The sequence below is a fragment of the Streptomyces lusitanus genome (assembly GCF_042647945.1).
GTDB lineage: Bacteria > Actinomycetota > Actinomycetes > Streptomycetales > Streptomycetaceae > Streptomyces > Streptomyces pseudogriseolus.
This window is the reverse complement of sequence record NZ_JBHRWL010000002.1, coordinates 1-228040: the sequence shown is the minus strand read 5'-3', so window position 1 is coordinate 228040 and position 228040 is coordinate 1. Positions and strand designations below refer to the sequence as shown.

General features: G+C 72.7%; 206 protein-coding genes, 3 pseudogenes and 2 riboswitches (1 of these 211 cut by a window edge). Of the genes and pseudogenes, 63 read left to right on the top strand and 146 right to left on the bottom strand.

What is annotated here, in order from left to right:
* Together ACFOSY_RS02445 and ACFOSY_RS02440 are read left to right on the top strand one after the other, a co-directional pair.
* Positions 1-103: the final stretch of an MFS transporter gene (locus ACFOSY_RS02445; RefSeq protein ID WP_394305042.1), read on the top strand. It extends 1166 nt beyond the left edge of the window; 103 of the gene's 1269 nt are visible here — the last part of the coding sequence; the start codon falls outside the window, past its left edge; its stop codon occupies positions 101-103.
* A gap of 292 nt (positions 104-395) precedes the next feature.
* On the top strand, positions 396-1409 hold the full coding sequence (locus ACFOSY_RS02440; protein WP_394305041.1) for a sigma-70 family RNA polymerase sigma factor: 1014 nt from the start codon (positions 396-398) through the stop codon (positions 1407-1409).
* On the opposite strand, the gene ACFOSY_RS02435 is transcribed toward ACFOSY_RS02440, so the two are convergent.
* Positions 1293-1682, bottom strand: coding sequence for an STAS domain-containing protein (locus tag ACFOSY_RS02435; RefSeq protein WP_394305429.1), 390 nt, complete (start codon positions 1680-1682; stop codon positions 1293-1295). The two genes, ACFOSY_RS02440 and ACFOSY_RS02435, sit on opposite strands and share 117 nt — an antisense overlap.
* 136 nt (positions 1683-1818) lie before the next feature.
* Between ACFOSY_RS02435 and ACFOSY_RS02430 the strand changes: the two genes are divergently transcribed.
* A complete protein-coding gene (locus ACFOSY_RS02430) occupies positions 1819-2739 on the top strand; it encodes an AEC family transporter (protein WP_394305040.1) in 921 nt (306 codons plus the stop codon).
* A 1-nt stretch (position 2740) separates the two neighbouring features.
* On the opposite strand, the gene ACFOSY_RS02425 is transcribed toward ACFOSY_RS02430, so the two are convergent.
* The 13 genes from ACFOSY_RS02425 to ACFOSY_RS02365 form a co-directional block, all read right to left on the bottom strand.
* Entirely contained in the window at positions 2741-2956 is a 216-nt protein-coding gene (locus tag ACFOSY_RS02425) for a hypothetical protein (protein ID WP_394305039.1), read from the bottom strand.
* 74 nt (positions 2957-3030) lie between these two features.
* Positions 3031-4305, bottom strand: coding sequence for a thymidine phosphorylase (locus ACFOSY_RS02420; protein ID WP_394305428.1), 1275 nt, complete (start codon positions 4303-4305; stop codon positions 3031-3033).
* Positions 4306-4405: 100 nt separating this feature from the next.
* Positions 4406-4807, bottom strand: coding sequence for a cytidine deaminase (locus ACFOSY_RS02415; protein WP_394305038.1), 402 nt, complete (start codon positions 4805-4807; stop codon positions 4406-4408).
* A complete protein-coding gene (locus ACFOSY_RS02410; protein WP_394305037.1) occupies positions 4804-6078 on the bottom strand; it encodes an ABC transporter permease in 1275 nt (424 codons plus the stop codon). The genes ACFOSY_RS02415 and ACFOSY_RS02410 overlap by 4 nt, the downstream gene beginning before the upstream one ends.
* Positions 6075-7199: an ABC transporter permease gene (locus tag ACFOSY_RS02405; RefSeq protein WP_394305036.1), complete on the bottom strand. Its 1125-nt coding sequence runs from the start codon at positions 7197-7199 to the stop codon at positions 6075-6077. Before ACFOSY_RS02405 ends, ACFOSY_RS02410 begins: the two co-directional genes overlap by 4 nt.
* Positions 7199-8776 carry an ABC transporter ATP-binding protein gene (locus ACFOSY_RS02400; RefSeq protein ID WP_394305035.1) on the bottom strand — a complete coding sequence of 526 codons (1578 nt, stop codon included), beginning with the start codon at positions 8774-8776 and terminating at the stop codon, positions 7199-7201. The genes ACFOSY_RS02405 and ACFOSY_RS02400 overlap by 1 nt, the downstream gene beginning before the upstream one ends.
* A gap of 198 nt (positions 8777-8974) precedes the next feature.
* Complete coding sequence (locus tag ACFOSY_RS02395) at positions 8975-10024, bottom strand: BMP family lipoprotein (protein WP_394305034.1); 1050 nt, start codon at positions 10022-10024, stop codon at positions 8975-8977.
* Between the two features lie 336 nt (positions 10025-10360).
* A complete protein-coding gene (locus ACFOSY_RS02390) occupies positions 10361-11407 on the bottom strand; it encodes a BMP family lipoprotein (protein WP_394305033.1) in 1047 nt (348 codons plus the stop codon).
* Between the two features lie 355 nt (positions 11408-11762).
* The gene (locus ACFOSY_RS02385; protein WP_394305427.1) at positions 11763-12992 is read right to left on the bottom strand and encodes a M20 family metallopeptidase; all 1230 of its coding nucleotides are present in this window, start codon (positions 12990-12992) and stop codon (positions 11763-11765) included.
* A gap of 260 nt (positions 12993-13252) precedes the next feature.
* Positions 13253-14341: a hypothetical protein gene (locus tag ACFOSY_RS02380; protein WP_394305032.1), complete on the bottom strand. Its 1089-nt coding sequence runs from the start codon at positions 14339-14341 to the stop codon at positions 13253-13255.
* A 42-nt stretch (positions 14342-14383) separates the two neighbouring features.
* Positions 14384-15322: an N-acetylneuraminate synthase family protein gene (locus tag ACFOSY_RS02375; RefSeq protein ID WP_394305031.1), complete on the bottom strand. Its 939-nt coding sequence runs from the start codon at positions 15320-15322 to the stop codon at positions 14384-14386.
* Between the two features lie 14 nt (positions 15323-15336).
* Positions 15337-16560 carry a cytidylyltransferase domain-containing protein gene (locus ACFOSY_RS02370; protein ID WP_394305030.1) on the bottom strand — a complete coding sequence of 408 codons (1224 nt, stop codon included), beginning with the start codon at positions 16558-16560 and terminating at the stop codon, positions 15337-15339.
* A gap of 34 nt (positions 16561-16594) precedes the next feature.
* Positions 16595-17911: a DUF6716 putative glycosyltransferase gene (locus tag ACFOSY_RS02365; protein ID WP_394305029.1), complete on the bottom strand. Its 1317-nt coding sequence runs from the start codon at positions 17909-17911 to the stop codon at positions 16595-16597.
* 198 nt (positions 17912-18109) lie between these two features.
* Between ACFOSY_RS02365 and ACFOSY_RS02360 the strand changes: the two genes are divergently transcribed.
* From ACFOSY_RS02360 to ACFOSY_RS02330, 7 genes are all read left to right on the top strand, one after another.
* On the top strand, positions 18110-19099 hold the full coding sequence (locus ACFOSY_RS02360) for a glycosyltransferase family 2 protein (RefSeq protein ID WP_394305028.1): 990 nt from the start codon (positions 18110-18112) through the stop codon (positions 19097-19099).
* A complete protein-coding gene (locus ACFOSY_RS02355) occupies positions 19096-20394 on the top strand; it encodes a polysialyltransferase family glycosyltransferase (protein WP_394305027.1) in 1299 nt (432 codons plus the stop codon). The genes ACFOSY_RS02360 and ACFOSY_RS02355 overlap by 4 nt, the downstream gene beginning before the upstream one ends.
* Positions 20395-20521: 127 nt before the next feature.
* Positions 20522-21772, top strand: a complete 1251-nt coding sequence (locus tag ACFOSY_RS02350) for a hypothetical protein (protein WP_394305026.1) — start codon at positions 20522-20524, stop codon at positions 21770-21772.
* Positions 21769-24003, top strand: a complete 2235-nt coding sequence (locus ACFOSY_RS02345) for a polysaccharide pyruvyl transferase family protein (RefSeq protein WP_394305025.1) — start codon at positions 21769-21771, stop codon at positions 24001-24003. The genes ACFOSY_RS02350 and ACFOSY_RS02345 overlap by 4 nt, the downstream gene beginning before the upstream one ends.
* A 45-nt stretch (positions 24004-24048) precedes the next feature.
* Entirely contained in the window at positions 24049-25014 is a 966-nt protein-coding gene (locus ACFOSY_RS02340) for a glycosyltransferase family 2 protein (RefSeq protein WP_394305024.1), read from the top strand.
* A gap of 3 nt (positions 25015-25017) precedes the next feature.
* Positions 25018-26370 carry a polysialyltransferase family glycosyltransferase gene (locus ACFOSY_RS02335; RefSeq protein WP_394305023.1) on the top strand — a complete coding sequence of 451 codons (1353 nt, stop codon included), beginning with the start codon at positions 25018-25020 and terminating at the stop codon, positions 26368-26370.
* A 78-nt stretch (positions 26371-26448) separates the two neighbouring features.
* A complete protein-coding gene (locus ACFOSY_RS02330) occupies positions 26449-27366 on the top strand; it encodes a class I SAM-dependent methyltransferase (protein WP_394305426.1) in 918 nt (305 codons plus the stop codon).
* 63 nt (positions 27367-27429) lie between these two features.
* On the opposite strand, the gene ACFOSY_RS02325 is transcribed toward ACFOSY_RS02330, so the two are convergent.
* Positions 27430-28080 carry a TetR/AcrR family transcriptional regulator C-terminal domain-containing protein gene (locus ACFOSY_RS02325; protein WP_394305022.1) on the bottom strand — a complete coding sequence of 217 codons (651 nt, stop codon included), beginning with the start codon at positions 28078-28080 and terminating at the stop codon, positions 27430-27432.
* A 71-nt stretch (positions 28081-28151) separates the two neighbouring features.
* Here ACFOSY_RS02325 and ACFOSY_RS02320 point away from each other — a divergent pair, with 71 nt between their 5' ends.
* Positions 28152-29552, top strand: a complete 1401-nt coding sequence (locus ACFOSY_RS02320; protein WP_394305021.1) for an FAD-dependent oxidoreductase — start codon at positions 28152-28154, stop codon at positions 29550-29552.
* 58 nt (positions 29553-29610) lie between these two features.
* Here the strand turns inward: ACFOSY_RS02320 and leuE are convergent, their stop codons facing one another.
* Entirely contained in the window at positions 29611-30264 is a 654-nt protein-coding gene (gene leuE, locus ACFOSY_RS02315; protein ID WP_394305020.1) for a leucine efflux protein LeuE, read from the bottom strand.
* A 62-nt stretch (positions 30265-30326) separates the two neighbouring features.
* Positions 30327-31907, bottom strand: a complete 1581-nt coding sequence (locus tag ACFOSY_RS02310) for an acyl-CoA mutase large subunit family protein (RefSeq protein ID WP_394305019.1) — start codon at positions 31905-31907, stop codon at positions 30327-30329.
* A gap of 412 nt (positions 31908-32319) precedes the next feature.
* Here ACFOSY_RS02310 and ACFOSY_RS02305 point away from each other — a divergent pair, with 412 nt between their 5' ends.
* Positions 32320-33186, top strand: a complete 867-nt coding sequence (locus ACFOSY_RS02305) for a L,D-transpeptidase family protein (protein WP_394305018.1) — start codon at positions 32320-32322, stop codon at positions 33184-33186.
* 238 nt (positions 33187-33424) lie between these two features.
* On the opposite strand, the gene ACFOSY_RS02300 is transcribed toward ACFOSY_RS02305, so the two are convergent.
* The 7 genes from ACFOSY_RS02300 to ACFOSY_RS02270 form a co-directional block, all read right to left on the bottom strand.
* A complete protein-coding gene (locus tag ACFOSY_RS02300; protein WP_394305017.1) occupies positions 33425-34564 on the bottom strand; it encodes a hypothetical protein in 1140 nt (379 codons plus the stop codon).
* Positions 34564-35238 (bottom strand): RNA polymerase sigma factor, encoded by a 675-nt coding sequence (locus tag ACFOSY_RS02295; protein ID WP_394305016.1) that lies wholly within the window; start codon positions 35236-35238, stop codon positions 34564-34566. The genes ACFOSY_RS02300 and ACFOSY_RS02295 overlap by 1 nt, the downstream gene beginning before the upstream one ends.
* 1633 nt (positions 35239-36871) lie before the next feature.
* A complete protein-coding gene (locus ACFOSY_RS02290; RefSeq protein WP_394305015.1) occupies positions 36872-37489 on the bottom strand; it encodes an RNA polymerase sigma factor in 618 nt (205 codons plus the stop codon).
* 328 nt (positions 37490-37817) lie between these two features.
* Positions 37818-38210 carry a hypothetical protein gene (locus ACFOSY_RS02285; protein ID WP_394305014.1) on the bottom strand — a complete coding sequence of 131 codons (393 nt, stop codon included), beginning with the start codon at positions 38208-38210 and terminating at the stop codon, positions 37818-37820.
* Positions 38211-38386: 176 nt separating this feature from the next.
* Positions 38387-38956, bottom strand: a complete 570-nt coding sequence (locus ACFOSY_RS02280; protein ID WP_394305013.1) for a hypothetical protein — start codon at positions 38954-38956, stop codon at positions 38387-38389.
* A gap of 107 nt (positions 38957-39063) precedes the next feature.
* Positions 39064-39570, bottom strand: a complete 507-nt coding sequence (locus tag ACFOSY_RS02275; protein WP_394305012.1) for a hypothetical protein — start codon at positions 39568-39570, stop codon at positions 39064-39066.
* Positions 39571-39678: 108 nt separating this feature from the next.
* Entirely contained in the window at positions 39679-41232 is a 1554-nt protein-coding gene (locus tag ACFOSY_RS02270) for a beta-N-acetylhexosaminidase (RefSeq protein ID WP_394305425.1), read from the bottom strand.
* A 158-nt stretch (positions 41233-41390) separates the two neighbouring features.
* Here ACFOSY_RS02270 and ACFOSY_RS02265 point away from each other — a divergent pair, with 158 nt between their 5' ends.
* The 8 genes from ACFOSY_RS02265 (at position 41391) to ACFOSY_RS02230 (ending at position 48078) form a co-directional block, all read left to right on the top strand.
* On the top strand, positions 41391-42038 hold the full coding sequence (locus tag ACFOSY_RS02265) for a 2-oxo-4-hydroxy-4-carboxy-5-ureidoimidazoline decarboxylase (RefSeq protein WP_394305011.1): 648 nt from the start codon (positions 41391-41393) through the stop codon (positions 42036-42038).
* A gap of 260 nt (positions 42039-42298) precedes the next feature.
* Positions 42299-42679, top strand: a complete 381-nt coding sequence (gene sdhC, locus ACFOSY_RS02260; RefSeq protein ID WP_003992514.1) for a succinate dehydrogenase, cytochrome b556 subunit — start codon at positions 42299-42301, stop codon at positions 42677-42679.
* Between the two features lie 5 nt (positions 42680-42684).
* Positions 42685-43167 carry a succinate dehydrogenase hydrophobic membrane anchor subunit gene (locus ACFOSY_RS02255; RefSeq protein ID WP_394305010.1) on the top strand — a complete coding sequence of 161 codons (483 nt, stop codon included), beginning with the start codon at positions 42685-42687 and terminating at the stop codon, positions 43165-43167.
* 19 nt (positions 43168-43186) lie between these two features.
* A complete protein-coding gene (gene sdhA, locus ACFOSY_RS02250) occupies positions 43187-44941 on the top strand; it encodes a succinate dehydrogenase flavoprotein subunit (protein ID WP_006133443.1) in 1755 nt (584 codons plus the stop codon).
* Positions 44941-45720, top strand: a complete 780-nt coding sequence (locus ACFOSY_RS02245) for a succinate dehydrogenase iron-sulfur subunit (protein WP_394305009.1) — start codon at positions 44941-44943, stop codon at positions 45718-45720. The genes sdhA and ACFOSY_RS02245 overlap by 1 nt, the downstream gene beginning before the upstream one ends.
* A 164-nt stretch (positions 45721-45884) precedes the next feature.
* Positions 45885-47186 (top strand): sensor histidine kinase, encoded by a 1302-nt coding sequence (locus tag ACFOSY_RS02240; protein WP_394305424.1) that lies wholly within the window; start codon positions 45885-45887, stop codon positions 47184-47186.
* On the top strand, positions 47183-47389 hold the full coding sequence (locus ACFOSY_RS02235; RefSeq protein WP_394305008.1) for a hypothetical protein: 207 nt from the start codon (positions 47183-47185) through the stop codon (positions 47387-47389). The genes ACFOSY_RS02240 and ACFOSY_RS02235 overlap by 4 nt, the downstream gene beginning before the upstream one ends.
* Positions 47386-48078, top strand: a complete 693-nt coding sequence (locus ACFOSY_RS02230) for a response regulator transcription factor (RefSeq protein ID WP_394305007.1) — start codon at positions 47386-47388, stop codon at positions 48076-48078. Before ACFOSY_RS02235 ends, ACFOSY_RS02230 begins: the two co-directional genes overlap by 4 nt.
* Here ACFOSY_RS02230 and ACFOSY_RS02225 read toward each other — a convergent pair.
* Both ACFOSY_RS02225 and ACFOSY_RS02220 read right to left on the bottom strand, forming a co-directional pair.
* Entirely contained in the window at positions 48021-49244 is a 1224-nt protein-coding gene (locus tag ACFOSY_RS02225; RefSeq protein ID WP_394305006.1) for an FAD-dependent monooxygenase, read from the bottom strand. The two genes, ACFOSY_RS02230 and ACFOSY_RS02225, sit on opposite strands and share 58 nt — an antisense overlap.
* Positions 49241-50746 (bottom strand): MFS transporter, encoded by a 1506-nt coding sequence (locus tag ACFOSY_RS02220; protein WP_394305423.1) that lies wholly within the window; start codon positions 50744-50746, stop codon positions 49241-49243. Before ACFOSY_RS02220 ends, ACFOSY_RS02225 begins: the two co-directional genes overlap by 4 nt.
* 231 nt (positions 50747-50977) lie before the next feature.
* On the opposite strand from ACFOSY_RS02220, the gene ACFOSY_RS02215 reads away from it, so the two are divergent.
* Positions 50978-51772: a TetR/AcrR family transcriptional regulator gene (locus ACFOSY_RS02215; protein WP_394305005.1), complete on the top strand. Its 795-nt coding sequence runs from the start codon at positions 50978-50980 to the stop codon at positions 51770-51772.
* Positions 51773-51780: 8 nt separating this feature from the next.
* Here the strand turns inward: ACFOSY_RS02215 and ACFOSY_RS02210 are convergent, their stop codons facing one another.
* Positions 51781-54207 carry an MMPL family transporter gene (locus ACFOSY_RS02210; protein WP_394305422.1) on the bottom strand — a complete coding sequence of 809 codons (2427 nt, stop codon included), beginning with the start codon at positions 54205-54207 and terminating at the stop codon, positions 51781-51783.
* 163 nt (positions 54208-54370) lie between these two features.
* Here ACFOSY_RS02210 and ACFOSY_RS02205 point away from each other — a divergent pair, with 163 nt between their 5' ends.
* Complete coding sequence (locus ACFOSY_RS02205; protein WP_394305004.1) at positions 54371-55060, top strand: response regulator transcription factor; 690 nt, start codon at positions 54371-54373, stop codon at positions 55058-55060.
* Entirely contained in the window at positions 55057-56505 is a 1449-nt protein-coding gene (locus ACFOSY_RS02200; RefSeq protein ID WP_394305003.1) for an ATP-binding protein, read from the top strand. The genes ACFOSY_RS02205 and ACFOSY_RS02200 overlap by 4 nt, the downstream gene beginning before the upstream one ends.
* Positions 56506-56685: 180 nt before the next feature.
* Here the strand turns inward: ACFOSY_RS02200 and ACFOSY_RS02195 are convergent, their stop codons facing one another.
* On the bottom strand, positions 56686-57984 hold the full coding sequence (locus tag ACFOSY_RS02195) for a metallophosphoesterase (RefSeq protein WP_394305002.1): 1299 nt from the start codon (positions 57982-57984) through the stop codon (positions 56686-56688).
* A 30-nt stretch (positions 57985-58014) separates the two neighbouring features.
* Positions 58015-58263 carry an SCO4848 family membrane protein gene (locus tag ACFOSY_RS02190; RefSeq protein ID WP_006133463.1) on the bottom strand — a complete coding sequence of 83 codons (249 nt, stop codon included), beginning with the start codon at positions 58261-58263 and terminating at the stop codon, positions 58015-58017.
* A 91-nt stretch (positions 58264-58354) separates the two neighbouring features.
* Between ACFOSY_RS02190 and ACFOSY_RS02185 the strand changes: the two genes are divergently transcribed.
* Positions 58355-59629 carry a D-alanyl-D-alanine carboxypeptidase family protein gene (locus ACFOSY_RS02185; protein WP_394305001.1) on the top strand — a complete coding sequence of 425 codons (1275 nt, stop codon included), beginning with the start codon at positions 58355-58357 and terminating at the stop codon, positions 59627-59629.
* On the opposite strand, the gene ACFOSY_RS02180 is transcribed toward ACFOSY_RS02185, so the two are convergent.
* From ACFOSY_RS02180 to ACFOSY_RS02165, 4 genes are read right to left on the bottom strand one after another with little or no spacing between them, the layout of a single operon-like run.
* Positions 59577-60494: a YihY/virulence factor BrkB family protein gene (locus ACFOSY_RS02180; RefSeq protein WP_394305000.1), complete on the bottom strand. Its 918-nt coding sequence runs from the start codon at positions 60492-60494 to the stop codon at positions 59577-59579. The two genes, ACFOSY_RS02185 and ACFOSY_RS02180, sit on opposite strands and share 53 nt — an antisense overlap.
* A complete protein-coding gene (locus tag ACFOSY_RS02175) occupies positions 60482-60919 on the bottom strand; it encodes a GtrA family protein (RefSeq protein WP_031017186.1) in 438 nt (145 codons plus the stop codon). The genes ACFOSY_RS02180 and ACFOSY_RS02175 overlap by 13 nt, the downstream gene beginning before the upstream one ends.
* Positions 60916-61851, bottom strand: a complete 936-nt coding sequence (locus ACFOSY_RS02170; protein ID WP_006133467.1) for a decaprenyl-phosphate phosphoribosyltransferase — start codon at positions 61849-61851, stop codon at positions 60916-60918. Before ACFOSY_RS02170 ends, ACFOSY_RS02175 begins: the two co-directional genes overlap by 4 nt.
* Positions 61848-62381 (bottom strand): phosphatase PAP2 family protein, encoded by a 534-nt coding sequence (locus tag ACFOSY_RS02165; RefSeq protein ID WP_394304999.1) that lies wholly within the window; start codon positions 62379-62381, stop codon positions 61848-61850. Before ACFOSY_RS02165 ends, ACFOSY_RS02170 begins: the two co-directional genes overlap by 4 nt.
* 132 nt (positions 62382-62513) lie before the next feature.
* Between ACFOSY_RS02165 and ACFOSY_RS02160 the strand changes: the two genes are divergently transcribed.
* The 3 genes and pseudogenes from ACFOSY_RS02160 to ACFOSY_RS34155 all read left to right on the top strand — a co-directional run.
* Entirely contained in the window at positions 62514-63869 is a 1356-nt protein-coding gene (locus ACFOSY_RS02160; RefSeq protein ID WP_394304998.1) for an FAD-binding protein, read from the top strand.
* A 34-nt stretch (positions 63870-63903) separates the two neighbouring features.
* Positions 63904-64659 (top strand): decaprenylphospho-beta-D-erythro-pentofuranosid-2-ulose 2-reductase, encoded by a 756-nt coding sequence (locus ACFOSY_RS02155; RefSeq protein ID WP_394304997.1) that lies wholly within the window; start codon positions 63904-63906, stop codon positions 64657-64659.
* A 210-nt stretch (positions 64660-64869) separates the two neighbouring features.
* Positions 64870-64971 (top strand): annotated as a pseudogene (locus tag ACFOSY_RS34155) (decaprenylphospho-beta-D-erythro-pentofuranosid-2-ulose 2-reductase); the annotation flags it as partial.
* Positions 64972-65442: 471 nt separating this feature from the next.
* On the opposite strand, the gene ACFOSY_RS02150 reads toward ACFOSY_RS34155, so the two are convergent.
* A complete protein-coding gene (locus ACFOSY_RS02150; RefSeq protein WP_394304996.1) occupies positions 65443-66021 on the bottom strand; it encodes a 2'-5' RNA ligase family protein in 579 nt (192 codons plus the stop codon).
* A gap of 208 nt (positions 66022-66229) precedes the next feature.
* On the bottom strand, positions 66230-67243 hold the full coding sequence (gene trpS, locus ACFOSY_RS02145; RefSeq protein ID WP_394304995.1) for a tryptophan--tRNA ligase: 1014 nt from the start codon (positions 67241-67243) through the stop codon (positions 66230-66232).
* Positions 67244-67374: 131 nt separating this feature from the next.
* On the opposite strand from trpS, the gene ACFOSY_RS02140 reads away from it, so the two are divergent.
* Both ACFOSY_RS02140 and ACFOSY_RS02135 read left to right on the top strand, forming a co-directional pair.
* Positions 67375-67917: an RNA polymerase sigma factor gene (locus tag ACFOSY_RS02140; protein ID WP_394304994.1), complete on the top strand. Its 543-nt coding sequence runs from the start codon at positions 67375-67377 to the stop codon at positions 67915-67917.
* A complete protein-coding gene (locus ACFOSY_RS02135; protein ID WP_394304993.1) occupies positions 67914-68729 on the top strand; it encodes a hypothetical protein in 816 nt (271 codons plus the stop codon). Before ACFOSY_RS02140 ends, ACFOSY_RS02135 begins: the two co-directional genes overlap by 4 nt.
* On the opposite strand, the gene ACFOSY_RS02130 is transcribed toward ACFOSY_RS02135, so the two are convergent.
* Both ACFOSY_RS02130 and ACFOSY_RS02125 read right to left on the bottom strand, forming a co-directional pair.
* Positions 68716-69639 (bottom strand): NADP-dependent oxidoreductase, encoded by a 924-nt coding sequence (locus ACFOSY_RS02130; RefSeq protein WP_394304992.1) that lies wholly within the window; start codon positions 69637-69639, stop codon positions 68716-68718. The genes ACFOSY_RS02135 and ACFOSY_RS02130 overlap by 14 nt on opposite strands.
* Positions 69640-69746: 107 nt before the next feature.
* A complete protein-coding gene (locus ACFOSY_RS02125) occupies positions 69747-70202 on the bottom strand; it encodes a MerR family transcriptional regulator (RefSeq protein WP_394304991.1) in 456 nt (151 codons plus the stop codon).
* A 154-nt stretch (positions 70203-70356) separates the two neighbouring features.
* Between ACFOSY_RS02125 and ACFOSY_RS02120 the strand changes: the two genes are divergently transcribed.
* Positions 70357-71094, top strand: a complete 738-nt coding sequence (locus tag ACFOSY_RS02120; RefSeq protein WP_394304990.1) for a hypothetical protein — start codon at positions 70357-70359, stop codon at positions 71092-71094.
* A 75-nt stretch (positions 71095-71169) separates the two neighbouring features.
* Here ACFOSY_RS02120 and ACFOSY_RS02115 read toward each other — a convergent pair whose 3' ends face one another.
* From ACFOSY_RS02115 to pdxR, 4 genes are all read right to left on the bottom strand, one after another.
* Entirely contained in the window at positions 71170-72621 is a 1452-nt protein-coding gene (locus tag ACFOSY_RS02115; RefSeq protein WP_394304989.1) for a glycine hydroxymethyltransferase, read from the bottom strand.
* A gap of 35 nt (positions 72622-72656) precedes the next feature.
* Positions 72657-72743, bottom strand: a riboswitch (ZMP/ZTP riboswitch).
* 104 nt (positions 72744-72847) lie between these two features.
* The gene (locus ACFOSY_RS02110; protein ID WP_394304988.1) at positions 72848-74032 is read right to left on the bottom strand and encodes a glutathionylspermidine synthase family protein; all 1185 of its coding nucleotides are present in this window, start codon (positions 74030-74032) and stop codon (positions 72848-72850) included.
* Positions 74033-74038: 6 nt separating this feature from the next.
* Positions 74039-74374 carry a hypothetical protein gene (locus tag ACFOSY_RS02105; RefSeq protein WP_225657086.1) on the bottom strand — a complete coding sequence of 112 codons (336 nt, stop codon included), beginning with the start codon at positions 74372-74374 and terminating at the stop codon, positions 74039-74041.
* A gap of 205 nt (positions 74375-74579) precedes the next feature.
* On the bottom strand, positions 74580-75962 hold the full coding sequence (gene pdxR / locus ACFOSY_RS02100) for a MocR-like pyridoxine biosynthesis transcription factor PdxR (protein WP_394304987.1): 1383 nt from the start codon (positions 75960-75962) through the stop codon (positions 74580-74582).
* 47 nt (positions 75963-76009) lie between these two features.
* Between pdxR and ACFOSY_RS02095 the strand changes: the two genes are divergently transcribed.
* Positions 76010-76519, top strand: a complete 510-nt coding sequence (locus tag ACFOSY_RS02095) for a carboxymuconolactone decarboxylase family protein (RefSeq protein WP_394304986.1) — start codon at positions 76010-76012, stop codon at positions 76517-76519.
* A gap of 7 nt (positions 76520-76526) precedes the next feature.
* Here ACFOSY_RS02095 and ACFOSY_RS02090 read toward each other — a convergent pair whose 3' ends face one another.
* The 12 genes and pseudogenes from ACFOSY_RS02090 to ACFOSY_RS02035 all read right to left on the bottom strand — a co-directional run bounded on the left by ACFOSY_RS02090 (position 76527) and on the right by ACFOSY_RS02035 (position 93277).
* Positions 76527-77483, bottom strand: coding sequence for an ABC transporter substrate-binding protein (locus ACFOSY_RS02090; RefSeq protein WP_394304985.1), 957 nt, complete (start codon positions 77481-77483; stop codon positions 76527-76529).
* 1 nt (position 77484) lies between these two features.
* Entirely contained in the window at positions 77485-79437 is a 1953-nt protein-coding gene (locus ACFOSY_RS02085) for an ABC transporter permease (protein WP_394304984.1), read from the bottom strand.
* Positions 79438-79709: 272 nt separating this feature from the next.
* Positions 79710-80891, bottom strand: a pseudogene (locus tag ACFOSY_RS02080) (quaternary amine ABC transporter ATP-binding protein); the annotation flags it as partial.
* On the bottom strand, positions 80888-82420 hold the full coding sequence (locus ACFOSY_RS02075) for a GMC family oxidoreductase (RefSeq protein ID WP_394304983.1): 1533 nt from the start codon (positions 82418-82420) through the stop codon (positions 80888-80890). The pseudogene ACFOSY_RS02080 and the gene ACFOSY_RS02075, both read right to left, overlap by 4 nt.
* Positions 82421-82592: 172 nt before the next feature.
* Positions 82593-84113 carry an aldehyde dehydrogenase family protein gene (locus tag ACFOSY_RS02070; RefSeq protein WP_394304982.1) on the bottom strand — a complete coding sequence of 507 codons (1521 nt, stop codon included), beginning with the start codon at positions 84111-84113 and terminating at the stop codon, positions 82593-82595.
* 432 nt (positions 84114-84545) lie between these two features.
* Positions 84546-85505 (bottom strand): hypothetical protein, encoded by a 960-nt coding sequence (locus ACFOSY_RS02065; RefSeq protein WP_394304981.1) that lies wholly within the window; start codon positions 85503-85505, stop codon positions 84546-84548.
* A 10-nt stretch (positions 85506-85515) separates the two neighbouring features.
* Positions 85516-85869, bottom strand: a complete 354-nt coding sequence (locus ACFOSY_RS02060; RefSeq protein ID WP_394304980.1) for a hypothetical protein — start codon at positions 85867-85869, stop codon at positions 85516-85518.
* 2 nt (positions 85870-85871) lie between these two features.
* Positions 85872-87593 (bottom strand): hypothetical protein, encoded by a 1722-nt coding sequence (locus ACFOSY_RS02055; RefSeq protein ID WP_394304979.1) that lies wholly within the window; start codon positions 87591-87593, stop codon positions 85872-85874.
* A 225-nt stretch (positions 87594-87818) separates the two neighbouring features.
* Positions 87819-88808 (bottom strand): malate dehydrogenase, encoded by a 990-nt coding sequence (locus ACFOSY_RS02050; protein ID WP_394304978.1) that lies wholly within the window; start codon positions 88806-88808, stop codon positions 87819-87821.
* A gap of 507 nt (positions 88809-89315) precedes the next feature.
* Positions 89316-90413, bottom strand: coding sequence for a helix-turn-helix domain-containing protein (locus tag ACFOSY_RS02045; protein WP_394304977.1), 1098 nt, complete (start codon positions 90411-90413; stop codon positions 89316-89318).
* A 1483-nt stretch (positions 90414-91896) separates the two neighbouring features.
* Complete coding sequence (locus ACFOSY_RS02040; RefSeq protein ID WP_394304976.1) at positions 91897-92433, bottom strand: DUF3017 domain-containing protein; 537 nt, start codon at positions 92431-92433, stop codon at positions 91897-91899.
* Entirely contained in the window at positions 92423-93277 is an 855-nt protein-coding gene (locus ACFOSY_RS02035) for a bifunctional methylenetetrahydrofolate dehydrogenase/methenyltetrahydrofolate cyclohydrolase (RefSeq protein WP_394304975.1), read from the bottom strand. Before ACFOSY_RS02035 ends, ACFOSY_RS02040 begins: the two co-directional genes overlap by 11 nt.
* Before the next feature lie 293 nt (positions 93278-93570).
* On the opposite strand from ACFOSY_RS02035, the gene ACFOSY_RS02030 reads away from it, so the two are divergent.
* Positions 93571-94173, top strand: a complete 603-nt coding sequence (locus ACFOSY_RS02030) for a hypothetical protein (protein WP_203350584.1) — start codon at positions 93571-93573, stop codon at positions 94171-94173.
* Between the two features lie 370 nt (positions 94174-94543).
* Positions 94544-96106, top strand: a complete 1563-nt coding sequence (locus ACFOSY_RS02025) for a protein kinase domain-containing protein (RefSeq protein ID WP_394304974.1) — start codon at positions 94544-94546, stop codon at positions 96104-96106.
* A 78-nt stretch (positions 96107-96184) separates the two neighbouring features.
* Here the strand turns inward: ACFOSY_RS02025 and purH are convergent, their stop codons facing one another.
* Complete coding sequence (gene purH / locus ACFOSY_RS02020) at positions 96185-97747, bottom strand: bifunctional phosphoribosylaminoimidazolecarboxamide formyltransferase/IMP cyclohydrolase (RefSeq protein WP_394304973.1); 1563 nt, start codon at positions 97745-97747, stop codon at positions 96185-96187.
* On the bottom strand, positions 97744-98382 hold the full coding sequence (purN, locus tag ACFOSY_RS02015) for a phosphoribosylglycinamide formyltransferase (protein WP_369157811.1): 639 nt from the start codon (positions 98380-98382) through the stop codon (positions 97744-97746). The genes purH and purN overlap by 4 nt, the downstream gene beginning before the upstream one ends.
* Before the next feature lie 387 nt (positions 98383-98769).
* Here purN and ACFOSY_RS02010 point away from each other — a divergent pair, with 387 nt between their 5' ends.
* Positions 98770-99540 (top strand): hypothetical protein, encoded by a 771-nt coding sequence (locus ACFOSY_RS02010; protein WP_394304972.1) that lies wholly within the window; start codon positions 98770-98772, stop codon positions 99538-99540.
* 361 nt (positions 99541-99901) lie between these two features.
* Here the strand turns inward: ACFOSY_RS02010 and ACFOSY_RS02005 are convergent, their stop codons facing one another.
* Positions 99902-101572: a cell division protein PerM gene (locus ACFOSY_RS02005; protein ID WP_394304971.1), complete on the bottom strand. Its 1671-nt coding sequence runs from the start codon at positions 101570-101572 to the stop codon at positions 99902-99904.
* A gap of 96 nt (positions 101573-101668) precedes the next feature.
* On the opposite strand from ACFOSY_RS02005, the gene ACFOSY_RS02000 reads away from it, so the two are divergent.
* The gene (locus ACFOSY_RS02000) at positions 101669-103111 is read left to right on the top strand and encodes a sigma factor-like helix-turn-helix DNA-binding protein (protein WP_394304970.1); all 1443 of its coding nucleotides are present in this window, start codon (positions 101669-101671) and stop codon (positions 103109-103111) included.
* 87 nt (positions 103112-103198) lie between these two features.
* Here ACFOSY_RS02000 and sucD read toward each other — a convergent pair whose 3' ends face one another.
* The 5 genes from sucD to ACFOSY_RS01975 all read right to left on the bottom strand — a co-directional run bounded on the left by sucD (position 103199) and on the right by ACFOSY_RS01975 (position 112007).
* A complete protein-coding gene (gene sucD / locus ACFOSY_RS01995; RefSeq protein WP_190004880.1) occupies positions 103199-104083 on the bottom strand; it encodes a succinate--CoA ligase subunit alpha in 885 nt (294 codons plus the stop codon).
* A 27-nt stretch (positions 104084-104110) separates the two neighbouring features.
* Positions 104111-105292, bottom strand: a complete 1182-nt coding sequence (sucC, locus tag ACFOSY_RS01990) for an ADP-forming succinate--CoA ligase subunit beta (RefSeq protein ID WP_006133534.1) — start codon at positions 105290-105292, stop codon at positions 104111-104113.
* A 1923-nt stretch (positions 105293-107215) separates the two neighbouring features.
* On the bottom strand, positions 107216-108475 hold the full coding sequence (locus ACFOSY_RS01985) for a VWA domain-containing protein (RefSeq protein WP_394304969.1): 1260 nt from the start codon (positions 108473-108475) through the stop codon (positions 107216-107218).
* Entirely contained in the window at positions 108472-110853 is a 2382-nt protein-coding gene (locus ACFOSY_RS01980) for a DUF5682 family protein (RefSeq protein WP_394304968.1), read from the bottom strand. Before ACFOSY_RS01980 ends, ACFOSY_RS01985 begins: the two co-directional genes overlap by 4 nt.
* Complete coding sequence (locus tag ACFOSY_RS01975; RefSeq protein ID WP_394304967.1) at positions 110850-112007, bottom strand: AAA family ATPase; 1158 nt, start codon at positions 112005-112007, stop codon at positions 110850-110852. The genes ACFOSY_RS01980 and ACFOSY_RS01975 overlap by 4 nt, the downstream gene beginning before the upstream one ends.
* 134 nt (positions 112008-112141) lie before the next feature.
* On the opposite strand from ACFOSY_RS01975, the gene ACFOSY_RS01970 reads away from it, so the two are divergent.
* Positions 112142-113266: a hypothetical protein gene (locus ACFOSY_RS01970; RefSeq protein ID WP_394304966.1), complete on the top strand. Its 1125-nt coding sequence runs from the start codon at positions 112142-112144 to the stop codon at positions 113264-113266.
* A gap of 124 nt (positions 113267-113390) precedes the next feature.
* Complete coding sequence (locus ACFOSY_RS01965) at positions 113391-115025, top strand: DUF5691 domain-containing protein (RefSeq protein ID WP_394304965.1); 1635 nt, start codon at positions 113391-113393, stop codon at positions 115023-115025.
* A 230-nt stretch (positions 115026-115255) separates the two neighbouring features.
* On the opposite strand, the gene ACFOSY_RS01960 is transcribed toward ACFOSY_RS01965, so the two are convergent.
* Positions 115256-115672 (bottom strand): cobalamin B12-binding domain-containing protein, encoded by a 417-nt coding sequence (locus tag ACFOSY_RS01960; protein WP_394304964.1) that lies wholly within the window; start codon positions 115670-115672, stop codon positions 115256-115258.
* A 392-nt stretch (positions 115673-116064) separates the two neighbouring features.
* On the opposite strand from ACFOSY_RS01960, the gene ACFOSY_RS01955 reads away from it, so the two are divergent.
* On the top strand, positions 116065-116934 hold the full coding sequence (locus tag ACFOSY_RS01955; RefSeq protein ID WP_394304963.1) for an esterase/lipase family protein: 870 nt from the start codon (positions 116065-116067) through the stop codon (positions 116932-116934).
* A 179-nt stretch (positions 116935-117113) separates the two neighbouring features.
* A complete protein-coding gene (locus tag ACFOSY_RS01950; protein ID WP_394304962.1) occupies positions 117114-118817 on the top strand; it encodes a peptidoglycan DD-metalloendopeptidase family protein in 1704 nt (567 codons plus the stop codon).
* Between the two features lie 78 nt (positions 118818-118895).
* Here the strand turns inward: ACFOSY_RS01950 and pcrA are convergent, their stop codons facing one another.
* Positions 118896-121376 carry a DNA helicase PcrA gene (pcrA, locus tag ACFOSY_RS01945; protein WP_394304961.1) on the bottom strand — a complete coding sequence of 827 codons (2481 nt, stop codon included), beginning with the start codon at positions 121374-121376 and terminating at the stop codon, positions 118896-118898.
* 242 nt (positions 121377-121618) lie between these two features.
* A riboswitch (cyclic di-AMP (ydaO/yuaA leader) is annotated at positions 121619-121792 on the top strand.
* A gap of 7 nt (positions 121793-121799) precedes the next feature.
* Here pcrA and ACFOSY_RS01940 point away from each other — a divergent pair.
* Positions 121800-122984, top strand: coding sequence for a C40 family peptidase (locus tag ACFOSY_RS01940; protein WP_394304960.1), 1185 nt, complete (start codon positions 121800-121802; stop codon positions 122982-122984).
* 17 nt (positions 122985-123001) lie between these two features.
* Here ACFOSY_RS01940 and ACFOSY_RS01935 read toward each other — a convergent pair whose 3' ends face one another.
* A complete protein-coding gene (locus tag ACFOSY_RS01935) occupies positions 123002-123355 on the bottom strand; it encodes a hypothetical protein (protein ID WP_394304959.1) in 354 nt (117 codons plus the stop codon).
* Positions 123356-123719: 364 nt separating this feature from the next.
* Here ACFOSY_RS01935 and ACFOSY_RS01930 point away from each other — a divergent pair, with 364 nt between their 5' ends.
* A complete protein-coding gene (locus ACFOSY_RS01930) occupies positions 123720-124769 on the top strand; it encodes a C40 family peptidase (RefSeq protein WP_394304958.1) in 1050 nt (349 codons plus the stop codon).
* Positions 124770-124823: 54 nt separating this feature from the next.
* Here ACFOSY_RS01930 and ACFOSY_RS01925 read toward each other — a convergent pair whose 3' ends face one another.
* Both ACFOSY_RS01925 and ACFOSY_RS01920 read right to left on the bottom strand, forming a co-directional pair.
* Positions 124824-125567 carry a LuxR C-terminal-related transcriptional regulator gene (locus ACFOSY_RS01925; protein ID WP_394304957.1) on the bottom strand — a complete coding sequence of 248 codons (744 nt, stop codon included), beginning with the start codon at positions 125565-125567 and terminating at the stop codon, positions 124824-124826.
* Positions 125564-126856 carry a PspC domain-containing protein gene (locus ACFOSY_RS01920; RefSeq protein ID WP_394304956.1) on the bottom strand — a complete coding sequence of 431 codons (1293 nt, stop codon included), beginning with the start codon at positions 126854-126856 and terminating at the stop codon, positions 125564-125566. Before ACFOSY_RS01920 ends, ACFOSY_RS01925 begins: the two co-directional genes overlap by 4 nt.
* Positions 126857-127105: 249 nt before the next feature.
* Here ACFOSY_RS01920 and ACFOSY_RS01915 point away from each other — a divergent pair, with 249 nt between their 5' ends.
* Together ACFOSY_RS01915 and ACFOSY_RS01910 are read left to right on the top strand one after the other, a co-directional pair.
* Positions 127106-128569 (top strand): PspC domain-containing protein, encoded by a 1464-nt coding sequence (locus ACFOSY_RS01915; protein ID WP_394304955.1) that lies wholly within the window; start codon positions 127106-127108, stop codon positions 128567-128569.
* Entirely contained in the window at positions 128556-128807 is a 252-nt protein-coding gene (locus tag ACFOSY_RS01910) for a hypothetical protein (RefSeq protein WP_394304954.1), read from the top strand. The genes ACFOSY_RS01915 and ACFOSY_RS01910 overlap by 14 nt, the downstream gene beginning before the upstream one ends.
* Here the strand turns inward: ACFOSY_RS01910 and ACFOSY_RS01905 are convergent.
* The 3 genes from ACFOSY_RS01905 to ACFOSY_RS01895 all read right to left on the bottom strand — a co-directional run bounded on the left by ACFOSY_RS01905 (position 128804) and on the right by ACFOSY_RS01895 (position 131809).
* Positions 128804-129325, bottom strand: a complete 522-nt coding sequence (locus ACFOSY_RS01905; protein WP_394304953.1) for a DoxX family protein — start codon at positions 129323-129325, stop codon at positions 128804-128806. The genes ACFOSY_RS01910 and ACFOSY_RS01905 overlap by 4 nt on opposite strands.
* 220 nt (positions 129326-129545) lie before the next feature.
* Positions 129546-130826 carry a hypothetical protein gene (locus ACFOSY_RS01900; protein ID WP_394304952.1) on the bottom strand — a complete coding sequence of 427 codons (1281 nt, stop codon included), beginning with the start codon at positions 130824-130826 and terminating at the stop codon, positions 129546-129548.
* Between the two features lie 188 nt (positions 130827-131014).
* Positions 131015-131809: a class II aldolase/adducin family protein gene (locus ACFOSY_RS01895; protein WP_394304951.1), complete on the bottom strand. Its 795-nt coding sequence runs from the start codon at positions 131807-131809 to the stop codon at positions 131015-131017.
* A 156-nt stretch (positions 131810-131965) separates the two neighbouring features.
* Between ACFOSY_RS01895 and ACFOSY_RS01890 the strand changes: the two genes are divergently transcribed.
* On the top strand, positions 131966-132481 hold the full coding sequence (locus tag ACFOSY_RS01890) for a pyridoxamine 5'-phosphate oxidase family protein (RefSeq protein ID WP_394304950.1): 516 nt from the start codon (positions 131966-131968) through the stop codon (positions 132479-132481).
* A 13-nt stretch (positions 132482-132494) separates the two neighbouring features.
* On the opposite strand, the gene guaA is transcribed toward ACFOSY_RS01890, so the two are convergent.
* Entirely contained in the window at positions 132495-134075 is a 1581-nt protein-coding gene (gene guaA, locus ACFOSY_RS01885; protein ID WP_394304949.1) for a glutamine-hydrolyzing GMP synthase, read from the bottom strand.
* A 346-nt stretch (positions 134076-134421) separates the two neighbouring features.
* On the opposite strand from guaA, the gene ACFOSY_RS01880 reads away from it, so the two are divergent.
* Positions 134422-134718 (top strand): chorismate mutase, encoded by a 297-nt coding sequence (locus ACFOSY_RS01880; protein WP_394304948.1) that lies wholly within the window; start codon positions 134422-134424, stop codon positions 134716-134718.
* Between the two features lie 850 nt (positions 134719-135568).
* On the opposite strand, the gene ACFOSY_RS01875 is transcribed toward ACFOSY_RS01880, so the two are convergent.
* The 8 genes from ACFOSY_RS01875 to ACFOSY_RS01840 form a co-directional block, all read right to left on the bottom strand.
* On the bottom strand, positions 135569-137359 hold the full coding sequence (locus tag ACFOSY_RS01875; protein ID WP_394304947.1) for a GMC oxidoreductase: 1791 nt from the start codon (positions 137357-137359) through the stop codon (positions 135569-135571).
* A gap of 75 nt (positions 137360-137434) precedes the next feature.
* A complete protein-coding gene (locus tag ACFOSY_RS01870) occupies positions 137435-139048 on the bottom strand; it encodes a succinic semialdehyde dehydrogenase (protein ID WP_394304946.1) in 1614 nt (537 codons plus the stop codon).
* 128 nt (positions 139049-139176) lie between these two features.
* Complete coding sequence (locus ACFOSY_RS01865; protein WP_394304945.1) at positions 139177-140967, bottom strand: serine/threonine-protein kinase; 1791 nt, start codon at positions 140965-140967, stop codon at positions 139177-139179.
* A gap of 215 nt (positions 140968-141182) precedes the next feature.
* Complete coding sequence (locus ACFOSY_RS01860) at positions 141183-142454, bottom strand: serine/threonine-protein kinase (RefSeq protein ID WP_394304944.1); 1272 nt, start codon at positions 142452-142454, stop codon at positions 141183-141185.
* Between the two features lie 83 nt (positions 142455-142537).
* Positions 142538-144181, bottom strand: a complete 1644-nt coding sequence (locus ACFOSY_RS01855) for a serine/threonine-protein kinase (protein WP_394304943.1) — start codon at positions 144179-144181, stop codon at positions 142538-142540.
* Between the two features lie 146 nt (positions 144182-144327).
* Positions 144328-146772, bottom strand: coding sequence for a protein kinase domain-containing protein (locus ACFOSY_RS01850; protein ID WP_394304942.1), 2445 nt, complete (start codon positions 146770-146772; stop codon positions 144328-144330).
* Between the two features lie 153 nt (positions 146773-146925).
* Complete coding sequence (locus ACFOSY_RS01845) at positions 146926-148977, bottom strand: serine/threonine-protein kinase (RefSeq protein ID WP_394305421.1); 2052 nt, start codon at positions 148975-148977, stop codon at positions 146926-146928.
* 351 nt (positions 148978-149328) lie between these two features.
* Positions 149329-151035, bottom strand: a complete 1707-nt coding sequence (locus ACFOSY_RS01840) for a glycerol-3-phosphate dehydrogenase/oxidase (RefSeq protein WP_006130722.1) — start codon at positions 151033-151035, stop codon at positions 149329-149331.
* Positions 151036-151391: 356 nt separating this feature from the next.
* On the opposite strand from ACFOSY_RS01840, the gene ACFOSY_RS01835 reads away from it, so the two are divergent.
* A complete protein-coding gene (locus ACFOSY_RS01835) occupies positions 151392-152600 on the top strand; it encodes a nucleotide sugar dehydrogenase (RefSeq protein WP_394304941.1) in 1209 nt (402 codons plus the stop codon).
* Positions 152601-152835: 235 nt separating this feature from the next.
* On the opposite strand, the gene ACFOSY_RS01830 is transcribed toward ACFOSY_RS01835, so the two are convergent.
* The 4 genes from ACFOSY_RS01830 to ACFOSY_RS01815 form a co-directional block, all read right to left on the bottom strand.
* Positions 152836-153960 (bottom strand): GuaB3 family IMP dehydrogenase-related protein, encoded by a 1125-nt coding sequence (locus tag ACFOSY_RS01830; protein WP_033272416.1) that lies wholly within the window; start codon positions 153958-153960, stop codon positions 152836-152838.
* A gap of 125 nt (positions 153961-154085) precedes the next feature.
* Positions 154086-155591, bottom strand: coding sequence for an IMP dehydrogenase (gene guaB / locus ACFOSY_RS01825; protein WP_394304940.1), 1506 nt, complete (start codon positions 155589-155591; stop codon positions 154086-154088).
* 174 nt (positions 155592-155765) lie between these two features.
* A complete protein-coding gene (locus ACFOSY_RS01820; RefSeq protein WP_006130726.1) occupies positions 155766-156353 on the bottom strand; it encodes a sigma-70 family RNA polymerase sigma factor in 588 nt (195 codons plus the stop codon).
* Between the two features lie 651 nt (positions 156354-157004).
* Positions 157005-157616, bottom strand: a complete 612-nt coding sequence (locus tag ACFOSY_RS01815) for a response regulator transcription factor (RefSeq protein ID WP_003948568.1) — start codon at positions 157614-157616, stop codon at positions 157005-157007.
* 380 nt (positions 157617-157996) lie between these two features.
* Between ACFOSY_RS01815 and ACFOSY_RS01810 the strand changes: the two genes are divergently transcribed.
* Complete coding sequence (locus ACFOSY_RS01810) at positions 157997-158329, top strand: WhiB family transcriptional regulator (RefSeq protein WP_006130727.1); 333 nt, start codon at positions 157997-157999, stop codon at positions 158327-158329.
* Between the two features lie 72 nt (positions 158330-158401).
* Here the strand turns inward: ACFOSY_RS01810 and ACFOSY_RS01805 are convergent, their stop codons facing one another.
* Positions 158402-159298: a LysR family transcriptional regulator gene (locus ACFOSY_RS01805; RefSeq protein WP_394304939.1), complete on the bottom strand. Its 897-nt coding sequence runs from the start codon at positions 159296-159298 to the stop codon at positions 158402-158404.
* Between the two features lie 92 nt (positions 159299-159390).
* Here ACFOSY_RS01805 and ACFOSY_RS01800 point away from each other — a divergent pair, with 92 nt between their 5' ends.
* The 5 genes from ACFOSY_RS01800 to ACFOSY_RS01780 all read left to right on the top strand — a co-directional run bounded on the left by ACFOSY_RS01800 (position 159391) and on the right by ACFOSY_RS01780 (position 164049).
* The gene (locus ACFOSY_RS01800) at positions 159391-160071 is read left to right on the top strand and encodes an MOSC domain-containing protein (protein ID WP_394304938.1); all 681 of its coding nucleotides are present in this window, start codon (positions 159391-159393) and stop codon (positions 160069-160071) included.
* Positions 160072-160180: 109 nt separating this feature from the next.
* On the top strand, positions 160181-160954 hold the full coding sequence (locus tag ACFOSY_RS01795) for an SDR family NAD(P)-dependent oxidoreductase (protein ID WP_394304937.1): 774 nt from the start codon (positions 160181-160183) through the stop codon (positions 160952-160954).
* 71 nt (positions 160955-161025) lie between these two features.
* Positions 161026-161733 carry an ester cyclase gene (locus ACFOSY_RS01790; RefSeq protein ID WP_394304936.1) on the top strand — a complete coding sequence of 236 codons (708 nt, stop codon included), beginning with the start codon at positions 161026-161028 and terminating at the stop codon, positions 161731-161733.
* Positions 161734-161911: 178 nt separating this feature from the next.
* Entirely contained in the window at positions 161912-162604 is a 693-nt protein-coding gene (locus tag ACFOSY_RS01785) for a response regulator transcription factor (RefSeq protein ID WP_394304935.1), read from the top strand.
* Complete coding sequence (locus tag ACFOSY_RS01780) at positions 162601-164049, top strand: sensor histidine kinase (RefSeq protein WP_394304934.1); 1449 nt, start codon at positions 162601-162603, stop codon at positions 164047-164049. Before ACFOSY_RS01785 ends, ACFOSY_RS01780 begins: the two co-directional genes overlap by 4 nt.
* A 305-nt stretch (positions 164050-164354) precedes the next feature.
* On the opposite strand, the gene ACFOSY_RS01775 is transcribed toward ACFOSY_RS01780, so the two are convergent.
* Together ACFOSY_RS01775 and ACFOSY_RS01770 are read right to left on the bottom strand one after the other, a co-directional pair.
* Complete coding sequence (locus ACFOSY_RS01775) at positions 164355-166505, bottom strand: MMPL family transporter (RefSeq protein WP_394304933.1); 2151 nt, start codon at positions 166503-166505, stop codon at positions 164355-164357.
* 287 nt (positions 166506-166792) lie between these two features.
* The gene (locus ACFOSY_RS01770) at positions 166793-167050 is read right to left on the bottom strand and encodes a hypothetical protein (protein ID WP_394304932.1); all 258 of its coding nucleotides are present in this window, start codon (positions 167048-167050) and stop codon (positions 166793-166795) included.
* Between the two features lie 285 nt (positions 167051-167335).
* Here ACFOSY_RS01770 and ACFOSY_RS01765 point away from each other — a divergent pair, with 285 nt between their 5' ends.
* Complete coding sequence (locus ACFOSY_RS01765; RefSeq protein WP_394304931.1) at positions 167336-167803, top strand: hypothetical protein; 468 nt, start codon at positions 167336-167338, stop codon at positions 167801-167803.
* Positions 167804-167866: 63 nt separating this feature from the next.
* On the opposite strand, the gene ACFOSY_RS01760 is transcribed toward ACFOSY_RS01765, so the two are convergent.
* Positions 167867-169258, bottom strand: coding sequence for a NucA/NucB deoxyribonuclease domain-containing protein (locus ACFOSY_RS01760; RefSeq protein WP_394304930.1), 1392 nt, complete (start codon positions 169256-169258; stop codon positions 167867-167869).
* Between the two features lie 467 nt (positions 169259-169725).
* Between ACFOSY_RS01760 and ACFOSY_RS01755 the strand changes: the two genes are divergently transcribed.
* From ACFOSY_RS01755 to ACFOSY_RS01745, 3 genes are all read left to right on the top strand, one after another.
* Positions 169726-170157 carry a hypothetical protein gene (locus tag ACFOSY_RS01755; RefSeq protein WP_394304929.1) on the top strand — a complete coding sequence of 144 codons (432 nt, stop codon included), beginning with the start codon at positions 169726-169728 and terminating at the stop codon, positions 170155-170157.
* A 512-nt stretch (positions 170158-170669) separates the two neighbouring features.
* The gene (locus ACFOSY_RS01750; RefSeq protein WP_394304928.1) at positions 170670-170987 is read left to right on the top strand and encodes a hypothetical protein; all 318 of its coding nucleotides are present in this window, start codon (positions 170670-170672) and stop codon (positions 170985-170987) included.
* Positions 170978-171412 (top strand): hypothetical protein, encoded by a 435-nt coding sequence (locus tag ACFOSY_RS01745; protein WP_394304927.1) that lies wholly within the window; start codon positions 170978-170980, stop codon positions 171410-171412. The genes ACFOSY_RS01750 and ACFOSY_RS01745 overlap by 10 nt, the downstream gene beginning before the upstream one ends.
* 17 nt (positions 171413-171429) lie before the next feature.
* Here ACFOSY_RS01745 and ACFOSY_RS01740 read toward each other — a convergent pair whose 3' ends face one another.
* Positions 171430-171708 (bottom strand): hypothetical protein, encoded by a 279-nt coding sequence (locus ACFOSY_RS01740; RefSeq protein WP_394304926.1) that lies wholly within the window; start codon positions 171706-171708, stop codon positions 171430-171432.
* Positions 171709-171807: 99 nt separating this feature from the next.
* Here ACFOSY_RS01740 and ACFOSY_RS01735 point away from each other — a divergent pair, with 99 nt between their 5' ends.
* Entirely contained in the window at positions 171808-172695 is an 888-nt protein-coding gene (locus ACFOSY_RS01735) for a septum formation family protein (protein WP_394304925.1), read from the top strand.
* 48 nt (positions 172696-172743) lie between these two features.
* Here the strand turns inward: ACFOSY_RS01735 and ACFOSY_RS01730 are convergent, their stop codons facing one another.
* From ACFOSY_RS01730 to ACFOSY_RS01710, 5 genes and pseudogenes are all read right to left on the bottom strand, one after another.
* Positions 172744-173811: a hypothetical protein gene (locus ACFOSY_RS01730; protein ID WP_394304924.1), complete on the bottom strand. Its 1068-nt coding sequence runs from the start codon at positions 173809-173811 to the stop codon at positions 172744-172746.
* Between the two features lie 211 nt (positions 173812-174022).
* Complete coding sequence (gene groL / locus ACFOSY_RS01725; RefSeq protein WP_394304923.1) at positions 174023-175651, bottom strand: chaperonin GroEL; 1629 nt, start codon at positions 175649-175651, stop codon at positions 174023-174025.
* A 162-nt stretch (positions 175652-175813) separates the two neighbouring features.
* On the bottom strand, positions 175814-176122 hold the full coding sequence (gene groES / locus ACFOSY_RS01720) for a co-chaperone GroES (protein ID WP_006130737.1): 309 nt from the start codon (positions 176120-176122) through the stop codon (positions 175814-175816).
* 618 nt (positions 176123-176740) lie between these two features.
* Positions 176741-177469: pseudogene (locus ACFOSY_RS01715) on the bottom strand (polysaccharide deacetylase family protein); the annotation flags it as partial.
* Positions 177466-178353: a polysaccharide deacetylase family protein gene (locus ACFOSY_RS01710; RefSeq protein ID WP_394304922.1), complete on the bottom strand. Its 888-nt coding sequence runs from the start codon at positions 178351-178353 to the stop codon at positions 177466-177468. The gene ACFOSY_RS01710 and the pseudogene ACFOSY_RS01715, both read right to left, overlap by 4 nt.
* Before the next feature lie 123 nt (positions 178354-178476).
* On the opposite strand from ACFOSY_RS01710, the gene ACFOSY_RS01705 reads away from it, so the two are divergent.
* Positions 178477-179652: a THUMP-like domain-containing protein gene (locus ACFOSY_RS01705; protein WP_394304921.1), complete on the top strand. Its 1176-nt coding sequence runs from the start codon at positions 178477-178479 to the stop codon at positions 179650-179652.
* A 20-nt stretch (positions 179653-179672) separates the two neighbouring features.
* Here ACFOSY_RS01705 and ACFOSY_RS01700 read toward each other — a convergent pair whose 3' ends face one another.
* The 8 genes from ACFOSY_RS01700 to tsaB form a co-directional block, all read right to left on the bottom strand.
* Positions 179673-180983: an RNA polymerase sigma factor gene (locus ACFOSY_RS01700; protein WP_394304920.1), complete on the bottom strand. Its 1311-nt coding sequence runs from the start codon at positions 180981-180983 to the stop codon at positions 179673-179675.
* A gap of 59 nt (positions 180984-181042) precedes the next feature.
* Positions 181043-181399 (bottom strand): YciI family protein, encoded by a 357-nt coding sequence (locus ACFOSY_RS01695; RefSeq protein WP_394304919.1) that lies wholly within the window; start codon positions 181397-181399, stop codon positions 181043-181045.
* A gap of 101 nt (positions 181400-181500) precedes the next feature.
* The gene (locus tag ACFOSY_RS01690) at positions 181501-182595 is read right to left on the bottom strand and encodes an LCP family protein (protein WP_449343577.1); all 1095 of its coding nucleotides are present in this window, start codon (positions 182593-182595) and stop codon (positions 181501-181503) included.
* Positions 182596-182682: 87 nt separating this feature from the next.
* Entirely contained in the window at positions 182683-183735 is a 1053-nt protein-coding gene (locus ACFOSY_RS01685) for a LacI family DNA-binding transcriptional regulator (protein ID WP_394304918.1), read from the bottom strand.
* A 183-nt stretch (positions 183736-183918) separates the two neighbouring features.
* The gene (locus tag ACFOSY_RS01680; protein WP_394304917.1) at positions 183919-184182 is read right to left on the bottom strand and encodes a hypothetical protein; all 264 of its coding nucleotides are present in this window, start codon (positions 184180-184182) and stop codon (positions 183919-183921) included.
* A complete protein-coding gene (gene tsaD / locus ACFOSY_RS01675; RefSeq protein ID WP_369157708.1) occupies positions 184179-185276 on the bottom strand; it encodes a tRNA (adenosine(37)-N6)-threonylcarbamoyltransferase complex transferase subunit TsaD in 1098 nt (365 codons plus the stop codon). The genes ACFOSY_RS01680 and tsaD overlap by 4 nt, the downstream gene beginning before the upstream one ends.
* On the bottom strand, positions 185269-185826 hold the full coding sequence (gene rimI, locus ACFOSY_RS01670) for a ribosomal protein S18-alanine N-acetyltransferase (protein ID WP_394304916.1): 558 nt from the start codon (positions 185824-185826) through the stop codon (positions 185269-185271). The genes tsaD and rimI overlap by 8 nt, the downstream gene beginning before the upstream one ends.
* Entirely contained in the window at positions 185823-186476 is a 654-nt protein-coding gene (gene tsaB, locus ACFOSY_RS01665) for a tRNA (adenosine(37)-N6)-threonylcarbamoyltransferase complex dimerization subunit type 1 TsaB (protein ID WP_394304915.1), read from the bottom strand. The genes rimI and tsaB overlap by 4 nt, the downstream gene beginning before the upstream one ends.
* 108 nt (positions 186477-186584) lie before the next feature.
* Here tsaB and ACFOSY_RS01660 point away from each other — a divergent pair, with 108 nt between their 5' ends.
* Positions 186585-187130, top strand: coding sequence for a hypothetical protein (locus tag ACFOSY_RS01660; protein WP_394304914.1), 546 nt, complete (start codon positions 186585-186587; stop codon positions 187128-187130).
* A 1-nt stretch (position 187131) separates the two neighbouring features.
* Here ACFOSY_RS01660 and ACFOSY_RS01655 read toward each other — a convergent pair whose 3' ends face one another.
* From ACFOSY_RS01655 to ACFOSY_RS01635, 5 genes are all read right to left on the bottom strand, one after another.
* Positions 187132-187284 (bottom strand): hypothetical protein, encoded by a 153-nt coding sequence (locus ACFOSY_RS01655; RefSeq protein ID WP_394304913.1) that lies wholly within the window; start codon positions 187282-187284, stop codon positions 187132-187134.
* A 114-nt stretch (positions 187285-187398) separates the two neighbouring features.
* Positions 187399-187902, bottom strand: a complete 504-nt coding sequence (tsaE, locus tag ACFOSY_RS01650) for a tRNA (adenosine(37)-N6)-threonylcarbamoyltransferase complex ATPase subunit type 1 TsaE (RefSeq protein WP_394304912.1) — start codon at positions 187900-187902, stop codon at positions 187399-187401.
* Positions 187871-189085 (bottom strand): alpha/beta fold hydrolase, encoded by a 1215-nt coding sequence (locus tag ACFOSY_RS01645; protein WP_394304911.1) that lies wholly within the window; start codon positions 189083-189085, stop codon positions 187871-187873. Before ACFOSY_RS01645 ends, tsaE begins: the two co-directional genes overlap by 32 nt.
* A gap of 36 nt (positions 189086-189121) precedes the next feature.
* Positions 189122-190300 carry an alanine racemase gene (alr, locus tag ACFOSY_RS01640; protein ID WP_394304910.1) on the bottom strand — a complete coding sequence of 393 codons (1179 nt, stop codon included), beginning with the start codon at positions 190298-190300 and terminating at the stop codon, positions 189122-189124.
* Positions 190301-190850: 550 nt separating this feature from the next.
* Positions 190851-192350: an NAD(P)H-hydrate dehydratase gene (locus ACFOSY_RS01635; RefSeq protein WP_394304909.1), complete on the bottom strand. Its 1500-nt coding sequence runs from the start codon at positions 192348-192350 to the stop codon at positions 190851-190853.
* 167 nt (positions 192351-192517) lie between these two features.
* On the opposite strand from ACFOSY_RS01635, the gene ACFOSY_RS01630 reads away from it, so the two are divergent.
* Positions 192518-193675 carry a hypothetical protein gene (locus ACFOSY_RS01630; protein ID WP_394304908.1) on the top strand — a complete coding sequence of 386 codons (1158 nt, stop codon included), beginning with the start codon at positions 192518-192520 and terminating at the stop codon, positions 193673-193675.
* Positions 193676-193741: 66 nt separating this feature from the next.
* Here ACFOSY_RS01630 and ACFOSY_RS01625 read toward each other — a convergent pair whose 3' ends face one another.
* From ACFOSY_RS01625 to ACFOSY_RS01610, 4 genes are all read right to left on the bottom strand, one after another.
* Positions 193742-194578 carry an RNA polymerase sigma factor SigF gene (locus tag ACFOSY_RS01625; RefSeq protein ID WP_167744995.1) on the bottom strand — a complete coding sequence of 279 codons (837 nt, stop codon included), beginning with the start codon at positions 194576-194578 and terminating at the stop codon, positions 193742-193744.
* A gap of 126 nt (positions 194579-194704) precedes the next feature.
* Positions 194705-195076, bottom strand: a complete 372-nt coding sequence (locus tag ACFOSY_RS01620) for a holo-ACP synthase (protein WP_006130755.1) — start codon at positions 195074-195076, stop codon at positions 194705-194707.
* A gap of 58 nt (positions 195077-195134) precedes the next feature.
* Positions 195135-196982: a glutamine--fructose-6-phosphate transaminase (isomerizing) gene (glmS, locus tag ACFOSY_RS01615; RefSeq protein WP_394304907.1), complete on the bottom strand. Its 1848-nt coding sequence runs from the start codon at positions 196980-196982 to the stop codon at positions 195135-195137.
* A 102-nt stretch (positions 196983-197084) separates the two neighbouring features.
* The gene (locus ACFOSY_RS01610; protein ID WP_394304906.1) at positions 197085-197873 is read right to left on the bottom strand and encodes a hypothetical protein; all 789 of its coding nucleotides are present in this window, start codon (positions 197871-197873) and stop codon (positions 197085-197087) included.
* Positions 197874-198041: 168 nt separating this feature from the next.
* On the opposite strand from ACFOSY_RS01610, the gene coaA reads away from it, so the two are divergent.
* Together coaA and ACFOSY_RS01600 are read left to right on the top strand one after the other, a co-directional pair.
* Entirely contained in the window at positions 198042-199010 is a 969-nt protein-coding gene (gene coaA, locus ACFOSY_RS01605; protein ID WP_394304905.1) for a type I pantothenate kinase, read from the top strand.
* A 19-nt stretch (positions 199011-199029) separates the two neighbouring features.
* On the top strand, positions 199030-199986 hold the full coding sequence (locus ACFOSY_RS01600; RefSeq protein ID WP_394304904.1) for a DUF389 domain-containing protein: 957 nt from the start codon (positions 199030-199032) through the stop codon (positions 199984-199986).
* 239 nt (positions 199987-200225) lie between these two features.
* Here the strand turns inward: ACFOSY_RS01600 and glmM are convergent, their stop codons facing one another.
* From glmM to ACFOSY_RS01580, 4 genes are all read right to left on the bottom strand, one after another.
* Positions 200226-201584 carry a phosphoglucosamine mutase gene (gene glmM / locus ACFOSY_RS01595; RefSeq protein WP_394304903.1) on the bottom strand — a complete coding sequence of 453 codons (1359 nt, stop codon included), beginning with the start codon at positions 201582-201584 and terminating at the stop codon, positions 200226-200228.
* 392 nt (positions 201585-201976) lie between these two features.
* The gene (gene rpsI / locus ACFOSY_RS01590) at positions 201977-202489 is read right to left on the bottom strand and encodes a 30S ribosomal protein S9 (RefSeq protein WP_006130761.1); all 513 of its coding nucleotides are present in this window, start codon (positions 202487-202489) and stop codon (positions 201977-201979) included.
* A gap of 42 nt (positions 202490-202531) precedes the next feature.
* The gene (rplM, locus tag ACFOSY_RS01585; RefSeq protein WP_006130762.1) at positions 202532-202975 is read right to left on the bottom strand and encodes a 50S ribosomal protein L13; all 444 of its coding nucleotides are present in this window, start codon (positions 202973-202975) and stop codon (positions 202532-202534) included.
* A gap of 243 nt (positions 202976-203218) precedes the next feature.
* Entirely contained in the window at positions 203219-204433 is a 1215-nt protein-coding gene (locus ACFOSY_RS01580; protein ID WP_394304902.1) for a glycosyltransferase family 87 protein, read from the bottom strand.
* A 74-nt stretch (positions 204434-204507) separates the two neighbouring features.
* On the opposite strand from ACFOSY_RS01580, the gene ACFOSY_RS01575 reads away from it, so the two are divergent.
* Complete coding sequence (locus ACFOSY_RS01575; RefSeq protein WP_394304901.1) at positions 204508-205392, top strand: hypothetical protein; 885 nt, start codon at positions 204508-204510, stop codon at positions 205390-205392.
* 34 nt (positions 205393-205426) lie between these two features.
* Here the strand turns inward: ACFOSY_RS01575 and truA are convergent, their stop codons facing one another.
* From truA to ACFOSY_RS01410, 33 genes are all read right to left on the bottom strand, one after another.
* Complete coding sequence (gene truA, locus ACFOSY_RS01570; RefSeq protein ID WP_394304900.1) at positions 205427-206266, bottom strand: tRNA pseudouridine(38-40) synthase TruA; 840 nt, start codon at positions 206264-206266, stop codon at positions 205427-205429.
* A 141-nt stretch (positions 206267-206407) separates the two neighbouring features.
* Positions 206408-206878, bottom strand: a complete 471-nt coding sequence (gene rplQ, locus ACFOSY_RS01565) for a 50S ribosomal protein L17 (RefSeq protein WP_394304899.1) — start codon at positions 206876-206878, stop codon at positions 206408-206410.
* A gap of 167 nt (positions 206879-207045) precedes the next feature.
* The gene (locus tag ACFOSY_RS01560; RefSeq protein ID WP_003966937.1) at positions 207046-208068 is read right to left on the bottom strand and encodes a DNA-directed RNA polymerase subunit alpha; all 1023 of its coding nucleotides are present in this window, start codon (positions 208066-208068) and stop codon (positions 207046-207048) included.
* Between the two features lie 155 nt (positions 208069-208223).
* Positions 208224-208628, bottom strand: coding sequence for a 30S ribosomal protein S11 (gene rpsK / locus ACFOSY_RS01555; protein ID WP_003956432.1), 405 nt, complete (start codon positions 208626-208628; stop codon positions 208224-208226).
* Between the two features lie 66 nt (positions 208629-208694).
* The gene (gene rpsM, locus ACFOSY_RS01550) at positions 208695-209075 is read right to left on the bottom strand and encodes a 30S ribosomal protein S13 (protein ID WP_006130767.1); all 381 of its coding nucleotides are present in this window, start codon (positions 209073-209075) and stop codon (positions 208695-208697) included.
* A 192-nt stretch (positions 209076-209267) separates the two neighbouring features.
* Positions 209268-209381, bottom strand: a complete 114-nt coding sequence (gene rpmJ, locus ACFOSY_RS01545; RefSeq protein ID WP_003974245.1) for a 50S ribosomal protein L36 — start codon at positions 209379-209381, stop codon at positions 209268-209270.
* A 60-nt stretch (positions 209382-209441) separates the two neighbouring features.
* Positions 209442-209663, bottom strand: a complete 222-nt coding sequence (gene infA, locus ACFOSY_RS01540; RefSeq protein WP_004927214.1) for a translation initiation factor IF-1 — start codon at positions 209661-209663, stop codon at positions 209442-209444.
* A 193-nt stretch (positions 209664-209856) separates the two neighbouring features.
* Positions 209857-210693: a type I methionyl aminopeptidase gene (gene map, locus ACFOSY_RS01535; protein WP_394304898.1), complete on the bottom strand. Its 837-nt coding sequence runs from the start codon at positions 210691-210693 to the stop codon at positions 209857-209859.
* 157 nt (positions 210694-210850) lie between these two features.
* Positions 210851-211504, bottom strand: coding sequence for an adenylate kinase (locus ACFOSY_RS01530; RefSeq protein WP_006130769.1), 654 nt, complete (start codon positions 211502-211504; stop codon positions 210851-210853).
* On the bottom strand, positions 211504-212817 hold the full coding sequence (gene secY / locus ACFOSY_RS01525; RefSeq protein ID WP_394304897.1) for a preprotein translocase subunit SecY: 1314 nt from the start codon (positions 212815-212817) through the stop codon (positions 211504-211506). Before secY ends, ACFOSY_RS01530 begins: the two co-directional genes overlap by 1 nt.
* Before the next feature lie 243 nt (positions 212818-213060).
* Positions 213061-213516 (bottom strand): 50S ribosomal protein L15, encoded by a 456-nt coding sequence (gene rplO, locus ACFOSY_RS01520; protein ID WP_006130771.1) that lies wholly within the window; start codon positions 213514-213516, stop codon positions 213061-213063.
* Positions 213517-213518: 2 nt separating this feature from the next.
* Entirely contained in the window at positions 213519-213701 is a 183-nt protein-coding gene (gene rpmD / locus ACFOSY_RS01515) for a 50S ribosomal protein L30 (protein WP_037929587.1), read from the bottom strand.
* 2 nt (positions 213702-213703) lie between these two features.
* The gene (gene rpsE / locus ACFOSY_RS01510; RefSeq protein ID WP_004984517.1) at positions 213704-214309 is read right to left on the bottom strand and encodes a 30S ribosomal protein S5; all 606 of its coding nucleotides are present in this window, start codon (positions 214307-214309) and stop codon (positions 213704-213706) included.
* Between the two features lie 35 nt (positions 214310-214344).
* Positions 214345-214728, bottom strand: coding sequence for a 50S ribosomal protein L18 (gene rplR / locus ACFOSY_RS01505; RefSeq protein ID WP_004984518.1), 384 nt, complete (start codon positions 214726-214728; stop codon positions 214345-214347).
* 3 nt (positions 214729-214731) lie between these two features.
* On the bottom strand, positions 214732-215271 hold the full coding sequence (gene rplF / locus ACFOSY_RS01500) for a 50S ribosomal protein L6 (RefSeq protein ID WP_004984519.1): 540 nt from the start codon (positions 215269-215271) through the stop codon (positions 214732-214734).
* A gap of 24 nt (positions 215272-215295) precedes the next feature.
* On the bottom strand, positions 215296-215694 hold the full coding sequence (rpsH, locus tag ACFOSY_RS01495; protein ID WP_006130772.1) for a 30S ribosomal protein S8: 399 nt from the start codon (positions 215692-215694) through the stop codon (positions 215296-215298).
* Positions 215695-215934: 240 nt separating this feature from the next.
* Positions 215935-216120, bottom strand: coding sequence for a type Z 30S ribosomal protein S14 (locus ACFOSY_RS01490; protein ID WP_003948630.1), 186 nt, complete (start codon positions 216118-216120; stop codon positions 215935-215937).
* A 5-nt stretch (positions 216121-216125) separates the two neighbouring features.
* Entirely contained in the window at positions 216126-216683 is a 558-nt protein-coding gene (gene rplE, locus ACFOSY_RS01485) for a 50S ribosomal protein L5 (protein ID WP_006130773.1), read from the bottom strand.
* Positions 216683-217006 carry a 50S ribosomal protein L24 gene (rplX, locus tag ACFOSY_RS01480; RefSeq protein WP_086699955.1) on the bottom strand — a complete coding sequence of 108 codons (324 nt, stop codon included), beginning with the start codon at positions 217004-217006 and terminating at the stop codon, positions 216683-216685. Before rplX ends, rplE begins: the two co-directional genes overlap by 1 nt.
* 2 nt (positions 217007-217008) lie before the next feature.
* On the bottom strand, positions 217009-217377 hold the full coding sequence (rplN, locus tag ACFOSY_RS01475) for a 50S ribosomal protein L14 (RefSeq protein WP_003998823.1): 369 nt from the start codon (positions 217375-217377) through the stop codon (positions 217009-217011).
* A gap of 99 nt (positions 217378-217476) precedes the next feature.
* The gene (gene rpsQ, locus ACFOSY_RS01470) at positions 217477-217764 is read right to left on the bottom strand and encodes a 30S ribosomal protein S17 (RefSeq protein WP_006130775.1); all 288 of its coding nucleotides are present in this window, start codon (positions 217762-217764) and stop codon (positions 217477-217479) included.
* Positions 217764-217988 (bottom strand): 50S ribosomal protein L29, encoded by a 225-nt coding sequence (rpmC, locus tag ACFOSY_RS01465; RefSeq protein ID WP_003974259.1) that lies wholly within the window; start codon positions 217986-217988, stop codon positions 217764-217766. The genes rpsQ and rpmC overlap by 1 nt, the downstream gene beginning before the upstream one ends.
* Entirely contained in the window at positions 217988-218407 is a 420-nt protein-coding gene (gene rplP, locus ACFOSY_RS01460; protein ID WP_004984526.1) for a 50S ribosomal protein L16, read from the bottom strand. Before rplP ends, rpmC begins: the two co-directional genes overlap by 1 nt.
* Positions 218408-218412: 5 nt before the next feature.
* A complete protein-coding gene (gene rpsC, locus ACFOSY_RS01455) occupies positions 218413-219240 on the bottom strand; it encodes a 30S ribosomal protein S3 (RefSeq protein WP_004927271.1) in 828 nt (275 codons plus the stop codon).
* Entirely contained in the window at positions 219240-219587 is a 348-nt protein-coding gene (rplV, locus tag ACFOSY_RS01450) for a 50S ribosomal protein L22 (protein ID WP_006130776.1), read from the bottom strand. Before rplV ends, rpsC begins: the two co-directional genes overlap by 1 nt.
* Before the next feature lie 43 nt (positions 219588-219630).
* A complete protein-coding gene (gene rpsS / locus ACFOSY_RS01445) occupies positions 219631-219912 on the bottom strand; it encodes a 30S ribosomal protein S19 (protein WP_006130777.1) in 282 nt (93 codons plus the stop codon).
* A gap of 12 nt (positions 219913-219924) precedes the next feature.
* Positions 219925-220761, bottom strand: coding sequence for a 50S ribosomal protein L2 (gene rplB / locus ACFOSY_RS01440; protein ID WP_006130778.1), 837 nt, complete (start codon positions 220759-220761; stop codon positions 219925-219927).
* Positions 220762-220811: 50 nt separating this feature from the next.
* Entirely contained in the window at positions 220812-221231 is a 420-nt protein-coding gene (gene rplW / locus ACFOSY_RS01435) for a 50S ribosomal protein L23 (RefSeq protein WP_006130779.1), read from the bottom strand.
* The gene (rplD, locus tag ACFOSY_RS01430) at positions 221231-221890 is read right to left on the bottom strand and encodes a 50S ribosomal protein L4 (RefSeq protein WP_006130780.1); all 660 of its coding nucleotides are present in this window, start codon (positions 221888-221890) and stop codon (positions 221231-221233) included. The genes rplW and rplD overlap by 1 nt, the downstream gene beginning before the upstream one ends.
* Before the next feature lie 8 nt (positions 221891-221898).
* Entirely contained in the window at positions 221899-222543 is a 645-nt protein-coding gene (gene rplC / locus ACFOSY_RS01425; protein ID WP_006130781.1) for a 50S ribosomal protein L3, read from the bottom strand.
* 18 nt (positions 222544-222561) lie between these two features.
* Positions 222562-222870, bottom strand: coding sequence for a 30S ribosomal protein S10 (rpsJ, locus tag ACFOSY_RS01420; RefSeq protein ID WP_003948644.1), 309 nt, complete (start codon positions 222868-222870; stop codon positions 222562-222564).
* 472 nt (positions 222871-223342) lie between these two features.
* Positions 223343-223774 carry an SMI1/KNR4 family protein gene (locus ACFOSY_RS01415; protein WP_394304896.1) on the bottom strand — a complete coding sequence of 144 codons (432 nt, stop codon included), beginning with the start codon at positions 223772-223774 and terminating at the stop codon, positions 223343-223345.
* Positions 223775-223801: 27 nt separating this feature from the next.
* Entirely contained in the window at positions 223802-227989 is a 4188-nt protein-coding gene (locus ACFOSY_RS01410) for an RHS repeat-associated core domain-containing protein (protein WP_394304895.1), read from the bottom strand.
* Positions 227990-228040 lie beyond the last annotated feature (51 nt).

Below are 228040 nucleotides of genomic sequence, written 5' to 3'. Positions count from 1 at the left end.
CGCGGGCGGCTGGGCCGGGACGGTCGGGGTCGGCCTGGTGGCCGTGGCGGGCGTCGCGGCGATCACCCTGGCGGGGACGCGGGCGGCGGCGAAGGCGGCCTGACCTTCCGACCCGGGGCTCCGCCCCGGACCCCGCTCCTCAAACGCCGGAGGGGCTACTTGTAGCCCGTCCGGCATTTGAGGACGAGGCCCGCCAGGGCCGACAAGGGGGGTCTGGGGGCGCAGCCCCCAGGGACGGGAAGGGAAGGGGCGGCGGGGGCGAAGAACCGCCTGCGTCAGCGGCTCCGACCTGCGTGTTCACCCGTGCGGCAGGCCGTTGTCAGTGGGCTGCGGTAGCTTCCGAAGTGGTGGGCGCGACGAAGCGCCGCCACAAGGCCGCTTGGGGTGGGTGGACGATGACGAACGGCACGGCGACGACGGATCTGGACGCCACGCTGGAGCAGTACCGGGTGGAGCTCACCGGTTACTGCTACCGGATGCTCGGCTCCTCCTTCGAGGCCGAGGACGCGGTGCAGGACACGATGATCCGCGCCTGGCGCAGCCTCGACAAGTTCGAGGGCCGCTCCAGCCTCCGCTCCTGGCTCTACCGCATCGCGACGAACGTCTGCCTGGACATGCTGTCCGCGGGCAACAAGCGCGCCCGCCCGATGGACCTCACGGAGTCCACCCCCCTCGCGCAGGCCGCCCTGTCCCCCCGCCCCGACCACACCTGGCTGGAGCCGATGCCCGACGACCGGGTGCTGCCCACCCCCGCCGACCCGGCGGAGGCCGCGGTCGCCAAGGAGTCCGTGCGGCTGGCGTTCATGGCGGCGCTCCAGAAGCTGCCCGCCAAGCAGCGGGCGGTGCTGATCCTGCGCGAGGTGCTGGCGTGGAAGGCGAGCGAGGTCGCCGAGCTGCTGGGCACGTCGGTCGCGTCGGTCAACAGCGCGCTCCAGCGGGCCCGGGCGACGCTCGCCGAGCGCCGGGAGCCGGGCGCCGACGCGGCGGTCTCCGACCCGCTGGACGAGGACCAGAAGAAGCTCCTCGACCGGTACGTGGCGGCCTTCGAGGGATACGACATGTCGGCGCTGACCGCGCTGCTGCACGAGGACGCGGTCATGACGATGCCGCCGTTCGACCTGTGGCTGACCGGCGCCGACGACATCACGGGCTTCATGACGACGCTGGGCGCCGCCTGCGCGAACTCCAAGCTGCTGCCCGTCGAGGTCAACGGACTGCCCGGGTTCGCGCAGTACAAGCCCGACCCGGAGAACGGCGGGTACACGCCGTGGGCGGTGCAGGCGCTGGAGATCTCAGACGGCCGGATCACCGGGTTCCACTGCTTCCTGGACACGCAGCGGTGGTTCCCGTTGTTCGGGCTGCCCCTCCATCTCGAAGCGGAGACCGACGAGGTCGAGCAGGGCGCATAGCGCCGGGGACGGGTCGCGCAGCCGTATCCGCCCGCCGGCCCGGCGGGCGGTGAGCTGCAGCCGGGCCAGCAGGTTCACGGCGTCCAGGCCCGGCGGTCCCAGCCCGGCGACGTCGCACACCACGACACGGCCGCGCCCCCCGCCGTCCAGCAGGGCGCGCAGCGCCTCGCACGGCCCGCTCACCTCTCCCGGGGTGAGGGGGCCGCTGAGCACGAGTACGGGCGGTGTCATGGCGTCCACGACCGGTAGACCGGCCGCGGGCCTGTAACTCATCGCGCGGCGGCCGGCCGCGCCCGCGCCGAGGATCACATTGACCAGGGTGCGGCCCTCCCCGGAGGGTTGGCTGTATGCGCCACAGATCATCGCCGTCCCCGGGTTCCGGTGCCGTCCGCCGTCACGGGGAGCCGCCGTGCAGGGGGTGCTGAGCGGGTTCCTGGTGATCGCCGTCGTCATCGGCGTCGGCTACGTCATCGGACGGCGGGGGAATCTCGGCGCGCAGGGCAGCGAGGTGCTGACCAAGCTGGCGTTCCATGTGGCGTCCCCGGCGCTGCTGTTCACGACGCTCGCCCGGGCCGACCTGTCGGTGGTGTTCTCCAGCCGCCTCCTGGTCACCGCCCTGAGCACGGCGGCGGTGGCGGGCGTCTTCGTCGCGGTGGGCGTGGCGCGCGGCTGGGGCGTGGGCCGCACCACCATCGGCGCCCTGTGCTCCAGCTACGTCAACTCCGGCAACCTGGGCATCCCGATCGCCGTGTACGTGCTGGGGGACGCCTCGCTGGTGGCGCCGGTGCTGCTGTTCCAGCTGGTCGGGGTCACGCCGGTCGCGCTGACGATCCTGGACCTGTCGACGGCGGGCGGGAAGCAGCCGCTGTGGCGCCGGCTGCTGACCCCGCTGCGGAACCCGATCGCGGTGGGGTCGCTGGCGGGGGTGGCGGTGTCGGCGGCGGGCGTGAAGATCCCCGGCCCGGTATGGGACCCGGTGCAGCTCGTCGGCAACATGGCGGTTCCCGCCGTGCTCCTCGCCTTCGGCATCTCACTGCGGGGCAGCACGCTGCCCCTGCGGGGCGGTGACCGGGGCGCGGTGCTGCTGGCCGTGGGCCTGAAGGCGGTGGGCCAGCCGCTGGCGGCCTGGGCGCTGGCGGCAGGCGTCTTCGGCCTGCACGGCGCGCACCTCCTGGACGTGGTGGTCACCTCGGCCCTCCCGGCCGCCCAGAACCTCTTCACGTACGCGAGCAGCTACCGCGTCGGCGAGAGGCTGGCCCGGGAGGCGATCCTGATCTCGACGGCCCTGTCGGTGCCCGTGCTGGTGACGGTGGCGGCGCTGCTGGGGTGAGTCAGCTGTGCGGGAACTCGCCGGTGTCGATGACGAGGTCGAAGGGGGCGGGGAGCTTGATCGGCTCGCCGAACGGGCCCGCGTCGATGACGCGGTAGACGCCGTTCTCCGGTGCGCCGTGCCAGCAGCCCTTGGGAGCGTCCGTCCGCTCCCGGATCCAGCACAGTTCTTCCCACTCGGTGTCGGCCTTGACGTAGTCGCCGTTGTACACGTGCATGGGGACAGGAAACATGACGAACGGGACCGGCAGGGGTCCACCGGTCCCGTTCACCCGAAAGGAGAAAGTGCTGGTCAGGCGATGCGTTCCAGGACCACCGGCGTGGCGGTGAAGTCCGCGCCGGAACCGATGTCGAAGGAGCCCTCCAGGGACTGGAGCGCGTAGTCGAAGCGGTCCGGGGTGTCCGTGTGGAGGGTGAGGAGGGGCTGGCCCTCCGTCACGGTGTCGCCGGGCTTGGCGTGCATCTCGATGCCCGCGCCGGCCTGCACCGGGTCCTCCTTGCGGGCGCGGCCCGCGCCGAGGCGCCAGGCGGCGACGCCGATGTCGTAGGCGTCCAGGCGGGTCAGGACGCCGGAGGCCGGGGCCTTCACCACGTGCTGCTCGCGGGCGACCGGGAGGGCCGCGTCCGGGTCGCCGCCCTGCGCGCTGATCATGCGGCGCCAGACGTCCATGGCGGAGCCGTCGGCGAGGGCCTTCGCCGGGTCGGCGTCGTGGATGCCGGCCGCGTCCAGCATCTCCCGGGCCAGGGCGATGGTCAGCTCGACGACGTCCGCGGGGCCGCCGCCCGCCAGGACCTCCACCGACTCGCGGACCTCCAGGGCGTTGCCGGCGGTGAGGCCGAGGGGGGTGGACATGTCGGTGAGGAGGGCGACCGTCCGCACGCCGGAGTCGGTGCCGAGGCCCACCATGGTGGAGGCCAGCTCGCGGGCGTCCTCGATCGTCTTCATGAAGGCGCCGGAGCCGACCTTGACGTCCAGGACGAGGGAGCCGGTGCCCTCGGCGATCTTCTTGGACATGATCGAGGAGGCGATCAGCGGGATCGCCTCGACGGTGCCGGTGACGTCCCGGAGGGCGTAGAGCTTCTTGTCGGCGGGGGCGAGGCCGTCGCCGGCCGCGCAGATCACCGCGCCGGTGCCGTCGAGCACGGACAGCATCTCCTCGTTGGAGAGCAGGGCGCGCCAGCCGGGGATGGACTCCAGCTTGTCGAGGGTGCCGCCGGTGTGGCCGAGGCCGCGGCCGGAGAGCTGCGGGACGGCCGCACCGCAGGCGGCGACCAGCGGCGCGAGCGGCAGGGTGATCTTGTCGCCGACGCCGCCGGTGGAGTGCTTGTCGGCGGTGGGGCGGGACAGGGAGGAGAAGTCCATGCGCTCGCCGGAGGCGATCATCGCGGCGGTCCAGCGGGCGATCTCCCGGCGGTTCATGCCGTTGAGCAGGATCGCCATGGCGAGGGCCGACATCTGCTCGTCGGCCACCTCGCCACGGGTGTACGCGTCGATGACCCAGTCGATCTGCTCGTCGGTGAGTTCGCCGCGGTCCCGCTTGGTGCGGATGACGGAGATGACGTCCATGGCCATGGCTGGCGTTCCTTCCGGGGGGTGCGAAGAGCGCGGCCCCTCCGCTCGACGCCGCCCGGGGTGCCGGGCGCCGTCGGGAGGGGCCGCACGGGAGTTACTTGGTGAGGTGCTGGGGGCCGAAGGCCTGGGGCAGCATCTCGGACAGGGGCAGGATGCCCTCGGGCGTCTCCAGCAGCAGTCCGGGTCCGCCGAACTCGTACAGCAGCTGGCGGCAGCGGCCGCACGGGACGAGGATCTCGCCGCCGCCGTCCACGCACGTGAAGTGCGTGAGCCGGCCGCCCCCGGTGCGCTGGAGCTCCGAGACCAGACCGCACTCGGCGCACAGGCCGAGTCCGTACGAGGCGTTCTCGACGTTGCAGCCGGTGACCGTGCGTCCGTCGTCGACCCGGGCCGCGACGCCGACCGGGTACCCCGAGTAGGGGGCGTAGGCATAGGACATGGCGTCCCGCGCCGCCGCGCGCAGGGCGTCCCAGTCGACGTCGGCGGCCGCGGTCACTTGCCCTGTCCCTTCCGGTACGGCATGCCGTCCGCCTTGGGCATGCGCAGCCGCTGGGCGGAGAGGGCGAGGACGACCAGGGTGACGACGTACGGGGTGGCGGCGACGACCTGGCTCGGGACCTCGTTGGTGCCGGCGTACCAGGCGAACACGAGGGCGCCGACGACCAGGGTGATCACCGCCTGGACGTACTTCTTGCGGACGGCCAGCCAGATCGCGCCGATGACCAGCAGCAGCGCGCCGAGCAGCAGCAGGGCGTGCACGTTGGTGGAGCCGCCGCGCAGGTTGAGGCTGTCGGTGTAGCCGAACAGGCCGGCGCCGATGGCGAGGCCGCCCGGCATCCAGTTGCCGAAGATCATCGCGGCGAGGCCGATGTAGCCGCGGCCGCTGGTCTGGCCCTCCAGGTAGAAGGGGTTGGCCACGATCGACAGGAAGACGCCGCCGAGGCCGGCCAGGCCGCCGGAGATGATCACGGCGAGGTACTTGTACTTGTAGACGTTGACGCCGAGGGATTCGGCCGCCACCGGGTTCTCGCCGCAGGAGCGCAGCCGCAGGCCGAACGGGGTGCGCCACAGGATCCACCAGGTGGCGGGGACGAGGGCGACGGCGATCAGGGTGAGCCAGGAGACGTCGGTGACCAGTCCGCCGAGCAGGCCGGCGATGTCGGAGACGAAGAACCAGCCCTTGTCGTTGAGGTCGCTCAGTCCGTCCGACAGTCCCGGCACGGTGAAGTGGCCGAGGGACTCGACCGCCGGGGACTGCTTGGCGGAGCCGCCCTGGTGGCCCTCGAAGGCGAGCGGGGCCAGGTAGCGGGTGGCGCCGAGGGCGAGGATGTTGATCGCCACACCGGAGACGATGTGGTTGACGTTGAAGGTGACGGTGACGATCGCGTGCAGCAGGCCGCCGAGGCAGCCGCCGATCACGCCGACGAGGACGCCGGTCCACGGACCCCACTGGAAGCCGGCCCAGGCGCCGAACCAGGTGCCGAGGATCATCATGCCCTCGAGGCCGATGTTCACCACGCCCGCGCGCTCGGCCCACAGGCCGCCGAGGCCGGCCAGGCCGATCGGCACGGCGAGCTGGAGGGCGGTGGACATCTGGCTGACGTTGGTGATGCCGTCGGCGCCGGTGATCAGGCGCACGATCGAGGTCAGCGCCAGGGCCCCGGCGATGACCAGCAGCAGGACGGGCCAGGACATGCGGCGGCCGGTCGGCGGGGCGTGCTCCAGCGACGGCTGGTTGACGTCGGTCGCTGTGGTCGGAGCGGTCATCGGCCGGCCACCTCCTTCGTGGTGTTGTTGTCGGCGCCCAGGACGTGTCCCGCGGCGAGTTCGGCGCCGACCCGGCGCTGCTGACGGCGCAGGCCCCACTCGCGGACGGCCTCGTAGGAGACGACCACCGAGAGGACGATCAGGCCCTGCATGATGACCGCGATCTCCTTGTCGTAGCCGTGGAAGTCCAGCTCGGGCGACGCCTTGTCGAGCCAGGCCCACAGGAGGGCGGCGAAGACGATCCCGACCGGGCTGTTGCGGCCGAGCAGGGCGATGCCGATGCCGAGGAAGCCGATGCCGGTGGGGAAGTTGAGGTTGTAGGTGTGCGAGTCGCCGAGCAGGATCGGCAGGCCCGCGAGGCCGGCGATGGCGCCGGAGAGCAGCATGGCGGTGAGGACCATGCGCTTGGGGTCGACGCCGCTGGCGGCCGCGGCGGAGCTGGAGGAGCCGGAGGCGCGCAGGTCGAAGCCGAAGCGGGTGCGGTTGAGGACGACCCAGTAGCCGATGCCGAGGAGCACGGCGAGGATCACCAGGCCGTAGATCTCGCCGGCCGCGCCGAGGTCGATGCCCGGGATCCAGCCGGACTCGTGCATCTCGCCGGTGGTGCTGTTGTTGCCGATCTTGACGCCGAAGACGTCCGGCTTCCACATGTAGACGATCAGCGAGGTGGCGATCGCGTTGAGCATGATCGTGGCGACGACCTCGCTGACCCCGCGGGTGACCTTGAGGACGCCGGCGATGCCGGCCCAGAACGCGCCGGTGCACACGGCGGTCAGCAGCAGCAGCGGCACCTGGAGGAACGCCGGCAGGTTCGCGTGCGCGCCGACGATGGCGGCCATCATCGCGCCGAGCTGGTACTGGCCGTCGACGCCGATGTTGAACAGGTTCATCCGGAAGCCGATGGCCACCGCCAGGGCCGCGATGTAGTACATCGAGGCCTGGTTGAGGATCAGCACCTGGACGTCCGAGTACCCGGCCTGCTCGAACATGAGGGCGAACGGCTCGACGGGGTTCTTGCCGGAGGCGACCAGCACGATCGCGCTCAGCACGAAGGCCACGGCGAGCGCGATGACCGGTCCGGCCACCGCGAGGAGCACGCGCTCCTTGTCGAACTTCTTCATCAGCGGGCCTCGTCTTCCGGAGACTCGGCGGACTTGGACACGTCGGCCTGGGTCTCGGGGGTCTCTTCGTGTTCGAGGTGGCCCTCGGCGGCGCCGGTCATGGCGGTGCCGAGTTCCTCCGGGGTGATGGTGGCCGGGTCGGCGTCGGCGACCAGCTTGCCGTCGTAGATCACGCGGAGGGTGTCGGACAGGCCGATCAGCTCGTCGAGGTCGGCGGAGATCAGCAGCACGGCCAGGCCCTCGCGGCGGGCCTCGCGGATGTGGTCCCAGATCGCGGCCTGCGCGCCGACGTCCACGCCGCGGGTGGGGTGGGCGGCGATCAGGAAGCGCGGCTTGTGGCTCATCTCGCGGCCGACGATCAGCTTCTGCTGGTTGCCGCCGGACAGGGACGCCGCGGTGACCTCGATGCCGGGGGTGCGCACGTCGTACTCGGTGACGATCCGCCGGGTGTCCTCCTGGGCCGCCTTCGGGTCCAGCCAGACGCCCTTGGCGTTGGGCTTCTCGGTGACGTGGCCGAGGATGCGGTTCTCCCAGAGGGGGGCCTCCAGGAGCAGGCCGTGGCGGTGGCGGTCCTCGGGGATGTAGCCGATTCCCTCCTCGCGGCGCTTGCGCGTCGGCCAGGCGGTGATCTCCTCGTCGGCCAGCCGGATGACGCCGGAGTCCGCGTGCCGCAGGCCGATGAGGGCGTCGACCAGTTCGGTCTGGCCGTTGCCCTCGACGCCGGCGATGCCCAGGACCTCGCCCTCGTGGATGGTGAAGGAGATGTCGTCCAGGAGGGCCTTGCCGCCGGGGGCGGCCAGGCGCAGCTTGTCGACGCTGATGACGGGCCGGTCGGTGACCGTGGACTCGGCCGTCTCCGGGGTGGGCAGCTCGCTGCCGACCATCAGCTCGGCGAGCTGGCGCGGGGTGGTCTCGGAGGGCACGGCGGTGCCGACCGTGGTGCCGCGGCGGATGACGGTGATGTCGTCGGCGACGGACAGCACCTCGCCCAGCTTGTGGGAGATGAAGATGACGGACAGGCCCTCGGCCTTGAGCTCGCGCAGGTTGTCGAAGAGCGCGTCGACCTCCTGCGGGACGAGCACGGCGGTCGGCTCGTCGAGGATCAGGGTGGTGGCGCCGCGGTAGAGGACCTTGAGGATCTCCACGCGCTGGCGGGCGGCGACGCCCAGCTCCTCCACGAGGACGTCGGGGCGCACGTCCAGGCCGTAGCGCTCGGACAGCTCCTTGATGCGGCGGCGGGCCTTGCCGCCGATGCCGTGGAGCTTCTCGCTGCCGAGGACGACGTTCTCGAGGACGGTGAGGTTGTCGGCCAGCATGAAGTGCTGGTGCACCATGCCGATGCCGCGCGCGATGGCGTCGGCCGGCGAGGAGAAGTTCACCTGTTCGCCGTGGACCGTGATGGTGCCCTCGTCCGGCTTCTGCATGCCGTAGAGGATCTTCATCAGGGTGGACTTGCCGGCGCCGTTCTCGCCGACGAGGGCGTGGACGGTGCCCTTGCGGACGGTCAGGTGGATGTCGTGGTTGGCGACGACACCGGGGAAGCGCTTGGTGATCCCGGCGAGCTCCACGGCGGTCACCGTCTTGTGGACCGCCGCTCCGGCCGGAGGGCTGCTGGACGCGTTGATGACGCACTCTCCTGGGGACGGGGGCCGTCTACGCGCGTAGCGCCCCTACGGCATACAAAGGGGTGGCGCACCTGACCGACGGGGTGCGAGGAGCCTGGCTCCTCGCACCCCGTCGAGCGGTCGCGACCCCGCGGTGGTTCAGGGTGTGACTCAGCTCGACTTGACCTTGATCTCGCCGCTGATGATCTTCTCCTTGGCCGTCTCGATGGCTTTCTGGAGCTCGGCGTCGTCCGCGAACTTCGGGTTGGAGTTCGACAGGCTCACCTCACCCGTCTTGAGATCGCCCTTGACGATACCGGTCGCGGGCTTGCCGTCCTCGACCGACTTCGCCAGGTTGTAGACCGCCTTGGCGACATCCTTCATCGCCGAGGTCAGGATCGAGTCCTTGTACGTGGCGAGGGCTTCCTGCTTGTACTGGTCGGAGTCGACACCGATCGCCCACACCTTGTTGGCGGCGGCGGCCTCGATGACGCCCTGACCGGACAGACCGGCGGCCGCGTAGACCACGTCGGCCTTCTTCTCGATCTGGCCCTCGGCGGCGCTCTTGCCCTTGTCGGGGCTGGAGAAGCCGCCCTCCTCCGCGGTCTGCGTGAGGAACTGGGAGATGACCTTGACCTTGGGGTCGGTGTCCTTGACGCCCTGCTCGAAGCCGGCGCGGAACTTGTGGATCAGCGGGATGTCCACGCCGCCCACGAAGCCGACGACGTCGGTCTTGGTGGACTTGGCGGCGGCGACGCCGGCCAGGTAGGAGGCCTGCTCCTCGGAGAACACCAGGTCGGCGACGTTCTTCGCCTCGACGGTGGCGTCGTCGACGATGCCGAAGGTGGTGTCGGGGAACTTCTCCGCGGCGGCCTTCACGGCGGTCGCGTAGGCGTAACCGACGCCGACGATCGGGTTGTAGCCCTGCTTCGCCAGCGAGACGAGGCGCTGCTCCTTGTCCGCGTCGGTCTCACCGTCGGTGGGCTCGACGTCGGCCGTCTCGTAGCCGAACTCCTTCTTGGCCTTCTCCAGGCCCGCGTACGCGGCGTCGTTGAAGGACTGGTCGCCCTTGCCGCCGACGTCGTACGCGATGGCGAGGCCCTTGCCCTCCTTCGACTCCGAGGAGCCCGCGGAGGTGGAGGTGCCGCCACAGGCGGAGAGGGCGAGGGCCAGGGAGGCGGTCGCTGCGCCTGCGACCGTGATCCGGGAAATCCGGCGCATGTGTGGTGCTCCTAGTCTTACAAGCGCCGGGACGGTACGGGGATACGGCGCTGGCTTCGCCGCAGATTAACGCGCGTAGACCGGCCTGAAAACCCCTTCTGTCCACCTTGTTATGCGCCCGTGTTCAAGCCGGTTCCGCCTGTCGGGACGGGGCGTTGCTGTTCGCGAACGGAGGGTGGCGGTGGGTGAGCGCCGAGGCCCGTCCTGGCGGCTTCCGGATGCCTTCCGGACGCCTTCCGGGCGCCTTCCGCCGGGAGCACGACGGAGCGGGCGGGCGCTCGGTGCGCCCGCCCGCTCGTACGGGAGGTGGGAGCCGGGCGGTACCCGGCCCCGGGGTCACTCCGTGTTGACCTTGATGGTCCCGTCGGTGATGCCCGTCTTCGCCTTGTCCACGGCCTCCTTCAGGCCCGGGATCTCGGCCATCTTGGGGTTGCTGTCGGAGAGGCCGACGCCGTTGACCTTGAGGTCGAAGACCTGGGTGCCGGTCAGCGGCTTGCCGTCCTGGACCGACTTGGTCAGCGTGTAGACCGCGCCGCCGACGTCCTTCAGGGCGGAGGTGAGGATGTAGTCCTTGTAGCCGGCGAGGGCTTCCTGGTTGTACTGGTCGGAGTCGACGCCGATCGCCCAGACCTTCGCCGTGGCCGCGGCCTCGATGACGCCCTGGCCGGAGAGGCCGGCCGCCTGATAGATGACGTCGGCGCCCTTCTCGATCTGGCCCTCGGCGGCGGCCTTGCCCTTGTCGGGGCTGGAGAAGCCGCCCTCCTCCGCGGTCTGCGTCAGATACTGGGCGACGACCTTGACCTTGGCGTTGGTGTCCTTGACGCCCTGCTCGTAGCCGGCCTGAAACTTGTGGATCAGCGGGATGTCCACACCGCCGACGAAGCCGACGGTGTTGCTCTTGGTGGCCTTGGCGGCGGCCACGCCGGCGAGGTAGGACGCCTGCTCCTCGGCGAAGACCAGGGAGGCGACGTTCTCGCCCTCGACGACGGAGTCGACGATGCCGAAGGTGGTGTCGGGGTACTTGGCGGCGACGGCCTCCATCGCGGGGCCGTAGGCGAAGCCCACGCCGATGACCGGGTTGTAGCCCTGGCGGGCCAGCGAGGCCAGGCGCTGCTCCTTGTCCGCGTCGGTCTCGCCCTCGGTGGGCTCGACGTCGGCGGTCTTGAAGCCGAACTCCTCCTTGGCCTTGGTGAGACCGGCGAACGCGGCGTCGTTGAAGGACTGGTCGCCCTTGCCGCCGATGTCGTAGGCGATGGCGAGGCCGAGGTCGTCCTTGCCCCCGCTGTCACCGTTGTCACTGCTGGTCCCGCCGCAGGCGGTGGCGGCGAGCGCGAGCGAAGCGACCCCCACCGCTACGCGGGTCAGTTTGGATATCCGACGCATCTGAAGTTCCCCATTCTCCAAAGCCCCGCAGCGGGTGCTCGGTTCGGCGCACATTAACGCGCGTAGACACTCCTGGGAACGGGGTCGAGCGGGGCCGTTATCCATTCGTGCCGATGGCCGGTTACGTCCTTGTGAACCAGGGGGTCGCAGTGGAACGGAACGGGCATACGCGTCTGCACGGCCCCCACGCTGCACCCCCCGGCACCGGGCCGCAAGCGGAGAGGTCCGGGGAGGTGCGACATGAATGGGCGCCTCCGGGCACCGTTGGGTGCACAGCCCTCAGGGGCGCGGGGAACTGCGCGCTCAGCCACGGCCGGCCGTGTCCTCGTCGGACCCGGCCGACCGCGTACGTCGCCTACCGCAAGGCGTCCAGCAGGGCCGCGGCCGTGAACAGTTCCACGCCGACGGTGATGGCGTGCTCGTCCACGTCGAAGTCGCCCTGGTGCAGGTCGCGCACGATGCGCTCGCCCGGGGTGCGCACCCCCAGGCGGGCCATGGCGCCCGGGACGCGCTCCAGGTACCAGGAGAAGTCCTCCCCGCCCAGGCTCTGTTCGGTGCCCTCGACGGCCTCCGTGCCGCGCCGGGCGATCATCGCGTCGCGCAGCAGCTCGGTGGCCCCGGCCTCGTTGACGACCGGCGGGACGCCCCGCACGTAGTTGATCTCCGACTTGGCGCGGTGCAGATTGGCCACCTCGTCGATGGCCGCGACCACGATGTCCGGCGCCTGCCGCCAGGTCTCCAGGTCCAGGCAGCGGACGGTGCCGGAGAGTTCGGCGTGCTGCGGGATCACGTTGGGCGCGTGGCCGGACTCGACCCGGCCCCAGGTGACGGCGAGCCCGCTGCGGCTGTCGACCCGGCGTCCGACCAGCGCGGGCACGTCGGTGACGACCCGGGCGGCGGCGGTGACCAGGTCGGTGGTCAGATGCGGGCGGGCGGTGTGGCCGCCGGGGCCCTCCAGGGCGATCTCGAGACGGTCGCAGGCGGAGGTGATGGGGCCCTGGCGCAGCCCGATCCTCCCGGCGTCGACGCGCGGGTCGCAGTGCACGGCGAGGATCCGGCCGACGCCCTCGAGCGCGCCGTCGGCGATGACGTCGGCGGCGCCGCCGGGCAGCACCTCCTCGGCCGGCTGGAAGATCAGCCGGACGGGGCGGGGCAGCAGGCCCTGGCGGTGCAGTTCGGCCAGCACCAGGCCGGCGCCGAGCACCACGGTGGTGTGCACGTCGTGACCGCAGGCGTGGGCGCGGTCGGGCACGGTGGACCGGTAGGCGCAGCCGGCCTTCATGTCGGGGATGGGCAGGGCGTCGATGTCGGCGCGCAGGGCGAGCATGGCCGCGTCGGTGCCGGCCTCCTCGTCCGTCCCGATGTCACAGATCACCCCGGTCCCGCTGGAGAGCACGCGGGGGCGCAGTCCTACACGCTGAAGGCGTTCCTTGATCGCGGCGGTGGTACGGAACTCCTGGTTGCCCAGCTCCGGGTGCATGTGGAGGTCTCGCCGGAACGCCACGAGTTCCGCGCGCAGTGCCTCGGGCAGCGCACCGGGGAGCACCGCTCCCCCGGGGAGATCGATCTCGGACTCCAGTGACATCAGTGGCTTCACCCTTTGAAGAGTAGGGCTCCGGAGCGCTCCACCGACCCCTGATCAAGAAAAATCAGCCCGTTGGAGGGAGAAAATCCGGCGGCCCTACGCATAGCTGTTCAGCGAGATGGGTACACTCACCGCCCTTTCGGGAGGGTAGGGGCGACACGGCCTGCCGGGCCATGAGGTCGGTCACAGCCCCCGCGCGGGCGTCGGCACCATCCGTACTTCCACGGTTACCACGTCCGGCCCAACCCACGCCGGACGGTTCATCTGGCGGACAGCGGGTCCGGACCCGGGGGTGTGGCGGGGCGCAGCTGGTGGGCGTCGCGCGCGGTGCCGACGACGTCGGCGAGGAAGCCCTGGGCGCGCGGGGAGGCGTGGGCGGTGAGCCACGCCGGGTCGATGTCGCACACCGCGATCCGCACACCGGTCCCGGCCAGGGCGAGCGGCAGGGTGTGGACGACGGTGGAGGGGAAGCTGACGACCGTACGGCCCACGGGGCCCCGGCGGGCGACCAGTTCCAGGGGGAGTTCGGGGCGGACGATCTCCAGGCCGGTCTCCACGGCCAGCCGGTGCAGCTTCTCGGTGGTCTCGCGGCGGTGCGCGAAGTAGCGGCGGGCGCCGTGGGTGCGGGCGAGGGCGCCGACCGCCCGCACATAGGCGTCGGCGTCGACCACGCCCGTCTCCACCAGGGAGGTGCCCACCAGATCGGCGCCCTGGGTGACGCGGGGCGGCCCGAAGCGGTCGCGGGTCCAGGCGAAGGTGTGTGCGCGGACGGTGACGCCGGGCGGGACGTCCGCCATCGGCATGGAGGTGAAGACCTCCACGGTGCGGTCCTCGCCGGGGGTGAGCCGGCGCCGGGCCGCCCCGGACACGGGGGCGAACACCAGGTCGCGGGGGCCGGGGCGGCCGCCCTTGCGGTGCCAGCGCACCAGGCGTTCGCCGCGGGCGAGCTGGCCCGCGAACTCCATGGTCGCCGTGCCGTCGTCGACGACCACCACCTCGCGGGCCCGGGTGATGGTCAGCAGCAGCTGCACGTACCGGGAGAACGGGTCGCCGAGGACGACCCGCCGGGCCCGGCGCAGCGGCACGGCGAGGCCGCCTATGGTGCGCAGCGGGGCGCTCGCGCCCCCGCGCGCCTCCTCCCAGCGGACGTCGTGCCCCTCCTCGCGGGCCAGCTCCGCCATGCGGCGGAGCTGGCCGCGGGTCATCGGGTCGACCGGGGACAGCACCACGAGGGCGAGTCCCGCGCCGGGCGCGTGGGCGTGCGCCCACTCCAGCACGTTGAGCAGCTGGACCGGACTCTCCACGAAGGCGAGCGTGCGGGGGCCGGTGCGGCCGGCGCGGGGGCTCATCGACGTACGACCGTTCCCGTCGTAGGGGTGGGTGAGGGCGGGTCAGACCGACACGGGCTCGCCGGCGGCCGTGGCGATCTCCGCCTCGGCGACCACGCCGGTGACGCGGCGCAGCTTCTTCATCGGGCCGAGCTCGGACTCGTAGACCTTCTTCACGCCGTCGCCGAGGGAGGCCTCGATGGTGCGGATGTCGCGGACCAGGCGGGTCAGGCCCTGCGGCTCGACGGAGGCGGCCTGGTCGGAGCCCCACATGGCGCGGTCGAGGGTGATGTGGCGCTCGACGAAGCAGGCGCCGAGGGCGACCGCGGCGAGGGTGGTCTGCAGGCCGGTCTCGTGGCCGGAGTAGCCGATCGGGACGTTCGGGTACTCCTGCTGGAGGGTGTTGATGACCCGCAGGTTCAGCTCCTCCGCCTTGGCCGGGTAGGTGGAGGTGGCGTGGCAGAGCAGGATGTTGTCGCTGCCGAGCACCTCGACCGCGTGGCGGATCTGCTTCGGGGTGGACATGCCGGTGGAGAGGATGATCGTGCGGCCGGTGGCGCGCAGTTCGCGCAGCAGCTCGTCGTCGGTGAGGGACGCGGAGGCCACCTTGTGGGCGGGCACGTCGAACTTCTCCAGGAAGGCGACGGCCTCGGTGTCCCACGGGGAGGCGAACCAGGCGATCCCCTTCTCCTTGCAGTACGCGTCGATCCGGCGGTACTCGTCCTCGCCGAACTCCACGCGGTGGCGGTAGTCGATGTACGTCATCCGGCCCCAGGGGGTGTCGCGCTCGATGTCCCACTGGTCGCGCGGGGTGCAGATCTCGGGGGTGCGCTTCTGGAACTTGACGGCGTCGCAGCCGGCTTCGGCGGCGGCGTCGATCAGCTTGAAGGCGTTGTCGAGGTCGCCGTTGTGGTTGATGCCGATCTCGCCGGTGACGTAGACGGGGCGGCCGGGGCCGGCCTCGCGGGAACCGAGGGTGCGCATGCGGGAGTTGGTGCTCATGACCTGGGGTTTCCTTACTGGGGGAGGGATTCGAGAGAGGGACCGAGGATCCAGCCGGCGATCTCTCGGATCGCGCCGTCACCGCCGGGGAGGGTGGTGACCGCGCGGGCGGCGCCGCGTACGGCGTCGTGGGCGCTCGCGACCGCCACGGGCCAGCCGACGAGGGCGAAGCACGGGAGGTCGTTGACGTCGTTGCCGACGTAGAGCACGCGCTCGGGCGCGATGCCCTGCTCCTCGCACCACTGCTTGAGGGCGAGGTCCTTGCGGTCGATGCCGTGCAGCACGGGGAGCTTGAGCTTGCGTGCGCGGGCGGCGACGACCGGGTTCTGCTCGGTGGACAGGATCAGCAGCTTGAGGCCGCTGCGGCGCAGGGCGGCGATGCCGAGGCCGTCGCCGCGGTGCACGGAGACGAACTCCCGTCCGTCCGCGTCGATCAGCACCCGGTCGTCGGTCTGGGTGCCGTCGAAGTCGAGGACCACCGCGTCGATGTCGTCGGCGGTGGGCAGGCCGGTGCGGCCCCCGTCGAGAAGGGGCGCGAGGGCGCGGGCCCGCGCGAGGTCGTGCGGGTCGTCGACCTCCAGGACGCGCGCCGGGTCGGTGCGCACCAGCTCGGTGCGGCCGAAGAAGCGGTGGCCGTGCTCGCGCAGCCCCGCGGCGTCCATGGCGTAGGCGGCGCCGGTCTCCAGGAAGTCCTGGGGGCGGTCCTGGCGGCGGGGGCGCACGGACTTGTCGTGGTTGACGCCGCGGCCTCCCCCGGCGGTCCCGGCGGCCCCCACGTTGGTGTCACGCCAGACGAAGCCGTGGAACGGGGCGACCGTCACCGCCGTGTCCGCGCCGTCCCGGGCGACCGCGGCGGCCACCCCGTCGACGTCCTCGCGGGTGAGGAAGGGGCTGGTGCACTGCACGAGCAGGACGACGTCCACCCGGGCGCCGTGCAGCGCCTCGTGCGCGTCCAGGGCGTGCAGCACGGCCGCCTCGGAGGTGGCGGTGTCGCCGGCGATGGCCGCGGGCCGCAGGACGACCTCGGCTCCCGCCTGCCGGGCGGTCTCGGCGATGGCCGCGTCGTCGGTGGAGACGACCACGTCCGTGACGTGCCGGGCGGCGCGGCACTCGCGTACGGCGCGGGCCACCAGGGGCACGCCGCCGACGGGGGCGAGGTTCTTCGCGGGGACGCCCTTGGAGCCGCCGCGCGCGGGGATCACGGCGAGCACCCGGCGGACGGCCGGAGAGTCGGACATGGGGTCAGCTCCTCGATGGGGGGGGTGCGGGCGGTCACAGCTCGCCCATGCGGCGGATCACGGGCGCCACGCGCTGCACGCCGTGGCGGTAGGCGCCGCGTGCGGTGCGGCGCACGATCCGCCGGACCGGGCCGGGCTCCCGGTCCGCGGCGGGCGCGCCGGGCAGCGGCGTCCCGTCGGGGCCGAGGTGGTGGCGGGCGAGGACGCCGGGCAGATAGCCGGGCGCGGTGACGGGGGTGTAGTACGGGGTGATCGGCGGGAGCCCGCCGGGCCGGTCGAGCAGCTCGGCGATGCGGGCGCGGGCCGTGTCGAAGGCCGTCGCGTAGCCGCCGTCGGCCGCCACGCCCTGCCGGGCCAGCCACTCCTGGTCGGGCTCCGGGCGGTGTCCGTCGTCGAGCTGGTCCCAGGAGGCGAGGCAGCCGGAGCCCACGAAGTGGTGGTTGCCGAGCGCCTCCCGGATGCCGAGGTCGGTGAGGACCGCGGTGGGGATGCGCCGGTGCAGCGACTCCAGGGCGGCCGTGGAGCTGACCGTGACCAGAAGGTCGGTGCGGTCCAGGACCTCGCCCATGTGCCCGTAGACGAGACGGAAGTTGGGCGGCAGGTCCAGCCGCTGCGCGAGCTTCTGGTAGGGCAGTTCCTCGATGTGCGTGGTGTGTTCGCCGGGCTTGGAGCGCAGTTTCAGCAGCACCTCGCGCTCGGGGTGCCGGCGGGCGTGCCGCACCAGCCGCTCCAGCAGGTACGTACGGTCCCTGCGGCTGTCGGGGACGGAGGGCTGGGCGGCGAACACGACCGTGTAAGGCCCGCGCCCTTCGTGCTCGCCCTCGTACGCGGCGCCGCCGAGGAACGGCAGCGCGACCTCGGTCACCGAGGAGGCGTCGGCGCCCACGCCGTCGTACACGGCGCGGAAACGGTCCGCGTCCTGGCGGGAGTTGGCCAGCACCAGGTCGGCGCCGTGGCGCAGCAGCAGGCCGTCGGCGAGCTTCTCGTAGACGACGCCGACGTAGCCGGTGACGACGACGGGCCGCCGCGGCCGGTCCTCCCAGATCCGCTTGAGTCCGTGCAGCATCGCCTGCACCCCGCCGCCGACCAGCGCGAGCACGAGGAGGTCGTAGGGCTCCTCGCGCATCGTGCGCAGGAACTCGACTGCGGTGACCTCGCGGAGCGAGTCCGCGGTGACACCCACCTCGCCGAGCTGGCGCGCGGTGGGGGTGGCGCGGCCCCGCAGCAGGAGTCCGTCCAGGCGGATGTCTCGCGGCGCGATGCGGTTCGCGGTGAGCGTGCCCCATTTCCAGCGGGTGTCGGAATCCGCGAGGACCGCCACCCTGAGGGGCTTCGTTGCACTTGCTGGCACGCCGGAGAAGTTAGGAAGCGAATTCCGCGAACGGCCCAACCGCGCCTCAACGAAAAGTTAACAGCACACAGCCGCGGGCCGAACCCACCTGGGAAAACGCCCGAGGTAGGCGCGGTCCACCGGACCGACACACGGAGTTCACGGTCCGTACGGCCGGCGGAAAGAAAGCACGCCGGGCACTCTCCTAATGTTTTCCGGGTGCCGAAGCTTTCCGTGATCGTCCCCTTCCGCAATGTCCGGCAATTCGCGCCGGACACCCTCGGCGGTCTGCGCGCGAATGCCCGCCCGGATTTCGAGTTCGTTCTGGTCGACGACGGTTCCGAGGACGACACCCCGGTGCTCCTCGAACGGGCCGCCGAGGAGCTGTCCCGCGTCGCGCGCGTGCGCCATGTCCGCCGGGAGAGCGCCGGCGGGATCTCCGTCGCGCGCAACACCGGTCTTGACGCGGCGAGCGGCGAGTACCTGACCTTCCTGGACGGCGACGACTGGTACGCCCCCGGGTACCTGTCCCGGCTGGTCGCCGCGGCGGACGAACTGGGCTGTGACTTCCTGCGTACGGACCATGTTCGGGTCACCGGGCGCTCCCGGTCCGTGCGGCGGGTCCCGGTGGGGCTGCGGGACGAGGTGCTGGACCCGCGGGAGGTGATCCTGCCCGCCGACCGGACGACCGCGGTGGACTACCCGCAGGTGTGGGCCGGGCTGTACCACCGGCGGCTGCTGGATCGTGGGCTGCTGCACTTCCGGGAGGAGCTGCGCACGGCGGAGGACCGGCCGTGGATCTGGCGGCTGCACCGGGAGGCGGAGTCGTTCGCCGTGGTGGGCCTGCTGGGCGTGTTCTACCGCAAGGGCGTCGCTTCCTCCCTCACCCGGATCGGGGACGAGCGCCAGCTGGACTTCGTCCCGGCTTTCGACCGGGTGGTGGCGGAGACGGCGGCGGACCGGGACGCCGGCCGGCTGCTGCCGAAGGCGGTGCGGACGTACTGCGCGGTGATGGACCGTCATGTGGCCGAGCGGGACAAGTTCGAGCCGGCGGTGGCCGCGCGGCTGCGGGGGCTGTGCGCGGACGCGCTGCGGCGGCTGCCGCGGGACGTGCTGGACGAGGTGCTGGACTCGATGGACGCGGCGCGTGCGGCGCGGCTGCGGCGGCTGCGACGGGCGCCGCTGCGCGCGGGAAGGGGTGCCGCGTGAGGGCGGCCGGTACACAGATCGTCTGCGCGAGCGGTTTGGCGGAGGTTCTGGTCGCCGCCGCGGCGGCCGAGGCCGGGCTGCTGCCGGAGGCGGGGCGCCGGGTGCTGCTGGTGTGCGACGACGCGCCGGTGCCGGAGACTGCCCCGCCGTGGGACGAGGTGCCGGGCTTCGCGCGGCTGCTGCGCGCCCGCTTCGACGCGGTGCTGTCCTGGAACGAGGCGATACGGCCCTTCCACCCGGCGGCCTGGACGCCGCGCACGGAGGACCTGCCGCTGCTGGAGCGGCACTTCCGCAGGGCGTGGGGGCTCGGGGACGGCCGGGTGGAGCTGGTCCTGGGCGCCCCGGACACCGCGCCCGCGCAGTCGGTGGCCCGCGTGTTCACGGGCGCTCCCCTGCACGTGTTCGCGGCCGGCCCGGCCGGCTTCGGACCTACGCGCGGCAAGCTCGACCCGCTGATCGGCACACGGGTGCGGCAGGTGCTGCACCTGGACCTGGTGCCGGGCCTCACGCCCCTGCTGCTGGGCGAGTTCGGCGCGCCCGCGCGGGCGATCCCGGCGGACGCCTTCCGGGCGGTGACGAAGGAGGTCGCCTCGGCGGTGACGGGGGTGCCGGAGGGGGCGGCGCTGGTCGTCGGGGAGCGCCCGTCGGACAGGGCGGGCGCCGAGGACGCGCCGCACGCGGAGATGGTGCGGGCGGCGGCCGGACGCGGCCACGACCGGGTGGTGTTCGCGCCCCACCCCGCCTCCCCGTCCCGGCACGCGGCCGGGCTGCGGGCCGAGGCCGGCCGCCTCGGCGTGGACCTCACGGTCCTGGACCCGCCCGTCCCGGTGGAGGCGCTGTACGAGGCGTCCCGCCCGGCGCTGGTCGTCGGCTGCGCGTCGGCCGCGCTGTTCACGGCGTCCGCCCTGTACGGCCTCCCGGTCGCCCGCGTCGGCACCGGGCGCCCGCTGGAGAGGCTGACGCCGTATCACCATCCGCGGCGGGCCGCGCTGGTGCTGGCGGAGGCGGTGCTGCCGGGGGCGGCGGGCGGCGCGCCCGCGGCCGGCGACCTGGACGGGCTGCTGAGCGCCCTCGCGTTCACCATGCGCCCGCAGGTGCGTCCCGCGCTGCGGGCCGAGGCGGAGCGGTATCTCGCGGCGGGCGCGTGGGACGGGCGGTGGTTCCCCCGGCGGCGGCTCACGGCGCTGGGGCTGCCTGGGGGTGTGCCGCGACAGCTGGCGTTCCTGCCGCGGAGCCGGGCCGCCCGGCGGGTGGTGCGGCGGGTGCGGGCGCTGCGGAAGGCGGTCGGCAGGTGAGGCGCGACCGGCGCGGGCGGCCGACGGCCGCCCGCCGAGGACTGTTCACCGGGTGTCCATCCTCACGCCACCGGCGGCCCGCCGTGCTGGGGCACATTCGGCGTCCGGAACGAGGACGGTGGCACGGATGACGAACTCCCTGGCGGGACTGTTCAGGGCGCGGCGGAAGGAGGTCCCCGCGCAGGCGCTCCTCGCCCGGGGGCTGCGCCTGTGCGGTGACCACCTCGCCGAGCGCGGCGAGGGCGCCGGTCCCGGCGGCACGCGGCTGGTCCGGGCGATCGGCGGGTACGCGGGGGCGCTCGCGAGTCCGTCGGCGGACCCGTTCGACGCCCTGCTGCGGGTCGGCGAGCGGGCCCTTGAGGCGGGCGGCCCGGGCGCGCCGGAGCTGGCGCTGGCCGTCGCGGACACGGCGGTGGAGATCCGGCAGCGCTCCAAGGGCGCCTGGCGGCTGCGCGGTCTCGCGCTGGACCGGCTGGGCCGTGAGGCCGAGGCGCTGGAGTCGTACGACCGCTGCCTGGAGCTCGGCGCGGAGGCGGCCGGCGAGGTCGCCCGCCGGGTCACCACGCTGCGCCGCCGCCGCGCCTGCCTGGAGGAGGCCGCCGCGCTGTTCCCGGGGGCGGCGGACACGCTGCTCGCCCCGGCCGGCCGGACCACGGCGGTCACGGCGGCCGAGTTCGCCGCGTTCGTGCGGGCGCGCCTGTCCGAGCGGGGCCTGGACGACGACGCCGTACGGCGGCTGCTGGGGCTGCACGCCTGCTACCGGCGGCTGCTGGAGCGGTCCGCGCTGCCCGACCCGCTGCTCGGCGGGGCCGAGCCGGTCGGCGTCACCGGGCTGCGGGGGCTGCTCGCGGGCCGGAGCGTGTGCCTGGTGTCCAACGCCCCGGCGGTGGCCGACAGCACGCTGGGCGAGCTGATCGACGGCTACGACGTCGTGGTGCGCTGCGACGCGTTCCGGATCCGCGCCGAGGGCACCGGGGAGCGCACCGGCCTGCACGCGGTGACGCTGCGCGGCGACACCCCGTGGGAGGGGCCCGCCTGGACCCGCCCGGCCGGGATCCGGCTGGTGTTCGGCGACCCGGCGGCGGCCTGGCGGCGCGCCCTGCGGCAGCGGCTGACGGCCGGGGCGCAGGAACACGTCGGGGACGTCTCGCTGCGCCGCCCGTTGGGCGATCCGGCGCTGCTCGGCGAGGACGGCTGGGACGAGCGGACCACCACCGCCTTCACCGTCCTGCGCCTGCTGGACTTCCTGGACGTCACCCCCCGCCTGGACCTGATCGGCTTCGACGGCGGCGGCACGCTGCGGCCGCGGGAGGCCGCCTGGGTCCGGGACCGCGCCACGCACGTCGACGACCGCACGATGAGGACCGCCCTGCGATGAACACCGCCCTCGCGGACGACCGGAGCGCCGTCACCGGCAGACGCCGGATCGCCTTCGCCGTCCGCACCGACGCCGCCGGACTGCCCGGCACGGCCGCCCTGCTGCGCAGCCTCGCGCTCGCGGCCCCCGACGTCTGCGAGGACGTCGTGGTGCTGCACCCGGGCCTGCCGGAGGAGGCGTTCGACGTGCTGCGCCGGCTGCACCCGCGGGTGGTCGCGCGCCGCGACGGCGGCCTCGCGGACCTGCTGAGGCCGGCCGGGTACGACACGGTCGTCGTCCTCACCCCGGACTCGGTCGTGCTGGGCGACGTCCGTCCGCTGCTGCGGCTGCGGCACGGGGTCGGCGCGGTGCCACGCGCCGGCGCGGACGACGTGCGGGGCGGGCTGCTCGACGGCCTGCTGGTGGTGCAGCGCGCCGACCTCGACGACGCGCTGCTCGCGCGGCTCGCGGCGGGCGAGGACGACCCGGCGACGGCGCTGGAGAAGGTGCTGACCCCGGTGGACGGGCGGTACGACTTCCCGGCCGCCCGGCTGGGCGACGACCTGCCGGTGCCGGCGAACGTGGCGGTGCTGCGCTTCCCCGCCGGGTCCGGCGCGCCGGCGTCGGGTCCGGCCGCCGAGGCGCGGCGCCGGTTCGAGACCGACGACGAGGCGTTCCGGGCCGCGTACTGCGCGCTGCCCGGCGAGAAGCACCCCGAACTGCTCGCGCATCTCGCGCCGCCGCTGCTGGCGGCCCGCCCCTCCCTGGACCTGGCGCGGACGGTCGCGGAGGTGCACCGCAGGCAGGGACGCTACGACGAGGCGGTCGACGTGCTCGCCCCGGTGGTGGGCGACCGGCTGGACGCGCCGCGCTGCCAGGAGACGCTGGGCGTGTGCCTGATGGCGCTGTCGCGCTACGCGGAGGCGGAGGCGCGGCTGCTGCTCGCGGCGGCCTCCCCCGACGTCGCGCCCCGCGCCTACGCGCAACTGGCGCGCCTGGCCTGGATCCTGGGGCGGGACGAGGACGCCCGCCGGTACGCCCTTGAGGGCCTGGACGCCGACCCCACCGACGCCGGCTGCCACGCCTGGCACGTCCGCACCCGGGCGGAGGAGGAGCGGGCGGACGGCGGCACGGACGGCGGCGGGGAGTTGGCGCCCGCGCCCGCGCGTGAACAGCTCGCGCACGTCGCGCTGTTCGCGGAGGGGCGGGAGAACGCCGGGGACAAGGTGCTCCCGGAGGCCGTACGGCTCTGCTTCGGACCGGACACCGGGCCGGGCCGCTGGTACGCGCAGCCCGTGCACCGGCTGGTCGACGAGGCGGCGCTGGAGGAGCTGAACGCGCGGCGCGGGGTGGTCGTGGGCGGCGGCGGGCTGTTCCTGCCGGACACCTCCCCCAACGGCAACAGCCACTGGCAGTGGAACGTCCCGGACGGACTCCTCGGGCAGCTCACCGCTCCGCTCGCGGTGTTCGCGGTCGGCTACAACGTGTTCGACGGCCAGCCCTACCGGCGCGCCCGGTTCGCGGAGAGCCTGCGCGTCCTGGTCGAGCGGTCGGCGTTCTTCGGCCTGCGCAACCACGGCTCCATCGACCGCGTCCGCGAACTGCTCCCCGAAGGGCTGCGGGGCAGGGTGCGGTACCAGCCCTGCCCCACCACGGTCGCCCGGCATCTGGTCCCCGGCTGGACCGACCCGGCCGAGCGGACCGACACGGTGCTGGTGAACTGCGCGTACGACCGCGCGGGGCTGCGCTTCGGGCACGACTACGGGCACTTCCTCGCGCAGACGGCCTTCGCGCTGCGCGGCCTGCGGGAGCGGGCGGACGTGCGGTACGCGGCGCACATGCCCGCCGACGAGCGGTTCGTGGACGACCTGCGCCGGGTGCACGGCCTCACGCTGCCCGTGGAGCAGCTCTACGAGCGGACGAACGACGACATCCGCGCGCTGTTCCGCACGTCCCGGCTGGTGATCGGGATGCGCGGGCACGCCGGGATGATCCCGTTCGGCTGCGGCACGCCGATCCTCAGTCTCGTCTCGCACCCGAAGCTGGCCTACTTCCTGTCCGACATCGGCCGCGAGGAGTGGGGGCTGTCGGTGCACGACCGGGACCTCGGGCCGCTGCTCCTGGAGCGGGCGGCGGCGGTCCTCGACGACCACGCGGGCGCCGTGGCGGACGTGCACGCCGCGCAGCGGCCTCTGTGGGAGGTCACGCGCGCCAACCTCGGCGAGCTGAGAGAGGTGTTCGGCCCGGCCTGACCCACCGCACCGCCGCCGCTTCCCGTCCCGAAAGAGAGAAACCCCGTGCCGAAACTGTCCGTCGTCGTCCCGATGCACAACGTGGAGGCGTTCGCGGAGAGCACCTTGCGCAGTCTCGCCGCCAACGCGCACCCCGACGTCGAGTTCCTGATCGTCGACGACTGCTCCACGGACGCCACACCCTGGGTGATCGAGCGGTGGGCGGAGAAGCTGCCGGGCGCGCGGGTGATCCGGCACGACACCAACCAGGGCATCGCCCAGGCACGGAACTCCGGCATCGACGCGGCCGAAGGGGAGTATCTGGCGTTCCTCGACGGCGACGACTGGTACGGGCCCCGTCATCTGGCCGCGCTGGTGCGGGCGATGGACGAGCTGGGCTGCGACTTCGCCCGCACCGACCATGTGCAGGTCACCGGCACGGAGCGGGTGATCAAGCGGCCCCCGGCGCCGGTACGGAACGCGGTGATGGATCCGCGCGACGGCATCGCGCCCGCCGACACGGAGACCATGGTCGACTACCCGTTCGTCTGGGCGGGCGTCTACCGCCGGCGCCTCTTCGAGGACGGCGGGATGCGCTTCGTCACCGAACTGCGCACCGCCGAGGACCGGTTGTGGATCTGGCGGCTGCACCTCACGGCGCGCAGCTACGCCTCCCTCGGGCTGCACGGGGTGTTCTACCGGCGGGGCGTCGCGACCTCCCTCACCCAGATCAAGGACGACCGCCAGCTCGACTTCATCCCCGCGTACGACCTGCTGCTGGCGGACGTGCGGAACGACCCCGAGTGCGACCGCTTCCTGCTGAAGGCGGTCCGCACCTACTGCGCCATGATCGCCTTCCATCTCGGCAAGGCGGACGCGTACGAGCCGTCGGCGGCCCGGCGGCTGCGACAGGAGGCGCGTCAGGCGCTGCTGCGCATGCCGCAGGACGCGCTGGAGGAGACCCTGGCCACCATCGACAGCACCCGGAGCAGGCTCCTCGGCCGCCTGCGCGACGGGCGGAAGGCTGCCTGACCCATGCACCGCACGACTCAGATCTTCCAGGTCTCGACCCTGTACGGCGCCGCCACCCTGGCCGCGGCGCTGGACGCGGGGCTGTACGGACCGCGCGAACAGGCCCGCCGGATCATGCTGGTCTCGCACAACGCCGCCGTCCCGGAGACCGCGCTGCGCCTGGACGAGATGCACGGCCACGAGCCGCTGGCCGCCCGCTTCGACGAGGTGGTGAGCTGGAACGAGGCGATCAGCCCGTACCACCCGAGCGCCTGGGGGCCGCGCGGCTCCGACACGGTGCTGTGGCAGCGGGCGCTGCGGCTGCTGTGGAACATCGGCGAGGACGACCGGGTCGACCTGGCCGTCGAGTCGATCCAGGCCAACCCGGCCCGCGCGCTGGTCGCGATCTTCTCCGAGGCGTCCGTCGACGTGTACGCGGACGGGCTGATGAGCTACGGCCCGACCCGCGAGAAGCTGCCGCTGACCCTCGGCCGGCGCGTCCGCCGCCTGCTCCACCTCGACCTGGTGCCCGGACTGCGCCCGCTGCTGCTGTCCGAGTACGGCGTGGAGCCGGTGATCGTGCCGGACGGGGCGTTCCGCACGGTGCTGGACGAGGTCGCCCGGGAGGCGGCGGACGACCCGCTCCTCGCCCCGGTGCGCGAGGAGCGGCCGACGGCCGTGCTGCTCGGCCAGTACCTGGCGGCGATCAACATCCTGAGCGCGCGCGAGGAGGAGGACCTGCACGTGCGCATGCTCACCGGGGCGGTGCGCGCCGGTCACCGCTCGATCGTCTTCAAGCCCCATCCGACCGCCCCCGTCGGCTACTCGGCGGCCCTGCACAAGGCGGCGGCCGACGCGGGCGTCCGGCTCACCGTGCTGGACGCGCCGCTGCTCGCGGAGACGCTGTACGAGCACGCCCGCCCCGAGCTGGTCGTCGGCTGCTTCTCCACGGCGATGGTGACCGCGTCCGCCTACTACGACGTGCCGGTGGCGCGGGTGGGGACGGCGCTGGTCCTGGACCGGCTGCGGCCCTACCAGAACAGCAACCGCATACCCCTGGCGCTGGTCGACCACCTGGTGCCGGACCTGGAGCGGGACGAGACCCCGGCCGTGCTGGGCGAGGCGCCGGCCTCTCTCGCGCCGCTGGTGCGGACGATGGGCTTCTGCATGCAGCCCCGCACGTATCCGGCGCTCAGGGGTCAGGCCGAGGAGTGGCTGCGCGCCCACCTCGCCACCAGCCCCGCCCCGTACTTCCCCGCCCTGCGCCTGGCCGAACTGGGCCTCCCCGGCAGCAGCCCCGCCACCCGCGCCCGCGTCCGCGCGGCCCGCGCCAGGCGACGGGTGGGGCGGGCGGTGCGCCGGGGCGGCAAACGGTAAGGCCGCCGGCCGCGCCTGCTCGGCCGGGCCCGCGGCGACACGCCCCTCACCCTCCGACGGATCGAGGTTCCCGTGCCCCTGAACAGCCACGCCCTGCTGACCAGTGCGCCCGCCCGGCGGCTGCTGCGGCCCGTCGCCGATCTGGTCGACCGCCGGATCGAACGAAGGCTGCGCGCCGTGGAGACCGTGGGCCGGGAGCGGCTGCGGGAGGTCACGGAGGCGGTGGAACGCCAACGGCTCTCCCTCGACCTGCTGCTCGGCCCGGCCGGGCGGGGCCTGTCCCGGGTGGTGTCGCCCGGTCCGCTGGGCCGGCTGCACGCCGAGATGGCGGAGCTGGCCGGGGACCGGGACGCGGCCGTGCGCAACGCGGCCACGGCGTACCGGCTGCTGATCGGCCTGGAGTCGCTCGGGGCCGGGCGGATCGCCGGGGGCACGATGAACATCTGCGGCAAGCTCGGCACGATCCCGCTGCTGGACCCGCCGAACGACGAGGTGCTGGAGATCGGCACGCTCCACGGCATGTTCTGCGCCGGTCTGATCCGGATGCTGGAGCGCGACGGCCGGGAGCCGTCCGTGACGATCGTCGACCCGTTCGCCGGGATCCAGCTGCAGCCCGGCACGCCCCGCCGCTCGGACCCGTCCGGCACCCCGGTGGACGAGCGGGCGGTGCGCACCAATCTGGCCCTGGCCGGCCCGGCGGGCGTAACCGCGCGGATCGAGCGGGGCTTCTCGGAGGACCCCGCGACCCGCGCCGCCGTCTCGGACCGCCGTTACGGCGTGATCGTCGTGGACGGCGACCACTCGGCCGAGGGCGTCGCGGGCGACCTGCGGTGGGCGGAGGAGATCGCCGCCCCGGGCGGGATCGTGGTGCTGGACGACTTCGGCGACCCGAAGTGGCCGGGCGTGGCCGAGGCGCTGGAGGCGCATCTGACGGGCCCCACGCGGTTCACGTACCTCGGCAAGGCGGCCCTGTCGGCGTTCCTGCGGGCCGGCTGACCTCGGGCCGCCCGACCGCGGGCCGCCCGACCGCGGGCTGCCTGACTCAGCGCGCCGCCCCGCTCAACGCGCCCCGTACCGGGCCTCGATGCCGGCGAGGATCAGGGCGAGGCCCTCCTCGTACTGCCGGTCGTAGTCGCCGAAGAGGGTTGCGCCCGCCTGGGCGGCGAGGGGGTGGTCCGCCATCAGGCGGGCCCGTTCCTCGACGTCGAAGCCCTCGCGGCGCTCGCCCGGCACCGGCTCGACGCCCTGCTCCTCGGCGACGAAGCCGAGCGTGTAGAGGAACGTCGTCTGGAGCGCCCGTGCCGCCTGGGGGACGGTGAGGCCGGCGGAGGTGAGCAGCCGGAGGTCGTTCTCCTGGTGCTCGGCGTGCTCGAGGCCGGTGAAGCGGGTGCCGCTGAACACCTTGGCGCCGTCGCGGTAGGCGAGCAGCGTGCGGCGCAGGACCCGGTTGCTCGACAGCAGCCGCTCACGCCAGCCGTCGTCCGGGGCGGGCTCGACGCCGTCGGTCATCCGGCGGAACATCTCGGTCGCCATCTCGTCCAGCAGCGCCTGCTTGTCCTTGAAGTGCCAGTACAGGGCGGGCGCCTTGACGTCGAGCTCCCTGGCGATGGCGCGCAGGGTCAGGCCGTCCAGGCCGACCTCGTTCAGCAGGGTCAGCGCCGTGTCGGCGACCCGTCGGCGGTCCAGCGGCGCGCGTCGTTCCGTGCTCACGCTTGACAACTTAACACCGTTAGGGAGACGCTCGGACGGCGGGTCACTTAACGCTGTTAAGGAGACGGATCATGAGCGACACCCCTGTCCTGATCGTGGGCGCGGGGCCGACCGGCCTCACCCTCGGCATCGACCTCGCCCGGCGCGGGGTCCCGGCGCTGGTCGTGGAGCGGGCGGACGAGCTGTTCCCCGGATCGCGCGGCAAGGGCCTCCAGCCGCGCACGATGGAGGTCTTCGACGACCTCGGCGTGCTGGACGCCGTCCGGGCGGGCGGCGGCCGCTACCCGGTCGGCATGCTCTGGCGCGACGGGAAGCGGCTGGGCGAACACCATCTGATGGACCCGGTGGAGCCCACCGAGGAGGCGCCGTACGAGGGCTGGATGGTGCCGCAGTGGCGCACCCAGCGGATCCTGCGGGACCGGCTGGAGGAGCTGGGCGGCAAGATCGCCTTCGGCCGCGAGGTCACGGACGTCACGCAGGACGAGGACGGCGTGACCGCCCACTTCACCGCCGGGCCGCCCCTGCGCGCCCAGTACCTCGTCGCCACGGACGGGGGCCGTTCGGCGGTGCGCCGGGCGGTCGGCGCCGGCATGACCGGCGAGGCGGTCGACCCGCTGCCGATGCTGGTGGCGGACGTGCGGATCGCCGGTCTCGACCGGGACAACTGGCACATGTTCCCGCCCCGCGAGGGCCGGGACGAGTTCCTCACCCTCTGCCCGCTCGCCGGCACGGACGACTTCCAGCTGGTCGCCCGTTTCACCGAGGGCACGCGCGTGGACCTCTCCCCCGACGCCGTAGGGCGGGTCGTGGCCGCCCGCACACACCTCGCCGCCGAGGACGTCACCGGGGTCCTGTGGGCCTCCGACTTCCGGCCGCGCGCGGCGCTCGCCGACCGCTTCCGCGCGGGCCGGGTGTTTCTCGCGGGCGACGCGGCGCACGTGCACTCCCCGGCCGGCGGCCAGGGCCTCAACACCAGCGTGCAGGACGCCTACAACCTGGGCTGGAAGCTCGGCGCGGTGCTGTCCGGCGACGCGGACCCGTCCCTGCTGGACAGCTACGAGGAGGAACGGCGGGCGGTGGCCGCGGACATGCTCGGCCTGTCCACCCGCATCCACCGCGGCGAGGCCCGGCGCGGCGGGGCCACGCTGCAACTGGACCTGGGCTACCGGGAGTCCTCGCTCAGCGCGGAGACGCGCACCGCGCCCGGCCCGGTGCGCGCGGGCGACCGCGCGCCGGACGGCCGGGTCGACGGCGTGCGCCTCTTCGACGCGTTCCGCGGGCCGCACTGGACCCTGCTGGCACTGGGCACGGACGCCCCCGAACCGCCGGCGGGCGTACGGCTGGTGCGCGGCCCGTCCCACCGGACGTACGGCACGGGCCTGTTCCTGGTCCGCCCGGACGGCTATGTGGGCTGGGCCGGGGACGGCGCGGAGGGACTCGGGGGCTACCTGGCGCGGCTCGGGCGACGCTGAGGCGCCGACGGGGTGTCCGGGGGAGCGCCCCCGTCGCGAGGGGGCCGCCCCCGGTCGCCTACGCGCTCGCCGTGGACAGCTTCGCCGCGAAGCCCAGGAACAGGGCGCCCGCCGCCGAGGTGGCGCCCGCCGAGAGGCGGCGGCGACGGCGGAAGGCGGCGGCGAGCCGGGTGCCGCTGAAGATCAGCGCGCTGAGGTAGAGCACGCTGGCGATCTGGGCGAGCGTGCCGAGCACCACGAAGGACAGCGCCGGATAGGCGTAGGCGGGGTCGACGAACTGCACGAAGAAGGCGATGAAGAACAGGATCGCCTTGGGGTTCAGCAGGCTGACGACCAGGGCCCGGCGGAACGGACGCTCACCCGTCGGACCCGCGGCGGGAGCGGTCTCCGCCGCGCTCTCCTCCCCGCGGCCGCGCCACATGCCCCACGCGGCGCGCAGCATCCCGACGGCCAGCCAGGCCAGATAGCCGGCGCCGGCGTACTTCACGATGCCGAACAGCACGGCGTTCGCCTGGAGCAGGGAGGCGACCCCGGCGGCCGACAGCGTCATCAGGACGGCGTCCCCGCACCACACCCCGGCGGCCGCGGTGTAGCCGGAGCGCACCCCGCGACGGGCGGCGACGGACAGGACGTAGAGCGAGTTGGGCCCGGGCAGCAGGATGATCAGCACCAGGCCCGCGAGATAGGTGGGAAGGTCGACGACACCGAACATGGCAGGAGTGTCGCACGCCGTGCGACACTCCTCGACCCTGTTTCGACCTGCGAGAACGAGCCTCAGAAGGCGTCACTCGGCACGTACGTGCCCCACACCTCGCGCAGTGCGTTGCAGACCTCGCCGACGGTGGCGCGGGCCTTGAGGGCGTCCTTCATCGGGTAGAGGACGTTGTCCTCGCCCTCGGCGGCCTTCTTCAGCGCGGCGAGGGCGGTGTCGACCGCCACCTGGTCGCGTTCGGCGCGGAGTTTGGCGAGGCGTTCGGCCTGCTGGGCCTCGATGGCGGGGTCGACGCGGAGGGGCTCGTAGGGCTCTTCCTCGTCGAGCTGGAAGCGGTTGACGCCGACGACGACGCGTTCGCCGGCGTCGGTCTCCTGGGCGATGCGGTAGGCGGAGCGTTCGATCTCGTTCTTCTGGAAGCCGTGTTCGATGGCGTTGACGGCGCCGCCGAGGTCTTCGACCTTCTGCATCAGTTCGAGGGTGGCGGCTTCGACGTCGTCGGTCATCTTCTCGATGACGTAGGAGCCGGCGAAGGGGTCGACGGTGGCGGTGACGTCGGTCTCGTAGGCGAGGACCTGCTGGGTGCGCAGGGCCAGGCGGGCGGACTTGTCCGTCGGCAGGGCGATGGCTTCGTCGAAGGAGTTGGTGTGCAGGGACTGGGTGCCGCCGAGGACGGCGGCGAGTCCCTGGACGGCGACCCGGACCAGGTTGACCTCGGGCTGCTGGGCGGTCAGCTGGACCCCGGCGGTCTGCGTGTGGAAGCGCAGCATCAGCGACTTGGGGTTCTTCGCGCCGAACTCCTCCCTCATCACCCGCGCCCAGATCCGGCGGGCGGCGCGGAATTTGGCGACCTCCTCCAGGATGGTGGTGCGGGCGACGAAGAAGAACGACAGGCGGGGGGCGAAGTCGTCCACGTCCATGCCGGCGGCGACCGCGGTGCGGACGTACTCGATGCCGTCGGCGAGGGTGAAGGCGATCTCCTGCGCGGGCGAGGCACCGGCCTCGGCCATGTGGTAGCCGGAGATCGAGATGGTGTTCCACTTGGGGATCTCGGCCCGGCAGTACTTGAAGATGTCCGCGATCAGCCGCAGCGACGGCTTGGGCGGGAAGATGTACGTGCCGCGGGCGATGTACTCCTTCAGCACGTCGTTCTGGATCGTGCCGGTCAGCTTGTCCGCCGGGACGCCCTGCTCCTCGGCGACGAGCTGGTACAGGAGCAGCAGGAGCGCGGCGGGGGCGTTGATCGTCATCGACGTGGACACCTTGTCCAGCGGGATCCCGCCGAACAGCACCCGCATGTCGTCGATCGAGTCGATCGCCACGCCGACCTTGCCGACCTCGCCGTGCGCGATCGGGGCGTCGGAGTCGTGGCCCATCTGGGTGGGCAGGTCGAAGGCGACCGACAGGCCCATCGTGCCGTTGGCGATCAGCTGCTTGTAGCGGGCGTTGGACTCCGTCGCCGTGCCGAAACCGGCGTACTGGCGCATCGTCCACGGACGGCCCGTGTACATGCTCGGATACACGCCCCGCGTGAAGGGATACGCGCCCGGCTCACCCAGCTTCTCCGCCGGGTCCCAGCCCTCGAGAGCCTCCGGCCCGTACACCGGTTCGATGGGCAGTCCGGACTCCGACTCGCGCGCCATGATGTGCATGCCTCCCGCTGAGCAGCGTTGCTCGATCCGATCGCCGGGCACTCGCCAGTTACTCGCCAGTTACTCACCAGTACAGGCCGACCCTTCGACGGACTGTAGCGGTGCGCGTGCGGCCCGGTGGAGGGCCACACGCTGGGACCTTCCTCACAACCTCCGTGGGACCCCGCTCACAGGGCGGCCCGGCGGCCGTCGCATCCGGTCACACCCCACGATGCCCGCTTGTAGCGCCCCGGTCACGTCCGGGGTAGAACTCAGTGGAACTCCATAGAAGTCGGTGGAACACAGGTGACGGCCGGGCAGGACCGGTACGGCGGAGCGACGGGGGGCCGGGGTGCGCGGGAGGGGCATGAGCGGGAGGGGTCCGGGCCGGAGGGATACGGGTCGCGGCAGGAGCAGGCACGGCATGGCCGTCCTGGCGGCGCTGGGCGCGATGGCGGTGGGTGCGGCCGGGTGCACGGTGCAGCCGGCCGGGACGGACGGGCAGGGCGCGCCGCCGGTGCGGATCGACGTGCCGTCCCGGACGCCGGACGCGCCACGGCCGCCCGCGTCGCCGAGCCGGACCCCGGAGGCGCCCGACAAGCCGTCCCCGCCCGAGACGCCGTCCCCGCCCGCGAAGCCGTCCGCCCGTCCGACGCCGGCGCGCGTGCTGTGGTCGCCCGGCGACGAGGGGCGGGACATACGCGAACTCCAGGCGCGGCTGCGGCAGATCGCCTGGATCTTCCACGGCCCCACCGGCACCTACGACGACCTGACCGCGGAGGCGGTCCGCGGCTTCCAGGGCAAGCGCGGTCTGCCGCGGACCGGGGTGACGGACACCGTGACCTGGCAGCGGCTGCTCGCCATGACGCGGGAACCGGGACGCTGGGAGCTGTATCTCATGGGCGGCCAGCCCGCCGACCCGCCCGACCCGCGCTGCATGACCGGCCGGGTGCTGTGCATCAGCAAGTCCAGCCGCACCCTGCGCTGGATGATCGACGGCCGGACGGTGTCGACGATGCCGGTCCGCTTCGGCTCCGAGTACACGCCCACGCGCGAGGGCGTCTTCCAGGTCTACTGGAAGTCCCGGCACCACGTGTCCACGCTGTACGACTCGCCGATGCCGTACGCGATGTTCTTCAGCGGCGGCCAGGCGGTGCACTACTCGGCCGACTTCGCCGCCCGGGGCTACGCGGGGGCCTCGCACGGCTGTGTGAACGTACGCGACGAGGGCGCGATCGCCCGGCTGTACGAGCAGGTCCGGGACGGCGACAAGGTGGTCGTCCACTGGTGAGACCTGCGACGAGGTGAGAAGAAGGGGCGCGGGCGGGACCGGGGGAACGTGTCCCGCCCGCGCCATGTGCACGAGCCGTGGGTACGGGGGGAACCCCGGCTCAGTGCTACGGCCGATGACCAGTCGGCTCACTCAGTACTGCGTCTGAAGCGCCAGAAGTGTCACACCGGGCGGTACGGAAGTGCGACACGGAGACGTTTGCGCAGGTCAGGCGGTTTTCGGGAGGTCCTACGGCCGCCTAGTCCCGCGTGCCGCCGCCCTTGCCGCTCCCGTTCCCGCCGTCCCCCCCGTTCCCCTTGCCCTTGCCCTTGCCGTCGGCGTTGTCGCCGTTGCCCTGGCCCTTGCCCGGGCGGTCGTCGGCGTCGGAGCCGCTGTCGCCGCGGCCGGCGCCGTTCCCGTCGCCCTTGCCGCCTCCGTCGCCGCCCTCGTCCCGCCCCCCGTCGTCGGTGTCCGGGCGGGCGTCGCCCTGGCCGGGGAGGGTGTCCTGCGGCGCGTCCGCGTCGCGGTCGACGCGCGTCTCGGCGTCCTGCGCGCCGCCGCCGGCGCCCTTGCCGTCCCTGTCCTTCTTGCCGTCCTCGCCACCGGCGCCGTCCTCGGCCGCGAGGACGCGGCAGTACGCGGCGACGTGGGAGGCGCCGCCCGCCGCCTCGTGCAGGGCGCGGCGGTGTTCGCCGTCGACCGGACGGCCCTGGTGCCAGGACCGGCAGGCGGACACGACGAGCTTCCAGCGGGCGCCATGGGCGGTCCTGCCGTCGCCGGGCGGCGAGCCGGTGGGCGTGCCGCCGGGCTCCTCGCCGCCCTGTGCGCCGTCGCGGCCCCCGTCGGCGGTGTCGCCTTCGGGACCGTCCGGGGAGACGCTCCGCGCGGGCGGGGAGACCAGCGGGCGCTGGGGGTGCGTGGCCGTGGCGGCGCCCGCGGGACCGGAGCGGGAGTCGTCGAACGGCGTGGGCAGCAGCCCGGTCCCGGCGAGCACGGCGGCGCCGCCGGCCATGCCGACGACCAGCGCGGCGGCCAGCACCATGCGGGCGGGGCGCGGCCCGCGGACTCCGCCGGGCGTTCCGGTACAGCCGGCGCGCGGGGCGCCGAGACGGATCAGGCCGACATCGGCGCCCCCGGGGCCGGTGCCGTGACCGGTGTGCGGGGCCGAGTCGGCCTGCCCTGTCCGTTCGTCCCTCGACTTGCGGAAGGCGGCCAGCGCGGCCGCCTCCCCGGGAAGTTCGCCCTCGTCCGTGGGCGGTGGCGCGGAGAGCGCGCGGAGCACTCCGGCGAGCCGTTCGGCCTGGTCACCGGCGGGTGGACCGGCAGCCTGGGGTGACTCACCGCTCAGCAGGCGCTCCGCCGCCTCCGCGTCCAGCCACCTGTACCGCTCATCGGCCATCACAAGTCCTTCTGCGTCCGCGCTCGCAACTGCGTCACACTCGCGGACGTCACCGTACGACGGCGTGGTTCTCTCTGGGGTGGAAGGGCGTCGAGCGCACCCGCGGATTCCGGATGGCCGTCCGGATCGTCGCCGAGCAGCTCGGCGAGCCGGCGCAGGCCGCGGTGCGCGGCCGTCCGCACGGCGCCGGGACGCTTGCCCAGGGTCTGCGCGGCGGTCTTGGCGTCGAGGCCCACGACCACGCGCAGGACGACGGCCTCGGCCTGGTCCTGCGGCAGCCGGGAGATCAAGTGGAAGGCGCCGTCCGTGGCCAGCGCCTCGATCGCCTCGCCGGCCGTGTCCGACTCGGCGGGCCGCCCGGTCAGCTCGGTCTCGTCGCCGCCGATCGCGGGGCGGCGGCCCCGCATGCGGATGTGGTCCAGCGCGCGGTTGCGGGCGATGCGGGCCGCCCAGCCGCGGAAACGGTCCGCGTCGCCGGAGAATCTTTCCAGGTCACGGGCTATCTGAAGCCATGCCTCGGACGTCACGTCCTCGGCGTCGGGCTCACCGACCAGTGTCCGGACGTACCCGAGCAGCCGTGGGTGCACGGCGCGGTACACGGTCCGGAACGCGGTCTCGTCCCCACCCTGTGCCGCGCGCACCGCGGCAGTCAGCTCCGCGTCGTCCCCCAGCACGCGTGCGCCCTTCTGCGCCTCAGCCGGCGCCGCTCTCGCGGACCGGGTTGCTCGCCGTCGTCATTGCTCAATCGGTCGTTGCGGTCTCAAGGCCGCACGCGGAGGTTGTGGTCGTTTGTCTCCCGCGGCCTGGCGCGAAAGGCACGTTACGACCTGAAACCGCTCCCCGTCCATGACCGTACAAGACGCAACTAACCCGTGACACGGGACGTGTGACAGAAAACGCATCCCTGGCGCTGTAGAAGGTACGGGTCGCGCGCGGCCCGTACCGCGCGACGGCCGGGGCCTCTCCTGTGGGGGGTGGCGGCCCCGGCCGTCTCCGCACCCCCACTGCCGGGCAGTCATACCGCCGCAGACACACGCGCCGCCGCCGAGGCGAGACACGCTGCCGCCGCGGGCAATCGTGCCGCTGGGCGGCACGGGTGGGCGCGGCGGCACCCCGTCATCGCCGGGCTGCGAAACACCCCCCGTTCAGGTGAGCCGCGTCAACGCTCAAGACTTACGTCCACGCCCCTCAGCCTCACCCTTGCCCTGGCCCTCGCCCTCGCCAGAGGGATCGGTGCCGGCCGTCTCCCCCGTGGGACGGCCGACACCCGCTTCACCCCCCGAAACCTCCGGAGGAACACTCGGCCGAGCCGGCACAGAAGCCGAGGGCGCCACCGTCGCAGCGCGCCCCGCGCAGTACGCATCCACCCGCCCCGCACCTCCCGCGGCAGCGACCAGCCGCTCCCACGCGGCAGCGTCCAACGCCCGCCCCTCCCCGGCGACCCGCTCGTACGCCCGGCACTGCGCCCCGACGTCACCGGCCACGGACTCCGCCCGCCCCGAGCGGCGCCGCTCACCCTCGCCCCCCGCACCCGCGGAAGCCGACATCTCCGGGTTCCCGACGGCACCGGAGCCGGACACATCCGGGACCCCCGTAACCTCCGGTGCGGAAGAGCTCGCGGACGGCGTCCGAGACGGCCCCGTGTCCTCGGACCGCCCCCCACCCGACGCGCCCGCCGCGTTGATGCCGGCCACGGCGACCCCACTGAGCGCGCAGCCCGCCACCAACGCCCCCAGCGTCGCCCGCAGCGACCGCCCGCCGAGCCGCCGCCGGGAGGCCCGCCAGTCGTCCCGGCGCCGGGTGCGCGCGCCATGCGCCCCCGACTCCCGGGCGGCCACGAACGCGGCGACGGCCCGCTGCTCGGCACCGGCGTCCACCCCGTCACGAACCAGGGCGGCGACGAGCAAGGCCTCCAGACGGGCGGTGTCACCGACCGCCCCGCCGACGGGGACGGCTATGCCCACAGCCCGCTCGGACCGCTCGGACCGCTCGGACCGCTCGGACCGCTCGGACCGCTCGGAACGACGCTCAGGGTGCACACGCCGACGGCCGGCCCGCCCGCCGTCGCTCTGCCGTTCACCCATGTCCGCTTCCGTCCCTGCTCGATCGTGTCCGGCCTGTCCGGTCCGTCCGGTTCCGTTCGCCGGCCCCTGCGACCCCGCACCCGGGGCGCGACGCTCGCCGCACCCCCTCCCACCAGCGGGGAGCCCGTTCCGGCCCCAGCACACGGATACGGTCGGTCCGCCCGGCCCGTTCAGCCGCCGGTCCGGCCGTGCCCTCCGGTGTGACCGCCGTCCCGGCCCACGGTCACGTCGACTCACCCAGCGTCCGGGGCGCCTCATCCGTCACACCGTCGGCGGCGAGCTGCCGCGCCAGGCGCCGCAGGCCCCGGTGCGCGGCCGTCCGTACGGCGCCCGGCCGCTTGCCGAGGACGCGGGCGGCGGCGGGCCCGTCGAGGCCCACGACCACCCGCAGCAGCACGGCCTCGGCCTGGTCCCGGGGCAACCGGCCCACGAGGGCGAGGGCCTGCTCGGTGGACATGGCCTCCATCGCCTGGTCGTGCGTGCTGTGCGGGCCGGGCAGCTCCAGGACGTCCTGCTCCAGCGCGGACGCGCGAGGGCGCACGCGCTGGCGGCGCAGGTGGTCCAGCGCGCGGTGCCGGGCGATGGTGGCCGTCCAGCCGCGGAACCCGGCGCCGTCGCCCTTGAACCGGCCGAGGTCACGGGCGATCTCCAGCCAGGCGTCCGACATCACGTCCTCGGCGTCGCCGCCGACCAGTCCGCGTACGTACGCGAGAAGTCCGGGCTGCACGAGCCGGTAGGCCACGGCGAACGCGGCCTCGTCGCCCTGCTGGGCGCGCGCGACGGCGTCGCCCAGTTCCCCGTCGAACGCCTGCGTGCGGCGGGATTCCCCTCCGTGGCCCAAGAACCGTCCTCGTCCGTACCGAGCGCGATGCGCCTCGCATGACGTGCGCACGTCCGCCGTGTCACACCCCCAGCGACCTCAGCGTGCGCGGCGGCCAAAGTGTCACAGGTCAACCCACGTCCCACCGCTCCCACGCCCCTCACGCACCCCGGCCCCACACCGCTCCCGGGCCCGCCCGGAGCCCCAACTCCGCCGCAGGACCCGCACCCGTCGGCACGCCCCCGCAAGGACTCCGGCGCGCAGCAACCCGACTGGGCCCGGGCCCGACCCCACCCGAGGCCCGACCCCGCCAGGGGTCAGCCCCTCCACAGATCAGCCCCGCCAGGGGTCAACCCCCCACCCCCGCCGTCGCGTCCCGGCACAGCAGCCGGAGGGAGCCGTCCTGGGTGTAGCAGCGGCGGGCCTCGTCGATGGGGTCCCAGAGGCGGCCGTCCGGCGTGCGGACCCAGTGGTCGCCGCCGGAGGCCCACCACTCGCCGCCGGCCTGACGCACGATCACCTCCCCCGCGTAGGCCCCGAAGCCGCGCAGCACCAGCTCCACGGCGGCGTACGGGGCCGACTCCGAGCGGATGTCCTCGATCATCCGGTCGACGCTCCACAGACTGCGCGCCGAGTAGTCGAGGCGCATCCGTGCCCCCTCGCGCATCGCCGCCACCGCGTCCGCCGCCCAGCGGACCGGCTTCGTCGCCGCCGAAGGCCTGGTCTCCTGCTGTGTCGTCACAGTCGTCGCAGTCGTCACACCCTGGAGAGCGCCGCGGCGAAGCGTTTCGTCACCCCGATCCGGCGGCTTCCCACAACGGGTGCACGACCGCCCCAGGACACTCACAGGACCGTCGCCGCACGCCCGCTTCCCGCACCCGCCCCCCTCTCCCCGTACCGGCGTCAGCCGTCCCGGCCTCAGCCGTCGCGCCGGCTGCGGCGCGAGACCGCCGCGCGCAGCACCCGGCGCCCCTCCGTGGACACCTCCAGCGCGCTGCGCAGCCCCGCCGCGCCGTGAGCGGCGACGAGTTCCAGGACGGCGGTCTGCCGCCGCAGCTCCGCGGCGAGCAGCGGCGACAGGCCGTCCGTGCGGCCGTCGCGGCGGGCGGCGGTCAGGTCGGCGTCGCCGGCGCCGTCGAGCAGCAGGTGGACCCGCAGCGCGTCGGCCGAACAGCCGTCGGCCCACGCGCGCAGCGCCGGCCCTGACCGGTCCGCGGGGGCGGCGGCGAGCATGCCCCGCGCCAGCCGAGCCGCCTCCTCCGCACAGCCGCCCGCCGCCTCGCCCGCCGCCGCGTCCAGCTTCTCGCGCGTCTGCCGGAGCACCTCGCCCCAGTCGCCGTCGGCGGGACCGCCCGCGAGGGTGCCCCACAGCGGCCGCAGCGCCTCGTCGTCACCGCCCAGCAGCGGCACGCACCGATCCAAACAAGCCACCCCGCTGGCGGCCAGTCCGCGCTCGTCGGCCTGTGCGATCAGTTCCTCCAGGCTCATCCACGCCTCCCTCTGCGGGTTCCGCGGGCCCCCGGATGAGGCCGTGACGTGCCTCGTCCCTCACGGAGCCCGCATTTCCCCTTACTGCGTGCGACAAGCCGGGAGTGTCACTCGGGCACCACGCCCAACCGGTCGAGCAGCTGGAAGAAAACGTTTTCGGCCATCGGCCCGGGGTCCGCGGTCAGCACCTGGAGGACGTCCTCGGCGGCGACCGTGCGCCCGGCCTCCTCGGCCCAGAGGACGGCACGCTCGGCCGCGTCGGCGGGTTCGAGGAAGTAGTCGTCGACGGTGAGGCCCTCCTGCCGCCCGTCGAGGTAGCCGGCCATCGCGTCCCGGCCGAGACAGGCCGTCCATACCCCGCTCTCCGGGGACGCCGCCTCCACCGCCACGCACGCGCCGTCCATCACGTACCCGAACAGGGCGGGCGCGCCGGTCTCCCGCGCCAGTTCGTTCATGCTGCCCAGCTCGCCCTCGCGGCCCGGCAGTTCCCACACCTGCCAGCCGTCCGGGGCCTCGGTGCGCAGGGTCAGGTCCCCGCCCGCGCCGGCCAGCGCGTCCCGTCCGGCCAGTGGCAGCTCCGCGCGGCCCACGACGAAGTAACCCCAGTAGCCCATGTGCCGGTTCCCCCCGCATGTCGTTCCCGGCCCGGCGCGCCGAGCCGTCGGCTCGCCCAGAACATCACCACAGCCGTCCGGGGGTTCGCAGGCGTTCGCGGCAATCCGTCAGCCGAGACGGCCCGCCAGCGTGCGGAATTCCGCCCATGACAGCTCCGGTTCGCCCGCGTCCCACAGCTTCTGGGCGAGGGCCCGCAGCGGCATCCGGATGCCCGCCGCGACCTGTTCCTGCGTCTGGGAGCGGGGCAGGTCGCCCCAGATGGCGAAGGACCCGCCGAGGATCTGCCGGTCGTACTTCGCGGGGACGGGGGTGGTGCCGCGCAGGACCCGCGGCGTCCACTGCTCGTAGATGCGCTCGCCGGTCGGGTAGACGAAGGTGAGCGGCTCGCCGAGCACGTAGTACAGGAACTCGTCGTTGTAGTTGATCACGTCGCGGCCCTCGGCCAGGTACTCCGCGGGCTCGCGCGCGCCGATCTCCTTGCCGGTCCAGTAGGCGACCCGGATGTCCTCGTCCGCCTGGACGGACCCACCGGAGAAGAAGCCGTCGTTCCAGGCGCGCGGGACGCGGTCGTGGGCGCGGACGGTGGCGGCGCGGTCGTTGAGCCAGCCGGTGGTCAGGTCCTCGACGGTGGCGCCGGAGCCGTACTTCTCGCGGGCCGCGGCGGCGAGGCCGGGGAAGGACGCCTCGGGGTCGGACACCACCAGCGCCTGGTACTCGTCGCCGCCGAGGTGCCACTGGTCGCCGGGGAAGAGGTCCGCGTACTCGTCGAGCAGGTCGTCGACGATCTCGGCGGACTTCGGGTTCGCGATGTCGACGGCGCCGCGCACCGCCTCGCCGTTCGCCCTGCGCAGCTGGAGGTCGGGGTGGGCGTCGATGACGGCGCCGAGGTGTCCGGGCGAGTCGATCTCGGGGACGACGGTGATGTGCCGGCTCTCCGCGAGCTCGACGATCTTCTTGACCTGCGTCTTGGTGAGGTGGTCCTCCGAGACGATCTCCGGGTGCGAGTCGGACTCGATACGGAAGCCCTGGTCGTCGGAGAAGTGCAGGCCGAGCTCGTTGTACTTCAGGTCGCCCAGCTCGCGTATGCGGTCCTCGATCCAGCCGGCGCCGTAGTGCTTGCGCGCGATGTCGAGCATCATGCCGCGCCGCGGCTTGGCGGGCTCGTCGCGCACCACGCCCTCGGGGGCGGCGCCGGCGCCGCGTATCTCCTGCTTGAGCGTGCGCGTGCCGTAGAAGACGCCCGTCTCCCCCGGCCCGCTGACGGTGACCCGCCCGCCGCGCACGGTCAGGGTGTACGACTCCGGGTTCGCGCCCGCGTCCCGGTTCAGCTCCAGGCGCACGTCGCCCGGCCGCTCGTCGTCCCGCTCCCCCGCGTACGCGAGGCCCAGCTCCTCGGCCGTCAGCCGGCCCTCGTCGGCCAGTGCCGGGTCGGACACCACCACCCGGTGGCCGGGGGCGGGCCGCCAGCCGGGGCCGCGCCCGGCCGTGTGCTCGCGCACGGCGGGTATGGTCCGCGGCGCCTCGGACAGCGGGTAGCTGCGGGTGGGGCTCGGCGTCGGCGACGGCGACGAGGGGGCGGCCGACGACGACCCGCCGTCGTCCCCGGAGGCCCACAGGCCGAGGCCCACACCGGAGGCCACCACCACCGCCCCCGCTGCCACCGCGACGGCCGCGACCCTCCGCCGCCGTGCCGCCGCCTGCCCACCGGGACGCCGCCCGCGCTGACCGTGCTGCCTGTGCCGACTCACCCTGCCAACGTACGACCCGTTCGGGTGAGAAGCGTCCACAAGCCGTTCTCAAACTCTGCCGTCCGGGTGAAATGGGGGTACCGATCGGACACGTCTCGGACTCACTCGATAACGTGACGTCACAACTCTCACAGCATCTGCCAACGACACACACGCGACGCCCACGAGGACCCACGCTGCCTGCGCACCGACTCCCCCACCTCCCCGGCCGAGTCGCCATACCCGGACAGTCCCGCGGCGCGCCCGGAACCCGGCCCCCGCTGGAGTGGTTCAACGACGCTCCCGGGCCCGACGCCGAGCGCGCCCTGCTGTCCTGCCTGCACAGCCCCCGCTGGGCCCGGCTGGTGGCCGGCCACCGCCCCTACCCGGACCCGGCGTCGCTCCTGGCCGCCGCGGACGAGGCGACGTACGACCTCTCCCCGGAGGAGATCGCCGAGGCGCTGGCCTCCGAGCCTCTCCCCTCCCTCCCCGAGGACGCCTACTCGGCCGCCCACACCGCCCTGAACGCCGCGCACGCGGCCTACGAGGCCAAGTTCGGCCACGTCTTCGTCATCTGCCTCGACGGCGTCCCCGAGCACGAGGTCCTGGACCGCGTCCTGGAGGACATCCGGTCACGATTGGCGAACGATCCCCACGACGAACAAGCGATCACCCGCGACCAACTCCGCCTCCTGGCCAGGGAACGCTTGAACAACGCCCTCAGGGGCGCGGGGCTGTAACGATGTGCGGCTCCGCCGCGTGGGCGCGAACAACCCCAATGACGCCGCACCCGGCAACGAACCGCACCCCCCACCCCCGTGGCCGCGGCTTGACCCCCGCCCCCTTTTCGAGTGCAAGTTTGATCACACCGGCAGGCCCCCTGTAAGCGCCGCAGGCACTCGTCGCTACCATGCTGGGGGCCGGTGGACCGTACCCGGCCGGGCCCGACCGACAAGGAAAGCCGGCGCGGCCCCGATCCCCGCTCCCGGAGGAAATTTCCGTGCCGGCTGGAACGCTGTACCGCGGCCGGGAAGGAATGTGGTCCTGGGTGGCTCACCGAGTCACCGGCGTCCTCATCTTCTTCTTCCTGTTCGTTCACGTGCTGGACACCGCTCTCGTGCGAGTGTCCCCGGAGGCCTACGACGACGTCGTGGCCACGTACAAGACGCCGATCGTCGCGCTGCTGGAGTACGGCCTCGTCGCCGCCATCCTCTTCCACGCGCTCAACGGCCTGCGTGTCATCGCCGTCGACTTCTGGATCAAGGGCGCCCGGTACCAGAAGCAGATGCTCTGGACCGTCGTCGCCGTGTGGGTCGTGCTGATGCTCGGGGCGATCTACCCCGTCCTCGGCCACGCCGCTCGTGAACTGTTCGGGAGCTGACGCAGATGTCCACGACTGAAACCCCCGCCTCGGGCGTCGGCCCCGTCGAAGGCGCCTCGCTGTACTCCGTCGACAACCCGGCGCCGGTCATCGAGGCCCCGCGCAAGCGCACCAAGAAGACCCCGAAGTCCACCCGCGGCAACTTCGAACTGGCCGCGTGGCTGTTCATGCGCCTGTCCGGTGTCGTCCTGGTCGTCCTGGTCATCGGCCACCTGCTGATCCAGCTGGTGCTGGACGGCGGCGTCTCCAAGATCGGCTTCGCCTTCGTGGCGGGCCGCTGGGCGAGCCCCTTCTGGCAGGTCTGGGACCTGGCGATGCTGTGGCTGGCGATGCTGCACGGCGCCAACGGCCTGCGCACGGTCATCAACGACTACGCCGAGCGGCCGAACACCCGCCTGTGGCTGAAGGGCCTGCTCTACACGGCCACGGTGTTCACCATCCTGCTGGGCACGCTGGTGATCTTCACCTTCGACCCGAACATCCGCTAGGCACGGGGCTGCGAGAACTATGAAGATCCACAAGTACGACACCGTCATCGTCGGCGCCGGTGGCGCCGGTATGCGGGCCGCCATCGAGGCGACCAAGCGCAGCCGCACCGCCGTGCTGACCAAGCTCTACCCCACCCGCTCCCACACGGGCGCCGCGCAGGGCGGCATGGCCGCCGCGCTCGCCAACGTGGAGGAGGACAACTGGGAGTGGCACACCTTCGACACGGTCAAGGGCGGTGACTACCTGGTCGACCAGGACGCCGCCGAGATCCTGGCGAAGGAGGCCATCGACTCCGTCCTCGACCTGGAGAAGATGGGCCTGCCGTTCAACCGCACGCCGAACGGCACCATCGACCAGCGCCGCTTCGGCGGCCACTCCCGCAACCACGGCGAGGCCCCGGTCCGCCGGTCCTGCTACGCCGCGGACCGCACCGGTCACATGATCCTCCAGACGCTGTACCAGAACTGCGTGAAGGAGGGCGTGGAGTTCTTCAACGAGTTCTACGTCCTGGACCAGCTGATCACCGAGGTCGACGGCGTCAAGAAGTCCGCCGGCGTCGTGGCGTACGAGCTGGCGACCGGCGAGATCCACATCTTCCAGGCGAAGTCCGTGATCTACGCGTCCGGCGGCACCGGCAAGTTCTTCAAGGTGACGTCCAACGCGCACACCCTCACCGGTGACGGCCAGGCCGCCGTGTACCGCCGGGGTCTGCCGCTGGAGGACATGGAGTTCTTCCAGTTCCACCCGACCGGCATCTGGCGGATGGGCATCCTGCTCACCGAGGGCGCCCGCGGTGAGGGCGGCATCCTGCGCAACAAGGACGGCGAGCGCTTCATGGAGAAGTACGCGCCCGTCATGAAGGACCTCGCCTCCCGCGACGTCGTCTCCCGCTCCATCTACACGGAGATCCGCGAGGGCCGCGGCTGCGGTCCCGAGGGCGACCACGTCTACCTGGACCTCACGCACCTCCCGCCGGAGCAGCTGGACGCCAAGCTGCCCGACATCACCGAGTTCGCGCGGACCTACCTCGGCATCGAGCCCTACACGGACCCGATCCCGATCCAGCCCACCGCGCACTACGCGATGGGCGGCATCCCGACCAACGTCAAGGGCGAGGTCCTCGCGGACAACACCACGGTCGTCCCCGGCCTGTACGCGGCCGGCGAGGTGGCCTGCGTGTCGGTGCACGGCGCCAACCGTCTGGGCACCAACTCGCTGCTGGACATCAACGTGTTCGGCAAGCGGGCCGGCATCGCGGCGGCGGAGTACGCGCAGACCGCGGACTTCGTCGAGCTGCCGGAGAACCCGGAGTCCCTCGTCGTCGGGCAGATCGAGCGGCTGCGCTCCTCCACCGGCAAGGAGCGGGTGGCCGAGCTGCGCCGCGAGCTCCAGGAGACGATGGACGCCAACGTCATGGTGTTCCGCACCGAGCAGACGATCAAGACGGCGGTCGAGAAGATCGCCGAGCTGCGCGAGCGCTACAAGAACGTCGCCATCCAGGACAAGGGCAAGCGGTTCAACACCGACCTCCTCGAGGCCGTCGAGCTGGGCAACCTGCTGGACCTGGCCGAGGTCATGGCCGTCTCCGCGCTGGCCCGCAAGGAGTCCCGCGGCGGTCACTACCGCGAGGACTTCCCGAACCGCGACGACGTCAACTTCATGCGCCACACGATGGCGTACCGCGAGGTCGGCGCCGACGGCACCGAGACCGTCCGTCTGGACTACAAGCCGGTCGTCCAGACCCGCTACCAGCCGATGGAGCGTAAGTACTGATGGCTACCCCTGTTCTGGACAAGGCGGACGCGGCCGGCTCCCCCGAGCCCGGCTTCGCCGACTCCCCCTACATCACCGTCACCTTCCGGATCCGCCGGTTCAACCCGGAGGTCTCGGCGGAGGCGACCTGGGAAGACTTCCAGCTGGAGATCGACCCCAAGGAGCGCGTCCTCGACGGTCTGCACAAGATCAAGTGGGATCTGGACGGCACGCTGACCTTCCGCCGCTCCTGCGCCCACGGCATCTGCGGCTCCGACGCCATGCGGATCAACGGCAAGAACCGCCTGGCGTGCAAGACGCTGATCAAGGACATCAACCCCGAGAAGCCGATCACGATCGAGGCCATCAAGGGCCTGACGGTCCTCAAGGACCTGGTCGTGGACATGGAGCCGTTCTTCCAGGCGTACCGGGACGTGATGCCCTTCCTGATCACGAAGGACACCAACGAGCCGACGCGTGAGCGGCTCCAGTCCGCCGAGGACCGCGAGCGGTTCGACGACACGACCAAGTGCATCCTGTGCGCCGCGTGCACGTCGTCGTGCCCGGTGTTCTGGAACGACGGCCAGTACTTCGGCCCGGCCGCGATCGTCAACGCGCACCGCTTCATCTTCGACTCGCGTGACGAGGCCGGGGAGCAGCGCCTGGAGATCCTCAACGACAAGGACGGCGTCTGGCGCTGCCGTACGACCTTCAACTGCACGGACGCCTGCCCGCGCGGCATCGAGGTCACCAAGGCGATCGCCGAGGTGAAGCGCGCGCTCATCACGCGCCGCTACTGAGGCGCCCCGCCCGCAGGTCCCGAGGGCCCCGTCTTCCGTGTGGAGACGGGGCCCTCGGGCGTGTCCGGGTGCGCGCGTGTAGTGCGTACGCACCAGAGGGGACGGTTCCTCAGGACGATGCCCGGCCGGGGGCGGGACCCGAAGGTGGTCGTATGCGCACTCCTGTGAACCGGTTCCCTAAGCTGGGCCGCGTGCTGCCGACATCGGACCTCGCGGGTACGGCGGTGTCGCGCCCCGGACGGCGGCGGGAGGGCGCGGTCGTGGCGGCCGCGTTCGTGATCTGTCTGCTCGGCGGGACCGTGCGGGTCGAGGACGCCCTGTCCGCGCCGCCCCTCGCCGCGTATCTGCTCGCCCTGGCGTCCGCGGCCGTGCTGCCCGCGCGGCACCGGCGGCCCTTGGCGGTCCTGGCCGCCACCACCGCGGCCGGTCTCGTGGCCCAGCCCCTCGGCCTGGTGCTGAGCCCGCTCGTGATCGCGCCCGCCCTGGTCGCCGCCTACGCCTGCACGCTCAACGTGCCCGGCGAACGGCGCGCGGCCGGTGCGGTGACGCTGGCGGGCGTGGCGCTCCTGGCCGGGTCCGTGCCGCTGGCCGGGGACCTCTCCTGGCAGGACGCGAGCCGTATAGGGTCCGTGCCGGCGGCGCCGCTGGTCGCGGGGCTGGTCGGACACGCGGCGCGGACCCGGCGGGCGTATCTGGCGGCCGTGGAGGAGCGGGCGCGGCGGGCCGAGGAGAGCAGGGAGCTGGAGGCGCGGCGGCGGGTCGCGGAGGAGCGGGTGCGGATCGCCCGGGAGCTGCACGACCTGGTGGCCCACCAGATCACCCTCGCCAACGCGCAGGCCACGGTCGCCGCCCACTTCGTCGACAGCCGCCCGGAGCAGACCCGCGTCAGCCTGCGCGAACTCGTCGAGACGACCGGGCAGGCCCTGGACGAACTGCGGGCCACGGTGGGGCTGCTGCGGCAGACCGGGGACGGGGACACGGGCGTGCCGGAAGGCCCCGCGCCCGGGCTGGCGCGGCTGCCGGACCTGCTGGAGTCCTTCCGGCGGGCGGGGCTCGAGGTGGTGGTGCGGGAGACGGGCCGGGCGCGGGCGCTGCCACCGGGCGTGGACCTCACGGCGTACCGGATCGTGCAGGAGGCGCTGACCAACGTGACCAAGCACGCCTCCGGGCGCGGGGCCCGGGTAGGGCTGGACTGGGGCGGCGGGCGGCTGACCGTCACGGTGGCCGACGACGGGGGCGCCCCGTCCGGACCCCCCGCCCTGTCGGACCGGCCACCCGGCTACGGCCTGATCGGCCTACGGGAACGCGCCGCTGCGGTGGGCGGCGAACTGACGGCGGCCCCGCGCAAGGAGGGCGGCTTCCTGGTGACGGCCCACCTGCCCTTCCCGCCCGCCCGGGACGCGGCGGCGGCCGGCGAGGAGGGCCGGACGCGGCGGGCGGACGGCGGAACCGAGGGGACGACGTGACACGGAAGGCGCTGCCACGCGGCGCGTTCCGGCTGCGGATGCGGCCGACGGACGCCGGAACCGAGGGGATGCTGCTCACCGCCCACCAAGCGCTGCCGCACGGCGACTTCCGGATGCCCCTGCCGCCCGCCAGGGACCCGGTCGCGGGCGACGAAGACGCGCGGACGCGGCACACGGACCGCCGGACCGAGAGGACGACATGACGCTGACGGTGCTGCTCGCCGACGACCAGGCGTTGCTGCGCGGTGCGTTCCGGCTGTTGCTGGAGAGCACTGACGACATCACCGTGGTGGGCGAGGCCGGTGACGGTCGGGAGGCGGTGCGGCTGGCCCGTGAACTGCGGCCGGGCGTCGTGGTGATGGACGTCCGGATGCCCGGGACGGACGGCATCGCCGCCACCGCGGAGATCTGCGCGGACCCGGAGCTGCGCGGCACCCGCGTGATGGTCCTCACCACGTACGAGACGGACGAGAACGTGGCGCAGGCGCTGCGCGCGGGCGCCTCCGGCTTCGTGGGCAAGGGGATCGGGGCGGAGGACCTGGCGGACGCCGTCCGGACGGTCGCCGAGGGCGAGACGCTGCTGTCGCCGGCGGCGACCCGTTCCCTGGTGGCGCGGTTCCTCGCCGCGCCGGCCGGCGCCCCGCCGCAGGACGCCGGCCGGCTGGCCGTACTCACCCCGCGCGAACGCGAGATGGTGGCGCTGGTGGCGACCGGCCTGTCCAACCAGGAGATCGCCGAGCGGATGGTCCTCAGCCCCTTCACCGTGCGCGCCCATGTGCAGCGCGCCATGACGAAGCTGGAGGCCCGCGACCGCGCGCAGCTCGTCGTCATCGCCTACCGGACCGGCCTGGCGCGGGTCACCCCGGAGGACGAGGCCGGACGCTCCTCGTAGTCGGGCAGCGTCAGGGCCGTGTGGGCCGGGCGGGGCCGCGCGTCGGGCAGGGCGTCGAGGGTGCGCAGCCGGGCGTCGCGCTGCTCCAGGGCGCGGGCGGTGACGGGGAAGAGCGTGGCGCCGCCCTCGTCGACCAGCGCCTGGTTGGCCGTCACGTACGGGCGCATACGGTTTTCGTAGGCGGCGAAGGCGGCCGTGTGGTCGCGGTGGGCGGCCAGGGCGTGGGCGAGGACGTAGGCGCCGGACAGCGCGAGGCTGGTGCCCTGGCCGGTGAGGAAGGACGGTGCGTAGGCGGCGTCGCCGACGAGGGCGGCGCGGCCCTGCGTCCAGCGGGGCATGCGGATCTGTCCGGCCGTGTCGAAGAACAGGTCGTCGGTGTCGCGCACGGCGGCCACCATGCGGGGGATCTCCCAGCCCTCGCCGGCGAACACCTCGGCGACCAGGTCCCGTTGGGCCGCCGGGTCGCGCAGGGCGTCCTGCGGGGGCCGCGGCCGGTGGAAGGTGAGGAAGCCGTGCACCTCGGGGCCGTCGCCGGTGGCGTAGAGGGCGGCGGCCTTCCCCGGGGTGTTCCACAGCACCAGTTCACGGTCGAGGCGCCCGGGGTTGGGCAGGGTGAAGAGGGCGAAGCAGTAGGCGAGGTAGCGGTGGTAGCGGTCCTCGGGGCCGAACAGGGCGGCCCGGGTGGCCGAGTGCATGCCGTCCGCGCCGATCACCAGGTCGTACGTGTCCTGCCGCCCGCTGCGGAAGGTGACGTCGACGCCGTGCGCGGCCGGGGCGAAGGCGGAGACGGAGTCGCCGAAGCGGAACTCCACGTCGTCGCGGACCAGTTCGTACAGGGCGTCGGCGAGATCACCCCGCCGTATCTCCAGGTCGCGGGGCTCGCGCCGGCCGGCGTGGGCCCGGAGTGAGGCGACGGTGCGGCCGGTAGCGTCGAGGAAGGTGGCGCGCCGGGGGCCGACGTGCACCTGGCGCAGCCGCGGCCACAGGCCCATCCGGCGGATCACCTCGGTCGCCGTGCCGCGGATGTCGACGGGGTAGCCGCCGCCGCGCAGGGCGCCGGCCTTCTCCACCACGGTGACCGCGAACCCGGCGCGGTGCAGCCAGTACGCGAGGGCGGGGCCGGAGACGCTGGCCCCGGAGATCAGGACGGTGCGCGGGGTGGTCATGAACGGGTTCCTTCCTTCGCGGTGGCGTGCGCGGACTCGACGGGGTGCGCGGAATCGACGGGCTGCGCGGAATCGACGGGCTGCGCGGAATCCGCGGTGTGCGCGGAACGGGAGGCGCGCGTGCCCTTAGCGGCGCGGGCGAGGAACAGGCCGAGCGCCGCGGCGACGCCGGTGACGGCGAAGCCGGTGGTGAAGGCGGCCTCGGCGGGCAGCCCGGTGCCGGCGTCGGTCCCGGCCGCGAGCAGCCCGCCCGCGATCTGGGCGCCGACGACGACCCCGATCACCCGCGTGACGACGAGCAGGCCGGTGGCGATGCCGGTGTCCCCGGGGTCGACGGCGGTGGCGGCGCCCGCCAGCAGCGCGGTGGTGGCGATGCCCGCGGCGAAGGCGGTCAGCGTCTTGGCGAGGGCGAGCTGCCAGGCGGCGTCGTGCTGGGCGGCCAGGGCGAACATCGTGGCGGCGGTGGCCAGGGCGGCCACGGCGACCACGGCACGGGCGCCGAACCGCCGGGCGGCGACCCCGCCGACCGCGTCGCTCATGGCCCCGGCGATCGCGCCGGGCAGCAGGTAGAGGCCGATGTCCGTGGTGTCGGCGTCGAAGCCGTAGCCGTCGCCCGGGACGGCGAGGAGCTGCGGCAGCAGCAGGGTGACCATGCCGAGGGTGACGGTGACGAGCAAGGTGAGCAGGCACGCCTGCCACATCGCGGGCCGGGCCAGCATGCGCAGGTCGACCATCGGGGAGACGGCGCGGCGCTCGACGCGGACCCAGGCGGTGGCGAGCACGGCGACCAGCGCGAGCAGCGCGCCCGCGGCGAGCGGCGGAAGACCGCCGCCGGTCAGCAGGACGAGGCCGAGCATGAACGCGAGCAGGGTGGCGCTCAGCAGCACCACGCCGGGCCAGTCGATCCGCTCGTCGTGCCGGACGGGCGCGTCGGACGGCATCAGCCGCGCCACCAGGACGGTCGCCGCGACGACCACGAGGGTGGGCAGCACGAACATCCAGTGCCAGGACAGGTGGTCGGCGATCAGTCCGGCGCCGAGCATGCCGAGCATGCCGCCGCCGGTGAACAGGGCGACGACCAGGCCGATCGCCGCCTGGGTGCGCCCGGCCGGCAGATGGGCGCGGACCAGGATGAAGGACAGCGGCAGCACGCCGACCATGGCGCCCTGGAGGACCTGGCCGAGCAGCAGCAGCGGCAGTCCGGGGGCCAGTCCGGCCAGCAGTCCGCCGGCGGCGACCACGGCCATCAGCCGGAGCAGGACGCGTTTGCCGCCGTAGCGGTCGCCGAGCTTCCCGGCGACGGGGGTGAGGACCGCGCCCGTGACGAGCAGCGTGTTGGCGACCAGCGCGCCCTCGGAGGGGCCGAGCCCGAGCTCGCGCTGGAGCAGCGGGAGCGCGGGTTCCACCACGGACTGGAGCGCGCCCAGGGCGAGCGCCAGCACCCCGAGGGCGGCGATCGCGGGCCGCCGCAGACGCGGCGGCCGGAGCAGGGTGTCGGACATGGACGTCCCGTTCTCGTAGGGGTTGGTGAGCACCCCCAACGGTTCCGCTCGACGGCCCCCGCGGGCATCGTCACCCGTCACCGTCCTCGTCCGGTGCGCACGCACCAGGGGCACGGGCGCCCTGGTGCGGGAGCACCACGCGGCGGCCCGCGCGGCCGCCCCGCCGGCCCCCGGCCGTGACGCCTGCGCCGCCCTCCGGCCCGCGCCCGGCGGACGTTAGGCTCTGTTCCCGTGCCCGCGAAGAACGACGGCCCCGACCCCGGCGCCCACCTCAGCAAGTCCGAGCAGACCCGCGCCCTGATCCTGGAGACGGCCATGCGGCTGTTCCAGGAGCGCGGCTACGACCGGACCACCATGCGGGCGATCGCCAAGGAGGCCGGGGTCTCCGTCGGCAACGCGTACTACTACTTCGAGGGCAAGGAACACCTGATCCAGGGGTTCTACGACCGGATCGCCGTCGAGCACCAGGTGGCGGTGCGGGAGATCCTGGCCCGGGAGACCGACCTGGAGGCCCGCCTCGCCGGGGTGCTGAAGGCGTGGCTGGACATCGCCACGCCGTACCACGAGTTCGCGGTGCAGTTCTTCAAGAACGCCGCCGACCCGGACAGCCCGCTCAGCCCCTTCTCGCCGGAGTCGGAGCACGCGCGCCAGGAGGCGATCAGCGTGCAACGGGCGGTGCTGGCCGGCACGAAGGCCAAGGTGCCCGAGGAACTGCGGGACATCCTGCCCGAGTTGATGTGGCTGTCCCAGATGGGGCTGTGCCTGTACTGGATCTTCGACCGCACCGAGGGCCGTGAGCGCAGCTACCGGCTCGCCGAGCGGGGCGCCCGGCTCACCGCGCGGGGCGTCGCCCTGGCCCGGTTCCGGGTGCTGCGCCCGCTGGTGCGGGACGTGCACGAGCTGTTCACGGAGTTCCTGCCGGGGATGACCCGGGCGCTGCCCGACCCCGCCGGCCGGAAGACCTCCGGCCGGCGGGGCGAGGACACCGCGGACGAGGGCGAGGGACGCCCCGCCGACGCCGGCTGACGCCGGCCTCAGTTGACGACGTCCACCTCGCCGGAGGACAGCTCCACGTCGTGCACGTGCGGCCCGTCCCCCACGGTCACGTGCGCCGCCCGCGCCCCGTACGACGAGGCCGACACCGCCAGCAGATAGGTGCCCGGCGCCGGGACCGCCACGATGTACGCCCCGTCGGCGAGCGACACCACCCGGTCCAGCTGACGGCCGCCGGGCGTGAGCAGCGTGACGGACGCGCCCCGCACCGGCTCGCCCTCCGGGGTGCGGACGAAGCCGTGCACCACCGAGGCCGCCCCGTCCCCCGCCGTCTCCTCCGGTACGGAAGCGGGCGTGGCGGCGTCGTCGTCCTCCTTCGGCTCGACGGCGAGGTGCGGCAGCCGCTTCTCCAGCCCGGCGGGGAGCCACCAGTTGGACCGCCCCAGCAGATGCATGACCGCCGGGACCAGCGCGGTGCGCAGCACGAACGCGTCCAGCGCGACGGCGGCGGCCAGTCCCACGCCCGCCATGGCGGCCCCGTAGTCGCCGCTGAGCACGAAGGCGAGGAAGACGCAGACCATGATCAGGGCGGCGGAGTTGATGACCCGGCTGGTCTCCGCGAGGCCGACCCGCACCGCGCGGGCGTTGTCCCGGGTGTGCACCCACTCCTCGTGCATCCGGCTCACCAGGAAGACCTGGTAGTCCATGGAGAGCCCGAACAGCAGCGACAGCATGATGATCGGCAGGAACGACGCGATCGGGCCCTCCGTGCCGAGGCCCAGCACGTCCAGTCCGACGCCCCACTGGACCACCGTCACCAGCACGCCGAACGAGGCCGCCGCCGCCAGCAGGTTCATCACGGCGGCCGTCAGCGGCACCACCAGCGAACGGAACGCCAGCAGCAGGAGCAGGAAGCCCAGGCCGATGATCGTGCCGACGAACAGCGGCAGCCGGTCCCCGGTCACCGAGGCGAAGTCCTTCGACACCGCGGTCACCCCGCCGACATGGGCATCGACGCCCGCGGCGGGGATGACGTCCTCGCGCAGGGTGTCGATCAGCCGGTCCGTCTCCACGTCCTGCGGGGAGGTGGTGGGTACCACCTGGATGACGCTGACCCCGTTCGCGGGCGGGGCCGCCGCCACCTGGGCGACGCCCTCGGTGTCCTCGACCGCCCGGATCAGCCCGCTGGGCGCCGCGCCGTCCACGACCACCTGGAGCGGCCCGTTGAAGCCGGGCCCGAAGCCCTCGGCGAGCAGGTCGTAGGCCTTGCGGGTGGTGGTCGAGGCGTCGTCGTTGCCCTGGTCCACGGTGCCCAGGCGCAGCGACAGCAGCGGCACCGCGAGCGCGGCCATCAGCACCACCGCCACGGCGGCCACCGCGCGCGGCCTGCGCTGCACGGTCACCGACCAGCGCGCCGCGAGCCCGCCCACCGGCTCCGCCTTCGCCTCCGAGGCGGCGAGCCGGCGGCGCTGGCGGCGGCTGAGCACCCGGTGCCCGAGCACGCCGAGCAGCGCGGGCAGCAGGGTGACGGCGGCGAGCACGCTGAGCACCACCGTCAGGGAGGTGCCGATGACCACGCCGTCCAGGAACCGCAGGTTCGTCACCAGCATCCCGGCGAGCGCGATGCACACCGTGCCGCCCGCGAACAGCACCGCCCGGCCGGAGGTGTCGAGCGCGGCGACCGCGGCCTCCTCCGGGTCCTTGCCGCTCAGGATGCCCCGCCGGTGCCGGGTGACGATGAACAGGGCGTAGTCGATGCCGACGCCCAGGCCGATCAAGGTGGCCAGCAGCGAGGCCAGTTCGGGGACGTTGGTGACATGGCTGATCAGCTGGGTGCCGAACATGCCGCCGGCGACACCGAACACGGCGACCACGATCGGCAGCAGCATCGCGAACACCGACCCGAACGCGACGAACAGCACCACGGCCGCCGCGAGGATGCCGACCAGCTCGGCCGTGCCCGTCGGCGGCTCCTGGACCCGGGCGACGGCCTGGCCGCCCAGCTCCACCTGGAGCCCGTCGCCCGCCGCGGCCTGCGCCGTGTCGACGACGTCCTGCACCAGCTCCTTCGGCACCGCGTCCGCCTGCTCGGCGAACGTCACCTGCGCGTAGGCGATCCGCCCGTCCTCGCTGATCTGCGCCGCGCCCCGCGCGTCGTAGGGCCCGGCGACCGCGCCGACGCCCTCCATGCGCCCGATCTCCGCGAGCGCCGTCTCCATCCGGGAGCGCACCGCCGCGTCGCGCACGGTGCCCTCCTCGGTCTTCCACACCACGGTGTCCGTGTCCCCGGAGCGCTCCGGGAACGCCGTGCGCATCAGGTCGTAGGCCCGCTTGGAGTCCGTGTCCGGGAGGGAGAAGACCTCCGCGTAGTTCGTGCCCGCGCCGCTCGCCGTCACGCCCAGTCCGAACAGCGCCCCCACCCACAGCACCAGGACCACCAGCCGATGCCGATAGCACCAGCGTGCCAATACCGCCACGTGTCCGCTCCTTCGTCGCTCGGTCGGTCCCCCGGGTCCTGGCAGCAGAATCGGCGGCGGCACCCGCCCGGGGACACGGCTCGCCCGGGACTCTCAAGGAACTCCAAAGCGACAACCGGCACTTCGCCGGACGGTCACGCCGATACTGGAGGGCATGACGACAACTCCCGGCACCGTGCTGGTCGTGGAGGACGAGGAGAGCATCGCGGACGTCCTCGCGATCGCGCTGCGCTACCACCGCTTCGAGGTCATGACCGCGGGCACGGTCCGTGAGGCGCTCGCGCTGACCGAGCACACGTCCCCCGACTGCGCGCTGCTCGACGTGATGCTGCCGGACGGCGACGGCCGCGCGCTGGGCCGCGAACTGCGCGGGCGCAGGCCGCAGACGGCCCTGGTGTTCCTCACCGCGCGGGACGCCCCCGCCGAGATCGTCGGGGCGCTCGGCTTCGGCGACGACTACATCACCAAGCCGTTCAACATCGACGAGGTCGTCGCCCGCATCACCGCCGTACTGCGCCGCACCCGCCCCGCCGACGTGCTGCCGCAGCGCGCCCCGCTGCGCCACGGCGACCTGGAGCTCGACGAGACGACGTATTCGGTGCGCCGCGCCGGCCGCAGCGTCGAGCTCACCCCGACCGAGTACGCGCTGCTGCGTTTCCTGGTGCGCAACGCCGGCCGGATCGTGCCCAAGGAGCAACTGCTGCGGCACGTCTGGCAGTACGAGCACGTCCCCCAGGAGTCGACCGTCGTGGAGACCTACATCAGCTATCTGCGCCGCAAGCTGGACACCCTCGGCCCGCCGGTGATCACCACCCGGCGCGGCGTCGGGTACGGGCTGACGTGACCCCGCGCATACGCCTCCCGCGTTCCGGCCGTACCCGGGTGCGGTCGCTGCGCGCCCAGCTCACGGTGGCGAACGTGGTCCTGCTGGCCCTGGGCATCGTCGCCGCGACCGCGGTGAGCGTGCTCGGCATGCGCTACTACCTGCTCGACCAGATCGACACCGAGCTGCTCGGCACCCGCGACTCGCTCGGCGGCTCGGAGCTGACGCTGCGGCAGATCGACTCGCTGAGCGCGCTGAGCTTCTTCCGCGACCGGGTGGACCCGGAGTGGAACCGGGACGACGACGACCCCGACTCGGTCTTCGCCGCCGTGGACCGCAAGGGCGAGCCGGTGCCGGTGTTCGGCTTCGCCCCGTCCCGCGTCCAGCGCGACCTGGCGGACGCCGTGGGCGACCCGGAGCCGCTGATCCGGGACCCGGAGCCCCGGGACGTCCGCGTGCGCGGCAACACCTACCGGGTCACCGCCACCCGCCTCGCCGACGGCACCGGCGTCCTCGTCGCCGGCTCGACCCAGCCGCTGCACGACAGCATCGTCAAGGCGGTCAAGTTCGACCTGGCCATCGGCACGCTGCTGCTGCTGGTGCTGGCCTGCCTCACCATGGTCGGGGTGCGGCGGCGGATGCGTCCGCTGGAGGACATGGTGGAGACCTCCTCCGCGATCGCCGAGGGCGACCTGACCCGGCGGGTGCCCTCCAGCTGCGACACCTCGCTGGAGGTGGAGCAGCTGCGGCTGGCGCTCAACTCGATGCTCCAGCAGGTGGAGTCGGCGTACCGGACGCGGGAGCGCAGCGCGGCACAGCTGCGGCGGTTCGTCGCCGACGCCTCGCACGAACTGCGCACCCCGCTGGCCGCGATCCGCGGGTACCTCCAGCTCCACGAGCGGGGCATGCTGCGCGACCCCACGGAGCGCAAGCGGGCCTGGGACCGGATGACCGCCGAGTCCGACCGGATGGGGCGGCTGGTCGACGAACTGCTGGTGCTGGCCCGCCTGGACCAGCGCCCCGAGCTGCGGAAACGCAACGTGGACGTGTGCCGCCTCGTCCGGGACGCGGCGCAGGACCTGCGGGTGCAGCAGCCGGACCGCCCGGTGAAGGTGGACGCGGACGGCACGGTCCTGGTCCACGCCGACGAGGCGGGCCTGCGTCAGGTGCTGGGCAACCTGGTCGGCAACGTACGCACGCACACCCCGCCGGACGTGCCGGTGCGCCTCACGGTCTCCCGTACGGACGGCGAGGTACGGCTGCGGGTCGCGGACGAGGGCCCGGGGCTGGCGCCGGAGGACGCGGCACGGGTCTTCGACCGCTTCTTCCGCGCGGGCGGCGGCGCGGGCAGCGGCCTGGGCATGGCCATCGTCCAGGGCGTGGTACGCGCCCACGGAGGCACGGTAACGGTGAACACGGCCCCGGGCGAAGGCCTGACAGCCACGGTAACCCTCCCGGCACGCTAGGCCGACGCAGCTGCGGCCAGTCGCACCCACCTGCGGGCAACCGCACCCAGCTGCGGGCAATCGTGCCGCTGGGGCGGCACGGGTGGGCGATGGGGGTCCCCCCGCTCGAGCGGAGCCGAGAGTGGGGAGGCACCCGGCAAGCGCGGGTGAGCGGACCCACCCCCGGCCCCGCCGAACCCCCTACGCCTGCCGCGACGCCAACTCGATCACCGTGATGTCCGACGGCGCCCCCACCCGCGTAGGCGGCCCCCACGCCCCAGCCCCCCGGCTGACGTACAGCTGCGTGTCCCCGTACCGGTCAAGCCCCGCCAGCGTCGGATTCGCCCCACTCGCGATCAGATTCCCCGGCCACAGCTGCCCACCGTGCGTGTGACCGGACAGCTGAAGATCCACACCATGGTCCACGGCGTCATGAATCTGCACCGGCTGGTGCGCGAGCAGCACGCACGCCCGCGCCCGGTCCCGGTCACCGAGCGCACGGGCGAAGTCCGGCCCCTGCCCCTCGTCCTCGCCGGCCACGTCGTTCACACCCGCGAGGTCGAAGTGGGGCAGCTCCGTGCGGGCGTTCTCCAGCGGGTGCAGCCCGAGGCGGCGTACCTCCTCGACCCACTGCTCGGCGCCGGAGAAGTACTCGTGGTTGCCGGTGACGAAGAACGCGCCGTGACGCGCCGTCAGCTGGGCGAGCGGGGCGGCCGCAGAACCGAGGTCCTTCACACTGCCGTCCACCAGGTCGCCGACGACGGCGATCAGGTCGGGCTGGGTCGAGTTGATCGTGTCGACCACCTTCTGCGCGAAGCCGCGCCCGAGCACCGGCCCCAGGTGGATGTCGCTGACCACGGCGATCCGGTAACCGTGCGCGGCCCGGGGCAGCTTGGCCAGCGGCACGGTGACCTTCTTGACCTTCGGCCCGCGCAGGACGCCGTAGGTCCCGTACCCGACGGTCCCGACCGCGGCCGCGGCGGCGGCTCCGCCGACGACACGGGCGACGAACAACCGCCGGGAGGGCCCGTCCCCCGCCCCGGCGACCCCGACGGCGGTCGAACCGCCCGCCTCCGCGCCGTCCGCCGCGGGACGGCTCTCCGCCGGCTCCTCCGCCGCCCCCTCGGTCCGGCCCGCCGGTATCACTTCGCGGGCCGGCTCCGACGCCCCCGCCCCCGCCCTCCGCTCGAGAACCCTCCGCAGCGCCGGCCGCACCAGCTCCCCGGCCAGCAGCGCCAGCAGCAGGTACAAGGTCAGGGCCAGCCACAGATACCCCGGCCAGGCCAGCACGCGCTGGAGGGTGAACGGCGCCTCGCTGCGGGAGGCGACCATGCCGCCGATGAACAGCAGCCACCCTCCGGCGATGACCGCGGCGCCGATCCGGCGCACGGGTCCGGGGCCCGCCGTGGTGTCCCGGAACAGACGGCGCCACACGTACCAGTTGCCCGTCACGAGGACGGCGACGACCAGTAGTGCGACGAGTACGAAGACGATGGCCACGAGGCGGACTTCTCCTGTTTCCCTACGGCGTCACGAGGTCCGTGACGTCCGGCTCAATGCGCGCAGGCCGCGCAACCCGATGCCCCCCACGATCGTCCCCAGTACGAAGGAGACGACGGCGAGCGTCAGATGAACGAAGAAGTACGCCGTGGGGTGCCCGTCGTCGAAGGCGAGCCCACTGCTGTCCTTGACCAGGTTCTTGACGAAAGTGATCCAGATGACCCAGCTCCACACCCCGAAGGCGAGCAGGAACCAGGAGACGGGGCGGCTGAGCTTCATGCGTCCAGTATCGCCGCGCGGTGTCCGGTTCCCCGCGTGGGGTGGGGACCGGGCCGGGACGTCGACAGGGATGGCATGTACCTTGCGGACCGTGCCCGCTACCGAGAAGACCGTCCGGCGCTCCCTGCTGGTCGCCTCCGCCGTCCTGCTGTCCACCGCGCTGACCGCGCCGGCCGCCCTCGCGGCCCCGAGCCCTTCGACGTCACCGCCGGCCGCTCCCCCGGCGAACACGCCGGTCGTGGGCGGCGAACGGCTGGGGAAGCCGGGGACACAGGTGAACCTGGCCGCCGGTGTCCCGGTGCTGCCCAAGGGGCTGTCCGGAAGGTCCTGGATCGTCGCGGACGCCGAGACCGGCGACGTGCTCGCCGCGCACGACGCGCACCGGCGGCTGGCCCCGGCGAGCACATTGAAGATGCTGTTCGCCGACACGCTGCTGCCGAAGTGGCCGCGGACGACGACGCACCGGGTGGAGCCCTCGGACCTGGCCGGCATCGGGGCCAATTCCAGCATGGTGGGCGTCAAGGAGGACGAGACGTACTCCGTCCACGACCTGTGGCTGGGCGTCTTCCTGCGCTCCGGGAATGACGCGGTGCACGTGCTGGCGGCGATGAACGGCGGCGTGGACAAGACCGTCGACGAGATGAACGCGCACGCCAAGGAGCTTCAGGCCCTCGACACGCACGCCGTGAGCCCCGACGGCTACGACGCCCCCGGCCAGGTGTCCTCCGCGTACGACCTGACCCTGATTGCCCGCTCCGGGCTGCAGAAGAAGGACTTCCGGGAGTACTGCTCGACGGTGCGGGCGCAGTTCCCCGGGGAGACGAAGAAGAACAAGAAGGGCAAGCGGGTCCGGGGGTCCTTCGAGATCCAGAACACCAACCGGCTGCTCAGCGGCGACTACGACGTGCCCGTCTACCAGGGCATAGCCGGGGTGAAGAACGGCAACACCACCAACGCCGGCGCGACCTTCACCGGTGTCGCCGAGCGCGACGGCAAGGTGCTGCTGGTGACGGTGATGAACCCGCAGAAGAAGGAGTCGAACGAGGTCTACAAGGAGACCGCGCGCCTCTTCGACTGGGGCTTCGCCGCGGCCGGCAAGGTCGAGCCGGTGGGCGAGCTGGTGCCGCCGAAGAGCGTCGCGGACGCCACGGCCGCGCCCGGCCCGTCCGCGTCGCCCGGACAGGCGGGCGGCACCGGGGCAGGGTCGCAGCCGGTGGCGAGCGCGCACACCGGCGGCGGCGCCGACGGCATGGGCGTGGCGCTCGGCGTCACCGGCGGGGTGCTGGTGCTGCTCGCGGGCGGCGCGTTCCTGGTCAACCGGCGCTGGCCGCTGCCGGACCTGGTGCGCCGCCGTCCCCGTCCGTGACCTCGTCGGCCTCGTCCGCCTTGCCGGGCGTGGCCGTCCAGGCGGCGCAGAACAGGACGAGTTTCGTGGTGAGGTTGATCCACAGCAGCAGCGCCACGGGGACGCCGAACGCGCCGTACATGCTCTTCGCGGCCACGCCCTGGATGTAGCCGCTGAGCAGCAGCTTCAGCAGTTCGAAGCCGACGGCGCCGGTGAGCGCGGCGACGGTCAGCCGGTGCCGGGTCGGCTCGACGCCGGGCAGCAGGGTGAGGACGTACAGCAGGAGCAGGAAGTCGGTGCCGGCGGCGACGGCGAACGCGGCGACGTACAGGACCGCCCCGCCCCAGCCGCCCTTCTCCAGGCCGACGGCGTCGCTGATCCGGCCGACCAGGGCGGTGGCGACGGTGGAGGCGGCCAGCGTGACGAGGACGGCGCCGCCGAGGCCGACGAGGATGCCCGCGTCCTTGCCCTTGCGCAGGACGGGGTTCTCGTCCTCGTCGGGCAGTTCCCACACGGCGCGCAGGCACTCCCGCATGGCGCCGGCCCAGCTGATCCCGGTGAACACCAGAACGGCGCCGGCGATCAGGCCGACGGTGCCCGCGTTGTCCACCAGCTCCCCGACGTCCAGCTGGTCGGAGATGCCGGGCACCTGGTCGGTGACGGTGTCCTGGAGGGCGTCCTGGCGCTCCTTGCCGAGGGTCGCCGCGCCGATCGCGGCGGCCACGGTGAGCAGCGGGAACAGCGCGACGAAGCTGCGGAACGTCATCGCGGCGGCCAGGCGCGTCCAGTGCACCCGGTCCAGCCGCTCGAACGACCGCCACGCGTGCGTCAGCGACAGCCGCGTCACCCACGGCCCCACCACCGGGAACTTCTTCAGCCAGTCCACGATCCGACTCTGCCCGCGTCACGGAAGACCAATGTCCTGGTGCCCCAGAAACGGACGACGGTGGCCAGCGCCATGCCGACCACCGCCCCGGACACGGTGTCCGCGCGCTGCGAGGTGAGCCCCAGCCCGTAGTGGCTGACGGCCAGGCAGAGCAGCTGGACGGCGGCGCCGGCGAGGTTGACGGCGACGAACAGGGCGTAGGGGCGGGCGCCGCGCACCCGCCGGTCGCGGTAGGTGCCGTGGGCGTTGCCCGCGTAGGCGACGGTGCAGCCGGCGACGAAGGACAGCGCCTTCGCGGTGAGCGGCCCGAGCCCGCCGGGGCCGCGCAGCAGGAGGAACAGGGCCAGGTCGACGGCGTAGGCGAGCAGGCCGGCGGTCGCGAAGCCGAGGAGCTCCCGCCGGTGCCGGCGCAGCCGGTCCCTCACCAGTCGGCCACCGCGAGGGCGTACATCGCCGCCCACACCAGGCCGATGAGGGCGAGGGCGCGGTCGCCGAGCACCACGTCCTCCGGTTCGCCCGCGGTGCCCCGGTCGGCGAAGACGGCGTAGCGCAGCACGGCGAGGACGAAGGCGACGACGGACAGCTGGCGCCAGGGCAGCACGCTGGTGTGCGGCACGCCGCCCTCCTCCAGCGCCCACAGGCAGTAGCCGAGGACGGCGACCCCGGCCGCGAGCTGCCACACGAAGCGCAGATAGCCGGTGGTGTACTCGGTGAGCAGCGCGCGCGTCGCGCCGTTGTTCCCGGCGAGCTGCACGGCCTCGGAGTAGCGCTTGGCGGCGACCATGAACAGCGCGCCGAAGCCGGTGGTGATGAGGAACCAGCGGGACAGCGGGATGCCGAGGGCGAGCCCGCCGGCCGTCGCGCGCATCACGAACCCGGCGGTGACGACGGCGAGATCGACGACGAGGACGTGCTTGAGGCTGACGCAGTAGGCCAGTTGCATCACCAGGTACCCGGCGAGCAGCGCGGCCAGCTCCGGCGGGCACAGCAGCGCGGCGGCGGCCGGGGCGAGCACGCCGAGGGTGATCCCGGCGGCGTAGGCGACGGGCACGGGGACCTGTCCGGCGGCGACCGGGCGGCGGCACTTCACGGGGTGCGCGCGGTCGGCCTCGGCGTCGCGCGCGTCGTTGACCAGGTACACGGCGGCGGCGCAGGCGGTGAACAGCGCGAACACCAGGGCGAGCCGGGTAAGGGCGTGCGCGGTGAAGAGGTCGCCCGCGGCGGCCGGGGCGGCGGCCACCAGGACGTTCTTCACCCACTGCTTGGGTCGCGCGGTGCGCAGGAGGCCGGTGAGGAGTCCGCCCCGGGCGGGCGGCGCGGCCTGCCCGCGGTCGGAGCGCTCGCGCAGCAGCGTCACGCCGTGCCTCCCGTCATCCAGCGGGCGCCGAGCCGGGCGGTGAGCGCGCCGAGGGCGGCGCCGGCCGCCACGTCCGACGGGTAGTGGACGCCGGCCACCAGCCGGGACACGCACACGGCGGCGGCCAGCGGCGGCACCGCGCGGGCGCCCAGCGCGCCGAAGGCGACGGCGGCGGCAGCGGCGGAGGTGGCGTGGGAGCTGGGGAAGGAGTGCCGCCCGACGGTGCCGACCAGCGGCTCGACGTGCGCCGGGCGGGGGCGGCGCACGACCCGCTTCACCACCGAACTCGCCGCGTGCGCGCCCGCGGTGAGCGCGGTGCCGCGCAGCCAGGCGCCGCGCCGGGGACGGTCCACGACGGCGCCCGCGAGGCCCGCCGCGACCCACACGGCGCCGTGCTCCCCCGCGAAGGACAGGGCGCGGGCGGTCGCGGCCACGCGCGGGTCGGAGCCGCACGCCCTGAGCGCGGAGACGATCCGGTGGTCCACCCCGTGCAGACCGCGGGGCCGGAGGAGGTCGTGCTGGTCGTCCATGTGGCTCACTGTTCACCCCCGGCGCACCGGAATGCCATCGCTTCGGGACGACATCCCATTAATCACCCGTTTCGGGGACGGGATTGACGTTTCAAAACCAACGGCCCACAGAGGGGCGATACGGTCGCCGTCATGCCTGCCGACACCGTTTCCGTCACGGGGTGGGGCCGCACCGCTCCGTCCGCCGCCCGGCTGGTCCGTCCGCGGACGTTCGAGGAGGCCGCCCTGGCCGTCCGGGGGTGCGGGGCGCGCGGCGGCATCGCGCGCGGCCTGGGGCGGGCGTACGGGGACGCCGCGCAGAACGCGGGCGGCGAGGTCTTCGACATGACCGGCCTGGACCGGATCCACGCGATCGACGCCGACGCGGGCACCGTGCTGTGCGACGCGGGCGTGTCCCTGCACCGGCTGATGGAGGTGCTGCTGCCGCTGGGCTGGTTCGTGCCGGTGACGCCCGGCACCCGGTACGTGACGGTCGGCGGGGCGGTCGGCGCCGACATCCACGGCAAGAACCACCACGTCAGCGGGTCCTTCTCGCGCCATGTCACGTCGTTCGAGCTGCTCACCGCCGACGGCCGGGTGCGCACCGTGGAGCCGGGCACGCCGCTGTTCGACGCGACCGCGGGCGGCATGGGGCTGACCGGGGTGATCCTCACCGCGACGGTCCGTCTCCAGCCCGTGCGGACCTCCTGGATGTCCGTCGACACCGAACGCGCGTCCGACCTGGACGATCTGATGGCCCGTCTGGCCGACACCGACCACCGCTACCGCTACTCGGTCGCCTGGATCGACCTGCTGGCGCGCGGCAGGGCCACCGGCCGCGCGGTCCTCACCCGCGGCGACCACGCCCCGCTGGACGCCCTGCCGCGCTCCGCCCGCGCCCGCCGGGAGCCGCTGTCGTTCCGCACCTCCCGTTTGCCGGCCGCGCCCTCCTTCGTGCCGGAGGGGCTGCTCAGCCGGACGACCGTGGGGCTGTTCAACGAACTGTGGTACCGCAAGGCGCCCCGCGCCCGGACCGGGGAGCTCCAGCGGATCCCCGCCTTCTTCCACCCGCTGGACGGCGTGCCGCACTGGAACCGGGTGTACGGGCGGGGCGGCTTCGTGCAGTACCAGTTCGTCGTCGGGCACGGCCGGGAGGACACCCTGCGCCGGATCGTGCGCCGGATCTCGGAGCGCCGCTGCCCGTCGTTCCTCGCCGTCCTCAAGCGGTTCGGGGACGCCGATCCGGGCTGGCTGTCGTTCCCGGTGCCCGGCTGGACCCTCGCGCTGGACATCCCCGCGTCGCTGCCCGGCCTCGGCGCCTTCCTCGACGAGCTGGACGAGGAGGTCGCCGGCGCCGGCGGCCGCGTCTACCTCGCCAAGGACTCCCGGCTGCGCCCGGAGCTGCTCGCGGCCATGTACCCCCGGCTGGACGACTTCCGTGCCCTGCGCGCCGAGCTGGACCCGCGCGGGGTGTTCACCTCGGACCTGTCCCGCCGCCTGTGCCTGTGACCCCCTCCCCCTCCCGGCCCCCTGAGGAGCTGTCGTGAAGGACGCCTTCGGCCTCCCCCAGTCCCTGCTCGTGCTCGGCGGTACGTCCGAGATCGCGCTGGCGGTCACGCGACGGCTGATCGCCCGCCGCACCCGCACGGTGTGGCTGGCCGGCCGCCCCTCCCCCCGCCTCGACGAGGCGGCCGGGCAGCTGCGCGCGCTCGGCGCCGAGGTGCACACCGTCGACTTCGACGCGCTCGACCCGGCCGGCCACGAGGACGCGCTCGGCAAGGTGTTCGCCGAGGGCGACGTCGACATGGTGCTGCTCGCCTTCGGCACCCTGGGCGACCAGGCGCGCGACGAGCGGGACCCGCGGGCCGCGGTGCGGGTCGCGCAGACCAACTACACCGGCGCGGTCGCCGCGGGCCTGGTCTGCGCGGGCGCGCTCCAGGAGCAGGGGCACGGCTCGCTCGTGGTGCTGTCGTCGGTCGCGGGCGAGCGGGCCCGCCGCGCCAACTTCATCTACGGCTCCAGCAAGGCCGGCCTGGACGCGTTCGCGCAGGGCCTCGGCGACGCGCTGTACGGCACGGGCGTGCACGTGATGGTGGTGCGCCCCGGGTTCGTGCGCACCCGGATGACGGCGGGCCTGCCCGAGGCGCCGCTGGCCACCACCCCGGAGGCGGTGGCGGCGGCCGTGGAGCTGGGCCTGCGGCGCCGCTCGGAGACGGTGTGGGTGCCGGGGGCGCTGCGCGTGGTGATGTCGGCGCTGCGGCACCTGCCGCGCGGGGTGTTCCGGCGGCTGCCGGTGTGAGACCGGGCGGCCTCGGAGACGGTGTGGGAGCCGGGGGCACTGCGCGTGGTGATGTCGGCGCTGCGGTAACTGCCGCGCGGGGTGTTCCGCCGACTGCCTGTGTGAGGCCGGGCGGCCTCGGAGACGGTGTCGGAGCCCAGGGCGCGCGTGGCGATGTCGACGCTGCGGCACCTGCCGCGCGGGGTGTTCCGCCCACTGCCGGTGTGAGACCGGGCGGCCTCGCAGACGGTGCGGGAGCCAAGGGCGCTGCGCGTGGCGATGGCGGCGCTGCGGCATCTGCCGCGTGGGGTGTTCCGGCGCCTTCCGGTATGAGACCGAGCGACCTCGGAGACGGCGCGGGAGCCGAGGGCGCGCGTGGCGATGTCGACGCTGCGGCACCTGCCACGCGAGGTGTTCCGGCGCCTTCCGGTATGAGACCGAGCGACCTCGGAGACGGCGCGGGAGCCGAGGGCGCGCGTGGCGATGTCGACGCTGCGGCACCTGCCCACGCGGCGCGTTCCGGCGGCTGCCGGTGTGAGGCCGGGCCGCCGGGCAAACCGGTCGGTGGGAGGCCGGACGGCCCGGCCGGCGGGAAGCTGGGCAACCCGGTCGTGAGGTCTGACGGGCGGGTGTGAGGCCGGGCGCCCGGTCATCGGGCTCGGCAGCCCGGGTCGTAAGACCGGAAGGTCGGACGGCCGGGTCATCAGGCCCGGCGACCCGGTCGGTGGGAGGCCGGCTGCCCGGTCACGAGGCAGCCGGACAGGCGGGGCCGGAGGCCGGGCAGGCGGGGCCGGACGGCCCCGGTCAACGCGCGGAGACCGAGCCCCGGTCGACGTGTCCGCCCTGCGGGGGCACCACGACCGTCCCGAACGGGAAGTCGCGCAGCTTGCGCCACACCGCGTCGGCGCCCTGCTCGTAGAGGGCGAAGCCGGTGCAGGGCCACTCGGCCTCGTAGCCGGCGAGGTCCTCGTAGGCGCGGTCCATGGCCGCCTCGTCGATGCCGTGCGCCACGGTGACGTGCGGGTGGTACGGGAACTGGAGCTCGCGGGCGACCGGCCCGGCAGGGTCACGGACCTGCTGCTGAAGCCGGGTGCAGGCCTCGGCGCCCTCGACGACCCGGACGTACACCACCGGCGACAGCGGCCGGAAGGTGCCCGTGCCCGACAGCCTCATCGGGAACGGCCGGCCCGCCGCCGCGACCTCCGCGAGGTGCGCCTCGACGGCCGGGACGACCGTGTCGGCGACCTCCGTCGGCGGCAGCAGGGTGACGTGCGTGGGGATGCCGTAGGCGGCGGCGTCGCCGAAGCCCGCGCGCAGCTGCTGAAGCCGGCTGCCGTGAGGCTCCGGGACCGCGATCGACACGCCGATCGTTACGGTCCCCACGTCGTCTCCTGTCGTTGTGGTGGTGAAGCGCGGTGGTGGAGCGGGTGCGCGTCCGGGTGACCGCCGAAGCGGTCACCCGTCCTCGACTGTACGACCACGACCCGGATGCGGGCAGGCGCAGTCGGAGTGATGTACAGCGCTGTGCGGTGGTACGGACGGGGCCCGTGAGCCCGTTCACTGCGCCGGTGCGCTGCCCGGCCCGGTGCTGTCAGTGCTTGGCGGGCAGGAACCCGACCCGCTCGTACGCCTGGGCGAGGGTCTCCGCGGCGACGGCGCGCGCCTTCTCGGCCCCCTTGGCGAGGATCGAGTCGAGCGTCTCCGGGTCGTCCAGGTACTGCTGGGTGCGCTCCCGGAACGGGGTCACGAAGTCGACCATGACCTCGGCCAGGTCCGTCTTGAGCGCGCCGTAGCCCTTGCCCGCGTACTTCTCCTCCAGCTCGGCGATGCCGGTGCCGGTGAGGGTCGAGTAGATCGTGAGCAGGTTGCTGACGCCGGGCTTCTCCGCCACGTCGTAGCGGATCACCGTGTCGGTGTCGGTGACGGCGCTCTTCACCTTCTTGGCGGTGGCCTTCGGCTCGTCGAGCAGGTTGATCAGGCCCTTGGGGGTGGACGCCGACTTGCTCATCTTGACCGCCGGGTCCTGGAGGTCGTAGATCTTCGCCGTCTCCTTGAGGATGTACGGCTTCGGCAGCGTGAAGGTGTCACCGAACCGGCCGTTGAAGCGGGTGGCGAGGTCGCGCGTCAGCTCGATGTGCTGGCGCTGGTCCTCGCCCACCGGCACCTCGTGGGCCTGGTAGAGCAGGATGTCCGCGACCTGGAGGATCGGGTACGTGAACAGCCCGACGGAGGCGCGGTCGGCGCCCTGCTTGGCGGACTTGTCCTTGAACTGGGTCATGCGGGAGGCCTCGCCGAAGCCGGTGAGGCAGTTCATCACCCAGGCGAGCTGGGCGTGCTCCGGCACATGGCTCTGCACGAAGAGGGTGCAGCGGTCCGGGTCGAGGCCTGCGGCCAGCAGCTGGGCCGCGGCGAGCCGGGTGTTGGCCCGCAGCTCGGCCGGGTCCTGCGGGATCGTGATCGCGTGCAGGTCGACGACCATGTAGAAGGCGTCGTGGGTCTCCTGGAGCGCCACCCACTGGCGGACGGCACCGAGGTAGTTGCCGAGGTGGAAGGAGCCCGCTGTGGGCTGGATTCCGGAGAGCACACGGGGTCGATCGAAGGCCATGTCCCCCATTCTCTCAGGTTTCACGGGGCGGTCAGGAACGGTCCGGGAACAGGTGGGAACCGATCCGTTCCGCGGGGTGTAACAAGAGTGTGAGGACGCGGGAGGGGGGCCGCATCGTCGATGAGGCCGCGGTGATCGCACGCGTACGCGCCGGGCAGCCGGAGGCGTTCGCGGAGCTGGTGCGCGCCCATACGGGTATCGCGCTCAGGGCGGCCGCCGCGCTCGGGGCGGGGCCGGACGCGGAGGACGTGGTGCAGCAGGCCTTCGTCAAGGCGTACTGCGCGCTGGGCCGGTTCCGGGACGGCGCGGCCTTCCGGCCGTGGCTGTTGTCGATCGTGGCCAATGAGACGAGGAACACAGTGCGCGCGGCGGCACGCAGGACGACCCTGGCCGGCCGGGAGGCGGCCCTCGTCGGGACCGAGCCGGTGATACCGGAGTCGGCCGACCCCGCCGTCGCCACGCTGGAGACGGAGCGCAGGGCGGCCCTGCTGACCGCCCTGGAGAAGCTGAGCGAGGAGCACCGGCTGGTCGTCACCTACCGCTATCTGCTGGAGATGGACGAGCGGGAGACCGCCGAGGCCCTTGGCTGGCCCCGGGGCACGGTGAAGTCCCGCCTGAACCGCGCCCTGCGCCGGCTCCAGCGGCTGCTTCCGGACGGGGGTGCGCCGGCGTGAGCGGACAGCGTGAGGAGGAGCTGCGGCGTCTGCGCGAGGAACTGCGCGCCTACGGCCGCTCCCTGGACGCCCCCGACGGGACGGCGGGCGCGGAGACCATGGCCGAGCAGGTGCTCGCCCGGATACTCGCCGAGCGGACGCCCGTCCCGGAGGCGGCCACCCGGTCCCGACTGCGGGCGGTCCGGCACTGGACGCGGACCCGGTGGCGCTCCCTGCTGGCGGCCCTGTGCGGTCTGCTGACGGTACTGGTGCTGACGCCTCCGGTGCGGGCGACGGTGAGCGACTGGTTCGGCTTCCACGGCGTGCAGGTACGGCAGGACCCGTCGGCGGTGCCCTCACCGGGCGCCCGGGTGCCGGGCTGCGGGCGGTCGCTGTCCCTGGCCGAGGCGGAGCGGCGATCCGGGTTCGCGCCGCTGGTCCCGGAAGCGCTGGGCGTCCCGGACGCGGTGACGGTCAGCGCGCTGCCGCGGGGCCGGTTCCTGATGAGCCTGTGCTGGCGGGAGAAGGGGCGCACGATCCGCCTCGACGAGTTCGCGGGCGGCCTGGACCACATGTTCACCAAGACGCTCCGGTACCAGCCCGAGTGGCTGGACGTGAACGGCCCCGCCCTGTGGTTCCCACGCCCGCACGTCCTGACCTTCTGGATGACGGACGCACAGGGCCACCGCTTCACCCGCGAGGAACGCACGGCGGGCCCGACCCTGCTGTGGAGCCCCACGGGCACGGTGACGCTCCGCCTGGAGGGCGTGGCGGACCGCCTGCGGGCGCGGGACATCGCGGCCTCCGTGCCCGACGGTCTCATGCCACCTTGATGACGACCTTGCCCGAGGCGTGACCGCTCTCGACGGTGGCGAGGGCGGCCGGGGCGTCGGAGAGCGGATGGACCGCGGTGATCACGGGTGCGAGGAGCCCGTCGAGGGCCAGCCGGGCCGACCGCTCCAGGTTCTCGCGGTCGATGCGGCGCTCGACGACACGCCCGCCGAGACCGGGTACGGACATGTCACCCACCGAGATGACGTCGTGGGGGTCCCGGGCCAGCGGAGCGACCGTCCGCAGCGAGGCGCCTCCGGCCAGGTCGACGATCCCGTCGAAGCCGTCCGGGACCAGCTCGCGTGCCGCGGCGGCGACGTCCTCGGCGGTGTAGTCGACGAACCGCACCCCGACGGCCTCGGCGTGCTCGCGTTTGGCGGTGCTCCCGGTGCCGATCACCCGCAGCCCGCGCCCGACGGCCAGCATGGCGACGGCGAGGCCGACCCCGCCGCCGACCCCGTTGACCAGGATGGTGGCACCGGCCGGCAGGCCGAGCTGGTCGAGCGCGTCCACCGCGGTCGTCCCCGCCACCGGCAGCGTCGCCGCCACGGTCGCGGACAGACCGTCCGGGATGCGCGCGGTGTTCGGGGCGGACAGCACCGTCGTCTCGGCGTAGGTGCCGCCACCGGTGAGGGCGAAGCCGAAGACCGCGTCACCCACCTCGAGCCCGTCGACGTCCCCGCCCCGGGCGAGAACGGTGCCGGCCGCCTCCATGCCCAGCACGCGGGGGAACGGACGCCCGCCGTCGAACCCGTCGACCAGACCCGCGCGCAGAATGTGGTCGAGGGGATTCACGCCGGCCACCTCGACCCGGATCAGCACCTCGCCGCGACCGGGGACAGGATCGGGACGATCGAAGAACTCCTGCACCTCGGGCCCGCCATGCCTGCCGTAACCCCACGCCTGCCCCATCGTCCGCCGCCTCTCGTACGACCGGCCCGGTGATTCCGGGCGCCTGTCGCCATCCTCACTTCTGACATCGATGTGAGGGGCAAGCGGCTGAGACGCGGATCACAGCATCAGGCGGACCGCACCGCCGGTTCCGTGTCCGGTTCCAGTTCCGGGTTCAGGTCCGGGTTCGGGTCCGGGTTCAGGTCCGGGTTCGGGTCCGTGGACAGCTTCGCCCGGTGCCGGCTGTTGGCCTTGATCAGCATGTCGAGTGCGTCCCGGGTCTCGATCAGGTGCGCGATCTCGGAGTCGATCCGGTCGCGCTCGCGCATCATCGCCGTGAACGTCTCCTCGGCGACGTCCAGATCGTCCGGGACGTCCACACACGGCAGCACCGTCGCGATCACCCGGCTGGACATCCCCGCGGCGAACAGCTGCCGGATGAGCGAGACGCGCTGGACCGCGGCATCGGAATAGTGACGCTGCCCCGCGTCGGAGCGTGAACTGGCCAGCAGGCCCTGCTCTTCGTAGTACCGCAGCGAGCGCGGACTGACGCCCGTGCGCCTGGACAGCTCCCCTATCCGCATTTCTCAGAGCCTACGCCGCGTGCTGCGGACACCCCGCGGAACCGGCTGCGCGGAACCGCATGGGAACCCCGCCGGACCGAGCGGTGTACCAGAAGTGTCAGGCGGCTCGCGCGAGGAGCCGCACAGGCTTCGACCAGCCACCTGGGGGACCGACATGCACCACTGGAAGGACGGCGTACGACGACTCACGGCGGCAGCCGCCGCGCTGACGGCAACGCTGGCCCTGATCGTCTGGGCCGCGTCACCCGCCTCCGCCGGAGGCCCGACAAGCGTCCTGGTGGTCTCACCGGAGAGCCAGGAGACGGCGTCGGCGTACTGCTCCGAGAGGACGTACGGCGAGCTCGAGCGGCTGCTCGGCCCGATGGGCAAGGGCACCCGCGAAAGGCCGCCGGAGGCGATGTCCGCCTCGGCACGCCTGCTCAACGTGACCTGGCTGGTGCACGACGTGACGCCGTGGCGGGTGGACCGGGTCTTCATGGCGGACGCGGGACAGGACGCGTGGATACACACGGCGGAGCGGTTCGACGAGTCGCCGAACGGCCTCTGGCACCGCGCCGAGGATCCGACGGCCCTGTACAAGGTGCTGTACTCGCTGGGCGTGATGGGCGAGAGGACGGGCGCCGCGTCGGCGCCGGGCATCTACCCGGCGCCGTGGGAGACGGAGCAGGCCGGCCCCGGGGAGGATCAGGCCGCGGACACGGCGGCCTCCGAGACCCGTGCCGCGCCGGCGGGTGACGACGGCACCGACTGGTGGTGGGCGGCGCCGGGCCTGGCGGCGGGAGCCGTGCTGGCCCTGGTACTGCGCCCGTACGCGCTCCGGGGAGCGGCCGCCGTGCGCGACCGCAGGAACCGGGGCGACGACGGCCCCCGCCAGCAACTGCTGGACATATGACCGAGGCGGCCGAAGGCGCCCTCGGCTGACCGGGGCGCCCTCAGCGACCGGGGCGGCTCAGTGACCGAGCCGCCCTCAGCCCAGGTCGATCTCCGGGTACAGCGGGAAGCCCGCGACCAGATCGGTGGCCCGGCGGGAGATCTCGTCGGCGACCTTCTCGTCGAGGACGTGGGACGCCTTGGACGGCGCGCCGGACTTGGTGGTGCCGGGCTCGGTGGTGGTGAGGACGCGGTCGATGAGACCGGCGACCTCGTCCATCTCCGCCGTCCCGAGCCCCCGCGTCGTCAGCGCGGGCGTGCCGATGCGGATGCCGGAGGTGTACCAGGCGCCGTTGGGGTCGGCCGGGATGGCGTTGCGGTTGGTGACGATGCCCGAGTCGAGGAGGGCCGCCTCGGCCTGACGGCCGGTGAGGCCGTAGGAGGTGGCGACGTCGATCAGGTTGAGGTGGTTGTCGGTGCCGCCGGTGACCAGGGTGGCGCCGCGGCGCATCAGGCCCTCGGCGAGGGCGCGGGAGTTGTCGACGATGCGCCGGGCGTAGTCCTGGAAGGCGGGCCGGCGCGCCTCGGCGAGGGCGACGGCCTTGGCGGCCATGACGTGCGGGAGCGGGCCGCCGAGGACCATCGGGCAGCCGCGGTCGACCTGGTCCTTGAGGGAGTCGTCGCACAGCACCATGCCGCCGCGCGGGCCGCGCAGGGACTTGTGCGTGGTGGTGGTGACGATCTGGGCGTGCGGGACCGGGTCGAAGTCGCCGGTGAGGACCTTGCCGGCGACGAGGCCCGCGAAGTGCGCCATGTCGACCATGAGGGTGGCGCCGACCTCGTCGGCGATCTCCCGCATGATCCGGAAGTTCACGAGACGGGGGTAGGCGGAGTAGCCGGCGACGATGATCAGCGGCTTGAACGCGCGGGCGGTGGCGCGCAGCGCCTCGTAGTCGATCAGGCCGGTGGCCGGGTCGGTGCCGTAGGACCGCTGGTCGAACATCTTGCCGGAGATGTTGGGGCGGAAGCCGTGGGTGAGGTGGCCGCCGGCGTCCAGGGACATGCCGAGCATGCGCTGGTTGCCGAAGGCCTGGCGCAGCTCGGCCCAGTCGGCCTCGGTGAGGTCGTTGACCTGGCGGACGCCCGTCTTCTCCAGGAACGGCGCCTCGACCCGGTCGGCGAGGACGGCCCAGAAGGCGACCAGGTTGGCGTCGATGCCGGAGTGCGGCTGGACGTAGGCGTGGCGGGCGCCGAACAGCTCCTTGGCGTGTTCGGCGGCGAGCGACTCGACCGTGTCCACGTTGCGGCAGCCGGCGTAGAAGCGGCGGCCGACGGTGCCCTCGGCGTACTTGTCGCTGAACCAGTTGCCCATCGCCAGCAGGGTGGCCGGGGAGGCGTAGTTCTCGGAGGCGATCAGCTTGAGCATCTCGCGCTGGTCGGCGACCTCCTGCCCGATGGCGTCGGCGACGCGCGGCTCGACGGCGCGGATCACGTCGAGGGCGGAGCGGAAGGCGGTGGACTCGGGGGTGAGCGGCTGCTCGGCAGACATGGGGACCTCCGGACGTAGCGTTCAGCGTTCACGGTACGGATGGCCCAGGCGCACGGCACGTTGCTCACGGGCCGCTCCCCGATGGTTGGTCCCATCCCAGCGCGCCAGTCACGGCCCGCGGGCCAGGTTACCGGGTGGGCAGGGCGGGCGCGGCGGGTGTCCGCGATGCGGGAGTGCCGGAGGCTCCCGCCGCCGACGGGGCCTCCGGCCGGTGGATCCGGAGGGTTCAGAGGATGACGTGCGGCAGGAAGCGGGCGTACCCGTCGGTGACCAGGCCGGAGGACTCGCGGATGCCGAGGCCGGCGGCCTCGTGTTCCACCACCCAGGTGCCGAGGACGACGCGGTTGCCGTCGAAGTCGGGCAGCGGGGCGAGCTGCTGGTAACAGCAGGGCTCGTCGGGGGCCGTCGGCGCGCTGCCGGCCTCGTGCACGGTGACGCCGGCGCCCTCGCGGCCCAGCAGCGGCTTGGCGACCCAGCCGGTGGTGCCGGCGAGTTCGCGGGGGCCGTCGAGATAGGCGGGGAGGAGGTTGGGGTGACCGGGGTTCAGCTCCCAGAGGACCGCCAGCAGCGCCTTGTTGCTGAGCAGCATCTTCCAGGCGGGTTCGATCCACAGGGTGGAGCCGGTGCCGCCGCCGTTGTCGAGGGTGTCGAGCACATGACCGGCGAAGCGGTCGGTGGTCAGCCACTCCCACGGGTACAGCTTGAAGATGCTGCGGATGAACCGCAGGCGGTTGTCGACGAAGCGCCCGGAGAGGCGGTCCCAGCCGATCTCCTCCATGGAGAGCCAGTCGGTCTCCAGGCCCGCCTGTTCGGCGGTCTCCTTGAGGTAGGCGACGGTCATCAGGTCCTCGCCAGACTCGTCGCCGGCGGTGTGGGCGAAGTACAGCGGGCTGCCCGGCGGGAGCAGCGCCGACTGCTTCTTCCAGGCGTCGATCAGCCGCTCGTGCAGGGAGTTCCACTGGTCGGCGCCGGGGAAGCGCTCCTCCATCCAGAACCACTGCGGGGAGGCGGCCTCCACCAGGGAGGTCGGGGTGTCCGCGTTGTACTCCAGCAGCTTCGCCGGGCCCGTGCCGTCGTAGCGGAGGTCGAAACGGCCGTACAGGGAAGGCAGTTCGTCCCTGCGGCGCCAGGACTCGGTGACGGCGTCCACGACCCGCGGGTCGGTGATGCCGAGGTCGGCGAAGCGGCCCTCGGTGACGATGTGCTCGGCGGCGGCCAGGCTCATCGCGTGCAGTTCCTCGACGGTCTCCTCCAGCGCCTCGACCTCGGCCAGGCCGAAGACGTAGTAGGCGCTCTCGTCCCAGTAGGGGCGCAGGGAGTCGTCGGGGTAGCGGGTCAGCGGGTAGATGAGCCCCTGCTCCTCCACGGTCTGCTGCCAGCCGGGGCGGGGCTCGGTGGTGCGCCGTTCCACGACGGCTCAGCCCCCGCCGCTGCCGGAGCAGCCGAAGCCGCCCCGGTCGACGGCCTCGCTGCGGCTGAAGGTGCCGTTGTCGGCGTAGCCGCTGCTGACGTCGGAGTCGTAGTACCAGTCGGCGTCGGCGGCGCGGGACCGGCCCTTGCCGACGGAGCCGGAGGAGCCGCTGGAGCAGTTCTTGTCGGAGACGACCTTGTACCCGTCGCCGAGTGTGTAGCTGTCGCGGTCCACGCACCGCCGGTCCGGGTCGGACCCACAGGCCGACAGTGCCGCCGCGAGCACTCCCATCCCGCCCAGCACCACCGTGCTGGACCGCAGCCGTCGCCGTGTCTGCGCCATGCCTTTCGCTCCCCCTCGTGTCGCGCCGGACCGTTCCCGTGTCGCCCGGCTCGCGGCGGACAGCCTAGAGACCGTCCGGCCGCGCCGCACAGGAGCCCCCGGTCCGGAGCGCGTTGACGCTGAGGGTTTGTCACCTTGTGCCGGGGATACGCCCGTTCGGCGGTCACGAAAGCTCCACAGGTGGGGACCACCTCGGGTGCTCCGCTCACGGCAGTGCGCGGAGCAGTGCGTCCAGGGTGCCGGCCCAGGCGTGGTCGGGCGGGGTGGCGTAGCCGACGACGAGGGCGTCGCCGACGGGGTCGGTGACGCCGGGGTGGCGGAAATAGCCCAGGCCCTTGACGAGGAGCCCCTGCCAGGTGGCCGACCGCTGGACCGACTGCTCGGTGCCGGGCGGCAGTTGCAGCACGGCGTGCAGTCCGGCCGCGATGCCGGTGACCCGGACGTGGGGCGCCCCGTCGGCGAGGGCCCGCACGAGGGCGTCGCGGCGGCGGCGGTAGCGCAGGCGGGCGGCGCGGACCTGGCGGTCGTAGGCGCCGGAGGTCAGGAACTCGGCGAGGGCGAGCTGTTCCACGACGCCGACGGTCCGGCCGCCGCCGTGGTCGACGACGTCCGGCAGCAGCCACGGCGGCACCACCATCCAGCCCAGCCGCAGGCCGGGGGCGAGGGCCTTGCTGGCGGTGCCGAGGTAGACCACGCGCCCTGGGTCGAGGTCCTGGAGGGCGCCGACGGGCTGGCGGTCGTAGCGGAACTCGCCGTCGTAGTCGTCCTCCAGGATCAGGCCGCCGGTGCGCCGCGCCCACTCGACCACGGCGGCCCGGCGCTCCGGGCGCAGCGCCCCGCCGAGCGGGAACTGGTGGGCGGGGTTGAGCAGCACCGCGTCGGCGTCGCCCGGGTCCTCGGCGCGGGTGCCGAGGGCGTCCCGGTCGAGCGGCACGGTCCTCAGGCCCGCGCGGTGGACCAGGTCCCAGTGGACGTCGAGGCCGTAGGACTCGACGGCGAGGGTGCGGGCGCCGCGGGCGCGCAGCACCCCCGACAGCAGCTGGAGGCCGTGGGCGAAGCCGGAGCAGACGACGACGTGCTCCGGGTCGGCGCGCACGCCGCGGACCCGGGAGAGGTATCCGGCGAGCGCCTCGCGCAGTTCCGGGCGGCCGCGCGGATCGCCGTAGCCGAAGGCGTCGTGGGGTGCGGCGGCGAGGGCGCGGCGGGTGGCCCGCAGCCATTCGGCGCGCGGGAAGGAGGCGAGGTCGGGGATGCCGGGCATCAGGCTGTACGGGAGCGGGCCGGGGGCGCGGCGGGGCGTGGGGGCGGCCGGGCGTGCGGGGACGGGGCGCTCGGCGACGCGGGTGCCGGAGCCCTGGCGTGCGGTGAGCCAGCCCTCGGCGATCAGGTCGGCGTAGGCGTCGGCGACGGTGTTGCGGGCGATGCCCAGGTCGGCGGCGAGGGAGCGGGAGGAGGGCAGCCGGGTGCCGGGGGCGAGCCGGCCGCCGCGGACGGCTTCCCGCAGGGCGTCGGTGAGACCGCGCCGCAGTCCGGGCCCGCTCGGGTCGAGATGGAGGTCCATGCCGAAAGTGGCCCAGCGTTCCGCCATGGAAATGGACCATACTCCTGGGCTGCCCGGCTCCTAGGGTCGAGGGCATGACGAACACCACCGACACGACCGGGACGGTCACGTACGCGGCGGAGGAGCCCGCCCGCCTGGAGTGGGCGAAGCACGCCCCCGAGGTCTACAAGGCGATGGTCCGGCTGGACGTCGCGGCCCGGCAGGGCCTCGACCCGAAGCTGGCCGAACTGGTCAAGATCCGCGCCTCGCAGATCAACCACTGCGCGCTCTGCGTGGACATGCACTCCAAGGACGCCCTCGCGGCGGGCGAGAGCGTCGAGCGGATCATCCAGCTCTCCGCGTGGGAGGAGTCGCGGCACTTCTACACGGAGAAGGAGCTCGCTGCGCTGGAGCTGACCGAGGCGGTGACGGTCCTCACCGACGGCTTCGTGCCGGACGAGGTGTACCAGCGGGTCGCCGAGCACTTCGACGAGGCGGAGCTGTCCCAGCTGATCGCCGCCATCGCGGTGATCAACGCCTGGAACCGGTTCGGCGTGACCTGCCGCGTGACGCCGGGCCACTACCAGCCGGGACAGCATCACTGAACGTCCCTCAGGACAGCCACTTCTCCCAGACGGAGCGGTGGCTGTCCACCCATGTCCGGGCCGCCTCCTCGGGCGACAGCTTCTGCTCGGCGATCATCAGGGAGACCTCGTTCTGGTCCTCGGTCGTCCATTCGAAGTTCCTGAGCAGCTCCGCCGCCTTGCCGCCGTCGCGCGCGAAGTCCGCGTTGAGGTACTTCTGGAGCGGGGTGTGCGGGTAGGCGCAGGCGACCTTCTCCGGGTCCGCGTCACAGCCCTCCTCGTACGGGGGCAGCTTCACCTCCGTCATCGGCACCTGCTCGGACAGCCACTGGGGCGTGTACCAGTAGGTCAGGAAGGGCTTCTTCTCCTTGGCGAACTGCTGGATCTGGGTGATCTGCGCGGCCTCGGAGCCGGCGAACACCACCTGGTAGTCCAGCTTCAGGTTCTTCACCAGCGCCTTGTCGTTGGTGACGTAGGAGGGGGAGCCGTCGAGCAGCTGGCCCTTGCCGCCGCTCTCCGGGGTGCGGAACCGGTCGGCGTACTTGTCGAGGTTCTTCCAGTCGGTGACGTCCGGGTGCCGCTCGGCGAAGTACGTCGGCACGAACCAGCCGATGTGCCCGGTGACGCCCAGGTCGCCGCCGTTCACGATGGTCTTCTTGTCCTCGACGTACCGCTGTTCCTGCTCGGGGTGGCCCCAGTCCTCCAGGATCGCGTCCACGCGGCCCTGGCTGAGGGCGTCCCAGGCGGGCACCTCGTCGACCTGCACGGTGTCGACGCGGTAGCCCAGCTCGTGCTCCAGCAGGTACTGGGCGACGGCCACGTTGGCCTGGGCGCCGACCCAGGACTGCACCGACAGGGTGACCGTCCTCGCCCCGCGCGCGTTGGCGAACGGCGAGGCCTGCTTGGTCATGTCGGCGGCCCCGCAGCCGGTCAGCAGCGCGAGCGCGCAGCCCGCCGCCACCGCGGGAATCGTACGGATCCGCATGTCACGCTCCCTTCCGTGCGCGGCGACCGGTGGGCTGGGTGACCCGGTCGAGCATCAGGCCCAGGCAGACGATCGCGGCGCCGGCCACCAGGCCGGTCGCCAGGTCCCCCTGCGCCAGACCGAAGACGACGTCGTAGCCGAGCGCGCCGCCGCCGACCAGGCCGCCGATGACGACCACGGCCAGGACCAGCACCACGCCCTGGTTGACGGCGAGCAGCAAGGCCGGGCGGGCCAGCGGCAGCTGCACCTGCCGCAGCTGCTGGGCGCCGGTCGCGCCGAGCGAGCGCGCCGACTCCAGGGCGGCCGGGTCGACCTGGCGCAGCCCCTGGGCGGTGATCCGGACGACCGCGGGCAGCGCGTAGACGACCGCGGCGGCGACCGCCGGGGCGCGGCCCACGCCGAACAGGGCGACCACCGGGATCAGGTACACGAACTGCGGCATCGTCTGGAACACGTCCAGCACCGGGCGCAGCCACCGCTCGACGCGGTCGCTGCGGGCGGCGGCGATCCCGGTCGCGAAGCCGACGACGAGGGCCACGGCGACGGCCGCGATGACCTGCGACAGCGTGTCCAGCGACGGCTTCCACACGCCGAGCACGCCGATCGCGGCCATGGCGAGGACGGCGGTGAGCGCGGTGCCCCCGGTGCCGATCAGCCAGGCCAGGGCGGCGACGATCAGCAGCACGCTCCACCAGGGCAGCCACTGGAGTCCGTCGCGGAGCGGGTCGAGCACCCAGGTGGTGAAGCGGCCCGCCCAGTCGGCGGTGCCGCCGACCACGGGCACGCCCGAGTACAGGTGGGCGGTCATCCAGTCGACGGCCCGGTTGACCGGCTCCGCGATGCCGACGACCCAGCTCTCGGGCCACTCCAGCCGGCCCGCGAGCCGCCCTGCGACCGCGACGGCCACGGCGGCGATCAGGGCGTAGGACCGCAGCGCGCGGGCGTTCGGCGCGGGCGCCTCGCCGAGGCGGGCGCCGGCCGCGCCGGTCACCCGGTCGAGGACGACCGCCAGCAGCACGATCGGGATGCCGGCGGCGAGCGCGGCGCCCACGTCGACCGAGGCGAGAGCCTGGTAGACGCGGTCGCCGAGGCCGCCCGCGCCGATCACCGAGGCGATGACGGCCATGGACAGCGCCATCATGATCGTCTGGTTGAGGCCGAGCAGGAGTTCCTTGCGGGCCAGCGGGATGCGGGCGGTCAGCAGGCGCTGGCGCGCGGTCGTCCCGAGCGACTCGACGGCCTCCAGCACCTCCTTGTCCGCGCCGCGCAGCCCGAGCGCGGTGAGCCGGGCCATCGGCGGGGCGGCGTAGACGACCGTGGCGAGCACGGCCGCCGGGACGCCGATGCCGAAGACCAGCACGACCGGCAGCAGGTAGGCGAAGGCCGGCAGCACCTGCATGGTGTCGAGGACCGGCCGCAGCGCCCGGTGCATACGGTCGGACAGCCCGGCCGCGAGCCCGAGCAGCGCGCCCGCCACGACGGACGCGGCGACCGCGACCACCATGAGGGCCAGCGTCTGCATGGTGGGCACCCACATGCCCAGCAGCCCGCAGCCGAGGAACGCGGCGCCGGTCCCGAGCGCCGCCCGGACCCCCGCGACACGCCAGGCGGTCAGCGCGGCCCCCGCCGTCACTCCCGCCCAGCCGACGGCGAGGAGGGCGAGATAGACGGCGCGTACGGCGATGACGACGACGTTGCTGACGTGGCCGAGGAAGTAGAGGAACAGGGGGTGGGAGTCGCGGTTGTCGACGATCCAGTCGCTGGCGGTGCCGAGCGGCTCGGACAGGTCGACGGTCAGCGCCCCGGGCCAGGCCCCACTCCCCCACCGCGCGGCGGCGAACGGCACGAGGAGGGCGGCGAGGACGAGCAGGACGCCGAGCTTGCGCACGGCGGGCTTGCGGAACACGCCGTGCCACGCCGAGGCGCCCGGCGCGGTGGCGGTGAGGGCGGCCATCAGACGGCCTCCTCACCGGCGGCGGGGGGTGTCGCGGTGCCGGGGGCGGGGGCAGGGGTGTCGGACCCTGCGGCCCGCGCTGCGGGGGCGTCGGTGCCGGGGGCGGCGGCGGTGCCGTCCACGGCGGTGGAGGCGTCCGGGCCGCTCGCGGACGCATCCGCGCCTCCGACGGGAGCGGCCGGTTCGTCCGGTGCTCCGCCGGCGGAGGCGTCCGCCTCCGGCACGGCGGTGCCGGGGCTCGCGGCGGCCGCAGGACCGGCCGCACCCCGCTCGGCGGAGGGCTCCGCGCCTCCGTCAGCGGCGGGATCGTCCGCCTCGGCGGGCGGAACCGCCCCGGTGTCGGCCCGGGGCGGGACCGTGTCGGCGCCGGCCCGTGCCGGATCTGTGCCCGCCACCACGTTCAGCAGCGTCTCCGCGTCGACCATGCCCACGCACGTGCCCGCGTCCAGGACCCGGGCCGGGGCGCCGGCGGCGGAGACCGCTTCTATCGCCTCCGAGACCGTGGCGTCGGGGGCGACCGTCGGGCCGGTGGCCGCCTGTTCCGCCGCCGAGGCGGGACGCATGGCCGTACGCACGGTCAGCACCTGCTCGCGCGGGACGTCCTGGACGAACGCGCGCACGTAGTCGTCGGCGGGCGCGCCCACGATCTCCTCCGGCGTGCCGAGCTGCACCACACGCCCGTCCCGCATCAGCGCGATGCGGTCCCCCAGCTTCAGCGCCTCCTGAAGGTCGTGCGTGATGAAGACCATCGTGCGGCCCTCCTCACGGTGCAGCCGCACCACCTCGTCCTGCATGTCCCGCCGGATGAGCGGGTCGAGCGCGCTGAACGGCTCGTCGAACAACAGGACTTCGGGGTCGACGGCGAGCGCGCGGGCCAGCCCGACCCGCTGCCGCTGGCCGCCGGAGAGCTGGGCGGGCCGGCGCTGCTCCATACCGGCGAGTCCGACCTTGGCGACGACCTCGGCGGCCTTCTCGCGCCGCTCGGCGCGGCCCATGCCCTGGATCTCCAGGCCGTAGGCGACGTTGTCGAGGACGGTGCGGTGCGGCAGCAGGCCGAAGTGCTGGAAGACCATGGCGGCGCGATGGCGGCGCAGCTCCCGCAGCCGCGCCTTGTCCATGGCGCGCACGTCCTCCCCGTCGATGGCGATGGCGCCCGCGGTCGGCTCGATCAGCCGGGTCAGACAGCGCACCAGCGTGGACTTGCCGGAGCCGGACAGGCCCATGACGACGAAGACCTCGCCCTTGCGGACGTCGAAGGAGACGTCCCGCACGGCGGCCGTGCAGCCGGTGCGGGCGCGCAGTTCGGCCGCGTCGAGGCCGGCGAGCGAGGGGTCGGCGGGCACCCTGTCGGCGCGGGGCCCGAAGACCTTCCACAGGCCGTCGACGGAGAAGACGGGCGGGGTGCCCGCGTCGGACGGGGATGCGGCGGAGCCGGCCACGGTCGTCGCGCTCATCGTGCGTCACCGCCGATCAGCTCGACGGCGCGCTCGCCGACCATCAGGACGCCGATCATCGGATTGACGGCGGTCATGGTCGGGAAGACGGAGGCGTCGGCGACGCGGATGCCCTGGAGGCCCCGGATGCGCAGCTCGGGGTCCACCACCGCGGTCTCGTCGTCGGCGGCGCCCATCTTGCAGGTGCCGGCCGGGTGGTAGACGGTGTGCGCGACCTTGCGGGCGTACTCGCTCAGCTCCTCGTCGCCGGTGACGTCGGGACCCGGCGCCACCTCGCGCTTGAGCCAGCCGGCCAGCGGCTCGGTCCTCGCGATCTCCCGGGCGATGCGGATGCCGTCGACGAGCGTGCGGCCGTCGTAGTCGTCCTCGTCGGTGAAGTACCGGAAGTCCAGCGCCGGCTTCACCTCGGGGTCGGCGCTGGTCAGGTACAGCCGGCCGCGGCTCTTCGGCTTGGGGATGTTCGGCGTCATGGAGACCCCGAACTCCGGCCGCTCGTAGCCCAGTCGCTCCGGATTGTCGGTGAACGGGATCTGGTAGAAGTGGAACATCAGGTCGGGGCCCGCGTGTGCGGGATCGCGGCGCACGAACAGACCGGCGTCGGAGTCCATCGCCGAGTTCTCCGGGATGGGCCCGTTCGTCTCCCACACGATCACCGACTCCGGGTGGTCGAGCAAGTTCTCGCCGACCCCGGGCAGATGGCGCGCCACGGGGATGCCGAGCGCCTCCAGGTCGGCGCGCGGTCCGATGCCGGAGTGCAGCAGCAGCCGCGGCGAGTCGACGGCGCCGGCGCACAGCACCACCTCGTTGCGGGCGCGGATCAGCACCTCCTCGCCGTCCTTGGTGCGCACATGGACGCCCTCGGCGCGGGTGCCGTTCAGCTCCAGCCGGTACGCCCAGGTCTCCAGCCACAGCGTCAGGTTGGCCCGCTCGTCCATCACCGGGTGCAGGTACGCCACCGACGCGGAGGACCGCTTGTTGTTCTCGGGGTGGTACGCCAGGTCGAAGAAGCCGACGCCCTCGTGGAAGGGCTTCTTGTTGAAGCCCTCGATGCGGGGCACCTCGAGCGCGGTTTGCGCGGCGTCGACGAAGTCGCGGGCGATGGCGTTCCGGTCCTTCTCGTCGACCGGGACGATGTTGTTCTTCAGCCGGGCGTAGTACGCCTCCATCTGCACGGCGCCCCAGCCCTTGGCGCCGGCCTGCTCCCACTCGTCCCAGTCGGACGGCAGCGGCTTGAACGCGATGAGCGTGTTGTGCGAGGAGCAGCCGCCGAGGACGCGGGCGCGGCTGTGCCGGATGTGCGAGTTGCCGCGTGGCTGCTCGGTGGTGGGGTAGTCGTAGTCGAGCTCGCCGCCGAGCAGGCCCATCCAGCGGCGCAGCGTCAGCACGTCGTCGCGGCCGACGTCGCTGGGGCCGCCCTCGACGACGGCGACGGTGACGTCCGGGTTCTCGGTGAGTCGGGAGGCGATGACGGAACCGGCGGTGCCGCCGCCTATGACGACGTAGTCGTATTCATGGGTTTCTTGGGTCATGGGCTGCTCCAAGGGCTCGGACGGGAAGGACGCCCCCTGGGGGGCGCCCTGGAGGGGCGCCCCCCCAGGGGTGCGAGGCTTCGTCGACATGCGGCTCCGCCGCGTGCGCGCGATCAGCACCCACGGCGCCGCGGCCGCCCCGCGACGCCACGGCACCGGCGAATCGGGGGCGTCAGCCGCGGAACCAGCGCACGGGCACCGGTGCCAGGTTCTGGTAGACGTGCTTGGTCTCGCGGTACTCCGCGAGCCCGGCCGGGCCGAGTTCGCGGCCCGTGCCGCTCCTGCCGAATCCGCCCCACTCGGCCTGGGGGAGGTAGGGGTGGAAGTCGTTGATCCACACGGTGCCGTGGCGCAGCCGCCCGGCCACCCGGCGGGCGCGGCCCGGGTCGGCCGTCCACACGCCGCCGGCCAGGCCGTACTCGGTGTCGTTGGCGAGGGCGACCGCCTCGTCCTCGGTGCGGAAGGTCTCGACGGTGAGGACCGGCCCGAAGACCTCCTCACGCACCACCCGCATCTCGCGGTGGCAGCGGTCGAGGACGGTGGGCTCGTAGAAGTAGCCGGACGCGGGGCGTTCGGGCGCCGGCTCGGGCCGCTTGCCGCCGCAGCGCAGCACCGCGCCCTCCTTGAGCGCGGACTCGACGTACGCCTCGACCTTCTCGCGCTGCTGCGCGGAGACCAGCGGACCGCACTCGACGCCGTCCTCGGTGCCCCGGCCGAGCCTGATCTTCTCGGCGCGGCGGGCGAGTTCGGCGACGAAACGGTCCCGCACGGACTCCTCGACGATGAGGCGCGCCCCGGCCGAGCAGACCTGGCCGCTGTGGATGAAGGCCGCGTTGAGGGCCTGGTCGACGGCGGTGTCGAAGCCCTCCTCCGTGGCGCAGGCGTCGGCGAACACCACGTTGGGGTTCTTGCCGCCGAGTTCGAGGGCGACCTTCTTCACGGTCGGGGCGGCCGCCTGGGCGACCTTGACGCCGCTGACCAGGCCGCCGGTGAAGGAGACCAGGTCGACGCCGGGGTGCTCCGCCATCCGCGCGCCGACGGTGTGGCCGGGGCCGGTGACGATGTTGGCGACGCCGGCGGGCAGGCCAGCCTCGGTCAGCAGGCCGATCAGGGCGACGGTGGTCAGCGGGGTGATCTCACTGGGCTTGACCACGAAGGTGTTGCCCGCGGCGAGCGCCGGGGCGATCTTCCAACTGGCCTGGAGAAGGGGGTAGTTCCAGGGGGTGATCAGGGCGCAGACGCCGACGGGCTCGTGCACGACCACGCTGTGGACGTCGGGCGAGCCCGCGTCCACGACCCGGCCGGGCGCCTCGGCGGCGACCAGGTCGGCGAAGTAGCGGAAGGCGTCGGCCACGCAGTCGATGTCGACGCGCCCCTCCTCGGCGGTCTTGCCCGCGTCCCGGCTCTCCAGAAGCCCCAGCTCCTCGCGGTCCCGGACCAGGAGGTCGGCGACGCGGCGCAGGAGCGCGGCCCGCTCGGCGACGGGGGTGCGCGGCCAGGGCCCCTCGTCGAAGGCGCGGCGCGCCGCCGCGACCGCGAGGTCGGTGTCCCGCTCGTCGCCCTCCGCGACCAGGGCGAACGGCCGGGCGTCCGCCGGGTCGAGAATCTCCCGGGTGGCCCCGGAGACGGCGGCCCGCCACTCCCCTCCCACGTGGATGGTGTCGCGCGCCCGCAATTCTGTGCTGTCCGCCATGATCGGTTACTGCCTTCCGTTCTTCGCCACGCCCGTGAGTCACATGCGTGTTACCCCCGGGACCGGGTGCCCCTGCCCTGTCACGCGGAATGCATGCGGAATCCGCGCATGGAGTGCGCTTCGTCACGACCCGCCGGCGCGGGGGTGCCCCCGCCGGCGGGTCCCTCCGGGGGGTGCATCCGGTACGGATGGGAGGGGGTTGCGGGGGCGGCCGGGTGGACGGCGACACGGGCGGCCGAGGCCAGAGATACCGGGGGTCCGGGCGCCGGCCGCGCGGAGACACAGCTGCCCCCAACGGGCGGCAGCCGACCCGCGCGCCCCACGCCACGCGTGCCGCCTGGAGCAGGTGCCGGCGTCCGTCATGGCGAACGCGGCGGCCTCATCGGCGCGCACGCGCCGGGCGTCCGGTCCGGCGGGCCGGGTTGACGTGGCTCAGGTCAGGGACGGGCTCGCGCACGTCGCGGACGGTGGGCAGAAGTGGGTGACCGCCGTGAGGGCGAGGTCGAGTTCCGGGTCAATGCCGTCCGTGGGCGCGCCGTACGCCGCGACGGCGTACACCTTGCCGTCGGCCGGTGAGCGGAAGCGGATGTCCTGGACGTGCCAGCTGCCCACCTCGGGTTCGCCGCGCAGCGAGTCGGCGAGGTATTCGAGGCGCATGCCGTCCACCCCCTCCGCGTCCAGCCGCACCAGCTCGACCTGCTGGAAGCCGTCCGCCTTCGGTGTCCCGTCCGCGAGGAACAGCTCGAAGGACTCCTCCGGCGAGGGCTCGGCGACCTCGTACACCTGGAGGCGGCGGAAGCCGTCGGGGCTGCGGTAGTTGACGACGTCGAAGCCGTGCTGGGCGGGCACCGACTCCCGCTCCCAGCCGTTGGGGCGGGCGATGGTGAAGCCCTCGGGGTCACGGTGCAGTGCGTAGCCCTCGGGCAGCGGTGACGGTTCGGGGCCGGAGGACTCCGACGACGGTTCGACGGGGTCGGAGGAGTCCTCCGTCGGGACCGGCTCCGGCTCTCCCTCCGCGGACGGCGACGCCTGAGTGGTGGTGGTCGTACCGCCCGCCCGGTCGTCCGTGCCGCCCGCGTCGTCGTCCCTGACGACCAGGGTCAGGACCAGCGCCACGGCGACCCCCGCCGCCGCGGCCCCGCCCACCACGCCCCACACCAGCCGCCGCCGGCCGGCCTGGGGCCGGGCGCCGGGGACGGGCGGCTCCGGCGTGGACCAGCCTCCGACCGGCGACGTGTCGGGGTCGGTCACGCCGCCCGGGGGCGGGGCGGGCACGGCCGGCTCGAAGGACGGCGGCGGAGGAGGCGGCGGGGTCACCGGGGCGGTGGTCGCGCCGTCGCCGTCCTCCCAGCGCTGGGCGTCCTCGTTCCAGTACCGCTGTCCCCCGGTCATGGCGTCCCTCTCACATTCCCAGCAGCCCGGCGACGGCCCCGGCCGACGCGAACAGGGTCAGGATGCTCTGGGCGTCCGTGAGCGCCTCGCGCAGCCGCTGTATGCGGCCCTCACCGGCGGTCCCGGTGCGGGTGATCTCCTCCTCGGTGTCGGCGAGGGTGGTGTCCAGCCGTGCGGCCTGCTCGTTCTCCCGCAGCCGGGTGAGGTCGGCGCGCAGTTCCCGCACGGCGGCCAGCAGTTGCTCGGCGGACTCGTCGCGCGCCGGGGCCGTGGTGTTGTGCGTCTCGGCGCGCGCGTGGGCGCCGAACGCGAAGGCGGAGTTGTCGGCGCGGCCGATGCTGACGTTCGGTTCGTCGGACGCCATGGTCAGTCGGATCCCTTCTGCGGCCCGGGGCCGCCGGTCGTGGTCTCGGCGCGTGCGTGGTCGCCGAAGGCGAACGACGAGTTGTCGGCGCGCCCGATGTGCACCGCGCCGCTGCTGATGTTGACGATCTTCTGCACGAACTCGCCGGTCTCGTAGCCCGCTTCGCCCAGCGCCAGCCGCACCCCGCGGCTGATGCGGTCCTGCACGCTGCGCAGGTAGCGGGCGACGTCCATGTCCTGGAACGTGGACCCGGCGGGCGCCGCGGCCAGCTCCCGCACCGACAGGGCGGGCCCGTCGGGCAGCGCGTGCGCGTGCCCGCCGGTCAGCAGCCGCCACAGGTAGGCCGCACCCCGGCCGAGGGTGATGAGCGAGTCGCCGGCGGAGCGGGGCACCAGGACGGCGGAGCCGGTGATCCGGCCTGTCAGGTCGGACAGGAACCGGTGCGCGGTGCGGTCGGCGTCCTTGAAGTCCTCACGAACCGGCAGCAGTACGTGCGGCGCGATCTCCAGCATCAGCATCCGGCCCTGCGTGTGGACGCGGACGAAGACCGTGACGACCAGCTCCTCCTCCCAGCCGCCGACGCGGACGCGCAGGAAGTGCCGCCGCTTCTCGCCGCCCTCCTCGACGGCCCGCGCCCGGTGCTGCTCGAACTCGGCCGGCCCGTACGGCGCCTCCTCACGGCGCAGGAGCCCATCGACGGGCAGGAACACGCACTCGTCGATCTCCAGCCGCCGCAGCCGGTCCCGTACGCCGGGGCCCGCGTGCTCGGCAGGCACCCGCAGCTGCTCGACGAGGGGCCTGACCCGGTCGAGGATCGCCCGGTTGCCGAGCGGCTGCTGGTCCGCGTCCTCGTCGGGCCGCAGTTCGACGGCGAGCACCCAGGTGTCGTGCGCCTGGCCGGCCCCGCAGAAGGGGCGGGCCTCGTGGTACATGACCAGCGGGGTGTGCTGCTCCAGCCGGATGCGCTGCGACAGCCGCCGGAACCGGGGCCCGTCGGCCTGCTCGGCGGGGTCGCCGGCCGCGTCGGGGAACCGCGCCGGGGACAGTTCGGCGGCGATGACCCGGGCGAACTGGGTGCGGCGCCCCGCGACGCACAGGCCGATCACCACGAGCACGCCGATCCCGAACCACCCCTGCCAGGGCTTCGCGCCCCCGGTGAGCTCGTCGGTGACCGCCCCCCACAGATCGTCGTCGCCGGACGAGCTGTACGGCGAGGAGGAGTACGAGGAGCTCTCGTCCTCGCTGCCGAACGCCACGGAGAACACGGTCCAGAACGCGAACGCGGTCATGACGCGCCCGCCCCAGCGGGCCAGGAACGCGGTGAGCGAGCGGTACCACGGCGGCCGGGCGTCACGGCCGCGCAGCGCAGGCGCGACGGCGAGCAGCAGGCTGGGCCACACGAAGTACAGGAGCAGGTTGCCGCTGATCGGGGTGCCCACGATCCACAGGCCGACGACCGCGGCCGCCCACAGCATCTCCAGGCGCCGGGCCCGCAGCGCGTGGGCGAGGACGCGGGCGGCGTCGAAGCCGAGCGAGGGCGCGACGACCCGCTGTTCGTGGAGGTACAGCTCCTCGATGACCCGGTCGCGGTAGCCGGCGTCCAGGTAGGTCCCCGCGCACAGCAGCCGGGACGCCTCACTGGCGTACGGCGGTACGGGCGGCGGGCCGTCCGGCGTCCCGCCCGGGTGCTGCGGCTGCTGCTGCGGGACGAAGGCAGTGCTCACGCGGATCCCCCGATACGCGAACGAACGTCGCCGCCACGCGGTGTGACGGGGCATCAGCATAGGGGAAGGGCGGGCGGGAGCGAACCGGTTTGACGGCGGTGACCTGTGCGACGGCGACAGTACGGGGCCCCTTACCGGACGCACGCGCGGCCCGCCCCGGACGCGCGCGGGGCCCCGTACCGGACGAACCGGTACGGGGCCCCGCGAAGGCCGTGCCGGCCGGGCTCAGATGAGGCCGAGGGAGCGGACCGCCTCGCGCTCCTCCTCGAGCTCCTTGACGGAGGCGTCGATGCGGGTGCGGGAGAACTCGTTGATCTCCAGGCCCTGGACGATCTCGTACGTGCCGTCCTTGACGGTGACCGGGAAGGAGGAGATGAGGCCCTCCGGGACGCCGTAGGAACCGTCGGACGGGATGCCCATGGAGACCCAGTCGCCGTCGGCGGTGCCGTTGACCCAGCTGTACACGTGGTCGATGGCGGCGTTGGCGGCGGAGGCGGCCGACGAGGCGCCACGGGCCTCGATGATGGCGGCGCCGCGCTTGGCGACGGTCGGGATGAAGTCCTCGGCCAGCCACTTCTCGTCGTTCACGACCTCGGCGGCGTTCTTGCCGGCGATCGTGGCGTGGAAGATGTCCGGGTACTGGGTGGCGGAGTGGTTGCCCCAGATGGTCAGGCGCTTGATGTCGGAGACCGAGGAGCCCGTCTTCTTCGCGAGCTGGGTCAGCGCGCGGTTGTGGTCCAGGCGCGTCATGGCGGTGAAGCGCTCGGCCGGGACGTCCGGCGCGGCGGCCTGGGCGATCAGCGCGTTGGTGTTCGCCGGATTGCCGACGACCAGGACGCGGATGTCGTCCGCGGCGTGGGCGTTGATGGCCTGGCCCTGGGGCTTGAAGATGCCGCCGTTGGCCTCGAGGAGGTCACCGCGCTCCATGCCCTTGGTGCGGGGGCGGGCACCGACGAGGAGGGCGACGTTGGCGCCGTCGAAGGCCACGTTCGGGTCGTCGGTGATCTCGATGCCCTGGAGGAGCGGGAACGCGCAGTCGTCCAGCTCCATCGCGGTGCCCTCGGCGGCCTTGAGCGCCGGGGTGATCTCCAGGAGACGGAGCTTGACCGGCACGTCCGCGCCGAGCAGCTGGCCGGAGGCGATGCGGAAGAGCAGGGCGTAACCGATCTGGCCGGCCGCGCCGGTGACGGTGACGTTCACGGGAGTGCGGGTCATGGCGTTCTCCGTATGACAGCTGGCGGTGGGGCGGTCCCTGCCCCCTGGTGCGGGATCCCCGCTCCGGCTCGTGACCGGTGACCGCCACGATGATCGATCACCGGTTCGAATGATCGATCTCTTGGCGTCAAGAGAGATCCAGCGGTCAGGCTATCGCGCATCCGTGAGCGCGCACGGCCGGGCTCCCTGTGGCCCGTCCCACAGAGTGACCGCCCGCGCACACGGGCAACCGGCCTCGGAGAAAGGGGGGAACGAGGGGGCGGCCGCTCCGTCCGGGAGAGGTGGGGGCGGGGCGGCCGCCGTCGGGACCGACCGTGCCGGCATCCCGTGGGGGTACTTCTCGCGTGCCCGCCCCGCGCGCCCGCATTCACGTCACCACGGTTCCCTCACATGTCACGACCCGGACGGTCTACCCGGACGAGGGAATCGGCCGCGGTCCACCCGGACGAGGGAAAACGGCCGCCTGCGGCATCCACGGTCCGGCCGCCCCGGGGAGCGGCCGGGCCGTCAGTCCGTGCAGCCCTTCTCACCCGTCGCGGCCAGCACCGCGCAGGCCGTGACGTCGGTCGCCGCGGCGGCCGGCACCATCATCGTGTACGCCACCGTGTCGCCGGGCGCGTCCACGGAGTCGGTCTCCTTGGACGTGCCCGAGGTGATCTCGACCGTGTCCCCCTGCGCGGCCTGGGTGATGCGCCCCCACGCGGCGCCGCAGACCTTGCTGTAGCGGACCTCGACGGTGGTGGCGCCGACGACCGCGGAGCCGGCCGTGGTGACCAGGTCACCGCTGCACCCCATGACCTCGGCGTCCTTGCCCTCGCAGCTGTCGCCGCTGCACTTCACGCCCGGAGGCAGCTTCGCCTCCTTGGTGACGGTGGGCGACGGGGAGGGCTTGGCCTCCTTGGTGTCGCCCTGCGTCTGGGTGACGTACAGCCCGGCGGCGACCACCACCAGCGCGCCGAGCGCGCCGACGAGGAACATCGCCGTGCGCCGCTTGCCCGCGGGGCGGCCGGAACCGCCGCCCGGACCCGACGGCTCCGCGGGCGGCGGGCCGTACCCGCCCGCCGCGGGCGCCCCGGGGCCGTACGCCCCCGGGTAACCGGCGTCCGGGTTCGTGACCCCCCAGGAGTTGCCGCTGCCCGACGCGTCCCGCACGTCGGTGGCGGTCGGCTGGGGCGGCACGCTCGGCGACACCCCGGCAGGACCGGCGACCCCCGTACGGGCCCCGCCGCCGCGGGAGCGTCCGCCCCCGCCGGACGGCGGCCCGGCCAGCTCGCTCAGCGCGGCGCGCGCCTGCGAGATCCGGATCGCCTCCATGGTCATGTCGTGCCGCATCTCCGAGCGGCTCCAGGCGCGTTCGGCGAGCTCCCACATGGTGGTCAGGTGCACCGGGTTGGTCCCGGTGACCTCGGCCAGCGCCACGATCGCGCCCTTCGGCGCGAGCAGCCGGCCGTTCAGATAGCGCTCCCAGGACGTCTTGCTGTAGCCCGTGCGGTCGGCGACCGCCGCGACGCCCAGACCGCTGCGGTCCACCAGCCGCCTGAGCTGACTGGTGAACTCCCTGATCTGCGGATCGAGTTCATCCGGCAAGGCCTTCCAACGAGGCATTGCTCTCCCCCTCTTCCCCCCGGTTCGTGCTGGTCTTTCCCTCGCGCATGGTGCCCGCTGCCACGTCCCGTCTGGCTACCCACAGGGATGCCGCCGGGACGGGTCTCAGTTCCCGGGGTGGGGGCGCACGGGAGCAACAGGGCGCGTGCGGCGATGCACGCCCAGTCGCTTGCGCTCCAGTGTCCCACCGGTCGTCCGCCCGCCCGAACGGAACCCCGGAACCGAAGGACCGGGTGAACGGGGCTTGTACGACCGTCCCACTGTCCTCATGTCCTACCACTTCGGCGCCCTCGTGTGGACGTGTCCGCGGCCACATCACCCCTCGGCGGACACCCGCGCCTCGCACGGACGTCGAAGTCATCGCAAGGGTGTACGGGGATTCCGGGGCACGTACCGGAACGGTCACTTCCGTGCCACAGCGGCCGGGCGCCCGTTGATCGGGCCGTCCGCCGTGCAGGAACGTGGTGCGCGGCGCCGGCCCGTCCGCTCACGGGGGTGTGGACGGGCCGCCGCCCCTGCCCTGCGGGCGAACCCGGCCTCCGGCCGGAGGCTCAACTGTCGGCTGCCGGCTCACCTGCCGACCGACGGCTCAGGCAGCCGACCCGAGTCTCAGCCGCGGACCGGCGACCCGGCCGTCGACCGGCGGCTCAACCAGCGCCCCCCGGCCCGACTGCCGGCCCACCGCTCGCCTGCCGACCGGCGACTCAGCCACCGACCCGAGCTTCGGCCGTCGGCCAGCGGCCCGACTGCCACCCCACGGCTCGCACGCCGACCGGCGGTCCAGCCACCGGCCCGAGCCTCGTTCGCGGACCGGCGACCCGGCCGTCGAACGGCGGCTCGGCCAGCGGCCAGCAGCTTGACTGCCGACCGACACTTCAGCCAGCAGCCCGAGTCCCGGCCGTCGAACGGCGGCTCAACCAGCGCCCCCCGACCCGCCGCTCGCCTGCCGACCGGCGACTCAGCCACCGACCCGAACTTCGGCCGTCGGCCAGCGGCCCGACTGCCACCCCACGGCTCGCACGCCGACCGGCGGCTCATCCCACCTGCCCGAGCCTCGGCCGCCGACCGGCAGCTCAGCCGTCGAACGGCGGCTCGGCCATCGGCCAGCAGCTTGACTGCCGACCGACACTTCAGCCAGCAGCCCGAGTCCCGGCCGTCGAACGGCGGCTCAACCAGCGCCCCCCGACCCGCCGCTCGCCTGCCGACCGGCGACTCAGCCACCGACCCGAACTTCGGCCGTCGGCCAGCGGCCCGACTGCCACCCCACGGCTCGCACGCCGACCGGCGGCTCATCCCACCTGCCCGAGCCTCGGCCGCCGACCGGCAGCTCAGCCGTCGGCCGAAGGCTCGACCATCGGCCCGCGGCCCGACTGCCGGCCGACATTCCAGCCACCGGCCCGAGTCTCGTCCGCGGACCGGCGACCCGGCCGTCGACCGGCGGCTCGGCTGCCGGTCGGCGGCTCAACCGCCGACGGCGGGCGGCTCAGCTGTCGACCGTGACGTGCAGCATGTCCTGGAGCCACGGGAACTCCAGCAGCGGATGCGGCTGCATCATCAGCGCCAGCAGCACGATCGCCATCCCCAGCCCGCCGTACGTGACCATGTCGGTGAAGCGGGAGCGCACGGCGAGCATGCCGACGTCCGGCATCACCCAGCGCAGGGCCGCCCCGGCCAGCAGCGCCGCGCCGATCAGCAGCAGACCGACCCGGAACACGTCCAGCGCGGTCAGCAGCAGGCCCAGGCCCACGGTCAGCAGCACGGCCAGGATCGGCCACTGCCGCGCCGGCGCGGGCGCGTCGCCGGGGGCCGCCCGGCCGCCGCCCTCGGGGCGCGCCGTGTCCCGGGTGAACAGCGGGAACCTGCGCGTGGCCCGACGCGGGGCGCCGTCCGCGCCGGGGGCGCTGACCGGGTCACGGACGGTGACGTCCTCCGCGGACTCCTCGGGCGTCGCGGCCTTCCCGGTCCCCTCCGCCGTCGCGGGGGCTTCGGGGGCGTCCGATGCCTTCCGCTCAGCGGACACTGCGCTCCGCCGCCTCGACCACGTTGACGAGCAGCTGCGCCCGGGTCATCGGGCCGACGCCGCCGGGGTTGGGAGCGACCCAGCCGGCCACCTCGGCCACGCCCGGGTGCACGTCGCCGACGATCTTGCCCTCGGCGCTGCGGGAGACGCCGACGTCCAGGACGGCCGCGCCCGGCTTGACGTCCTCGGGACGGATCAGGTGGGCGCTGCCGGCCGCCGCGACGATGATGTCCGCGCGCCGGAGATGGGCCGCGAGGTCACGCGTGCCGGTGTGGCACTGGGTCACGGTGGCGTTCTCGCTGCGCCGGGTCAGCAGCAGCGGCATCGGACGGCCGATGGTGACGCCGCGACCGACGACCACGACCTCGGCGCCCTTGATCTCCACGCCGTGGCGGCGCAGCAGGGTGATGATGCCGTTCGGCGTGCAGGGCAGCGGGGCGGGCTCGTTGAGGACGAGCCGGCCGAGGTTCATCGGGTGGAGGCCGTCGGCGTCCTTGTCCGGGTCCATCAGCTCGAGGATGCGGTTCTCGTCGATGCCCTTGGGGAGCGGCAGCTGGACGATGTAGCCGGTGCAGGCCGGGTCCTCGTTCAGCTCGCGGACGACCGCCTCGATCTCCTCCTGCGTGGCGGTGCCGGACAGTTCACGCTGGATGGAGGCGATGCCCACCTGGGCGCAGTCGCGGTGCTTGCCGGCGACGTACTTCTGGCTGCCGGGGTCGTCCCCCACGAGGATCGTGCCGAGGCCGGGCGTGACGCCCTTCTCCTTCAGCGCCGCCACGCGGGCGGTCAGATCGGACTTGATCTCGGCTGCGGTGGCCTTGCCATCGAGAATCTGGGCGGTCATGGCCCCCATCCTCGCGGATGACCGGGCCGCTGTTCCAATCAGCCCGCATTCCGGTCGGCCGTGGCGCCCGTACCAGGCATTCGATCATTATCGGTCTCAATGCGAGCAAGATCGCGATGTTGCACTTGCACAACACATATGTCGTAGCGCTGGACAAGGAAAGGAACGGTCAAGAACGATGAATCCGCAGTGCCGCGGACAGAACCGGGGGGACGGACCGCATCTGTAGTACTTCCTCCGCGCCGTGTCTCGCGCAGTCCCCGCACCAGGAGCGCAACGGAGGAAGGACCGCCATGAGTTTCGGCGACCCGAACAACCCCTACGGGCAGCCGCCCCAGCAGCCCCAGCCCGGTCCCGGCTACGGCTACCCCCAGCAGCCCGGCCAGCCCGCCCAGCCCGCCCAGCCCGGATACGGCTACCCCGCGGCCCCGCCGGTGGGCCAGCCCTACGGCGGCGGGTACGTCCCCACCCAGATGCCCGGCATCACGCGCGCCGCGCAGATCCTGCTCGCCGTGATCGCCGTCGCCCACGTGATCATCGCCGCCGTGTACGGCGTCGCGCTGGCCCAGTGGGACGAGCTGGTGGACGAGGCCGGCATCGCGGGCGACGTCGACGCCGAGCAGTTCGCCGACCTCGGCAAGGGCGTCATCGTCTTTTTCGTCGGCCTGGCCTCGGTCTTCGCGCTGCTGGGTCTCATATTGCTGCTCCAGTACGCCAAGGGCGGCAGCTCGGTGCGCGTCTGCTCGATCGTGTACGCGTCGTTCGCGATCGTCAGCGGCATCTTCGCGCTGGGCATCTACCTGCTCGGCCTGCTGATCATCGTCGTCGCGATCCTGGTGATCGTGTTCTGCGCCAAGCGGGCCAGCGCCGAATGGTTCCGGCGCCCGAGGTACTGAGCCTGAGGTATTGAGCCTGAGGTACTGACCCCGAGTACTGACCCCCGGGGGCGTCCGCCCGCCCGCGTCCCGCCCCCACAAGGCCGTGTCCTCCCCCTGTCGAGGACACGGCCTTCGTGTGTCCCCCCGCGCCCGGCGTGCGGGACCCGCGCCTTTCGCGCCAATCCCACCGCACACCCGTGTCGCACCCGATCGGGGGAGGTCCGGCGGCAGGGTGTCCCCCCTACCCTGGCCGAGTAGCTGTCAGGCATGGGCGCATGGGGGGATGCACCGTGAACAGCCTCGTCGTCGTACCCGACGTACCCGACGTACCCGTCGGTCCCGCCGAGCCACGGTGGACCGCCGGCCGCCCGGCGGTGAAGGGGGCCCGGTGACCGAGACGTACGCCGTGCCGGTGCCCAAGGGGTACCGGGTGGGCGCGTGGGAGGTGCGCGAGCCGATCGCCACGGGCGCGTTCGGCAGCGTGTACGCCGGCCGGCGCACCGGGGGCGGCACGGACGGGCCGCGCGAGGTCGCGCTGAAGTTCCTGCCGACCGGCACCCGCACCCCGCGTCAGCTGCACCACCTGCGCGAACTCGCCGAGCGCGAGGTGGACGTGCTGCGCCGGCTGAAGCAGCCGCGCCTCATCCGGATGGTCGAGACGCTGACCGTCGACGACCCCGGCCGGCCGGAGCTGGACGGCGCCACCGTGCTGGTGCTGGAGAAGGCGGAGGGCTCGCTGTCCGCGCTGCTGGCCGTCACGCCCCGGCCCGACGCCGGTCCCGGCCTGCTCGCCCAGATCTGCGAGGGGCTGGCCCAGCTGCACCGCGCGGGCTGGGTGCACGGCGACCTGAAACCGGCCAACGTGCTGCTGATGGCGGACGGTTCGGTCCGCCTCGCCGACTTCAACATGGCCGCCGAGCTGGAGGGCACGCACGCCTACACGTCCGCCTTCTCCACGCCCGACTACACCCCGCCCGAGCTGCTGTGGTCCGGGATCGGCGAGCGGGGCCGGCGGATCCGCGCGTCCGCCGACGTGTGGGCGTTCGGCGTGCTCGCCCATCTCGTCCTCACCGGGGCGTTCCCGCTGCCCGGCGCCACCCCGGCGGCCCGCCGCACGGCCGCCGCCGCGTACGCCTCCGGCACCGACGAGCTGCGGCTCTCCCCCGGACTTCCCGACGCCTGGCGGGACGTCGTCCGCGCCTGCCTGACCCGTACGCACGCGGAGCGGATCGGCGTGGAGGACCTGCTGCGCCGGGTGCGGGAGGCGGCCGGCGCGGGACGCCCGTTCCGGCTGCCCCGGCTGCTGCCCGCGCGGCGCCGGCGCTCGCGGCGGGCGGTCGCCGTCTCGGCGGCCCTCGCCACCGCCGCGGTGGCCCTCCTCGGGTACGGCGTCGACCGGTGGGCCCTGTCCGGCGGCGAGCCGAGCGCGGGCCCGGACGCGGGCCCGAACGCCGCGGCCGCCGCGTACGGCGCCGATGTGCTCCGCACCGACCGGGGCGTGCCGGCCGCGTACCGGCTGCTGATCGTGGAGACGGCGCACGACTGCCCCAGCGAGGACGTCACCGCGCCGCTGATCGCGGCCATGCTGAAGGTGGAGAGCGACTTCGACCCCGACCTGTCCGACCCGGTCAAGAACGAGTACGGCATCGCCCGCTGGACGCCGAAGGTGCTGCGCTGGTGGATGAACGAGGACGGCACACCCGGCGAGACCGTGCCCGAACCGCCGTTCCCGCCCGCCGAGTCGGTGCCCGCGATGGGCCGCTACCTGTGCTGGATCGCGCCGCGGCTCGACGACGAGCTGCGGGAGGACCGGCGGGTCCTGATCGCCGCCGCCTACCGCACGTCGTGGGACAGGGTGAACGACGCGGGCGGCGTCCCCGCCGAGTACCGCGCGTACGCCGGCCGCGTCGCCCACTATCTGAAGGAATACGCCCCGCCCGGCCGGAGATGACCCCGGCGGGGGCGCCACGCGCGACGGCGGTGGCCCCGGCCCCTTCCCGGGCCGGGACCACCGCCGTCGATCACGCCATCAGTGGAAGAAGTGACGCGTGCCCGTGAAGTACATCGTCACGCCCGCCTTCTTCGCGGCCTCGACGACCTGCTCGTCGCGGACCGAACCGCCGGGCTGGACCACGGCCTTCACACCGGCCCCGGTGAGGATCTCCAGGCCGTCGGGGAAGGGGAAGAACGCGTCCGAGGCGGCGTAGGAACCGGCCGCGCGCTCGGCGCCCGCCCGCTCGACGGCCAGCTTCGCGGAGTCGACGCGGTTGACCTGGCCCATGCCGACACCGACGGAGGCGCCGTCCTTGGCGAGCAGGATCGCGTTGGACTTCACCGCGCGGCACGCCTTCCAGGCGAAGGCCAGGTCGGCCAGCTCGGCCTCGGACAGGGCCTCGCCGGTGGCCAGCGTCCAGGTGGACGGGTCGTCGCCCTCGGCCTGGAGCCGGTCGGTGACCTGGAGCAGCGCGCCGCCGTCGATCGGCTTGACCTCGACCGGGGCGGACGGCGCCTGCGGGGCGCGCAGCACGCGGATGTTCTTCTTCTTGGTGAGGGCCTCGAGCGCGCCGTCCTCGTAGTCCGGGGCGACGATGACCTCGGTGAAGATCTCCGCGACCTGCTCGGCCATCTCCTTCGACACCGGGCGGTTGACGGCGATCACGCCGCCGAACGCGGACAGCGGGTCGCAGGCGTGCGCCTTGCGGTGCGCCTCGGCGACGTCCGCGCCGACCGCGATGCCGCACGGGTTGGCGTGCTTGATGATCGCGACGGCCGGGGCGTCGTGGTCGTACGCGGCACGGAGCGCGGCGTCCGTGTCCGTGTAGTTGTTGTACGACATCTCCTTGCCGTGCAGCTGCTCGGCCTCGGCGAGACCGCCGGTGCCGGAGACGTAGAGCGCGGCCGGCTGGTGCGGGTTCTCGCCGTAGCGGAGGGTGTTCTTGCGCTCCCAGGTGGCGCCGAGGAAGTCGGGGAACTGCGAGTCGTCGACCGGCGCGTACTCGGACGCGAACCAGCTCGCGACCGCCACGTCGTACGCGGCCGTGTGCTGGAAGGCCTCGGCGGCGAGCCGCTTGCGGGTGGCGAGGTCGAAGCCGCCGGCCTGGACCGCGGCGAGGACGTCGCCGTAGCGGGCGGGGCTGGTGACGACGGCGACCGACGGGTGGTTCTTGGCGGCGGCGCGGACCATGGACGGGCCGCCGATGTCGATCTGCTCCACGCACTCGTCGGGCGTGGCGCCGGAGGCGACGGTCTCGCGGAACGGGTAGAGGTTCACGACGACCAGGTCGAACGGCTCCACGCCGAGGTCCTTGAGCTGCTGCTCGTGGTCGGCGAGGCGCAGGTCGGCGAGGATGCCGGCGTGCACCTTCGGGTGCAGCGTCTTGACCCGGCCGTCCAGGCACTCGGGGAAGCCGGTCAGCTCCTCGACCTTGGTCACGGGGACGCCCGCGGCGGCGATCTTCGCGGCGGTGGACCCGGTGGAGACCAGCTCCACCCCGGCCTCGTGCAGGCCGCGCGCGAGATCCTCCAGGCCGGTCTTGTCGTAGACGCTGACGAGCGCCCGTCGAATGGCCCGCTTGTTGCTCTCGGCGGTCACTGGATAACTACCTTTCGTCCCTCGATGCGATAGCCGTTGCGGGCGAGCCGCCCCACGACCTCGACGAGCAGCTTTCGCTCGACTTCCTTGATGCGCTCGTGCAGAGCGCTCTCGTCGTCCTCGTCCCGGATCTCCACCACGCCCTGCGCGATGATCGGACCGGTGTCGACGCCGTCGTCGACGAAGTGGACGGTGCAGCCGGTGACCTTGGCGCCGTACGCGAGCGCGTCCCGCACGCCGTGGGCTCCCGGGAAACTGGGCAGCAGGGCGGGGTGCGTGTTGACGAACCGCCCGCCGAAGCGCGCGAGGAACTCCTTCCCCACGATCTTCATGAACCCGGCGGACACCACGAGGTCGGGCTCGTACGCGGCGACGGCCTCGGCGAGCGCCGCGTCCCACTCCTCGCGGGTCGGGTGGTCCTTGACCTTGCACACGAAGGTCGGCAGCCCGGCGCGCTCGGCCCGGGCCAGCCCCTCGATGCCCTCGCGGTCCGCGCCGACGGCGACGACCTCGGCGCCGTAGGCCTCGTGTCCGACGGCGGCGATCTCGTCGAGGAGCGCCTGGAGATTGGTGCCGGATCCGGAGACCAGCACGACGAGACGCCTGGCGCGCTCGGCCACGGGCTTGGCGGCCACGGTGGGGCCCTTTCTCGGGGAGCGTCTGCACGGCCGGCGGCACAGCGCTTTGTACATTCCTACGAATGCTTCGCGCCCCCGGATACGGGGAAGCCTACGAAGCGGCCGACCGGCAGCAACGATACCGGCACTCCCGACGGGCCCCCACGGGACGGGGGCGTGGCCGGAAGGTAGCGTCTGGGAGGAGCCGGCCGGGGTACGCAGGTCCTGGACACCGGGGCGCACGGGAACGCCGACCGCGCACCGTTCGTTCACAGGGCGACGGACCCGGGCCGCGCGGAGCTGACGGGAACGCACCAGCTCACCGCTCACTCGTAGTCGATACGTCGTGCGAGGCGGTCACACCGCACCCACGCCGTGCTTCACAAAGGGGAAGACGCTCACTTGATGCCGGACCGCAGCCTGCGACTCCTCACGTTCCCCCAGCAGTCGGCCCAGGGAGGGGAGCGTGGCGCCGTGCTGCTGCGGGAGCGCCCCTCCTCACCTCCGGACGCCCCCCAGGGCGAGGGCGACGACCGCCGCCGGGACTCCGGGGACGGCCAGGACGACAACCCGTTCGCGCCCCCGCCGGAGGGCGCGCCCGACCGTCCCTGGCAGCCCCGCCACCCGTCGGGCGGCGAGGGCGAGGGCGGCGGCCGCTCCCCGTGGGGCCGCAACTGGAGCGACCGGCAGCCCGGCCGCTCCCCCGGCGGCTTCGGCGAGCGCCCGCGCGGCCCGGAGGGGCAGGGCGGAGGCGGCCAGCAGGGTCCGGGCATGCGCTGGGACCCCACGGACCCCGCCCAGCGCCGCGCGCGGTACGCCCTGCTGGGCGGCCTGTGGGCGTTCTTCTTCGCCCTCTTCAACTGGCCGTACCTGGCGCTGCTGCTGGGCGCGCTCGCCCTGTACTGGAGCATCAGCGCCCTGCGCGCCAAGCCACGCGGGCAGGACCCGGACGTCCCGGCGCCCGAGCAGAAGGGCCGCCCGCAGACCACGGCGGCGGTGAGCGGCATGGTCATGGCGGGTCTGGCGCTGCTCCTGGTGGCCGGCGTCTTCGGCGCCCGCCTGGTCTACAGCGACTACTACGAGTGCACCAGCGACGCCCTCACGCAACAGGCGCGCCAGTCGTGCGGTGACCATCTGCCGGAGCAGTTGCGGGGGGTGCTGGGCGAGGAGGGCTGAGGACGGACCTGACGGGGCGCCCGCCGGCCGCCGCCCGGTTCGCCGCCGGACCCCGAAAACACCGGACCCCGCCCACCCGCTCACCCGGGTGGGCGGGGTCCGGTGTTTTCGGGGTCCGGGCGCGTCAGGTTTCCCGGGGCCGGGGCCCGCCGGTTTCTGGAGGTCCCGGGCGTTCCGCGTCTTCGGGGTCGGGGCGCTCCGAGTCTGCGGTGTTCGGACGCGTCGGGCTTCTCGGGGTGCCGGGCACCCAGCGTTCCGCGCTCCGTGCGCTTCGCGTCTCCCGGGGTCCGGCGCGTCAGGTAGCGCGGAGGCCCGGGCGCTCCGGCGTCCGCGAGGGTCCGCGTCTCCGGGATCCGGTGTGTCAGGCGTCTCGGGTGCCCGGGCGCTCGGTGTCTCCGGCGGCGGGGCGTCGGGCGCGGGGGTCCCGGACGGAGGGTGAGGGGGAGGGGTCGGGGAGGGCGGTCAGGGGCGGCGCGGGGCGTGGGCGGAGGCCGGCGGCGCTCGGGGCGTCTTCGCTCGGGTCGTCTTCGCTGAAGCCGTCGTGGTCACGGTCGTCGCCGTCGTGGTCGAGGAGCAGGTAGGGCTCGTCCTCGGCGACGGGAGCGGCGCTTCGCCCGGGCTTCCGGCCGCCGAACCAGCTACGGCGGGGGCGCGGCATCTTCCGGGCCGGGCGCGGAAGCGCGACCGCACGGCCCGCGCGGCCCGGACGGTGACAGTGTCCGCCCCGCCCGCGGGTCCGCCGGAGGCGCCACCCCCGTACGGTCAGGGCCGTCGCGGCGGCGGTCAGCCCGAGCCACGCCGCCGTCGCCAGGCCCACCTGCCACCACACCGGGCCGAACCGGGCCAGCGCGGCCGTGCCCAGCGGGCCCCCCGCCAGCCCGGCGAGCACCGCCAGCAGCACCCCGCACAGCCCCGCCGCGAAAGCCGCCGCACCGGCGGTCCGCCCGGCCGCCCAGACGCCGAACCGTCCCTTGCCCGTCACGGCCCCCCGGCCCACGAACCACCCCACCACGACCCCGGCCGTCAACGGCAGCGCCGCCGCCGTCCCGTGCAGCGCGGTGCCCGCGCCCGGGTCCGGCACCGCCGCCAGCAGCGGGAACGGCGGCAGCAGTGGCGCGGCCTGCGCCCCGAGCGGCGTCACCGAGGTCCCGGCGCCGAGCAGGAAACCGGGGCCGAGGGCGTAGGCGGCGGCCCACACCGCCGCGTTCGGCAGCAGCGTGACGCAGAGCAGCAGCACCGCGGCCCATCCCGACCAGCCCTCGGTCAGCCGACCGAACGCCCGGCGAGTCTCGCCGACGTGCAGTCCCAGCGACACCGTCAGCAGCACCGCACCGCCCGCGACGAGCACCGTCGCCCCGGCCGCCGCCGCACGCGCCGCGACACCGGGACGGCCGTCCGGGCCCAGCACCAGATGCCGCGCGCCCCGGGGCAGCACCGCGCCCAGCACCTGCTCCAACGGTCCGCTGGGCCGTCCGTACGCCGTCCACACTCCCGTCCCGGCGGCCACCACCGCGACCAGCGGCACGCAGGTCACGGTCCACGTCCACGAGGGCCGCAGCGCACCGCCGGCGGCGTAGAGGGCGGCGGGGGCGGCGACGGCGAGGTAGCCGAGGACCACCCCCGCCCAGGCGGTACGGCCCGGCACCAGCCGGGCGTCGGCGCGGGCGCCTCCCTCGGCGGTGTCCCGCGCCGCCCGGTGCAGCAGCCACACCGGCACCGCGACCAGCAGCAGCGGAAGCACGCCCATCGGGGCGGGGGCGCCTGAGAGGGTGTCGACACGGACCAGTTCGGCGCCGTGCGCCAGCAGCCAGAGGGACGCCGCGATGTGCAGGGCGCCGCCGGGTCCGCTGTCGGGGTAGGGCGAGCTGACCCACAGCAGCATCACCATCACGGTGAACGCCGCGAGGCCCAGCCCGGCCGCGAGGGCGCCGCCGACAAGGCAGGAGGCCAGCCCGGGCGAGCGGTGACGCACCCGGAGGAGCAGGGAGGCCGGCATCGATCGGCGTACGGTCGTCTGGATCACGCCCGCCATGCTCCCAACGACACGCGCTTTACGGGCGTAACGGGCGAACCTTGGCTGTGTCGCTCAATATACGTTTATGTACTTTTCTGTACTGAGGGATGCCCAGTGACACGGAGCCCTGCCCTTCCGCTTCCCCCGCCGAACGAACGCCGACGCCTGCGGGAGGCATGCGCGCTGACGCGCGCTCACCTCGCGAAGCGGCTCGGGGTACGCCCCGATACGGTGCGGTCCTGGGAATCGGGTCGCAGCACCCCGCGCGGCCGCAACAGGGTCGCGTACGCGGAACTCCTGTCGGCGCTGGCGGCGGAGACGGCCGAGGCGGAGGGGTTGACACCCCATCAGGCGCCACAGGAACCGCAGGAACCGCAGACACCGCACGTGCTGACGATCCGTACGGCACCGGCCGAGGGCGCCGAGGGCTCACGCGGGGACGCTCCCTCGAACCCCACCACGTACATCGTGACCCCGACCTCGGCGGACGGCCCGGAATCACCCGAGGGAGACCCGGCCCGGGCCGACGAACCGGCACCGACGGACGGGCCGGACGTGGCCGGCGGACCGGAATCGGGATGTGACCCGGTGTCGGAGAGCGGACCCGCGCCGGAAGGCGGGGCGGAGTCGCGCGGACCCCGCGCGTCCCGTCCCGCCGCGCCGCGTAGGCGCAGGAGACGGCGCCCCTCATGGGCGCGGGCCTTGCGGCCCGCAGGCGAGAGGCGTCCGGTGCCGGCCGTCTCTCGGGACGTGGGGCCGTACGTGACGCCCGCCCAGGCCTTCGACGCGCTGTACGCGTACTGCGCGCCCGCCCTCGTCCGGCAGGCGTACCTGCTCACCGGCCGTCGCGACCTCGCGCACGAGTCCGTGGAGCGGGCCTTCCAGCGGGCGTGGGACCACTGGCCGGAGGTGGCGCGCGACCCGGATCCGCCCGGGTGGGTGCGTGCGGCCACGCACGACTGGGCGCTCTCCCCCTGGCACCGCTTCCGCCGTCGCCACCGGCACCCCGAGCCCCCGCCGCCGGAGGAGGACGACCGCGCGCTGCTGGACGCGCTGCTGAGCCTGCCGCCGCCGTACCGCCGCACGCTCGTGCTGTACGACGGCGTCGGCCTGGACCTGCCCGAGACGGCGGCGGAGACGGAGGCCAGCACGCGGGCCGCGGCCGGGCGGCTGATGCACGCGCGTGAGATCCTCGCGGAGGCGCTCCCGGAGCTGGCCGATCCGGCGGAACTGCACGCCCGGCTCGCGGAACTGGCGTCCACCGGACGGACGCGGGCGCAGGAGCCGGCGGCGGTCCGCGGCGGCAGCGAGCGCCGGGCGCGCCTGTGGACGCGGACGGCGGCGGCCGTCACCGTCGTCCTGATCGGCAGCACGGCGATGACGCTGCGCACGGCGCCCACCCACTACGTACCGCCGGTACCGCCGGGCGAGACGGTGCGGGGCGTGCCGCCCCGCGTGGCGCCGGGCCCGCTCTCGGACGACGAGCGCGAGCTGCGTGACCGGCTGCGCGAGGCCCTGCACGACGGCCCGGGGCGCCTCACCCCCCAGGCCTACTGAACCGCGCGGACGGCGGCGAAGACGGGTGGGCCCGTCCCCCACCAGGGGAACGGGCCCACCCGAACGATGCGCTGCCGCGCCGGCGGTTCAGCCGGCGAGGATCGCGCGCGCCAGCTTGGCGGTCTCGGTCGGCGTCTTGCCGACCTTGACGCCGGCGGCCTCGAGGGCCTCCTTCTTCGCCTGCGCGGTGCCGGAGGAACCGGAGACGATGGCGCCGGCGTGGCCCATGGTCTTGCCCTCGGGCGCGGTGAAGCCCGCGACGTAGCCGACGACCGGCTTGGTCACGTTCTCCTTGATGAACGCCGCGGCCCGCTCCTCGGCGTCGCCGCCGATCTCACCGATCATCACGATCAGGTCGGTGTCGGGGTCGGCCTCGAACGCGGCGAGCGCGTCGATGTGCGTGGTGCCGATGATCGGGTCGCCACCGATGCCGACGGCGGTCGAGAAGCCGATGTCACGCAGCTCGTACATCATCTGGTACGTCAGCGTGCCGGACTTCGAGACCAGGCCGATGCGGCCCGGCTTGGTGATGTCGCCCGGGATGATGCCGACGTTGGACTGGCCCGGGGTGATGATGCCGGGGCAGTTCGGGCCGATGATGCGGGTCTTGTTGCCCTTCTTGCCGGCGTACGCCCAGAAGGCGGCCGTGTCGTGCACGGCGATGCCCTCGGTGATCACGACGGCCAGCGGGATCTCGGCGTCGATGGCCTCGACGACCGCGTCCTTGGTGAACTTCTCCGGCACGAAGATGACGGAGACGTTGGCGCCGGTCTTCTCGATGGCCTCCTTGACGGTCCCGAAGACGGGTACCTCGGTGCCGTCGAAGTCCACGGTCTGACCCGCCTTGCGCGGGTTGACGCCGCCCACGACGTTGGTGCCGTCACCGAGCATGAGCTTGGTGTGCTTCATGCCCGTGGCGCCGGTCATGCCCTGGACGATGACCTTGCTGTCCTTGTTGAGCCAGATAGCCATGGTGTGTTGTGTCCTCGTCCTGAGTGCTTACTTGGCGGCGTGGGCCAGCTCGGCGGCCTTGTCGGCCGCGCCGTCCATGGTGTCGACGCGCTGCACCAGCGGGTGGTCGGCGTCGGTGAGGATCTGCCGGCCGAGCTCGGCGTTGTTGCCGTCGAGACGCACGACGAGCGGCTTCTCGACCTTCTCGCCGCGGTCCTCCAGCAGCTTCAGGGCCTGGACGATGCCGTTGGCGACCTCGTCGCAGGCGGTGATGCCGCCGAAGACGTTGACGAAGACGGACTTGACGTCCGGGTCGCCGAGGATGATCTCGAGACCGTTGGCCATGACCTGGGCGGAGGCGCCACCGCCGATGTCCAGGAAGTTGGCCGGCTTGACGTTGCCGTGCTTCTCACCGGCGTACGCGACGACGTCCAGGGTGCTCATGACGAGACCCGCGCCGTTGCCGATGATGCCGACCTCGCCGTCGAGCTTGACGTAGTTGAGGTTCTTCTCCTTGGCGGCGGCCTCGAGCGGGTTCGCCGCGGCCTTGTCCTGGAGCTCCTCGTACTCGGGGTGACGGAACTCGGCGTTGTCGTCGAGCGACACCTTGCCGTCGAGGGCGAGGACGTCACCGGAGGCGACCTTCGCGAGCGGGTTGACCTCGACGAGGAGGGCGTCCGACTTGATGAAGGTGTCCCACAGCTTGATCAGGACGTTGACGACCTTGTCCGCGACCTCGGCCGGGAACTTGGCGGCCTCGACGATCTCGCGGGCCTTGGCCTCGTCCACGCCGTCGATGGCGTCGATCGCGATCTTGGCGACGGCGTCCGGACGGGTGGCCGCCACCTCCTCGATCTCCATGCCGCCCTCGACGGACGCGATGGAGAGGAAGGTGCGGTTGGCACGGTCGAGGAGGAAGGAGACGTAGTACTCCTCCAGGATCTCCGGGGCCGTCTCGGCGATCATCACCTTGTGGACCGTGTGGCCCTTGATGTCCATGCCGAGGATGTCCGTCGCGCGGGCGACGGCCTCGTCGGGGGTGGCGGCGAGCTTCACGCCGCCGGCCTTGCCGCGGCCGCCGACCTTCACCTGGGCCTTGACGACGGACTTGCCACCGAGACGCTCGGTGGCTGCGCGGGCCGCCTCAGGCGTGTCGATGACTTCACCGGCCAGCACCGGTACATCGTGCTTGGCGAAGAGGTCCCTCGCCTGGTACTCGAACAGGTCCACGCGCTTCCGTCCCTATCAGTGATCTCGCGGTTCGTTGGATGCGTGGGCGTGCCGCGAAGGGCAACGTGACGTCCGCTGTGTCACAAGGGAGGCGCACACGGTGTCCGAGCGCGCGGCATGTCCGTCTCGCAGGTTATCGCCGCATGGGGGGAGCCTCTAAATCGCGAGTCACACGTGAGCGGTGATACCTGTCACATGATGTCGCCTTCTCCGGCACCCCGTGCCGCGCGTGAGGGGCCTCACCGGGCTGGGGTTGGCCCGGTGAGGCCCTGCCGAGCAACCCGGACGGGGCGGTGACGCCCGTGATCCGGGGTTGCGGGGACGCCGGCCTCCATTCCCCAATGCAGGCCGGCCTCCCCTCCGCGAGGTCGCGGCCGGACGAGCCGACGGCTTTCGGCTGTCCGGGTCCTGATGCCCCGCGGAGTCCTTTGTTACCCGTGGGTCAGCAACGGGTGGCAGGCGGGTGCGTGCCGTGGCGTGTGCGCCCGCGCGCGGGAGTGAAAGGGGGCTGGGAGAGGTACGGAGAGGTGCCGTACGCGGTGCCGCAGGGCCTAGGCGGGCGGGACGTGCACGTCCCGGCTGTGCTCCCGGGTGCCGGAAGTCTCCGCGGGCGCGGTGGCACCGGGCACGAGCCGGGGCAGGGGGCGGCGCGGAGCGGTCACGGCACCGGCATCGACGTGCCGGGCGACGCCCTGATCGGCGGACGACCGGCCCCCGAGAGCACCACCGCTCTCGACCCCTCCGGTGCCGGGCGCCTGCGGCGGGGCGGGGGTGGCCCGGGGGGCGGCGGGTGCGGGCGGGGTGGCGAGGCCGGCGTCCGCGCCTACGGCCGCGCGAGGCCAGAGGCCGTGGAGGGCCGCCGGTACGGCAGGACCGTGAGCCGTGGCCGGCGGGGGCGCGGGCGCCTCGGCGCTGGGGGCGGCGGGAGGGGCGGGAAGGACGGGAGCGGGGAGAACGTGCGCGGGAGGCGCGGAGACGTCAGGGAGTCCCGGGAGGCCCGGAAGGCCCGGGAGCCCAGGAAGTTCCGGAAGGCCCGGGGTTCCGGGGAGATCCGGAAGTCCAGGCAGCCCGGGAAGCTCCGGAAGCTCCGGAAGCGAGGGGAGGCTCGGCAACACCTGCGGGGGCAGCACCGCAGGCTGCTCCAGCACGGGCAGGTCCGCGGTGACGGCGTCCAGCTCCTCGCTCAGGCCACCGACCACCTGCCCCACGGGCCGCAGAACGCGCCCCACACCGGACTCGGCAGGCGTGGCCCCCTCCGCCCCCGACACCCGATCGGACTCCACGCCCGCACGCTCACCCGCGGAACGCGTCACCGACGCGACAACGGGCTCACCCGCGACACGCACCGCCTGCCCAGGGGACGGCAACCCGGGCTTCTCCCCTGCCCGCGCACCAGCCTGAGCGGACTCCGCCCGCTGACCACCGGACGCCACGCCCGACTTAACCACCGGCCGCCCGACGGCCCCGGCGTCAGCCCGCGAGCCCCGCTCGCGCACCGCCCGTCCGTCGTCCGCGAGGCGACTGGAGCCTTCCGTCTGCTTTGGGGCCGCAGGTCCGTCCGCCACCACCGCCGTGAGGCCCTCCAGCACGGACCGGACACCCGAAGCGTCCTCCCGTACCGGCCCTCCGGCGGACGGCGGGCCGTCCGCCGCCCGCGCCTCCTCGCCGCACAGCACGCCGAAAAGGAACACCGCCCCCACCACCAGCGCCAGCCGGACCGCACGCCACTCGGCCGCCGCGCGCACCACGCGCACGGCGGCCCAGGGCAGGGATGTTGCTGGCCAGGTCGACAGGGCGTTCCCTCTCCGGACTGCGGGACCACCGGACACCTTCACGGGTCCTCGATCGAACGGCCCCGATCCTTGCACGCGACGCCCGCGACTCCGCAACCCCCGTGTCACCGATGGGCACTCATGTCCGCTTTCAGCGCGAGGAGTCCGCTCCGGCCCACGCGTCCGGTACCGGCAGCGGCCGCTTCTCGATCGCCGCCGCCATCACCTCCGGGAAGTGGTCGGGGGTGCAGGCGAACGCCGGCGCCCCCAGCGCCGCGAGGGCCGCCGCGTGCTCCCTGTCGTAGGCGGGGGCGCCCTCGTCGGACAGCGCGAGCAGCGACACGAACTGCGCACCCGACGCCTTGATCGCCGCCACCCGCTTGAGCATCTCGTCGCGTATCCCCCCTTCGTAGAGGTCGCTGATCAGCACGACGACCGTGTCGGCGGGGCGGGTGATGCGCGACTGGCAGTACGCGAGCGCCCGGTTGATGTCCGTGCCGCCGCCGAGCCGGGTGGCGAAGAGGACGTCGACCGGGTCGTCCAGACGCTCGGTCAGGTCGACGACCTCCGTGTCGAAGACGACGAGCCGGGTGGCGACCGCCCGCGTGGACGCGAGGACCGCCCCGAACACCGAGGCGTACACCACCGACGACGCCATCGACCCGGACTGGTCCACGCAGAGCACGACCTCCTTCGTCACCGACCGCGAGGCGCGCCCGTGTCCGACGAGCCGCTCGGGCACGACCGTGCCGTGCTCGGGGAGGTAGTGCCGGAGGTTGGCCGCGACGGTGCGGTTCCAGTCGATGTCGTGATGGCGGGGCCGGCGGACGCGGGCGCTGCGGTCGAGCGCGCCGGTGAGGGTGGCCCGGGTGCGGGTGGCGAGCCGCCGCTCCAGGTCCGCGACGACCTTGCGCACGACTTCCCGTGCCGTCTCCCTCGTCGTCTCCGGCATCGCCTTGGTGAGGGAGAGCAGCGTGCCGACGAGGTGCACGTCGGCCTCGACCGCCTCCAGCATCTCGGGCTCCAGCAGCAGCGTGCCGAGGCCGAGCCGGTCGATGGCGTCGCGCTGCATGACCTGGACGACGGAGGTGGGGAAGTACGTGCGGATGTCGCCGAGCCAGCGCGCCACCGAGGGCGCCGACGCCCCCAGCCCTCCCGCCCGCTCACGCCCCGTCCTGGAGGTGTCGTCCTTGCCGTAGAGGGCGGTGAGGGCGTCGTCGATCGCGGCGTCCCGCCCGGACAGCGTGTGTCCGGTGCCGTCGGCCGCGTCCCCGCCGAGCACGAGCCGCCACCGGCGCAGCCGCTCCCCGGCCGGATCCTCCGTGAGCTCCCCCGGCCGCCCCTCCGCCGCATCCTCCGTCCGCTCCTCCGCCAAGTCCTCCCTCGCCGTCGTCCTCGCCTCCCCCGTCATCGCCGCACCTCCACCCGGTCAGCCGCCGGTACCTCTTCGTCGCCGTCCGGCCCCAGCAGCAGCCGCAGCACCGGCAGGACGGCGTCCGCCCGCGTCTCGTCCACGCCCGGGCCGAAGCCGGGCGCGCCGGCCGTGGCGGCGTCCGTGCGGCCGTGCCGCCCGCGTCCCCGGCGCACCAGTTCGCCGAGGGTGCGCCGCACCCCGGGCTCGTACGCCGAGAACGTCCGCCGCAGCAGCGGCAGCACATCGGTGAACGCCTCCGCCGGGACGGCCGTCAGCCACCGGTCGACCAGGCCGAACAGCCGCTCGTCGTGGACCAGGAGCAACCCCCCGCCGGGGCCGCCGACGAACCCCTCGGTCCACGCCGCCGCGTCCGCCGGGGGCGTGCCGGGCGACAGCGCGAGTCCCATGAGCCGCGCCGCCTCCTCCCGCGCCAGCTCGCCCTCGTCCAGCAGCAGCCGCACGGCCCGCCCGCGCAGCACCCCCGGCACGGTGTCCCGCGCGGACAGCGTCCGCAGGACGGCCCGCCAGCGTGCGCGCAGTCTCCCGGCGCGCGCCGCGGGGGCGTCGCCGAGCAGGCCGAGCGCGCTGTGCACCGCGTCGACATGGCGCCGCATCTCCTCGGCCGCGTCGGCGTCCAGCCCGGCGCAGGCCGGGGGAAGTCCGACGAAGACCCGCTCGGCGAGGCCCGCGGCGACCTCGGCGAGGGCCGCCGTGCCGGTGCCCCGGACGTCGCCGTAGCGCAGCGAGCGGACCAGGGCGGGCAGCGCCTGCGCGAGCCGGGCGACGTCGGTGTCGAGGGCGGCTCGGTCGGCGAGGACGCGCATCACCACCGGCAGGGCGTCGGGCAGGGCGGCCAGCAGGCACTGCTCCGCGAGGCCGGTGACGTCGGCGAGGCCGCGCGCGGCGACCGCGTCCGCCTCCGCCTTGGCGGTCGCGGCGGCCGGCACGGTCGTCCCCCACACGCCCGCCTCGGCGGTGCGTACGGCCAGCTCGGGCTCCCAGCGCAGCCGCCAGGTCTCCCGGAAGGTGCCGGTGCCGGAGCGCGGGACGGCAGGCCGGCCCCAGTCGATGCCGAGCAGCCGCAGCCGGTGCAGCAGCCGGCTGCGCTCCGCGTCGGTCTCCTTGCGCAGGTCGAGGTCCAGCTCCCGCTCGTCCGCCTGCGGTTCGAACCGCAGCCGGCGCCGCGTGCGCTCCAGGTCCCGCTGCAACGGGACCGCGGGCACCGTGTCCGGCACCTGCCCCAGCACGTCGCCGACGACCAGCCGGTCGTGCACCAGCGCCAGCGGCACGTCGGAGCCCTCGCACATCACCGCCCGTACGGCGTCGGTGGCCTCGCCCAGGCCGGGCAGCGGCCGCCCGCGCAGCGCGGCGAGGGTCTCGGCGAGCCGCACCGCCTCGATGACATGGGCGGGCGAGACGGTCCGGTCCTCGGCCCGCAGCAGTCCCGCCACCTTGGTCAGCCAGCGTTCGACCGGCCGGTCGGGGGCGGCGTAGAGGTGTGCGTACCACCCCGGCGAGTCGATGCCCGCGCCGTATCCGCCGGCCCGGGACAGTCTGCGGTGCGTCCACGGCACCCAGGTCACGTCCGTCCTGACCTTCGGCAGCCCCTTGAGCAGCGCCCGGTCGGCGGTCACGCCCGCGCGCCGCCGCAGCGCCGGCACGTGCCACGCCCCGCAGACCACGGCCACGCCGTCCTCGAACTCCCGCTGCGCCTCCCGTATCCGCAGCCTCATATGGGCCTCGCGGATCAGGTCCCGCTGGTGTCCGCCGCTGCCGTACGTCTCCCGCAGCGCCGTCATGGCCTCCTCCAGGGCGGTGAACGGCGCGAGCGCGTCCCCCTTTCCCGCGCCCCGGTGTTCGACGACGTCCTCCCACCAGCGCTCGGCGTCGTCGTACCCGGCGGTGTCGGCGAGCACGCCCAACGGGTCGATCCGCACGTGCTCGTCGAGGGCGTCCTGCCCCGCCCCGGTCTCCGCGCCCTTCTCCTCCCCCACGTCCTCCCGTTCTTCCTCCTCTTCCTCGTCCCGCTGCCAGGCCAGCGTGTGGGTGGCCGGCAGGTCGATGAAACGGGCGGGCCTCCCGTGCTCCAGCGCCCAGCGGAGCGCCACCCACTCCGGGGAGAACGCGGCCAGCGGCCAGAACGCCGACCGGCCGGGTTCGTCCACCGCGTGCGCGAGCAGGGCGACCGGCGGGCGCATGTCCTCCGCCGCGGCCGACGGGATCAGCGGGTCGGCCTCGGGCGGGCCCTCGACGAGCACGACGCGTGGCCGGGCCGCGTCCAGCGCGGCCCGCACGGCCCGCGCCGACCCGGGGCCGTGGTGCCGCACGCCGAGCAGCAGCGGCTGCCCGGCGGCCGGTGCCTGGACGCCGTTCATACGCCGGCCTCGCGGCAGGCCCGGTAGAAGTCGGACCAGCCGTCGCGCTCGCGGACGACGGTCTCCAGGTACTCCTGCCAGACGACGCGGTCCGCCGCCGGGTCGCGGACGACCGCGCCGAGGACGCCCGCGGCGACGTCGCCGGCCCGCAGCACGCCGTCGCCGAAGTGGGCGGCCAGGGCCAGCCCGCCCGTGACGACGGAGATCGCCTCGGCGGTGGACAGTGTGCCGCTGGGCGACTTCAGCTTCGTCCGGCCGTCGGCGGTCACCCCGTCGCGCAGCTCGCGGAAGACGGTGACGACCCGGCGGATCTCGTCGACGCCGTCGGGCACCGCCGGCAGGTCCAGCGACCGCCCGATCTGCGCCACGCGGCGCGTCACGATGCCGACCTCCGCCTCCGGTGTCTCCGGCAGCGGCAGCACCACCGTGTTGAACCGGCGGCGCAGGGCGCTGGACAGCTCGTTGACGCCGCGGTCGCGGTCGTTGGCGGTGGCGATCAGGTTGAAGCCGCGGACGGCCTGCACCTCCTGCCCGAGCTCCGGTATCGGCAGGGTCTTCTCGGACAGGATTGTGATCAGGGAGTCCTGGACGTCGGCCGGGATGCGGGTCAGCTCCTCGACGCGGGCCGTCCTGCCCTCCGCCATCGCCCGCATCACGGGGCTGGGGACGAGGGCGTCGCGGCTGGGGCCGTGGGCGAGCAGCCGGGCGTAGTTCCAGCCGTAGCGGATGGCCTCCTCGGGGGTGCCGGCCGTGCCCTGCACCAGCAGGGTGGAGTCGCCGCTGACGGCGGCGGCGAGATGCTCGGACACCCACGTCTTGGCCGTGCCGGGCACGCCGAGCAGCAGCAGGGCGCGGTCGGTGGCGAGGGTGGTCACCGCGACCTCCACGACCCGGCGGGGACCCACGTATTTGGGGGTGATCACCGTCCCGTCCGGCAGCGTCCCGCCGAGCAGGTAGGTGGCGACGGCCCACGGAGACAGACGCCAGCGGGCCGGGCGCGGGCGGTCGTCCTGGGCGGCCAGCGCGGCCAGTTCGTCCGCGAAGGCGTGCTCGGCGTGCGGACGCAGGGTGTCCGTCCGCGCGGGGCCGGTGTCCGCGGGCGCGGAGCCGTGCCGCCGCGGGTCGACGGACGTCGGTTCTGCGGACACAGACATGGCTGGGTCCCCCCTCCAGCTCGGCCGGTTCGGATCTGTCACCCACCGTGCACCACGCCACTGACAATCGGCCCCGACCTGCACACATGCCCACCGGGGGCGCACTGTCAGTGGCGGGACCTACCGTCGAGGACATGACTGATCAGGGGGTGCGCCGGACCGTGGACCAGGTGCCGGCACCGGCGTGTGACGCCGCGTCGGACAGGTCGCGCGGACCTGTGCCCGGCGGGGCGGACGGGCGTGTGCCCGGCGGCGCGGACGAGCCCGCGGCCGGCGAGGCGCGGGCCGAACTCGCCGCGTCCGCACCGCCGGTGTCCCCGGCCGCCCTGCGGCGGGCGGAGCGCCGGGCCGAGCGGATCACGGCGGGGGCGACCGAGCTGGAGCAGCGCCTGGCGGACCTGCTGCGCGGCGGGCTGATCACGGCCGAGCAGTCCGGCCCCGCATTGTGGGAGGAGACCGCGGCCCGCATGGTCGACGCGCAGGCGCCGGGACTCGCCAACCGCGCGCGGGAGTTGGGCGCGCTCGCGGGTTCCGGCGCGGACGCCCCCGTACGTCTGCTGGAGGAGTGCGCGCTGCTCCACCTCCTCGCCCGGGCCTGGCTGCGCCGGGACCGGCTGCCGGCGCCGCTGGCGGCGACGGTCCGTTCCCGTGTCGGCCTGACCGCCTCGCCGGACGGCCCCGCGATCCGCGACGACTGGCTCGTCCTCGCCCAGTACGACACCGCCGACAGCCGCCTGACCACTCGTCGCATCTGGCTGTACGGCGCGGCGTCCGGCCGTACGGCGCTGCTCCTCTCCTACGGCGCGGCCGGCCGCGCCCCCGACCTGACGCTTCCGGCGGGGCTGGCGCTCGACGCGGAGCTGACGCCCTATCCGGGCGCCGGGCAGCCGCGGATGGCGCTGACCGAGCGGTTCGCGTCTCCCGCCCCGACGACGGTGCGCCCGCCGGGCACGACGACGTCCGGGGCGCTCGCCCGGTACGGCGCCGCGCTGCGCGACGACCCGTGGCGGGAGTCGGTCCCGGTGACGCTGAACCGTGTCGTGCCGGTCCCGGACGGTGACGGCTGGCAGCTGGCCGACGCCGACGAGGACCTGGCCCTGCCGGTCGGCGCGGCGGCCCGGACCCGCCCGGGGCTGTGGCGGCTGGTCGCCCTGTCCGGCGGCGCCCCGGTCCGGGTCTTCGGCGAGTGCGGCCCCCGGGGTTTCACCCCTCTGGCGGCCTGGCCGCAGGGCCCCGGAGAGGCGATACCCCTGTGCTGACCAGCCACGACCGCCCCACGGCCGCCACCGGCCCCGCCACCCCCATGCATCTTTCGGACATCACTGGACACTCGGTGCGCGTGAGTCTTCGACCGCGCCGGGACGCCCGTCGGAAAGGAAGCTCATGAGCAGGACGACCGCCACCGTGGCCGCGTCCCTCCCGGACCACTGGGAGGAACTGGTGACCACGGCTCTGCTGGGCACCGACCGGCGCACCCCGCCGGGCGCGCAGCCCGGCCCGCAGGCGCCGTCGGCCCTGCTCGACGCGGCCGCCGCGGCGACCGTCCGGCGCCGGGCCGGACTGCGCCCCGCGCAGCCCGCCGAGCGGCTGCGCCCGGCCCCCGAGGACCCGCGTCCCGCGCTGCCGCCCGCCGCCGCGCGCCGGCTGGCGTCGCTGCTCGCCGACCGTCCCGGCGCGTCCGGCGGTGGCCGCCGGGGCACGGCTCCGGACCTGATGGAGCTGTTGCCGCAGTGGCTCCACGCGGCGAACGCCCGCGGCTACGCGGCGCCCCCGCAGGCGCTGCCCGCCCTGCTCGACGCCACGCGGGGCCGCACCGACCTGCGCCCGGCGGCGCTGCGGTTCGCGGGCCCGCGCGCGCTGTGGCTGGCCCGGCTCAACCCGGACTGGCGGTTCGCCCTGCGCGCGGCCCCCGGCGGCGGCCCCTCGGCGCCCGACCTCCGCGACCCGCAGGGCATACGGCGGCTCTGGCAGGAGGGCCTCTTCGCCGAGCGGGTCACGCTGCTCACCGCCCTGCGCTCCCGTGACGCGGCCGCCGCGCGCGCCCTGCTGGAGGAGACCTGGGCGACCGAGCGGGCCGAGGACCGGCTGATGTTCCTGGACTCACTGCGCGCCGGACTCGGCCCGGACGACGAGGACTTCCTGGAGCGGGCGCTGGCCGACCGCAGCCGCAACGTACGGGCGACGGCCGCCGAGCTGCTGTCGGCGCTGCCCGCGTCGGCGCTGGCCGCGCGGATGGCGGTGCGGGCCGCCGCGTGCGTGGCCGTGGACCGTACGCGGGACGTGCCGACGATCGTCGTGGAGGCGCCGCACGAGTGCGACACGGCGATGGAGCGCGACGGCATCGCGGCCAAGGCGCCCCACGGGCGCGGTGAACGGTCGTGGTGGTTCGGGCAGTTGGTGGAGGCGGCGCCCCTCGGCACCTGGCCGGCGCGGCTCGGCGGGCGCACCCCCCAGGAGATCGTGGCGCTGCCGGTCGCCGACGGCTGGCAGGGCGAACTGCACGCGGCCTGGTGCCGGGCGGCGGTGCGGCAGCGGAACGCGGAGTGGTCCCGGGCGCTGCTCGGGGAGCCGTCCGCGCCCGAGGCGGGCGGTCCGGGGGCGGTGTCCCTGGCCGAGCGGGCCAGGCTGCTGGCCGCCCTGGGCCCCGGCGAACGGGCGGCGTGGGTGGCCGGGTTCATCGAGACGCACGGCCTGTCCGAGGCGTTCCAGCTGCTCGGGGTGTGTGCGGTGCCCTGGGCGCCGCCGCTCGGGCGGGCCGTGGTCGACGCGCTCAACATCGCGCGGGACGCAGGGAGTTATCCATGGAGTTTCAGCGGAGTCATGGGCCTGGCCGAGCGCTGCCTCGACCCCTCCGAGGCGAGCCGTCTGGACGCCCTGCTCGCGGTGCCGGACGAGCCGGAGGACGCGGCGCCCGGCGCCGGGGGCTACTGGTCGGAGGCGTTCCAGCGTCTGGTGACCACGTTGCGTCTGCGCGGCGAGATGCTGGCCGAGCTGGCTCCGGGGGAACCGGCGCCCTGACCGGCCCCGCACGCCCGCAGCACCGGCGTCCGGCGACCGGCATCCCGCCGCCCACCGTCCCCCGGGCGGCACCGGCTCCCACAGCACCAGTACCGGCACCGGCTCCCGCAGCACAGGCACCGACAGCACCGGCTCCCGGGTCCCGGACCGCGCCGGCACCGGACGCCCACGCGGCTCGGGCACCCGCGCCCGTCACGGGAGGGGCGCCCGGCGCCCCGGTGCCCGTGCGGCTACGCCTCCGCCGGCTGGCGGACGTTCGCCCGTACCCAGTCCACGATGGACGCCGTGGTGGCGCCCGGCGTGAAGATCTCCGCGACGCCCTTCTCCTTCAGCGGAGCGATGTCGGCCTCGGGGATGATGCCGCCGCCGAAGACCAGGATGTCCTCCGCGTCCCGCTCCTTCAGCAGGGCGATGACCGCGGCGAACAGCGTGTTGTGCGCGCCCGAGAGGATGGACAGGCCGATCGCGTCGGCGTCCTCCTGGATCGCGGTGTCGACGATCTGCTCGGGGGTCTGGTGGAGCCCGGTGTAGATCACCTCCATACCGGCGTCGCGCAGGGCCCGCGCGATGACCTTGGCCCCGCGATCGTGGCCGTCGAGCCCCGGCTTGGCCACCACCACGCGGATCGGACCGGCTGCCACACCCATCACTGCCTCCATGAAGCGACTACATCCATCCGTATCGACCAGTACCGCACACATCGCACGGACACCCCGGCCCGAACCGGCCGTGGAAGTGAACGAACGTTATCCCCAGCATCCCGCAACCGGCAGTTTCGCGGTGCACAGGGAGGGGGAAATCACACGGTGGGACACGTCCGTCGCGCAGCGTTCCCGGGCCCGGCCGTCGAGCCGAGTGCCCGTGCGACACAGGGACATCAGTGGGAACATGCGCATAAGGGATGCGCCTCGAGGTCGACCCACCACCGCGCACCGTCCACGCGTCACCGGCGCGCGCCGTCGACCGCTCTCGGAGCGCCATTCCACGAGGGCGCACGGGGGACGAGGCTGTCCCCTCGTGTGCCGACAGGAGGTCGGCCATGAAGGTCACCCAGGCAGCTCTTCCGTTCCTGCCCCTCTGCCGGCGGCTGCTGCCGGCCCGGCTGGCGGATCTCTCCGTGAGCCTGCTGAAGGCGACCGCCCTGGAGCTGGCGATCCTCGCGGGCCATGTCCTCCTCTATCCCGCCGGCATCATCCAGGAGCGGCGCGGCCCCGACCGCTCCGCGCTGACCGCCCCGGAGGGGACGGCGCAGCTGCCGACGGAGGCCAAGCCCCCGGTCGTGCTCCTGCACGGCTTCATCGACAACCGCTCGGTCTTCGTCCTGCTGCGCCGCAGCCTGGCCCAGCACGGCCGGCAGCAGATCGAGTCGCTCAACTACTCCCCGCTGACGTGTGACATCCGCACGGCGGCCGAGCTGCTCGGCCGCCATGTCGAGCAGGTCTGCGAGCGCACGGGCAGTGCGCAGGTCGACGTGGTGGGGCACAGCCTCGGCGGGCTGATCGCGCGGTACTACGTGCAGCGGCTGGGCGGCGACCGGAGGGTGAGGACGCTGGTCACGCTCGGCACCCCGCACTCCGGCACGCGCGTGGCGCCACTGGCCAACGCCCATCCGATCGTGCGGCAGATGCGTCCGGGCTCTCCGGTGCTGGACGAGCTGGCCGAGCCCGCGCCCGGCTGCCGTACGTACTTCGTGGCGTTCTGGAGCGACCTCGACCACATCATGGATCCGCTGGAGACGGCCTGCGTCGAGCACCCGGACCTCAAGGCGGTGAATGTGCGGGTGAGCGGCGTGGGCCACCTGGCGCTGCCGGTGCACCCGGCGGTGGCGACGGGCATACGGGAGGCGCTGGACACGGCGCATCCGGGTGAACCGTCCGGCGGACGGGCGAACGGCCTCACGGTGGCCTGAGGGCCGGGACGCCCGACACGCCCGGCGCCGCTCCCTCCGGGCGGAGCGATCTTTCGCGCCCACAAGCGATCAACATCGGTCAGGGACGGCCGACTTGTCGCCGCCCGCACCTCACACTTTCGAACACCCGTCGAACAAAGAGCCAAGACCGCGCCCGCCGACCGCCAAAACCCGACCGAATGCCCGTTTCCTGCGGTCGTGAAACCTGGGGAAGATTGTCGCGCCCGCATACCGCCGGGTACAGTCGCCGCACTGCTCTGGCAGCCCCTGTTGTCGAGGCGAAAGAGAAGTTGGTGAACGACCGTCACCCGTCGGGGACCATGACCCCGGCCCCGGCTTCCGATGCCGCCTCGGCGCCCTACGCGTCGTACGGCAGCCAGGAGGCCCCGTACGGGGACGTCACCTCCTACGGCTACGACGCCACCTACTACGGCACCGGCGACCACGCCGCCGGCACCTTCGCCGCCGACCCCCTCTTCGGGAGCATGCCGGGCGAGGACCCCGCGCAGGCCGCCTGGACCTCCGGCCAGTGGCCGGCCGGCACGCAGGACACCGGGCACTACGACGCCTACGCCTTCCAGCAGGCCGCGTACGGCACCGGCGCCCACGACGCGACCGCCTGGACGACCGGCCAGCAGCCGATGGCGGTGATCCCCCAGCAAGGCGGATCCCCCGAGACCGGCCAGTGGGACGCGAACGCCTGGCTCCAGCCCGAGCAGCCGGCGGACCCGACCCAGCAGTGGGACTGGGGCACGCAGACCTTCGACAGCGGCGTCTACGACGCCACGCAGTGGAACTCCGCCGGCGGCGAGACGCCCGCACCGGACGCGCAGTACGGCGGCGAGCCGTACGAGCAGCAGGCCTTCGCGCAGGAAGCCTTCGGTCAGGAGGACTTCACGCCGGAGGACTTCACGCCGGAGGACTTCACGCAGGAGAACCTCGCGCAGGAGTCCTACGGGCAGGAGTCCTACGGCCAGGACGCGTCCGACCAGCCGTACGCGGAGGACGCGTACCGCGGCGAGCCAGGTCCGGACGAACCCGGGGCCGGTGAACCGGCCGACACCGGCGCACTGCCCGCCGTCTCCCTCCTCGAGGACCAGGAGGAGGTCGTCCCCGCACCGCGCGCCGCCTCCCGTTCCGCGTCCCGCTCCCGCCGCCGCACGCCGCCCAAGCGCTCCGCGCTGCTGACCGTCGCCGTGCCCTCGGCCTGTGTGATGGGGGTGGCCGGCATCGCCGCCGCCTCGGTGGGCGATCTGTCCGAGGAGGGCGGCCAGGACGCGCGGACGACCGCCGCGGACGCCCAGCCGGTCCAGCCCTCCGCCGCCAACGTCAAGCTGGACACCCAGCTGGAGAGCCTCGCCGCGGGCGCCGACGACTTCGCCGACCGGGCCAGCCGCGCCCAGGGCCGCATCGACCTCGAGGCGCAGCAGGAGCTGGAGCGCCGGCGGGCGGCCGAGGAGGCGGCCCGCAAGGAGCGCCTCCGCCCGAAGTTCGCGCTCCCGGTGGGGCAGCACGGACTCAGCGCCTACTACGGCCAGTCGGGCATCAACTGGATGTCCCTCCACACCGGCATCGACTTCCCCGTCTCGTACGGCACGCCCGTGATGGCCGCGACCGACGGCACGGTGCGCACCCAGTACAACTCCGCCTACGGCAACATGCTGATCGTGACGGCGATGGACGGCACGGAGACGTGGTACTGCCACCTCTCCAGCTACCAGGTGCCCTCCGGTGCGACCGTCAAGGCCGGCGACCAGATCGCGTTCTCCGGCAACTCCGGCAACTCGACCGGCCCGCACCTGCACTTCGAGGTGCGCCCCGGCGGCGGCTCGTCGATCGACCCGCTCGCCTGGTTCCGCAGCCACGGCCTCGAACCGACGTAAGCCCTCCCACGCCCCGGTGCGCCCCGCCCGTCGCGACGCCGAGGCGGACCCCGGCCCCACGACGGGCCTCGACGAGGGCTAGAGCTTCTCCACCGGCGCGTACCGCAGCAGCAGGCGCTTGGGCTTGTCGTCGCCGAAGTCGATCGTCGCCTCGGCGTTTCCCCCCGTGCCCTTCATCGCGACGACCGTGCCCAGGCCGAACTGGTCGTGCGTGACCCGGTCGCCGACCGCCAGCGACACCACGGGCTTCTCCGAGGTGCGCCGGGTGGCGAAGCCGGACGCGCCCGACGCGGACGACCGGGAGCGGGACGACGACAGCGACGCCGCCACCCCGGACGCCGGACCGGAGGCCAGCGGCCCGCTCGCCCCGGTCCGCTTCCACTCCAGGTGCGCGGCCGGGATCTCCTCCAGGAACCGCGAGGGCGGGTTGTACGACGGCTGGCCCCAGGCGCTGCGCATCGTCGACCGGGTGAGGTAGAGCCGCTCCCGGGCGCGCGTGATGCCGACGTAGGCGAGGCGGCGCTCCTCCTCCAGCTCCTTCGTCTGGCCGAGGGCGCGCATGTGCGGGAAGACGCCGTCCTCCATGCCGGTGAGGAAGACGACCGGGAACTCCAGTCCCTTGGCGGTGTGCAGGGTCATCAGCGTGATGACGCCGTCGCCGTCCTCCTCGTCGGGGATCTGGTCGGAGTCGGCGACCAGGGCGACCTGCTCGAGGAAGTCGGCCAGCGTGCCGGTCTCGCCCTCGCCGCGCTCCTGCTCGAACTCCAGGGCGACGGCCGCGAGTTCCTGGAGGTTCTCGATGCGGGTCTCGTCCTGCGGGTCGGTGGAGGCCTGCAACTCGGCCAGATAGCCGGTGCGTTCGAGGATCGCCTCGAGGACCGTCGCCGGTCCCGCTCCCGACTCGACGACCGTACGGAGGTCCTCCATCAGCGTGTTGAACCGCTTGACCGCGTTCGCCGACCGGGCGGCCATGCCGTACGCCTCGTCGACGCGGCGCAGCGCCTGCGGGAAGCTGATCTTCTCCCGCTGGGCGAGCGCGTCGATCATGGCCTCGGCGCGGTCGCCGATGCCGCGCTTGGGGACGTTGAGGATGCGGCGCAGCGGCACCGAGTCCTCAGGGTTGGCCAGCACCCGCAGGTAGGCCAGGACGTCCCGGACCTCCTTGCGCTCGTAGAAGCGGACGCCGCCGACGACCTTGTAGGGCAGGCCGACGCGGATGAAGATCTCCTCGAAGACACGGGACTGGGCGTTGGTGCGGTAGAAGACGGCGACGTCGCCCGCCTTGGCCTCGCCCGCGTCCGTGAGGCGGTCTATCTCGTCGGCGACGAACTGCGCCTCGTCGTGCTCGGTGTCGGCGACGTAGCCGGTGATGAGCGCGCCGGCGCCGGCGTTGGTCCACAGATTCTTCGGGCGGCGGGACTCGTTGCGCTCGATGACGGCGTTGGCGGCGGACAGGATCGTCTGCGTGGAGCGGTAGTTCTGCTCCAGCAGGATCGTCGTCGCGTCCGGGTAGTCCTCCTCGAACTGGAGGATGTTGCGGATCGTCGCGCCGCGGAAGGCGTAGATGGACTGGTCGGCGTCGCCCACCACGCACAGCTCGGCGGGCGGCACCTCGGCCTCCGGCGGGACGTCGACGGGGTGCTCGGAGGCGCCCCCGACGAGCTCGCGCACCAGGGCGTACTGGGCGTGGTTGGTGTCCTGGTACTCGTCGACCAGGACGTGCCGGAAGCGGCGGCGGTAGTGCTCGGCGACGTCCGGGAAGGCGCGGAGCAGATTGACCGTCGTCATGATCAGGTCGTCGAAGTCCAGCGCGTTCGCCTCGCGCAGGCGGGACTGGTAGAGCGCGTAGGCCTGGGCGAGGGTCTTCTCGAAGCCGTCGGTCGCCTGGGCGGCGAAGTCCTCCTCGTCGATCAGCTCGTTCTTCAGGTTGCTGATCTTGGCGCTGAAGGACTTGGGCGGGAAGCGCTTGGGGTCGAGGTCCAGGTCCCGGCAGACCAGGGCCATCAGGCGTTTGGAGTCGGCGGCGTCGTAGATCGAGAAGGACGACGTGAAGCCGAGCTTCTTGGACTCGCGGCGCAGGATGCGCACGCACGCGCTGTGGAACGTCATGACCCACATGGCGTTGGCGCGCGGGCCGACGAGCTGCTCGACGCGCTCCTTCATCTCGCCGGCGGCCTTGTTGGTGAAGGTGATCGCGAGGATCTGGCCCGGGTGGACGCCCCGCTCGGCGAGCAGGTGGGCGATGCGGTGGGTGAGCACACGGGTCTTGCCCGACCCGGCTCCGGCCACGATGAGCAGGGGGGAGCCGGAGTGCACGACCGCGGCGCGCTGGTTGTCGTTCAGCCCCTCCAGCAGCGCGGCGGAGTCGATCACCGGGCGGGGGGCGCCGTCCCGGTAGTACGTGTCCCGGTCCGGGGGCACGTCGAACTTCCCGCCGAACAGGTCGTCCGGCAGGGGCTCCGGCGCATGCTCGTCCTCGGGTGGCGGCGGGGGCTCGTCCGCCGGGCCGCGCTGGGCCTGGAGGTCCGCCAGGAAGCTGTCGTCAAAGAGGCTGCTCATCGCTCTCCGAGTCTAGGGCGCTCCACCGACAACCCGGGCCCGCCCCGGAAACATCCCGCCCCTCCGCCGGGCGACCCGCCGCCGGGCACCCTCCACGGTCACCGGCTCACCCTGCGTGACACCGCCCACAAGGTCACGAAAATGTATCGGGCATATCGCCCATCAACCTTCACAAGGGCCACACCAGTTGGCTACCGTGCCGTCCGGGCCGCTCGTCCCCCGCCGGCGAACCTCGCCGGACCGCGCGGCCTCCGCCGAGTCCGTCACTGTCCGCCGTGGCAGCCGGAGCCGGGGACCCACCGAGACTTGGGGTGAATCGGCCCACTCTTCGGAGCAGGCCGTAGGGCAACCCTTCCGATCAATACACCCGCCCGAACCCGACAGCTAACCCGGTAGGCGGAGCTTTGGAAGGAGTCGCCTCCCTTGGCGTCGCACCGTAAGTCGCGCACTCCCGGCGCGCGCGTGGCCGGCATACGCACCCCTGCTCTCGCCACGGCCGCGCTCACCTCCGTGGCCCTGCTCTCCCAGACCGCCGACGCCGCCCCCGGCGACGACCGGCCGAGCCTGGAGGAGGTCGAGAAGAAGGTCGGCGACCTCTACCGCCAGGCCGAGTCGGCGACGGAGAAGTACAACGCGGCCAAGGAGAAGACGACCAAGCAGCGCAAGGAGGTCGACACCCTCCTCGACGACGTGGCGCAGCGCACGCAGAAGCTGAACGAGGCGCGCGCGGAACTGGGCTCCTACGCGGCCGCCCAGTACCGCACCGGCGCGGGCATGCCCGACACCGCGACGTTCCTGCTCGCGGAGACCCCGCAGGACGTCTTCGACCAGCGTCAGGTGCTGGACCGGATGACCGGCCGCCAGAAGGCGGCGGTGGACGACTACGTCTCCCAGCAGACCGAGACGATGAAGAAGCGGCAGGAGGCCACCGAGAGCCTCCGGACGCTCACCGAGACGCAGGGCGACCTGAAGACGGCCAAGGCCACCGTCCAGAAGAAGCTCGCCGACGCGCGCGAACTGCTGTCGGAGCTGACCGCCGAGGAGAAGGCGCGGCTCGCCGCGATCGAGAAGCGCAAGCAGCAGGAGGCCGCCCGCAAGGCGGCGGAGCTGGCCCGGCAGCAGGCCGAGCAGGAGCAGGCGGAGCAGCAGGAGCGTGAGGAGGCCGCGCAGCAGGGTGGCGGCTCCTCGGAGGGCTCCGGGTCGGGGTCCACGGGCTCGGCCGACACGCCCCCGGCCGACTCCTCGTACGCCGCCAAGGCCGAGAAGGTCCTCGCCTTCGCCCGCGCGCAGATCGGCAAGCCGTACGTCTGGGGCGCGACCGGTCCCGGCTCCTACGACTGCTCGGGGCTCACCCAGGCCGCCTGGAAGGCCGCCGGCGTCTCCCTCCCGCGCACCACCTACGACCAGGTGAACGCGGGCACCACCGTCCCGGTGTCCCAGGCCCAGCCCGGCGACCTGGTCTTCTTCTACGACGACGTCACGCACGTGGGCATCTACATCGGCAACGGCATGATGATCCACGCCCCGAAGCCGGGCGCGTACGTCCGCGAGGAGTCCGTCTACTACGACGGCGAGTCCGCGATCCACAGCATCGTCCGCCCGGCCTGACGGCCGGCAACGCGGGCTCAGGTCCAGAGGACCGCGATGAAGATGTTCGTCACGGTCAGCAGGCCGACCAGGCCGAAGAGCCCCTTGTCCACCTTCTCCTCGTCCCGCTTCACGTAGACCAGGCCGAGGATCACGACCAGCAGCGCGAGCTTCACGCCGATCTTGATGTTGTCCACGGAGTAGTCCTGGGCCTGGTTGAGGCCCACCAGCACCACGCCCGTGACCAGCATCGTCAGCGCGCCGTGCAGCATCGCGGGGACGAAGCGGGCGGTGCCCGCGCCCATCGCCTTCATCTGGGTGAGGAAGCCGCCGAGCAGCGACGCGATACCGATGATGTGCAGACCGACGAAGATGTGGATGAGTACGTCCATGAGGCCGGAGCCTAGCCAGGGGCGCCCCATAGCATTCCGCCGCCCTCACCCTTCCCGCCTTCACCACATCGGTCATCACCCTGAGTGAGAGCGAAGCCGCGTGAGCGGCCCGTCGGTCACTTACGGTCACCCGGCGGTCCGAGGGCGACAGTTCCGCACAACCCGTATCCCGCCCCGCACGGCCCGGCCTAGCGTCCTGCCCCAGGTGACCGGCTCCGCATCGCCGCTCGGGCCAGGAGCGGCGGCCGGACACCACCGCCGAAGAAAGGGTCCGGCGGCGGGCGGCTCCCCCGTCACCCCGCCGCCGGACTGCCGGGCAGACGTCCGGCCCCGGCGGACGCCAGTGGGAAGGACGGCAGCGAGGGTGGCAGCGCACCGCAGGTCACGGCAGCGTCCGACGGGCGGCACCACGGTCCGTGCGGCCGCCACCGTCGTCCTCGCCGGAGCGGCCACCGCGGCCGGCTTCGACGGAGCGGGGCACGCGGCGCCGCAGCCGGCGCCCGCCCTCACCGGTGCCGACGTGGACCGCCTGTACCGCGAGGCCGAGGTCGCCACCGAGAAGTACAACGGCGCCAAGGAAAAGGCGGATTCGGCGCGGCAGCGGCTGCGCGACCTCCAGGACGAGACGGCCCGCGCCCAGGCGCGGCTCAACGAGGCCCGGGAGGCCCTGGGCACGGTCGCGGCGGCCCAGTACCGCGCCGGCGGCCTCGACCCCGCCCTGCGGCTGATCCTGTCCGACGACCCGGACGCCTACCTCGACGGCGCGGCCCTCACCGAGCGCGCCGGCAGCCGCCACCACGCCGAACTGGGCCGGGCCCGCGCCCGCCTCCGGGAGATCGAGAAGCTGCGCGGCGCGGCCCGCGTCGAGGCGAAGACGCTCACCGCCCGCCGGGCCGAACTGAAGCGGCACAAGAAGACGATCACCGAGAAGCTGTCCGCCGCGCGCCTGGAGCTGTCCCGGATGTCACCGGAGGAACGCGCCCGGATCACCGGCGGCTCCGACCGCGCCGCCCGCTCGGCCGCCGGTGCGGTGCGGGACGCCGCCGCCCCGTCGCAGGCGCCTAACGCGCGCGCCGCGCAGGCCGTCGCCTACGCCCACCGGAAGCTCGGCAGCCCCTACGTCTGGGGCGCGACCGGCCCGGACGCCTTCGACTGCTCCGGCCTCGTCCTGGCCGCGTACCGCTCCGCCGGCGTCTCCCTGCCGCGCACGACCTACGCGCAGATCGGCGCGGGCCGCCGCGTCTCGCGGTCGGAACTCCTCCCCGGCGACCTCGTCTTCTTCTATTCCGGCATCAGCCACGTCGGCCTCTACATCGGCAACGGGCAGATGATCCACGCCCCCAACCCGTCGGCCCCGGTCCGCGTGGCGCCCGTCGACCAGATGCCGTTCGCGGGGGCGACACGCGTGGTGTGACCGGGCCGGCGACCGCGACCGGACCCGCCGTGGCCCAGGCGGGCCCCGGACGGCTCAGACCAGGCGGCGGGCCGTCGCCCAGCGGGTCAGCTCGTGGCGGTTGGACAGCTGGAGCTTGCGCAGCACCGCGGAGACGTGCGACTCCACCGTCTTCACCGAGATGAACAGCTGCTTGGCGATCTCCTTGTACGCGTAGCCGCGGGCGATCAGCCGCAGTACCTCCCGCTCGCGCTGGGTGAGACGGTCGAGGTCCTCGTCCACCGGCGGGGCGTCGGTCGACGCGAAGGCGTCCAGCACGAACCCGGCCAGCCGCGGCGAGAACACCGCGTCGCCCTCCTGCACCCGGAAGATCGAGTCGATCAGGTCGGCACCCGTGATCGTCTTGGTGACGTAGCCGCGCGCGCCGCCCCGGATGACGCCGATGACGTCCTCCGCCGCGTCCGACACGGACAGCGCGAGGAACCGCACCGGCCGCTCCGCGTCCCCCGTCAACGAGGCGCAGCGCCGCAGGACCTCCACGCCGCCGCCCCCGGGCAGGTGCACGTCGAGCAGCACCACCTCGGGGCGGGTCGCGGTGATGACCGTGACCGCCTGGTCGACGTCGGCGGCCTCACCGACCACCTCGACGCCCGTCTGCTCGGTCTGCCCGATCTCCGCCTGGACACCTGTGCGGAACATGCGGTGGTCGTCGACGAGGACCACGCGCACATGGCGCCGCCCGGTGCCGCCGGCCGGCTCCGCGGGCCCGTCCCCCGGTGCCGCTTGTGCCGCTGCGTTCGCCTCGGTCGGCTCGCTCATGACGTCTTCTCCGCCCTCTCCATCTCCAGCTCGACCTCCGTGCCGCCGTCCGGCACCGCGCGCAGCCGCGCCGTGCCGCCGTTGCGTTCCATGCGGCCGATGATCGATTCTCTGACGCCCATGCGGTCGGCGGGTATCGAGTCGAGGTCGAACCCGGGACCGCGGTCCCGGACGGACACGAACACCGTCCTCCCCTCGACCTCCGCGTAGACCTGGACCGCGCCTCCCTCGCCACCGTACTTGGCGGCGTTGACCATCGCTTCCCTCGCGGCCTGCATCTGCGCGCCGATCCTCTCGTCCAGGGGGCAGTCGCCCACGACGACGACCTCCAGGGGGACGCCGTGCTTGTCCTCGACCTCGGCGGCGTTGCGCTTCACGGCCTCGGCGAGGGTGGCGGGCTCCTCGTCCTCGTCCTTGCCGTTCCCCTCCGGTTTGTAGAGCCAGGCGCGCAGGTCGCGCTCCTGGGCCCGGGCCAGGCGGCGCACCTCGCCGGGGCTGTCCGCGTTGCGCTGGATCAGCGTGAGCGTGTGCAGCACGGAGTCGTGGACATGGGCGGCGACCTCGGCCCGCTCCTGGGCGCGGATGCGCATCAGGCGCTCCTCGGAGAGGTCCTGGGTCATGCGCACGAGGTAGGGGCCGGCGAGCAGGGTGATGCCGACCAGGACCGCGAGGGCGGCCTGGAGCACCGCGCCGAGGTGGCTGCCGGAGCCGCGCAGGACGAAGATGCCGGAGGCGCCCGCCGTCACCAGCAGCACCCCCGCCACCGCCCGCAGCAGCGTGACCGTGCGCCGGCGGCGGCCGACCTCCATCCAGCGGGCGCGGCGCGCGTTGTCCGCCTGCCGCCACACCAGGGCCACGCCCGCGCCGACCAGGACGGTCGGCCACAGGTAGGCCCGGGCGCCGTTGGTGAGGTCCACGCTGCCGACGAAGATCATGGCCACCACGACCATGAGGAGCAGGGCGACGATCTGGCCCTTGTCCGGCTTGCGCGTGACGAGTCTGCGGCGGCCGTCCGGGGTGGTCTCGGTGCTGACGGGCGAGGGCGGCTTCTGCGCGTCGACGCCGCCCACCCCGAGCGGCACGAAGAACCAGAACGCGGCGTACAGCAGGGCCCCGAGACCGTCGGCCATGAACAGGGCGACGAACGCGAGGCGCACCCAGATCACGGGCAGGCCGAGATGCCCGGCGAGCCCCCGCGCCACCCCACCCAGCCAGCGTCCGTCACTGCTGCGGTAGAGCTTGCGCGGCGGCCGCGGCTCGACAAGGGGCGCTGCTGCGGCTTCCGGCATGCCAACGATGGTCACACGCCACGCAACCCCGGGCATCAGGGTCCGCCCCGGAGACTCCCCTGATCTCGGAAGGCGGGCCCGGCCGGCTCCGGGTCGCGGTGTCCGGCCAAGGCGCGCCCCCCACGCCCCAGCCCCTCGGCCCCCGACCCTCGGCCCTCGGCCCCGAGGCCTGCCTCAGGGGCGGATATCAGGGTCCGGCCAGGGTCGTTCCGACTGCCGTCGGGGCGGCTCGCCCGTCACCATGGACCCATGACGGATCACCAGCATGCCGCGTCGGATCCGGGACCGGGCTCGGGCCCGCGTCCCGGGTCCGGTCCCGGCGCGCCCGCCGCGAACCCCTCGCGTGCGGGCGGGCGTACGGGCGCGGGGAAGGAGGGGACGGCCGGCCCAACGGCCGGCGCACCGGACGCGACCGCGGGCGGGGCGGGGCCTGTCGACCCCGGACGGCACTTCCGGCGGGACCGGCGGCACCAGATGTTCGGCGGGGTCTGCTCCGGGCTCGCCCGGCAGTACGACATGGACCCGGTGATCTTCCGGATCACGCTCGCCGTGCTGTCCGCGACCGGCGGCATCGGCCTCATCTTCTACGGCTTCGCCTGGCTGTTCGTCCCCTACGACGACGAGGAGGAGAACCAGGTCCGCCGGCTGCTCACCGGCCGGGTCGACGGCCACACGCTGGCCGCGGTGCTGTTCGCGCTGGTCGGCTGCGGCGTCTTCCTGTCCATGCTGAGCAACGACGGGGTGCTGAGCTTCGCCGTCATACTGTCCCTGCTGCTCGCGGGCGCCGCCTACTGGTCGCGGCGGCGCGGCACGCCGAGCCCGGACCCGATAGCCGCGCAGGCCGCCGCCGACGCCCCGCCGGAGCCGCAGGCCCCGCCGGTCCCGGCCGCGTACCCCTCGTGGTGGCGCGAGCCCATCGTGAAGGACGGCACCTACGTCGGGGGCACGGGCTATCTGTGGGGCCCCGAGGACGCCCGCGACCTGGACATCGCCACCGCGGTCGGCGTCGGGGTCCGCTCCGGGACCGGCGGGGCGAAGGACGTGTGGCGCCCGCCGCCGGCGCGCCCGCCGAAGCCGCGGGGGCCGCGCGGGATCGGCGGCTGGGTCTTCCTGTTCGCGCTGCTCGCGGCCGGCCTGGGCACGGGCCTCACCTGGGAGACGCAGCCCCTCGGCACCAGCCTCCAGACAGGTCTGGCGTGCGCCCTCGGCGTCATCGGCCTCGGGATCGCCGTCAGCGCCTTCCTGGGCCGCACGGGAGCCGGGTCGATCGTCCTCGCGGTCCTCACGGCGGGCCTGCTCGCCGGGTCGACCGCCATGCCGAAGGACATCGGCACCGACTGGACCCGCACGGGCTGGCAGCCCGCCTCGGTCGGGCAGATACGCCCGGTGTACGACCTGGGGGCCGGCGAAGGCGAGCTGGACCTGTCGGCGGTCCGTGTCCCCGAGGGCGACACGGTCTCCACCCACGTCGAGGTGGGCCTGGGCCGTATCCATGTGATCGTCCCGCGGGACGTGACCGTGCGGCTGCACGTCGAGGTGGGGCTCGGTGACATCCAGGTGCCGGGCGACGGACGGAAGGACGTGGACGTGGCGCCGGGCAAGTACGAGGAGGTGACCCTGGAGCCGCCCGCCGGCGCGGGGAAGGCGGGCACGCTGCGGCTCGACCTCAGGGTCGGCGCGGGGCAGGCGGAGGTGAGCCGTGCTGCGTCATGAGTTCCGGCCCGGCCGGCTGGTCGCCGGCACCGCCCTCGTCACGGCCGCGGTGATCTACGGCGGGGACGCGGGAGGAGTGTGGGAGACACCGTGGTTCGTGGTGATCCCGCTCGTCGTGGGCGGCCTCTGTCTGGCCGGCGCGGTGGGTGTGGTGACCGGACAGGTGCGCCGCCGCCGCGGCCGCCCGGCCACGGAAGGAACGGACCCGGCGGACCACGCGCGGACGAGGGGAGGCTAGAAGGCTCCGCGCCGGCGCCGTGCGCGGAGGGCCGCGTCCACGGACAGCAGCGGGGCTCCGGCCAGGATCAGCGGGGTCCAGGCCATGAGGTACGGCAGGTCGTTGCCGTAGTAGTACGGCTCGGCGGCCCAGCTCACGGTCAGCCACAGGCTGAGCGAGATCAGCGCCCCGCCGAGGGCGGCGATCCGGGTGAGCAGCCCGAGCAGGGTGCCGATGCCGACGGCCAGCTCGCCGAAGGCGATGGCGTAGCCGAAGCCGACGGGGCTCTCCAGCGCCATGTCGACCAGCGCGGGGATGGCGGAGGAGTCGCGGACGGCGCGCATCATGTCGCCGATCGACCCGGCTCCGGAGTCCTTGAGGAAGGCGCTGTCGGTGAGCTTGTCGAGGCCGGCGTAGACGAAGGTGACGCCGAGGAAGATCCGCAGCGGCAGCAGGGCGTAGCGGGCGGCGGTGTCCCGCAGCCCGCCGTCGCCGTCGGGACGGGGGGTGTAACTGTCTGCGCGCATGCCGTGCGTCATGTCGCCGCTGCCTCTCGACTCCTGGCCCACCTGGACAGACCGAACGTACGGCAATCGGCGCCGGTTGAACCCGGTCGACAGCGTTTTCTCAGCGAAGCGACAGCGGGCGGCCAGGAAAGGGGCCGTCTGCTCCGCGGAGAAGCCGCCTGCGCGGCTCTCCCCCGCCCGCCGCCGACCCGTCAGGCCCGGTACCCCGTTGTCCCGTCAGCCGGTCAGCCCGTCACTCCGTGACGTCGATGGTGTAGCGGTTGGTCTCCACGCCGGCCGCGGTGACCACCTGGACGTCGACCCGGCCGGGTTCCACCTCGGCCGGCACCGGCACGGTCAGCAGGTCGTCGGTGGGGTTGTCGAAGCCGCCGACCACCGGCACCAGCGGCACATGGACGTTCACCGCGCCGACCCGCACCACCATGCGCGCGAGCCGGTCCGCGCCCTGCGCACCGGCCGGCACGAATCCGGTGCCGCGGATCTCGATGTCGTCGCCGGTCCGGATCGGCGCGTCCAGGTCGCCGGCCTCCCGGGCCCGCACCACGGAGAGGATCACCGGGCGCCCGCCCTCGGCGTACTTGCCGGCGAGATAGGTTCCCGCCGACACCAGCACCACCACGGCCAGTCCCCACGGCAGGTCCGGCAGCTGGTCAGGGCGGCGGGCCAGCCGTACGGCGGCGAAGGCGAGGGCGACGCCGTTGATGACGACGTACTGGATGTCGGCGAAGCTGCCGCGTCCGGAGTCGTCGGTGAGCAGGTCGGCCGCCCTGGGCCGGTGGGCGCGCACCTTCTGGAGCCGCTGACCCTGCACCCGCAGCCCGACCACGCGGCGCACCAGCACGGCGATCCCGCAGACCACGGCGAGCACGGTCACCACGCCGGCGCCGCGGGCGAGTTCCAGGCCGTCGATCAGCGCGTCCCGCTCCCGGTGACCGGAGGCGGCCGCCAGCCGCCCCACCAGCACGAGCACCGCGAACGCCAGGAACAGCACCCAGGAGCCGGCCACCGCGCGTGACGTGGAGAGCCGGTTGTCCTCGCCGACGACCGGGGCGAGCGCGCCGCCCCGCGCCCGGTGGAACCAGGACGCCGCGGTGAGCGCCCCCGCCACCAGCACCGCCGACAGCAGTCCCGCGGTGCGCGCGGAGGTCCAGCCCGCGCCGATCGCGGTGAGCGCCTGCACCAGCAGCAGCACGACGACCCCGGCCCAGACGACCACCGCCGTCCGCCGCCACAGGCGGGCCAGCCAGGCGGCGCCCTCGGCCCGGCCGCGTTCGGCCACCGCCTCGGCGGCCTGGGCGAGTTCCTCGGAGACCCATTGCCGGGAGGCGGAGGCGGAGTGGGCCACCGCGGCAGGAAGACCCTGGCCGGTGGCGTACTCGTCCCGCTTCACCAGGAACGCGGCGACCGCGCGCCGATGCCCCTCACGCGCCCCGTGCGGACAGTCCCCGCAGGTGCAGCCGCCCTCGTGGGCAGCAGGGTCCGCTCCGCCCTGTCTCGCCTCCTGCACCGCCACGCCCGAAGCCGCCTTCCCCAACTACCCGACACATCTCGACACACACTGACCGCCGTCGACGGCCACCGGACAACTCCCCCGCATCGGAAGCGAATTGTGCCCTACGCCACGCCCGTCACGTCCGCCGGGCCCGGTCGCCACGGATGAATCCCGAGGCGCCGTGTTGACGCGCCCCCACGGGAGGCGGCTCAGTCCAGGAGATCCGGCTCGCTCCGCGTGATCTCCCGCCACATCGGCTGGAAGTTGATCCACGCCACGAGGTCCCCGCCCAGCTGCTCCCGCGTGGCCACCGCCTGGCGGTGGTCGATCAGCACGGGACGGCCGGCGGCCCGCGCGGTGAGCTGCACCTGGCAGGAGCGTTCCATGGTCATGAACCACCAGGCCGCCGCGTCCACCGAGTCGCCCACGGTCAGCAGCCCGTGGTTGCGCAGCACCAGCGCCTTGCGGGTGCCGAGGGCGGCGGCGATGCGGCGGCCCTCCTGGGGGTCTACGGTGACGGAGGTGTAGGCGTCGTAGAGGGCGTGGTCCTCGTAGAAGGCGCAGCTCTCCTGGGTGATCGGGTCGAGCAGCTCGCCGAGGGCGGCGAGGGCGCGGCCGTGCACCGAGTGGCAGTGGGCGACGGCGACGACGTCGGGCCGGGCGGCGTGCACCTGGGCGTGGACGGCGAAGGCGGCCTGGTTGACGTGGTGTCCGCCCTCGACGACCTGGCCGTCCTGGTTGGCGAGCACCAGATCGCTGACGGTGACGTGCCGGAACGGTATGCCGAACGGGTTCACCCAGAAGCAGTCGCTGTACTCGGGGTCGCGTGCGGTGATGTGCCCGGAGACGCCGTCCTCGTAGCCGAGCCGTCCGAACAGGCGCAGCGCGCCCGCCAGCCGCTCCTTGCGGTGCCTGCGCTCGTCCTCGAGGGACTCGTGCATGGGCGGCATGGCGAACCGAAGCTTGTCGGTGGGCACCGGCGGGGGCGGAGTGGGCCCGTGCATGAGTCCTCCCGCGGGGGTCGCGTACGGGGCGGAAGTTACCCGTGGGGCGCGCCGTACGACAGCTCTGTTCCGTAACACCGGACCCCTCCCGGATACCCGGGGCGGTCGCCCGGATACCCGACGGAAGATGTCGGGTATCCGCGTCACACTCGCACCATGAGCACGTACACGGACACAGACACCCCGGCGAACGCCGCCGTGGACTGGGGGGCCTTCGCCGCGGCCGAGCCGGAGTTCGCGCGGACCGTCGAGGAGCGCTTCGCCGCCTTCACGCACCACGTCCTCGCGACCCTCCGCAAGGACGGCTCGCCCCGCACGACGGGCCTGGAGGTGCGCTTCCTGAACGGCGAGCTGTGGTTCGGGATGATGCCGCGGTCGATGAAGGCGCTGGACCTGCGCCGTGATCCGCGCTTCTCGCTCCAGGCCAACCCGGGCGACGGCACGGGCATGGGCGGCGGCGACGTGCGGATCGCCGGACGGGCGGTCGAGATCGCCGACGACGACACGGAGACCCGGCGCCGGTACGCCGAAGAGGTGGAACCGCCGGAGCCGTTCCACCTCTTCCGCACCGAGCTGACGGAGGTCGTGAGGACCTACGTGGAGGACGAGAAGTATCTCGTCGTCCAGGTCTGGAAGCCCGGAGAGCCGGTGCGCACCCTCAAGCGGACCTGAGGACCCGGAAGGGTCACTCCCACTCGATGGTGCCCGGCGGCTTGGACGTGACGTCGAGCACGACCCGGTTGACGTCGCGCACCTCGTTGGTGATCCGGGTGGAGATCTTCGCGAGGACGTCGTACGGCAGCCGGGACCAGTCGGCGGTCATGGCGTCCTCGCTGGAGACCGGGCGCAGCACGATCGGGTGACCGTAGGTGCGGCCGTCGCCCTGGACGCCGACCGAGCGGACGTCGGCGAGCAGCACCACGGGGCACTGCCAGATGTCCCGGTCGAGGCCGGCCGCGGTCAGCTCCTCGCGGGCGATCGCGTCGGCCTCGCGGAGCAGGTCGAGCCGCTCCTTGGTGACCTCGCCGACGATGCGGATGCCGAGGCCGGGGCCGGGGAAGGGCTGGCGGTGGACGATCTCCTCGGGCAGGCCGAGCTCCTGGCCGACCATCCGGACCTCGTCCTTGAACAGCTGGCGCAGCGGCTCGATCAGCTGGAACTCGAGGTCCTCGGGCAGGCCGCCCACGTTGTGGTGGGACTTGATGTTGGCGGTGCCGGTGCCGCCGCCGGACTCGACGACGTCCGGGTAGAGGGTGCCCTGCACCAGGAACTCCACCGCGGGGCCCTCGTCGGCGATGATCTCGGCCTGGGCCTGCTCGAAGACCCGGATGAACTCACGGCCGATGATCTTGCGCTTCTGCTCCGGGTCGGAGACCCCGGCCAGCGCCTTCAGGAACCGCTCCTCGGCGTCGACGACCTTGAGCTGGACGCCGGTCGCGGCGACGAAGTCCTTCTCGACCTGCTCGGTCTCGCCCTTGCGCATCAGGCCGTGGTCGACGTAGACGCAGGTCAGCTGCGAGCCGATGGCCTTCTGCACGAGGGCCGCGGCGACGGCGGAGTCCACGCCGCCGGACAGGCCGCAGATGGCGCGCTTGTCGCCGACCAGCTCGCGGATGGCGGCCACCTGCTCGTCGATGACGTTGCCGGTGGTCCAGTTCGGCTCGATGCCCGCGCCCCGGTACAGGAAGTGCTCCAGCACCTGCTGACCGTGCGTGGAGTGCATCACCTCGGGGTGGTACTGGACGCCGTAGAGCTTCTTCTCGTCGTTCTCGAAGGCGGCGACCGGCACGACGTCGGTGGACGCGGTGACGGTGAAGCCCTCGGGGGCGGCGGAGCAGGCGTCGCCGTGCGACATCCAGACCGCCTGCTCCTCGGGGGTGCCCTCGAAGAGGGTGGAGGAGTTCTTGGCGACGTGCAGGTCGGTGCGGCCGTACTCACGGGCGCCGGTGTTGTCCACCTGGCCGCCCAGGGTCTGGGCCATGAGCTGGAAGCCGTAGCACATGCCGAAGACGGGGACGCCGGCCTCGAAGAGCTCGCGGTCGAGGCGGGGGGCGCCCTCCTCGTACACGGACGAGGGGCCGCCGGAGAGGATGATCGCCGCCGGGTTCTTGGCGAGGATGTCCGCGACCGGCATGGTGCTCGGCACGATCTCGCTGTAGACCCGCGCCTCGCGGACGCGACGGGCGATGAGCTGGGCGTACTGCGCGCCGAAGTCGACGACCAGGACGGTGTCGGGCGCGTTGGCAGCGGGAGTCGCTGATGACACGAGGTGCCTTCCGGCGGTGGGGAGGGGGTCTTGTGCCTCCCGATTCTACCGAGACGGCGGCAAGGTCCGTCCCGGGCCGCTCGCCGCCCGGCGTCCCGCGCCACGTCTCAGCATGCGGGCCCCGCGTTGGACGGACCGGGCCGACCGGGCATACTGGCCCCATGCTCATGCACCCGACCTTCCTCTTTACCTATGGCACCCGGCCCGCCGGCTGCCATGGTCGTGCTGCTTGAGCAACTGACAAGCGACTTCCCAGGCGCCCCGGGCCGACAGGTCCGGGGCGCCTGGCGTTTCACCGGACCATGTCGCTCCGGGGCCCGACCGCCACTCACCGAGGAGCCCCGACATGACCGCCGCCACCACCGAGCCGACCGAGAAGACCGGCGCCCGCACCGCCGAGGCCGCCGAGCTGATCAGTGACGCCCGTGAGCGGATCGACGCGCTCGACGACCGGATCATCGGTCTGGTGCAGGAACGGATGGCGGTGTCCGCCGTGATCCAGAGGGAACGGATCGCCTCCGGCGGCCGGCGCGTGAACCTCTCCCGCGAGATGGAGATCCTCGCCACGTACCGGGACGCCCTGGGCAAGCCGGGCACCGCGCTCGCCATGACCCTGCTGGAGCTGTGCCGGGGCAGGATCTGACGCCACGGTGCGTGCGGGACGCGTCTCACCCGTACGGCGCGTGACCGCTACCGGCACCGCCTCGTTGGTCCCGGTGTCCGCGTCGGCCAGGGGCGGATCCGAGCAGTACCACGTGTGACTCGCCGGGGCGATGAGACGTGCGGATCGTGCCGCACGTCGTGGGACCTCGCTCCGGGGACGTGACCGGACGGCAGGGGACAGCGGCCCGGTCACCCCAGAGAACGGCCGGTCCCGGGGACGCCCGGGACCGGCCGGCGGGGGATCCGCCGGACGTCTCAGGTGCGGGTCACGACTCCGCAGCCCGCCTCGCCGTCGCCCGGCTGAAGGTCCTCGCTGTGGTCGTACGGGTCGCGGGCGGGGCCGGTCGGCCCGGGGGCGTCCCTGCCGGTCGGCGAGGAACTGCGGACGGATGACGCCGCCGCCGTCCCGGCAGTCGTCGTTGGACATCTCGCCTTTGACGTCCCGTACGCCACCCCTCCGGCGGGGCGGGGCCGACCGCCTTCCGCTTCCTGCCCGTGCGGCGCTTGCCGCCCGCGGCCGCTCGCGCCTGCGCCTCGTCCATGGCCCGCAGCCGCTCGGTCACCATGCGCGCGCTCGGCCACGGGGTCGCGGGCTTTCTCCCGGTGGCGGTCGTAGGCGGCCGAGCGTACGCCGGCCATGATCACCGCTCACATGTGATCCAGATCACACAAATATCCCCTGTGGGGCAGGACAACCATCCGTACGCCCTGTTGATCACACTCACTGAGATCCTCACGGACCACACGGACAAGGAAGAAGGACCTGAGCTCGGAGGGGGGCACAGGTCCTTTTTCCTTGGCCGTTTCCCTGGCCGTCTTCCCCGGCGGTCTCAGTTCCGCTTCGGCGGCACCGCCGGCATCCCCAGGAACGGCAGCTTCAGCGCGCCGAAGGCGTCCGCCGGGACGGCCGGGGACTTCGGCTCCACCGGGTTCAGCCGCCGGTACGCCTCGCCCTGCGCCGGACGCGGGTCCTCCTCGCCCTTGTTGGGCCAGAACGACATCGCCCGCTCCGCCTGCGCGGTGATGGTCAGCGAGGGGTTCACCCCGAGGTTCGCGGAGACCGCCGAACCGTCGACGACCGTGATGCCGGGGTGTCCGTAGAGCCGGTGGTAGGGGTCGATCACGCCGGTCTCGGAGGAGTCGCCGATCGCGCAGCCGCCGAGGAAGTGGGCGGTGAGCGGCATGCCCGTCAGCTCGCCGACGTTGGAGCCGGCGAAGCCGTTGATCTCGGCGGCCAGCGCGGAGGCCCCGTCGGTGGCGGCCTTGATCTGCTTGGGGTTGGGGGTGCCGTGTCCCTGCCGCGCGGTGAGCAGCCCGCGGCCCATGCCGGACGGCTTGACGTACGTGGTCAGGGAGTTGTCCAGGGACTGCATCACCAGGCCGATGATGGTCCGCTCCGACCAGCGCCGGTTGGACAGCGAGCGCAGCAGCAGCCAGGGGTGGCGGGCCGCGTTGCCCAGCCAGCCGAGCACCCGGGCGGCGCCGGAGCCCCCGCCCGCGTACGGCACCTGGAGGATCGACAGGGAGCCCATCGAGTTGGAGCCCTTGCCGTAGCGGACGGGCTCGATGTGGGTGTTCGCGTCGGGGTGGATCGACGACGTGATGGCCACGCCCTGGGTGAAGTCGGCCTTCGGCGCGCCGGTGGCCTTGCGGTAGCGGCGGTCGTCGGTCTGCGCGCCGACGAGCGCCTCGGAGTTGGTACGGGTCAGCTCGCCCAGCCGGTCCGAGAGGTACGGCAGCTGACCGCCCGCCTTCATCCGGTGCAGCAGCGTCTGCGTCCCGTAGGTGCCGGCGGCCAGCACGACCCGGCGGGCGGTGAACATCCGGCCCTTGCCCTTGCGGCGGTCGTCGGTCGGCAGGGTGGCGACGGCGAACCCGCCGCGCGAGTCCTCCGTCACCGACACGACCGTGGTCATCGGGTGCACGACCGCGCCCGCCTTCTCGGCGAGGTACAGGTAGTTCTCGTTGAGGGTGTTCTTCGCGCCGTGCCGGCAGCCCGTCATGCACTCGCCGCACTCGGCGCAGGCCCGCCGCGAGGGTCCCGCCCCGCCGAAGTACGGGTCGGGCACCTCCTGCCCAGGCGTGGCCCGCACCTTCCCGTCGGCGTCCTCGCCGTCCCCGAAGAACACCCCGACCGGTGCCAAGTGGAACGTGTCGCCGCAGCCCATCCGCTCGGCGGCCGCCTTCAGATGCACGTCCGAGGGGGTCATCGTCGGGTTGAGCCGCACGCCCAGCATGCGCCGCGCCTGGTCGTAGTACGGCGCCAGCTCCTCCTGCCAGTCGGTGATGGCGCCCCACTGGGGGTCCTCGAAGAACGGCTTGGGCGGCACGTACAGGGTGTTGGCGTAGTTCAGCGAGCCGCCGCCGACGCCCGCGCCGGCCAGCACCATCACGTTGCCCAGCAGATGGATGCGCTGGATGCCGTACATGCCGAGCCTGGGCGCCCAGAGGTAGTTCTTCAGGTCCCAGGAGTTCTTCGGCAGCGCCTCGCGGGTCCAGCGGCGGCCGGCTTCGAGGACGCCGACCGTGTATCCCTTCTCCGTCAGGCGCAGGGCGGTCACGGAGCCGCCGAAGCCGGAGCCGACGACGAGGACGTCGTAGTCGTAAGCATCTTCAGGCACGGAGGGCTCCCCTTTTTGTTCGCGTGCGGGTCGTGTGTGGCTGGTCGCGCAGTTCCCCGCGCCCCTTCGCGCATCTCACCTGAACCGGAGTGCCTTCATCAGGCGCAGACTGCGGCTCATGAAGGCCGCGTACTTCTCGTCGTCCATGCCGAGCGACGGCGCCATCGGCAGCAGCCGCTGCTGGGCGACGGTCTGGGCCTCGGTGTACTTGAGGATCCCTTCCGAGCCGTGCCGGCGGCCGAGACCGGAGTCCTTCATCCCGCCCATCGGGGACTGCACGCTGCCGTACGCGGGCGCGTAGCCCTCGTTGACGTTCACCGTGCCGGTGCGCAGGCGGGCGGCGATCTCCCGGCCGCGGCGGGCGTTCCTCGTCCACACCGACGAGTTGAGCCCGTACGGCGTCCCGTTGGCACGCTCGACCGCCTCGTCGTCGGAGGAGAAGCGGTAGACGGAGACGACCGGGCCGAAGGTCTCCTCCGTGCACACGCTCATCGGGGCCTCGACGCCGTCGAGGATGGTCGGCTCGTAGAAGTAGGGGCCGATGTCCGGGCGGGCGGTGCCGCCGGCGAGGACCTTGGCGCCCTTGGCGACGGCGTCCTCGACGTGCCGGGTCACCGCGTCCAGCTGGCGCTGCCCGACCAGGGAGCCCATGTCGGCGCCGTAGGCGAGGGCGGCGCCCAGGCGCAGCGCCTTGGTGCGGGCGGCGAAGCGCTCCAGGAAGGCGTCGGCGACCGACTCGTGGACGAAGAGCCGCTCGATGGAGATGCACAGCTGGCCGGCGGAGGAGAAGCAGGCGCGGACGGCGCCGGCGGCGGCCTTGTCGAGGTCGGCGTCCTCCAGCACCAGCATGGCGTTCTTGCCGCCGAGTTCGAGGGAGACGCCGACCAGGCGGGCGGCGGCTCCCTGGGCGACCTCGCGGCCGGTGCGGGTGGAGCCGGTGAAGGAGACGTAGTCGGCGTGCCGGACGACCTCGGGGCCGACGACCGGCCCCTCGCCGAGCACCACCTGGAACACGTCGGCGGGCAGTCCGGCCTCGATCAGCAGGTCGCGGGCCCACAGCGCGGTCAGGCAGGTCTCCGTGTCGGGCTTCATCACGACGGCGTTGCCCGCGACGAACGCCGGGAGGGCGTCGCCGACGGACAGTTCGAGCGGGTAGTTCCAGGGCGCGATCTGGCCGACGACGCCGCGCGGGTGGCGCAGCTCGGAGACCTTCGTCAGCACCGGCACGGCGCCCGTGTGCCGCTTGGGCCGCAGATAGGCGGCGGCGCGGCGGCCGTAGTGGCGGGAGGCGACGGCGACCGCCTGGACCTCCTCGTGGGCGTGCAGCCGGGCCTTGCCGGTCTCCAGCTGGATCAGGTCCAGCACCTCGGCCTGGCGGCTGAGCACCAGGTCGTGGAAGCGCAGCAGCACGGCGGCGCGCTCCCGGACCGGTGTCCGCGCCCACACGGCCTGGGCGGCGCGGGCCGCGTCGAACGCCTTCGCCACGTCCTCGGGCGTCGACTCGGGCAGGTCGGCCAGCTTCGCGCCGGTGAAGGGCGTGTGGCTCGCGGTGCGGCCGGAGCCGGTGACGCCCTTGGTGAGCTGGGCGACCAGTTCCGGCGTGACCACGTCGGCAGCGGTGCGTGCGCCCTGGGGGGCGGGGGCCAGGGGGTTGGTGCCGGTCGTTTCCCGGGTCTGCGCGTCCGTCATGAGGCGCAGGGTATGCCTGGCGGAACACTTTGTGTACCCGTCGGTAACAGATTCACCGACCGCTCACACGCCGCCAGTGAACGCTGGCAGCGAAGCCCCTGATCAGGGCGTTGACGCACGTCTTCGGTTCAGAGCTTGTGGATGTCCCAGGAGTCGATGACGGTGCGGGCGATCTCCCGGCCGTCGTCGGCGAAGTGGCCCGTGCCCGGGTACACGATCCACAGCCGGTACATGTCGCCGCTCTTGTTGCGGTAGTACATGACCCGCACCTCGCGCACCGTCGCCGGATCGGTGGTCGTCGTGTAGACGATGGTGTTCGTGGCCGCCTCGCGGTCCTTGTAGGTGGTCTCGCGCGGCTTGCCCTTCGGGGCGGGCGTGTCGGCGATGCCCCAGCTGTACTCGCCGTCCCTGAGCTCCTCCCAGTGGGCGAACGCCCGCTCCGAGGCCGAGCCCTCGATCGCGCCGTCGGTGTCCTCGGCCTTGAGGTCGCGGTTGACCTCGACGCTCACCAGCCCGCTCGGGTCGGTGAAGGAGGCGACGGTCCCGTCCGAGTCCGCGGGCTGCTTGTTCTTCACGAAGCCCTCCGGCACCGCGACGGCGACGCCCACCCGGTCCCCCAGGTCGTACCGCTTCCAGCCGTCCGGCAGCGGCCCCGCGAACGGGTCGGCGATCAGCAGGTACGCGGCCAGCGCTCCCGCGACGACCGCCGCGCCGAGCCCCATCAGCGTCTTGCGGCCGATCCGTACGCCCTTGCCGCCCTCGGCGAACCGGACCACCTGGGTGGGCTGTGGCGCGGGCGGGTTCGCGGCGGCCTCCAGCGCGGCGCGGACCTGGGGGGCGGTGGGACGGCGCGCCGGGTCCTTCTGCAGCAGCGCGGTGATGACGTCGGCCAGCGGGCCCCGCGCGGAGGCGGGCGGCGCCGGTGTGGCGTTGAGGACGGACTGGAGGGTGGCCGGCGTGTTGCTGCGCCGGAACGGCGACACGCCCTCCGTCGCCGCGTACAGCACCACGCCGAGCGACCACAGGTCGGAGGCGGGACCGGGGCGCTGGCCCAGCACCCGCTCCGGGGCGATGTACTCGGGCGAGCCGACGAAGCCGCCGGTGTCGGTCAGATTGGTGTCGCCCTCGATCCGGGCGATGCCGAAGTCGGTGAGGACGACCCGGTCGTGACGGCCCAGCAGCACGTTGTCCGGCTTGACGTCCCGGTGCAGGACGCCCGCCGCGTGCGCGGCCTCCAGCGCGCCCAGCACCTCAAGACCGACGCGGGCGGCCTCGCGCGCGGAGAGCGTGCCCTCCTCCTGGAGCACCGCGCCGAGCGAACGCCCCCGGACGAGCTCCATCACGATCCACGGCCGGCCCTCCACCACGGCGACGTCGTGGACGTTGACCACGGCGGGGTGGTCGAGCCGGGCGGCGGCGCGGGCCTCACGGCGCATCCGCTCGAAGGTGTTGGCCCGTTCACGTTCGGGAAGGTGGTCGGGGACCCGCGGCTCCTTGACGGCGACCTCGCGGTCCATCGTCTCGTCCTTGGCCCGCCACACGGTGCCCATGCCCCCGTGGCCGAGCTTGGCGAGCAGCCGGTAGCGCCCGGCGATGACCCGTCCGGCGCCGGGGTCGGCGGCGGGCGCACCGGACGCGCCGGGCGCGCCGCTCCTGTCGCCCGCCGGGTCGGAGGCGGTCTGCCGCGGCCCGGCGGGCCCCGGCGCGTCTTCCCGTCCGCGCGCGCCGTCCGGCGCGGACTGCCCCGCCCGGTCGTGCGCGGGCGCGTGGCCGTCCCCCTGCGGCGGGACCGAGACGGTCGGCGCCGCGTACGGGTTGCCGGGGTGCGGCACGGCCGCCGGCGGGTTCGGGTTGGGCGGTTGCAGACCATAACTGGTCGGCTCGTTCGCCCCGTTGTGGGCTCCCCCGTCACTGCTCATGGGTCCATCCATATCGTGCCGGACCGCCGCCGTTCCACAGCGGGCCGCCACCGGTCACAGACCCGTGACCGACGCCGGAACTTATGCCGTATTTATGCGGCTATGCGGCCGCGTTTCATACGGCTGTGCCGCCGTGTTCCACACGGCTGTGCCGCCGTGCTTCATCCGGCTGTGCCGCCGTGCTTCGTACAGCCGTGCCGCCGTGCTTCGTACGGCTACGCGGCCGAGGCGGACGGCGAGGACCCCGGTGGCGTCGGCGTCCCGCTCCCCGACGGCGTCGCGCCGGCCCCCGTGGGCGTCGGCGGAGTCCGCCGCGGGGTGGTGGCGGGCGGCACGGGCCCGGGCGTCGACCCGGTCACGGAGGTGTCGGGCGCGGTGGTGCTCGGCGTGCCGCCGCCCCCCTCGCCGTTCCGGTCCTGGAGCAGCAGCGCCCCCGCGGTCACGCCCGCCCCGGCCAGCGCGGCGATCACCAGCGCCGCCACCAGCGCGCCCCGCGTGGGCTGACGGCGTACGGGACGGCCGCCCGGCGCGTCCTGCGGGGCGGCCTCGGGCACCTCCCGCCACACCGGGTGCCGGCGGCGGGGCGGCTCGCGGTCCGGGAGCATCTCGAGCGGGGCCGTCTCGGGCGTACGGCCGGTCGCGAGGAAGGCGCGCAGCATCCGTTCGGCCCGGTCGGCGTCCAGCCGCCGGTCCGGGTCGCGCTCCAGCAGGCCGCGCACCACGGGCAGGATCGGTCCGGCCTGCGCGGGCGGCCGGATCTCGTCGACCACCACCGCGTGCAGCACGCCGCTCAGCGAGTCCCGGCGGAACGGCGACTCGCCGCTGAGCGCCGCGCACAGCAGCGCGCCCAGCGACCACAGGTCCGACTCCGGCCCGGTCCGCGCCCCCGACATCCGCTCGGGGGCGGTGTACTCGGGGGAGCCGACGAACGAACCGCTCTCGGTGAGCGTGGTCGAGCCGGGCATCTGGGCGATGCCGAAGTCGGTGAGCAGCACCCGGTCGGTGCCGTTCTCCAGCAGCACGTTGGCGGGCTTGAGGTCCCGGTGCAGCACCCCGGCCGCGTGCGCGGCGCGCAGCGCGCCCAGCAGGTCGACGCCGATCCGCGCGGCCTCCGCCGCGTCCACCGGCCCGTCGGCGGCCATCCGCTCGGCGAGGGACGGCCCGTCAATCAACTCCAGCACGATGTACGGCCGTTCGTCGTCCTCGACGACGTCGTGCACGACGATGATGTTCGGGTGGCTGAGCTGGGCCAGGGCGCGCGCCTCGCGCAGGGTGCGTTCCCGCTGCCGGCGGGCGTCGGCCGGGGTGAGCGTGTCGTCGAAGGGCAGTTCCTTCACCGCGACGCCCCGGCCGAGCAGTTGGTCCGTGGCCCGCCACACCACGCCCATGCCGCCGCGTCCGAGCAGTTCCTCCAAGCGGTAACGTCCCGCCACGACGCGGGCGTTGGCCCCGTCGGTCCCGTAGTCCGGCTCCCCCTCGGTCACCATGCGCCCATCATGCCCCACCGGATGTGTTCGCTCCGGTACGGCGATTCGGCCAACGGGCGCACGTCCGCGCACGCCGGGGGCGGTCAGGGCTCGCGCCAGCCTCTGAGGATCGTCTCGAACTGCTGCCTGGTGGTGTCCCAGTCCTCGGCGGGCCCGGACATGTACAGCGCGTACTCCACGCCGTCACGCGTGAGGTACATCTGGTCCACCGCCCGGCGCGGCCCGGGGAACTCGGTGTCCTTGGGCAGCGCGGTCCAGCTGTACTCCAGGCGCGCCGCCTCGCGGTCGCGGTAGGTCAGGCGCTTCAGGTCGATCCGCTGGTAGTCGACCAGACGGCCGCCGATCTGCTGGTCGAGGTCGCTGAGGTGGTCGAACGGGTCGTCGAAGTCCGGGGCGTCGTCGGCGGCGATGCGCAGGAAGTGCTCGCCGCCGTCGGGGGTGTAGTCGACCTGCCGGGTCTCCTCGTCGAACACCACCCGTTCCCAGTCCTCGCCGGGCAGGACGACGGTGAACCCGAAGGGGTCGCTGCGGCGCACCCACCCCTCGGGCAGGCTGCCCTCCGTGGCCCCGCCGGTGTCCGACACGCCGGGAGTCTTCCCGGGGTCGGCGGTCTCGGTCGGCGACGCCGTGGTGCCGCCGCGGTCGTGCTGCTGCTGGAGCACCACCGCCGTGCCCCCGCCGATGATCGCGGCCAGCGCGACGACCAGGGCGATGGTCCGCCCGCGCGAGCGCCGGCGCGCCACCGCGGGCGCCCCGTACGGCGCCTGAACAGCCGTGGAGCCGCTGCCCTGCGGGGGGACCGGCGGGCCGTACACCGGGGCGGGCGCGGCGGGGTGCGGTCCGGCCTGGCGCGGCTGCGGGACGTGGGCGTTCACGGCCTGGGTCGGTACGTACTCCTGCGCCGCGCGGGGCCGGCGTCCCTCCGCGGCCTCGGCGAGCATCTGCTCGACCGTCGCGGCGTCGGGCCGAGTGGCCGGATCCTTCCGCAGGAGCGCGCCGATGACGGGCGCGAGCGGGCCGGCGTGCTCGAGCGGATCGGCCTCCTCCTCCACGACGGCCTGCATGGTGGTGAGCGGCGAGGTGCGGCGGAACGGCGATATGCCCTCCACCGCCGTGTAGAGGGTCGCGCCGAGCGCCCACAGGTCGGACGCGGGGCCGGGATCGTGGCCACGGACCCGTTCGGGCGCCAGGTAGTCGACGGACCCGACGACCTCGCCGGTGCGGGTGATGGCCGCGTCGCCGTCTATCTGCGCGATGCCGAAGTCGGTGAGCAGCACCCGGCCGTCCCGGCCGAGCAGCACGTTGCCGGGCTTGACGTCGCGGTGCAGGACGCCGGCGGCGTGCGCGGCGCGCAGGGCGCGCAGCACCCACAGGCCGATACGGGCGGCCTCGCGGGGCTCGACGCGCTCCTGCTCCTTGACCGCGTCGGCCAGCGAGCGGCCCTCGACCAGCTCCATGACGATCCACGGCCGGCCGTCGTGCTCCAGCACGTCGTGCACGGTGACGACGGCCGAGTGGTTGATCCGCGCGGCGGCCCGCGCCTCCGCGCGGGTGCGTGCCAGCAGGGTGGCCTGTTCGCTGTCGGAGACGTAGAGCGCGGCGGTCAGTTCCTTGATGGCGACGGAACGGTGCAGCACCTCGTCGTGTGCGCGCCACACCCGGCCCATGCCACCGCTCCCGATGGAGTCGCCGAGTCGGTAGCGGCCCGCGACGAGCGAGCCCTGCATCTGATTCACGTTGCCCCGCAATGGTCTTGACAGGGTCAGGGTAGGTACCCCGGCCCGTCCTGGGAACCGAGGGGGTGCCAGAGAGACCGCACTGTGATGGTTTGTCGCGCCCCCCGCGTCGCGCCGCCCCTCCCGGTCGCCGGTGGTCAGCCGGTGTGCCGGTACGTGGCGGCCGCCTGCTCGTAGAGCCGTGTCACCTCGTCCCGTTCGCCGTCCGGGCCGCGCACCTGGAGCACGTGGTAGCGGCCGTCGATCAGCGCGGCGAGGTTGCGCACGTACAGCTCGCCCCGGTCGCCGGTCCAGGTGAACTGGCCCTCGGCCATGACCCGTCCGCCGACCTCGATGGTCTTCAGCCCGGTGGAGGTGGCCCAGCTGGAGTCGCGGTACGGCTGGAGCTCGCGCTCGGCGTCCCGCTGGTACGCCATCGGGTCGCCGCCGAACTGCTGGGCGCTGTCCCGGCCCGGCACCACGATGAGCTCGAAGTCGCCCTGGGAGTACACGACCTGGCCGCTGCCGTTCTTGCCGGTGCGCTGCCAGCCCTCGGCGACGGCGACCTGGAAGCCCTCGGGGTCCTTGCGCAGCGTGAAGCCGTCGGCGACCTCGGGGCCGGTGGTCTGCGTCTCGGTGGACGCGGCCGACGTCTCGGGGCTGCTGCGCGGGCCCTCGCCGCCGCTCGGGGAGGTGTCGCCGTCCGGGCGGCCGGCGTCGTCCGAAGGGCTCGGCGCGGCCCCTCCGGCGGCCGGGGTGCGGTCGGCGGAGGGCGACCCGGTGGTCTCCTCGCCGGCCTTCGGCATGAACAGCACCGCGTACGCGACCGCCGCCACCAGGGCGAGCAGCACCAGCAGCAGCAGGGTGCGGCCCAGGCGACGCGGCGAACCGGCCTGCGGCGCTTCCTTCTTGTGCCGTCCGTGCCGTGCGGGCAGTCCGGCGCGCCGTCTGCGCACGAGCTCGCCCCGGCGCCTTATGACCGGCAGACGTTTCGCGTCGACCGGCGGGGCCGTTATGACGTTCAGGCCCGCCTCGGGCTCGGGCGCCGAGCGCACCAGCGACCGCAGCCAGCCGCGCAGCTCCTCGAAGTCGGGCCGCTCCAGGGGGTCCTGACGCAGCAGCGACTCCACGACCGGACGCAGCGGGCCGCACTCCTCGGCGAAGGCGGGCGGCTCGGCGCACACCATCTGCACCAGCTCGGCCGTCGACTCCTCCGGGTAGGGGGCGTGCCCCTGGACGGCGCGGAACAGCAGCGCGCCCAGCGCCCACAGGTCGGTGACGGGTCCGATGGGCGGAGCGAGCTGCCAGTTCTCGTGCACGGGGCCGGCCTGCTCGGGCGCCCAGCGCTCGGTGACGGGTCCGACGACGGCCATCCGCGCCTGCCGGGCGCGCTCGGCGGCCAGCGCGGTGGCGGGGCCCCGGCGCGCGGGGGCGTGCGGGGCGGGCGCGTCCCAGCTCCCGGCGGACGCCGCTCCGGAGGCATCCGGCGCGGGTTCCGGGGTGCCGCTCGCCTGTGCGCCGACGCGGGGCGCGGCCCCGGGCCGGCCGGGGGCGGCCACCCCGTACGGGTCGGCTATCTGTCCCGGGGGCGACGAGGGCCGCTGCCCGGCGTCCTCGTCGGGGGCGGGTCGCGCGCCGGGCAGCGCGCGGGAGCCCTGCTGGGCCTCCTGCACGCGGGCCGCGGCCCGGGCGCCCGCGCGATAGGCGGCGATGGCCCCGGCCCGCGCCGCCCGCACGTCGCCCGCGCTGTCCAGGGCGCGGGGCGCCACCACGGGCGAGAGGTCGCCGGGCCCGCCGGTCCCGCCGCCGCCCGGCAGCCGTCCCGCCCGCGCCTCGATGGCCGCGCGGCGCGCCGCGTCCGGGTCGGGGCCGGCGGTGAGCCCGGGCGGCCAGGCCGGTCCGCGCCCGCCGTCCGGTCCGGCGCCCGGGCCGAGCGCCTCGAGCGCCGCGCCCGGCTCCGGCTCCTCGTCGTCGGCGGGCGGCACCGGGTCGTAGCCGCACAGCGCCTCCTCGGCCGCGCCGACGGCCAGCCCGGTGAGCATCACCCGGCCGTCGTCGCAGACCAGAACCGTGCGCGCGGTGACGTTGCGGTGCACCCAGCCGTGGGAGTGCAGCACCCGCAGGGCGGTGAGCACGTCGGAGGCGACCTCGGCGGCCCGGTAGGGGGACAGCGGCTTCTCGGCGAGCAGGGCGGCCAGCGGACGGGCGGCGACGTACTCGCTGACGATCCACAGCGAACCGCCCTCCGCGAACACGTCGAAGACCTGGTCCAGGCGCGGATGGTCGGGCAGGGCCGCGGCGGCCTGCGCGGCCTCCACGGCGCGCCGCACGACCGGGTCGGCGGGCCGGCGCACCGCGCCCCTGGCGGCGCCGGGCACGCCCCTGCCGCGCCGCGCGCCGTCCCGGGCGGTGAAGCCCTCGGGCAGCCCCTCCGCGTCCAGCACCTCGGCCTCGACGACCTCCGGCAGCGGCACCTGCCTGACCAGGACCTCCTGACCGCTGTAGGTGTCGAAGGCACGGCTCTCGGTCAGCTCGTACTCGTCGGAGGGCGGCAGGGGCAGGCGGTAGCGGTCGGCGAGAACCCGTCCCGCATAGTCGTCCACGTTGCCTCCCCCGGCACTACGGTCGGTCAGTTCCGTTCCCCGGACGGCCCGTTCCCGCTCCGTACGGTCCGCAACCACTCACGATACGTGCCGGAGGCAACCCGCAGAGAGGGGATGCCACATCTGGATCCCCGATCCGCGGGCCGGGCGCGCTCAGGACTTCGGGCGGAACGTCTGCGTCAGCGTCCGCCACGTGTTCCTGCGCTGCTCGCCGTCCCACGCGTCGGCCCTCGCCGTGTACATCAGCCCGTACCCCAGGCCGTCGTTGACGACGGTGCCCCGGTCCACGGAGCGGTACTTGACGCCGCCGTCGACGTAGGTGAACTCCCAGTCGGCCGTCTTCCAGCCGCGGTACTCCACCGCCACGATCCGTATGCGCGTGTACTGGGGACGCACCATGAGGCGCTCCTGGTTGGTCCAGTCGGCGACCGGGTCGTCCTTGGGCGTGGTGGTCCAGCCGATGAGCAGCTTCTGCCCGTTCGGTCCCGTGAAGCGGTCGCCGGCCTCGTCGGACGACTTGTACTTCCATCCCGCCGGGAGACCGATCGAGTACCCCTGCTGCCCCTGGTACGTCGTGTGCGCCGCGGACGTGCCCGCGCCGCCGTCGCCGGCGTCCGCCGAACCGCCGGACGCGTCGCCGCCCTTCCCGCTGGCGTCGGGGGAGGCTTCCTTGCCCGCGCCCGAGCCCGTGCCCGGGGACGCGGTGGCGGAGCCGTCGGTGTGGGCGCCGCTCTTGTCGTCCTTCCTGGTCTCGGCGCTGGGGGTGCTCTCCGCCACGGTCCGGCCGCCGCCGGCGCCCCGGGCGCCCTTGCCGTCCTCGTCGTCGCCGCCGAGGGTGAGGGCGAGCACGGTGCCGATCACGGCGAGCACCACCACCAGCGCGATGACGACCAGCGTGCGGCGCGGCACCACGTCGGTGATCGAGGCGCGCGGCGCGGGCCGGGCGGGCAGGTCCGGCGGGGTCATCACGGGCCAGCCCGAACTGCGGCCGCCGGTGGGGGCGTTGGCGCCGCGTGCGCCTCCGGTCCCGCGTGCGTCTCCGGCGGTCCCGGCGGCGGGGCTCGCGGCGGTCGCGGAGCGTGTGGTGGACCGTGTGGCGGCGGTCGGCTTGGTGTCCGGGGTGCGGGTCGCCGCGCCGGACGCCGAGGCGGACGGGGTGCCGCCGGACCTGGTGCGGGCGGCGCCGGCCGCGCCGGCCGCCACCGCCGCCTTGCGCACGGAACGCAGCGCGCCGCGCAGCTTCTCCGCGGCCTCCTCGCCCCGCTTGGCCCCGGTGTCCCGCGTGCCGGGCTGCTCGGGCAGCGGCACGACCCGGGTGGCGTCGGCCGGCTGTCCGTCGGCGTCGTCGGCGCCGGGCGCGCTGAGGACGGCGGTCAGCATGGCGCGCGCGGCACGGTCGTCGAGCCGCTGGGCGGGGTCCTTGTTGAGCAGCCCGTGGATGACGTCCCGGAGGGGGCCGGCGTTCTTCGGCTCCTCCAGCGGCTCGGTCATCACCGCGGTGAGCGTCGCGATCGCGGAGCCCTTGTCGTACGGCGGGGTGCCCTCGACCGCCGCGTACAGCAGGCCGCCGAGCGACCACAGGTCGGCCGCCGGGCCGGGCTTGTGGCCGCGGGCGCGCTCCGGGGAGATGTAGCTGGGGGCGCCGACGAGCATGCCGGTCGAGGTGATGGAGGGGTCGCCCTCGACCTGGGCGATGCCGAAGTCCGTGAGCACGACCCGGCCGTCGTCGGCGATCAGCACGTTGGACGGCTTCACGTCGCGGTGCAGGATGCCCTCGCGGTGCGCGGACCGCAGCACGTCGAGCACGGCGAGCCCGACCTCGGCGGCGCGGCGCGGCTCCAGCAGGCCGTCCTCCCGGATGACCTCGGCGAGCGACTTGCCCTCGACGAGCTCCATGACGATCCAGGGCCGGTCGTCCTCCTGGACCACGTCGAACACGGTCACGGCGCTGGTGTTGCGGATCCGCGCGATCGCCTTGGCCTCGCGCAGCGTCCGGGTGATCAGCCGCCGCTTCTCCTCCTCGTCGATGTTCGACGGGAAGCGGAGCTCCTTGACGGCGACCGTACGGCCGAGGGTCTCGTCCTCGGCCCGCCACACCGTCCCCATGCCGCCGCGGCCGAGCACGTCTCCCAGCCGGTACCGCCCGGCGAGGAGACGTGCGCTCTTGTCCTGACGGGATGTCCCCGCCCGCTCCGCCTCCGACATGCGTCCCCTCATGCAACCCGCCCTGACAGAGCCTTCATTGTCCCTCACCCGACAAGCGCCCGACGCCCAGGGTGCCCCTGTCCGCCCACCGGACGCGGCGGACGGACCGACGAGGGAACGAAGGATTCCTCCACTCTGCCGTACGGGTCCCGACAAAGACGGACCCGAAGCGCGCCGTTTCGGTCACACCTGGGCCGTTCTGACGGGCCGTCGCCCAGGTCGGCGGGCGTGCGGGGTGCGGGTCCAACGGCCGCCGGCGGCGCGGAACCGGCCACGCGACCGGCCTGGTTGCGTACCGGACGGGCCGAGGCACGGCCCTGCGTGCTGTGGGCGAGCCGGGCGCCCCGCCGCCTACAGCGGCACGATGTCCGGCGCCCCCAGCCGGGCCGCGTCCGCCGTCAGGTCGTCGGGCTGCCGCTGCGACTCCCGCTCCGCCTCCACCCGCTTCTCGTAGTGCCGCACCTCGCGGTCGATCTGGCCGCTGTCCCAGCCCAGCACGGGCGCCATCAGCTCGGCGGCCTCGCGCGCGCTGCGCGTGCCCCGGTCGAACGTCTCGATGGATATGCGGGTGCGCCGGGTCAGCACGTCCTCCAGGTGCCGCGCGCCCTCGTGCGAGGCCGCGTAGACGACCTCGGCGCGCAGGTAGTCGTCGGCGGCCTGAAGCGGCTCGCCCAGGGACGGGTCGGAGGCGACCAGGTCCAGCACCTCCTCGGCGAGCGCCCCGTACCGCTGGAGCAGGTGCTCCACCCGCACCGGGTGCAGGCCGGTGCGGGCCGCCGTGCGGGCGCGGCCGTTCCACAGGGCGTGGTAGCCCTCGGCGCCCACCAGCGGGGTGTCCTCGGTGACGCAGTCCGCGACGCGCAGGTCGAGTCCGTGCACCGCGGCGTCCACCGCGTCCTTGGCCATCACCCGGTACGTCGTGTACTTGCCGCCCGCGACGACGACCAGGCCGGGGACCGGGTGCGCGACCGTGTGCTCCCGGGACAGCTTGCTGGTGGCGTCCGACTCGCCAGCCAGCAGCGGGCGCAGCCCGGCGTACACCCCTTCCACGTCGTCCCGGGTGAGCGGCACCGCGAGGACGGAGTTGACGTGCTCCAGCAGGTAGTCGATGTCGGCGCTGGACGCGGCCGGGTGCGCCTTGTCGAGGTCCCAGTCGGTGTCGGTGGTGCCGACGATCCAGTGCCGGCCCCAGGGGATGACGAACAGCACGGACTTCTCGGTGCGCAGGATGAGCCCGGTGGTGGAGTGGATGCGGTCCTTGGGCACGACCAGGTGGATGCCCTTGGAGGCGCGGACGTGGAACTGGCCCCGCTCGCCGACCATCGCCTGGGTGTCGTCGGTCCACACCCCGGTGGCGTTGACCACCTGCTTGGCGCGGATCTCGTACTCGCCGCCGCCCTCCACGTCCTGCACGCGGGCGCCGACGACCCGCTCGCCCTCGCGCAGGAACCCGGTCACGCGGGCGCCGTTGGCGGTCTTCGCGCCGTACGCCGCGGCCGTGCGCACGAGGGTGAGCACGAAGCGGGCGTCGTCCATCTGGGCGTCGTAGTACTGAAGGGCTCCGACCAGCGCGTCCTTCTTCAGGCAGGGCGCGACCCTGAGGGCGTGACGGCGGCTCAGGTGACGGTGCACGGGAATGCCCCGTCCGTGGCCGTGGGTCATCGCCATGGTGTCGTAGAGCGCGACGCCCGCCCCGGCGTAGAGCCGCTCCCAGCCGCGGTGCTGAAGCGGGTACAGGAACGGCACCGGGCGCACGAGGTGCGGGGCGAGCTTCTCCAGCAGCAGGCCGCGCTCCTTCAACGCCTCGCGGACGAGGGCGAAGTCCAGCATCTCGAGATAGCGCAGACCGCCGTGGATCAGCTTGCTGGAGCGGCTGGAGGTGCCCGACGCCCAGTCACGCGCCTCGACCAGTCCCGTGGACAGGCCGCGGGTCGCCGCGTCGAGCGCCGTGCCCGCGCCGACCACGCCGCCGCCCACCACCAGTACGTCCAGCTCGCGCTCCGCCATGGACGCCAGTGATTCGGCGCGCTGCGCCGGCCCCAGTGTCGCTGTCCTCACCGCTGCCTCCCGCTCATCGGTCGCATCGGCCGCACCCGTCGGGCGAAGCCCGGTCTCCCACCCTCATGCCCAAATTCTGACCGGGTTGCCCGACTTCAGCCACACGCCGCATCAGCCTGTGGACAACCGCGGGTCACAGCCTGTGGACAACCCCGCCGGAGACGCCGCTGGAGCCACCGCCGGAGACACCACGGGAGACACCGGCGGGCCACTGACCGGACGACTCACCGAAAACCAGCCGACCAATCCCGCATAACGGTCATATTTACTCCTAGTCTGACATTGCGCTCGCCTGTCCAGTCCACAGCGCTTGCGCACCTGTCGCACTCCGGCTATTGGGAAGGACGGCCCACGCCATGCCCGCAGATCTCGCCGTCATCGGACTCGGCCCGTTCGGACTGCCCCTGGCCCAGGCCGCCGTCGCCGCCGGCATCCCCACCATCGGGTACCGGACCGGCCCCGAGCCCGGTTCCCTCAGCCCCGCCGAGCAGCGCCGCATGCTCGCGCAGGGCTTCCGGGTCACCACCAGCGCGGCCGAGCTCGGCCGGGTGCGCACCGCCGTGATCTGCGCGCCCACCGCGCCCGCCGCCGACGGCGGGCTCGACCTCGGCCAGGTCGAGGCGGCCGCCCGCACCCTCGCCGCGCAGCTGCGCCCGCACACCACCGTGATCCTGGAGTCCCCCGTGCCGCCCGGCACCACGGAGGGGCCGCTGCTGCGGCTGCTGGAGTCCGGGTCCGGCCTGCGCGCGGGCCGCGACTTCCACCTCGCCCACTGCCCCACCCGCGTCGACCCGGGCAACCGCGACTTCACCCCCGCCGGCACCCCGAAGGTCATCGGCGGCCTCACCCCCGCCTGCACCGAGTCGGCGGCGGCCTTCTACGGCCGCATCACCGACAAGGTGGTCCGCGCCCGCGGCCCGCGCGAGGCCGAGACCGTGCAGCTCCTGGAGACCAACTTCCGGCACGTCAACATCGCCCTGGTGAACGAGATGGCCGCCCTCTGCCACGACCTCGGCATCGACCTGTGGGACGTGCTGCGCTGCGCGGAGACCAAGCCCTTCGGCTTCCTCGCCTTCCGCCCCGGACCGGGCGTCGGCGGCCACACCGTCCCCCAGGACCTCACCGCGCACGCCGGCCGCACCCTGCGCATGGCGGAACTGGCCCAGGAGGTCAACGGCCGCATGCCCCGCTACGTCGTGCAGCGCGCCGCCGCCCTCCTCAACGAGCACGGCAAGTCGGCGCGCGGCGCGCGCGTGCTGCTCCTCGGGGTCACCTACAAGGCCGACCTCGCCGACCTCCAGGGCAGCCCCGCACAGGAGATCGCGGTCCGTCTGATGGAGCTGGGCGCCTCGGTCAGCTACCACGACCCGCACGTCCCGTCCTGGAACGTCCTCGACCGCCCCGTCCCCCGCGCCGACTCCCTCTACGAGGCCGCCGCCGACGCCGACCTCACGATCCTGCTCCAGCAGCACCGCACGTACGACCTCCAAGGCCTGTCGGTGAAGGCCCAGCTCCTGCTGGACACGCGAGGAGCCACGCCTACGGGGGCGGCGCATCGGTTGTGAGGGGGCGCGCGGGCGCCGCCCGCGCCACAGAGGCTGGTGGTGGGCGGGACGTCGCGAGGGTCGCCGGGCACAGACTTCACCGACCGGAATCACCCCTTCGGCACGCTTTCGTCCCGAAGGCAACCGCGCGCCCCTCGAGCGCCACGCGCGCCCCCGGACACGCGAAAGAGGCCGGTCACCTCACCAGGTGACCGGCCTCTTCCGTGTCGCGTGTCGTGTCGAACCCCGCCCGCGCCTACCGCCGGTGCTGCGAGTCCGCCACCGTCACCTCGACGCGCTGGAACTCCTTCAGCTCGCTGTAGCCGGTGGTGGCCATCGCGCGGCGCAGGGCGCCGAAGAGGTTCATGGAGCCGTCGGGGGTGTGGGACGGGCCGGTGAGGATCTCCTCCAGCGTGCCCACCGTGCCGAGGTCCACCTTCTTGCCGCGCGGCAGCTCCTCGTTGACGGCCTCCATCCCCCAGTGGTGGCCACGGCCCGGCGCGTCCGTCGCGCGGGCCAGCGGGGAGCCCATCATCACGGAGTCCGCGCCGCAGGCGATCGCCTTGGGCAGGTCGCCTGACCAGCCGACGCCGCCGTCCGCGATGACGTGCACGTACCGGCCGCCGGACTCGTCCATGTAGTCACGGCGGGCCGCGGCCACGTCGGCGACCGCGGTGGCCATCGGCACCTGGATGCCCAGCACGTTGCGCGTGGTGTGCGCGGCGCCGCCGCCGAAGCCGACCAGGACGCCCGCCGCACCGGTGCGCATCAGGTGCAGAGCGGCGGTGTAGGTGGCGCAGCCGCCGACGATCACCGGGACGTCCAGCTCGTAGATGAACTGCTTCAGGTTCAGCGGCTCGTGCGAGCCGGAGACGTGCTCCGCCGACACCGTGGTGCCGCGGATGACGAAGATGTCCACGCCCGCGTCGACGACGGCCTTGGAGAACTGGGCGGTGCGCTGCGGGGAGAGCGCGGCGGCGGTGACGACGCCGGAGTCGCGCACCTCCTTGATGCGCTGCCCGATCAGCTCCTCCTTGATGGGAGCGGCGTAGATCTCCTGGAGGCGGCGGGTGGCCGCCTCGTCGGGCAGGCCGACGATCTCGTCCAGCAGCGGCTGCGGGTCCTCGTGGCGGGTCCACAGGCCCTCGAGGTTCAGCACGCCGAGGCCGCCGAGCTCGCCGATGCGGATCGCGGTGGCCGGGGAGACGACCGAGTCCATGGGAGCGGCCAGGAACGGCAGCTCGAAGCGGTAGGCGTCGATCTGCCAGGCGATCGAGACCTCCTTCGGGTCCCGCGTACGGCGGCTGGGGACGACGGCGATGTCGTCGAAGGCGTACGCCCGGCGGCCGCGCTTGCCGCGCCCGATCTCGATCTCAGTCACGTCTGTGGCCTTTCCCTGATGCGTTGCAGCGCCTTCCAGTATCCCCGACGGCCACGGCGCCCACCGCCCCGGCGTACGGCGAGGGCGGCCCCGGTGGTCCGGAGCCGCCCTCGGGAAGCCCGCCGCTACTGGCGGCTGTAGTTCGGCGCCTCGACCGTCATCTGGATGTCGTGCGGGTGGCTCTCCTTGAGACCCGCCGAGGTGATCCGGACGAACCGGCCGTTGTCCTGAAGCTCGGGAACGGTCCTGCCGCCGACGTAGAACATCGACTGGCGCAGACCGCCGACCAGCTGGTGGACGACGGACGACAGCGGGCCGCGGTAGGGCACCTGGCCCTCGATGCCCTCGGGCACCAGCTGCTCGTCGGAGGCGACGCCCTCCTGGAAGTAACGGTCCTTGGAGAACGACTTGCGGTCGCCGCGCGTCTGCATGGCGCCCAGCGACCCCATGCCGCGGTACGACTTGAACTGCTTGCCGTTGATGAACAGCAGCTCGCCCGGCGACTCCTCGCAGCCCGCGAGCAGCGAGCCGAGCATCACCGTGTCGGCGCCCGCGACGAGCGCCTTGGCGATGTCGCCGGAGTACTGAAGACCGCCGTCGCCGATGACCGGCACGCCGGCCTCCTTGGCGGCCAGCGCGGCCTCGTAGATCGCGGTGACCTGCGGGACGCCGACGCCGGCGACGACGCGGGTGGTGCAGATGGAGCCGGGGCCGACACCGACCTTGATGCCGTCGCAGCCCGCGTCGACGAGCGCCTTGGCCCCGTCGCGGGTGGCGATGTTGCCGCCGATCACGTCGACGCCGGAGGAGTTCGACTTGATCTTGGCGACCATGTCGCCGACCAGCCGGGAGTGGCCGTGCGCGGTGTCGACGACGATGAAGTCGACGCCCGCCTCGATCAGGGCCTGGGCGCGCTCGAACGCGTCACCGGCGACACCGACCGCGGCGCCGACCAGCAGCCGGCCCTCGCCGTCCTTGGCGGCGTTCGGGTACTTCTCCGCCTTCACGAAGTCCTTGACCGTGATCAGGCCCTTGAGGACGCCGTGGTCGTCGACCAGCGGAAGCTTCTCGATCTTGTGGCGGCGCAGCAGCTCCATGGCATCCGGGCCGGAGATGCCGACCTTGCCGGTCACCAGCGGCATCGGCGTCATGACCTCGCGCACCTGACGGGAGCGGTCGGTCTCGAAGGCCATGTCACGGTTGGTGACGATGCCGAGCAGCTTCTTGTTGCCGTCGGTCACCGGGACGCCGCTGATGCGGAACTTCGCGCACAACGCGTCCGCCTCGGCGAGCGTGGCGTCGGGGTGGATCGTGATGGGGTCGGTGACCATGCCCGACTCGGACCGCTTCACCAGGTCGACCTGGTTGGCCTGGTCCTCGATGGACAGGTTGCGGTGCAGCACGCCGACGCCGCCCTGGCGGGCCATCGCGATGGCCATGCGGGACTCGGTCACCTTGTCCATGGCGGCGGACAGCAGCGGGATGTTGACCCGCACGTTCTTGGAGACGTACGAGGCGGTGTCGATCTCGTCGGGTGCCATGTCCGACGGGCCCGGCAGCAGCAGCACGTCGTCGTAGGTCAGCCCGAGTGTCGCGAATTTTCCGGGCACTCCGTCGACGTTGGCAGTCATGACACCTTCCCCAAATGGCCTTGATCGGTGCGGATGTCCATGCTAACGGGAAGCGTGGGTGTCTGATTCCACGGTTCCGCACGGTCCCCGGCTTCGTATGTTCGTACGGGAACGGCTGATCGTCCGTTCATGTACGGGTGATGCGCACGCGAAGAGGCGGCGCGGGGGCGGGTGTTACTGCTCCGCCAGGGCCCGCAGTCTGCTCAGCGCGCGGTGCTGCGCCACCCGGACCGCGCCGGGTGACATTCCCAACATCTGACCGGTCTCCTCCGCGGTGAGCCCCACGGCGATGCGCAGGAGGATCAGCTCGCGCTGGTTCTCGGGCAGGCTGGCCAGCAGTTTCTTGGCCCACTCGGCGTCGCTGCTGAGCAGGGCGCGCTCCTCCGGGCCGAGCGAGTCGTCGGGCCGCTCCGGCATCTCGTCGGACGGCACGGCGGTCGAACCGGGGTGCCGCATCGCGGCGCGCTGGAGGTCGGCGACCTTGTGGGAGGCGATGGCGAAGATGAACGCCTCGAAGGGCCGGCCGGTGTCCTTGTAGCGGGGCAGCGCGAGCAGCACCGCCACGCAGACCTCCTGCGCGAGGTCCTCGACGAAGTGCCGGGCATCCCCCGGAAGGCGGGACAGACGGGTGCGGCAGTAGCGCAGCGCGAGGGGGTGGACGTGCGCGAGCAGGTCGTGCGTGGCCTGCTCGTCCCCGTCGACCGCGCGGTGGACGAGCGCACCGATCGCCCCCTGGGCCGTGCCCGCCTCGTCGTCGCGCATCGGTCCATGGTGCCCTGCGGACGCGGGGTCCGTCGCACCGTGTCCTTGGTTGTGCACCGAAGCGTTATGAGCAGGTGCGCCGGAAGTCATCCCTTGCGCCCTCCCCTTCCGCTCGACCGACTCGTCCCCGAGGAACTCCACACCTCAAGGATGCGGCATCCGCCGCGAAACGAGCAGTGGCCCTCTGCCGGCGGCGGCGAACACCACGTCCGTCCTGTGCGCGGGGCCACGCGCCGAGTGGCCCCGCGGGCCCTTGGCAACGGGCCCGCCCGCCGTCGGACGAGGGTTCCGTGCACGGGGGTACGACGTCGCCTGCACGGCACACGACCGTGCGGGAAATCACCGGGCCGGTGAAGGCGGCGGCACGCGCGCGTCCCGTGGGGGACGCACGGCGCCGCACCACCGCAGCGCGACACGCGCACCGTGCCCGACGACCCTCGCCGGGTCACCGCCCGCTCACCGCACGCCGTACGACCGGCGCGCGACGCCCGCGAACCGGTCCCGCGGGTCCTGCCACGCTCCGTGACATCCCCGTACCGGCGTCCCGACCGGCGACCGCACGCCTGTTCCCGACGCGGATGCCTATCCGAACCCGGCACCGACCCGGCGCCCCGCGTTCCGGTCGCCGGCCCGGCCCGGAGGACGGGACGGCTACCGCACCAGGCCCCACCGGAACCCGAGCGCCACCGCGTGGGCCCGGTCCGAGGCGCCGAGCTTCTTGAACAGACGGCGCGCGTGGGTCTTCACCGTGTCCTCGGAGAGGAACAGCTCGCGGCCGATCTCCGCGTTGGAGCGGCCGTGACTCATCCCCTCCAGCACCTGGATCTCGCGCGCGGTGAGCGTGGGCGCCGCGCCCATCTCGGCCGAGCGCAGCCGGCGCGGGGCGAGCCGCCAGGTCGGGTCGGCGAGCGCCTGCGTGACCGTGGCGCGCAGCTCCGCGCGGGAGGCGTCCTTGTGCAGGTAGCCGCGGGCCCCGGCGGCCACCGCGAGGGCGACACCGTCCAGGTCCTCGGCGACCGTGAGCATGATGATGCGTGCTCCGGGGTCGGCGGAGAGCAGCCGCCGCACTGTCTCGACGCCGCCCAGACCGGGCATGCGCACGTCCATCAGAATCAGGTCCGAGCGGTCGGCACCCCAGCGGCGGAGGACTTCCTCGCCGTTGGCCGCCGTCGTCACGCGCTCGACGCCGGGCACGGTCGCGACCGCGCGGCGGAGCGCCTCTCGGGCAAGCGGGGAGTCGTCGCAGACGAGGACGGAAGTCATGGCCGCCCTCCGCAGCTGATGCGCGTCACCTTGAGCCTCCAGGCTGGTACGAAATCGTCACCTTGCGGTCGACCGTCTCGGACGCCCGCCCGAGCGCTTGTTCCTTCAACCGCCTCGCACTCTCAACGACGGTCACTCGAAAGAGTTACGGGGCCGTCTGCCATCTTCGGCACTCTACGTGAGGAGGCGTTCACGGTGGAGACATGCGCGACCGACCCCCGAACTTTCATCACAACCCATGCCCCATTTAGACCCTTTTCTTCCCCTTCGATGGTGTCCGGAGCTAGATTCGCAATGAGTCATATTTTCATCTCCTTTGATCGTAGTTGTACGGTCGTGGACACCGGATCCGCCCAGTAACGGCTACAAGGGGTCACGTAATGGCAGATTTCTCCCGCCTTCCCGGACCGAACGCGGACCTGTGGGACTGGCAGCTCCTGGCCGCCTGCCGCGGGGTGGACAGCTCGCTCTTCTTCCACCCCGAGGGCGAACGGGGCGCCGCCCGCAGCGCTCGCGAGAACTCGGCCAAGGAGGTCTGCATGAGGTGCCCGGTGCGCGCCGAGTGCGCCGCGCACGCGCTGGCCGTGCGCGAGCCGTACGGCGTGTGGGGCGGCCTGACCGAGGACGAGCGCGAAGAACTGATGGGGCGGGCGCGCAACCGGCTGGTGTCGGCGTCGGGCGCCGGCGGACACGCCACCGCCTCGAACACCTGAAGGAACGTTTCTCCTGAAAAGCCCGAAGAAGAACCCCTGAGATGCCCACGTGCCGCCGTCGGCCGGCGTCCCTCACCTGGCGGCGGCCGCCGCCAGCTTCTCCAGCGTCGCGGTGACCGCCGGCACCTGCGCGAGGTCCGGCAGGGTGAGCGCGACGATCTCCCGCCGTACGGCGGGCTCCAGGCCCACGGTGCGTACGCCGCGCGGCCGCAGTGACTCCAGCGCGAGCTGCGGCAGGACCGCGACCCCGAGTCCCGCGCCGACCAGACCGGCGACCGCCGGGTAGTCGTCGGTCGCGAAGTCGATGCGCGGGGTGAAACCCGCCGTCTCGCACACCTCGACGAGCTGTCCCCGGCAGCGCGGGCAGCCCGCGATCCACGGCTCCTCCGCGAGTTCGCCGATGGCGACCGACCCCGCGCGGGCCAGCCGGTGCCGTTCCGGCACGAGTCCGACCAGCCGGTCCGACAGCAGCGGCCGCACGACGAGGTCGTCCCACTCCTCCGCGCCCGCCGCGCCCTCGTAGCGGAAGGCGAGGGCCACGTCGCAGTCGCCCTCGCGCAGCATCCGCACGGAGCGGGGCGGTTCGGCCTCCTCGAGCGAGACGCGCGTGCCGGGGTGGGCGTCGCGCAGTGCGGCGAGGGCGGTCGGCACGAGCGTGGAGCTGCCGCTGGGGAAGGAGACCAGCCGCACCCGTCCCGCGCGCAGCCCGGCGATGGCCGCGACCTCCTCCTCGGCGGCGGTGAGCCCGGCGAGGATGCCGGCCGCGTGCCGTACCAGCGCCTCACCGGCCTGGGTCAGCCGCATCTCGCGGCCGGAGCGGATGAGCAGCGGGGTACCGGCGGACGCCTCCAGCGCCTTCATCTGCTGGCTGACGGCGGGCTGGGTGCACCCCAGTTCGCGGGCGGCGGCGGAGAAGGAACCGGTGGAGGCCACGGCGCGCAGCACGCGGAGGTGGCGGGCTTCGATCACCCTGCCAGGATACGCGCAGGGATAAGCCTGCCTTTGATCAACAGCGGATTAATACGTCGACGCTTTGATGCGCATGCCCTACGGTGCAGCGCATGGAGCTTCTGTCTGTGAACCTGGGCCGCCCGAAGCCCGTGCCCTACACGGGTCAGCCCGACGGCCTGACCGGTATCGACAAGCGTCCGGCGGACGGGCCGGTGCGGGTGTCGGCGCCCGGCCCGAAGGGCATCGGCGGGAGCGGTCTGGCCGGGGACGCGGTGTGCGAGACGCGGCACCACGGCGGGGACGACCAGGCGGTGTACGCGGTGGCCCGCGAGGACCTGGACGAGTGGGAGCGGACCCTGGGGCGCACGCTGCCCGACGGCTCGTTCGGCGAGAACCTCACCACCCTGGGCGTCGACGTCTCCGGCGCGCTGATCGGCGAGCGGTGGGCGGTGGGTCCCGACGTCGTCCTGGAGGTCACGTCCGGGCGTATCCCGTGCCGTACGTTCCAGGGCCATCTGGGTGAGAAGGGCTGGGTCAGGCGGTTCACGGAGCGGGCCGCGCCGGGGGCGTACCTGCGGGTGATCACCCCGGGCGAGGTGCGCGCGGGCGACGCCGTACGCATCGTGCACCGCCCGGACCACGACGTGACGGTGGCGCTCCAGTTCCGGGCGGTGACGACGGAGCGCGAGCTGCTCCCGCGGGTGCTGGCGGCGGGGGACGCGCTGCACGCGGAGGTGCTGAGGACGGCGCGGGAGCATGTGCGGAAGTCCGGCGCGGCCGTGGAGGCCTGACCGCACGTCGGCCCGTGTCCCTCCGGGGCCGGTGTGGCCTTGGTGCAGGCCCGGTGTCGGCCCGGACCGCAGAGCGGACGGCCCCGCTCCGGGTAACTACTCTTGGGCCATGACAACGGCTCTGATTACGGGATCGACGGCGGGGATCGGTGCCGCGTTCGCGCGGCGGCTGGCGGCCGACGGCCATGACCTGGTGCTCGTCGCCCGGGACACCGCCCGGCTGCGGGAGCAGGCGACCGAGCTGCACGACCGCCACGGCGTCGAGGCGGAGGTGCTGACCGCCGACCTGGCCGAGGACAAGGGCATCGAGGCGGTGGAGCGCCGGCTCGCCGACCGCCGTAACCCGGTCGACCTGCTGATCAACAACGCCGGGTTCGGGCACAAGGGCCGCTATCTCGAGGTCCCCATGTCCGACGAGCTGACGATGCTCAAGGTCCACTGCGAGGCCGTGCTGCGGCTGACGTCGGCGGCGGTGGAGGCGATGCGGGAGCGCGGACGCGGCGGGGTGGTGAACGTCGCCTCGACCGCGGCGTTCGTGCCGCGCGGGACGTACGGGGCGTCGAAGGCGTGGGTCGTGCAGTTCACACAGGGCGCGGCGCAGGACCTGGCCGGTCACGGCGTACGCCTGATGGCGCTGTGCCCCGGCTTCGTGCGCACCGAGTTCCACCAGCGGGCCGGCATGGGCACGGACAACATCCCGCGGTGGATGTGGCTGGACGCGGACAAGGTCGCCGCGACGGCGCTGGCGGACCTGGCCCGGGGCAAGTCGGTGTCCGTCCCGGACCCGCGGTACAAGGTGCTGATGGGGGCGTCGAAGCTGGTCCCGCGGAACCTGCTGGGCGGCATCTCCTCGAGGACCGGCCGCAAGTACGGGCCCCGCTGACGCGGGCCGGTCCCCGCAGGACAATGGGCGTGACAGGACCAGCCCGTGCCCAGGGGGCCGGAGGTGACGTCATGACCTTCGTACAGCTCATCGACTGCAGGACCAACCGGTTCGAGGAACTGGACCGGCTCATGGACCAGTGGGTCGAGCAGACCAGGGGGAGGCGGACGGCGACGCACGCGGTGGTCGGCAAGGACCGCGGCGACACGTCGCACCTCGTGGAAATCGTGGAGTTCCCCTCGTACGAGGAGGCGGTGCGCAACTCGAAGCTCCCGGAGACCGACCGGATCTTCCGGGAGATGAGCGCCCTGTGCGAGGGGAAGCCGACCTTCACCGACCTGGACGTGGTGCGCGACGCGCGGCTGAACGCGGACACGGCCCGCCGCTTCTTCGAGGTGGCGATCACCTCGGACGACCTGTCCCCGCTGACGGGCCTGGTCGAGCGGGACTACCGCCACCACGACCCGGCGAACGAGCAGGACCTCGTCGGCCTGGACCAGCTCCGCCGCGAGATCGACCAGTGGCGCGCCGGCTTCGACTTCCGGTTCCGCGTCGAGGACCACGTGGCCCAGGGCGACCGGGTCAGCGTCCGCTGGAGCTGGGAGGGCATCCACAGGGGCGACTTCCTCGGCATCCCGGCCACGGACGAACAGGTCGCCATGACCGGCATGACCATCCTCCGCTTCAGCACCTCCGGCAAGGTCGCGGAGGGCTGGTGGCAGTACGACCGGCTGGGGTTGCTGGGGCAGTTGGGGGCGCTGGAGGCGCCGGAGCTGTGAGACGGGCCCGCGGCCGCCCGTGACGGCTCGCCGACGGCCGTGACCTCCGTGAGGCGCTGTCCGCCCGGCCGACGGAGTCCCGTCGCACGAGCGTGCTTCCCGGCGACGCTCTAATACTGGTCTCAGGCTGACCGGAGACACTGAGCGGCAAAAACATCGACCGGAAGGGGCGGGCGGCGTGCGGATCATGATCGCGGACGATGACGTGTCCATCCGCGAGTCGCTGGAGCGGGTGCTCCAGGTCGAGGGGTACGAAACCAGCACCGTCGCCAACGGTTTCGCCGTGCTCGACGGGCTCGGTGGGGCCGGTGGTGACACGCTGGATCTGCTGCTCCTCGACGTGATGATGCCCCGCCTCGGCGGATTGGAGACCTGCCGGCGGTTGCGGGCCGCGGGCCGGGATCTGCCGGTGCTGATGCTGACCGCCCGTGACCAGGTCACCGACCGGGTCGCGGGGCTGGACGCGGGCGCCGACGACTACCTGCCCAAGCCGTTCGCCACCGAGGAGCTGCTGGCCCGGGTGCGGGCCCTGCTGCGCCGGCGCGCGCCCGCCGACGAGGAGTCGCAGATTCTGTCGTTCGCCGACATCCGGCTCGATCCCGACAGGTTCGAGGCATGGCGGGGCGGGCGGCCGCTGCGTCTGACCCGGACCGAGTTCTCCCTCCTGCATGTCCTCATGTGCAACGCGAACCGAGTCCTGACCCGCGACACCCTGTTCGAGGCGATGTGGGGCTTCGGCATGAGCTCCACCGCCAACAACCTCCAGGTGTACGTGAGTTACCTGCGCCGCAAGATGGAGGCCGAAGGTGAGCCGCGCTTGCTCTACACGCTGCGCGGCCTGGGATACACACTGCGGGAGACTCCTCCGTGAGCAGGCGCGCCGGCCGGGAACCGGGCCGGCCGGCCCGATGGTGGCGCCGGCAGTCCCTGCGGACCAGGCTGACGGTGATCGCGGCGATGGCCATCGCGGTCAGCGTGTTCGCGGCCTTCCAGGTGGCCAGCGAGCTGCTGGACCGGGAGCTGCGGGACACCGCCGAGGAGCAGCTGCGCGCCGACTCCCGCGTTTTGGCGACGAACGCCGAGCGCGCCGGTCTCGCGAAGGTCGAGCTGCCGCCGTATCCAGGATCCGGTCGGCTGGTGCGGGTCGTCCTGCCCGACGGCTCGACCCGGACGCCGCCCGGCCAGCCCTCGCTGCCCCCGGTCAGCGAGAACGCCGAGCGCGTGGCGCGGGGCGCGTCGGCCGACCTGATGGAGTCGGACGGCAGCGACGAGGAAGGCTATGCCGTCTACACGCTGCGGGCGGGCGACGGCGCGGTCCAGGTGGCCCGGCCCGTCGACGACAGCCCGATCAACCGGTTCGGGTTCGGCATGCTGCTGATCGGGCTGCTCTGCATGGTCGGCGGCGCCCTTGTCGGGCGGACCGTGGCGCGGACCGGGCTGGCACCGATCGACCGGCTGACCGCCGCCGCGGTACGTGTCGCGCACACCCGGGAGCTCGACGCCGCCATCCCGGACGAGGGCGGTGGGGAGATCCGGCGGCTGATCCGGTCGATCAACGACATGCTCGCCGCACTCCGGAACTCCCGGCAGGCCCAGCGGCTGCTCGCCGAGGACGCCGCCCACGAGCTCAAGACCCCGCTCACCAGCCTGCGCCTCAACGTCGAACTGCTGATCCGGCTCGATCGGCGCGGCACCCTGGACAGCGCACTGCCGGCGCAGAGCCGGACCCGGCTGCTCAACGATCTCGGCGCCCAGGTGGACGAGTTGAGCACCCGGGTCGCCGAGCTGACCGACCTGGCGCGCGGTGACGTCAGCGACGAGAGCACCGAGGTGCTCGACCTCGCCGACGTGGTGGTGGCCGCCGCGACCCGGGCGCGTTCCCGCATGCCCGACATCGAGGTGGCGCTCGACGTGACCTCCGTGTGGGTCAGCGGGCGTCCCGCCGCGCTGGAGCGTGCGGTGCTCAACCTCATCGACAACGCCGGCAAGTGGTCCCCCGTGGGCCGGCCGGTCGAGGTCCGGCTCCGTGCCGAGGGCGCGTCGGCGGTGCTCGAGGTCGACGACGCCGGGCCGGGCATCGACGCCGCCGACGTACCGCGGGTGTTCGACCGGTTCTACCGTGCCGACAGCGCCCGGGCGTTGCCGGGATCCGGTCTGGGGCTGTCGATCGTGCAGCGGGTCGTCGACGCGCACGGCGGCCGGGCCACCGTCGCCCGTTCCGCACGCGGTGGCGCGCTGCTGCGGGTCGGCCTTCCTGCTGCGGCGCCCGCCCTGGTCGCGCGGCTCACCACCGGGGAGGACACCGCGGCGTCCTGACCCGCCCCGCGGTGGGGCGGGCCCAGGGCAGCCCAGGGCAAGGGGCGGCGGCCTCGGGAACGGTCCCGGCGATCGCCTCCGCGCGCTGCGCGCGACTCACCGTCGAGCTGGACACCGCAACACGCCGCCGTCGGCCCCAGCGCACCGCGCAGGACCGAACGGCGGCGGCGGCAGCGGCAGCGGCAGCGGCAGCGGCAGCGGCAGCGGCAGCGGCAGCGGCAGCGGCAGCGGCAGCGGCAGCGGCAGCATGAAAACGATCCGGGACGGGCCTGGGCCCGTCCCGGATCTCGTCCGTGCCGCCGCGCTCACCGTTGCAGCGCGGGCTCCTCGTCGCCGGTGAGCGGCTGTCGACCGTCCGGCAGCTTGGCCGCCGGACGGGACAGCCGGCTCGGCCACCACATCCGGCGGCCGATCAGCAAGGTGAGGGCGGGCACCAGGACCGACCGCACCAGCAGGGCGTCGAGCAGCACGCCGAAGGCCACCAGGAAGCCGACCTCGACCAGCATCACCAGCGGGAGGGTGACGAGGACCGCGAACGTGGCCGCCAGGACCAGGCCTGCCGAGGTGATGACGCCACCGGTGGCGGAGAGGGCCTTGAGCATGCCCTCCCTGGTGCCGAGACGCACGGTCTCCTCCCGGGCCCGGCTGGCCAGGAAGATGTTGTAGTCGACGCCGAGCGCCACCAGGAACAGGAACGCCAGCAGCGGCACCGAATAGTCGACGCCCTTGAACCCGAGGATCGTGTCGAAGACGAACACGCTGCCGCCGAAGGCCGCGGCGAACGAGACGATCACGGTGGCCATCAGGACCAGCGGGGCCAGAATCGCGCGCAGCAGCAGCCCGAGGACGATCAGGACGACGACGAGCACCAGCGGGATCACCAGCTTCTCGTCGCTCCTGGTCGTCACCTCGGTGTCGAGGTTCTCCGCGCTCGGCCCGCCGACGATCGCCTCCGCCCCGCTCACCGCGTGCACAGCGGTGCGCACCCGCCGAATCGTGTCGTACTCCGCGGCGGTGTCCGGCGCGTCCTTCGGGAAGACGGAGATGTTGGACCAGCCGCCGCTGGTCCCCTCCGGGACGGCCATGGCCACACCGCGAGTGTCCTTGACGACGTCGATCACCTGCTCCTGGTGCGTCGGCCGCGCGAAGACCGTCATCGGCTGGCCGCCGAGCTCCGGGAAGTGCTCGCGGAGAACGGTGAAGCCGGTGACCGACTCCGGCGCGGACAGGAACTGGTCCTGCTCCCGCAGGGCGCCGGTGTTGCCCGCCAGCCCGAGGGCGAGCACGCCGAGGACTCCGAGCGAGCCGAGCGCCGCCACCCAACGGCGGCGGCCGATGGCGGTGCCGAGCCGTCCCCACAGCCCCGGCTTCTCCTCCACGGCCGTGCTGAAGCGCGGGACGGCCGGCCAGAAGATCCGCCTGCCGAGCACCACGAGCACCGCCGGGAACAGCGTCAGCATGGCCACCAGCGCGCACAGGATGCCGGCCGCGCCGATCGGGCCCAGCCCGCTGGTGCTGTTCAGGTCTGCGACGAGCAGGCAGAGCAGGCCGGCGACCACGGTGGCCGCGGACGCGACGACGGCCGGCGCCGCGCCGCGCAGCGCGTGGACCATCGCGACCCGGACGTTCTCATGATGGTGCAGTGCCTCCCGGTACCGGGCGATGAGCAGCAGCGCGTAGTCCGTGCCGACGCCGAACACCAGGATCGTCAGCAACGCCGAGTTCTGGTCGTTGACCACGATGCCGAAGCCCTTGACGAGCAGGTAGACGGTCCCCATCGCGGTCAGTGCGGCAGCGCCGACGGCCACCAGCGGGATGATCCACAACACCGGGCTGCGGTAGGTGAGGATGAGCAGAAGCGTGACGACGGCGAGGGTGGTGAGGAGGACCTGCTCGTCGATGCCGTCGAAGACGGCATCCATGTCGCCGTCGATCGCGCCCGGTCCGGTCACGTCGAGTTCCAGGCCGGAGGGGCGGTCCTTCGCGGCGTCACGCAACGGGCCGACGAGCTCCTCCGGTGGGCCGTGTTCCGTGCTCACATCGAGGGTGAACGTCATCGCCTTGCCGTCGGTGGAAAGGCTCGTCGGAGAGCCCTCGTCGTCCTCGCCGGCCTCCGTCGTCGTCTTCGGCGGGTACCTCTTGGCAAGGGTGTCGTAGTGGCGCTCGACCGCCGCGCGGTCGGCGTCGGTCAAGCCGTCGGCCCGGTGGTACACGAAGACGAACGTGCTGTCCTCACCGCCGGGAAGACTGTCGTCCAGCGCCGCCACCTTGGTGGACTCGGCACCGGCCGGCAGGGTGTCCACGGCGCTGTCGGTGGTGACCGAGCTCAGCTTTCCGCTCAGCGGCACCATGCCCGCCGCCAGCACCAGCCACAGGCCGATCACCAACCACGGCACCCACCGGCCTGCCAACCGGCCGGCCGGCGCTTGCCCGGACGGCGCTGCGTCGACTGCCATCACTAGCCTCCTGCATAGGGGTTGTAGCGCTTGTCTGGATGCCTGATTCCTACGGAGCGAACCTGAGACGACTGTTAGTGCGGTGCTCAGACCGGTGGGCCGAGCCGTGTAGCAGCGCCGAGGGTGGACGCACGTCGGGAGGAAGGGCCCACCGGCCGGTGTCACACCGCCCCGCTGAGACGTCTACGCGCGCGACCTGGTCGTTCCGCTTCCGTGGTCGGGCCGGTCGTCTTCCGTCAGGTCCGGGTGTTCCCGCGTTCTCCGGCGGCCCGTCGCCCGGTCGTTCCTCAACGGCCGTCGCACGGGTCGCCGTCCACGGGCGAGGTCCCGGGTACGTTTTCGACAGCGGATCCGGCATGGGTGGTGAACCGTGCGTGAGATTCCTCGATGACGAAGCTCAGCAACGGAGCGGGCCGACGGGCGAAAAGCTTCCGGCGTTCCGTCCGCGCAGTCACGCCCTGCTCGATCGTTTCCTCGTCCAACAGCGGACGTCGCTCGCCCAACTGCGCCTGCGTCAGCCCCGCGACCTCCCGCAGCAGCTTCATCTGCCGTCCGAATGCCACAGGAACCCCCCGTTGGAATCGGCGGCACCCGCGCCGCCCTCCACGCCCGCGCCCGAGTCCACTCCCGACTCCATCGCATCCGCCCCCTCAGCACATCCATCCGTCCACCGGTCACCCGTGCTCGCACCGCAGGACAAACGCACATCAACCACGCTGAGCACCAGGCAAGTTCCGGCTCACGGGTGAACACCCTCGCCGCAGCCGACCGGCCACTCCCGCCTACCATTCCGGCAAGACAACCGGCATCGGAATCCCGAAGGGGTGCTCATGGGCCAGCTTGTCCGGCAGCAGCGCGTGGACGCGTACGTGGGGTACCACGCTTTCGGTCTGCAGGAGTCCGATGACGCGGACCTGCCGGTCCCGTTCCCCGACGACTTCGACCACAGCGTCTTCCTCAGCACGCACCCCGGCCGTCTGGACATCACCAGCGGCGGTCACACGCACACTGCCACGGTCACCGTCGAGGTGTGGGACGGGCCGCCGCCGCAGGAGGACCCTGCGGGCTGGGACGAGCAGGCCGAGGCCGACTTCGAGTCGACGAGCGGTCAGGTCGCCGTGTGGTCCATGCACACGGGCCGGGCGGACGACGTCATCCTGCTGGGGGACTCCGGCGGTTCGTGGCGGGTCCGGGTCAGCTGCGCGGGCCGGGCCGAGGCCGCCGCCCTGTCGGAGGGCGAGGGCACCGGTCACGGTGTGGAGCGTTACATCATCCGGTTCTGGCCCGCCGGCGCGTGAGGAGGCAGTACCGCGGCGGGAGCGGACGCGCTCCGCTCCCGCCGCAGGTATGGGCGCCTCTGATCACGTGACGATCTCGACGACGAACCCGTCGTCCATACCGTCGATGATGCGGTTCTTGGCGTAGTAGCTCTTGAGGATCAATCCGCCGGCCTGGTTGTCGTCCTTCGCTATGGGTTTGGCGGAGAAGTTGAACTTCTTGGCGTCCGCGTCGAACTCGGGCTCGGCGGCCCCCTCGTAGGTGCTGGCGAAGGGGTACTCGTCGCACTCGAGCGTGCCACCCTGGGTGTAGTTGGCACCCCAGTACCGCTTGCACTGCTTGACCGCAGCCGCGCGGTTCTTGTCGATGCGGGCGGCGCTCACCGTGCGGTGCAGGGGTTCCTTCGCCGTCTGGCCGGGGACCTTCTTCGCCGACATGTACGGCTTGGTGTCCAGGGGGGCGAGGAACGCCTGCCTGATGTGGGCGGCCTCGGCCCGCTCCTCCGCTCCCTGCTTCGCGCTCAGGGTGAGCGGCGTGACGTAGCTGAAGGTGGCCGCCCCCTTCTTGGCAGGAGTGCCACCGCCGGTGGAGTTGGCGAGGTACGACGCGGCGTCCCAGCGCGGGGCGAGCATGAACAGCTTGCCGCCCAGGGCACCGCTCAGCTTCCAGGGCGCGGGCGGGGTGTAGCTGATGGCCGGTTCGTACACAGCGAAGAGGAGGTCGGCGGATCCGCTGCCCTGTCCGGGCTTGGCAGTCACCGTGTCCTTGAACGTGCGCTGCGTCTTGAGCTGGGTGAACGTCTTCGTCCCCGGCATGCTCCCGCCGCGGGTGTAGCGCGCACCGGACGGCCAGCTCTGCGGGATGTCGGCCTTCGTCGTGATCGGCATCGAGGCCGCGCCGGTGGTGCCGGCGGTGGTGAAGTCGGTGAAGTAGTACTGAAAGGTGATCGTGCGGCTGTTCTTGGCGATGGTGCCGACCGCTCGCACGTTGAACATGCTGGTGCCGACCGGCCGGCCGTTGCGTGTCCACGTCTGGAGGAAGGACGCCCCGTTGCAGACCGCGAAGCGGGACTTGACGTAGAACTTCTTGTCGCTGCCCAGGCCCTTGACGCATTCGTCGTACGTCATCGTCCGCGCGGGCTCCGGTGCCGTGGCCGTCGGGCCCAGGGCGGCGCGCAGCTGTACCCCCGTGGAGGCGTCCGCCGGCGGTGATCCGGACGGGCGTCGGGACAGCGGGGCGGACGAGGCCGCAGGGCCCACCGTCTCCTGCGCCAGCGCCGCCCCCGGCTCCGCCGCCGTCGCCGTTCGGCGAAGACGCTCCCTGCCCTCCGCGCTTTGCAGTTCCTCCAGTGACGGTACTGCCGCACCGGCGGGCAGTACGTAGGACTCCACCCGCAGATCCGCGGTCGTGTCCGCGTCGGCCGTGGAGGGCGCCGCCATCGGCAGGACGGCGGCCGCCGCTGTCACGGCCAGCATCTGTATGCCGGTACGTCTGAACGATTCCCGCTGCATCCGGTCGAACCCCCGGTTCTCGGACGGTGCCGGGCCTGTTGCCCGCCACCGGGTCGATCACCAGATCTATCGAATAAACGATCGATATTGGGCTTAGGAGGGTGGATTGACGTGATCGCAGCAGAAGTTGGCTGGACCGTCACGGTTCGGCGGATCGAACAGGGAGCTTCGATTACTTCACCCAACACATCCACGCATGCACTCTCCGTGCGGTACCGTCGCAACAAATTCGGCCCCCGCGACGGTTGCAGCCGTCGGCGCGCTGCCCCCGGCACCCCTGAACTACGGCCGCTTCCAGCAGACCACGCCCCGCAAGAGGCTCGCCGCGCCCCCGTCCGGCGGCCCGCCATGGTGCGGGTGGTCAAGAAAGCAGAGGCCCACCTGAGTTCTTGGCGGGCCTCGCGCCTGCTCGCCGCAGCGAGCAGGGGGTTTTGTACGGACGTATCAAATTGCCCCGGCCCCTCACCACGAGCCCCCGGACCGGTCACGGGGCCACGGCGCTGGACTTCACCGGCGCCTCCACGAAGTACAGCGACCGTCCCGCCGCGCAGCGCATGGCCGACCTGGTGCAGAATCCGCGCCCGGTTCTGAACGATGTCGCCGGCGCCTTCCGGATTGCGCTCCGCCGCCTGTACCGGACCAGGAACATCATCCTGCACGGCGGCGCAACCCAGGGCGTGGCGTTGGAAGCTTCGCTACGCACCGCCGCCCCTTTGGTTGGCGCGGGCTTGGACCGGATCATCCACGCCGACTACGTCGAAAGCCTTGATCCACTCCCCCTCGCCGCTCGCGCCGACGTCGCCCCGAATGTCGTCAACGGCGAAACCGGGCTCTCCGTCGGGGGCCTTCTCGAGCCTGTTTGACCGCGCCTACGGCTGCAGCGGACATCCGTCGAAGCAGGCCGGCGGCCGACCGCCCTGACAAACCCGACAGCCTCGCCCGACGCCCGACGGAGCACCGCCGTCGGGGCGTCGTACCTGGTGGGCGAAGGTCTGCTCACGAGATCTTCGGGGCATGACCACTTCCCCCGCTGGAACGCCGAGCTGCGGCTCAGCAGGGTGAGCGGGTACGTCCGCATCGAGGTAAGCGACGCGCGGGGCGAGCGGTGGCCCGAGGCGCGGGACGCCGGAAGCGGTGAGGACTGCGGGCGAGGGCTCCTCCTCGTCGCCGCCTTGGCCGAGGAGTGGGGTACGGCCCCGCGACCCGGCGCCCCTCGTAAGACCGTCTGGGCGGTGTTCGCGGTGCCGGCACGCCGTAGCGTGGCGGCTCGGCCGCCCGTTACGGTCCACTCCCCGCAGACCCCTCCAGCCACCTGCCGCGCACTTGGCAGGATGAATGGGTCGTATGAGGGATACATGGGGAGCGGGATCAGTCGATGGCCAGGGGCGCGGGCGAGACGGTCGTACCGAGGGACGTATTCGACATCGAGGAGGACGTCTACGCCGGCGATTTCAAGGTCGAGCTGTCCCAGGGGTTCAGCGGCCGGTCGGCGGGGCGGGTCAAGGAGTACGTGGTCACGCCGCAGCTCCAGGAGCAGTGCGGCAAGGCGCTGAAACTGATCCGCGGTGCCGTCCGCAAGAACTCCTCGTACGCCGCATACCTCCACGAATCGTTCGGCGCAGTGCGCGGTCCTCCACCCTGGCCCGTGCCGTCCGGGACGTGCTGCTCGGCGAGGATCCTTCCGTGTCCCTGACCCGCCGGGCGGAGGCGAGGCTGGCGGCGGCCCGGGAGAGGCACCTGGACGTGGTCCGGCCGACCGGAACCGTCATCACCCGCCGGGGCGATGACGTGCGCTGGTGGACCTGGGCCGGGCACCGGGCGAACGCGACCCTGGCCGCGTCGCTCCCCTCCGTCGTCCTGCGACACCGGACCGTCGACGACCGCTTCGTCCGGCTGCGCGACGACGTCACCCTGCAGGGGTGGCGGGCAGCGGTGGAGGACGCCGGTACGGGACTGACGCTGCCGGACGTGGACCCGCACGCCGTGCGGGGCTTGAAGTTCGCGGAGGCGCTGCCCACGCGGCTCGCGGAGGCCACCCTCGCGGCGCGACTGGGTGACTCCGTGGGGGCGCAAGCGGTTTTGAGTGAGCCGGTGCGCTTCCTGATGGTCGGTATTTGAGGCAGTGCCTGTGCAGCTCAGTCGGCGTCGAAGTGCTCGCGCAGTTCCTGGCTGCAATCATGGTCCGTGCCGTTCGATATTCCGGCGACGGCCACAACGGTGCCTTCCGCGTCGGTCCACTGCTCGGCCAGGCGGGCTTCCACCTGCGCGATGTAGTCGGCGCAGTCCGTGCTGACGGACGGCTCGTCGGCGGGCGGGGAGCGGGTCAGCGCCTCGGTGGCGGCGAAGCCGGCCGCGCACAGCACCGCCCAGGCGATGAACCAGGTGCGGTGCTTCCTCCGTCTCGGGTCTGGCATGCACGCATCCTAGGTCCGCCGACGGCACGCACCCGTACGCACCTTGCAACCTTCTCTCCTGCTCACAGGTCACAGCTCACAGAAAAGAGGGGGAAAACAATGATGACCCGTGCCCCGTACCGTTCACTGCGCGGGCTTTCCGCTGTCGTCGCGTTGGTCGCGCTGGCCGGCGTCGGCTGTTCCGAGGCGTCCGAGGTCGTCGACGACGCCACGGACGGGGCGAAGAAGGCGGCGCGGCAGCGGTCGGTGTTCTCGCTGGACGTCGGGGACTGCTACAACCCGAACGGGAAGGCCCAGGGCGAGGCGTATCTCGTCGAGGTCGTGCCGTGCGACGAGGCGCATCAGGGGCAGGTCGTCGGCGAGTTCGACGTCGAGGGCGGTCCCGCGTACCCCGGGGACGAGAAGGTCACCGCGATCGCGGACGAGCGCTGCCCCGCCGAGGCGCAGAAGTACGCCCCGGACACCTGGGCGCTTCCCCGCGGCGTCGGGCTTTCGCACTACACCCCGACCAAGGAGAGCTGGGCGACCGGTGACCGCGCCGTGACCTGCACGTACACCGTGGAGAAGGGCACCTTCACGGGCTCGCTGGACACCGCGAAGTCCTTCGAGCCCGACCAGCTCACCTATCTCAAGGGGTCGAACGGCGTCTACGAGGCCCTGTGGGCCCACCAGCCCGTGTCGGACGACATCGAGGCCGAGCTGAAGGACTACAAGGCGCAGGCCAAGGCCGTCGCGGAGGCCCTCGACACGCATGTCGGAGGACTGGACGGCATCGAGGGGACCGAGGTCGGCAAGCTCCGCGCGACGCTCGCCAAGGCGGCCGGCCAGTGGGAGAAGGCTGCCAATGCCCCCGACGTCGACACCTTCTACCTCGCCTACGACCAGGGGTTCACCCTGATCGACCCGAACACGTCGGTCCCCGCCCGTAAGGAACTGGGCCTCGCCACCACCGTCCCGGCCGACGAGGCCGAGGTCTGGGCGAGCTGAGGCCGCCGGCTCCAGCCCGCCTCACGCGGCGGCGTCCGGGCGTCCGGGTCAGTCGCCCCCGCCGCCCCCGCCGCCGTCTCCCCCACCGCCGCCGTCGCCGCCGCCTCCGTCTCCGCCGCCCCCGTCACCGGCGTCGCCGCCGTCGCTGCCCCAGCCGTCTCCGCCGCCGGGTTCGTTGTCGTCGCGGCCGCGGCCGAGGTTGCTGAACCAGGGCTGGCCCCAGCCGTCGTCGCCGGGGTTGTGACGGGGACGGGTGACGCGGAAGCGGGCCAGGCCCGTCGCATCGCCCAGGCCGAAGGACACCGCGACCGCGTGGGCCATGACCGCGTCCAGCGGGTCGGGGCTCTCGTGGCGGACCTCGGCCAGCGGCAGCAGCACGGTGCCGGGGGCGGGGACGGCTCCGCGCGGCGGGCGGATCAGCAGCGCGACCGGTGTCTCGTCCCGCAGCAGCCGGGAACTGACCGCGTCCACGCGGCGCAGGGTCCACTGCCGGTCGGGCAGCCGGATCTCCACCGTGCTCTTGGACCTGCGGAGCTTCTTGCGCAGCACGAGCTGGGCGAAGCCGTCCCCCACGGCCAGCATCAGACCGGTGTCCCCGTCGCCGTTGCCCAGGAAGCCGTACGGCGCCCGCAGGCGTACGGCGGGGGCGTGCGGGCCCCAGACGTCGACACGGACCTGGCGGCGGTCCACGGCGACCGCTACGAGACCGGCGGGGCCGTACGCGTAACGGCGGGCGATCCACAGCGGGACGCCCTCCGCCTGCGCCTGTGCCGCGAGGGCGGCGACCTGCTCGGGCCCGCCGCACCGGCGCACCGCGAGCTCGCCCAGCGCGCGGGCGAACGGCGCCGCCTGACGCACCTTCAGGGGGACGCAGCTTCCGGTCGCCCGGGTGACCGGGACCAGGCCCGGGCCCTCGGGGAGGTACGCCAGGGGGCGTTCGGCGCCTCCGCCGCCCAGCCACGCGCCCCGCAGGAACGCTTCCGCCATGGCGGCGAGGTTCAGCTCCTCCAGCGGGGTCGTCCGCCCGCCGCGGCGCAGCGCGTCCTCGGTCAGACGCACCGTGCGCGCGAGCGGGTTGCGGGAGTGTTCCCCGTACAGCACCAGGCCCTGGTCCATCGCCGTCCCCCTGTCACTTCGACCGCCGTCTGTAGAGAGTCCGTACGGGCGCGGTGCGGTTCCATGATCGACGGACAGCGTCGCGGGGTACGGCGAGGGCCCGGTGCCGCCGTCCGTGCGGACGGGGCGCCGGGCCCTCGCTTCAAGCGCTGCAGGCGCTGCATGCGCTTTAGGCGCTTCAGACGCCTCAGGCTCTGGCGACCTCAGGTCGTCAGTGGGCGTGACCGTGGCCGTGGCCACCCGCGGCGGCCGGCTCTTCCTCTTCCTTCTTCTCGACGACCAGGGTCTCGGTCGTGAGCAGCAGGGAGGCGATGGAGGCGGCGTTCTCCAGGGCGGAGCGGGTCACCTTGACCGGGTCGATGACGCCGGCCTTGATCAGGTCGCCGTACTCGCCGGTGGCGGCGTTGTAGCCGTTGCCCTTCTCGAGCTCGGCGACCTTGGAGACGATGACGTAGCCCTCGAGGCCGGCGTTCTCGGCGATCCAGCGCAGCGGCTCGACGGCGGCCTTGCGGACCACGGAGACACCGGTGGCCTCGTCGCCGGTCTTGTCGAGGTTGCCCTCGAGGACCTTGACGGCGTGGACCAGCGCGGAGCCACCACCGGAGACGATGCCCTCCTCGACCGCGGCGCGGGTCGCGGAGATGGCGTCCTCCAGACGGTGCTTCTTCTCCTTCAGCTCCACCTCGGTGGCGGCGCCGACCTTGATCACGCACACGCCGCCGGCCAGCTTCGCGAGGCGCTCCTGGAGCTTCTCGCGGTCCCAGTCGGAGTCCGTGGCCTCGATCTCGGCCTTGATCTGGCCGACGCGGCCCTCCACGTCCTCCTTCTTGCCGGCGCCGTCGACGATCGTGGTGTCGTCCTTGGTGACGGTGACGCGGCGGGCGGAGCCGAGCACGTCCAGGCCGACCTGGTCGAGCTTGAGGCCGACCTCCTCGGAGACGACCGTGGCGCCGGTGAGGACCGCCATGTCCTGGAGCATCGCCTTGCGGCGGTCACCGAAGCCGGGCGCCTTGACGGCGACGGCGTTGAAGGTGCCGCGGATCTTGTTGACCACCAGGGTCGACAGGGCCTCGCCCTCGACGTCCTCGGCGATGATCAGCAGCGGCTTGGAGGCGTTGGCCTGGATGACCTTCTCCAGCAGCGGCAGCAGGTCCGCGATGGCGGAGATCTTGCCCTGCGTGATCAGGATCTGCGGCTCGTCGAGGACGGCCTCCATGCGCTCCTGGTCCGTCACGAAGTACGGCGACAGGTAGCCCTTGTCGAAGGCCATGCCCTCGGTGAAGTCCAGCTCGAGACCGAAGGTGTTGGACTCCTCGACGGTGATGACACCGTCCTTGCCGACCTTGTCCATCGCCTCGGCGATGAGCTCGCCGACCTGCTGGTCCTGCGCGGACAGCGCGGCCACGGCGGCGATGTCGGACTTCTCGTCGATCGGGCGCGCGGTGGCGAGGAGGTCCTCGGAGACGGCGGCGACCGCGGCGTCGATGCCCTTCTTCAGGGCGGCCGGGGAGGCGCCGGCGGCGACGTTCTTCAGGCCCTCGCGGACCAGCGCCTGGGCCAGCACGGTGGCGGTGGTGGTGCCGTCACCCGCGATGTCGTTGGTCTTGGTCGCCACCTCCTTCACCAGCTGCGCGCCGAGGTTCTCGTACGGGTCCTCGATCTCCACCTCGCGGGCGATCGTGACACCGTCGTTGGTGATGGTGGGGGCGCCGAACTTCTTGTCGATGACGACGTTGCGGCCCTTGGGGCCGATCGTCACCTTGACCGTGTCGGCAAGCTTGTTGACGCCGCGCTCGAGGGCGCGACGGGCGTCCTCGTCGAACTTCAGGATCTTCGCCATGGCAGCGGGAGCCCTCTCGGAAATCTAGATGAAATCACTGCGCCCCTGGGCCGCCCGGCTCCTTGTCGGATGCTGGGGCCAGGGGCGCAGTGTTCGAGCAGAAGTACTTGCTACGAGGCCGGGGTCTCCGGGGCGGGCCCCGGGGTCCCCTCTACTTCTCGACTACTTCTCGACGATCGCGAGGACGTCGCGGGCCGAGAGGACGAGGTACTCCTCGCCGTTGTACTTGACCTCGGTGCCGCCGTACTTGCTGTACAGAACGACGTCGCCGACCTTCACGTCGAGCTCGACGCGCTTGCCGTCCTCGAAGCGGCCCGGACCGATGGCCAGGACGACGCCCTCCTGGGGCTTCTCCTTCGCGGTGTCCGGAATGACCAGGCCCGAAGCCGTGGTCTGCTCGGCGTCGAGCGGCTGGACCACGATGCGGTCCTCGAGCGGCTTGATGGCAACCTTGGAGCTGGCGGTCGTCACGATCCGACCTCCCCCTTCGGAGATCTCACGGGGTTAACTGTCTGAGGTGGCGACCAGGTCGATCCGTCGTCGCGGGTGCCGGACCTGCCCGTCGCGTTGTTGGCACTCTCCAGGGGGGAGTGCCAGACCCGAGACTATGACCGGGATTAGCACTCGGTCAAGCGGAGTGCCAATTGCCGTGCGGCGCGTCGGGGGGTGGGGGTGTTTTTCGGGCGCGGGGTTGTGTGGTGCCGCGTGTTGGTGTGGCCGTCCCCGGGGGCTGCGCCCCCGGACCCCCGATCGGCCCTCCGGGCCTCGTCCTCAAACGCCGGACGGGCTGGAAGTGACCCTGGACGGGCCCGAAGCAGCCGACGAGGCGGGGGTAGCCCCGGACCGGCCCGAAGCAGCCAACGAGGCGGAAGTGGCCCCGGACCGGCCGGAAGCAGCCAACGAGGTGGGGGTGGCCCCAGACCGGCCCGAAGCAGCCGACGAGGCGGAAGCGGCCCCAGACCAGCCCGAAGCAGCCAACGAGGCGGAAGCGGCCCCAGACCAGCCCGAAGCAGCCAACGAGGCGGAAGCGGCCCCGGACCGGCCCGAAGCAGCCGGCGAGGTGGAGGCCGCCGGGCTCGGATGCCTGCCCACGTGGTCCTCGAGGCGTCCCACCTCCAGCCCCCGCTTCTCCAGCTCCCGCAGCAGCCGCACCGTACGCTCCGCCAAACTCAAGGGCGGGGCCTCGCCCGAGGGGACGGCGATGATGTCGCCGGGGATCAGGTGGTGGGGGCCGTGGCGGTAGGTGAGGTGGCCGTCGGGTTCCAGGGTCACGCGCCACAGGACCACCGCGGCGATGCCGCACTCGGCGGCGGCGCGGAGGGTGCCGGTGTCGTACCGGCCGTAGGGCGGGCGGAAGAGGCGGGGGCGGACGCCGAAACGGGCGGCGAGTTTGCGCTGCTGGCCGCAGATCTGCGCGCGCTGCGCGGCGAGGGGCAGGCCGGGCAGGGCCGGGTGGTCGAGGGTGTGGTTCTGGAGGGTGGCGCCGACCGCGCGGAGGCGGGCGAAGTGGCCGTAGCCGGGGCCCGTCACGCTGTCGGTGAGGAACATGCCGACCGGCAGCCTGCGTTCGCGCACCAGGTCGATGAAGCGGGGGTCGCGTTCGGCGCCGTCGTCGTAGGTGAGGAAGACGACGGGGTCGTCGGTGGTGACGTGGTCGACGACCGGCGGGAGCGGCGCCGGGGCGACGGCGGTCGCCGTCCCCCCGGCGCGGGAGGACACGTCTCCCGCGCCGGCCGCGCCCGCGCACCCGGCGGTCGCGGCGAGCAGGGCGAGGACCGCCGGGACGGCCGGAAGGGTCGTCCCGCGCCGCCGCCTCACAGGTAGTCCTCCAGCCGGGCCACGGCGTACCCCTCGGCCGTGACCTTGTCGAGGAAGCGGCGGACCATGTCCCGCATGGTTCCGTCCCAGTCGTCCCGGCCGCGGAAGTGGGAGAGCACGATGTCGCCGGGGTGGATCTCCCGGTCCCACTCGCGGTACTCCCAGTGGTCGACGAAGACCTCGGCGTTCCACAGCGGGACGTGCGTGATGCCGCAGCTCTTGGCGGCGCGCAGGGTCGTCCTGTCGTAGTTGCCGTAGGGCGGGCGGAAGAGGACCGGGCGGGTGCCGTAGCGCTTCTCGATGACGTCCTGCATGCCGCAGATCTCGCGCTTCTGCTTGGTGCGGGAGAGGGCCGGCAGGTAGGGGTGGTGGAGGGTGTGGTTGTGCAGGGCCACGCCCCGCTTCTGCATGTCCTTGAAGTAGCCGTAGTCCTCCTCGACGAGGTAGTCGCTGAGGAACGCGCTGTACGGGACCTTCAGTTCGGTCATCATCCGCAGGAACTCGGGGTCCTTCTCGGCGCCGTCGTCGATGGTGAGGAAGACGACCTTCTCCTTCACCGGGACGGTGGTGAAGACCGGCGGGAGGTCCAGCCGTTCGTGTCCGTCGACCTCGAAGCCGTCGCGGGTGGTGATGCGCGGCTTCTTCGCCGGGGGCGGCGGCGCGGCCAGCGGGACCTTCTTCAGCCCCCACCGTTTCGCCGCGGCGGCCCGTGCGGCCTGGGCGGCGCGCAGTTTGTCGGCGTAGGAGTCGAGGGCCCGGGCCGGGGGCGCCTGGAGGGGCTGGCCGCCGGCGGGTTCGACCGTGTCGCTGTCCTTGCCGCAGCCCGAGGCGAGGACGGCGAGCGCGAGCGCCGCGAGACCGGTCCGCGTCCTCAGGCGCCGCATCCGCTTCTTATCGTTTTGTCCTACTACTCGCATGGGGCCGGATCCTCCCAGCCGCCCGGCCCCCGCCCGGCCCGACACCGCGGCCGGAGGCGCACGGTCCACCGACTGGCCCACAATGACCCGGTGAACGACCTCGCCCCGCTCCTCACCCCCGAAGGCCGCGCCCTCCTCGACGAGGTGCGCGACACCGACCCCGCGCACGAACTCGCCGTCGCGACCCGGCTGCGCCGCGACCACCCCGCCGACCTGGTGTCGGCGGCCCTCGGCCAGGCGCGGCTGCGGCAGCGTGCGGTGGCGAAGTTCGGCGTGGAGGACGCGGCGCGGATGTTCTTCACGCCGAACGGGGTCGAGCAGTCGACGCGGCGCAGCGTCGCCGCGTACCGGGCGGAGCGGCTGCGGGCGGCGGGCGTAGGGTCGGTCGCCGATCTGTGCTGCGGGATCGGCGGGGACGCGATCGCGCTGGCGCGGGCCGGGATCCGGGTGCTCGCGGTGGACCGGGACCCGCAGACGGCCGCGGCCGCCCGCGCCAACGCCGAGGCGCTGGAACTGTCCGATCTCATCGAGGTGCGCGAGGCGGACGTGACGGAGGTCGACACGTCCGGCTACGACGCCGTGTTCGTGGACCCGGCCCGCCGCTCGTCGAAGCGCGGGCGGATCTTCGACCCGGAGGCGTACTCACCGCCCCTGTCCTGGGCGGTGCGGGCGGCGCTGGGGGCGTCCCGGGCCGCCGCACTGAAGATCGCACCCGGCATCCCGCACGAGGCGGTTCCGGCCGAGGCCGAGGCGGAGTGGATCTCCGACGGCGGGGACGTGAAGGAGGCGGTCCTGTGGTTCGGCACCGCCCCCGGCACGATCCGCGCGACCCTGCTCCCGGGCCCGCGCACCCTGGTCTCCCGGGGCATCCCCGACCCCGAGGTCCGTCCCGTCGGCCGCTACCTGTACGAACCCGACGGCGCCGTCGTCCGCTCCCACCTGGTCGCCGAGGTCGCCGAGACCCTCGACGGCGGCCTGATCGACCCGACGATCGCCTACGTCACCACGGACACCCTGACCCCCACCCCGTACGCCACCGCCTACGAGATCACCGACCGGCTCCCGTTCAACGTCAAGAAGCTGAAAGCCCTGCTCCGGGAGCGTGAGGTGGGCGTCCTCACGGTCAAGAAGCGCGGCTCGGCCGTCGAACCGGAGGAACTGCGCCGCAAGGCGCTGCCGAAGCCGCACGGCACGGCAGCGGTCACGGTCTTCCTGACCCGTGTCGCCGGCGCGCCCACGATGCTGCTGGGCCACCCGGTCCGCTGACGCACGCCCGTGCGGAACGCTCAGCCGCCCGCCCCCTCCGCCCGCCTCCGCAGCATCTCCCGCTCCCGCGCGTTGGTCGCAAGACCCGCCGCCCGGGCGAACTCCTGCCGCGCCTCGTCCGCCCGCCCCAGGCGGGCCAGAAGGTCGCCGCGGACACTGGGCAGCAGGTGGTAGGCGCTCAGCGCCGGTTCGGCGGACAGCGCGTCCACCAACGGTAGCGCGGCCTCCGGTCCCTCCGCCATGGAGACGGCGACCGCCCGGTTGAGCTCGACCACCGGGGATGGCACCCGGGCGGCGAGCAGTCCGTAGAGGGCGGCGATACGGCGCCAGTCGGTCTCCTCGTAGCGGTACGCGTGCGCGTGGCAGGCGGCGATGGCGGCCTGGAGGACGTACGGCCCCCAGGGCCCGGAGGCGACCGCGTCGGCGCGGGTGAGGGCGGCTGTGCCGCGCGTGATGAGCATGCGGTTCCAGCGGGCGCGGTTCTGGTCCTTCAGCAGGACCGGCTCGCCGTCGGGGCCGGTGCGGGCGGCGGTCCGGGACGCCTGGAACTCCAGCAGCGCCGTCAGCCCGTGCACCTCGGGCTCCTTCGGCATCAGCGCCGACAGCACACGGGCCAGCCGCACCGCGTCCTCGCACAGCGCCGGGCGCAGCCAGTCGTCGCCGGCGGTGGCCGCGTACCCCTCGTTGAAGATCAGGTAGATGACGTCGAGGACCGAGCCGAGCCGGGCCTCGCGGTCGGGTCCGTACGGCACCTCGAAGGCGACGTTCTTCCGGGCCAGCGTGCGTTTGGCGCGGACGATCCGCTGCGCCACGGTCGCCTCGGGCACGAGGAAGGCGCGGGCGATCTCGGCCGTGGTCAGGCCGCCGAGCAGCCGCAGCGTGAGGGCGGTGCGCGCCTCGGCGGACAGGGCGGGATGGCAGGCGGTGAAGACGAGCCGGAGCAGGTCGTCGTCGATGTCGTCCGGGCCTGGGGGATCCTCCGGCGGGGCCGTCACCAGGCCGGCGTCCCGGCCGATCCCGGCGAGCTTGCGGGCGTAGGTCTCCCGGCGGCGGACCAGGTCGACGGCGCGGTGGCGGGCGGTGGCCATGAGCCAGGCGCCCGGGTTGTCGGGCACCCCGTCGCGCGGCCACTGCTCCAGGGCCGCGACCAGGGCGTCCTGCGCGAGTTCCTCGGCGATGCCGACGTCCCGCACGATCCGGGCCGCCCCGGCGACGACCCGCGGGAACTCCATGCGGAAGACGGTCGCGACGGCTCCGGCGGTCCGCTCGTGTCCGCCCGCCCCGCGCGTCTGGTCCGTCTCGCCCGGTCCGGCGGTGGGCTGTGGTGTCACAGCCCACCATCAGACACCCGTACGGCGGTGAGGCCAAGCGAGGCCCGCGGGCCGGGGCGTCAGCCCTCCACGATCTGCCGGACCTCGCAGGTCACCGTCCAGTGCGGCTCGTGCACCTTGAGGAACCGCTTGGTCCACTCGATCGCCTCGGCCTTGTCCTTGGCCTGGAGGAGGGCGTACCCGCCGATGACCTCCTTGGTCTCCGTGAACGGCCCGTCCGTCACCGACAGCCGGCCGCCCTCGTAGTGGACGCGGGAGCCCTGGGCGGTGGGGGTCAGTCCCGCGTCGTCCAGCAGGACGCCGTTCTTGGTCATCTCCTCCATGAGCTCGCCCATGCGCCGCATCAGCTCGGGGCTGGGTCCGCCCTCGGGGGCGTTGTTCTCGTCGATCCGGATGAGGGAGAGATAGCGCGGCATGACGGCTCCTCGTGGTGTGCGGGCCGGGTCCTTCCCGGCCTCTCACCCCTGCGTCGAACGGCACGGACCAGAATCGACACCCGGCCGGAAGAATCTTCGCGTCACTTCAGCGAGGCCCACAGCCGCCCCGCCTCGGGCTCGTCGGCCACCACCCGGTTGGGGTCGGAGGGGGCGGGCAGCACCGGCATGGTCACCGTGGTGACGCGGTCGGCGGTCAGCCCGCCCAGGCTGCGGGCGAAGGTGACCAGTTCGCCGAGCGAGTCCAGGCCGGTGTCGGTGGTGAGGCCCTCGGTGACGGCGTCGGCGGCCTCGAACAGCACGGTCGGGCTCGTCAGCAGGTCCAGCTCGGTGATCCGGCCGACCAGCGCCTTCACCAGGTCCTGCTGGAGCGTGATCCGGCCCAGGTCGCTGCCGTCGCCGACGGCGTACCGGGTGCGGGCCAGCCCGAGCGCCTGCCTGCCGTCGAGGTGGTGGGTGCCGGCGTCGAGCGTGAGGTGGCTGCGGTCGTCGTCGATGTCCTGACGGGTGGTCACGGTGACCCCGCCGAGCGCGTCGACCAGACGGGCGAACCCGGCGAAGTCGATCTCGACGTAGTGGTCCATGCGGACGCCGGTGAGGGTCTCGACGGTCTTCACCGCGCACACCGGACCGCCCACCTCGTACGCGGTGTTGAACATGACCCCGGACGCCGGCCGTGTCGCGTCCCCGTCCTCCAGCGGACACGACGGACGGTCGACGAGGGTGTCGCGGGGGATGCTGACCACGGTGGCGGAGGTCCGCCCGGCGTCGAGGTGGACGACCATCGCGGTGTCGGACCGCGCGCCGCCGGCCTCCCCGCCGCCCAGTTCCCGGTTCTCCGCGCCGCTGCGCGCGTCGGAGCCCAGCACCAGCAGGTTCAGCGCCCCGTCGGGCAGCGGCGAGGCGTCCCCGTACGGCGACGGGGCCGGCGTGGCCGCGCCCCGGGCCGGCCGGTCGTCGCCGAGGGCCTGGTCGATGTCGACACCGCGGATGTTGCCGTCCAGCCGCAGATACGCCCAGGCCGCCGCGCCCGCGCCCAGCACCAGCAGCCCGGCCAGCACACCCCCGACGACTCTCAGCGTCCGTCTCTTGCGCCGGCCGGGCCGTATGTCCGCGCCCCCGGCGTCGTCCTCTCCGTCACTGTCCCCGCTTGTCCCCTGATGTCCCGTCACAAGCAGGAACGTACGTCCGAATTATGACAGCCGACGCACCCCGGACGTTTTTCTCGTCGAATTCTCAGATTCCGAACCGAACCGGCCGCGGGCTCAGCGCACCGCCGGCGCGGCCGTGCTGCTCCGCACCACCAGGCTGGTCGCCAGCTCCACGCGGGTCGCCGCGGCGGTGTCCTCCCCCTTGCCCAGGTCGAGCACCAGCTTGGCCGCCGCCTCCGCCATCTCCGTCAGCGGCTGCCGTACGGTCGTCAGCGGCGGGCCCACCCAGCGGGCCACCGGCAGGTCGTCGAAGCCGACCACGCTCAGGTCCTCCGGGATCCGCAGCCCCAGCTCGCGGGCGGCCTCGTACAGCCCGAGCGCCTGGAGGTCGTTGCCGGCGAACACGGCGGTGGGCCGGTCCTCGCGGCGCAGCAGGGCGAGACCCTGCCGGTAGCCGGCGTCGTGGTGGAAGTCGCCGGTGACGATCAGCTCCGGGTCGACCGGCAGCCCGGCGGTCTCCAGGGCGGCGCGGTAGCCGTCGACGCGGGCGCGGCTGCACATCATCCGGGACGGCCCGCTGATCGCGCCGATGCGGGTGTGGCCCAGCTCGATCAGATGCCGGGTGGCGGCGAGCCCGCCCTGCCAGTTGGTCGCGCCGATGGAGGGCACGTCGGTGCCCGGGTCGCCGGCCGGGTCCATCACCACGAACGGGATGGAACGGCTGGTCAGCAGCGCGCGCCCGGACTCGTCGAGGCCGGACAGCACGAGGATCACGCCGTGCGGGCGGCGGGCGGCGACCTGGTCGGCCCAGGTGCGGCCGGGCGTGAGCCGCCCCGCGCTCTCGGACAGCACCACGCTCAGCCCGGCGTCCCGGGCGACGTTCTCCACGCCCCGGATGACCTCCATCGCCCAGGCGCTCTCCAGCTCGTGGAAGACCAGGTCGATCAGGGGCGAGCGGCTGGCCTCGGCGCGGCGGCGCCGGTAGCCGTGGGTGCGCAGCAGCTGCTCGACCCGGGACCGGGTGCCGGGGGCGACGTCGGCGCGGCCGTTGAGCACCTTCGAAACAGTCGGCGCGGAGACACCCGCCTCGCGGGCGATCTCGGCGAGCGTCGCGGTCTGCGTGCTGCGCCCGTGGGTCCGGGTCTCAGCGGGCTGCGGGGAAGTCATGGCGGCGATCGTATCTCCGCGAGCCGCGCGGGCGAAGACCTGCGGCGATCCGGAACATTCGAAACGTATGACGAAACATTCGCGTTACACGGCCCCTCGCACCGCACCCTCACCGCGCCCACACCTCACGCGCGCCGCATCCCCGCCGTCCCCGGCGTCCCGGCCCCGCCGCCGGTCAGACGCTCAGACACTCCCCAGCGACTCGAACCGCCACCGGTGCACGGCCCGCGTGACCAGCGTGCTCTCCGGCTCCGGGAGCTCGGGCAGGTCGGCGTCGAGGGGGGCGTTCCACCAGGTGATGACCAGGACGCGGTCCTGCGGCGCGCGGAAGGTCTCCCGGCGCACCGGGCGCCGGGGCAGCTCGCGGGCCCGCTCCTCGGCCCAGGCCAGCAGGTCCGGGCCGCGGCCGGGGACCGCGCGGGCCTCCCACATCAGCGCGACGTTCATGAGTAGAGGTTCTCCCGGGCGGTCTCGTGGACATGGTCGTGGGAGTGGGCCGCGCCCGGCACGTGCGGGTCGGTGACGGGGAGGGAGGAGTCCGCCGAGAGGTCCCAGTCGGAGGCCGCGCGGTTGCGGGCGACCATCTCCGCGCCGAGGGCGGCCACCATCGCGCCGTTGTCCGTGCACAGCTTGGGGCGCGGCACCCGCAGCCGGATGCCGGCCGCCTCGCAGCGCTCCTGGGCCAGCGCCCGCAGCCGGGAGTTGGCGGCCACTCCGCCGCCGATCATCAGATGGTCGACGCCCTCGTCCTTGCAGGCCCGCACGGCCTTGCGGGTGAGTACGTCCACGACGGCCTCCTGGAAGGACGCCGACACGTCCCGCACCGGGACCTCCTCGCCGGCCGCCCGCTTGGCCTCGATCCAGCGCGCCACGGCCGTCTTGAGCCCGGAGAAGGAGAAGTCGTACGCGGGGTCGCGGGGGCCGGTCAGGCCGCGCGGGAAGGCGATCGCCTCCGGGTCCCCCTCGCGGGCGTACCGGTCGATGACGGGGCCGCCGGGGAAGCCGAGGTTCAGCACCCGGGCGATCTTGTCGAAGGCCTCGCCCGCCGCGTCGTCGATGGTCGCGCCGAGCGGGCGCACATCGGAGGTGATGTCGGCGGACAGCAGCAGCGAGGAGTGGCCGCCGGAGACCAGCAGCGCCATCGTCGGCTCGGGCAGCGGCCCGTGCTCCAGCTGGTCGACGCAGATGTGGGAGGCGAGATGGTTGACGCCGTACAGGGGCTTGCCGAGGGCGTAGGCGTACGCCTTCGCCGCCGAGACGCCGACCAGCAGCGCGCCGGCCAGCCCGGGTCCCGCCGTGACGGCGATGCCGTCGAGGTCCCGGGCGCTCACCCCGGCGTCCTTCAGCGCCCGCTCGATGGTGGGGACCATCGCCTCGAGGTGGGCGCGGCTCGCCACCTCGGGGACGACGCCGCCGAAGCGGGCGTGCTCGTCGACGCTGGAGGCGACGGCGTCCGCGAGCAGGGTGGTGCCGCGGACGATGCCGACGCCGGTCTCGTCGCAGGAGGTCTCGATCCCCAGTACCAGGGGTTCGTCAGCCATGGATCTCGGTTCCTTGTACGCCGTTCACGGGGTTGTCCGGGGTCACGGAGGCGGACGGGTCGGTCAAGCGCATGACCAGCGCGTCCACGTTGCCCGGCTGGTAGTAGCCGCGCCTGACCCCGATGACCTCGAAGCCGAAGCGCTCGTAGAGCTTCTGGGCGCGGACGTTGTCGACGCGGCACTCCAGCATCACCTCGACGCACTCGAACGCCGTGGCCGCGCGCAGCAGCTCCGTCAGCAGCCGGGAGCCGAGCCCGGTGCCCCAGTGGTCGCGGGTGACCGCGATGGTCTGGACGTCGGCCGCCGGGGCGGCGCCGTCGTCGCCCTCCGCGCCGGAGGTGGTCAGGCCGGCGTAGCCGACGATCCGGCCGCCCTCCTCGGCGACGACGTAGCGCCGGGTCGCCCCGGGCCCGCGGGAGTGGGCCAGCTCGGACCAGAACATGCCGCGCGACCACGCGTCCTCGGGAAAGAGGTCGCGCTCCAGCTCCAGCACGGGGTCGATGTCCCACCAGCGCATCTCGCGCAGCTCCACCGTCTCGGCTCCCGTCACTTGGGGGTGACCACCTTGTAGTTCTTGGGCACCTGGGCGTCGGGCCGCCGCAGGTACAGCGGCCGGGGCGCGGGCAGTTCCTCGCCCGCCTTCAGCCGCTCCACGGCGAGCCGGGCGAGGGCGGCGGCGCTCACGTGCTCCGGCTCGTGCGCCTGGGGGAAGGTGTCCGGGTAGAGCAGCGCGCCCGCGCCGACCGCGGGCAGGCCCGCGACCTCGCCGGCGATGTCGGCGGGCCGGTCGACGGCCGGGTCGGTGAGGCGGGTGCGGGAGTCGGCGTACCGCGCCCAGTAGACCTCCTTGCGGCGGGCGTCGGTCGCCACGACGAAGGGGCCGTCCAGGTCGGCCGCGTAGGCCAGGCCGTCCAGCGTGCACACACCGTGCACGGGCACGCCCAGGGCGAGCCCGAAGGTGTCGGCGGTCATCAGGCCGACCCGCAGGCCGGTGTAGGGGCCGGGGCCGGTGCCGGCCACGATCCCGGTGACGGCGTCGAGCCGCACACCGGCCTCGGCGAGCACCCGGTCGACGGCCGGGAGCAGCAGTTCACCGTGGCGGCGGGCGTCCACCTGGCTCGACGAGGCGATGACGTCGTCGCCGTCGTGCAGCGCGACGGTGACGGCGGGGGTGGCGGTATCCAGAGCGAGCAAGAGCACGCAAACAGCCTACGGCTCCGACGCCCCGCCCACGGCCGCACCGGCCGGACGGTCACCGACTGCTACGGTCGCGTCACATCCGCACACATCAGGACAGAGGTGACGGCGATGGCGGGGACCAGCTCGACGATCGTGGCGGGGCTGACCGCGGCGGCCCTCGCGACGGTCGGCTACCTCGGCCACCGGGCGGCGGAGACGGTCCCGCCCGACCTGGGCCGGCGGACGTCGGGCACCCCGGCCCCCGCGGCGAAGGCGCCCCGCGGCACCCACCCGGCCGCGCTGCCCCCGCGCTCGGGGCTGGGGCAGCGGGTCGTGTACTCGCTGCGCCGGGACCGGGTGTGGCTGGTGAACGAGAACAACACGGTGCGCCGCACGTTCGGCGTCAGCCCCAGCACGGTGGACCCGGCCCCCGGCTCCTACCGGGTGACGTCCCGCTCGGGGAAGGTCACCGGCTCGGACGGCGTCCCGGTCGAACACGTGGTGCGCTTCGCGAGCGTGGACGGCACGGTGATCGGGTTCAGCGCGGCGGTCGACGGCTCGGCGCCCGTCCTGGACCCGCAGGAGCGCACGGGCGGCATCCGGGAGACACGGGCGGACGGCACGGCGATGTGGAAGTTCGCGACGATCGGCCGCACGGTCGTCGTGGTGCCGTGACCTAGGCGGCCTCTCGCCGTACCGCCGTCTCCTCCGTCGGCGGCTCGGGAGCGGGCGGCGGGGTGGAGACGGCGGCCGCGGCCGCGCAGGCGGCGAGCAGGTCGCGCATGGGCACGGGTCGCGGCGTGGACTCACTGCTCGGGACGGCCGGCATGGTCGCCTCCTGAACGCTGGGAGCTGGTTAGGCATACCTAACCACGAGCTGGACTCCATGTGACCACGCCGGACGCCGCGGACGCAACACTGTGCCGACACCCTGTCGGAACGCTCAGGCGGACAGCGACCCCAGCTCGGCCCCGTCCCAGCGGGCGCCCATCCCCCGCACGGTCACGTGCCGCACCTCGTCGGTCGTGTCGCCGACCGCCCGGTGGATCACCACATGCAGCCGGTCCTCGGTCAGCTCCTCGACCTTGCCCTCGCCCCACTCCACGACGACCACCGACTCGGGCAGCGAGACGTCGAGGTCCAGGTCCTCCATCTCGTCGAGCCCGCCGGACAGCCGGTAGGCGTCGACGTGCACCAGCGGCGGACCGTCCCCCAGCGAGGGGTGCACCCGGGCGATGACGAACGTCGGCGAGGTCACCGCGCCCCGCACCCCGAGCCCTTCGCCGAGCCCGCGCGTCAGGGTCGTCTTGCCGGCCCCCAGCTCACCGGAGAGCAGCACGAGGTCACCCGCGCGCAGCAGCTTGGCGAGCCGCCGGCCGAGGTCGCGCATCTGCTCGGGGGAGGTGACGGTCAGTTCAGCGGTGCTGTGCGGTGCTGCTGCTTCCATAGCCACCCACGGTAGCCCCTGCGGGCACCGCCCCCGCGCGGACGAGCAGGTCGGCGAGCCGGTCGGTCACCTGCTCGGGATGCTCCAGCATCACCAGGTGCCCGGCGTCCGGCACGAGCACCAGCTCGGCCCCGGGCAGCAGATCGGCGATGGCCTCGCTGTGCTCGCTGGGGGTGACGAGATCGCCCACGCCGGCGAGCACCAGCACCGGCAGGTCCGCGAAGTGAGCCAGCGCCTCGGCCTTGTCATGACTGTCGAAGGCCGGGTAGTACTCGGCCACCACGTCGATGGGCGTGGACTCGATCATCCGCTCCGCGAACCGGGCGACGGCGGGATCGACGTCCCGCGAGGCGAACGAGTACCGCTTGATGACCCCGGCGAACAGATCGGCAGTCGCCCGCCGCCCCTTCTCCACCAGCTCGGCCCGCTGCCCCAGCGCCTTCAGCACCCCGGGCAGTACCCGCCGCACGGCGTTGACCCCGGCCACCGGCAGCCCGAAGTTGACCTCGCCCAGCCGCCCCGACGACGTCCCCACCAGAGCGACCCCGGCACACCGCTCCCGGATCAGCTCGGGGAACTGGTCGGCGAGCGCCATCACGGTCATCCCGCCCATGGAATGCCCGACCAACACCAGCGGCCCCTCGGGAGCGGCCGCGTCGATGACGGCCTTCAGATCCCGCCCGAGCTGCTCGATGGTCACCGGCTCGGCGCGCTCCATCTGCGCGGCGCCCCGCGCCGAACGCCCGTGACTGCGCTGGTCCCAGTGCACGGTCCGCACCACACCCCGCAGCGCGGCCCGCTGGAAGTGCCAGGAGTCCTGGTTGAGGCAGTACCCGTGACTGAACACCACGGTCACCGGCGCGGGCGCCCGGCGCCCGAACAACCGCCGCCGCCTGCCGCTCTCCGCCTCGGCCTCGACCTCGTCGACCTCGTAGTACAGCTCGGTCCCGTCGTCGGCGTACGCCCTGCCGGGCGTCCCCCGCAGGGACCCGTACGGCCCCGCCGAGTCCAGCACCATCCGGGCCTTGCGGCGCATGCCGCGCCCGACGGTCATCCGCTCTATGGCCACGCCGGCGGCGGCCCCGGTGGCCAGCACGCCTATCGCGAGGCCCGCGACACCGGTCGCCCGGCGCCATCCCCCGGCGGACGCGGCCGTCACGGCCTGCGCACTGCTCTCGCTCACGTACCGCTCCTCTTCCCCGGACCCCACGCAGGGCGCTTACCCGCTCTGTTCCCCGTTCACATACACGCGCGGGACGCGGCTGCCGATCCGGGTGACGATCTCGTACGCGATGGTCCCGGACGCCTGCGCCCAGTCCTCCGCGGTGGGCTCACCCCGGTCACCGGGCCCGAACAGGACCGCCTCAGCTCCCGGACCGGGCTCGTCACCCCCCAGATCCACCACGAACTGGTCCATCGCGACCCGCCCCGCGACGGTCCGCCACTTCCCCTCGACCATGACGGGCCCCGCGGACGAGGCGTGCCGCGGGATGCCGTCGGCGTACCCGAGCGGCACCAGCCCGAGGGTGGTGGCCCCGGGGGTCACGTAGTGGTGGCCGTAACTGACCCCGTGCCCGCCCGGCACGTTCTTCACCAGCGCCAGCGACGCCGTCAGGGTCATCGCGGGCCGCAGCCCCAGCTCCGTCGGCGTGCCGATCGCGGGGCTGGGCGAGACGCCGTACATCGCGATGCCGGGCCGCACGAGGTCGAAGTGGCTCTCCTCCAGCGTCAGGGTCGCGGGCGAGTTGGCGATGTGCCGCACCTCGGGCTCCACGCCCCGCGCCTCGGCGTACGCCACCATCTCCCGGAACGTGACCAGCTGAGCGGCGATCGAGGGATGCCCGGGCTCGTCGGCGCAGGCGAAGTGCGACCACAGCCCGGTGACCTTCAGCAGCCCCTCGGCCTCGGCGCGCCGCGCGCCCGCGACCAGCTCGGCCCAGTCCCCGGGCTGGCAGCCGCCGCGCCCGAGCCCGGTGTCCGCCTTGAGCTGCACCCGCGCGGGGCGGCCGGCCAGCCGGGCGGCCGAGGTGACCTCGTCCAGCGCCCACAGCCCGCTCACCGAGACGTCGACGTCGGCTTCGATCGCCTCACGCCAGGGCCCGCCGGGCGTCCACAGCCAGCACATGACCCGGACGCCGTCCGGCACCCCGGACCCCGGCGCCCGCAGGGCCAGCGCCTCCTGCGGAGTGGCGGTGCCCAGCCAGGTCGCACCGGCCGCCACGGCCGCACGGGCGCAGGGGGCCGCGCCGTGCCCGTATCCGTCGGCCTTGACGACGGCCATCAGGGCGGCGCGGGGGGCGCGCTCACGCAGCGTGCGGACGTTGGCCCGCACGGCGGCCAGATCGATCACAGCGCGGGCTCGGAGCTGGGCGCCGTGCGGGTCAGCTGTCTCTTTCATCCCGGACAGTCTCTCAGAGCGCGTGCACGTCTCTTCCGCACGGGGCGTTTGCACTCCGTGCGGTTTCCCTCCGGGGGCCGGATGGGGAGGGGTCTGTCTCGAAGCACCGTTTGTGCAGGTCACCCTCGGGGTGGCTGCACGCACGGCGCTTCTTGTGCACCCGGCGTGGGTGCGGGGCGGGTGGGTTGCACCGCCGGTGCCCAGTAGGTACCGCGCGCGGGTGCTGGCCGGGGGTGTCGGCGCACCTCGGCGCCAACGAGGTGCCGCCGCGCCCACCCGTGCCGCCCTAGGCGGCACGAATGCCCGCGCTGGGCGGCAGCCTGCCGCCGCCCCGCCACCGGTGTCGGTGTTGTCGCCCGCGGCGGGGAGGGGTCGGGGTGGGGGTGGGCGCCCGCAGCGGCTGGCGCGTCCGCGCCCTTCCCGTACGAACAAGGTCAATCGCGCCAGACCGAGGACGTCCACCCCCGCCGCGGCCCCGCACCACCCACCCCCCGTAGGCGCTACGCGCACCCCCACCGCACCGCAACCCTGCGCCGCAGGCACCCGCACCTCAGCCCCGCACCACGCTCCGCCAAGCCTCCGGAATCCGCCCCGCGACATCCTCCGCACTCACCGGCGCCCCCTCCGCCGCGAACCGCCCCGCCAGCCCGTGCAGATACGCCGCCACACTCCCCGCGTCCACCGCCGACAACCCCGCCGCCAGCAACGACCCCCCGAGCCCCGACAGCACATCTCCGCTCCCCGCCGTGGCCAGCCACGGCGTCCCCGTCGGGTTCACCCGCACCGCACCCCCACCCCCCGCCTCCGCCACCACGGTCGTGGACCCCTTCAACAGCACCCCCGCCCCGTACCGCCCCGCCAGCTCCCGCGCAGCCGCCAGCCGCCCCGCCTCCACCACCTCCCGCTCGACCTCCAGCAACGCCGCCGCCTCCCCCGCATGCGGAGTCATCAGCGTCGGCACCCCCCGAGCCCCCCTCCCCCGCACCGCACCGACCTCCGCCAACCGCAACCCGTCCGCATCGATCAGCACCGGCACGTCCGCCGCCAGCACCTCCCCCACGGTCGCCGCGTCGTCCCCCGCCCCCGGCCCGACGACCCACGCCTGCACCCGCCCCGCCCGCGCCGGCCCCCGCTCCGACACCAGCGTCTCGGGATGCCGGGCCAGCACCGCACCGCCCGCCGGCCCCACGTACCGCACGGCCCCCGCCCCGCCCCGCAAGGCACCGGCCACCGCCAGCACCGCGGCCCCCGGATACCGCGCGGACCCGGCCGCGATCCCCACGACCCCCCGCCGGTACTTGTCACTCTCCGCAGCCGGCACCGGCAACAACCGCGCCACATCCGCATGCTGAAGCGCCTCCACCTGAGCCGCCCCCGCCCCAGCCCTTACCCCAGCCCCAGCCCCAGCCCCAGCCCCACCCGCCGGCCCCAACTCCAGCCCGATGTCGACGAACCGCACCACCCCCGCGTACTCCCGGGCCGGATCGATCAACAAACCCGGCTTGTACGCCCCGAAGGTGACCGTGACGTCCGCCCGCACGGCGGCCCCCCGCACCTCCCCCGTGTCCGCGTCGACCCCGCTCGGCAGATCGACGGCGACGACGGCCCCCCGCCCCCGCCGGGCCGCCTCCGCCAACGGCACCGCTTCCTCCCGCAGCCCGCCCTTCCCTCCGATCCCCACGATCCCGTCCACGACGAGATCGGCCTGCTCGACAAGCCGTACGCCCGACGCCCCCGCCTCGACCACGGAACCCCCCGCCCGCCGCAACGCGGCCAGCCCGCCCGCATGAACCCGCCCCGGCGCCAACAGGACGGCCCGCACCCCGGCCCCCCGCCGAGCCAGCCGCGCCCCGGCGTACAGGGCGTCACCCCCGTTGTCCCCGCTCCCCACCAGCAGCACCACCCTGCTGCCGTACACCCGCCCCAGCACATCCGCGCAGGCCGCGGCGAGCCCGGCGGCGGCGCGCTGCATCAGCGCCCCCTCCGGCAACCGCGCCATCAGTTCCCGCTCCGCCGCCCTGACCGTCTCCACGCTGTAAGCAGTCCGCATACCCCTGAGTTTCCCCCCAAGTGCCGTTCCCTGCCTGCCCCTCCCGGACCTCTTGACTCGGCCCACCACCCTTGCCACACTCCGCGCCCCCACCGAATGAATCGATTCACTCGAACGGGTTCGACAACCCGACAAGGCCCCCCGAAGGACTCCCTGAAGGACCCCCCATGCGACGCAGAGCCGCGTTACTCACCGCAGCAGCAACGGCCCTCCTCACGGCAACGGCCACCCTCACCACCACCACCCCCACCCCCGCCCGCGCAGTGACAGCCGCGGCCTGCGGCGAGGGCACCTACCACGCCGAAGCCGTCCGCTCCGGCTCCACCTGGACCGCGCGCCGAGGCAGCAGCACGGTCTACACAGGCACCGACATGCGCGCGGCCGTCCAGGCGGCGATCGGCGCCCTCACGGCGAACCGCACCAGCAAGGAACGCGTCGTGGTCCGCGGCTCCGGCACCGTCTCCGCCGGCTCCCGCATCTCCCTCCCCAGCTACACGGTCCTCGACGTCTGCGGCACGATCGACGTCACCGGCACCGGCTCGGGCGACCAGGCGCCGGTCTACTCACGGGGCACGCGCGACATCGAGGTCCAGCACCTCAACGTCACCGGCGCCCCGCTCTACGGCATCTTCCTGCGCAACGTGCAGAACGTGGTCCTGGGCCAGATCGACATGCGCCTCTCCTCCGGCCTCGGCGTCCGCATCGACAACCGCGGCGACACCAGCCAGTGGACGCGCAACGTGCGCATCGACAACGTCCACGTCTCCGGCGCGTCCAGCCACGCGGTGGAGACGTACGGCGTGGACGGCCTGACCGTCGGCACGGTGACCGCCCGCAACGTCGGCGAGTCGGGCCTGCTGCTCAACCAGACGATCAACGCCACGGTCACGAAGGTGGACGCGGAGAACGCCGGCGCCGGCACCGGCTACGCCGCGTTCCGCATGGCCAACCGCAACGGCCGGATCGGCAGCGGCTACCCCACGAACATCCGCGTCGGCGAGGTGATCGCGCGCGGCGGCGGACGCGGCGTGTTCTGCGTCTCGGAGAGCGGAGGAGCGACGATCGACAGGATCACGCTCTCCGACACCGGCAACAACGCGATCCTGATCGAGAACTGCTCCAACGTGAACCTCGCGGCGCAGAGCGGCACGGTCACCGGCGGCGGCGAGATCCGCCTGGCGGCCCGCTCGGAGTTCCCGAACAACAGGGACATCACCATCCAGAACCTCACGGTGACGAACTCGTCCCTCCGCGAAAGCCCCTGCGGCGAGAACACGACGTTCCGCAACAACCGCCTGGTGAACAGCACACAGTCGATCTGCTAGCCGCACACAACACAGCGGGGTGCGGCACCCAAAGGCACCGCACCCCGCAAAGCGAGCCTCAGCCCGTCAGTTGGTGCACAGCATCCCGGCCCGCAGCCGCTTGAGAGTCCGCGACAGCAGTCGCGACACATGCATCTGCGAGCACCCCAGCCGCTCCCCGATCTCCGCCTGCGTCAGCTCCTCCACGAACCGCCAGTGGACGATCTTCCGCTCCCGCTCGTCCAGCTCGGCGATCATCGGGGCGAGGGCGTGGAAGTCCTCGACCAGACCCAGCGCCGCGTCCTCGGCGCCGATGAAGTCGGCGAGCACGGACTCCCCGTCCGGCTCGCTGCCGATCGCGGCGTCCAGCGACGCGGAGTTGTAGCCGTTGGCGGCCAGCCGGGCCTCGTTGACCTCGGCCTCGGTGAGGCTCATCAGGGTCGCCAGCTCGGCGGTGGTGGGCGTACGGCCCAGCCGGCTGCGCAGTTCCTCGGTGGCGCGGGCGAGCTGCACCCGGGCCTCCTGGAGCCGGCGCGGCACGTGCACGGACCACGAGGTGTCACGGAAGAAACGCTTGATCTCGCCGACGATGTAGGGGATCGCGAAGGAGGTGAACTCGACCTCGCGGGAGAGCTCGAACCGGTCGATGGCCTTGATCAGACCGATCATGCCGACCTGGACGATGTCCTCCATCTCCTCCGGGCCGCGGCTGCGGAACCGGCCGGCCGCGTAGCGGACAAGGGACATGTTCATCTCGATCAGCGTGTTGCGCGCGTACTGGTACTCGTGGGTACCTTCCTCCAGCTCCGTCAGCCGACGGAAGAACTGCCTGGACAGTTCACGCGCGTCCTGCGGCGCGACCTGGCCGGGATTCGCGACCTCCGGCAGCTCGGTCACGCTCTGCGCCTGGTCCGTCCGTGCCATTGTCGACGTCACAGTGAAGCCCTCCCTCATTCGTGCCCCCGCTCCGATACCGGCTCCCTGCCTGTACCCCCACTTCTGGGTTACACGCACGTGCCTCAAAAAAACTTTTCCGCGGAGCGCGAAGGCTCACCCCTCCGCGATCACGACCGCCGAGGCGACCCCCGCGTCGTGGCTCAGCGACACGTGCCAGGAGCGCACGCCCAGCTCCTCCGCCCGGGCGGCGACGGTCCCCTTGACCCGCAGCCGCGGCTGCCCGCTGTCCTCGCACCACACCTCGGCGTCGGTCCAGTACAGCCCCGCGGGCGCACCGAGCGCCTTGGCCAGGGCCTCCTTGGCGGCGAACCGCGCCGCCAGGGAGGCGATGCCGCGCCGCTCCCCGCTGGGCAGCAGCAGCTCGCTCTCCACGAAGAGCCGCCGCGCCAGCCCGGGCGTGCGTTCCAGCGACGCGGCGAACCGCTCGATCTCGGCGACGTCGATCCCGACTCCGATGATGCTCATGCGGGCACCTTAGATCGACGTCCCCGGCCACCCCGCTACCCACGCCTCATCCCCCACCTCACTCCACGGTCACCGACTTGGCGAGGTTGCGCGGCTGGTCGACCTCGTTGCCGCGGGCGGTGGCCAGCTCGCAGGCGAACACCTGCAACGGCACGGTCGCCACCAGAGGCTGGAGCAGCGTCGGCGTGACGGGAACGCGGATCAGATGATCGGCGTACGGGACGACCGCGTCGTCCCCCTCCTCCGCGACCACGATGGTCCGGGCGCCCCGTGCCCGGATCTCCTGGATGTTGGACACGATCTTGTCGTGCAGCACGGACCGCCCGCGCGGCGACGGCACGACGACGACCACCGGCAGGTCGTCCTCGATCAGCGCGATCGGCCCGTGCTTCAGCTCGCCCGCCGCGAAGCCCTCCGCGTGCATGTAGGCGAGCTCCTTCAGCTTCAGCGCGCCCTCCAGGGCGACCGGGTAGCCGACGTGCCGCCCCAGGAAGAGCACGGTGTTCTTCCCGGCCAGCGAGCGGGCGAGCTCCCGTACCGGCTCCATGGTCTCCAGGACCCGTTCGACGGCCCCGGAGATCGAGGCGAGGTCGCGGACCACGGCGCGGATCTCGTCGGCGTACTTGGTGCCGCGCACCTGCCCGAGATAGAGGGCGACCAGATAGCAGGCGACCAGCTGCGTCAGGAAGGCCTTGGTGGACGCGACGGCGACCTCGGGGCCGGCGTGCGTGTAGAGGACGGCGTCCGACTCGCGCGGAATCGTCGAACCGTTCGTGTTGCAGATGGCCAGCACCTTGGCGCCCTGCTCCCGCGCGTGCCGCAGCGCCATCAGCGTGTCCATGGTCTCGCCGGACTGGGAGACGGCGACGACGAGGGTCTGCTGGTCGAGGATCGGATCGCGGTAGCGGAACTCGCTCGCCAGCTCCACCTCGCACGGCACGCGCGTCCAGTGCTCGATGGCGTACTTGGCGATGAGCCCGGCGTGGAAGGCCGTGCCGCAGGCGACGATGACCACCTTGTCGACCTCGCGCAGCACGTTCGCCGGGATGCGCACCTCGTCCAGCGTCAGCGAGCCCGCCCCGTCGATCCGCCCGAGCAGCGTGTCGGCGACCGCCTTGGGCTGCTCGGCGATCTCCTTGAGCATGAAGTAGTCGTAGCCGCCCTTCTCGGCGGCGGAGGCGTCCCAGTCGACGTGGTACTCGCGGACGTCGGCCGGCGCCCCGTCGAAGTCCGTCACCGTCACCGTGTCCCGGCGCAGCTCGACCACCTGGTCCTGCCCCAGCTCGATGGCCTCACGGGTGTGCGTGATGAAGGCGGCGACGTCGGAGGCGAGGAACGACTCGCCCTCACCGACGCCCACCACCAGCGGTGAGTTGCGGCGCGCGCCGACGACCACGTCGGGCTCGTCGGCGTGCACGGCGACGAGCGTGAAGGCGCCCTCCAGCCGCCGGCACACCAGGCGCATGGCCTCGGCGAGGTCGGCGCAGGCGGAGTACTCCTCGGCGAGCAGATGGGCGACGACCTCGGTGTCGGTCTCGGAGGCCAGTTCGTGCCCGCGCTCGGTCAACTCCTCGCGCAGGGCGGCGAAGTTCTCGATGATGCCGTTGTGGACGACGGCGACCCGGCCCGCGTTGTCCAGGTGCGGGTGGGCGTTGGCGTCGGTCGGACCGCCGTGCGTGGCCCACCGGGTGTGCCCGATGCCGGTCGACCCGGCGGGCAGGGGCCGTTCGCTCAGCTCCTTCTCCAGGTTGACCAGCTTCCCGGCCCTCTTCGCCGTGGCCAGTCCGCCGTCGGCCTGCACGGCGACGCCCGCCGAGTCGTAGCCCCGGTACTCCAGTCGCTTCAGTCCGGCCGTCACGACGTCAAGCGCCGACTGCGGCCCCACGTAACCCACGATTCCGCACATGCCGGGCAGCCTACGGTCCGTCAGCCGCCGAAAACGGACTCCGCGTGCCCGAAATCGGAAATTCCCACCGGTGCGCGAGGCACCGGTGGGACAGATTCCGCGTCAGCCGAGCTTGCCGACCTGGGCGGCGACGACGTCGGCCGGCACCTCGAAGTCCTTGCCGGTGGCCATGGACGCGAGGTTCACCGCGCTGAAGGTGACCACGGTGGCGCCCTTGCGCACGACGACGATCTTGGCGGGCGCCTTGACGCCCTCGTCGGCGGCGACGGTCAGCGTGACGGCGGCGCCCTCGTCGCCACCCTCGGGCGCGTCGGTCGTGGCGACCTTCTCGACGTTCATCGGCTCACCGACGACGGTGGCCTTGAACCCGCCCGCGCACTTCTCGGCCGCGGCGACGAGCCCCTTCACGGCCTGCTCGGCGCCGTCACCCTCGTACGAGGCGAGATTGATGAGCATCTTCTCCAGATCCAGCGCGGCCACCAGGGCGTCCTCGGGCTTGGTGTCCGCGGACGGCTTCACCGGCTCACCGGTCCAGGACCGCTTCACGGACGCGGCCGGCTCGCCCTGCGCCACGCCGGCCTGGGCGTGCGCCAGCGGCAGACAGGCGGCGTCCTCCGTCTCCACCTTCTCGTCGGCGATGTCGTCCGCCGCGGGGAGCTTGGTGGCGACCTTGCCGCTCTTGACGTCCGACTGCGCGAGGGCGGCCTTCTCCAGCTCGGCGGCGGTGAGCGCCTTCGCCGGGGCGGCGGCGGAGGTGGTGGAGGCGGGCTTGCCCTTGCCCTCGTCGCCCTTGTCCTGGTCGTCGCCGGAGCCGCCGCAGGCGGTGACGAGCAGGGCCAGCGTGGCGGCGGAGGCGGCGAGCGCGGTACGACGGACGGAGCTGGTTCTCACGGTGGAACTCTTTCTCGAAGGTGCGGAGGGTCCGCATCATGTGCGCGCACTGTAAACACAGCCACTTCACAGTTGATCACCGGGTCCCGCATCCCGGCGTGACACAGCCCACCCGCCACCCCGTTCAAACTCCGTTAACAATGGACTGTGATCTCTCCGGTCTCCCCGATGCCCCGGAGCGCCCACCGGCAGCGGCCGGAGGCGACTCCCTACATGGACCTCACCCGCGCCGAGTGGAGCGCGCTGCGCGACAAGACTCCGCTGCCCCTGTCGGCGGCGGAGGTCGAACAGCTGCGCGGCCTGGGCGACGTCATCGACCTCGACGAGGTACGAGACATCTACCTGCCGCTCTCCCGCCTCCTCAACCTCTACGTCGGCGCCACCGACGGCCTGCGGGGCGCGCTCAACACGTTCCTCGGCGAGAAGGGCTCCCAGTCGGGCACGCCCTTCGTCATAGGGGTCGCCGGCTCCGTCGCCGTCGGCAAGTCCACCGTGGCCCGGCTGCTCCAAGCCCTGCTCTCCCGCTGGCCCGAGCACCCCCGCGTGGAACTCGTCACGACGGACGGCTTCCTCCTGCCCACGAAGGAACTCCAGGCACGCGGCCTGATGTCGCGGAAAGGTTTCCCCGAGTCCTACGACCGGCGCGCGCTGACCCGCTTCGTCGCGGACATCAAAGCCGGCAAGGCAGAAGTCTCCGCCCCGGTCTACTCCCACCTGATCTACGACATCGTCCCGGACGAGAAACTCACGGTGCGGCGGCCGGACATCCTGATCGTCGAGGGCCTGAACGTCCTCCAGCCGGCCCTTCCCGGCAAGGACGGCCGCACCCGCGTCGGCCTCGCCGACTACTTCGACTTCAGCGTGTACGTCGATGCCCGCACCGAGGACATCGAGCAGTGGTACCTGAACCGCTTCCGCAAGCTGCGCCGGACGGCGTTCCAGGACCCGTCCTCGTACTTCCGCACGTACACGCAGGTCTCCGAGGAGGAGGCGCTGGACTACGCCCGCACGATGTGGCGGACCATCAACAAGCCGAACCTCGTCGAGAACATCGCCCCCACCCGCGGCCGGGCGACCCTGATCCTCCGCAAGGGCCCGGACCACAAGGTCCAGCGGCTGAGCCTCCGCAAACTCTGATCATGGCTAACCTTCCGCCATGCTGCACCTGCGCCTGATCACACCGCCCGGACAAACCGAGGACGCGGTCCGACTGATCGAGAAGACGGTCGGAACGGCCCACCTGTGCGTGCTGACGGGCGCCGCCCGCGACCCCGCCGGGGACGTCATCCTCTGCGACGTGGCCCGCGAGTCCGCCGACGACCTCCTGAGCGGCCTGAAGAACCTCAACCTGGACACGACCGGCTCCATCGCCGTGGAGAACGTCGACCTGTCCCTCTCGGACCGCGCGGACCGGGCCGAGAAGGAAGCACCCGGCGAAGGCGCGGACGCGGTGCTCTGGGAGCAGCTCACCGAAGCGACCCACGAGGAGTCGACCCTCTCGGTCACCTACCTGGCGTTCCTCACCCTGGCCACCATGATCGCGGCATGCGGCGTGGTGCTGGACAACGCGATCCTGATCGTGGGGGCGATGGCGGTAGGCCCGGAGTTCGGCCCCTTGGCCGGCATCTCCACAGCAGCGGTCCAACGCAAACCACGCCTGGCACTCCGCTCGCTGAACGCCCTCCTGGTGGGCTTCGCCGCGGCGATAGTGCTCACCGTGCTCTTCAGCCTCTTCATGGACGCGGTAGGCCTGTTCACCCAGCGACAACTCGAAGGCGAACGCCCCCAGACCGGCTTCGTCTACGCCCCCGACTGGTTCTCGTTCGTCGTGGCGGTGTTGGCCGGCGCAGCAGGCACCCTCTCCCTCACGTCCGCGAAGTCAGGAGCGCTCGTAGGAGTCGCCATCTCCGTAACGACAGTCCCCGCCGCAGCAAACGCAGCCGTAGCCCTGAGCTACGGCGACACAACCCAGACCTGGGGATCGACCGAGCAACTCCTGCTCAACCTCCTGGGCATCACCCTGGCGGGAACGCTGACCCTGCTGACCCAGAAGCACCTGTGGCGCAAGCAGCACGCGCGCCTACGACGCCGGCGCGGCACCACGTCGGTGTAGCCGCGTACAGCGGGGAGGGGACGGGGTGGGGGTGGTCGCCCGCAGCGGCCGGCGCGTCCGCGCCCTCCCTTGTCAGGCGACTCGATCGCGCCGGACCGAGGACGACCACCCCCACCGCGGCCCCGCACCACGCACCCCCGGTAGGCGCTACGGCGACCCCCACCGATGCGCAACCCTGCGCCGCAGGCATCCGACCGCACCCCCACCGGAGGGAACCCTGCGCCGCAGGCACCCGCACCTCAGCCCAACGCCGACTTCACCGCATCCGCGAGCCGCCCCGCCACCGACCGAGCCTGATCGATGTCGGCCGCCTCGACCATGACCCGCACCAGCGGCTCCGTCCCGGAGGGACGCAACAGCACCCGCCCGGTCTCCCCGAGCTCCCGCTCGGCCTCACCCACCGCCGTGGCCAGCTCCGCCGACGTCTTCACCCGGGACTTGTCCACATCAGGGACATTGATCAGCACCTGCGGCAGCCGCTCCATCACGGAAGCCAGCTCCCGCAGCGTCCGCCCACTCTCGGCAACCCGCGCCGCCAGCAGCAACCCCGTCAGCGTCCCGTCCCCCGTCGTCGCGTGGTCGAGAACGATCACGTGCCCGGACTGCTCGCCGCCCAAGGCGAACCCGTGCTGCTTCATCTCCTCCAGCACGTACCGGTCCCCCACCGCCGTCTGGACGAGCCGGATCCCCTCCCGCTCCATGGCGAGCTTGAACCCGAGGTTCGACATCACCGTCGCGACGACCGCGTCGGACCGCAGCGCCCCCCGCTCCCGCATGGCCAGCGCCAGCACCGCGAGGATCTGGTCCCCGTCGACCTCCTCCCCGGTGTGGTCGACGGCGAGACACCGGTCGGCGTCCCCGTCGTGCGCGATCCCCAGCGCGGCCCCGTGCTCGACGACAGCGGCCTTCAGCAGCGCGAGGTGCGTCGACCCGCACCCGTCGTTGATGTTCAGCCCGTCCGGCTCGGCCCCGATGGTCACGACCTCGGCCCCGGCCCGCCGGAACGCTTCCGGCGACACCTGCGACGCCGCCCCGTGCGCCTCGTCCAGCACGATCTTCAGCCCGTCGAGCCGGTTCGGCAGCACGCCCACGAGGTGGGCGACATACGTGTCGAGCCCCTCCTCGTAGTCCCGCACGCGCCCGACGCCGGCCCCGGTGGGCCGGTCCCACGGCGCACCGGTCCGGTGCTCCTCGTAGACCGCCTCGATCCGGTCCTCCAGCTCGTCGGCGAGCTTGTGCCCCCCGCGGGCGAAGAACTTGATGCCGTTGTCGGGCATGGCGTTGTGGCTGGCGGAGAGCATCACGCCGAGGTCGGCGCCGAGCGCCCCCGTGAGGTGGGCGACGGCCGGCGTCGGCAGCACGCCGACCCGCAGGACATCCACGCCCGCGCTGGCGAGCCCGGCGACCACGGCGGCCTCCAGGAACTCCCCGGACGCGCGCGGGTCACGCCCGACGACGGCGGTGGGCCGGTGCCCTTCGAACGTGCCCGCCTCGGCCAGTACGTGCGCTGCGGCGACGGACAGGCCGAGGGCCATCTCCGCCGTGAGATCCGCGTTGGCGACACCGCGCACGCCGTCCGTGCCGAAGAGTCGTCCCACTTGTCCTCCTGAGGATGCGTCAGTACCGACAGCCCTCCAGGGCCCCGCCACCTAGGTCCCGCCGAGGCGTTGGACCGGCCCGTACGGCCGACGGCTGTGCCACTGACAAAGCTGAGCTCTTGATATTTCGACGGTCGCGAACCAACCGCGGCTCCCGGCGTCCAGCACCCGGTCCCCGGTCCGGCACCCGGCGCCTCCCGCAACGGGAACGCCACCGGCCGTACACCACGGCGTCACCGCCCGACCATCCGATCACATTAGCGTTTGAGCGCCTTGTGCCGTTATACGCCCACGCCAGTGAATAAACGAACGCCCCGGCAGCACGTTGGCGTGCCGCCGGGGCGTTCGGAGTACGCGCGAGCGCCTGCGATGTACGCGCGAGCGCCCTGCGATTAGCGCTTGCTGTACTGCGGAGCCTTGCGGGCCTTCTTCAGACCGGCCTTCTTCCGCTCGACCGCACGGTCGTCGCGGCGCAGGAAGCCGGCCTTCTTCAGCGGACCGCGGTTGTTGTCGACGTCCGCCTCGTTCAGCGCGCGGGCGACACCGAGACGGAGCGCACCGGCCTGACCGGAGACACCGCCACCCGCGATGCGGGCGATGACGTCGTAGCGGCCCTCGAGCTCGAGCACCTTGAAGGGCTCGTTCACTTCCTGCTGGTGCACCTTGTTCGGGAAGTAGTCCTCGAGGGTGCGACCGTTGATCTTCCACTTGCCGGTGCCCGGGACGATCCGGACGCGGGCGATGGCGTTCTTGCGACGGCCCAGGCCGGCGGCCGGCTGGGGCTCGCCGAAGCGGGACGCCATGGACTCCGAGGTGTACTCGCCCTCGACGGGCGCCTCGGACTCGGTGGTGTAGCTGTCGATGTCAAGCTCTTCGAGCGGCTGCTCGGCAGTGGTCTCGGCCACGATGCTCCTCAGATTCTTTTCGGTCTTAGGGGGTGGCCGGACTTACTGCGCGACCTGGGTGATCTCGAACGGCACCGGCTGCTGGGCGCCGTGCGGGTGCTGGTCGCCCGAGTAGACCTTCAGCTTCGAGAGCATCTGACGGCCCAGGGTGTTCTTGGGGAGCATGCCCTTGACGGCCTTCTCGATGGCCTTCTCGGGGTTCTTGGCAAGCAGCTCGTCGTAGCGGACGGAACGCAGACCGCCCGGGTAGCCCGAGTGGCGGTACGCCATCTTCTGGGTCCGCTTGTTGCCGGAGAGGTGCACCTTGTCGGCGTTGATGATGATGACGAAGTCACCGGTGTCGACGTGAGGGGCGTAGATGGGCTTGTGCTTGCCGCGCAGGATGGAGGCGGCAGTGGAGGCCAGACGGCCCAGGACGACGTCCTGAGCGTCGATGACGTGCCACTGGCGCGTCACATCGCCGGGCTTGGGGCTGTACGTACGCACGGTTCGTAGCCTTCGCTTCTTCAGTGAATGGTCCTGACAAGGTCACCGAAGACGATCACGACAGCCCTGACCGCACAGCGGTGACGCAAACCGCGTGCTGGTCGCTGGTCATCGGCCCGGTGGACCGGTGTAAGGGCCCCTCACGTGAGAATGAGTAAGCCACTACACACAACGAACATGCAGGATATACGCGCTCGGCCGGACGGGTCAAAACGAGCCCGCCGCCCGTGGGCGCACCCCATTTTACGACCGCACGGCACCCCCCGTGGCCGCACGCCACCCGTCCGCCGCCCGACCAGCCCCTTCCCCGTCCCCCGCGCCCCGGGCGCCCCGCACGGCGTGGTACGCCACCGACCCCGCCAGCAGGCACAGCGAGGCGGCGTCCCGGAACGCCCGCCGCTTCCCCGACTCCAGCCACGGCCAGGTCACCCCCGGCAGCTGCGGCACCAGCGCCAGCCAGAACCCCGGCCGCCGGGTCACCGACCCCGCGTACGGCAGTCCGGCGAGCAGCAGCGGCAGCACGACCAGCAGGTAGTGGTTGTAGGAGGGCCGCGACACCAGGAACGCGGACAGCATCAGCCCGGCGGAGGTCTCCGCCAGCCGCAGCGGCTCGGGTCCAGGACCCCGCCACCGCCGGTACGCGCACCCCACCCCGACCGCCGCGGCGGCCACGGCCAGCGCCTGGGCCAGAGCCTGCGGCACGCCGAGCCGGGGCAGCACCGCCGCGGGACCCGCCTCGTACAGGCGCAGGAAGGCGTCGTCGGCGGTGAACAGAAAGGGGAGCGTCCGGGTGAGGAACCCGGTGGGGTCCGGCAGGAAGAACGCGGCCACGACCGACGAGACCGCCGGCACCAGCACCACCAGGGCGAGCGCCCCCCACCGGCGGGCGAAGAGGAACAGCAGCGCCATCGGCGCGAGCAGCGGCTTCAGCGCCACCGCCACCCCGATCACCGCGCCCGCCGCGACCCACCGCCCCCGGCTCGCCAGCAGCAGGCACAGCGGCAGCGCCAGCACGGCCGTCACCGTCCAGTTGCCCAGCCGCACCAGCTGGGCGAACGGCGCGAACCCGGCCGCGAGCCCGATCAGCCCGAGCACGGCGAGCCTGCTGTGCAGCGGCACCCGGTGCGTCAGCAGCGCGCACACCCAGCCCCCCATGAGCGCGAGGACGACCGCCACCGGCACCAGGACGTCCAGCACGGACCGCGGCAGCAGCGCCTGCGGGGCGGCCGCGACGACCGCGCTCGGGAAATAGAGGAAGTGCGCGTCGTCGTACGGCGATCCGCCGTCCAGCCAGGTGCGCGCCGCGTCCACGACGATGCCGTTGTCCATGCCTCCGTCCGAGGTCACCAGCACCGTATGGGTCGTCAGAGCGGCCATGACCGCCACGAGTCCGGCCCACCAGCCGAGGCCCGCGGGACGCACCAACCACCCGGAGATGTCGCTTTTGCCCGTCGCCATGGGCGCAACGCTAGGGCCTCGCGCGCCCGTTGAGGCGGACCAGCACACCCCTTGCCCCGTCTAAGATGCGCCCCATGAGCTTTGGGCAGGGGGGGTCCTCACAGCAGTGGGATCCCTGGAAACCGAATTCCCAGCAGCAGCCGTGGAGCGGCGGCAGCGCCGGCGGGTCACCCGACTGGGCCGCGCTCGCCGACGCGTCCGAGGCGCGCGCCAAGCGGCGCCGGCTGCTGTTCATAGGCGGCGGCGCACTCGCCGCCGTGGCGATAGGCACCGCCGTGGCGGTCGCCGTCGTGTCCGCGGGCGGCTCCAACCAGGCCTCCCCGGGCGCCGAGTCGCAGCTGCCCGGCGTCTCCGACCTGCCGAGCCAGACCGGCACGGTGCCGTCGTTCGAGCCGACGAGCGCGCCGCCCCCGCTGGACCCGAAGGACTTCGTCGCCAGCGCCCAGAAGGACAAGGCGCCGCTGAGCCCCGACATCCTGTTCCCGGGCACGCAGCTGACCATGGGCGACACGGTCTACAAGAAGGGCCCGACCGCCGACACCAAGAACTGCGCGTCCGCGGCGAAGGCCACGCTCCCCAAGGTCCTCACCGGCAACGACTGCACGCGGCTGATCCGCGTCACCTACAGCCGGGACGGCGTGGCGGTGACGGTCGGCGTGGCGGTCTTCGCGACCGAGGCGCAGGCGACGAAGGCCAAGCAGCAGGCGGACGCGAAGAGCATCGTGAAGTCGCTGTCGGGCGGCGGGGTGAAGGACTTCTGCGTCGGCGCGGTCTGCCGCTCCACCACCAACGCCTACGGCCGCTACGCCTACTTCACGCTGACCGGCTTCACCAGCGGCAAGGACGTGACGGAGAAGGACAAGGCCGTCTTCAAGACCGGCGACGACCTCCAGGAGTTCACGTACCGTCAGATCCGCCGCAGGGGCGAGGCCCAGGCGTCGGCGGCGGCGGTCGGCTGACCCAGGGCCTTTCGTTCGGATCAGGCCGGGCGCGTCAGCAGCAGCCGGCCGACGGCAGCGTCCGCTTGTTGCGCGCCTCGGCGCTGCGGGCCGCGAGGAGTTCGTCGGCCGGGTAGCCGACCTCCTCCAGGGTCAGGCCGTGCGGGCGTACGACATGGACCGCCGAGTCCCGTACGCCCGCCGCCAGGACCTTCGCGGGCCAGTCCGGCGTGCGGTGCCCGTCGCCCACGAACAGCAGCGCGCCGATCAGCGAGCGCACCATGTTGTGACAGAAGGCGTCGGCCCGCACGGTGGCGGTGACGATCCCGTCCTCGCCGCGCACGAGACTCAGCTCCTGCAACGTCCGGATGGTGGTCGCGCCCTCCCGCTTCTTGCAGTAGGCGGCGAAGTCGTGCTCGCCCAGCAGCCCCCGCGCCGCCTCGTTCATGGCGTCCACGTCCAGCGGCCAGTCGTGCCACAGCACGTGGTTGCGCAGCAGCGGGTCGACGCCGCCGGGGTTGTCGGTGACGCGGTAGGCGTAGCGCCGCCAGATCGCGGAGAAACGCGCGTCGAAGCCCGCCGGGGCCTCCCGCAACGCCCACACCCGCACGTCCTTCGGCAGCCGCCCGGCGAGCCGCTTCAGCAGCTTCGGCCGGTGCTCGGCCCAGACCTCCCGCGGCAGATCGACATGCGCGACCTGTCCGCGCGCGTGCACGCCGGCGTCGGTCCGCCCCGCCACGGTCAGCTCGTACGTCGTCGCGGACCGCGTCACGGTCCGCAGGGCGTCCTCGATCTCCCCCTGCACGGTCCGCCGCCCCCCGGCCTGCTTGGCCCACCCGGAGAACTCGGTCCCGTCATAGGAAAGATCCAGCCGAACCCGCACCACACCACTCACCCAGATCTCCCTCGTACAACGAAAGCGGGCCCGCTCCTGTAAAAGAAGCGGGCCCGACAACACCCCTCAAGGGGCGCGGGGAACTGCGCGCCAAGCCACGACGAACGCCGCAGCCGCACTCGCACAGCCCCCGGCAGACGCTTACGCGTCCTTCGACTCCTCGGCAGGAGCCTCAGCAGCCTCAACGGCCTCCGCGTCCTTGGCGGACCGCTTGGTCGCGGCCTCGGCCTCGCCGACCGCGGCCTGCTGCACCGTCAGCGCCTCGACCAGCTCGATGACGGCCATGGGCGCGTTGTCGCCACGGCGGTTACCGATCTTGGTGATGCGGGTGTAGCCACCGGGACGGTTCTCGTACCGCGGGCCGATCTCGGTGAAGAGCGTGTGCACGATGCTCTTGTCCGTGATCACCTGGAGCACCTGACGGCGGTTGTGAAGGTCGCCCTTCTTCGCCTTGGTGACCAGACGCTCGGCGTACGGACGCAGCTTGCGCGCCTTCGCCTCGGTGGTGGTGATGCGGCCGTGCTCGAAAAGCGCCTTCGCGAGGTTCGCGAGCATGAGCTTCTCGTGCGCGGCGCTGCCGCCCAGACGGGCACCCTTGGTGGGCCTCGGCATGGTGTATCTCCTAGGTGTCTGCCCCGGCCGTATCAGGTACCGGAGTCAGTATCCGAGCAGGCGGTCGCCTGTCGGAGATCCGGGGCGCCTTGCGACGCCCCGGAGGGTCCGCGCCCCGAAGGGGCGCGGGGAACTGCGCGACCAGCCACAGCCGGCCGGCAGCCGAATCAGTACTGCTCGGTCTCCACGAAGCCCGCGTCCGCGTCGTCATCGGCGCCGAAGGCGTCAGCCGCAGCGGTCGGGTCGAACCCGGGAGGCGAGTCCTTCAGCGCGAGCCCCATACCGGCGAGCTTGGCCTTGACCTCGTCGATGGACTTCGCACCGAAGTTCCGGATGTCCAGCAGGTCCGCCTCGGACCGCGCGACGAGCTCACCCACGGAGTGGATGCCCTCACGCTTGAGGCAGTTGTACGACCGGACGGTGAGCTCGAGCTCCTCGATCGGAAGCGCGAGGTCGGCCGCCAGCGCCGCGTCCGTCGGGGACGGACCCATGTCGATGCCCTCGGCGTCGATGTTCAGCTCGCGGGCGAGACCGAACAGCTCGACCAGGGTCTTGCCGGCCGACGCCATGGCGTCACGCGGCCGCATGGCCTGCTTGGTCTCGACGTCGACGATCAGCTTGTCGAAGTCGGTCCGCTGCTCGACACGGGTGGCCTCGACCTTGTACGTGACCTTGAGAACCGGCGAGTAGATCGAGTCGACCGGGATGCGCCCGATCTCCTGACCGACCTGCTTGTTCTGCACGGCGGAGACGTAGCCGCGACCGCGCTCGACGGTCAGCTCCATCTCCAGCTTGCCCTTGCCGTTGAGCGTGGCGAGGACGAGGTCGGGGTTGTGCACCTCGACACCGGCCGGGGGCGCGATGTCGGCGGCGGTGACCAGACCCGGGCCCTGCTTGCGCAGGTACATCACGACCGGCTCGTCGTGCTCGGACGACACGACCAGCTGCTTGATGTTGAGGATCAGGTCGGTGACGTCCTCCTTGACGCCCGGCACGGTGGTGAACTCGTGCAGGACGCCGTCGATGCGGATGCTGGTGACAGCGGCACCGGGGATCGACGACAGGAGGGTGCGGCGGAGGGAGTTGCCGAGGGTGTAGCCGAAGCCCGGCTCCAGCGGCTCGATCACGAACCGGGAGCGGAATTCGTCGACGACCTCTTCGGTCAACGAGGGACGCTGAGCGATCAGCATGAGTGGATCAGATCCTTCTTTCGTGGACGCCCGCTATTTGACGTCCGACGGGAACCGCACCCGGTGACAAGTGCGGGTACTGCAAGGGTACGGGCGATACGGCCCTTACGAGCCGTACCGCCCGGAACCCGAAGCCTGCGCGAAGCAGCCGTGCGTCAGACGCGACGACGCTTCGGCGGACGGCAGCCGTTGTGCGGGGTCGGGGTGACGTCCTGGATGGAGCCGACCTCGAGGCCCGTGGCCTGCAGGGAGCGGATGGCGGTCTCACGACCGGAACCCGGACCCTTGACGAACACGTCGACCTTGCGCATGCCGTGCTCCTGGGCGCGGCGGGCGGCCGACTCGGCGGCCATCTGCGCGGCGAACGGCGTGGACTTCCGGGAGCCCTTGAAGCCGACGTGGCCGGCGGAGGCCCAGGAGATCACGTTGCCCGACGGGTCCGTGATCGAGACGATCGTGTTGTTGAACGTGCTCTTGATGTGCGCGTGGCCGTGAGCGACGTTCTTCTTTTCCTTGCGGCGCACCTTCTTGGCAGCGCCCTGACGACCCTTGGGGGGCATCTGTACTCCTACGGGAGGTGGTCGGTCCTACAGCGAAGACCGCTGGACGGCGAAGTCCGCTGAGGACTACTTCTTGCCCGGCTTCTTCTTGCCGGCGATGGCGCGACGCGGGCCCTTGCGGGTACGCGCGTTGGTGCTGGTGCGCTGACCGCGGACGGGGAGACCGCGACGGTGACGCAGACCCTGGTAGGTGCCGATCTCGACCTTGCGGCGGATGTCGGCCTGGATCTCGCGACGGAGGTCACCCTCGGTCTTGATGTTGTTGTCGACGTACTCGCGGATCGCGACCAGCTGCTCTTCGGTCAGGTCGCGGACGCGGGTGTTCGGGTCGACGCCGGTGGCGGCCAGCGTCTGCTGCGAAAGGGTCCGGCCGATGCCGAACACGTAGGTGAGGGCGATCTCCACGCGCTTTTCGCGCGGGATGTCAACACCGGAAACGCGTGCCATTCAATGGCTCCAGTTGGTTGTCGGAGGTCTTCCACAGAACCGGCTCCCCGCCCGCCGTACCAGGTACGGGCCGGGTCCCCGGCCTCCGAGCCGGGGGTGTCGAGCCGTGCGGCTCGGGTCCTGCGTATGAACGTGTGTTGCTCGCGTCGCGCGAAGTCTGCGGGAGGCGCAGAGGGTGGATCAGTGCTGCGGTCAGCCCTGGCGCTGCTTGTGGCGCGGGTTGTCGCAGATGACCATGACCCGACCGTGACGGCGGATCACCCTGCACTTGTCGCAGATCTTCTTGACGCTCGGCTTGACCTTCATGGGATGTGAGGTTCTCCGGGTCAGTGCCATCACCCCGGCGGGCCGGGGCGCGGGCAAGATCTACTTGTACCGGTAGACGATCCGGCCACGCGTGAGGTCGTACGGAGACAGCTCCACCACGACCCGGTCGTCAGGGAGGATGCGGATGTAGTGCATGCGCATCTTGCCGCTGATGTGTGCCAGGACCTGGTGGCCGTTCTGGAGCTCGACCCTGAACATGGCGTTCGGCAGAGACTCGACGACAGTGCCCTCGATCTCGATGGCACCTTGCTTCTTGGCCACGCTTCGCCCTTCGAATCGACTACCTTGATCGACTCTTCAGTACACCGTGACCACATGCGGACATGCGGGTGCACCAGAGCCGACGAGTCAGTCTACGTCAGCGCACCCGGAAACACGAATCGAAGAATCCTGCCCCACCCGGGAGATCCTTAACCGAGCGGGTCGGTGGCGGCGGACGCGGCGAGGACCGGTCTCAGGCCAGCGGGTCCGGCGCCGCCGTGACGCCCAGCTCCGCCAGCTTCGCCTTGCCCCCGTCGGGGGCCGTCAGGACCAGGGGGCCCTGCTCGGTCAGGGCCACCGAGTGCTCCCAGTGGGAGGACCAGGTGCCGTCGGTGGTGATGACCGTCCAGTCGTCGGAGAGGACCTCGGTGCGCGGGGTGCCGAGGGAGACCATCGGCTCGATCGCCAGGCAGAAGCCGGGGACCAGCTTCGGCCCCTTGCCGCGCTTGCGGTCGACGTAGTTCAGCAGGTGCGGGTCCATGTGCATCTCGGTGCCGATGCCGTGGCCGCCGTAGTCCTCGATGATCCCGTACTTGCCGCCGCCGGGCTTCGGCTGGCGGCGGATGTACGTCTCGATCGCGCGGGAGACGTCGACCAGCCGGTTGCCCTGCTTCATCGCCGCGATGCCGGCCCACATCGACTCCTCGGTGACCCGGGAGAGCTCGATCAGCTCCGGGGAGTGACCGGAGCCGACGAAGGCGGTGTAGGCGGCGTCGCCGTGCCAGCCGTCGACGATGGCGCCGCAGTCGATGGAGATGATGTCCCCGTCCTTGAGCACCACGTCGTCGGACGGGATGCCGTGCACCACGACCTCGTTCACCGAGGTGCAGATGGTGGCGGGGAAGCCGCCGTAGCCGAGGAAGTTCGGCTTGGCGTTGTGCTCGGCGAGCACCTTGCGGGCGACCTGGTCCAGATCCTTGGTGGACGCCCCGGGCACGGCCGCCTCGCGGGTGGCCGCGTGGATGGCGGCGACGACCAGCCCCGCCTCGCGCATCTTGGCGATCTGCTCAGGGCTCTTGATCTGCACCATGGGGACGACGGCCTTTCTGGACCAGTGGGGTACGGACGCTTCCAACGATACGGGCGGGCGCCGCCCGGCTGCCGCGCGGACGGCGGCACCGACCCCGCCCACGCCACAGCCGCGGCTCCTCGGGAGGAACCGCGGCTGTGCAGGGCGGCGGAACGGACTACTGGCCGCTCTTCAGCGCCTCCAGCGCCCGGCCGGTGACCTCGTCGACGGGACCCATCGCGGAGATGGTCACCACCAGGCCCTGGGCCCGGTAGTAGTCGATGATCGGTTCGGTCTGCGTGTGGTAGACCTCCAGGCGCGTGCGGACGGTCTCCTCGGAGTCGTCGTCGCGCTGGTACAGCTCGCCGCCGCAGTGGTCGCAGACGCCGTCCTGCTTCGGCGGGCTGTAGGTGACGTGGAAGACGTGCGCGGAGTCCTTGCGGCAGACACGCCGCCCGGCGATCCGCTTCACGACCTCGTCCTCGGGGGCCTCGAGGTCGAGCACCGCGTCCAGCTTGATGCCCTCGGTCTTCAGCAGCTCGTCCAGCGCCTCGGCCTGCGACACGTTGCGCGGGAAGCCGTCCAGCAGGAAGCCGCCCTCGGCGTCGGGCTGCGCCATGCGGTCCTTGGCCATGGCGATGGTGACCTCGTCGGGGACGAGGTTCCCGGCGTCCATGTAGGACTTGGCGAGCTTGCCGAGCTCGGTCTGCCGGCTGATGTTGGCGCGGAACAGGTCGCCCGTGGAGATGTGCGGGATGCGCAGTTTCTCGGCAAGGCGGGTTGCCTGTGTGCCCTTCCCAGCACCCGGCGGCCCGACGAGGACGATTCGCATCAGCGGAGGAACCCTTCGTAATTGCGCTGCTGGAGCTGGCTCTCGATCTGCTTCACCGTCTCGAGACCGACACCCACGATGATCAGGATGCTCGTCCCGCCGAACGGGAAGTTCTGGTTTGCCCCGAAACCAACCAACGCCATCGTCGGTACGAGAGCGATCAGACCCAAGTACAGCGAACCCGGCCAGGTGATCCGGTTGAGTACGTAGCTCAGGTACTCAGCGGTCGGTCGGCCAGCCCGGATGCCCGGGATGAAGCCACCATACTTCTTCATGTTGTCCGCGACTTCCTCGGGGTTGAACGAGATGGCCACGTAGAAGAACGCGAAGAAGACGATGAGCAAGAAGTACAGCGTCACGTAGATCGGGTGGTCACCGCGGACGAGGTGCGACTCGATCCAGGTCTTCCAGCCCGAGGTGCCGCTGGAGAACTGCGCGATCAGCGCCGGGATGTACAGCAGCGACGAGGCGAAGATGACCGGGATCACACCGGCCTGGTTGACCTTCAGCGGGATGTAGGTCGACGTGCCGCCGTAGCTGCGGCGGCCGATCATGCGCTTCGCGTACTGGACGGGGATCCGGCGCTGGGCCTGCTCGACGAAGACGACCAGGCCGACCATGACCAGGCCGACGGCGATGACGGTGCCGAACTCGATCCAGCCGCCCGCCAGGCTGCCCTGCTCCTTGATGGCCCACAGGGCGGAGGGGAAGGTGGCGGCGATCGAGATGAACATCAGGATCGACATGCCGTTGCCGATGCCGCGGTCGGTGATCAGCTCACCGAGCCACATGACCACGGCCGTGCCGGCGGTCATGGTGATGACCATGGTGATGGTCACGAAGATCGACTGGTCCGGGACGATCTGGCTCGCGACCGGGCAGCCCTGGAAGAGGGCGCCGCTGCGGGCGGTGGCCACCAGGCCGGTGCCCTGGAGGATGGCGAGCGCGACCGTCAGGTAACGCGTGTACTGCGTGATCTTCGCCGTGCCGGCCTGCCCCTCCTTCTTCAGGGCTTCCAGGCGCGGGATCACCACGGTCAGCAGCTGCAGAATGATGCTCGCGGTGATGTACGGCATGATGCCGAGCGCGAAGACCGTGATCTGGAGCAGCGCGCCGCCGCTGAACATGTTCACCAGACCGAACAGGCCCTGGTTCGCCTGGGCGGCGTCGATACAGGTCTGGACGTTCCGGTAGTCGACACCCGGGATGGGGATGTGCGTACCGACGCGGTACACCACGATGATGCCGAGCGTGAAGAGCAGCTTCTTGCGCAGGTCGGGCGTCTTGAACGCCCGGGCGAACGCGGTGAGCACGGTGCCTCCTGCGACCCCCCGCGCAACTGCGTCAAGGGTGATGGTCTGAGATTCCGACTGAGGACGAATTCTTAACGGTCAACTGCCGCCCTGAGTGCCCCGCGTGGGGCTCCCGAGGTGAATGGGCAGCGCAGGCCACCTTACCGGCGACACCACCGCCCTAGGAACGACCAACCGGGGATACCCCATTTGTGGGGTATCCCCGGTCGGGATCGCTCTATGTCATCGAGACACCTGACGGGGTCAGACGAGCTCGGTGACGGTACCGCCGGCGGCGGTGATCTTCTCCTTGGCGGAGCCGGAGACGGCGTCGACCGTCACCTGCAGCGCCACGGAGATCTCGCCCTGGCCCAGGACCTTGACGAGGCTGTTCTTGCGCACGGCACCCTTGGCGACCAGGTCCTCGACCGTGACCTCTCCGCCCTCGGGGTAGAGGGAGGCGAGCTTGTCCAGGTTCACGACCTGGTACTCGGTCTTGAACGGGTTCTTGAAGCCCTTCAGCTTCGGGAGACGCATGTGGAGGGGCATCTGGCCACCCTCGAAGCGCTCCGGAACCTGGTAACGGGCCTTGGTGCCCTTCGTACCACGACCGGCCGTCTTACCCTTCGACGCCTCACCACGACCCACACGGGTCTTGGCGGTCTTGGCGCCCGGGGCGGGACGGAGGTTGTGGATCTTGAGCGGGTTGTTCTCCGCCATGATCAGTCGACCTCCTCGACCGTCACGAGGTGGCGGACGGTGTGCACCATGCCGCGGAACTCGGGGCGGTCCTCCTTGACGACCACGTCGTTGACCCTCTTCAGGCCGAGCGAACGCAGGGTGTCACGGTGGTTCTGCTTGCTGCCGATGTAGGACTTGACCTGCGTGATCTTGAGCTGCGCCATGATCACACACCCGCCCCGGCACGCGCACGCAGCAGGGCCGCGGGGGCGACGTCCTCGAGCGGCAGACCGCGGCGGGCCGCGATCTCCTCGGGACGCTGCAGGCCCTTCAGGGCCTCCACGGTCGCGTGCACGATGTTGATCGCGTTGTCGGAGCCGAGCGACTTCGACAGCACGTCGTGGATACCGGCGCACTCGAGCACGGCGCGCACCGGACCACCGGCGATCACACCGGTACCGGGCGACGCGGGCTTGAGCAGCACGACGCCGGCAGCCTTCTCACCCTGGATGGGGTGCGGGATGGTGCCCTGGATGCGGGGGACCTTGAAGAAGTGCTTCTTGGCCTCCTCAACGCCCTTGGCGATGGCGGCCGGCACCTCCTTGGCCTTGCCGTATCCGACACCCACGGTGCCGTCACCGTCGCCCACCACGACCAGCGCGGTGAAGCTGAAGCGACGACCACCCTTCACAACCTTGGCGACACGATTGATCGCGACGACGCGCTCGACGTACGCGGTCTTCTCGGCGGCAGCAGCGCCGCCGTCACGGCCCTTCCGGTCCCGCCGCTCGCCGCCACCGGCGCCGCCACCGCGGCGCTGGGGTCCAGCCATTGGATTACCTCTCTCTTTCCGCTAGCTTCAGCGGCTCAGAACTTGAGCCCGGCTTCGCGGGCGGCGTCCGCCAGGGCGGCGATGCGCCCGGCGTACTGGTTGCCACCACGGTCGAACACGACGGCCTCGACACCGGCGGCCTTGGCACGCTCGGCGACCAGGGCGCCGACCTGCTTGGCCTGCGCGGACTTGTCGCCCTCGCCGCCGCGGATCGACGCGTCCAGGGTGGACGCCGACGCCAGGGTGTGACCCTTCAGGTCGTCGATCACCTGCGCCACGATGTGGCGGTTGGAACGGGTCACGACCAGGCGAGGACGCTCGGCGGTGCCGGCGACCTTCTTGCGGATCCGGATGTGACGGCGCTTGATAGCAGCACGCTTGTACGCGTCGCCCTTGAGGATCTTCTGCCCGTATGCCATGGCTTACTTACCCGCCTTTCCGACCTTGCGGCGGATGACTTCGCCCTCGTACTTGACGCCCTTGGCCTTGTACGGGTCGGGCTTGCGCAGCTTGCGGATGTTGGCCGCAACCTCGCCGACCTTCTGCTTGTCGATGCCCTCGACCGAGAACCGGGTCGGGGTCTCCACCTTGAAGGTGATGCCCTCGGGGGCCTCGACCGTGATCGGGTGGCTGTAGCCGAGGGAGAACTCCAGGTTCGAACCCTTGGCGACAACGCGGTAACCGACACCGCTGATCTCGAGCTTCTTCACGTAACCCTGGGTCACGCCGGTGATCATGTTCGCCACCAGCGTGCGGGACAGGCCGTGCAGGGCCTTGTTCTGACGCTCGTCGTTGGGGCGGGTGACGTTCAGAACGCCGTCCTCACCCTTGGCGATCTCGATCGGCGCCACGACGGTGTGGGTCAGGCTGCCCTTGGGGCCCTTGACCGAGACCGTACGGCCGTCGATGGTGACGTCCACGCCGGCGGGAACCGCGATGGGGAGCTTGCCGATGCGCGACATAGCTGTTTCCTCCGTTCCCTTCTGCTACCAGACGTAGGCGAGGACTTCCCCACCCACGCCCTTCTTGCCGGCCTGCTTGTCGGTGAGGAGCCCGTGCGACGTGGAGATGATGGCCACGCCCAGGCCGCCGAGCACCTTCGGCAGGTTGGTGGACTTCGCGTACACCCGGAGACCGGGCTTGGAGATCCGCTTGATGCCCGCGATGGAGCGCTCACGGTTGGGGCCGAACTTCAGCTCCAGGACGAGGTTCTTGCCGACCTCGGCGTCCTCGACCTTCCAGCCCGTGATGAAGCCCTCCTGCTGGAGGATCTCCGCGATGTGCGACTTGATCTTCGAGTGCGGCATCGACACGGTGTCGTGGTATGCCGAGTTCGCGTTCCGCAGACGCGTAAGCATGTCTGCGATCGGATCAGTCATGGTCATGAATTGGCCTTCGGCCTCTCTCGCCGGGGTTTCCTGGTGCGCCATCCCTCTCCCCGATCCGAGACGGGACGGGTGCGGCGCGGTGGACCTACGGCGTAGTAAGCAAACATTGGCGGGCGGCTGCCCGCGTGGCGTACGGGCACGGCAGGCGCCCAACCCCACAAGCCTAAGCCATGTGGAGCGGGCCCCCTGCCGTTTCCCTTGCTTACCGAGAGCCCTGGGAGTCCGGGATGACCCGGATTACCAGGAGCTCTTGGTCACGCCCGGCAGCTCGCCGCGGTGAGCCATCTCACGAAGGCACACGCGGCACAGGCCGAACTTGCGGTACACGGAGTGCGGACGGCCGCAGCGCTGGCAGCGGGTGTAGCCACGCACACCGAACTTGGGCTTGCGAGCAGCCTTCGCGATGAGAGCCTTCTTCGCCATCTCGCTCACGCCTCCTTGAACGGGAAGCCGAGGTGACGGAGAAGGGCACGGCCCTCTTCGTCGTTGGTCGCCGTGGTGACCACGGTGATGTCCATACCCCGGACGCGGTCGATCTTGTCCTGGTCGATCTCGTGGAACATGACCTGCTCCGTGAGACCGAAGGTGTAGTTGCCACGGCCGTCGAACTGCTTGGGGGACAGGCCGCGGAAGTCGCGGATGCGCGGCAGCGCGAGCGACAGGGTGCGGTCCAGGAACTCCCACATGCGGTCGCCACGGAGCGTGACGTGGGCACCGATCGGCTGGCCCTCACGCAGCTTGAACTGCGCGATGGACTTGCGGGCCTTGGTGACGGCCGGCTTCTGACCGGTGATCGTGGTGAGGTCGCGGATGGCGCCCTCGATCAGCTTGGAGTCGCGGGCGGCGTCGCCCACACCCATGTTGACCACGATCTTGACGAGGCCGGGAACCTGCATGACGTTCTCGTAGGAGAACTGCTCGCGCAGCTTGCCCGCGATCTCCTCGCGGTACTTCGTCTTCAGACGCGGAGTGGTGGTGGTCGTCATCAGATGTCCTCACCCGTCCGCTTGGCAACGCGGATCTTGTTGCCTTCGTCGTCGAAGCGGTAACCGACGCGCGTGACGACCTTCTTGCCGTCCTTCTCCACGACCAGCTGGACGTTGGAGACGTGGATCGGGGCCTCGGTGGTGACGATGCCGCCGGCCTGGGAACCGCGAGCCGTCGGACCGGCCTTGGTGTGCTTCTTGACCCGGTTGACACCCTCGACCAGGACGCGCTGCTCGCGCGGGAAAGCGGCAATGACCTTGCCCTGCTTGCCCTTGTCCTTGCCGGTGATGACCTGGACCAGGTCGCCCTTCTTGATCTTCATGCTCACAGCACCTCCGGCGCGAGGGAGATGATCTTCATGAACTTCTTCTCGCGCAGCTCACGGCCCACCGGGCCGAAGATACGGGTGCCACGAGGGTCGCCGTCGTTCTTGAGAATGACGGCGGCGTTCTCGTCGAAGCGGATGTACGAGCCGTCCGGACGGCGGCGCTCCTTGACGGTGCGAACGATGACCGCCTTGACGACGTCACCCTTCTTCACGTTGCCACCGGGGATCGCGTCCTTGACGGTGGCGACGATGACGTCACCGATACCCGCGTAGCGGCGACCGGAGCCACCGAGCACACGGATGCAGAGGATCTCCTTCGCACCCGTGTTGTCGGCGACACGCAGTCGCGACTCCTGCTGGATCACGTCTATCTCCTGAATGTCTGCCGGTTCCCCGGGAGCCGCTCGGCGAGCGGCTCCCGGAGCCTGGCGGAACTGTCCTGCGAGGAATGCCCCGCAGGAGATTTACTTGGCCTTCTCGAGGATCTCGACGACGCGCCAGTGCTTCGTGGCGGACAGCGGCCGGGTCTCCATCAGGAGGACGCGGTCGCCGACGCCGGCGGCGTTCTGCTCGTCGTGGGCCTTGAGCTTGCTCGTGCTGCGGATGACCTTGCCGTACAGCGCGTGCTTCTTGCGGTCCTCGACGGCGACGACGACGGTCTTGTCCATCTTGTCGCTGACGACGATGCCCTCACGGGTCTTGCGGAAGCCCCGAGCCTCAGTGTTCGTCTCAGTCACGTTGTTCTCGCTCATCAGGCGCTCTCCACCGTCTCGATGCCCAGCTCGCGCTCACGCATCAGGGTGTAGATCCGCGCGATGTCCTTGCGGACGGCCTTGAGCCGACCGTGGTTCTCGAGCTGACCCGTGGCCGCCTGGAAGCGGAGGTTGAACAGCTCTTCCTTGGCCTCGCGGAGCTTCGCCAGAAGCTCCTCGTTGCCCAGCTCGCGCAGCTCTGACGCCTTGGTACCGGCCGACATCACGCTTCACCTGCCTCGCGCTTGACGATCTTGCACTTCATCGGCAGCTTGTGAGCCGCACGGGTCAGGGCCTCGCGCGCGATCTTCTCGTTGGGGTACGACAGCTCGAACATGACGCGTCCGGGCTTGACGTTGGCCACCCACCACTCCGGGGAGCCCTTACCGGAACCCATGCGGGTCTCGGCCGGCTTCTTGGTGAGGGGGCGGTCCGGGTAAATGTTGATCCAGACCTTGCCACCACGCTTGATGTGGCGGGTCATGGCGATACGAGCCGCTTCGATCTGGCGGTTCGTCACGTACGCCGGGGTGAGCGCCTGGATGCCGTACTCGCCGAACGCAACCTGCGTGCCACCCTTCGACATGCCGTTGCGCTTCGGGTGGTGCTGCTTGCGGTGCTTGACCCTACGGGGGATCAGCATGGTGGTCAGGCCTCCGTTCCGGTGCTCTCAGCCGGAGCGGCCGCCGGAGCCTCGGCCTTGGGGGCCTCGGCAGCGGGAGCCTGCTGCGGCTTGCGACCGCGACCGCCACGCTCGCCACCGCGGCCACCACGGGCCGGGCGGTCGGCACCGCCACGGGCCGGGCGGTTGCCGGCGCGGGCAGCGGCGTTCTCGGCGCGGACCTCGGCGATGTTCTTGACGTCGCCCTTGTAGATCCAGACCTTCACGCCGATGCGGCCGAAGGTCGTCTTGGCCTCGAAGAAGCCGTAGTCCACGTTCGCGCGGAGCGTGTGCAGGGGCACGCGGCCCTCGCGGTAGAACTCCGAGCGGGACATCTCGGCGCCGCCGAGGCGGCCACCGCACTGGATCTTGATGCCCTTGGCGCCCGCCTTCATGGCCGACTGCATGCTCTTGCGCATGGCGCGGCGGAAGGAGACGCGGGAGGAGAGCTGCTCGGCGACGGCCTGGGCGACCAGCTGAGCGTCGGTCTCGGGGTTCTTGACCTCGAGGATGTTCAGCTGGACCTGCTTGCCGGTGAGCTTCTCGAGGTCGCCGCGGATGCGGTCGGCCTCGGCGCCGCGGCGGCCGATCACGATGCCCGGACGCGCGGTGTGGATGTCCACACGCACACGGTCACGGGTGCGCTCGATCTCGACCTTGGAGATGCCGGCGCGCTCCATGCCGGACGTCATCATCCGACGGATGGCGACGTCTTCCTTGACGTAGTCCTTGTACAGCTTGTCGGCGTACCAACGCGACTTGAAGTCGGTCGTGACACCGAGCCGGAACCCATGCGGGTTAACCTTCTGGCCCATTACCGGGTTCCTTCCTTGCTGCTGACGACCACGGTGATGTGGCTGGTCCGCTTGCGGATCCGGTAGGCGCGGCCCTGGGCCCGCGGACGGAACCGCTTCAGGGTCGGGCCCTCGTCGACGTAGGCCTCGGAAATGAAGAGGCTGTCGACGTCGGTGTGGTCGTAGTTGTGCGCGGCGTTGGCAATGGCGCTGTCCAGCACCTTGCCCACCGGAACCGAGGCTGCCTGCGGAGCGAATCGCAGGACGGCCTGGGCCTCCGTGGCGTCCATGCCACGGATGAGGTCCACCACGCGGCGGGCCTTCATGGGCGTGACGCGGATGTACCGCGCCTGGGCCCTGGCTTCCATGGTTGTCCTTCCAGTTACTTACGTGTCTGTTGCGATCCGCGCCCTAGCGGCGCTTCGACTTCCGGTCTTCCTTGACGTGACCCCGGAAGGTCCGCGTCGGCGAGAACTCGCCGAGCTTGTGACCGACCATCGACTCGGTGACGAACACCGGGATGTGGGTCTTGCCGTTGTGCACCGCGATCGTGTGGCCGAGCATCGCCGGGACGATCATGGAGCGGCGGGACCAGGTCTTGATGACGTTCTTGGTACCGGCTTCGTTCTGGGCGTCCACCTTCTTCATCAGGTGGTCGTCGACGAAGGGTCCCTTCTTCAAGCTACGAGGCATCTCAACCCGTCCTTAGCGCTTCTTGTTCGTCTTGCGGCGGCGGACGATGTACTTGTTCGACGCCTTCTTGGGCGAACGAGTACGGCCTTCCTTCTTGCCCCACGGGGACACGGGGTGGCGACCGCCGGAGGTGCGGCCCTCACCACCACCGTGCGGGTGGTCGACCGGGTTCATGACGACACCACGGACGGTCGGGCGGACGCCCAGCCACCGCTTACGGCCGGCCTTGCCCCAGTTGATGTTCGACTGCTCGGCGTTGCCGACCTCGCCGACGGTGGCGCGGCAGCGGACGTCGACCAGGCGGATCTCACCGGACGGCATGCGCAGGTGGGCCATCTGGCCCTCCTTCGCGAGCAGCTGCACCGAGGCGCCGGCGGAGCGGGCGAACTTGGCGCCGCCGCCGGGACGCAGCTCGATGGCGTGCAGCGTCGTACCGACCGGGATGTTGCGCAGGGCGAGGTTGTTGCCCGGCTTGATGTCGGCCCCGGGGCCGTTCTCCACGCGGTCGCCCTGGCTGAGGCCACGCGGCGCGAGGATGTAGCGCTTCTCGCCGTCCGCGTAGTGCAGGAGCGCGATGCGCGCGGTGCGGTTGGGGTCGTACTCGATGTGCGCGACCTTCGCCGGCACGCCGTCCTTGTCGTGACGACGGAAGTCGATCACTCGGTAGGCGCGCTTGTGGCCACCGCCCTGGTGGCGGACGGTCACACGACCGGAATTGTTACGGCCGCCCTTGCTGTGCAGGGGACGGACCAGCGACTTCTCCGGCGTGGACCGCGTGACCTCGACGAAGTCGGCGACGCTGGAGCCACGACGGCCCGGAGTCGTCGGCTTGTACTTGCGGATACCCATTGTCTCTCAGTCCTCGGAAGCTATTCCGAAATCTGGACGATCCCGCCCGCTTACGCGGTCGGACCGCCGAAGATGTCGATACGGTCGCCCTCGGCGAGGGTCACGATCGCGCGCTTGGTGGCGGCACGCTGGCCGAACCCGGTGCGGGTCCGCTTGCGCTTGCCGACGCGGTTGATCGTGTTGACCCCGGTGACCTTGACCTCGAAGACCGCCTGGACGGCCTCCTTGATCTGGGTCTTGTTGGCACGCGGGTCGACGAGGAACGTGTACTTGTTCTCGTCGATGAGCGCGTAGCTCTTCTCGGACACGACCGGCTTCAGCAGGACGTCACGGGGGTCCGTGTACGCCTTGCTCGCCGGGGTGACGACGGTGTTCTTGCCTTCGGCCTCGTGGCGACGCGCCTTGGCGACGCGCGCAGCCTTGGCCGCCTTGGCGGCCTTCGAGGCGATCGAGGGGTGACGGGCAGCCATCAGACCTCGCTCCCTTCGTTGTCGTTGGCCTTGTTCGGGCCGGCGACGAAGGACTCGAAAGCGGCCTTGGTGAAGACCACGTCGTCCGAGACGAGAACGTCGTACGTGTTCAGCTGGCCCGGCTCCAGGATGTGGACCTGGGGCAGGTTGCGGGCGGACAGCCACGCGGCCTCGTCGGCGCGGTCGACGACCAGGAGCAGGTTCTTGCGCTCCGAGATCTTGCCGAACAGCGTCTTGGCGGCCTTGGTGGACGGGGTCTCGCCCTCGACCACGCCGGTGACGACGTGGATGCGGTTGTGGCGCGCCCGGTCGGTGAGGGCGTGACGCAGGGCGGCAGCCTTCATCTTCTTGGGCGTGCGCTGCGAGTAGTCGCGCGGCACGGGACCGTGCACGACGCCACCACCGGCGAACTGCGGGGCGCGGGTCGAGCCCTGACGGGCGCGGCCGGTGCCCTTCTGGCGGTACGGCTTCTTGCCGCCACCACGGACCTCGCCACGGGTCTTCGTCTTGTGCGTGCCCTGGCGGGCAGCGGCCAGCTGTGCGACGACGACCTGGTGGATCAGCGGAACGCTGACCTTCTCGACGTCGAAGATCTCCGCGGGGAGCTCGACGGAACCGGCCTTGTCGCCCGCCGGCGAAAGGATGTCAACAGTGCTCATCGGTTACCTCAGGCCCCCTTGGCCGCGGTGCGGACCAGGACGAGGCCGCCGTTCGGACCGGGAACCGCGCCCTTGATGAGCAGCAGACCCTTCTCCGCGTCAACGGCGTGGACGGTCAGGTTCTGGGTGGTGACCCGCTCGTTGCCCATGCGACCCGCCATGCGGAGGCCCTTGAACACACGGCCCGGGGTGGCGCAGCCACCGATGGAACCGGGCGAGCGGTGCTTGCGCTGGGTGCCGTGACCGGCGCCGAGGCCCTTGAAGTTGTGACGCTTCATGACACCGGCGAAGCCCTTGCCCTTGCTCTTGCCGGTCACGTCGACCTTCACGCCGGCCTCGAACACCTCGGCGGTGATCTCCTGGCCCAGCGTGTACTCGGAGGCGTCCGACGTGCGGATCTCGACGAGGTGACGACGGGGGGTGACGTCGGCCTTGGCGAAGTGACCCTTGAGGGGCTTGTTCACCTTGCGCGGGTCGATCTCGCCGAAGGCGATCTGGACGGACTCGTAGCCGTCGACGTCGTTCGTGCGGACCTGGGTGACGACGTTGGGGCCGGCCTTGACGACGGTGACCGGGACGACGCGGTTGTTCGCGTCCCACACCTGCGTCATGCCGAGCTTCTCGCCCAGGATGCCCTTGATCTGCTTAGCCATCTCTTCAGATCACCGGCCTCAGAGCTTGATCTCGATGTCGACACCGGCCGGGAGGTCGAGTCGCATCAGAGAGTCAACGGTCTTGGGGGTCGGGTCGAGGATGTCGATCAGGCGCTTGTGCGTGCGCATCTCGAAGTGCTCGCGCGAGTCCTTGTACTTGTGCGGCGACTTGATGACGCAGTACACGTTCTTCTCAGTGGGCAGCGGCACCGGGCCCGCGACCGACGCACCAGTGCGCGTCACCGTCTCGACGATCTTCTTCGCCGAAGAGTCGATGACCTCGTGGTCGTAGGCCTTGAGCCGGATGCGGATCTTCTGTCCCGCCATGGCTACTTCGTAGTCCTGTCTCTCTTTACGCTCTGGAACCCGGAGCGGCTTCCCCCCACCTCCGACCCACGCGGTCGGGCGTGTCGCACTCCCGCTGACACAGATGCCCCTTGTTCGAACATCCCTGCGGGATTGACACGGCCCTACCAGAACCGCGGACCGGGGGCGAAAGGCCCACCGGGCGCCTGGCCGGCGCCGCACCACACTTCCCGGAAGATTCCCGTACGTCCGCCCCTGATCAGGGACGACGAGTACTGTGGGACTCGCTTCCGGTCCTCCCGGCGGGAGGCGCGCAGCATCAACACTCGACCGAGCAACTCGGACAGTCTGCCATAGAGGGCGGGGGGCTGGCCAATCGAGCGGAAGAGAGTACCCCTAGGGGGGTCGCGGGCAAACCCTGTGGGCTTACGGGGCGCGTCTCCTGCCCTCAGGCCGGTACCGACGACGCGCCGCGGACGTCAGCACACCCGGTCTACCTGTACCAGTCCTCGCCGGCACTTCCCAGCGCACTGCGCAGATAGCTCTCCAGGTTGGGTGAGACGAAGTTCCGACTGTCCGTCTCGTGGTCCCAGACGAAGACCTCATTGCGCTCCGGAACCCGAACGAAAGCGAACTGGTCACCCCCGCCGTTGTCGCCGAAGAACATCAGCGGATCGAACGCCATGTAGAGCGAGCGAAATTGCTCGTCTCCACGAAAATGCCTGTTGTCGTCCAGGATGCGCTCGGCCGACCAGACGACGTCGGTTCCGTACTCGTCCGTCAATCCGTCGCTCTCTTGGAGGAACGACCGCAGATCCGACGGGAGCGACTGCCCGAGCTCACTCTCGATCCGGTCCAGAAGGGACGGGTCGGCGGGGCCGTCGGACTCCGCCGACGGGAACGACTCGATAAGGTCACGCCACATATTCCAAGCCAATCTTGTCGAATTCGGCTACCGGATTCTCGGACTGAACCAGTTTCCGAGCATATCATCGACTTTCGTCACCTGATCCAATACTTCTTGCCTGGTCGGATTCGGATTGGCGTCGTAGAACCTGTTCCATTCGACCCGTATCTGGCTCAGGTGAATCTTGCTGTTGATGTCCCCCTTGGGTATCCCGCGCAAATTCTCAAGGGAATGCATCTCGTCCGCCGAGAAGAGGCCCGGATACCTCTTGAGTACCTGCTGCTCGATCGCATGGTGCACGACGACCTTGCCCTTGAGGTGGGGGTGGGCGTCGAAGAACGTCTTCTTGTAGTTGTGACTCGTGGTGCTTCCCACAGATGCTTCGGCTCGTGTGGGCACGTTCGGTCCGAGAACGGTCTCGTTCCTGGCCGCAGCCAGCTTGGCCGCGTCCTCGCAGGGCGTCAGTCCCAGCGGGTCCGACCAGGTCAGCGGGTTGGAGACGTAGGCGACCGGGTTGAGTCCCGCTGCCAGGCCCAACGGGTCACCGCTGAGGTAACGCGCTGTCTCAGGGTCGTAGTGACGGAAGACGTTGTAGTGCAGGCCGGTCTCGGGGTCGAAGTACTGCCCGGGGAACCGCAGCGGCGTGTACGCGCTCGCGGAGCGGTTCCACATCGTGTTGCCCCAGAGCGTCGCCCGTGACTTCCACACGATCTCGCCCTCACCGCTGACGAGTTCCGTGGGGGCGCCGACGAGGTCGGTGACGATGCCGAAGAAACGGCGATCGATCTCGTCCTGCGGTGTCTCGGCGTCGAGGATGCGTTCCGTCTGTGCGATCGGCCGGTACCCCTCGTGATCCCAGGTCACCACCACGGTGTGCGGCTGGCCGGCGGACCAGGTCGTCTGTTCGCAGAGCGTGGTGCCGTCCCAGACGAAGTCCGTCCGCTCGACGACGGACACGCCGTCCTCCGCATGCCTCTGCTTGGCCATGCGGCGTCCCAGCGGGTCGTACAGGTATGTCCACCGTGTGCCGTCCGGTGTCGTGACCGCCGTCAGCCGGTCTTCGGCGTCCCATTCGTACAGCCAGGTTTCACGCTTGCGTGACAGACGTGTCTTCTGGCGAAGAGTGACACGTCCTTGGGCGTCGTACTCGTACCGCACCTGGCCCGCCTTCACGAGGCGCGTGCCGCGGTAACGGCGGTCACCCGCGGCCTCCGGAGCCGGAAGCCCGGTCGGCCATGAGGCGTACGTCACGTTGCCCTGCGGGTCGTAGTCATACCGCTCGCCGCCCAAGGGCCCATCCACGGAGGTGACGCGGCCGGTCGCGCCGGTCTCGTATCGGCTGACGACGGCGCCTTCGCTCTCCACGGCGCTGAGGTGCCCCTCGGGGCTGAAGTGGTAGCGGCGCGTGCTCATGGTGCGGCCGCGGTGAGTGAGCGTCTGGGAACGCCTGCGCCCGACCGGGTCGTACGTGTGAGCGAGCGCGATGTGGTCACCGATGTGGCGCACCAGCTCCCGCCCTGCCCCGTCCCGGTCGAAGCGAACCACCTGGCCCGAGCTGACGAGTTCCGCCGCGCTGCCGGCGGCGTCGTAACTCCAGCTGCTCACCGCACCACTGGGTGTCGTCCGGGTACGGCGGTTACCCACGGGATCGTAGGTGTGCGTGAGGCGCCGGCTGTTCGTCGTTTCCGCGAGCACCCTCCCCACCTCGTCCCGTTCCATGGCGACGACGGCGTCCGGACCTGCCGCTTCCACAAGACGACCGCACAGGTCGTAACGGAAGGAGATGTCCTTCCCGTCGACGTGCCGGTGGACCACACGGCCGAGGACGTCGTACTCGGTGCGAACGGTCTGGTCGAGGGAGTTCGTACGCTCGACGAGTTGCCCGGCAAGATCGTAGGAGTAGCGGGTGGTGACGCCGTCGAAGTCCGTTTCAGACACCAGGCGCCCCGCGGCGTCGTACTCGTAGGTCCACTCATGACCGACGGCCACGGTGACCCCGGTCAGACGAAGGTCGGCGTCATAGGTGTACGTGGTACGGGCCCCGGCGGGGTCGGTCATCGCCGCCGGCAGGTCGAAGTGGGTGTATTCGTAGGTCGTCACATGCCCTGCGGTGTCCTCGTGACGAACACAGTTGCCCTCGCCGTCATAGGCCCATGTCTCTGTACCGTCCGCGTCCGTCTGCCGGGTGAGCAGTCCTTCCGGAGTCCACTCGAGTTCTGTGACGCTGCCGAGTTGGTCGGTCAGTTTCACGGTGCGGCCGAAGGCATCTCGTTCGTGCCGGACCGTTCCGCGCAGTGGGTCCGTGATCTCCAGGGGCAGCCCCGCTCGGTCGGTCCGGATCACCGTGGTCCGGCCGAGCGGATCGGTCACCGCGCACAGGTGGCCGTCGGTCGTGTACGAGTACCGTGACGTGGCGCCATCGGGATCGGTCACGGCCGTGCGGTTTCCTCGTTCGTCGTAGTCGCTCCGCACAGTGGCGCCGTCGGGCAGAGTGACCAGCACAGGCAGTCCGAGATCGTTGTAGGTGTAGGTGGTGCGTTCCCCGTCAGGACGGACGATCTCTGTGGGACGCCCTTGACCGTCGTACGTCACTCGCGTCGTCCGGCCCAGAGGGTCCGTGTGCGAGAGCAGGTGGTGGTGGACGTCGTACGTCCTCGTCGTGCATGCGCCGACCGCGTTGACCTCGGCGACGACCTGCGAGTCGGCGTTGACGACGTAGCGATTCACCGTGCCGTCACCACTGGTCACGGTCGTGACCCTGTGCCCGGGCCAGTCGTCGTCGATGCCGTCGTAGACGAAGGTATGGGAGACGTGCCCCGCCTCCCCGCCCTGGGCGGTACAGCGGTCCTGGGTGTCGTAGCTGTACCGGTAGCGACTGCCGTTGGTGTCGGTCCATTGCGCGATGCGCAACCGCTCGTCGTAGGTGAAGGTGAGCGGAACCTGGGAGGATCCGATCACTCCTGTGAGGCAGTCCTCCGTGTAGAGGAACCGCTTCACGGTGACATCCGCTCCCTGGGCGCCGGCTCCGCGCAGAATCAGTTCGGTGACTCTGCCGTCGTCCACGGTGAAGGCAAGGTGGTATCCACCGGAGTGACGCATGGCCTCGGGAGTACCGTCCGCCCTGTAGTCGAACGTGATGGTGTTTCCATTGCGGTCACTGATCTTCTGAAGCGGCGCGAGTCCCTCGGCAGGGCGTGCGAAACAGCGCGTGTGCGAGGTCTCGGGGTCGAGTATCTCGATGCCCCCGCCCTCGACGACGGTGAGCGGCCATCGCGGCCCTTGCCGCGGGTAGGCAGGAACGCCGACGGCTGAGGGCATCTCGTACGACAGCAGCATGCCGTCCTCGGTGACGAGGACGACGCCCTCGTCGGACACCTCCAGTCGCTGATCCAGCGTGGACGACCAGGTGGGTCCGAACCACCAGCCACAGCGGTAGTTCGACGCGGCGCGACGCACGAATGTCAGGGGCAAGGTACCGGGGAGTTCCACGTCGGTTTGCTGCATGTACATCGCTCCGGTGGCAACGTCGACCGGGTCCCCGCAGCCGAAGATCTTGGTTCTCATGCGGCTGAAAGCACCCGCGGCGCCTTCCCCCAGGAGAGACCTGGCCCCTTTACCCAGCCCCTTGACTCCGAGCGCCATTCCCTTGAGCCCCATGGAGCCCAGGCTTTTCATCCCCTTGGCGAGTCCGCCGAGGGTGGTGAGCCCCTTCATTCCGGGTATGCAGTCCAACGCTGCCAGCCCTACGTCCCACAGGGACGCCTGGCCTTTGCTGTATTTGTAGAGCGTGTCGGCGAGGACGACGAGGGCCGCGATGAGGACGATCGCGCCGAGGATCGGCCCGCCGATGATCATCGCGACGATGCCGACGACCGCCACCACGATCTTGCAGGCCGCGACGATGTTGTCCCAGTTGTCGGTGAACCAGTCGCCGATCTCCTCCCACCACGACCGGTTCTGGATCCCCGCGTCGGAGGCCTCGTCAATCTTCGACTTCGCGTCCCGCGCCGCCTCCTCACGCATCTTCCGCGCGTCTGCGGCCATCTTCTTCGCCGCGTCCAGCGCGCTCTGCGCGGACGTCACGTCCGACTGCGCCTTCTCCTGCGCGCTCTTGGCGCTCTGCACGTCCCGCGTCGCGGCCCGCACCTTCGCCTCGTCGGGCTTGTCCGCGTCCGACTTCGACCCCGTCGGATCGTCCTTGTACTTGTCGGCCTCCTTCGTCGCCCGCCCCACCCACGACTCCGCCGACGCCAGCTTCGACTGCGCGGAGGAGAGATCCGCCTG

What these genes read in the sequence shown, in the direction of transcription:
- ACFOSY_RS02440 (WP_394305041.1), top strand. Translation starts at nt 396, where the DNA reads ATGACGAACGGCACGGCGACGACGGATCTGGACGCCACGCTGGAGCAG.
- ACFOSY_RS02435 (WP_394305429.1), bottom strand. Translation starts at nt 1,682, where the DNA reads ATGAGTTACAGGCCCGCGGCCGGTCTACCGGTCGTGGACGCCATGACA.
- ACFOSY_RS02425 (WP_394305039.1), bottom strand. Translation starts at nt 2,956, where the DNA reads ATGCACGTGTACAACGGCGACTACGTCAAGGCCGACACCGAGTGGGAA.
- ACFOSY_RS02420 (WP_394305428.1), bottom strand. Translation starts at nt 4,305, where the DNA reads ATGGACGTCATCTCCGTCATCCGCACCAAGCGGGACCGCGGCGAACTC.
- ACFOSY_RS02410 (WP_394305037.1), bottom strand. Translation starts at nt 6,078, where the DNA reads ATGACCGCTCCGACCACAGCGACCGACGTCAACCAGCCGTCGCTGGAG.
- ACFOSY_RS02405 (WP_394305036.1), bottom strand. Translation starts at nt 7,199, where the DNA reads ATGAAGAAGTTCGACAAGGAGCGCGTGCTCCTCGCGGTGGCCGGACCG.
- ACFOSY_RS02395 (WP_394305034.1), bottom strand. Translation starts at nt 10,024, where the DNA reads ATGCGCCGGATTTCCCGGATCACGGTCGCAGGCGCAGCGACCGCCTCC.
- ACFOSY_RS02390 (WP_394305033.1), bottom strand. Translation starts at nt 11,407, where the DNA reads ATGCGTCGGATATCCAAACTGACCCGCGTAGCGGTGGGGGTCGCTTCG.
- ACFOSY_RS02385 (WP_394305427.1), bottom strand. Translation starts at nt 12,992, where the DNA reads ATGTCACTGGAGTCCGAGATCGATCTCCCCGGGGGAGCGGTGCTCCCC.
- ACFOSY_RS02380 (WP_394305032.1), bottom strand. Translation starts at nt 14,341, where the DNA reads ATGAGCCCCCGCGCCGGCCGCACCGGCCCCCGCACGCTCGCCTTCGTG.
- ACFOSY_RS02375 (WP_394305031.1), bottom strand. Translation starts at nt 15,322, where the DNA reads ATGAGCACCAACTCCCGCATGCGCACCCTCGGTTCCCGCGAGGCCGGC.
- ACFOSY_RS02370 (WP_394305030.1), bottom strand. Translation starts at nt 16,560, where the DNA reads ATGTCCGACTCTCCGGCCGTCCGCCGGGTGCTCGCCGTGATCCCCGCG.
- ACFOSY_RS02350 (WP_394305026.1), top strand. Translation starts at nt 20,522, where the DNA reads ATGACGAACTCCCTGGCGGGACTGTTCAGGGCGCGGCGGAAGGAGGTC.
- ACFOSY_RS02345 (WP_394305025.1), top strand. Translation starts at nt 21,769, where the DNA reads ATGAACACCGCCCTCGCGGACGACCGGAGCGCCGTCACCGGCAGACGC.
- ACFOSY_RS02335 (WP_394305023.1), top strand. Translation starts at nt 25,018, where the DNA reads ATGCACCGCACGACTCAGATCTTCCAGGTCTCGACCCTGTACGGCGCC.
- ACFOSY_RS02320 (WP_394305021.1), top strand. Translation starts at nt 28,152, where the DNA reads ATGAGCGACACCCCTGTCCTGATCGTGGGCGCGGGGCCGACCGGCCTC.
- leuE (WP_394305020.1), bottom strand. Translation starts at nt 30,264, where the DNA reads ATGTTCGGTGTCGTCGACCTTCCCACCTATCTCGCGGGCCTGGTGCTG.
- ACFOSY_RS02310 (WP_394305019.1), bottom strand. Translation starts at nt 31,907, where the DNA reads ATGGCGCGCGAGTCGGAGTCCGGACTGCCCATCGAACCGGTGTACGGG.
- ACFOSY_RS02305 (WP_394305018.1), top strand. Translation starts at nt 32,320, where the DNA reads ATGGCCGTCCTGGCGGCGCTGGGCGCGATGGCGGTGGGTGCGGCCGGG.
- ACFOSY_RS02300 (WP_394305017.1), bottom strand. Translation starts at nt 34,564, where the DNA reads ATGGCCGATGAGCGGTACAGGTGGCTGGACGCGGAGGCGGCGGAGCGC.
- ACFOSY_RS02280 (WP_394305013.1), bottom strand. Translation starts at nt 38,956, where the DNA reads ATGAGCCTGGAGGAACTGATCGCACAGGCCGACGAGCGCGGACTGGCC.
- ACFOSY_RS02275 (WP_394305012.1), bottom strand. Translation starts at nt 39,570, where the DNA reads ATGGGCTACTGGGGTTACTTCGTCGTGGGCCGCGCGGAGCTGCCACTG.
- ACFOSY_RS02265 (WP_394305011.1), top strand. Translation starts at nt 41,391, where the DNA reads ATGGGGGTACCGATCGGACACGTCTCGGACTCACTCGATAACGTGACG.
- ACFOSY_RS02255 (WP_394305010.1), top strand. Translation starts at nt 42,685, where the DNA reads ATGTCCACGACTGAAACCCCCGCCTCGGGCGTCGGCCCCGTCGAAGGC.
- sdhA (WP_006133443.1), top strand. Translation starts at nt 43,187, where the DNA reads ATGAAGATCCACAAGTACGACACCGTCATCGTCGGCGCCGGTGGCGCC.
- ACFOSY_RS02245 (WP_394305009.1), top strand. Translation starts at nt 44,941, where the DNA reads ATGGCTACCCCTGTTCTGGACAAGGCGGACGCGGCCGGCTCCCCCGAG.
- ACFOSY_RS02230 (WP_394305007.1), top strand. Translation starts at nt 47,386, where the DNA reads ATGACGCTGACGGTGCTGCTCGCCGACGACCAGGCGTTGCTGCGCGGT.
- ACFOSY_RS02225 (WP_394305006.1), bottom strand. Translation starts at nt 49,244, where the DNA reads ATGACCACCCCGCGCACCGTCCTGATCTCCGGGGCCAGCGTCTCCGGC.
- ACFOSY_RS02220 (WP_394305423.1), bottom strand. Translation starts at nt 50,746, where the DNA reads ATGTCCGACACCCTGCTCCGGCCGCCGCGTCTGCGGCGGCCCGCGATC.
- ACFOSY_RS02205 (WP_394305004.1), top strand. Translation starts at nt 54,371, where the DNA reads ATGACGACAACTCCCGGCACCGTGCTGGTCGTGGAGGACGAGGAGAGC.
- ACFOSY_RS02190 (WP_006133463.1), bottom strand. Translation starts at nt 58,263, where the DNA reads ATGAAGCTCAGCCGCCCCGTCTCCTGGTTCCTGCTCGCCTTCGGGGTG.
- ACFOSY_RS02165 (WP_394304999.1), bottom strand. Translation starts at nt 62,381, where the DNA reads ATGGACGACCAGCACGACCTCCTCCGGCCCCGCGGTCTGCACGGGGTG.
- ACFOSY_RS02160 (WP_394304998.1), top strand. Translation starts at nt 62,514, where the DNA reads ATGCCTGCCGACACCGTTTCCGTCACGGGGTGGGGCCGCACCGCTCCG.
- trpS (WP_394304995.1), bottom strand. Translation starts at nt 67,243, where the DNA reads ATGGCCTTCGATCGACCCCGTGTGCTCTCCGGAATCCAGCCCACAGCG.
- ACFOSY_RS02130 (WP_394304992.1), bottom strand. Translation starts at nt 69,639, where the DNA reads ATGGGGCAGGCGTGGGGTTACGGCAGGCATGGCGGGCCCGAGGTGCAG.
- ACFOSY_RS02125 (WP_394304991.1), bottom strand. Translation starts at nt 70,202, where the DNA reads ATGCGGATAGGGGAGCTGTCCAGGCGCACGGGCGTCAGTCCGCGCTCG.
- ACFOSY_RS02120 (WP_394304990.1), top strand. Translation starts at nt 70,357, where the DNA reads ATGCACCACTGGAAGGACGGCGTACGACGACTCACGGCGGCAGCCGCC.
- ACFOSY_RS02115 (WP_394304989.1), bottom strand. Translation starts at nt 72,621, where the DNA reads ATGTCTGCCGAGCAGCCGCTCACCCCCGAGTCCACCGCCTTCCGCTCC.
- ACFOSY_RS02105 (WP_225657086.1), bottom strand. Translation starts at nt 74,374, where the DNA reads ATGGCGCAGACACGGCGACGGCTGCGGTCCAGCACGGTGGTGCTGGGC.
- pdxR (WP_394304987.1), bottom strand. Translation starts at nt 75,962, where the DNA reads ATGGCGGAACGCTGGGCCACTTTCGGCATGGACCTCCATCTCGACCCG.
- ACFOSY_RS02095 (WP_394304986.1), top strand. Translation starts at nt 76,010, where the DNA reads ATGACGAACACCACCGACACGACCGGGACGGTCACGTACGCGGCGGAG.
- ACFOSY_RS02090 (WP_394304985.1), bottom strand. Translation starts at nt 77,483, where the DNA reads ATGCGGATCCGTACGATTCCCGCGGTGGCGGCGGGCTGCGCGCTCGCG.
- ACFOSY_RS02085 (WP_394304984.1), bottom strand. Translation starts at nt 79,437, where the DNA reads ATGGCCGCCCTCACCGCCACCGCGCCGGGCGCCTCGGCGTGGCACGGC.
- ACFOSY_RS02075 (WP_394304983.1), bottom strand. Translation starts at nt 82,420, where the DNA reads ATGACCCAAGAAACCCATGAATACGACTACGTCGTCATAGGCGGCGGC.
- ACFOSY_RS02070 (WP_394304982.1), bottom strand. Translation starts at nt 84,113, where the DNA reads ATGGCGGACAGCACAGAATTGCGGGCGCGCGACACCATCCACGTGGGA.
- ACFOSY_RS02065 (WP_394304981.1), bottom strand. Translation starts at nt 85,505, where the DNA reads ATGACCGGGGGACAGCGGTACTGGAACGAGGACGCCCAGCGCTGGGAG.
- ACFOSY_RS02060 (WP_394304980.1), bottom strand. Translation starts at nt 85,869, where the DNA reads ATGGCGTCCGACGAACCGAACGTCAGCATCGGCCGCGCCGACAACTCC.
- ACFOSY_RS02050 (WP_394304978.1), bottom strand. Translation starts at nt 88,808, where the DNA reads ATGACCCGCACTCCCGTGAACGTCACCGTCACCGGCGCGGCCGGCCAG.
- ACFOSY_RS02045 (WP_394304977.1), bottom strand. Translation starts at nt 90,413, where the DNA reads ATGCCTCGTTGGAAGGCCTTGCCGGATGAACTCGATCCGCAGATCAGG.
- ACFOSY_RS02035 (WP_394304975.1), bottom strand. Translation starts at nt 93,277, where the DNA reads ATGACCGCCCAGATTCTCGATGGCAAGGCCACCGCAGCCGAGATCAAG.
- ACFOSY_RS02030 (WP_203350584.1), top strand. Translation starts at nt 93,571, where the DNA reads ATGAGTTTCGGCGACCCGAACAACCCCTACGGGCAGCCGCCCCAGCAG.
- ACFOSY_RS02010 (WP_394304972.1), top strand. Translation starts at nt 98,770, where the DNA reads ATGCCGGACCGCAGCCTGCGACTCCTCACGTTCCCCCAGCAGTCGGCC.
- ACFOSY_RS02005 (WP_394304971.1), bottom strand. Translation starts at nt 101,572, where the DNA reads ATGGCGGGCGTGATCCAGACGACCGTACGCCGATCGATGCCGGCCTCC.
- sucD (WP_190004880.1), bottom strand. Translation starts at nt 104,083, where the DNA reads ATGGCTATCTGGCTCAACAAGGACAGCAAGGTCATCGTCCAGGGCATG.
- ACFOSY_RS01985 (WP_394304969.1), bottom strand. Translation starts at nt 108,475, where the DNA reads ATGACGGGGGAGGCGAGGACGACGGCGAGGGAGGACTTGGCGGAGGAG.
- ACFOSY_RS01980 (WP_394304968.1), bottom strand. Translation starts at nt 110,853, where the DNA reads ATGAACGGCGTCCAGGCACCGGCCGCCGGGCAGCCGCTGCTGCTCGGC.
- ACFOSY_RS01975 (WP_394304967.1), bottom strand. Translation starts at nt 112,007, where the DNA reads ATGTCTGTGTCCGCAGAACCGACGTCCGTCGACCCGCGGCGGCACGGC.
- ACFOSY_RS01970 (WP_394304966.1), top strand. Translation starts at nt 112,142, where the DNA reads ATGACTGATCAGGGGGTGCGCCGGACCGTGGACCAGGTGCCGGCACCG.
- ACFOSY_RS01965 (WP_394304965.1), top strand. Translation starts at nt 113,391, where the DNA reads ATGAGCAGGACGACCGCCACCGTGGCCGCGTCCCTCCCGGACCACTGG.
- ACFOSY_RS01960 (WP_394304964.1), bottom strand. Translation starts at nt 115,672, where the DNA reads ATGGGTGTGGCAGCCGGTCCGATCCGCGTGGTGGTGGCCAAGCCGGGG.
- ACFOSY_RS01955 (WP_394304963.1), top strand. Translation starts at nt 116,065, where the DNA reads ATGAAGGTCACCCAGGCAGCTCTTCCGTTCCTGCCCCTCTGCCGGCGG.
- ACFOSY_RS01950 (WP_394304962.1), top strand. Translation starts at nt 117,114, where the DNA reads ATGCCCGTTTCCTGCGGTCGTGAAACCTGGGGAAGATTGTCGCGCCCG.
- pcrA (WP_394304961.1), bottom strand. Translation starts at nt 121,376, where the DNA reads ATGAGCAGCCTCTTTGACGACAGCTTCCTGGCGGACCTCCAGGCCCAG.
- ACFOSY_RS01935 (WP_394304959.1), bottom strand. Translation starts at nt 123,355, where the DNA reads ATGGACGTACTCATCCACATCTTCGTCGGTCTGCACATCATCGGTATC.
- ACFOSY_RS01925 (WP_394304957.1), bottom strand. Translation starts at nt 125,567, where the DNA reads ATGAGCGAGCCGACCGAGGCGAACGCAGCGGCACAAGCGGCACCGGGG.
- ACFOSY_RS01920 (WP_394304956.1), bottom strand. Translation starts at nt 126,856, where the DNA reads ATGCCGGAAGCCGCAGCAGCGCCCCTTGTCGAGCCGCGGCCGCCGCGC.
- ACFOSY_RS01915 (WP_394304955.1), top strand. Translation starts at nt 127,106, where the DNA reads ATGACGGATCACCAGCATGCCGCGTCGGATCCGGGACCGGGCTCGGGC.
- ACFOSY_RS01905 (WP_394304953.1), bottom strand. Translation starts at nt 129,325, where the DNA reads ATGACGCACGGCATGCGCGCAGACAGTTACACCCCCCGTCCCGACGGC.
- ACFOSY_RS01895 (WP_394304951.1), bottom strand. Translation starts at nt 131,809, where the DNA reads ATGCACGGGCCCACTCCGCCCCCGCCGGTGCCCACCGACAAGCTTCGG.
- ACFOSY_RS01890 (WP_394304950.1), top strand. Translation starts at nt 131,966, where the DNA reads ATGAGCACGTACACGGACACAGACACCCCGGCGAACGCCGCCGTGGAC.
- ACFOSY_RS01880 (WP_394304948.1), top strand. Translation starts at nt 134,422, where the DNA reads ATGACCGCCGCCACCACCGAGCCGACCGAGAAGACCGGCGCCCGCACC.
- ACFOSY_RS01870 (WP_394304946.1), bottom strand. Translation starts at nt 139,048, where the DNA reads ATGACGGACGCGCAGACCCGGGAAACGACCGGCACCAACCCCCTGGCC.
- ACFOSY_RS01865 (WP_394304945.1), bottom strand. Translation starts at nt 140,967, where the DNA reads ATGAGCAGTGACGGGGGAGCCCACAACGGGGCGAACGAGCCGACCAGT.
- ACFOSY_RS01860 (WP_394304944.1), bottom strand. Translation starts at nt 142,454, where the DNA reads ATGGTGACCGAGGGGGAGCCGGACTACGGGACCGACGGGGCCAACGCC.
- ACFOSY_RS01855 (WP_394304943.1), bottom strand. Translation starts at nt 144,181, where the DNA reads ATGCAGGGCTCGCTCGTCGCGGGCCGCTACCGACTCGGCGACTCCATC.
- ACFOSY_RS01845 (WP_394305421.1), bottom strand. Translation starts at nt 148,977, where the DNA reads ATGTCGGAGGCGGAGCGGGCGGGGACATCCCGTCAGGACAAGAGCGCA.
- ACFOSY_RS01835 (WP_394304941.1), top strand. Translation starts at nt 151,392, where the DNA reads ATGCCCGCAGATCTCGCCGTCATCGGACTCGGCCCGTTCGGACTGCCC.
- guaB (WP_394304940.1), bottom strand. Translation starts at nt 155,591, where the DNA reads ATGACTGCCAACGTCGACGGAGTGCCCGGAAAATTCGCGACACTCGGG.
- ACFOSY_RS01820 (WP_006130726.1), bottom strand. Translation starts at nt 156,353, where the DNA reads ATGCGCGACGACGAGGCGGGCACGGCCCAGGGGGCGATCGGTGCGCTC.
- ACFOSY_RS01815 (WP_003948568.1), bottom strand. Translation starts at nt 157,616, where the DNA reads ATGACTTCCGTCCTCGTCTGCGACGACTCCCCGCTTGCCCGAGAGGCG.
- ACFOSY_RS01810 (WP_006130727.1), top strand. Translation starts at nt 157,997, where the DNA reads ATGGCAGATTTCTCCCGCCTTCCCGGACCGAACGCGGACCTGTGGGAC.
- ACFOSY_RS01800 (WP_394304938.1), top strand. Translation starts at nt 159,391, where the DNA reads ATGGAGCTTCTGTCTGTGAACCTGGGCCGCCCGAAGCCCGTGCCCTAC.
- ACFOSY_RS01795 (WP_394304937.1), top strand. Translation starts at nt 160,181, where the DNA reads ATGACAACGGCTCTGATTACGGGATCGACGGCGGGGATCGGTGCCGCG.
- ACFOSY_RS01790 (WP_394304936.1), top strand. Translation starts at nt 161,026, where the DNA reads ATGACCTTCGTACAGCTCATCGACTGCAGGACCAACCGGTTCGAGGAA.
- ACFOSY_RS01775 (WP_394304933.1), bottom strand. Translation starts at nt 166,505, where the DNA reads ATGGCAGTCGACGCAGCGCCGTCCGGGCAAGCGCCGGCCGGCCGGTTG.
- ACFOSY_RS01770 (WP_394304932.1), bottom strand. Translation starts at nt 167,050, where the DNA reads ATGAAGCTGCTGCGGGAGGTCGCGGGGCTGACGCAGGCGCAGTTGGGC.
- ACFOSY_RS01765 (WP_394304931.1), top strand. Translation starts at nt 167,336, where the DNA reads ATGGGCCAGCTTGTCCGGCAGCAGCGCGTGGACGCGTACGTGGGGTAC.
- ACFOSY_RS01760 (WP_394304930.1), bottom strand. Translation starts at nt 169,258, where the DNA reads ATGCTGGCCGTGACAGCGGCGGCCGCCGTCCTGCCGATGGCGGCGCCC.
- ACFOSY_RS01750 (WP_394304928.1), top strand. Translation starts at nt 170,670, where the DNA reads ATGGCCAGGGGCGCGGGCGAGACGGTCGTACCGAGGGACGTATTCGAC.
- ACFOSY_RS01740 (WP_394304926.1), bottom strand. Translation starts at nt 171,708, where the DNA reads ATGCCAGACCCGAGACGGAGGAAGCACCGCACCTGGTTCATCGCCTGG.
- ACFOSY_RS01735 (WP_394304925.1), top strand. Translation starts at nt 171,808, where the DNA reads ATGATGACCCGTGCCCCGTACCGTTCACTGCGCGGGCTTTCCGCTGTC.
- ACFOSY_RS01730 (WP_394304924.1), bottom strand. Translation starts at nt 173,811, where the DNA reads ATGGACCAGGGCCTGGTGCTGTACGGGGAACACTCCCGCAACCCGCTC.
- groL (WP_394304923.1), bottom strand. Translation starts at nt 175,651, where the DNA reads ATGGCGAAGATCCTGAAGTTCGACGAGGACGCCCGTCGCGCCCTCGAG.
- ACFOSY_RS01710 (WP_394304922.1), bottom strand. Translation starts at nt 178,353, where the DNA reads ATGCGGCGCCTGAGGACGCGGACCGGTCTCGCGGCGCTCGCGCTCGCC.
- ACFOSY_RS01695 (WP_394304919.1), bottom strand. Translation starts at nt 181,399, where the DNA reads ATGCCGCGCTATCTCTCCCTCATCCGGATCGACGAGAACAACGCCCCC.
- ACFOSY_RS01685 (WP_394304918.1), bottom strand. Translation starts at nt 183,735, where the DNA reads ATGACTTCCCCGCAGCCCGCTGAGACCCGGACCCACGGGCGCAGCACG.
- ACFOSY_RS01680 (WP_394304917.1), bottom strand. Translation starts at nt 184,182, where the DNA reads ATGAACGTCGCGCTGATGTGGGAGGCCCGCGCGGTCCCCGGCCGCGGC.
- tsaD (WP_369157708.1), bottom strand. Translation starts at nt 185,276, where the DNA reads ATGGCTGACGAACCCCTGGTACTGGGGATCGAGACCTCCTGCGACGAG.
- ACFOSY_RS01660 (WP_394304914.1), top strand. Translation starts at nt 186,585, where the DNA reads ATGGCGGGGACCAGCTCGACGATCGTGGCGGGGCTGACCGCGGCGGCC.
- ACFOSY_RS01655 (WP_394304913.1), bottom strand. Translation starts at nt 187,284, where the DNA reads ATGCCGGCCGTCCCGAGCAGTGAGTCCACGCCGCGACCCGTGCCCATG.
- tsaE (WP_394304912.1), bottom strand. Translation starts at nt 187,902, where the DNA reads ATGGAAGCAGCAGCACCGCACAGCACCGCTGAACTGACCGTCACCTCC.
- alr (WP_394304910.1), bottom strand. Translation starts at nt 190,300, where the DNA reads ATGAAAGAGACAGCTGACCCGCACGGCGCCCAGCTCCGAGCCCGCGCT.
- ACFOSY_RS01635 (WP_394304909.1), bottom strand. Translation starts at nt 192,350, where the DNA reads ATGCGGACTGCTTACAGCGTGGAGACGGTCAGGGCGGCGGAGCGGGAA.
- ACFOSY_RS01630 (WP_394304908.1), top strand. Translation starts at nt 192,518, where the DNA reads ATGCGACGCAGAGCCGCGTTACTCACCGCAGCAGCAACGGCCCTCCTC.
- ACFOSY_RS01625 (WP_167744995.1), bottom strand. Translation starts at nt 194,578, where the DNA reads ATGGCACGGACGGACCAGGCGCAGAGCGTGACCGAGCTGCCGGAGGTC.
- ACFOSY_RS01620 (WP_006130755.1), bottom strand. Translation starts at nt 195,076, where the DNA reads ATGAGCATCATCGGAGTCGGGATCGACGTCGCCGAGATCGAGCGGTTC.
- glmS (WP_394304907.1), bottom strand. Translation starts at nt 196,982, where the DNA reads ATGTGCGGAATCGTGGGTTACGTGGGGCCGCAGTCGGCGCTTGACGTC.
- coaA (WP_394304905.1), top strand. Translation starts at nt 198,042, where the DNA reads ATGCCCCGGAGCGCCCACCGGCAGCGGCCGGAGGCGACTCCCTACATG.
- ACFOSY_RS01600 (WP_394304904.1), top strand. Translation starts at nt 199,030, where the DNA reads ATGCTGCACCTGCGCCTGATCACACCGCCCGGACAAACCGAGGACGCG.
- ACFOSY_RS01580 (WP_394304902.1), bottom strand. Translation starts at nt 204,433, where the DNA reads ATGGCGACGGGCAAAAGCGACATCTCCGGGTGGTTGGTGCGTCCCGCG.
- ACFOSY_RS01575 (WP_394304901.1), top strand. Translation starts at nt 204,508, where the DNA reads ATGAGCTTTGGGCAGGGGGGGTCCTCACAGCAGTGGGATCCCTGGAAA.
- rplQ (WP_394304899.1), bottom strand. Translation starts at nt 206,878, where the DNA reads ATGCCGAGGCCCACCAAGGGTGCCCGTCTGGGCGGCAGCGCCGCGCAC.
- ACFOSY_RS01560 (WP_003966937.1), bottom strand. Translation starts at nt 208,068, where the DNA reads ATGCTGATCGCTCAGCGTCCCTCGTTGACCGAAGAGGTCGTCGACGAA.
- rpsK (WP_003956432.1), bottom strand. Translation starts at nt 208,628, where the DNA reads ATGCCCCCCAAGGGTCGTCAGGGCGCTGCCAAGAAGGTGCGCCGCAAG.
- rpsM (WP_006130767.1), bottom strand. Translation starts at nt 209,075, where the DNA reads ATGGCACGCGTTTCCGGTGTTGACATCCCGCGCGAAAAGCGCGTGGAG.
- rpmJ (WP_003974245.1), bottom strand. Translation starts at nt 209,381, where the DNA reads ATGAAGGTCAAGCCGAGCGTCAAGAAGATCTGCGACAAGTGCAGGGTG.
- map (WP_394304898.1), bottom strand. Translation starts at nt 210,693, where the DNA reads ATGGTGCAGATCAAGAGCCCTGAGCAGATCGCCAAGATGCGCGAGGCG.
- ACFOSY_RS01530 (WP_006130769.1), bottom strand. Translation starts at nt 211,504, where the DNA reads ATGCGAATCGTCCTCGTCGGGCCGCCGGGTGCTGGGAAGGGCACACAG.
- rplO (WP_006130771.1), bottom strand. Translation starts at nt 213,516, where the DNA reads ATGGCGGAGAACAACCCGCTCAAGATCCACAACCTCCGTCCCGCCCCG.
- rpmD (WP_037929587.1), bottom strand. Translation starts at nt 213,701, where the DNA reads ATGGCGCAGCTCAAGATCACGCAGGTCAAGTCCTACATCGGCAGCAAG.
- rpsE (WP_004984517.1), bottom strand. Translation starts at nt 214,309, where the DNA reads ATGGCTGGACCCCAGCGCCGCGGTGGCGGCGCCGGTGGCGGCGAGCGG.
- rplR (WP_004984518.1), bottom strand. Translation starts at nt 214,728, where the DNA reads ATGGCATACGGGCAGAAGATCCTCAAGGGCGACGCGTACAAGCGTGCT.
- rplF (WP_004984519.1), bottom strand. Translation starts at nt 215,271, where the DNA reads ATGTCGCGCATCGGCAAGCTCCCCATCGCGGTTCCCGCCGGCGTGGAC.
- rpsH (WP_006130772.1), bottom strand. Translation starts at nt 215,694, where the DNA reads ATGACCATGACTGATCCGATCGCAGACATGCTTACGCGTCTGCGGAAC.
- ACFOSY_RS01490 (WP_003948630.1), bottom strand. Translation starts at nt 216,120, where the DNA reads ATGGCGAAGAAGGCTCTCATCGCGAAGGCTGCTCGCAAGCCCAAGTTC.
- rplE (WP_006130773.1), bottom strand. Translation starts at nt 216,683, where the DNA reads ATGACGACCACCACCACTCCGCGTCTGAAGACGAAGTACCGCGAGGAG.
- rplX (WP_086699955.1), bottom strand. Translation starts at nt 217,006, where the DNA reads ATGAAGATCAAGAAGGGCGACCTGGTCCAGGTCATCACCGGCAAGGAC.
- rpsQ (WP_006130775.1), bottom strand. Translation starts at nt 217,764, where the DNA reads ATGAGCGAGAACAACGTGACTGAGACGAACACTGAGGCTCGGGGCTTC.
- rpmC (WP_003974259.1), bottom strand. Translation starts at nt 217,988, where the DNA reads ATGTCGGCCGGTACCAAGGCGTCAGAGCTGCGCGAGCTGGGCAACGAG.
- rplP (WP_004984526.1), bottom strand. Translation starts at nt 218,407, where the DNA reads ATGCTGATCCCCCGTAGGGTCAAGCACCGCAAGCAGCACCACCCGAAG.
- rpsC (WP_004927271.1), bottom strand. Translation starts at nt 219,240, where the DNA reads ATGGGCCAGAAGGTTAACCCGCATGGGTTCCGGCTCGGTGTCACGACC.
- rplV (WP_006130776.1), bottom strand. Translation starts at nt 219,587, where the DNA reads ATGGAAGCCAGGGCCCAGGCGCGGTACATCCGCGTCACGCCCATGAAG.
- rpsS (WP_006130777.1), bottom strand. Translation starts at nt 219,912, where the DNA reads ATGCCTCGTAGCTTGAAGAAGGGACCCTTCGTCGACGACCACCTGATG.
- rplB (WP_006130778.1), bottom strand. Translation starts at nt 220,761, where the DNA reads ATGGGTATCCGCAAGTACAAGCCGACGACTCCGGGCCGTCGTGGCTCC.
- rplW (WP_006130779.1), bottom strand. Translation starts at nt 221,231, where the DNA reads ATGGCTGCCCGTCACCCCTCGATCGCCTCGAAGGCCGCCAAGGCGGCC.
- rplD (WP_006130780.1), bottom strand. Translation starts at nt 221,890, where the DNA reads ATGAGCACTGTTGACATCCTTTCGCCGGCGGGCGACAAGGCCGGTTCC.
- rplC (WP_006130781.1), bottom strand. Translation starts at nt 222,543, where the DNA reads ATGGCTAAGCAGATCAAGGGCATCCTGGGCGAGAAGCTCGGCATGACG.
- rpsJ (WP_003948644.1), bottom strand. Translation starts at nt 222,870, where the DNA reads ATGGCGGGACAGAAGATCCGCATCCGGCTCAAGGCCTACGACCACGAG.
- ACFOSY_RS01415 (WP_394304896.1), bottom strand. Translation starts at nt 223,774, where the DNA reads ATGTGGCGTGACCTTATCGAGTCGTTCCCGTCGGCGGAGTCCGACGGC.